206 protein-coding genes and 2 pseudogenes are annotated in these 190675 nt (G+C 69.0%); 90 read left to right on the top strand and 118 right to left on the bottom strand.

Features of this window, described 5'->3' with window-relative positions; translation table 11 throughout:
• Window positions 1–282 (top strand): annotated as a pseudogene (locus SBI80_RS23460) (cytochrome bc1 complex cytochrome b subunit); the annotation flags it as partial.
• Between the two features lie 11 nt (window positions 283–293).
• On the opposite strand, the gene SBI80_RS23455 reads toward SBI80_RS23460, so the two are convergent.
• The gene (locus SBI80_RS23455; protein WP_318977231.1) at window positions 294–1856 is read right to left on the bottom strand and encodes a long-chain-fatty-acid--CoA ligase; all 1563 of its coding nucleotides are present in this window, start codon (window positions 1854–1856) and stop codon (window positions 294–296) included.
• Between the two features lie 31 nt (window positions 1857–1887).
• Entirely contained in the window at window positions 1888–3495 is a 1608-nt protein-coding gene (locus tag SBI80_RS23450; protein WP_318977230.1) for an amidohydrolase, read from the bottom strand.
• 139 nt (window positions 3496–3634) lie between these two features.
• Between SBI80_RS23450 and SBI80_RS23445 the strand changes: the two genes are divergently transcribed.
• Window positions 3635–4063, top strand: coding sequence for a YciI family protein (locus SBI80_RS23445; protein WP_318977229.1), 429 nt, complete (start codon window positions 3635–3637; stop codon window positions 4061–4063).
• Between the two features lie 6 nt (window positions 4064–4069).
• On the opposite strand, the gene SBI80_RS23440 is transcribed toward SBI80_RS23445, so the two are convergent.
• Window positions 4070–4333 carry a DUF3253 domain-containing protein gene (locus SBI80_RS23440; RefSeq protein ID WP_318977228.1) on the bottom strand — a complete coding sequence of 88 codons (264 nt, stop codon included), beginning with the start codon at window positions 4331–4333 and terminating at the stop codon, window positions 4070–4072.
• A 65-nt stretch (window positions 4334–4398) separates the two neighbouring features.
• Between SBI80_RS23440 and fadD8 the strand changes: the two genes are divergently transcribed.
• Entirely contained in the window at window positions 4399–6009 is a 1611-nt protein-coding gene (gene fadD8 / locus SBI80_RS23435) for a fatty-acid--CoA ligase FadD8 (RefSeq protein WP_318977227.1), read from the top strand.
• Between the two features lie 75 nt (window positions 6010–6084).
• On the opposite strand, the gene SBI80_RS23430 is transcribed toward fadD8, so the two are convergent.
• Window positions 6085–6750, bottom strand: a complete 666-nt coding sequence (locus SBI80_RS23430) for a FadR/GntR family transcriptional regulator (protein WP_318977226.1) — start codon at window positions 6748–6750, stop codon at window positions 6085–6087.
• A gap of 49 nt (window positions 6751–6799) precedes the next feature.
• Between SBI80_RS23430 and SBI80_RS23425 the strand changes: the two genes are divergently transcribed.
• The 6 genes from SBI80_RS23425 (at window position 6800) to SBI80_RS23400 (ending at window position 13599) form a co-directional block, all read left to right on the top strand.
• Complete coding sequence (locus SBI80_RS23425) at window positions 6800–8020, top strand: CynX/NimT family MFS transporter (RefSeq protein WP_413232787.1); 1221 nt, start codon at window positions 6800–6802, stop codon at window positions 8018–8020.
• Between the two features lie 69 nt (window positions 8021–8089).
• Window positions 8090–9292, top strand: a complete 1203-nt coding sequence (locus SBI80_RS23420; protein WP_318977247.1) for an RNA polymerase sigma factor — start codon at window positions 8090–8092, stop codon at window positions 9290–9292.
• On the top strand, window positions 9289–9972 hold the full coding sequence (locus tag SBI80_RS23415) for an HAD family hydrolase (RefSeq protein WP_318977225.1): 684 nt from the start codon (window positions 9289–9291) through the stop codon (window positions 9970–9972). Before SBI80_RS23420 ends, SBI80_RS23415 begins: the two co-directional genes overlap by 4 nt.
• A 10-nt stretch (window positions 9973–9982) precedes the next feature.
• Window positions 9983–10444: a nitroreductase family deazaflavin-dependent oxidoreductase gene (locus SBI80_RS23410; RefSeq protein ID WP_318977224.1), complete on the top strand. Its 462-nt coding sequence runs from the start codon at window positions 9983–9985 to the stop codon at window positions 10442–10444.
• A gap of 55 nt (window positions 10445–10499) precedes the next feature.
• On the top strand, window positions 10500–11423 hold the full coding sequence (locus SBI80_RS23405) for a 1,4-dihydroxy-2-naphthoyl-CoA synthase (protein ID WP_318977223.1): 924 nt from the start codon (window positions 10500–10502) through the stop codon (window positions 11421–11423).
• Window positions 11424–11430: 7 nt separating this feature from the next.
• Window positions 11431–13599, top strand: a complete 2169-nt coding sequence (locus tag SBI80_RS23400; protein WP_318977222.1) for a thiamine pyrophosphate-dependent enzyme — start codon at window positions 11431–11433, stop codon at window positions 13597–13599.
• Between the two features lie 19 nt (window positions 13600–13618).
• Here SBI80_RS23400 and SBI80_RS23395 read toward each other — a convergent pair whose 3' ends face one another.
• Window positions 13619–14284, bottom strand: coding sequence for a LuxR C-terminal-related transcriptional regulator (locus SBI80_RS23395; protein ID WP_318977221.1), 666 nt, complete (start codon window positions 14282–14284; stop codon window positions 13619–13621).
• Between the two features lie 129 nt (window positions 14285–14413).
• On the opposite strand from SBI80_RS23395, the gene SBI80_RS23390 reads away from it, so the two are divergent.
• The 5 genes from SBI80_RS23390 (at window position 14414) to SBI80_RS23370 (ending at window position 17155) form a co-directional block, all read left to right on the top strand.
• The gene (locus SBI80_RS23390) at window positions 14414–14569 is read left to right on the top strand and encodes a DUF6131 family protein (RefSeq protein WP_318977220.1); all 156 of its coding nucleotides are present in this window, start codon (window positions 14414–14416) and stop codon (window positions 14567–14569) included.
• Between the two features lie 220 nt (window positions 14570–14789).
• On the top strand, window positions 14790–15293 hold the full coding sequence (locus SBI80_RS23385; RefSeq protein ID WP_318977219.1) for a hypothetical protein: 504 nt from the start codon (window positions 14790–14792) through the stop codon (window positions 15291–15293).
• Complete coding sequence (locus SBI80_RS23380) at window positions 15257–15853, top strand: GNAT family N-acetyltransferase (protein ID WP_318977218.1); 597 nt, start codon at window positions 15257–15259, stop codon at window positions 15851–15853. Before SBI80_RS23385 ends, SBI80_RS23380 begins: the two co-directional genes overlap by 37 nt.
• Before the next feature lie 11 nt (window positions 15854–15864).
• Window positions 15865–16740 (top strand): SDR family oxidoreductase, encoded by an 876-nt coding sequence (locus SBI80_RS23375; RefSeq protein ID WP_318977217.1) that lies wholly within the window; start codon window positions 15865–15867, stop codon window positions 16738–16740.
• Window positions 16741–16768: 28 nt separating this feature from the next.
• Window positions 16769–17155 (top strand): VOC family protein, encoded by a 387-nt coding sequence (locus SBI80_RS23370; protein WP_318977216.1) that lies wholly within the window; start codon window positions 16769–16771, stop codon window positions 17153–17155.
• A gap of 49 nt (window positions 17156–17204) precedes the next feature.
• Here the strand turns inward: SBI80_RS23370 and SBI80_RS23365 are convergent, their stop codons facing one another.
• The 3 genes from SBI80_RS23365 to SBI80_RS23355 are packed head-to-tail and all read right to left on the bottom strand — an operon-like array spanning window position 17205 to window position 19089.
• Window positions 17205–17510: a DUF3349 domain-containing protein gene (locus SBI80_RS23365; RefSeq protein WP_318977215.1), complete on the bottom strand. Its 306-nt coding sequence runs from the start codon at window positions 17508–17510 to the stop codon at window positions 17205–17207.
• A 12-nt stretch (window positions 17511–17522) separates the two neighbouring features.
• Window positions 17523–17807 (bottom strand): hypothetical protein, encoded by a 285-nt coding sequence (locus SBI80_RS23360; protein ID WP_318977214.1) that lies wholly within the window; start codon window positions 17805–17807, stop codon window positions 17523–17525.
• A 46-nt stretch (window positions 17808–17853) separates the two neighbouring features.
• Window positions 17854–19089 (bottom strand): inorganic phosphate transporter, encoded by a 1236-nt coding sequence (locus tag SBI80_RS23355; protein WP_318977213.1) that lies wholly within the window; start codon window positions 19087–19089, stop codon window positions 17854–17856.
• 254 nt (window positions 19090–19343) lie between these two features.
• On the opposite strand from SBI80_RS23355, the gene SBI80_RS23350 reads away from it, so the two are divergent.
• The 5 genes from SBI80_RS23350 (at window position 19344) to SBI80_RS23330 (ending at window position 22868) form a co-directional block, all read left to right on the top strand.
• Entirely contained in the window at window positions 19344–19682 is a 339-nt protein-coding gene (locus SBI80_RS23350; RefSeq protein WP_318977212.1) for a DUF3349 domain-containing protein, read from the top strand.
• 14 nt (window positions 19683–19696) lie between these two features.
• The gene (gene menE, locus SBI80_RS23345; protein WP_318977211.1) at window positions 19697–20827 is read left to right on the top strand and encodes an o-succinylbenzoate--CoA ligase; all 1131 of its coding nucleotides are present in this window, start codon (window positions 19697–19699) and stop codon (window positions 20825–20827) included.
• A gap of 7 nt (window positions 20828–20834) precedes the next feature.
• Window positions 20835–21449, top strand: coding sequence for a pyridoxamine 5'-phosphate oxidase family protein (locus tag SBI80_RS23340; protein ID WP_318977210.1), 615 nt, complete (start codon window positions 20835–20837; stop codon window positions 21447–21449).
• 84 nt (window positions 21450–21533) lie between these two features.
• A complete protein-coding gene (locus SBI80_RS23335; RefSeq protein WP_318977249.1) occupies window positions 21534–21695 on the top strand; it encodes a hypothetical protein in 162 nt (53 codons plus the stop codon).
• Between the two features lie 27 nt (window positions 21696–21722).
• On the top strand, window positions 21723–22868 hold the full coding sequence (locus SBI80_RS23330) for an AI-2E family transporter (protein WP_318977209.1): 1146 nt from the start codon (window positions 21723–21725) through the stop codon (window positions 22866–22868).
• On the opposite strand, the gene SBI80_RS23325 is transcribed toward SBI80_RS23330, so the two are convergent.
• The 3 genes and pseudogenes from SBI80_RS23325 to SBI80_RS23315 form a co-directional block, all read right to left on the bottom strand.
• A complete protein-coding gene (locus SBI80_RS23325) occupies window positions 22865–22993 on the bottom strand; it encodes a hypothetical protein (protein WP_318977208.1) in 129 nt (42 codons plus the stop codon). The genes SBI80_RS23330 and SBI80_RS23325 overlap by 4 nt on opposite strands.
• 49 nt (window positions 22994–23042) lie before the next feature.
• A pseudogene (locus tag SBI80_RS23320) lies at window positions 23043–23387 on the bottom strand (cation:proton antiporter domain-containing protein); the annotation flags it as partial.
• Window positions 23388–23423: 36 nt separating this feature from the next.
• Complete coding sequence (locus tag SBI80_RS23315) at window positions 23424–23963, bottom strand: Dps family protein (RefSeq protein WP_318977207.1); 540 nt, start codon at window positions 23961–23963, stop codon at window positions 23424–23426.
• A gap of 171 nt (window positions 23964–24134) precedes the next feature.
• Here SBI80_RS23315 and SBI80_RS23310 point away from each other — a divergent pair, with 171 nt between their 5' ends.
• The 3 genes from SBI80_RS23310 (at window position 24135) to SBI80_RS23300 (ending at window position 26694) form a co-directional block, all read left to right on the top strand.
• Window positions 24135–24701 (top strand): hemerythrin domain-containing protein, encoded by a 567-nt coding sequence (locus SBI80_RS23310; RefSeq protein ID WP_318977206.1) that lies wholly within the window; start codon window positions 24135–24137, stop codon window positions 24699–24701.
• Between the two features lie 74 nt (window positions 24702–24775).
• On the top strand, window positions 24776–25282 hold the full coding sequence (locus SBI80_RS23305) for a DUF302 domain-containing protein (protein WP_318977205.1): 507 nt from the start codon (window positions 24776–24778) through the stop codon (window positions 25280–25282).
• 56 nt (window positions 25283–25338) lie between these two features.
• Window positions 25339–26694 (top strand): hypothetical protein, encoded by a 1356-nt coding sequence (locus tag SBI80_RS23300; protein WP_318977204.1) that lies wholly within the window; start codon window positions 25339–25341, stop codon window positions 26692–26694.
• A gap of 10 nt (window positions 26695–26704) precedes the next feature.
• On the opposite strand, the gene SBI80_RS23295 is transcribed toward SBI80_RS23300, so the two are convergent.
• The 3 genes from SBI80_RS23295 to SBI80_RS23285 are packed head-to-tail and all read right to left on the bottom strand — an operon-like array spanning window position 26705 to window position 28666.
• Window positions 26705–27337, bottom strand: coding sequence for a methyltransferase domain-containing protein (locus SBI80_RS23295; protein ID WP_318977203.1), 633 nt, complete (start codon window positions 27335–27337; stop codon window positions 26705–26707).
• The gene (locus SBI80_RS23290) at window positions 27327–28013 is read right to left on the bottom strand and encodes a TIGR04282 family arsenosugar biosynthesis glycosyltransferase (protein WP_318977202.1); all 687 of its coding nucleotides are present in this window, start codon (window positions 28011–28013) and stop codon (window positions 27327–27329) included. The genes SBI80_RS23295 and SBI80_RS23290 overlap by 11 nt, the downstream gene beginning before the upstream one ends.
• Window positions 28010–28666 (bottom strand): glycosyltransferase family 2 protein, encoded by a 657-nt coding sequence (locus SBI80_RS23285; protein WP_318977201.1) that lies wholly within the window; start codon window positions 28664–28666, stop codon window positions 28010–28012. The genes SBI80_RS23290 and SBI80_RS23285 overlap by 4 nt, the downstream gene beginning before the upstream one ends.
• Before the next feature lie 116 nt (window positions 28667–28782).
• On the opposite strand from SBI80_RS23285, the gene SBI80_RS23280 reads away from it, so the two are divergent.
• Together SBI80_RS23280 and SBI80_RS23275 are read left to right on the top strand one after the other, a co-directional pair.
• Window positions 28783–29469, top strand: coding sequence for a response regulator transcription factor (locus SBI80_RS23280; protein WP_318977200.1), 687 nt, complete (start codon window positions 28783–28785; stop codon window positions 29467–29469).
• Window positions 29459–30484, top strand: coding sequence for a sensor histidine kinase (locus SBI80_RS23275; RefSeq protein ID WP_318977199.1), 1026 nt, complete (start codon window positions 29459–29461; stop codon window positions 30482–30484). The genes SBI80_RS23280 and SBI80_RS23275 overlap by 11 nt, the downstream gene beginning before the upstream one ends.
• A gap of 18 nt (window positions 30485–30502) precedes the next feature.
• On the opposite strand, the gene SBI80_RS23270 is transcribed toward SBI80_RS23275, so the two are convergent.
• From SBI80_RS23270 to SBI80_RS23260, 3 genes are read right to left on the bottom strand one after another with little or no spacing between them, the layout of a single operon-like run.
• Complete coding sequence (locus SBI80_RS23270; RefSeq protein ID WP_318977198.1) at window positions 30503–31630, bottom strand: NAD(P)H-dependent flavin oxidoreductase; 1128 nt, start codon at window positions 31628–31630, stop codon at window positions 30503–30505.
• A gap of 38 nt (window positions 31631–31668) precedes the next feature.
• Entirely contained in the window at window positions 31669–32700 is a 1032-nt protein-coding gene (locus tag SBI80_RS23265; protein ID WP_318977197.1) for an NAD-dependent epimerase/dehydratase family protein, read from the bottom strand.
• Window positions 32697–33485, bottom strand: a complete 789-nt coding sequence (locus SBI80_RS23260; protein ID WP_318977246.1) for an S-methyl-5'-thioadenosine phosphorylase — start codon at window positions 33483–33485, stop codon at window positions 32697–32699. Before SBI80_RS23260 ends, SBI80_RS23265 begins: the two co-directional genes overlap by 4 nt.
• A gap of 107 nt (window positions 33486–33592) precedes the next feature.
• Between SBI80_RS23260 and SBI80_RS23255 the strand changes: the two genes are divergently transcribed.
• From SBI80_RS23255 to SBI80_RS23245, 3 genes are read left to right on the top strand one after another with little or no spacing between them, the layout of a single operon-like run.
• Window positions 33593–34240 carry a DUF1345 domain-containing protein gene (locus SBI80_RS23255; RefSeq protein ID WP_318977196.1) on the top strand — a complete coding sequence of 216 codons (648 nt, stop codon included), beginning with the start codon at window positions 33593–33595 and terminating at the stop codon, window positions 34238–34240.
• Window positions 34241–34262: 22 nt separating this feature from the next.
• Entirely contained in the window at window positions 34263–35132 is an 870-nt protein-coding gene (locus SBI80_RS23250) for a 1,4-dihydroxy-2-naphthoate polyprenyltransferase (RefSeq protein ID WP_318977195.1), read from the top strand.
• 29 nt (window positions 35133–35161) lie between these two features.
• Window positions 35162–35821, top strand: a complete 660-nt coding sequence (locus SBI80_RS23245) for a hypothetical protein (RefSeq protein WP_318977194.1) — start codon at window positions 35162–35164, stop codon at window positions 35819–35821.
• Window position 35822: 1 nt separating this feature from the next.
• Here the strand turns inward: SBI80_RS23245 and SBI80_RS23240 are convergent, their stop codons facing one another.
• Together SBI80_RS23240 and SBI80_RS23235 are read right to left on the bottom strand one after the other, a co-directional pair.
• Window positions 35823–36866, bottom strand: a complete 1044-nt coding sequence (locus tag SBI80_RS23240) for an aminotransferase class V-fold PLP-dependent enzyme (protein WP_318977193.1) — start codon at window positions 36864–36866, stop codon at window positions 35823–35825.
• Window positions 36867–36873: 7 nt separating this feature from the next.
• Window positions 36874–37155, bottom strand: coding sequence for a DUF4229 domain-containing protein (locus tag SBI80_RS23235; protein ID WP_318977245.1), 282 nt, complete (start codon window positions 37153–37155; stop codon window positions 36874–36876).
• A 149-nt stretch (window positions 37156–37304) separates the two neighbouring features.
• Here SBI80_RS23235 and SBI80_RS23230 point away from each other — a divergent pair, with 149 nt between their 5' ends.
• The gene (locus SBI80_RS23230; RefSeq protein WP_318977244.1) at window positions 37305–37460 is read left to right on the top strand and encodes a hypothetical protein; all 156 of its coding nucleotides are present in this window, start codon (window positions 37305–37307) and stop codon (window positions 37458–37460) included.
• Window positions 37461–37469: 9 nt separating this feature from the next.
• Here the strand turns inward: SBI80_RS23230 and SBI80_RS23225 are convergent, their stop codons facing one another.
• The 21 genes from SBI80_RS23225 to SBI80_RS23125 form a co-directional block, all read right to left on the bottom strand.
• The gene (locus SBI80_RS23225; protein WP_318977192.1) at window positions 37470–38591 is read right to left on the bottom strand and encodes a MinD/ParA family ATP-binding protein; all 1122 of its coding nucleotides are present in this window, start codon (window positions 38589–38591) and stop codon (window positions 37470–37472) included.
• Between the two features lie 2 nt (window positions 38592–38593).
• The gene (ccsB, locus tag SBI80_RS23220; protein ID WP_318977191.1) at window positions 38594–39577 is read right to left on the bottom strand and encodes a c-type cytochrome biogenesis protein CcsB; all 984 of its coding nucleotides are present in this window, start codon (window positions 39575–39577) and stop codon (window positions 38594–38596) included.
• A gap of 28 nt (window positions 39578–39605) precedes the next feature.
• Window positions 39606–41120 (bottom strand): cytochrome c biogenesis protein ResB, encoded by a 1515-nt coding sequence (gene resB, locus SBI80_RS23215; protein ID WP_318977243.1) that lies wholly within the window; start codon window positions 41118–41120, stop codon window positions 39606–39608.
• Window positions 41121–41176: 56 nt separating this feature from the next.
• The gene (locus SBI80_RS23210) at window positions 41177–41956 is read right to left on the bottom strand and encodes a cytochrome c biogenesis CcdA family protein (RefSeq protein ID WP_318977242.1); all 780 of its coding nucleotides are present in this window, start codon (window positions 41954–41956) and stop codon (window positions 41177–41179) included.
• Window positions 41957–41967: 11 nt separating this feature from the next.
• Entirely contained in the window at window positions 41968–42552 is a 585-nt protein-coding gene (locus SBI80_RS23205) for a TlpA disulfide reductase family protein (RefSeq protein WP_318977190.1), read from the bottom strand.
• A complete protein-coding gene (locus tag SBI80_RS23200) occupies window positions 42549–43163 on the bottom strand; it encodes a histidine phosphatase family protein (protein WP_318977189.1) in 615 nt (204 codons plus the stop codon). Before SBI80_RS23200 ends, SBI80_RS23205 begins: the two co-directional genes overlap by 4 nt.
• A complete protein-coding gene (gene hemL, locus SBI80_RS23195; protein ID WP_318977188.1) occupies window positions 43160–44473 on the bottom strand; it encodes a glutamate-1-semialdehyde 2,1-aminomutase in 1314 nt (437 codons plus the stop codon). Before hemL ends, SBI80_RS23200 begins: the two co-directional genes overlap by 4 nt.
• Before the next feature lie 72 nt (window positions 44474–44545).
• Window positions 44546–45988 carry a cytochrome P450 gene (locus tag SBI80_RS23190; protein WP_318977187.1) on the bottom strand — a complete coding sequence of 481 codons (1443 nt, stop codon included), beginning with the start codon at window positions 45986–45988 and terminating at the stop codon, window positions 44546–44548.
• Window positions 45989–46041: 53 nt separating this feature from the next.
• A complete protein-coding gene (locus SBI80_RS23185; RefSeq protein WP_318977186.1) occupies window positions 46042–46542 on the bottom strand; it encodes a pyridoxamine 5'-phosphate oxidase family protein in 501 nt (166 codons plus the stop codon).
• 34 nt (window positions 46543–46576) lie between these two features.
• Window positions 46577–46840 carry a hypothetical protein gene (locus tag SBI80_RS23180; protein ID WP_318977185.1) on the bottom strand — a complete coding sequence of 88 codons (264 nt, stop codon included), beginning with the start codon at window positions 46838–46840 and terminating at the stop codon, window positions 46577–46579.
• A 43-nt stretch (window positions 46841–46883) separates the two neighbouring features.
• Entirely contained in the window at window positions 46884–47477 is a 594-nt protein-coding gene (locus tag SBI80_RS23175; RefSeq protein WP_318977184.1) for a TetR/AcrR family transcriptional regulator, read from the bottom strand.
• Window positions 47464–48318, bottom strand: a complete 855-nt coding sequence (locus SBI80_RS23170; protein WP_318977183.1) for an oxygenase MpaB family protein — start codon at window positions 48316–48318, stop codon at window positions 47464–47466. The genes SBI80_RS23175 and SBI80_RS23170 overlap by 14 nt, the downstream gene beginning before the upstream one ends.
• A gap of 66 nt (window positions 48319–48384) precedes the next feature.
• Window positions 48385–48606, bottom strand: coding sequence for a hypothetical protein (locus tag SBI80_RS23165; RefSeq protein ID WP_413232786.1), 222 nt, complete (start codon window positions 48604–48606; stop codon window positions 48385–48387).
• Between the two features lie 2 nt (window positions 48607–48608).
• Window positions 48609–49079: a transport-regulating membrane protein Mce1N gene (locus SBI80_RS23160; RefSeq protein WP_318977181.1), complete on the bottom strand. Its 471-nt coding sequence runs from the start codon at window positions 49077–49079 to the stop codon at window positions 48609–48611.
• Window positions 49076–49468: a hypothetical protein gene (locus SBI80_RS23155; RefSeq protein WP_318977180.1), complete on the bottom strand. Its 393-nt coding sequence runs from the start codon at window positions 49466–49468 to the stop codon at window positions 49076–49078. The genes SBI80_RS23160 and SBI80_RS23155 overlap by 4 nt, the downstream gene beginning before the upstream one ends.
• A gap of 24 nt (window positions 49469–49492) precedes the next feature.
• On the bottom strand, window positions 49493–49915 hold the full coding sequence (locus SBI80_RS23150) for a hypothetical protein (RefSeq protein WP_318977179.1): 423 nt from the start codon (window positions 49913–49915) through the stop codon (window positions 49493–49495).
• A complete protein-coding gene (gene hemB, locus SBI80_RS23145) occupies window positions 49903–50883 on the bottom strand; it encodes a porphobilinogen synthase (protein ID WP_318977178.1) in 981 nt (326 codons plus the stop codon). Before hemB ends, SBI80_RS23150 begins: the two co-directional genes overlap by 13 nt.
• Before the next feature lie 22 nt (window positions 50884–50905).
• The gene (locus tag SBI80_RS23140; RefSeq protein WP_318977177.1) at window positions 50906–52555 is read right to left on the bottom strand and encodes a bifunctional uroporphyrinogen-III C-methyltransferase/uroporphyrinogen-III synthase; all 1650 of its coding nucleotides are present in this window, start codon (window positions 52553–52555) and stop codon (window positions 50906–50908) included.
• Between the two features lie 3 nt (window positions 52556–52558).
• Window positions 52559–53518, bottom strand: a complete 960-nt coding sequence (hemC, locus tag SBI80_RS23135) for a hydroxymethylbilane synthase (RefSeq protein ID WP_318977176.1) — start codon at window positions 53516–53518, stop codon at window positions 52559–52561.
• Window positions 53519–53522: 4 nt separating this feature from the next.
• Window positions 53523–54929 (bottom strand): glutamyl-tRNA reductase, encoded by a 1407-nt coding sequence (locus tag SBI80_RS23130; RefSeq protein ID WP_318977175.1) that lies wholly within the window; start codon window positions 54927–54929, stop codon window positions 53523–53525.
• Between the two features lie 106 nt (window positions 54930–55035).
• A complete protein-coding gene (locus SBI80_RS23125) occupies window positions 55036–55335 on the bottom strand; it encodes a glutaredoxin family protein (protein WP_318977174.1) in 300 nt (99 codons plus the stop codon).
• Window positions 55336–55425: 90 nt separating this feature from the next.
• Here SBI80_RS23125 and SBI80_RS23120 point away from each other — a divergent pair, with 90 nt between their 5' ends.
• Both SBI80_RS23120 and SBI80_RS23115 read left to right on the top strand, forming a co-directional pair.
• Window positions 55426–56256 carry an HAD family hydrolase gene (locus tag SBI80_RS23120; RefSeq protein WP_318977241.1) on the top strand — a complete coding sequence of 277 codons (831 nt, stop codon included), beginning with the start codon at window positions 55426–55428 and terminating at the stop codon, window positions 56254–56256.
• A gap of 59 nt (window positions 56257–56315) precedes the next feature.
• Complete coding sequence (locus SBI80_RS23115) at window positions 56316–56855, top strand: FAS1-like dehydratase domain-containing protein (protein ID WP_318977173.1); 540 nt, start codon at window positions 56316–56318, stop codon at window positions 56853–56855.
• Between the two features lie 9 nt (window positions 56856–56864).
• On the opposite strand, the gene SBI80_RS23110 is transcribed toward SBI80_RS23115, so the two are convergent.
• From SBI80_RS23110 to SBI80_RS23070, 9 genes are all read right to left on the bottom strand, one after another.
• A complete protein-coding gene (locus tag SBI80_RS23110) occupies window positions 56865–57929 on the bottom strand; it encodes a lysophospholipid acyltransferase family protein (RefSeq protein WP_318977172.1) in 1065 nt (354 codons plus the stop codon).
• 33 nt (window positions 57930–57962) lie between these two features.
• On the bottom strand, window positions 57963–59075 hold the full coding sequence (locus tag SBI80_RS23105) for an SDR family oxidoreductase (protein WP_318977171.1): 1113 nt from the start codon (window positions 59073–59075) through the stop codon (window positions 57963–57965).
• A gap of 29 nt (window positions 59076–59104) precedes the next feature.
• Window positions 59105–59206, bottom strand: a complete 102-nt coding sequence (locus SBI80_RS23100) for a 30S ribosomal protein bS22 (RefSeq protein ID WP_003402602.1) — start codon at window positions 59204–59206, stop codon at window positions 59105–59107.
• A 126-nt stretch (window positions 59207–59332) separates the two neighbouring features.
• On the bottom strand, window positions 59333–59590 hold the full coding sequence (locus SBI80_RS23095) for a helix-turn-helix domain-containing protein (RefSeq protein WP_140696545.1): 258 nt from the start codon (window positions 59588–59590) through the stop codon (window positions 59333–59335).
• Between the two features lie 136 nt (window positions 59591–59726).
• Window positions 59727–60599, bottom strand: coding sequence for a pyrroline-5-carboxylate reductase (gene proC / locus SBI80_RS23090; protein WP_318977170.1), 873 nt, complete (start codon window positions 60597–60599; stop codon window positions 59727–59729).
• Between the two features lie 32 nt (window positions 60600–60631).
• Window positions 60632–61447, bottom strand: coding sequence for a thioesterase family protein (locus SBI80_RS23085; protein WP_318977240.1), 816 nt, complete (start codon window positions 61445–61447; stop codon window positions 60632–60634).
• Window positions 61448–61495: 48 nt separating this feature from the next.
• Complete coding sequence (locus SBI80_RS23080; protein WP_318977169.1) at window positions 61496–62341, bottom strand: sugar phosphate isomerase/epimerase family protein; 846 nt, start codon at window positions 62339–62341, stop codon at window positions 61496–61498.
• Between the two features lie 8 nt (window positions 62342–62349).
• On the bottom strand, window positions 62350–63450 hold the full coding sequence (locus SBI80_RS23075) for an Rv0497 family membrane protein (protein ID WP_318977168.1): 1101 nt from the start codon (window positions 63448–63450) through the stop codon (window positions 62350–62352).
• Entirely contained in the window at window positions 63447–64430 is a 984-nt protein-coding gene (locus SBI80_RS23070; RefSeq protein ID WP_318977167.1) for a Ppx/GppA family phosphatase, read from the bottom strand. Before SBI80_RS23070 ends, SBI80_RS23075 begins: the two co-directional genes overlap by 4 nt.
• A 34-nt stretch (window positions 64431–64464) precedes the next feature.
• Between SBI80_RS23070 and SBI80_RS23065 the strand changes: the two genes are divergently transcribed.
• On the top strand, window positions 64465–65265 hold the full coding sequence (locus SBI80_RS23065; protein WP_318977166.1) for a DUF3109 family protein: 801 nt from the start codon (window positions 64465–64467) through the stop codon (window positions 65263–65265).
• Between the two features lie 16 nt (window positions 65266–65281).
• Here the strand turns inward: SBI80_RS23065 and SBI80_RS23060 are convergent, their stop codons facing one another.
• Window positions 65282–66220 (bottom strand): LLM class flavin-dependent oxidoreductase, encoded by a 939-nt coding sequence (locus tag SBI80_RS23060; RefSeq protein ID WP_318977165.1) that lies wholly within the window; start codon window positions 66218–66220, stop codon window positions 65282–65284.
• A 1-nt stretch (window position 66221) separates the two neighbouring features.
• Window positions 66222–67331, bottom strand: coding sequence for a transferase (locus SBI80_RS23055; RefSeq protein ID WP_318977164.1), 1110 nt, complete (start codon window positions 67329–67331; stop codon window positions 66222–66224).
• A 14-nt stretch (window positions 67332–67345) separates the two neighbouring features.
• Here SBI80_RS23055 and SBI80_RS23050 point away from each other — a divergent pair, with 14 nt between their 5' ends.
• Window positions 67346–67900: a dTDP-4-dehydrorhamnose 3,5-epimerase family protein gene (locus SBI80_RS23050; protein ID WP_318977163.1), complete on the top strand. Its 555-nt coding sequence runs from the start codon at window positions 67346–67348 to the stop codon at window positions 67898–67900.
• Here the strand turns inward: SBI80_RS23050 and SBI80_RS23045 are convergent.
• The 13 genes from SBI80_RS23045 to SBI80_RS22985 all read right to left on the bottom strand — a co-directional run bounded on the left by SBI80_RS23045 (window position 67884) and on the right by SBI80_RS22985 (window position 80512).
• Window positions 67884–68912 carry an NAD-dependent epimerase/dehydratase family protein gene (locus tag SBI80_RS23045; protein ID WP_318977162.1) on the bottom strand — a complete coding sequence of 343 codons (1029 nt, stop codon included), beginning with the start codon at window positions 68910–68912 and terminating at the stop codon, window positions 67884–67886. The genes SBI80_RS23050 and SBI80_RS23045 overlap by 17 nt on opposite strands.
• Window position 68913: 1 nt before the next feature.
• Window positions 68914–69627: a PIG-L deacetylase family protein gene (locus SBI80_RS23040; protein WP_318977161.1), complete on the bottom strand. Its 714-nt coding sequence runs from the start codon at window positions 69625–69627 to the stop codon at window positions 68914–68916.
• Window positions 69624–70421 (bottom strand): glycosyltransferase family protein, encoded by a 798-nt coding sequence (locus SBI80_RS23035; protein WP_318977160.1) that lies wholly within the window; start codon window positions 70419–70421, stop codon window positions 69624–69626. Before SBI80_RS23035 ends, SBI80_RS23040 begins: the two co-directional genes overlap by 4 nt.
• Window positions 70418–71701 carry a methyltransferase domain-containing protein gene (locus SBI80_RS23030; RefSeq protein ID WP_318977239.1) on the bottom strand — a complete coding sequence of 428 codons (1284 nt, stop codon included), beginning with the start codon at window positions 71699–71701 and terminating at the stop codon, window positions 70418–70420. Before SBI80_RS23030 ends, SBI80_RS23035 begins: the two co-directional genes overlap by 4 nt.
• On the bottom strand, window positions 71701–72078 hold the full coding sequence (locus SBI80_RS23025) for a hypothetical protein (RefSeq protein WP_318977159.1): 378 nt from the start codon (window positions 72076–72078) through the stop codon (window positions 71701–71703). The genes SBI80_RS23030 and SBI80_RS23025 overlap by 1 nt, the downstream gene beginning before the upstream one ends.
• Window positions 72075–73133 (bottom strand): glycosyltransferase family 2 protein, encoded by a 1059-nt coding sequence (locus SBI80_RS23020; RefSeq protein WP_318977158.1) that lies wholly within the window; start codon window positions 73131–73133, stop codon window positions 72075–72077. Before SBI80_RS23020 ends, SBI80_RS23025 begins: the two co-directional genes overlap by 4 nt.
• Before the next feature lie 40 nt (window positions 73134–73173).
• The gene (locus SBI80_RS23015; RefSeq protein ID WP_318977157.1) at window positions 73174–73935 is read right to left on the bottom strand and encodes a glycosyltransferase family 2 protein; all 762 of its coding nucleotides are present in this window, start codon (window positions 73933–73935) and stop codon (window positions 73174–73176) included.
• A gap of 654 nt (window positions 73936–74589) precedes the next feature.
• Window positions 74590–75276, bottom strand: coding sequence for a two-component sensory transduction protein RegX (regX, locus tag SBI80_RS23010; protein WP_318977156.1), 687 nt, complete (start codon window positions 75274–75276; stop codon window positions 74590–74592).
• A 52-nt stretch (window positions 75277–75328) separates the two neighbouring features.
• Window positions 75329–76516, bottom strand: coding sequence for a sensor histidine kinase (locus tag SBI80_RS23005; protein ID WP_318977155.1), 1188 nt, complete (start codon window positions 76514–76516; stop codon window positions 75329–75331).
• Between the two features lie 138 nt (window positions 76517–76654).
• On the bottom strand, window positions 76655–77395 hold the full coding sequence (locus tag SBI80_RS23000; RefSeq protein WP_318977154.1) for a phosphoglyceromutase: 741 nt from the start codon (window positions 77393–77395) through the stop codon (window positions 76655–76657).
• A 23-nt stretch (window positions 77396–77418) separates the two neighbouring features.
• On the bottom strand, window positions 77419–77934 hold the full coding sequence (locus SBI80_RS22995) for a type III secretion system chaperone family protein (RefSeq protein WP_318977153.1): 516 nt from the start codon (window positions 77932–77934) through the stop codon (window positions 77419–77421).
• Complete coding sequence (gene mshA, locus SBI80_RS22990; RefSeq protein ID WP_318977152.1) at window positions 77931–79211, bottom strand: D-inositol-3-phosphate glycosyltransferase; 1281 nt, start codon at window positions 79209–79211, stop codon at window positions 77931–77933. Before mshA ends, SBI80_RS22995 begins: the two co-directional genes overlap by 4 nt.
• A 56-nt stretch (window positions 79212–79267) precedes the next feature.
• Window positions 79268–80512, bottom strand: coding sequence for an ROK family protein (locus tag SBI80_RS22985; RefSeq protein ID WP_318977238.1), 1245 nt, complete (start codon window positions 80510–80512; stop codon window positions 79268–79270).
• 230 nt (window positions 80513–80742) lie between these two features.
• Here SBI80_RS22985 and SBI80_RS22980 point away from each other — a divergent pair, with 230 nt between their 5' ends.
• Window positions 80743–81501: an SDR family NAD(P)-dependent oxidoreductase gene (locus SBI80_RS22980; RefSeq protein ID WP_318977151.1), complete on the top strand. Its 759-nt coding sequence runs from the start codon at window positions 80743–80745 to the stop codon at window positions 81499–81501.
• On the opposite strand, the gene SBI80_RS22975 is transcribed toward SBI80_RS22980, so the two are convergent.
• Both SBI80_RS22975 and SBI80_RS22970 read right to left on the bottom strand, forming a co-directional pair.
• Complete coding sequence (locus tag SBI80_RS22975; protein WP_318977150.1) at window positions 81479–82801, bottom strand: L,D-transpeptidase; 1323 nt, start codon at window positions 82799–82801, stop codon at window positions 81479–81481. The genes SBI80_RS22980 and SBI80_RS22975 overlap by 23 nt on opposite strands.
• 15 nt (window positions 82802–82816) lie before the next feature.
• Window positions 82817–83893 carry a UDP-N-acetylmuramate dehydrogenase gene (locus tag SBI80_RS22970; RefSeq protein ID WP_318977149.1) on the bottom strand — a complete coding sequence of 359 codons (1077 nt, stop codon included), beginning with the start codon at window positions 83891–83893 and terminating at the stop codon, window positions 82817–82819.
• A gap of 26 nt (window positions 83894–83919) precedes the next feature.
• Here SBI80_RS22970 and SBI80_RS22965 point away from each other — a divergent pair, with 26 nt between their 5' ends.
• Genes SBI80_RS22965 through SBI80_RS22950 form a run of 4 tightly spaced genes read left to right on the top strand, consistent with a single transcriptional unit; the run spans window position 83920 to window position 87020 of the window.
• Entirely contained in the window at window positions 83920–84426 is a 507-nt protein-coding gene (locus SBI80_RS22965) for a DUF2505 domain-containing protein (protein ID WP_318977148.1), read from the top strand.
• 22 nt (window positions 84427–84448) lie between these two features.
• On the top strand, window positions 84449–85216 hold the full coding sequence (locus SBI80_RS22960; RefSeq protein ID WP_318977147.1) for a class I SAM-dependent methyltransferase: 768 nt from the start codon (window positions 84449–84451) through the stop codon (window positions 85214–85216).
• A gap of 25 nt (window positions 85217–85241) precedes the next feature.
• The gene (locus tag SBI80_RS22955) at window positions 85242–86066 is read left to right on the top strand and encodes a carbon-nitrogen hydrolase family protein (RefSeq protein ID WP_318977146.1); all 825 of its coding nucleotides are present in this window, start codon (window positions 85242–85244) and stop codon (window positions 86064–86066) included.
• Between the two features lie 15 nt (window positions 86067–86081).
• Window positions 86082–87020, top strand: coding sequence for an LmeA family phospholipid-binding protein (locus tag SBI80_RS22950; RefSeq protein WP_318977145.1), 939 nt, complete (start codon window positions 86082–86084; stop codon window positions 87018–87020).
• Here SBI80_RS22950 and deoC read toward each other — a convergent pair.
• The 6 genes from deoC to SBI80_RS22920 form a co-directional block, all read right to left on the bottom strand.
• On the bottom strand, window positions 87017–87697 hold the full coding sequence (deoC, locus tag SBI80_RS22945) for a deoxyribose-phosphate aldolase (RefSeq protein ID WP_318977144.1): 681 nt from the start codon (window positions 87695–87697) through the stop codon (window positions 87017–87019). The two genes, SBI80_RS22950 and deoC, sit on opposite strands and share 4 nt — an antisense overlap.
• A complete protein-coding gene (locus SBI80_RS22940) occupies window positions 87697–88119 on the bottom strand; it encodes a DUF2599 domain-containing protein (RefSeq protein WP_318977143.1) in 423 nt (140 codons plus the stop codon). The genes deoC and SBI80_RS22940 overlap by 1 nt, the downstream gene beginning before the upstream one ends.
• A gap of 4 nt (window positions 88120–88123) precedes the next feature.
• A complete protein-coding gene (locus tag SBI80_RS22935) occupies window positions 88124–88405 on the bottom strand; it encodes a DUF2516 family protein (protein ID WP_318977237.1) in 282 nt (93 codons plus the stop codon).
• Between the two features lie 66 nt (window positions 88406–88471).
• On the bottom strand, window positions 88472–89080 hold the full coding sequence (locus SBI80_RS22930) for a heparin-binding hemagglutinin (RefSeq protein WP_318977142.1): 609 nt from the start codon (window positions 89078–89080) through the stop codon (window positions 88472–88474).
• A 59-nt stretch (window positions 89081–89139) separates the two neighbouring features.
• A complete protein-coding gene (locus tag SBI80_RS22925; protein ID WP_318977141.1) occupies window positions 89140–89541 on the bottom strand; it encodes a helix-turn-helix domain-containing protein in 402 nt (133 codons plus the stop codon).
• 100 nt (window positions 89542–89641) lie between these two features.
• Window positions 89642–90970, bottom strand: coding sequence for a DUF445 domain-containing protein (locus SBI80_RS22920; protein WP_318977140.1), 1329 nt, complete (start codon window positions 90968–90970; stop codon window positions 89642–89644).
• Between the two features lie 86 nt (window positions 90971–91056).
• Between SBI80_RS22920 and SBI80_RS22915 the strand changes: the two genes are divergently transcribed.
• The 3 genes from SBI80_RS22915 (at window position 91057) to SBI80_RS22905 (ending at window position 93566) form a co-directional block, all read left to right on the top strand.
• Window positions 91057–91761, top strand: coding sequence for a TetR/AcrR family transcriptional regulator (locus SBI80_RS22915; protein WP_318977139.1), 705 nt, complete (start codon window positions 91057–91059; stop codon window positions 91759–91761).
• Between the two features lie 4 nt (window positions 91762–91765).
• A complete protein-coding gene (locus SBI80_RS22910) occupies window positions 91766–92644 on the top strand; it encodes a polyphosphate kinase 2 family protein (RefSeq protein ID WP_318977138.1) in 879 nt (292 codons plus the stop codon).
• A gap of 301 nt (window positions 92645–92945) precedes the next feature.
• Window positions 92946–93566 (top strand): endonuclease domain-containing protein, encoded by a 621-nt coding sequence (locus SBI80_RS22905; RefSeq protein WP_318977137.1) that lies wholly within the window; start codon window positions 92946–92948, stop codon window positions 93564–93566.
• A 26-nt stretch (window positions 93567–93592) separates the two neighbouring features.
• Here SBI80_RS22905 and SBI80_RS22900 read toward each other — a convergent pair whose 3' ends face one another.
• The 3 genes from SBI80_RS22900 to SBI80_RS22890 all read right to left on the bottom strand — a co-directional run bounded on the left by SBI80_RS22900 (window position 93593) and on the right by SBI80_RS22890 (window position 96869).
• Window positions 93593–94447 carry a 3-hydroxybutyryl-CoA dehydrogenase gene (locus SBI80_RS22900; RefSeq protein ID WP_413232785.1) on the bottom strand — a complete coding sequence of 285 codons (855 nt, stop codon included), beginning with the start codon at window positions 94445–94447 and terminating at the stop codon, window positions 93593–93595.
• Between the two features lie 99 nt (window positions 94448–94546).
• Window positions 94547–95833, bottom strand: a complete 1287-nt coding sequence (gene aceA, locus SBI80_RS22895; RefSeq protein ID WP_318977135.1) for an isocitrate lyase — start codon at window positions 95831–95833, stop codon at window positions 94547–94549.
• 259 nt (window positions 95834–96092) lie between these two features.
• The gene (locus tag SBI80_RS22890) at window positions 96093–96869 is read right to left on the bottom strand and encodes an acyl-ACP thioesterase domain-containing protein (RefSeq protein WP_318977236.1); all 777 of its coding nucleotides are present in this window, start codon (window positions 96867–96869) and stop codon (window positions 96093–96095) included.
• Between the two features lie 144 nt (window positions 96870–97013).
• Between SBI80_RS22890 and ramB the strand changes: the two genes are divergently transcribed.
• Both ramB and SBI80_RS22880 read left to right on the top strand, forming a co-directional pair.
• The gene (ramB, locus tag SBI80_RS22885; RefSeq protein WP_318977134.1) at window positions 97014–98441 is read left to right on the top strand and encodes an acetate metabolism transcriptional regulator RamB; all 1428 of its coding nucleotides are present in this window, start codon (window positions 97014–97016) and stop codon (window positions 98439–98441) included.
• A 56-nt stretch (window positions 98442–98497) separates the two neighbouring features.
• Entirely contained in the window at window positions 98498–99025 is a 528-nt protein-coding gene (locus SBI80_RS22880) for a carboxymuconolactone decarboxylase family protein (RefSeq protein WP_413232790.1), read from the top strand.
• Here SBI80_RS22880 and SBI80_RS22875 read toward each other — a convergent pair.
• From SBI80_RS22875 to SBI80_RS22865, 3 genes are read right to left on the bottom strand one after another with little or no spacing between them, the layout of a single operon-like run.
• Window positions 99022–99291: a hypothetical protein gene (locus SBI80_RS22875; protein WP_318977132.1), complete on the bottom strand. Its 270-nt coding sequence runs from the start codon at window positions 99289–99291 to the stop codon at window positions 99022–99024. The genes SBI80_RS22880 and SBI80_RS22875 overlap by 4 nt on opposite strands.
• A gap of 10 nt (window positions 99292–99301) precedes the next feature.
• Complete coding sequence (lpdA, locus tag SBI80_RS22870) at window positions 99302–100699, bottom strand: dihydrolipoyl dehydrogenase (protein WP_318977131.1); 1398 nt, start codon at window positions 100697–100699, stop codon at window positions 99302–99304.
• 32 nt (window positions 100700–100731) lie between these two features.
• Window positions 100732–101226: a DUF779 domain-containing protein gene (locus SBI80_RS22865; protein WP_318977130.1), complete on the bottom strand. Its 495-nt coding sequence runs from the start codon at window positions 101224–101226 to the stop codon at window positions 100732–100734.
• An 80-nt stretch (window positions 101227–101306) separates the two neighbouring features.
• On the opposite strand from SBI80_RS22865, the gene SBI80_RS22860 reads away from it, so the two are divergent.
• Window positions 101307–103310: a prolyl oligopeptidase family serine peptidase gene (locus tag SBI80_RS22860; protein WP_413232784.1), complete on the top strand. Its 2004-nt coding sequence runs from the start codon at window positions 101307–101309 to the stop codon at window positions 103308–103310.
• Window positions 103307–103621 (top strand): hypothetical protein, encoded by a 315-nt coding sequence (locus SBI80_RS22855; protein WP_318977128.1) that lies wholly within the window; start codon window positions 103307–103309, stop codon window positions 103619–103621. The genes SBI80_RS22860 and SBI80_RS22855 overlap by 4 nt, the downstream gene beginning before the upstream one ends.
• Here SBI80_RS22855 and SBI80_RS22850 read toward each other — a convergent pair.
• The 6 genes from SBI80_RS22850 to SBI80_RS22825 form a co-directional block, all read right to left on the bottom strand.
• Window positions 103618–104463 carry a hypothetical protein gene (locus SBI80_RS22850; protein WP_318977127.1) on the bottom strand — a complete coding sequence of 282 codons (846 nt, stop codon included), beginning with the start codon at window positions 104461–104463 and terminating at the stop codon, window positions 103618–103620. The genes SBI80_RS22855 and SBI80_RS22850 overlap by 4 nt on opposite strands.
• A 26-nt stretch (window positions 104464–104489) precedes the next feature.
• Entirely contained in the window at window positions 104490–105356 is an 867-nt protein-coding gene (gene ppk2, locus SBI80_RS22845; protein WP_318977126.1) for a polyphosphate kinase 2, read from the bottom strand.
• Between the two features lie 72 nt (window positions 105357–105428).
• The gene (locus tag SBI80_RS22840; RefSeq protein ID WP_318977125.1) at window positions 105429–106940 is read right to left on the bottom strand and encodes an aldehyde dehydrogenase family protein; all 1512 of its coding nucleotides are present in this window, start codon (window positions 106938–106940) and stop codon (window positions 105429–105431) included.
• A 9-nt stretch (window positions 106941–106949) separates the two neighbouring features.
• Window positions 106950–107531, bottom strand: a complete 582-nt coding sequence (locus SBI80_RS22835) for a PA-phosphatase (protein ID WP_318977124.1) — start codon at window positions 107529–107531, stop codon at window positions 106950–106952.
• Window positions 107528–108052, bottom strand: coding sequence for a mycothiol transferase (locus SBI80_RS22830; RefSeq protein WP_318977123.1), 525 nt, complete (start codon window positions 108050–108052; stop codon window positions 107528–107530). The genes SBI80_RS22835 and SBI80_RS22830 overlap by 4 nt, the downstream gene beginning before the upstream one ends.
• Before the next feature lie 81 nt (window positions 108053–108133).
• Window positions 108134–108526, bottom strand: a complete 393-nt coding sequence (locus SBI80_RS22825; RefSeq protein WP_318977122.1) for a VOC family protein — start codon at window positions 108524–108526, stop codon at window positions 108134–108136.
• A gap of 46 nt (window positions 108527–108572) precedes the next feature.
• On the opposite strand from SBI80_RS22825, the gene SBI80_RS22820 reads away from it, so the two are divergent.
• Complete coding sequence (locus tag SBI80_RS22820; RefSeq protein ID WP_318977121.1) at window positions 108573–110306, top strand: N-acyl-D-amino-acid deacylase family protein; 1734 nt, start codon at window positions 108573–108575, stop codon at window positions 110304–110306.
• On the opposite strand, the gene SBI80_RS22815 is transcribed toward SBI80_RS22820, so the two are convergent.
• Entirely contained in the window at window positions 110201–111175 is a 975-nt protein-coding gene (locus SBI80_RS22815; RefSeq protein WP_318977120.1) for a carbon-nitrogen hydrolase family protein, read from the bottom strand. The genes SBI80_RS22820 and SBI80_RS22815 overlap by 106 nt on opposite strands.
• Window positions 111176–111326: 151 nt before the next feature.
• Here SBI80_RS22815 and SBI80_RS22810 point away from each other — a divergent pair, with 151 nt between their 5' ends.
• Entirely contained in the window at window positions 111327–112643 is a 1317-nt protein-coding gene (locus tag SBI80_RS22810) for an MFS transporter (protein ID WP_318977119.1), read from the top strand.
• A gap of 4 nt (window positions 112644–112647) precedes the next feature.
• Here SBI80_RS22810 and SBI80_RS22805 read toward each other — a convergent pair whose 3' ends face one another.
• From SBI80_RS22805 to SBI80_RS22795, 3 genes are all read right to left on the bottom strand, one after another.
• The gene (locus tag SBI80_RS22805) at window positions 112648–113649 is read right to left on the bottom strand and encodes a zinc-binding alcohol dehydrogenase family protein (protein WP_318977118.1); all 1002 of its coding nucleotides are present in this window, start codon (window positions 113647–113649) and stop codon (window positions 112648–112650) included.
• Between the two features lie 127 nt (window positions 113650–113776).
• Entirely contained in the window at window positions 113777–115402 is a 1626-nt protein-coding gene (gene groL / locus SBI80_RS22800) for a chaperonin GroEL (protein WP_318977117.1), read from the bottom strand.
• 198 nt (window positions 115403–115600) lie between these two features.
• Window positions 115601–116164 carry a TetR/AcrR family transcriptional regulator gene (locus tag SBI80_RS22795; RefSeq protein ID WP_318977116.1) on the bottom strand — a complete coding sequence of 188 codons (564 nt, stop codon included), beginning with the start codon at window positions 116162–116164 and terminating at the stop codon, window positions 115601–115603.
• 97 nt (window positions 116165–116261) lie between these two features.
• Here SBI80_RS22795 and SBI80_RS22790 point away from each other — a divergent pair, with 97 nt between their 5' ends.
• Window positions 116262–117152 (top strand): SDR family NAD(P)-dependent oxidoreductase, encoded by an 891-nt coding sequence (locus SBI80_RS22790; RefSeq protein ID WP_318977115.1) that lies wholly within the window; start codon window positions 116262–116264, stop codon window positions 117150–117152.
• Here the strand turns inward: SBI80_RS22790 and SBI80_RS22785 are convergent.
• Window positions 117133–119718, bottom strand: a complete 2586-nt coding sequence (locus tag SBI80_RS22785; RefSeq protein ID WP_318977114.1) for an excinuclease ABC subunit UvrA — start codon at window positions 119716–119718, stop codon at window positions 117133–117135. The two genes, SBI80_RS22790 and SBI80_RS22785, sit on opposite strands and share 20 nt — an antisense overlap.
• Before the next feature lie 200 nt (window positions 119719–119918).
• Here SBI80_RS22785 and SBI80_RS22780 point away from each other — a divergent pair, with 200 nt between their 5' ends.
• Window positions 119919–121619: a DEAD/DEAH box helicase gene (locus SBI80_RS22780; protein WP_318977113.1), complete on the top strand. Its 1701-nt coding sequence runs from the start codon at window positions 119919–119921 to the stop codon at window positions 121617–121619.
• Between the two features lie 14 nt (window positions 121620–121633).
• On the opposite strand, the gene SBI80_RS22775 is transcribed toward SBI80_RS22780, so the two are convergent.
• Window positions 121634–121933, bottom strand: a complete 300-nt coding sequence (locus SBI80_RS22775; protein WP_318977112.1) for a thiamine-binding protein — start codon at window positions 121931–121933, stop codon at window positions 121634–121636.
• A 356-nt stretch (window positions 121934–122289) separates the two neighbouring features.
• Here SBI80_RS22775 and SBI80_RS22770 point away from each other — a divergent pair, with 356 nt between their 5' ends.
• Window positions 122290–122778 (top strand): Type 1 glutamine amidotransferase-like domain-containing protein, encoded by a 489-nt coding sequence (locus tag SBI80_RS22770; RefSeq protein ID WP_318977111.1) that lies wholly within the window; start codon window positions 122290–122292, stop codon window positions 122776–122778.
• Window positions 122779–122889: 111 nt separating this feature from the next.
• Window positions 122890–123993, top strand: a complete 1104-nt coding sequence (locus SBI80_RS22765) for a helix-turn-helix transcriptional regulator (RefSeq protein WP_318977110.1) — start codon at window positions 122890–122892, stop codon at window positions 123991–123993.
• On the opposite strand, the gene SBI80_RS22760 is transcribed toward SBI80_RS22765, so the two are convergent.
• Both SBI80_RS22760 and SBI80_RS22755 read right to left on the bottom strand, forming a co-directional pair.
• Window positions 123983–125326 carry an NAD(P)/FAD-dependent oxidoreductase gene (locus SBI80_RS22760; RefSeq protein WP_318977109.1) on the bottom strand — a complete coding sequence of 448 codons (1344 nt, stop codon included), beginning with the start codon at window positions 125324–125326 and terminating at the stop codon, window positions 123983–123985. The two genes, SBI80_RS22765 and SBI80_RS22760, sit on opposite strands and share 11 nt — an antisense overlap.
• 145 nt (window positions 125327–125471) lie before the next feature.
• Window positions 125472–126281, bottom strand: a complete 810-nt coding sequence (locus SBI80_RS22755) for an HAD-IIA family hydrolase (RefSeq protein WP_318977108.1) — start codon at window positions 126279–126281, stop codon at window positions 125472–125474.
• 122 nt (window positions 126282–126403) lie between these two features.
• Between SBI80_RS22755 and SBI80_RS22750 the strand changes: the two genes are divergently transcribed.
• The 5 genes from SBI80_RS22750 to SBI80_RS22730 all read left to right on the top strand — a co-directional run bounded on the left by SBI80_RS22750 (window position 126404) and on the right by SBI80_RS22730 (window position 132328).
• Complete coding sequence (locus tag SBI80_RS22750; RefSeq protein WP_318977107.1) at window positions 126404–127327, top strand: SDR family NAD(P)-dependent oxidoreductase; 924 nt, start codon at window positions 126404–126406, stop codon at window positions 127325–127327.
• Window positions 127324–128529 carry a molybdopterin molybdotransferase MoeA gene (gene moeA / locus SBI80_RS22745; RefSeq protein WP_318977106.1) on the top strand — a complete coding sequence of 402 codons (1206 nt, stop codon included), beginning with the start codon at window positions 127324–127326 and terminating at the stop codon, window positions 128527–128529. The genes SBI80_RS22750 and moeA overlap by 4 nt, the downstream gene beginning before the upstream one ends.
• A 21-nt stretch (window positions 128530–128550) precedes the next feature.
• Window positions 128551–129264, top strand: coding sequence for a phosphatidylserine decarboxylase (locus tag SBI80_RS22740; protein ID WP_318977105.1), 714 nt, complete (start codon window positions 128551–128553; stop codon window positions 129262–129264).
• Window positions 129261–130112, top strand: coding sequence for a CDP-alcohol phosphatidyltransferase family protein (locus tag SBI80_RS22735; RefSeq protein ID WP_318977104.1), 852 nt, complete (start codon window positions 129261–129263; stop codon window positions 130110–130112). The genes SBI80_RS22740 and SBI80_RS22735 overlap by 4 nt, the downstream gene beginning before the upstream one ends.
• 83 nt (window positions 130113–130195) lie before the next feature.
• Entirely contained in the window at window positions 130196–132328 is a 2133-nt protein-coding gene (locus SBI80_RS22730; RefSeq protein WP_318977235.1) for an AAA family ATPase, read from the top strand.
• A gap of 2 nt (window positions 132329–132330) precedes the next feature.
• On the opposite strand, the gene SBI80_RS22725 is transcribed toward SBI80_RS22730, so the two are convergent.
• A complete protein-coding gene (locus SBI80_RS22725; protein WP_318977103.1) occupies window positions 132331–132777 on the bottom strand; it encodes an SRPBCC family protein in 447 nt (148 codons plus the stop codon).
• Between the two features lie 289 nt (window positions 132778–133066).
• Here SBI80_RS22725 and SBI80_RS22720 point away from each other — a divergent pair, with 289 nt between their 5' ends.
• The 6 genes from SBI80_RS22720 to SBI80_RS22695 are packed head-to-tail and all read left to right on the top strand — an operon-like array spanning window position 133067 to window position 139169.
• On the top strand, window positions 133067–135925 hold the full coding sequence (locus SBI80_RS22720; protein ID WP_318977102.1) for a Na+/H+ antiporter subunit A: 2859 nt from the start codon (window positions 133067–133069) through the stop codon (window positions 135923–135925).
• Window positions 135922–136392, top strand: a complete 471-nt coding sequence (locus tag SBI80_RS22715) for a Na(+)/H(+) antiporter subunit C (protein WP_318977101.1) — start codon at window positions 135922–135924, stop codon at window positions 136390–136392. The genes SBI80_RS22720 and SBI80_RS22715 overlap by 4 nt, the downstream gene beginning before the upstream one ends.
• On the top strand, window positions 136389–137984 hold the full coding sequence (locus tag SBI80_RS22710) for a Na+/H+ antiporter subunit D (RefSeq protein ID WP_318977100.1): 1596 nt from the start codon (window positions 136389–136391) through the stop codon (window positions 137982–137984). Before SBI80_RS22715 ends, SBI80_RS22710 begins: the two co-directional genes overlap by 4 nt.
• A complete protein-coding gene (locus tag SBI80_RS22705) occupies window positions 137981–138538 on the top strand; it encodes a Na+/H+ antiporter subunit E (RefSeq protein WP_318977099.1) in 558 nt (185 codons plus the stop codon). The genes SBI80_RS22710 and SBI80_RS22705 overlap by 4 nt, the downstream gene beginning before the upstream one ends.
• Window positions 138535–138834, top strand: a complete 300-nt coding sequence (locus tag SBI80_RS22700; protein ID WP_318977098.1) for a monovalent cation/H+ antiporter complex subunit F — start codon at window positions 138535–138537, stop codon at window positions 138832–138834. Before SBI80_RS22705 ends, SBI80_RS22700 begins: the two co-directional genes overlap by 4 nt.
• On the top strand, window positions 138831–139169 hold the full coding sequence (locus tag SBI80_RS22695; RefSeq protein WP_318977097.1) for a monovalent cation/H(+) antiporter subunit G: 339 nt from the start codon (window positions 138831–138833) through the stop codon (window positions 139167–139169). The genes SBI80_RS22700 and SBI80_RS22695 overlap by 4 nt, the downstream gene beginning before the upstream one ends.
• Before the next feature lie 9 nt (window positions 139170–139178).
• On the opposite strand, the gene SBI80_RS22690 is transcribed toward SBI80_RS22695, so the two are convergent.
• On the bottom strand, window positions 139179–140435 hold the full coding sequence (locus tag SBI80_RS22690) for an HNH endonuclease signature motif containing protein (protein ID WP_318977096.1): 1257 nt from the start codon (window positions 140433–140435) through the stop codon (window positions 139179–139181).
• An 84-nt stretch (window positions 140436–140519) separates the two neighbouring features.
• Between SBI80_RS22690 and SBI80_RS22685 the strand changes: the two genes are divergently transcribed.
• The gene (locus SBI80_RS22685) at window positions 140520–141014 is read left to right on the top strand and encodes an acetyltransferase (protein WP_318977095.1); all 495 of its coding nucleotides are present in this window, start codon (window positions 140520–140522) and stop codon (window positions 141012–141014) included.
• Window positions 141015–141056: 42 nt separating this feature from the next.
• Here the strand turns inward: SBI80_RS22685 and SBI80_RS22680 are convergent, their stop codons facing one another.
• From SBI80_RS22680 to napA, 5 genes are all read right to left on the bottom strand, one after another.
• A complete protein-coding gene (locus SBI80_RS22680) occupies window positions 141057–141701 on the bottom strand; it encodes an LON peptidase substrate-binding domain-containing protein (RefSeq protein WP_318977094.1) in 645 nt (214 codons plus the stop codon).
• A gap of 7 nt (window positions 141702–141708) precedes the next feature.
• A complete protein-coding gene (locus SBI80_RS22675) occupies window positions 141709–142860 on the bottom strand; it encodes a glutamate--cysteine ligase (protein WP_318977093.1) in 1152 nt (383 codons plus the stop codon).
• Window positions 142841–143545: a superoxide dismutase[Cu-Zn] gene (gene sodC / locus SBI80_RS22670; protein ID WP_318977092.1), complete on the bottom strand. Its 705-nt coding sequence runs from the start codon at window positions 143543–143545 to the stop codon at window positions 142841–142843. The genes SBI80_RS22675 and sodC overlap by 20 nt, the downstream gene beginning before the upstream one ends.
• A gap of 10 nt (window positions 143546–143555) precedes the next feature.
• Complete coding sequence (locus SBI80_RS22665) at window positions 143556–144017, bottom strand: LytR C-terminal domain-containing protein (protein ID WP_318977091.1); 462 nt, start codon at window positions 144015–144017, stop codon at window positions 143556–143558.
• Window positions 144018–144092: 75 nt separating this feature from the next.
• Window positions 144093–144401 (bottom strand): nucleoid-associated protein NapA, encoded by a 309-nt coding sequence (napA, locus tag SBI80_RS22660; RefSeq protein ID WP_318977090.1) that lies wholly within the window; start codon window positions 144399–144401, stop codon window positions 144093–144095.
• Between the two features lie 134 nt (window positions 144402–144535).
• Here napA and SBI80_RS22655 point away from each other — a divergent pair, with 134 nt between their 5' ends.
• Genes SBI80_RS22655 through SBI80_RS22645 form a run of 3 tightly spaced genes read left to right on the top strand, consistent with a single transcriptional unit; the run spans window position 144536 to window position 146826 of the window.
• Window positions 144536–145129, top strand: coding sequence for a peptide deformylase (locus SBI80_RS22655; RefSeq protein WP_318977089.1), 594 nt, complete (start codon window positions 144536–144538; stop codon window positions 145127–145129).
• A gap of 4 nt (window positions 145130–145133) precedes the next feature.
• Window positions 145134–146024 (top strand): N-acetylglutamate synthase, CG3035 family, encoded by an 891-nt coding sequence (locus SBI80_RS22650; RefSeq protein ID WP_318977088.1) that lies wholly within the window; start codon window positions 145134–145136, stop codon window positions 146022–146024.
• A gap of 4 nt (window positions 146025–146028) precedes the next feature.
• On the top strand, window positions 146029–146826 hold the full coding sequence (locus SBI80_RS22645) for an exodeoxyribonuclease III (RefSeq protein ID WP_318977087.1): 798 nt from the start codon (window positions 146029–146031) through the stop codon (window positions 146824–146826).
• Between the two features lie 4 nt (window positions 146827–146830).
• Here the strand turns inward: SBI80_RS22645 and SBI80_RS22640 are convergent, their stop codons facing one another.
• Window positions 146831–147568 carry a YoaK family protein gene (locus SBI80_RS22640; RefSeq protein ID WP_318977086.1) on the bottom strand — a complete coding sequence of 246 codons (738 nt, stop codon included), beginning with the start codon at window positions 147566–147568 and terminating at the stop codon, window positions 146831–146833.
• 264 nt (window positions 147569–147832) lie between these two features.
• On the opposite strand from SBI80_RS22640, the gene SBI80_RS22635 reads away from it, so the two are divergent.
• A complete protein-coding gene (locus SBI80_RS22635) occupies window positions 147833–148111 on the top strand; it encodes a hypothetical protein (protein WP_318977085.1) in 279 nt (92 codons plus the stop codon).
• On the opposite strand, the gene SBI80_RS22630 is transcribed toward SBI80_RS22635, so the two are convergent.
• On the bottom strand, window positions 148075–149844 hold the full coding sequence (locus SBI80_RS22630; protein ID WP_413232783.1) for an MFS transporter: 1770 nt from the start codon (window positions 149842–149844) through the stop codon (window positions 148075–148077). The genes SBI80_RS22635 and SBI80_RS22630 overlap by 37 nt on opposite strands.
• Window positions 149845–150100: 256 nt before the next feature.
• On the opposite strand from SBI80_RS22630, the gene thiC reads away from it, so the two are divergent.
• The 12 genes from thiC to SBI80_RS22570 all read left to right on the top strand — a co-directional run bounded on the left by thiC (window position 150101) and on the right by SBI80_RS22570 (window position 159927).
• On the top strand, window positions 150101–151657 hold the full coding sequence (gene thiC, locus SBI80_RS22625; RefSeq protein WP_318977083.1) for a phosphomethylpyrimidine synthase ThiC: 1557 nt from the start codon (window positions 150101–150103) through the stop codon (window positions 151655–151657).
• Between the two features lie 7 nt (window positions 151658–151664).
• Window positions 151665–152501, top strand: coding sequence for a bifunctional hydroxymethylpyrimidine kinase/phosphomethylpyrimidine kinase (gene thiD, locus SBI80_RS22620; RefSeq protein ID WP_318977082.1), 837 nt, complete (start codon window positions 151665–151667; stop codon window positions 152499–152501).
• Entirely contained in the window at window positions 152498–153124 is a 627-nt protein-coding gene (locus SBI80_RS22615; RefSeq protein WP_318977081.1) for an alpha/beta hydrolase family protein, read from the top strand. The genes thiD and SBI80_RS22615 overlap by 4 nt, the downstream gene beginning before the upstream one ends.
• A gap of 18 nt (window positions 153125–153142) precedes the next feature.
• Complete coding sequence (locus SBI80_RS22610) at window positions 153143–153751, top strand: septum formation family protein (protein WP_318977080.1); 609 nt, start codon at window positions 153143–153145, stop codon at window positions 153749–153751.
• Between the two features lie 45 nt (window positions 153752–153796).
• Window positions 153797–155284 (top strand): flavin-containing monooxygenase, encoded by a 1488-nt coding sequence (locus SBI80_RS22605; protein ID WP_318977079.1) that lies wholly within the window; start codon window positions 153797–153799, stop codon window positions 155282–155284.
• 17 nt (window positions 155285–155301) lie between these two features.
• A complete protein-coding gene (locus SBI80_RS22600; protein ID WP_318977078.1) occupies window positions 155302–155571 on the top strand; it encodes a DoxX-related protein in 270 nt (89 codons plus the stop codon).
• Between the two features lie 133 nt (window positions 155572–155704).
• Entirely contained in the window at window positions 155705–156544 is an 840-nt protein-coding gene (locus tag SBI80_RS22595; RefSeq protein ID WP_413232789.1) for a polysaccharide deacetylase family protein, read from the top strand.
• Between the two features lie 168 nt (window positions 156545–156712).
• Window positions 156713–156865, top strand: a complete 153-nt coding sequence (locus SBI80_RS22590; RefSeq protein WP_318977076.1) for a hypothetical protein — start codon at window positions 156713–156715, stop codon at window positions 156863–156865.
• A 56-nt stretch (window positions 156866–156921) separates the two neighbouring features.
• Window positions 156922–157356, top strand: a complete 435-nt coding sequence (locus SBI80_RS22585) for a MarR family winged helix-turn-helix transcriptional regulator (RefSeq protein WP_318977075.1) — start codon at window positions 156922–156924, stop codon at window positions 157354–157356.
• Between the two features lie 20 nt (window positions 157357–157376).
• Window positions 157377–158237 (top strand): LLM class F420-dependent oxidoreductase, encoded by an 861-nt coding sequence (locus SBI80_RS22580; protein ID WP_318977074.1) that lies wholly within the window; start codon window positions 157377–157379, stop codon window positions 158235–158237.
• Window positions 158238–158322: 85 nt separating this feature from the next.
• Window positions 158323–159651: a uracil-xanthine permease family protein gene (locus SBI80_RS22575; protein WP_318977073.1), complete on the top strand. Its 1329-nt coding sequence runs from the start codon at window positions 158323–158325 to the stop codon at window positions 159649–159651.
• A gap of 15 nt (window positions 159652–159666) precedes the next feature.
• The gene (locus tag SBI80_RS22570) at window positions 159667–159927 is read left to right on the top strand and encodes a hypothetical protein (RefSeq protein WP_318977072.1); all 261 of its coding nucleotides are present in this window, start codon (window positions 159667–159669) and stop codon (window positions 159925–159927) included.
• 4 nt (window positions 159928–159931) lie between these two features.
• Here the strand turns inward: SBI80_RS22570 and SBI80_RS22565 are convergent, their stop codons facing one another.
• Window positions 159932–161113: an acyl-CoA dehydrogenase family protein gene (locus tag SBI80_RS22565; protein WP_318977071.1), complete on the bottom strand. Its 1182-nt coding sequence runs from the start codon at window positions 161111–161113 to the stop codon at window positions 159932–159934.
• Between the two features lie 63 nt (window positions 161114–161176).
• On the opposite strand from SBI80_RS22565, the gene SBI80_RS22560 reads away from it, so the two are divergent.
• Together SBI80_RS22560 and SBI80_RS22555 are read left to right on the top strand one after the other, a co-directional pair.
• The gene (locus SBI80_RS22560) at window positions 161177–162379 is read left to right on the top strand and encodes an NAD(P)/FAD-dependent oxidoreductase (protein WP_318977070.1); all 1203 of its coding nucleotides are present in this window, start codon (window positions 161177–161179) and stop codon (window positions 162377–162379) included.
• Complete coding sequence (locus SBI80_RS22555) at window positions 162376–162699, top strand: cupin domain-containing protein (RefSeq protein WP_318977069.1); 324 nt, start codon at window positions 162376–162378, stop codon at window positions 162697–162699. The genes SBI80_RS22560 and SBI80_RS22555 overlap by 4 nt, the downstream gene beginning before the upstream one ends.
• 8 nt (window positions 162700–162707) lie before the next feature.
• Here the strand turns inward: SBI80_RS22555 and SBI80_RS22550 are convergent, their stop codons facing one another.
• Entirely contained in the window at window positions 162708–164717 is a 2010-nt protein-coding gene (locus SBI80_RS22550; RefSeq protein WP_318977068.1) for an acetate--CoA ligase family protein, read from the bottom strand.
• Window positions 164718–164842: 125 nt separating this feature from the next.
• On the bottom strand, window positions 164843–166486 hold the full coding sequence (locus SBI80_RS22545; protein ID WP_318977067.1) for a phytoene desaturase family protein: 1644 nt from the start codon (window positions 166484–166486) through the stop codon (window positions 164843–164845).
• Between the two features lie 105 nt (window positions 166487–166591).
• Here SBI80_RS22545 and SBI80_RS22540 point away from each other — a divergent pair, with 105 nt between their 5' ends.
• The gene (locus SBI80_RS22540) at window positions 166592–167275 is read left to right on the top strand and encodes a TetR/AcrR family transcriptional regulator (protein WP_318977066.1); all 684 of its coding nucleotides are present in this window, start codon (window positions 166592–166594) and stop codon (window positions 167273–167275) included.
• On the opposite strand, the gene SBI80_RS22535 is transcribed toward SBI80_RS22540, so the two are convergent.
• Window positions 167256–168413, bottom strand: coding sequence for an ABC transporter ATP-binding protein (locus SBI80_RS22535; protein ID WP_413232788.1), 1158 nt, complete (start codon window positions 168411–168413; stop codon window positions 167256–167258). The genes SBI80_RS22540 and SBI80_RS22535 overlap by 20 nt on opposite strands.
• A 22-nt stretch (window positions 168414–168435) precedes the next feature.
• Complete coding sequence (locus SBI80_RS22530) at window positions 168436–169812, bottom strand: aspartate aminotransferase family protein (protein ID WP_318977064.1); 1377 nt, start codon at window positions 169810–169812, stop codon at window positions 168436–168438.
• Between the two features lie 91 nt (window positions 169813–169903).
• Here SBI80_RS22530 and SBI80_RS22525 point away from each other — a divergent pair, with 91 nt between their 5' ends.
• The 4 genes from SBI80_RS22525 to SBI80_RS22510 are packed head-to-tail and all read left to right on the top strand — an operon-like array spanning window position 169904 to window position 174187.
• The gene (locus tag SBI80_RS22525; RefSeq protein ID WP_318977063.1) at window positions 169904–171157 is read left to right on the top strand and encodes a polyamine ABC transporter substrate-binding protein; all 1254 of its coding nucleotides are present in this window, start codon (window positions 169904–169906) and stop codon (window positions 171155–171157) included.
• On the top strand, window positions 171115–172086 hold the full coding sequence (locus tag SBI80_RS22520) for an ABC transporter permease (RefSeq protein ID WP_318977062.1): 972 nt from the start codon (window positions 171115–171117) through the stop codon (window positions 172084–172086). The genes SBI80_RS22525 and SBI80_RS22520 overlap by 43 nt, the downstream gene beginning before the upstream one ends.
• Window positions 172083–172964 (top strand): ABC transporter permease, encoded by an 882-nt coding sequence (locus SBI80_RS22515; RefSeq protein WP_318977061.1) that lies wholly within the window; start codon window positions 172083–172085, stop codon window positions 172962–172964. The genes SBI80_RS22520 and SBI80_RS22515 overlap by 4 nt, the downstream gene beginning before the upstream one ends.
• Window positions 172965–173014: 50 nt before the next feature.
• The gene (locus SBI80_RS22510) at window positions 173015–174187 is read left to right on the top strand and encodes an aromatic ring-hydroxylating oxygenase subunit alpha (RefSeq protein WP_318977060.1); all 1173 of its coding nucleotides are present in this window, start codon (window positions 173015–173017) and stop codon (window positions 174185–174187) included.
• Here SBI80_RS22510 and SBI80_RS22505 read toward each other — a convergent pair.
• The 3 genes from SBI80_RS22505 to SBI80_RS22495 all read right to left on the bottom strand — a co-directional run bounded on the left by SBI80_RS22505 (window position 174129) and on the right by SBI80_RS22495 (window position 177571).
• The gene (locus tag SBI80_RS22505; protein WP_318977059.1) at window positions 174129–174542 is read right to left on the bottom strand and encodes a hypothetical protein; all 414 of its coding nucleotides are present in this window, start codon (window positions 174540–174542) and stop codon (window positions 174129–174131) included. The two genes, SBI80_RS22510 and SBI80_RS22505, sit on opposite strands and share 59 nt — an antisense overlap.
• A gap of 72 nt (window positions 174543–174614) precedes the next feature.
• Window positions 174615–176054 (bottom strand): M28 family peptidase, encoded by a 1440-nt coding sequence (locus tag SBI80_RS22500; protein WP_413232782.1) that lies wholly within the window; start codon window positions 176052–176054, stop codon window positions 174615–174617.
• Entirely contained in the window at window positions 176051–177571 is a 1521-nt protein-coding gene (locus SBI80_RS22495; RefSeq protein WP_318977058.1) for a M28 family metallopeptidase, read from the bottom strand. Before SBI80_RS22495 ends, SBI80_RS22500 begins: the two co-directional genes overlap by 4 nt.
• Window positions 177572–177689: 118 nt before the next feature.
• Between SBI80_RS22495 and SBI80_RS22490 the strand changes: the two genes are divergently transcribed.
• Complete coding sequence (locus tag SBI80_RS22490; protein WP_318977057.1) at window positions 177690–178436, top strand: SDR family NAD(P)-dependent oxidoreductase; 747 nt, start codon at window positions 177690–177692, stop codon at window positions 178434–178436.
• 3 nt (window positions 178437–178439) lie between these two features.
• Here the strand turns inward: SBI80_RS22490 and SBI80_RS22485 are convergent, their stop codons facing one another.
• Genes SBI80_RS22485 through thiO form a run of 7 tightly spaced genes read right to left on the bottom strand, consistent with a single transcriptional unit; the run spans window position 178440 to window position 183421 of the window.
• Entirely contained in the window at window positions 178440–178913 is a 474-nt protein-coding gene (locus tag SBI80_RS22485) for a MarR family winged helix-turn-helix transcriptional regulator (RefSeq protein ID WP_318977056.1), read from the bottom strand.
• A gap of 57 nt (window positions 178914–178970) precedes the next feature.
• Window positions 178971–179729 carry an ABC transporter permease gene (locus SBI80_RS22480; RefSeq protein WP_318977055.1) on the bottom strand — a complete coding sequence of 253 codons (759 nt, stop codon included), beginning with the start codon at window positions 179727–179729 and terminating at the stop codon, window positions 178971–178973.
• Window positions 179726–180676 (bottom strand): ABC transporter ATP-binding protein, encoded by a 951-nt coding sequence (locus SBI80_RS22475; RefSeq protein ID WP_318977054.1) that lies wholly within the window; start codon window positions 180674–180676, stop codon window positions 179726–179728. The genes SBI80_RS22480 and SBI80_RS22475 overlap by 4 nt, the downstream gene beginning before the upstream one ends.
• A 13-nt stretch (window positions 180677–180689) precedes the next feature.
• The gene (locus tag SBI80_RS22470) at window positions 180690–181454 is read right to left on the bottom strand and encodes an SGNH/GDSL hydrolase family protein (protein WP_318977053.1); all 765 of its coding nucleotides are present in this window, start codon (window positions 181452–181454) and stop codon (window positions 180690–180692) included.
• Window positions 181451–182227: a thiazole synthase gene (locus tag SBI80_RS22465; protein WP_318977052.1), complete on the bottom strand. Its 777-nt coding sequence runs from the start codon at window positions 182225–182227 to the stop codon at window positions 181451–181453. The genes SBI80_RS22470 and SBI80_RS22465 overlap by 4 nt, the downstream gene beginning before the upstream one ends.
• The gene (gene thiS, locus SBI80_RS22460; protein ID WP_318977233.1) at window positions 182220–182354 is read right to left on the bottom strand and encodes a sulfur carrier protein ThiS; all 135 of its coding nucleotides are present in this window, start codon (window positions 182352–182354) and stop codon (window positions 182220–182222) included. Before thiS ends, SBI80_RS22465 begins: the two co-directional genes overlap by 8 nt.
• Window positions 182297–183421 carry a glycine oxidase ThiO gene (thiO, locus tag SBI80_RS22455; protein WP_318977051.1) on the bottom strand — a complete coding sequence of 375 codons (1125 nt, stop codon included), beginning with the start codon at window positions 183419–183421 and terminating at the stop codon, window positions 182297–182299. Before thiO ends, thiS begins: the two co-directional genes overlap by 58 nt.
• Window positions 183422–183560: 139 nt before the next feature.
• Between thiO and thiE the strand changes: the two genes are divergently transcribed.
• On the top strand, window positions 183561–184232 hold the full coding sequence (gene thiE / locus SBI80_RS22450; protein WP_318977050.1) for a thiamine phosphate synthase: 672 nt from the start codon (window positions 183561–183563) through the stop codon (window positions 184230–184232).
• Here thiE and SBI80_RS22445 read toward each other — a convergent pair.
• Window positions 184216–184713 (bottom strand): NUDIX hydrolase, encoded by a 498-nt coding sequence (locus SBI80_RS22445; RefSeq protein WP_318977049.1) that lies wholly within the window; start codon window positions 184711–184713, stop codon window positions 184216–184218. The two genes, thiE and SBI80_RS22445, sit on opposite strands and share 17 nt — an antisense overlap.
• Before the next feature lie 152 nt (window positions 184714–184865).
• On the opposite strand from SBI80_RS22445, the gene glnX reads away from it, so the two are divergent.
• From glnX to SBI80_RS22430, 3 genes are read left to right on the top strand one after another with little or no spacing between them, the layout of a single operon-like run.
• Window positions 184866–186185 carry a protein kinase G-activating protein GlnX gene (gene glnX, locus SBI80_RS22440; protein ID WP_318977048.1) on the top strand — a complete coding sequence of 440 codons (1320 nt, stop codon included), beginning with the start codon at window positions 184866–184868 and terminating at the stop codon, window positions 186183–186185.
• A complete protein-coding gene (locus SBI80_RS22435) occupies window positions 186182–187147 on the top strand; it encodes a glutamate ABC transporter substrate-binding protein (protein WP_318977047.1) in 966 nt (321 codons plus the stop codon). The genes glnX and SBI80_RS22435 overlap by 4 nt, the downstream gene beginning before the upstream one ends.
• Window positions 187144–189432 carry a serine/threonine-protein kinase PknG gene (locus SBI80_RS22430; RefSeq protein WP_318977046.1) on the top strand — a complete coding sequence of 763 codons (2289 nt, stop codon included), beginning with the start codon at window positions 187144–187146 and terminating at the stop codon, window positions 189430–189432. The genes SBI80_RS22435 and SBI80_RS22430 overlap by 4 nt, the downstream gene beginning before the upstream one ends.
• 4 nt (window positions 189433–189436) lie before the next feature.
• Here SBI80_RS22430 and SBI80_RS22425 read toward each other — a convergent pair whose 3' ends face one another.
• Window positions 189437–190357, bottom strand: a complete 921-nt coding sequence (locus tag SBI80_RS22425; RefSeq protein WP_318977232.1) for a cytochrome c oxidase assembly protein — start codon at window positions 190355–190357, stop codon at window positions 189437–189439.
• Window positions 190358–190675 lie beyond the last annotated feature (318 nt).

The raw sequence follows: 190675 nt of genomic DNA, 5'->3' as shown, positions 1-190675 counted from the left end.
CTACCCCACGGCGCCTACATCGAACTACACCAACCCCTAGGACCCGTCGACGACCACGGCCACCCCATCCCCCTGCACTACCAAGGCGCCGCACTGCCCAAGCGGATGAACAAACTCGGCTCCGCCGGCGCACCCGGCACCGGCAGCTTCCTCTACCCCGACCCCGAAGGCGAACACAACGCCCTCGTCCACGCCGCCCACGCCGCCGAACACCGCGCCATCACCGCCCTCAAACAACGCCAACACGACACCAGCCCCCACGACACCAACGGACACGGTTAGCGGCCGGGGGCTCAGACCTTTCGGCCCACCTTCTCCCAATGTGGTTGGCGCAGATCCTTCTTCAGGATCTTGCCAGTCGGATTGCGGGGCAGCTCGTCGACGATGTCGACGGTTCGCGGGCACTTGTAGCCCGCCAAGCGGTCGCGGGCGAAGGCGATGATCTCCTGCTCGGTCGCCTCACCCTCGAGCGACACGACGGCCTTCACCGACTCGCCCCACTTCTCGTCGGGCACGCCGATGACGGCGACCTCGGCGACCGCCGGGTGCTCGGCGATCACCCGCTCGACCTCGATCGAGTAGACGTTCTCACCACCGGTGATGATCATGTCCTTCAGCCGGTCCTCGACGAAGATGTAACCGTCCTCGTCGATCCGGCCGATGTCACCGGTGCGAAACCACCCGTCCTCGGTGATCGCCTCCTTCGTCGCATCCGGTTTGTTGTGGTAGCCCTTCATCAATTGCCGTGATCTGAACCATAATTCACCCTGCTCGCCCTGCGCCACGTCGTCGAGGGTGTCGGGGTCGACCACGCGCACCTCGGCGCCGGGAACCACCCGGCCTGCGCTGCCCATGCGTTCCTCGTTGCCGCTGCGGTGATCTTCGGGCGCCAGCAAGCTGATGACGCCACCGACCTCGGTGAGCCCGTAGGCCTGGATGAAGTCCGTCTCTGGCCATGCCTCCAACGCCTTGCGCAGCAGCGGCAATGGCATGGGCGACGCGCCGTAACCGTAGGTCTTCAACGCGGCGAACAACTTCACCGCGTCCTCACCCGACTCGAGCACCTTGGCGAGCACGGCCGGCACCAGGAACGTCCGATTCGCACCCGACAGGATGCCGCCGGCCAACTGGGCACCATCGACGTCGCGCGTCATGTAGCTGGCCACACCGGTGTGCAGACCGAGTTGCATGTACGACGAACCACCCACGTGGAACAGCGGCATCGCGACGAGGTTCTTGTCACCCTCGTCGAGTTCCCAACCGGCGAAGGCACTCTCGGTGTGGGCGATCAGATTGGCCTGGGTGAGCGAGACGCCCTTCGGCCGGCCCGTGGTGCCCGACGAGTACATGATGATGGCGACGTCGTCGGGCTCGACGTCCTCCGACCGGCCGACCGGGGTGGCCGCGGCCAGCATCGCCTCGTACTCGTCGCCGTCACCACCGTCCGGCGTCACCACCACGACGTGCTCGAGGCTCGTCAGCCGGTCGCGAATCTTTTCGACGGCGGGCAGCAATTCGGCGCCGACGATCAGGAGGGTCGCGCCGCTGTCGTTGAGCACGTAGTCGAGCTCGTCGGCGGCCAACCGAAAGTTGACGATCGCCGTCGCAGCACCCAAAGATGCTGCCGCCAAAGTGGTTTCGACGCATGCCGGGTGGTTCTTGTCGAGGAACGCGACGACGTCCCCGCGCTTGATCCCGCGTTCGGCCAGCGCCCCGGCGAGCCGCTGGATGCGCTCGTACCACTGCGACCAGGTCCAGGTGCGTTCCTTGAAGGTGACGGCCTCGGCGTCCGGTTTGGCCTGGGCCCAGTGGGCCGTGCGTTCGTCGAGGAAGCGGGGCGTTGACAGCTCGGACATGACTGAGAGCGTGCCAGAACGACGGCCTCCGTCAGTCCGGTTTGGCGAAGACGCGGCGACCTGCCAGATAGGTTGCGCGCACCTCGAGATCGGCCACGGCCTCCGGAGGCACGGCCCGCGGATCGGCCGAGAGCACCACCAGATCGGCGTACTTGCCGACCTCCAGCGAGCCGATGACGTCGTCGGCGAACAGTTGCCAGGCCGCGTCCAGGGTCTGGGCGCGGATGGCCTGCTCGACGCTGATGCGTTCCTCAGGGGCCAGCACCCGCCCGCTCGGGGCGATGCGGGTGGCGGCGACGCTGATGTTGCGCAGCGGCTCCTCGGGCGTGACCGGCGGATCGTTGTGCAGGGAAATCCGCATGCCGGTGGCGACGGCGGACCCGGCGGGCATCCACCGCGAGCCGTGCTCGGGGCCGAAGAGTCCGTCGACCAGCACGTCGCCCCAGTAGTGGATCTGGTCGACGAACAAGCTGCACGTGACGCCCAGCTCGTGGGCCCGCCGCAGCTGGGCGTTCGAGATCGCCCCGACGTGCTCCAGCCGCAACCGGTGATCGTCGCGCGGATGGTCCTGCAGCACTTGGGCATACACGTCGAGAATGGTGTCGACACCGGCGTCGCCCTGCACGTGGCAGGCCATCTGCCAGCCGTGCGGGTAGTAGGCGTTCACGATCTCGGTCAGTTGCTCGCGGGTGTAGTTGGCGTGGCCGCACGACCCTGGCGTCACCCCGATGGCGCGGGTGGCGGCGGTGTCCAGGTACGGAAAGGACAGGTCGACGTTGCCGATCCAGGGCGACCCGTCGACCCAGATCTTGATGCCGACGTGGCGCACCACGTCGTCACCGTCACCGGGCGTCGCGGTGGTGGACATCTGCGCAGTGGACATCTCGTAGGTGCGCAACCGCACCGTCAGCTGGTCGCGCAGTGCGGCGAGCACTGGGCCGAACATGGGATCGAACGCCATCTCCGAGCACGTGGTGAGCCCAGCGCGATTCAGCCGCGCGCACTCGGCCAGCAGCATCGCCGGATAGCCGTCACGGTCGATCGCGCCACCGATGAGCGGGAACACCGCCCCGGTTTCCTGCGCCGAGCCGTCGAGCTCGCCGTCCGCGTCGCGACCGTACTTCGCGCCCTTGGGGTCGGGAGTGTCGCGGTCCAGCCCCAGAGTCCTTGCGGTCGCCGAGTTGAAGTAGGCCTCGTGCCCTGAGTTGTGGACGATCACCAGCGGCGTGTGCGGCGCCATCTCGTCGAGCCACTGCAGCGTCGGCGCAGGCAATCCGACCTGTAGCAGCGGATCCCAGCCGTTGAGATATGCCCCCGCCGACCCGCGCGCGGCGACCTCCGCGCCGATCGCGGCCAGCACGTCATCGGCGTCACGCATGATGACCGGCCGGATGTCGACGATGCGATCGGCCAGCACCATCGCCTCCATCAGCGGATGCCCGTGCGCTTCGATCAGCCCCGGCAGCAGGCAGCCGTCGCCGAGTTCGACGACCTCGGTGTCGGACCCCAGCCAGGCCTCGACCTCCTCGCGATCCCCGACGGCGACGATGCGGCCGTCGGCCACCGCGAGTGCGGCTGCGGTGGGACGGGCGGCGTCGACGGTCAGTACCGTCCCGAAGAACACCAGGTCAGCAGCCATCGGGCCATCCTCGCAGAGGCCCGGTCCAAATCGGTCGAAAATACTTGGGCGACCGTGTCGATTTCGCCGGGTCGCCATTCGACGTATCGGTGCGGGCACGATGGAGCTGCCCCTTCCACCAACCGAAGGAGACATCGAAATGCGGTACATGCTGATCATGCGGTCCACCCCGGAGGCCGAGGAGTTCGTCGCGGAGAACGTCGACTTCAGCGAGATCATCGCGGCCATGGGCGCGTACAACGAGGAGCTGATCAAAGCAGGTGTGCTGCTGGCCGGCGAGGGGCTGACCGGACCCGAGGAGGGCTTCGTCGTCGACTTCTCCCACGACCCGCCGGTCGTCACCGACGGGCCGTACGCCGAGGCCAAGGAACTGTTCAACGGCTTCTGGATCCTGGACGTCTCCTCGATCGAGGAGGCCAAGCAGTGGGCCCGCAAGTCCCCGCTGGGGCCCGGCGTCAAGCTCGAGGTGCGCCGCGTCTCCGAGACCGAGGACTTCGACCAGGACGACCCCTGGATCCAGAAGGAGAAGGCCTGGCGCGAGCAGAACGATCCGCGCTACGCCAGGTGAGGTCGGTCAGCAGACCCGGATTCGGACGGGCCCACGCCATTCCGAATCCGGGTCGAGGACCTCGCCGCGCTGGGTGATCTCGACGAGGCCCTCCCGCGCCAGCCCGCGCGCGATGTCACGCGCGTCGTCCATCAGCTCCCGCCAGCCCTCGCCGCCGATCGCACGCGCGGCGTCGGACGGACAGATGCTCTTGGCCGGGCCGCGTTCGCGGGCCATGGTCAGGATCGCCGAGCGCAGGCGGCCCGCGGGATCGTTGGCACCGGTCGTCACTCCCCCAGTGAACTCATCGCAACCGCCCCTGTCACCAAACTGGAACACGTTCTAGTCTGTCTTGCATGAGTGACGATCTCCTGCGGCATCCCATCCACTCCGGGCATCTGCTCGTCGGCGCACTGAAGCGCCACCGGGACCGGCCGGTCCTGCACCTCGGCGACACCACGCTGACCGGCGGCGAACTCGCCGCCAAGATCAGCCAGTACGTGCAGGCGTTCGAGGCGCTCGGCGCGGGCTCCGGCGAGACCGCGGGCCTGCTGTCGCTGAACCGGCCCGAGGTGCTGATGATCACCAGCGCCGGTCAGGTCCAGGGCTACCGTCGCCTCGCACTGCACCCGCTGGGGTCGCTCGACGACCACGCCTACGTCCTCACCGACGCCGAGGTGACGACCCTGATCATCGATCCCAACCCGATGTTCGTGGAGCGGGCGCTCGGGCTGCTGCAGAAGGCCGGTTCGCTCAAGCAGATCCTCACCATCGGACCCGTTCCGCCCGAGCTCGCCGCCTCGGGAGCCCACGTCGTCGACCTGACTGCCGAGGCAGCCAAATACGACCCCCGCCCGCTGGTCGCCGCCAACCTCGCGCCCGATCACGTCACCGGGTTGTCCTACACCGGCGGTACCACCGGCAAGCCCAAGGGCGTCATGATGACCACCCAGGCCACCAGCACGATGACGACCATCCAGCTCGCCGAGTGGGAGTGGCCGGACAGCCCGAAGTTCCTGATGCTCACCCCGCTGTCGCATGCCGGGGCGGCGTACTTCCTTCCGACCCTGGTCAAGGGCGGCGAGATGCACGTGATGGCGAAGTTCGACCCGGCCGAGGCACTGCGGGTGATCGAGGAGCAGCGCATCACCGCGACCTTCGTGGTGCCCGCGATGCTGTACGCGCTGATGGACCATCCGGACTCCAGGACGCGCGACCTGTCCTCGCTGGAGACGGTCTACTACGGCGCATCGGCGATCAACCCGGTGCGCCTGGCCGAGGCGATCGAGCGGTTCGGCAAGATCTTCGCGCAGAACTACGGGCAGTCCGAGGCGCCGATGGCAATCTCCTACCTCGGCAAGAACGACCACGACGAGAAGCGGTTGACGTCCTGCGGGCGCCCGACGCTGTTCGCCAGATGCGCTCTGCTCGACGCCGAGGGCAACCCCGTGCCGCAGGGCGAGGTCGGCGAGGTGTGCGTGTCGGGACCGCTGCTGTCGGGTGGCTACTGGAAGCTGCCCGAGCAGACCGCCGAGACGTTCAAGGATGGCTGGCTGCACACCGGCGACATGGCCCGCGAGGACTCCGACGGCTACTGGTTCATCGTCGACCGGGTCAAGGACATGATCGTCACCGGCGGCTTCAACGTGTACCCGCGTGAGGTGGAGGACGTGATCGCCGAGCACCCGTCGGTCGCGCAGGTGTGCGTCGTCGGCAGCCCCGACGAGAAGTGGGGCGAGACCGTGACGGCGGTGGTGGTGCTGCGCGCCGACGCGGCGTCCGACGAGGCCGCGGTGTCGACGCTGACCGCCGAGATCCAGGCCTCCGTCAAGGAACGCAAGGGCTCGGTGCAAGTGCCCAAGCAGGTGCACGTGGTCGACTCGCTGCCCGTGACCGGTCTCGGCAAGCCCGACAAGAAGGCCGTGCGGGCCCGGTTCTGGGAGGGCGCCGGCCGCGCGGTCGGCTAGCGCGGTCGCCAAGACTCGGATGGTTGACGTGAATCGGGGCCGAAAGCCGCAGCAACCCGAGTCTCGCGGCGCCGGCTAGCTCGGGAGGCCGGCGAGGATGCGGTCGAGCAGCTCGCCCGCCGTGCTGCCCGCCCCGACCACGTCGCCGGCGGCGATGTAGTCGAGCAGCTCCCCGTGGTCGACGATGTCGACGGCGGTCTCGTAGGTGGTCGCGACGCTGGCGGTGATGGCCTCGATCAGCCCGCGGTACAACTCGACGAGGATGACGTTGTGCGAGGCGCGGACGGTGGCCAGGTGGAACTCCGTATCGGCGCGGGCGAACTCCTCGGTGTCCCCGGTGCGCAGGCATTCGTCCCGACGGCTCAGCAGCGACCGCAGCTCGGCCAGGTCGGCGTCGGTGCGGTGGGACGCGGCGAGCCGGGCGCCCTCTACCTCGAGGCCGCGTCGTACCTGCAGCACGTCACGCAACTCGGCTCCGCGCAGGCGCCGCAGGGCGCCGGACACCTCGCTGGTCGCCCTGACATAGGTACCGTCCCCCTGACGGACCTCGAGGATGCCGGCGTGGGCGAGCGCGCGGACCGCCTCCCGGACCGTATTGCGGCCGACGCCCAGCGACTCCACCAGCACGGTTTCGTTGGGGATGCGATGGCCGACGGGCCATTCCCCGCTGACGACGGACTGCCGGATCTGCTCGATGACCTGGTCGACCAGGCCGGCCCGGCGGGCGGTGGAGAGCGGCAACGGCGGACGTCCTTTCAACCAATCATGGGATGTATGAGACGCTAGCACCGTGCGAACGGATGAGCAGGACGAAGCGCTGACCGGCGAATCGGGACCCGGGCGGGCGCCCGCCGTTGCGGGTGGAGCCCTGCTGGCCGTCGCCGTCGTCCTGACCGCACTGAACCTGCGCCCCGCCGTCACCAGCGTGGCCCCGCTGCTCGGCGACATGCGTGACGAGCTCGGCACCTCGGCCACCTGGGCCGGTCTGCTGACCACCATGCCGGGGCTGTGCTTCGCCGCTGCCGGCCTGACCGCACCTCGGCTGGCGCGACGCTTCGGCCCGGGCCACGTCATCTCGATGGCGCTGGTGGTGCTGACCGCGGGGCTGGCGCTGCGCGCGGTCGACGGCCCGATCACGGTGATCGGTGCGACGCTGCTGGCGTGTGCGGGCATCGCGCTGGTCAACGTGCTGATCCCGGTGGTCATCAAGGGATCGTTCCCGGCCAGGGTCGGCCTGATGACCGGCATCTACACCGCCGCGCTGCAGGGCGGCGGCGCGCTTGGCTCGGCCGTCACCCCCGGCCTGGAAGACCCCCTCGGCGGCTGGCGCGGCGCCCTGGCGGCGTGGGCCGTGATCGCCCTGATCGCGCTGATCGCGTGGGCGCCCGCGGCCTGGCGGCACCGCGGGTCGTGGACCACCTCGGACGTGCCGAGCGGGCAACGCCGGTCGCTGCTGCGCAACCGGCTGGCCTGGATCGTCACGCTGTTCTTCGGCTGCCAGGCCTTCATGGCCTACATCGTGATGGGGTGGCTGCCGCAGATCTTCATCGACAACGGCGTCGGCAAGGTCGAGGCCGGCCTCCTCGTCGGCCTGGTGTCCCTCATCGGCGTGCCGGTCGCCCTGATCATCTCGCCGCTGGCGGCCCGCTCGGCCAGCCAGAGCGGCTGGATCGTCGGCCTCGGTGTGCTCGGCTTCGGCGGCGCGCTCGGCCTGCTGTTCGCGCCGGCCGCGGCCCCGTTCGTCTGGAGCGTGCTGATCGGCGTCGGGATGAGCGCCTTCTCGCTGGCCCTCACGGTCATCGCGCTGCGCGCCCGCACCACCGAGGACACCGCTCAACTGTCGGGAATGGCGCAGGGCTTCGGCTACCTGTTCGCCGGCACCGGTCCGTTCCTGTTCGGCGTCCTGCACGACCTCTCCGAGAACTGGACCATCCCGTTCGTCATGTTCCTGGTGGTGTACGTCGTGCAGATCGGCGCCGGCGCGGCCGCCGGTCGCGCACGCTACGTCTGACCTTCGGGCAACTACGGTGGTCTGGTGGCCGCCCCGGACATCCAGCACACCATCGACGCGGTGTGGCGGATGGAGGCGGCCAAGATCGTGGCCACGCTGACGCGCATGGTCGCCGACGTCGGGCTGGCCGAGGACCTGGCCGCCGATGCCCTGGTGGATGCCCTCGAGCAGTGGCCGACGACGGGGGTGCCGCGCAACGCGGGCGCCTGGCTGGTGACCGTGGCCAAGCGCAGGGCCATCGACCAGTGGCGCCGTCAGGAGAGCCTCCACGCCAAGTACGCCGCACTGGCCCGCGACTCGCCGCTTGACGCCGAGGACGGCTGGGACCCCGACCGCATCGACGACGACGTGTTGCGGCTGATCTTCATCAGCACCCACCCGGTGCTGGCGCGGGAGAACCAGATCGCCCTGACCCTGCGCGTGGTCGGCGGACTGAGCACCGACGAGATCGCCCAGGCGTTCCTGGTGCCGAAGGCGACCATCGCGGCCAGGATCACCCGCGCCAAGCGCACGTTGAGCGAGGCCGACGTCGCCTTCGAGGTGCCCGGCCCCGAGGAGTACCCGCACCGGTTGTCCGCCGTGCTCGCCGTGATCTACCTGATCTACAACGAGGGGTACTCCGCGTCGTCGGGCCAGCGTTGGATCCGGGACGAACTGTGCACGGAGGCATTGCGACTGGGCCGCGTGCTCGCCGCGCTGACCCCCGACGAGGCCGAGGTCCACGGTCTGGTGGCACTGATGGAGTTGCAGTCATCTCGGTTCGCCGCCCGCACCGGTCCCGACGGACGACCCGTCACGCTGGAGGACCAGGACCGAACACGGTGGGACCAGGCTCAGATCCGGCGCGGCACGGCGGCGTTGGAACGGGCGGCACGGACGTTGCGTCGCAAGGGACTTGGCTGGGGACCGTACGCGCTGCAGGCCGCGCTGGCCGAATGCCATGCCGCCGCCCCGACCGCGGCCGACACCGACTGGGCACGCATCGTCGCGCTGTACGACGGTCTGCTGACGATCGCGCCGTCCCCCGTCGTCGAGCTCAACCGCGCGGTGGCCGTCGCGATGCGGTCGGGGGCTGCCGACGGGCTGGCGATCGTCGACCGGATCGACGGTCTTGCCACGTCCTATCTGCTGCCGAGCGTACGCGGTGAACTATTGTCCCGGCTTGGGCGAGATGCCGAAGCTGCCGTCGAATTCGAGAGGGCCGCAACCATGGTGACCAACGATCGAGAGCGTGCCGTCCTCGACGCCAAAGCCGTCCAGGCGCGCCCGTGACCATCCGCGCAGTGTTGTTCGACTTCTCCGGCACCCTGTTCCGGCTCGAGGAGGACGACGCCTGGTTCGCCGGCATCACCGTCGACGAGAAGACCGTCGACGGCCACGTCCAGGCCGAGCTGATGCGCCGGCTCACCGCACCGACCGGACGTTCGGTTCAGATGAACGACGAGCAGTACCACAACTGGATCAACCGCGACCTACAACCGAGCCTGCACCGCGAGGCGTACCTGCACGTGCTGCGCGAGTCGGGACTGACCGACGAGCACGCCGAGAAGCTCTACCCGGTCCTGGTCGAACCGGCCAGCTGGACCGCCTACCCGGATACCGCGACGGTGCTCGCCGGCCTGCACGAGCAGGGCATCAAGACCGCCATCGTCTCCAACATCGCCTTCGACCTGCGGCCCGCCCTCGCCATGATCGGAGCCGACCGCTTCGTCGATGAATTCGTGCTGTCCTTCGAAGTCGGTGCGGTGAAACCGAATCCAGAGATCTTCCAGATCGCCGTCGACCGACTCGGGGTCACCGCGACCGAGGCGCTGATGGTCGGTGACAGTGAGGAGGCCGACGGCGGCGCCCGCGCGATCGGCTGCCAGTTCGCGCTCGTCGACCCGATCCCCACCGCCGAGCGCCCGGCCGGTTTGCTCGCAGCGCTCCGCGGGGCGGGAGTCGCGGTTTAGGCTGACGGCCATGCCGACCCCGACCCCCGACGATCGGGACGTCACCCCACCCTGGTGGCTCAAGCCGATGAACAAGGTCTTCATGGCGGTGATGAAGCTCGGCCTGCCCATCGACGGCCCCGTGGTGCTCACCGTGGCCGGCCGCACGTCCGGCCAACCCCGCCCGACCCCGATCACGCCGATGGTGGTCGACGGGAAGCGTTACGTCGTTGGCGGATTCCCCAACGCCGACTGGGTGAAGAACCTGCGCGCGGCGGGCGAGGCCACCCTGACCCAGGGCCGCGAGACGCAGCCCGTGCACGTCGTGGAGATGTCGGCCGAGGAGGCCAGGCCGCTGCTGCGCCAGTTCCCCGTGCTGGTACCGACGGGTGTCGGTTTCATGAAGCGGTCCGGCCTGGTCACCGAGGGCACCCCCGAGGAGTTCGAGGCGCTGGCCGGGCGCTGCCCGGTGTTCCGATTCGACCCGCGGTGAACGGTGCGGAGCCCGCTCTACGGACACCCGAGCCGCCCGCTCTAGAGTCAACTGGATGAGCGCCGACAACCCGTTCGACCCGACCGTGTGGCAGCCCGTGGCGGGTTTCGAGTTCACCGACATCACCTACCACCGCCATGTCCCGGACGGCCCCGGCGGCGCAGCGAAGCCGACGGTGCGCATCGCCTTCGACCGGCCCGAGGTGCGCAACGCCTTCCGGCCGCACACCGTCGACGAGCTGTACCGGGCCCTCGACCATGCCCGCATGTCACCCGACGTGGGCGTCATCCTGCTCACGGGCAACGGGCCGTCGGCCAAGGACGGCGGTTGGGCGTTCTGCTCCGGTGGCGACCAGCGCATCCGGGGCCGCACCGGCTACCAGTACGCCGCAGGCGAGACCGCCGACACCGTCGATCCCGCACTTGCCGGCCGGCTGCACATCCTGGAGGTGCAGCGCTTGATCCGGTTCATGCCCAAGCCCGTCATCTGTCTGGTCAACGGTTGGGCGGCTGGCGGCGGGCACAGCCTGCACGTGGTGTGCGATCTGACGCTGGCCAGCCGGGAACACGCCCGGTTCAAGCAGACCGACGCCGACGTCGGCAGCTTCGACGGTGGTTACGGCAGTGCGTATCTCGCGAGGCAGGTGGGTCAGAAGTTCGCCCGCGAGATCTTCTTCCTCGGCCGGCCATACACCGCCGAGCAGATGCAGGCGATGGGCGCGGTCAACGAGGTCGTCGACCACGCCGACCTGGAGACCGTCGCGCTGCAGTGGGCCGAGGAGATCAACGGCAAGTCGCCGCAGGCGATTCGGATGTTGAAGTTCGCGTTCAACCTGCTCGACGACGGGCTTGCCGGTCAGCAGGTCTTCGCCGGTGAGGCGACACGGCTGGCGTACATGACCGACGAGGCGGTCGAGGGCCGGGATGCCTTCCTGGAGAAGCGAGATCCCGACTGGTCGCGGTTCCCCCGCTACTTCTGAACCCATCATGGCCGAGAAGATCGACGAGCACTTCACCTCGACGGTCGCCGCATGGCCGGACCCGGTGGCGCCCGGCCTCGGCGATGACGAGCCGATCGAGGCGGGATCGGACCTGACGGTCCGCGACGTACTCGGCCTCTTCGACTCCCAGCTGGGGAGCCGGCACCTTGACCTGGCCGCGAGGTGGTTGCGCTCGCGCGGCAAGGGCTTCTACACGATCGGTTCGTCGGGCCACGAGTCGAACGCCATCGTCGCCGCCGCCCTGCGAAGCACCGATCCTGCTCTGCTGCACTACCGTTCGGGCGGCTTCTTCCTCGAACGCGCCCGCCGGGCGGCGCCGGGGACGGTCACCGACCCACTGCGCGACGTCCTGCTCGGCGTCTGCGCGGCGACCGAGGACCCGATCAGCGGCGGCCGGCACAAGGTGTTCGGCAGCCACGCCCTCGACGTCATTCCGCAGACCTCGACGATCGCCTCGCATCTCCCGCGCGCCGTAGGCGTGGCCTTCTCCATCGGCCGGGCCGCCAAGCTGGGCATCGGCACCCCGTGGCCGCGCGACGCCGTCACGGTCACCAGCATGGGCGACGCCTCGGCCAACCACTCCACCGCCGTGGGCGCGATCAACACCGCCACCCATGCCGCCTATCAGGGCCTCCCGCTGCCACTGCTGATCGTCTGCGAGGACAACGGCATCGGCATCAGCACCAGGACGCCGGCGGGATGGATCGCGGCGAACTTCGACAATCGAAGGGGGCTGGAATACTTCGCGGCCGACGGCGCCGATCCGGTGGGCAGCCACGCCATCGCCACCGCAGCCGTCGACTGGGTGCGCCGGCACCGCAAGCCAGCGTTCCTGCATCTGCGCACGGTGCGGTTGATGGGCCATGCCGGCTCAGACGTGGAGGCCGCCTATCGAAGCCCGGCCGAGATCGCGGGTGACTACGACCGCGACCCCGTGCTCGCCACGGCCCGGCTACTGGTCGAGCGCGCCGGCATGTCACCCCGACGGGTGCTGGAACGTTACGAGGCCAAGCGCGCCGAGGTGCTCGACATCGCCGCGCGCGTCGCCGAACTGCCGCAGCTGAACAGCGCCGCCGCCGTGCTACGCCCGCTGCGCGACGTGCTGGCCGAGGCGACGGCCGCGACACCCCCCGACGTCGTCGCGGGCTCGGAGCCACTGACCGTCGCGCAGGCGATCAACCGGGCCCTTGCCGACGTGCTCGACGAACATCCGGGAGCCCTGGTCTTCGGTGAGGACGTCGCGCGCAAGGGCGGGGTCTACGGCGTCACCCGGGGGCTGGTCCAAAAGGCCGGCGCCGCACGGGTCTTCGATACGGTCCTCGACGAACAGGCCATCCTCGGGCTGGCGCTGGGGGCCGGGGTGTCCGGCCTGCTGCCGATCCCCGAGATCCAATATCTGGCCTACCTGCACAACGCCGCCGACCAGATCCGCGGTGAGGGCGCCACCTTGCAGTTCTTCTCCAACCGGCAATACCGCAATCCGATGGTGGTGCGCATCGCGGGATACGGCTATCAGAAGGGCTTCGGCGGCCATTTCCACAACGACGACGCGATCGGCGCCCTGCGTGACGTCCCCGGCCTGGTGATCGCCTCGCCATCGCGGCCCGACGATGCGGCGGCGATGCTGCGTACCTGCGCGGCGGCGGCCCGCACTTCCGGTGCACTGTGTGTGTTCCTGGAACCCATTGCGCTGTACCACGTTCGGGATCTGCACCAGGACGGTGACGCGCAGTGGCTGGCCGCCTACCCGGCGCAGGCGGTGCCGATCGGCCGGGCCCGCACCCACGGCGAGGGCACCGACCTGACTCTGGTGACGTTCGGCAACGGCGTGCCGATGAGCCTGCGGGTGGCCCGCCGACTGGAACGGTCGGGCATCGCGGCGCGCGTCGTCGACATGCGCTGGCTGGCACCGCTCCCCATCGACGACGTGCTGCGCGAGGCCAACGCCACCGGCCGCACGCTGGTGGTCGACGAGACCAGGGCCACCGGTGGCGTATCCGAGGGCGTGGTCACGGCCCTGCTCGACCGGGGTTACCGAGGGCGGCTGGCCAGGGTCGCCAGCGCCGACAGCTTCATTCCCCTCGGCGATGCGGCGCTGAAAGTGCTGCTGTCCGAGGAGCGCATCGAGGCCGCGGCCCGTGAGCTGATGCGCTAGCCCGCAGCAGGGGCCGAAATCACGGCCCGCCCCGCCAATGTTCGATGCGATGGTGGTCGGGCGTGAAGCCGTGCTCGACGCCCCAGAGCACCGCCTGCGTGCGGCTGGCGACACCGATCTTGCGGTAGACGGTGCGGATGTAGGACTTGACGGTGTTCGGGCTGAGATAGGTCAGCGCTGCCACGTCGGCGTTGCTCTTGCCCTGGGTGATCAGGGCCAGGATCTCCGACTCGCGATCGCTGAGACCCTCGCCGCGACCCGGCCAGTCGAGGCCGACCGCGCTGCGGGTGCGGGGCGGGGCATCGCTGATGACGGTCTCCCCGGCGTGCACCGCCTCCAGCGCCGCGACCAGGTCACGGGCGGGCAACGTCTTGGACAGGTAACCGTGGGCGCCCTTCTGCCGAGCACTGTCGATGAGATCGGGGTGAAAGTTCCACGTGTACACCACGACTCGACGAGCTCGGGGGTTGGCCACCAGCACCGCGATCTCGTCGTGGTCGGACTCGGGCTGGGCGAACGAGTCGTACAGCACGATGTCGACGGCGTCGGACACCGACTCGTTCGCATCGAGCTCGGCGACCACCACCCGGTCCCGATACCGGTCGAACATGTTGGCCACGCCCATCAGCACCACGTCGTAGTCGTCGACGAGTGCAACCGTGATCGGCCTCTCGGATGCGGGCACAGGCCTGAGATTACCTACCTAGGGGTGTACCGACACCCCCCTTAGGGGTGAAGGCTGAAAGAGCGCCGGACAACCGCCCGGCCGCATCGATCCCCGCGCCGCAGGCGCGGTCGATCAGAAGGGAACGCCATGATCATTCTCGGAATCATCCTGCTCATCGCCGGATTCCTGCTCAAGATCTCGATCCTGTGGACCATCGGGATCATCCTCGTGGTCGTCGGCCTCGTGCTGACCCTGCTGGGCTCGATGGGACGCGCGGTCGGCGGCCGACGCACCTACTACTAGTCATCCGTCGGCGGTACCGGTGAACGGCGGCGATGGCATTGGCCGCCGTTCACCGCGTGGACGGGAATTGATCGGGCTGCCCCCGGCGTCGGGCACGCCCTGCCGGAACGCCACGATCAGGTTGGCGTAGAACTTCGGTGGCGCTCCTCACCTCGATCGGATTGCGAAATTACCAGCGCCGCTGGTGCACCGGCCCCGGATTCGACGCGCTAACGTTCGGTTGGGCGACACAGTCAGCTCGCCGGCGTCGCAGAGGGGGCGGGTCATCGAAGCCACACTGACCAGGTGGGCCATCGCCACCCTCGGCCTGCTGGCAATCCTCGTCGCCACCATCTGGCCGTGGTACACCGCGCAATCGGTGAACGGGTCGGCGGCCATGGCGGGCTGGGGGCACTGGGCGGCGACGGGTGACCTCGGCGCCAGCCTGCGCCCGCTGCCGCTGGCACTCGTCACGTACGCATCCGCCGGGGCGATGATCGCAAGCGCCGTGCGCGCGCACTTCGGCGTCGCGGTCGTCGGGGCGATGGTCACCCTCGCCAGCGCGATCCTGCCCGTGCTGGTGATGCGCGCCGTGGATCGGCACGTGCCGGGCAGTGGATCGGTGGCGGTCGACGTCGCGACGGGTCCGCAGGTGCTCCTCGGATTGGGGCTGGCCGCCACGATCGTCTGCTGGATCGGCTACGCCCGGTGCGTACTTCGAGCGGCCCCGCGGGCATCGGCGTGACCACCCTGAACGCGGTGTACCTCGACGCGGGTGACGTCATCCTGCGCAAGGCACGCGACGAGGACCGCCGCTCGATCATCGAGCACGTCGCCGACCCCGAGGTGCGCGCGCATCTCGGCGGCCCGCAGCCGCGCGCCGCGGTCGCTCGCGACCTCGACGAGGCGGGCGTCGCCGCCGTCACGGGTTCGCCCGGTTCCTACGTGATCGCCGACAAGACCACCGACGCCTTCATCGGAACGGTGTCACTGACCAGGCGCGGCGTCCACCACCCCGGTCACCTCGCCCCCGCGGGCGAGGAACTGGAGCTCGCGTACACGCTCGACCGTCGCCTCTGGGGCCGCGGGCTCGCGTACCGCGCGACCAGCGCGGTGCTGTCCGCCGCGGCCACCGAACTGCCGGACGAACCCGTCATCATCGTCACTCGAAGCACCAACGCCCGATCGCTGAACCTGGCCCGCCGGCTGGGCTTCGTACCCGCCATGACCTTCGAGGAGTACGGCCAACCGCAGACCCTGGCCGTGGCGAGGCTGCATGACTTCCTGCCCGCCGCCGCCACCTAAGCTCGACGACCGTGAGCAGAAACCCGCTGCGCCGCCTTGCCGACACCCTGTTGCTGGCCAGCATGCGCCCTCCACTGACCGCACGACTGCTGCAACCCGGGCCCGACGTCGAGGTGGCCGGCAAGCGCATCCTGGTCACCGGTGCGTCCTCCGGCATCGGCGAGGCCGCAGCCGTGAAGTTGGCCCGCGAGGGTGCCGACGTCATCCTGGTGGCCCGCCGGGGCGAACTGCTCGACGCCGTGGTGCAGCGAATCGTCGCCGAGGGCGGCCGGGCAACCGCGTACGCCTGCGACCTGTCCGACCTCGACGAGGTCGATGCCTTGATCGCTGCCGTCGACGACTACTTCGGCGGGGTCGACGTGCTGATCAACAACGCCGGACGCTCCATCCGGCGACCGCTGGCCGAGTCCCTGGAACGCTGGCACGACGTCGAGCGGACGATCGCGTTGAACTACTACGCCCCGCTGCGGCTCGTCCGCGGCTTCGCCCCCGGGATGCGCGAACGCGGCGACGGGCACGTCGTCAACGTCTCGACGTGGGGCGTGATGACCGAATCGCAGCCGCTGTTCGCGGTGTACAACGCCTCCAAGTCCGCACTCACCGCGGTGAGCCGCGTCATCGAGACCGAGTGGGGTGCCGACGGCGTGCACTCCACGACGCTGTTCTATCCCCTGGTGAAGACGCCGATGATCGCCCCGACGCGGGCCTTCGACGGGTTGCCGGGCCTGTCCGCCGAGGAGGCGGCCGACTGGATGCTCACCGCCGTGCGGTGCCGGCCGGTGCGCATCGCTCCGCGGATGGCCGTCACCGCGGCGGCGATGAACAGCGTGGCTCCCGCCGCGGTGGACGCCTTCATCACCCGGCAGGGCGTGCAGCCGTCCAGCTAGCGCCCCACTCTGTGTTAGAACCGATGGTATGGAGATCTTGGCCAGCCGGATGCTGTTCCGGCCGGCGGACTACCAACGCTCGCTGACGTTCTACCGCGACGCCATCGGTCTGGCCATCGCCCGCGAGTACGGCTCGGGCACGGTGTTCTACGCCGGACAGTCCCTCGTCGAGCTGGCCGGCCACGGCGGCGGATCATCGTCGGCGCCACCGTTTCCCGGGGCGCTGTGGCTGCAGGTGCGTGACGTCTACGCCACCCAGACCGAACTCGAGAGCCGCGGCGTCGACATCGCGAGGCCGGCCAGCCAGGAGCCGTGGGGATTGCACGAGATGCACGTGAACGACCCCGACGGGGTCACGCTGATCTTCGTGCAGGTGCCCGACACCCACCCGCTGCGGCGCGACGCCCGAACATGAGACATCCCCCCGGCTCCGAAGAGCAGAGGGGATGTTCGGGTACGACGTCTCAGCGCGCGGGCGCTGCCAACGGCCAGCCCACCGAGGCCAGCCGAGCCGAGACCTGGTGGATCTCCTCGGGATTGGGTTCCTTGTCGATGACGTCCTGAATCGCCGCGCGGACCTGCTCCTCGGTGACGGCCTCGGCGTCAGCCGTGCGCAGGATCGACTTGGCCGCCGCGACGACCTCCTCCTCCGACAGCGAGCGCTTCAGCAGCGCCAGCAGCGGAAAGTAATCCTTGGGCGGAACGCCATCCGGGTAGCCCGCGTTGAGCCAGTGAACGACGTTGTCGAAGAGTGACTTGTTCTCGGTCATGGTCTGCTCAGCTCACTTCTTGAAACCGAAGAAGGGGTCGAAGCCCGTGTGGTGGATGATCGTGGACCTGGTGATCCAGAGCAGCGCGACGAAGATCACGAACCCGACGATCACGAAGAGCAGCAGGCCCAGCGACCGCAGCACCGGGTTGGGGCTGTCGATCGTGCCGTCGGCCTCGGCGCCACCGACGCCCGCCGAGTAGGACCGCAGCCCGATGGCGAAGACGGCAGGCAGGCCGGCGCCCAGGATCAGCCCGACGACCAGGACCGTCAGGAGCGGAATCACATAGGTGTGCATCAGTGGTTCTTTCCGATTGCAGGGAGTGGCTGGATGGGACCGCGCATCAGACGGCGGCCTTGGGCGCTTCGGCCTTGGCGGCGTCGGCCGGGACCACGGAGTTGGTGGCGTCGTCCCAATCGGCGTTGACGTTGTTGTGGTCGACCTTCTGCTTCTGGGCGCGGAAGTACATGTAGCCCGAGAGACCGACGAGGATCAGGAAGATCAGGCCGTCACCGACGAGCTGGGTGGTGGCCCCGGCGACGAAGTGCGAGATCCAGAACGCGATCGCACCGACGACGGCCGCGGCGGGAAGCGTGATCAGCCACGCTGCGGCCATGCGGCCGGCGACCGCCCACCGCACCTGAGCGCCGGGCTTGCCGACGCCGCTGCCGAGGATCGAGCCGGTCGCCACGTGGGTGGTCGACAGGGCCATGCCGGCGGCGCTGGAGCTGAGGATGATCGCGGCCGACGACGCCTCGGCGGCCAGCCCCTGGGGCGACTCGATCTCGACGAGACCCTTGCCCAGCGTGCGGATGACGCGCCAGCCACCGATGTAGGTGCCGAGGCCGATGGCCAGCGCACAGCTGAAGATGATCCAGAACGGCAGGCCGTCCTTCTTCACGTCGCCGGTCAGATGGCCGGTGGTGATGAGCGCCAGCGCGATCACGCCCATGGTCTTCTGCGCGTCGTTGGTGCCGTGTGACAGGGCGACCAGTGAGGCGGTGGCGATCTGGCCCCAGCGGAAGCCGTCCTCGCGGCGCTTCTTCTCGACGTTGCGGGTGAGTCGGTACACCAGCCAGGTTCCGCACGCGGCGACGAGGCCGGCGATGAAGGGTGCGGCGACGGCGGGGACGAGCACCTTGCTGATGACGCCGGTCCAGTTGACCCCGGCCATGCCGATCGCGGCGATGCCCGCACCGATCAGCCCGCCGAACAGGGCGTGCGAGGAGCTCGACGGGATGCCGAACAGCCAGGTCAGCAGATTCCAGAGGATGCCGCCGATCAGGCCGGCGAAGATGATGGTCAGTCCCACCGATTGGTCGATGGACGGGACTAGGGCTCCGGTCTTGCTGTCCTGGATCTTCAGCACCGAGGTGGTGACGGTGACGGCCACCTCGACCGAGAGGAACGCGCCGACGAGGTTCAAGACGCCGGCGAGGAGCACAGCGGTCTTGGGCTTGAGGGCGCCGGTCGCGATCGACGTGGCCATGGCGTTGCCGGTGTCGTGGAAGCCATTGGTGAAGTCGAACGCCAACGCGGTGACGATCAACAGCACGAGAATGATCATGGTTGTGCTCATGGGTACAGATTGTGGGGCTAGGCATGGCATTTTGACCAGTTGCCATGGGTCCCAAACTTGCCCCTCACCTGGCCTTTCTTCTCATCCTGAGAGCTGTTCATCCACTGTTCACCCAGAGGGCGGCGCGCGTTAGCCGGCCGCGCCGAAGCATCGCTCCGGAGGCGGTGCCGACCAACCATCGAGCCGGGGACGCCACTACCATCGATTCGTCGAGCACCGAGGCGGTCCGCCCGCCGTAGGGGGAAGTTGACGCAGTGAACACATTTCTCGCCAAGATCGTCGCCTGGATCACCGCCGGGTATCCCGAGGGCGTACCCGGCCCGGACCGGGTGCCGCTCATGTCCCTGCTGAATCGACGGCTCAGCAACGACGAGGTCAAGGCCGTCGCCCAGGAGCTGATGAATCGCGGGGAATTCGACCTGATCGACATCGGCGTGCTCATCACCCAGATGACCGACGAGCTCCCGCAGGAGTCCGACGTCGAGCGCGTGCGCGAGCGGCTGGCCACCAAGGGTTGGCCACTCGACGATCCACGCGACGGCCTCGAGAACGGCGGGTCCGCCCCGACCGACGATGGCGAGGACTCCGCATAGCCTCCCTGCGCGCGGTGGTCATCCCGCAGGTCCCCTCCCCCGAGCCGCTGCTGGCCGTGCTCGCCGGTGTGCTCGATGGCCGCGAGTCGGCGATCCTTCCGGTGCCCGCGGACGTCCAGTCCGCCGAGCTGCTGACGACGTCGCTGGGTATCGGCGAGCGCATCGACGACGACGTGGCGGTCGTGGTGACCACGTCGGGAACCACGGGGGTTCCCAAGGGCGCCATGCTCACCGCGCCCGCGTTGATCGCCAGCGCCTCGGCCACCCACGACCGGATCGGCGGCCCGGGCAACTGGCTGCTCGCCTTGCCCGCCTATCACGTCGCCGGGCTGCAGGTGATGGTGCGCAGCCTGCTGGCGGGAACGGTCCCGATCGCCGTCGACCCCAGCTTCGACGTCGGCGAATTACCCGCTGCCATCGAGGCCTTGGGCACCGGTCCGCGCTACGCCTCGCTGGTCGCAGTCCAGCTGGCCAAGGCGCTCGGGGACCCGGCGGCCACGGCTGCGCTGGCCGAACTCGACGCCGTCCTGATCGGTGGCGGTCCGATGCCGACGACCGTGGCCGAGGCGGCGGCCGAGGCGGGGATCTCCGTGGTGCGCACCTACGGCATGAGCGAGACGGCTGGCGGCTGCGTGTACGACGGGGTGCCGCTCGACGGCGTGCGGGTGTGCCTGGACGACGGTCGCGTCGTCCTCGGCGGGGACACGTTGGCCAAGGGGTACCGGCACCCGACGGAGCCCGACCCGTTCAAGGAGCCCGGCTGGTTCCGCACCGATGACATTGGCGCCGTTGACGATTCGGGCGTCCTGCGCATTCTGGGCCGGGTCGACGACGGCATCGGCACCGGTGGCCTCACCGTGTTGCCCCAACTGGTCGAGGCCGCCATCGGCACCCACCCCGCGATCGCCGACTGCGCGGTGTTCGGCGTGAGCGACGACCGGCTGGGCCAGCGCGTCGTCGCCGCGATCGTCCTGGCGGCCGGGACGGAAGCGCCGTCGCTGGCCGAGCTGCGCTCACACGTCGAACGGACCCTCGAACCCACGGCCGCTCCGCGCGAGCTGCACGTCGTCGCCGATCTGCCCCGCCGCGGCATCGGCAAGCTGGACCGAAGAGCACTCGCGGCGCGGTTCGACACCGGAGCATGATGGACTCGTGTCGCGCGAAGTCACCACCGTCGAGGACCTGCGTGCGATCGTCGGCCACCCCGTGGCCTCGGTCGCCAACAAGGTGAAGCCCTGCCTCTCCGAGGCCCAACGGGACTGGTTGGCCCACTCTCCACTGGGATTCGTCGCCACCACCGACGCCGACGGCCGCGTCGACGTGTCACCCAAGGGTGACCCACCCGGCTTCGTCCACGTCGTCGACGACACCACCATCGCGATACCCGAGCGGCCTGGCAACAAGCGGGTGGACGGTTTCCTCAACGTCCTGCAGCGGCCGCGCGTTGGCACGGTGTTCCTGATCCCCGGGCGCGGGGACACGCTGCGCATCAACGGCACCGCCAAGATCATGGCCGACGCACCCTACTTCGATGCCATGCGGGTGGACGGCAAACGCCCGATCCTGGCACTCGAAGTCGCCGTCGAGGAAGTGTTCTTCCACTGCGCCAAGGCGTTTCTGCGCTCGGATGCCTGGAAGCCGGAGACATGGAATCCCACCGCGGTGCCAAGCGTCGCGCGGTTGGCCAAGGCCTACAAACCCGACCTCAGCGAAGCAGAACTCGACGAGTACTACGCCGAGGAGAACCTGCGCCGGATCCTGTATTAGAAGTCGATGAGACTGCGAGGTTTGGAATTGACCGTTCAGGTAATTCCCTCAGCGGCAGTTTCAATCGCTCCTACGGATCGGATCTTGATCATGATCGTCCTCGGCATCATCCTCCTCTTGATCGGGTACTTCGCCGGTATCTCGATCCTCTACACGATCGGCGGGATCCTCGTCGTCGTCGGCGTCATCCTGTGGATCCTCGGCGCCGTCGGTCGCCCGGTCGGTGGCCGAAAAGTTTGGTTCTAGCGCGTTAGCGCTGACGCGAATTCCTTCGTGACCCCCGCCGCGGCACGCGACGACCAGTCGGTCAGTCCACTGGTTCGCAGTGCCGCGGCGTGGTCGTGGCGGCTGCTGGTCATCCTGGCAGCCGCCATCGTCACGTTCGAGATACTCGCGCGGTTGGCCGTCGTCTTCGTGCCGGTGGCCCTGGCCCTGCTCGCCACCGCGCTCCTGCTTCCGGCGGTCGACTTCCTCGACCGCTACGGTGCCGCCCGCGGTGGTGCCGTCGCCTTCGTCCTCGTCCTGGGCATCGCCGTCTTCAGCGGAATCCTGGCCTTCGTGGTCAACCAATTCATCGAGGGCGCACCCGATCTGGTGGACCAGGTCGAACGCAGCGTCGACAGCACCCGAGACTGGTTGGTCCGCGGGCCGCTGCACCTACGGTCGGATCAGATCACCAGCGCCACCGATTCGGCGGTCAACGCCCTGCGCAGTCACCAGACGCAGCTGACCACCGGAGCGCTCTCGACGGCCGGCACCCTCGTCGAGATCCTCACCGGCGCCCTGCTCTGCCTGTTCACCGTCATCTTCTTCCTCCTCGGCGGCCGCAGCATCTGGCGCTTCGTCACCCAGATCGTGCCGCCCGAGCACCGCGCCCGCGTGCACGAAGCCGGCACCGCGGGATTCCACTCCCTGGCCGGCTACGCACGCGCCACGACCCTGGTCGCGCTCGTCGACGCCGTCGCCATCGGCAGCGGGCTGGCCGTGATGGGCATCCCGCTAGCCCTGCCACTGGCGTCGATCATCTTCCTTGGCGCGTTCGTCCCGCTGGTGGGCGCGTTGGTCACCGGCTTCCTCGCCGTCGTCGTCGCGCTGCTGGCCAAGGGCTTCATCTACGCATTGATCACGCTGGGGCTGATCGTCGCCGTGATGCAACTGGAGGCACACGTCCTGCAACCCCTGGTGATGGGCCGCGCGGTGTCGATCCATCCGCTGGGCGTCGTGCTCGGGCTGGCCGCCGGTGGCGTGCTGGCCGGCATCGTCGGCGCCCTGCTGGCCGTCCCGACCATCGCCTTCGTCAACAGCTTCGTGCGCGTGCTGTCCGCGCGAGATCCCGAGGCCCGCAACGAGGCTCTCAAGGCACAGGACGGCCCGCTGCTCGATGCACCGGCCGACGAGGACGCCCGGCCGGTAACCTAGTCCGGCTGCCCGCCCCGCGCGTCGAGCTGACGCAGCACGCCGTCGACGATCGTCGGGTCGTTGCCGGATTCGGCTCGCGCCGTGACGATCTCCTCCCGCGCCGAGGCCAGGATCTGAGCCTTCACGGAGTTGACGGTGGCGGCGTGGTCGGCATTGCGGTGGCGCGACGGCGGCCCCAAGGGCCACCCCCGCGACGATCGGCAACCCCGGTACGACCGCGCTGACCACCGCACCGACCGCGAAGGCAGTGACACCCACCAGCGCGACTGCCAGCAGCCCGATCGCCCGCCGGTTGTCCAGGAACTGGCGCCACGACGTACGGCGTGCCGCCGCGAACAGCAGCGGCGGAAGCACCAGCGGCAGAATCCAATCCGGGTCCATCGCCGGTACGGACAACCCGGGGAGCAGGCCCAACGCCAGCCCGAGGCCAAGGAGCAGGACGGGGTAGGGCACGGTGATGCGCTCGGCCAGCGGCGCCAACAGGACGGTCGCCAAGATGAGGACCAGGACCAGCGTCACGGCTGCCGCTCACCCCTGCTGGCGACGGGACCGCTGCTAGCGGGCGGCATCGGCAGCATCCTTCTCGCTGTCCGTGCCCTCGTTGGACAGCTCGCCGCCCGAGTTCTCCAGATGGGCGCGGACGAACCACTGGAACTTCTCGAGCTCGCGGGCGTGACCGATGAGCATGTCCTGCGAGACCGGGTCGAGGTCGTCGAGCGTCTGGATGGCCGCCCGGGTGTCGGCCACCACGCCGTCGTAGACGAGGTCGAGTGCGCCGAGGTGCGCCAGCACGGTGTCGCGGCCCACGGAGTAGTCGTCCCAGGTGCGGTCGGCGACGATGGCGCCGGGAGTGCCCTGCGGTGACGCCCCGAGCGCGGCGATCCGCTCGGCCGCCTCGTCGGCGTATCCCCTGACCAGCTCCACCTGGGGGTCGATCATCTCGTGCACGCCGATGAACGACGGTCCGACCACGTTCCAGTGCACGTGCTTGAGCGTCAGGTGCAGGTCGTTGTAGGTGCTCAGCTGCTTCTGCAGCAGTTCCGCGATGCGGCGGCCGTCATCGGCGCTCAGACCGGGGATGGTGAAGTGTGCCATCACCTGCACATACCCGGCTACGCAACCCGCAATCCGAGAAGCGCGTCTCGGTGCCGTGCCGTGCGGTGCACGCTCGCTTCGCGGTGGGCGCTCGTTTCCCGGTGCGCGCACCGGGTAGATGCCTTGAGACGGCGCCCAGCCCACGCGCCTGCCAGTCCACCGGAGGTACGCATGACCGACCACACCATTTCGAGCGCCGACGACGTCGTCACCTATCTCAAGGGGCAGCACGAGGCCATCCGGGCGCTCTTCGTCGAGACGCTCGACGCCAAGACCACCGAGACGCAGCAGGAGGCGTTCACCCGGTTGCGCACCATGCTCGCGGTGCACGAGACCGCCGAGGAGATGATGGTGCATCCCCGCATCCGGCGAAAGATCGACGGCGGTGCCGCCATCGTCGACGCCCGCCTCACCGAGGAGCACGACGCCAAGGTGGCACTTGGCAAGCTGGAGAAGATTCCTTGCGGCACGGCTGATTTCAGCAAGGAGCTGATCCACCTGCAGGCCGCCGTGCTCGAGCACGCCGAGCGCGAGGAAGCCGACGAGTTCACCCTGCTCGAACAGCACCTGGACGCGGAGGAACTCGCGAGCCTGGCCACCGCGGTACGCGTCGCCGAGCGCATCGCGCCGACCCATCCCCACGCGGGTGTCGAGTCGGCCTTCGTCAACTTCGCGGTCGGCCCCTTCGTCTCACTGCTCGACCGGGCCCGCGACGCGCTGCGCGGCGACGCCGCCTGAACCGGGCCGGGCCGGAATAAACGGCCCGGGTGGCGCCTTGCCCTCTGCGAGACCCCCAGTCGAGGAGAGTGCCCATGGCCCAGACATCCGAGGCCACGGTGGCCGTCAGCCGCGTGACCGTCCACAGTGCACGACCGTTCGACGACGTGGTCGCGGCCGTCTACGCCGGTTTGGGTCGGGTCGACGACTTCGCGGCCGAGGTGCGCCGGTGGAACGCCGCGAGCGACGCCGCGGAGTTCGAGGCCATCGTGGCCGCCGAGAGCGGCAGCAGTGGTCTCATCGAGTTCCTGTCGCTGGATCTCGGGGCCGCGCTGTCCAAGCGCGATCCGGCCCACGCCGTTCGCCTGCTGCGCATCATCGCGGGCAACCCGGTGACGATGAGCAAGATGGCCGCCACCGTGCCCGACGTGGGGTCCTACGCGCCGGTCACCATCCTGATCGCCGAACGCCCAGAGGGCACGACGCTGTCCTATGACCGGGTCGCCAGCGAGATAGCGCCGTATGGGAGTGCGGAGGCCTCCACGGTTGCCGCCGCACTGGACGACGCGGTCGTGGCGCTGCTGCAGCACGCCGCGGGCTGACCCGTCAGCGAATCGTCACCGCGACCCCTCGGACCGGCCCCCTAGGGTGGGTAGGCGTGAAGTCTGCCCGCCGTGACGCGATCGCGGCCCTGCTGGCGGTGCTCCTGGTGGCCGCAGCGTTCGTCGTTCCCCATCTGCACCTCGGCATCGTCACCCCTCTGATCAACAGCACCGCCCGGCAGATTCAGATGTACGCCGAGGCCGCGCCCATCTTCGGCTGGTGGGACGCGCACGTCGGATGGGGCACCGTCCCGGCGGCCGTGATCGGTCTGGGGATCGCGCTGTGGGGTCCTGCGGTGGCCCGCCGGCTGCCGTGGCGGGCGCTCCCGTGGGTGACGTGGGCGGTGTCGGCGGCATGGGCCTTCTCGCTGGCGATGATCGACGGCTGGCAACTGGGCTTCGCCCACCGGCTGGCCACTCCCAACGAATACCTGCGCCAGGTGCCGTCGGTCACCGACATCCCCTACGCGCTGCGCACCTTCTCCTCGAGAATCCTCGACTTCCAACCTGATTCGTGGATCACCCACGTGTCGGGTCATCCGCCCGGAGCGCTGCTGACGTTCGTGTGGCTTGATCGGATCGGGCTGGGCGGGGGCACCTGGGCGGCGGTGCTGTGCTGGTTGGTCGGCTCGAGCGCCGCCGCGGCCATCGTCGTGACGGCGAAGGTGCTCTCGGGTGAGGACCTGGCGCGCCGCGCGGCCCCGTTCGTGGCCGTCGCCCCGACGGCGATCTGGATCGCGGTGTCCGCCGACGGGTACTTCGCGGGCGTGGCCGCATGGGGGCTGGCCCTGTTGGCGTTGGCCGTTCGGGCCTCGGCTCGCCCGGCGATCCTGGCGGGGCTCGGGTCCGGGCTACTCCTGGGCTGGGCGATCTTCCTCAACTACGGGCTTGGCCTGATAGCGCTGCCCGCGGTGGCGGTGCTGTTGGCCGCCAGCGACGTTCGCGGGGCGCTACGGGCGCTGGTGCCCGCCGTCGTCGCCGCCCTGGCCGTGGTTGGGGTGTTCGCGCTGGCCGGTTACTGGTGGTTCGACGGTTACACCCTGGTGCAGCAACGCTACTGGCAGGGCATTGCGGCGAACCGGCCGTTCCAGTACTGGGCGTGGGCCAATTTCGCCTCGGTGGTTTGCGCGGTGGGGCTTGGCACCGTGGCCGGGGTGTCGCGGGCGTTCGACCTGCCGTCGATCAGGGCGCGCTCGGGGTTGCACCTGGTGATCCTGGCGGCGCTGCTGGCCATCGTGTGCGCCGATCTCAGCATGCTCAGCAAAGCCGAGGTCGAGCGGATCTGGCTGCCCTACACGGTGTGGCTGACCGCCGCGGGCGCCCTCCTACCGCCGCGTGCACACCGATTCTGGCTGGCCCTCAACGTCGTTGGCGCACTGGCTCTCAACCACCTGATACTGACCAACTGGTAGCGGCGCGGCACTAGGCGGCGACGAGACTGGCCAACACCCGTTCCCCGACGGGCGTGACGGACTTGACCGCGAGCCCGACCTCCTTGGCCAGGTGCTTGGCGCAGTCGATGCCCACCGAGGCCCACTTGAACCAGGGTCCCACGGTCGTGGTCGACTCCAGCCGCACCCACCGGGACTGCACCCCGCTGATGGCGGGATCGAACTCCGCGACGCAGTGCCCGCCGACGCGCATCAACTCACCGGCTCGCCGGAGCACCCGGGCCGGGTCACCCCCGAGACCGACGTTGCCGTCGGCCAGCAGCACCGTGCCCCAGCGGCCCATCCCGGGCAATCGCTCGAACACGTCGCGTCGCAGCGCGGGAGCGCCACTGCGGCGGGCCATCTCGACGGCCGTCTGCGACTGGTCCACCCCGAGCGCGGGAATGCCGCGCTTGGTCAGATGGGCCACGAAACGTCCTGGACCACAACCGAGGTCGATCGTCGGGCCCTTGCACAGGTCGAGCACCGCCTCGTCGAAGGCCTTGTCCAGACGACGGCCGCCCGGCAACCAGCTGTGCACCGGAAGACCCTCGATGCTGCCGTCGTCGTAGCGGATCCAACATCGCTCACCCGTGAGCGCCTCGTCGTACAGATTACCCAGCACGTCCCACCTCCAGCGCCAGGGTGACCTGACGAAATCGACTGTCCGGCGAGCATTCCCGACGAACTACCTCGATGTCGTCGACGGTGTCGACATCGGCAAGTTCGGTGGCCGGGGCCACCTCGATCCCCGTGCCGCGCAGCGCGGCCAGCGTCAGCTCACCAGTTCGGGTGGTCGACATCGGCACGGCGCGAAGGCATTCGGCCGTATCGGGGTCGGTGACGCCGAGCACCCACCAGCCTCCGTCGGCGGCTATGCCCAGCACCGCATCGCTGGAGGTCAGCGCGCGGGCGCACTCCGCCAGCAGAGCGGCGGACACCTGCGGGGTGTCCATGCCGATCTGCAGGACGGGCAGACCGCCGGCTGCAGCGGATGCGTCGGCGTGGGCATTGGCGAGCCGGTCACCGAAGTCGTCGCCGCGCTGGGGAACCACGGTGAAGTCGGCCAACCGGCGCCGAATCTGCGCGGCCTGACTGGCGGCGGACAGGTCACCGGTCATCGCGACGACGCGAGCGGCGACCGGCGCGGCCGCGACGGCATCGAGGGTGTCCAGCAGGGCGGCGGCCGCGACGTCCGCGGCACCTGCGTCTCCGACCGTCGCGGCCAGCCGGGTCTTCGCCAGGCCGGGGACCGGCGCCTTGGCGACCACCAGCACGGCAACGGGCAGCTCTTCGGTCACGAGATCACTCGCCAAAAGTCCAGCACCGCAAAGAAACTCCCACGTACCGAGCCACTGACCTTCGACTTGCCACCGGTCCGGTCACCATAGGTGACGTCGTGCTCGGCAATCACCCAGTGCGCAGCGGCAGCTCGCACCAGCAATTCCAGCGGATACCCAGATCTACGATCGGCCACACCCAGCTCGACCAAGGCGTCCCGCCGGGCGACCCGCATGGGCGCGATGTCGTGCACCCCGATGCCGTGCCGCTGACGAAGCCGCCAGCACACCACCTGGGTACCCAGTCGCGCATGCCACGGCCATCCGACTCCCGGCAGCGGACGCCGGCGCCCCACCGCCATGTCGGCGCCGCGATCGAGTTCGGCCACCAGCTTGGGCAGTTCCCGAGGATCCAACGACCCGTCGCCGTCGAGGACCGCCACGACGGGGGTGTCGGCTGCCAGCACCCCGGCGTGCACCGCGGCGCCGTAACCGGGCCGCGATTCCTCGACCACCCGAGCGCCGCCGCGACGCGCCACCTCGGCCGTGCCGTCGCTACTGCCGTTGTCCACCACCAGCGCGGTGTATCCCGACGGGAGCCGGGCCAGCACTCCCGGCAGGGATTCCGCCTCGTTCAGACATGGCAGCACCACCGTCACCGAAGAGGGATCCACGCATCAGAGGCTAGTCACCCCCGCAGGCCGACCGCCTCCTGAGAGCTGACGATTCAATGACGTCGGTGCAGGTAAGACGATGGACACCGGTGGACGGACGGTTAGGGTGGGACGTTGTGACCCGAGTGCTGATCGCCGACGACGACAACGTCGTTCGCGACGTCGTGCGCCGGTACCTCGAACGCGACGGCCTTGACGTCTCCGTCGCCCACGACGGCAACCAGGCCCTGCATCTGCTGGGATCCGAGCAGATCGACGTCGCCATCCTCGACGTGATGATGCCTGGACCCGACGGGCTGGCCCTGTGCCGGGTGCTGCGCCAGCGCGGCGGATACGCGGTGCCGGTCATCCTGCTGACCGCACTGGGCGAGGAGGACGACCGCATCGCCGGCCTCGAGGCGGGCGCGGACGACTACCTCGTCAAACCGTTCAGCCCCCGCGAGCTCGCACTGCGGGTGCGTTCGGTGCTACGCCGCGCCCCGTCGGCGGCCGGCGCCCCTTCGGTGGCCGTGACGGTCGGCGACCTCACCGTGTCGGCTGCGTCCCGTTCGGCCACCATCAAGGGTGAACCCATCAGTCTCACCAACCGCGAATTCGACTTGCTGCTGTTCTTCCTCACCCACACCGGCGTCGTCTTCACCCGCGAAGAGCTGCTGAAGATGGTGTGGCAGTGGGATTTCGGCGATCTCTCCACGGTCACCGTGCACGTCAAGCGGCTGCGATCCAAGCTCGGCGATCAACATCGCGTGCAGACCGTCTGGGGGCGGGGCTACATGTGGAGCGAGGAGCGGGATGCCCACTGACATCTGGGAGATCGTCGGCATCTCGCTGGCGTGCTCGGTGCCGGTGGTGGCGGTCGGCGCAGTCGTGATCCGGTTGGCCCGGTCGTGGTCGCTGACGCTGAGCATGGTGCTGCTGGTGCTGATTCCCACCATCGCCACCTTCACTGGCGTCCTGGGCGCGAGCGGCTTCATGCTCTCGCAGCGGTTCGAGAGCGTCATCGTGGTGCTGGTGATCGTCTCGGTGGTCACGATTCCGGCGGCCATCATGCTGGCCCGCTACCAGGCCAGGCGCACGGTGTGGGAGCAGCAGATCCGTGAATCCGAGGAGACCGCCGAGCAGTCGCGCCGGCAGCTGGTGGCCTTCGTCAGCCATGACCTGCGCACACCGCTGGCCGGCATTCGGGCCGTCGCCGAGGCCATCGCCGACGGCGTCGTCGAACCTGACGAGGTCATCCTGCACGCCAAGCACATCGAGCACGAGACCATCCGGCTCTCCGAGATGGTCGACGACCTGTTCGAGATGTCGAAGATCAACGCCGGCGCCGTCCAGCCCGCCTACGACAAGGTGGCCCTCGACGAGGTAGTCGACGACGTGGTCTCGGCGCACCGGATCGCCGCCGAGCGCGCCGGCGTCGCCCTGCACGCCAGGGTGCCCGCCAAACCGGTCGGGGTGATCGGCAGCGATCGGGCGCTGGTGCGGGTGCTGTCCAACCTGGTCGCCAACGCCATCGCCCACACCCCGGAGGGCGGCACCGTCGAACTGGCCATCGGCTCCGACGGGCAGGGCGCATGGGCCAGGGTCGACGACACCGGCGTCGGCATCAACGAGGCCGACCTGGCCCGCGTGTTCGACGTCGCCTACCGCGGCTCCAACGGCCGGGTGCCCCGCGAGGATTCGTCGCTGCCGAGCGGTTCCGGGTTGGGGCTGGCCATCGCCGCCGGCCTGGTGCACGCCCACCACGGCACCGTCTCGGCCTACAACCTGGAGAACGGCGCACGCTTCGAGGTGCGCCTACCGCTGGCCGGCGAGGAATAACCGCACCCCTTCTCGAGGCTAGTCAGGCAGGGAGTTGCTCAGCCGTTGGGTGGCCGCGACGTAGTCCTCGATGAACTCCAGCACCACGTCGCGGGCGGGCTTGACCCGGTTCATCAGCCCGACGCCCTGGCCGACGAAGTACGTCGCAAGCTCCTGAGCGCCGGGGTGGCCCTGCTCGGCCAGCCTGTCGATGCGCCGCAGCGTGGGTTCGACCAGCATCGACTGCAGCGGCAGCGGCAGCGGAGTCCGGCCGCCGGGGTTCGGCGCCCATGCGTCGGTCCAGTCCGAGACCAGTTGGCGCGACGGTTTGCCCGTGCGTCCCGCCGAGCGGATGGTGTCGCGGGAGGTGGCCGCCAGCATCTTCTGCTTGGTGTGCGGGGCGGTCTCGGCCTCCTCGGTGGTCAGCCACACCGATCCCGTCCAGGCGCCGGCAGCGCCCATCGCCACGCAAGCCGCCATCTGCCGGCCGGTGACGATTCCGCCGGCCGCCAGCACCGGGATGTCGCTGCCGATCTCGGCGAGGGCGTCGAGCACCTCGGGCACCAGGACCAACGTGGACACCTCGCCGCAGTGGCCGCCGGCCTCGGTGCCTTGGGCGATGATCAGGTCGACGCCGGCGGCGGCCTGCTTGAGGGCGTGCTCGCGGGCACCCACCAACGCAGCCACCGGGACACCGGAGGACCGACCCGCCTCGATCATGTACGGCGGCGGCACACCGAGTGCGTTGGCCATCAACTTGATCGGGTGCCGCAGTGCGACTTCGAGCAACGCCTGGCCGGTGTCGCCGGACAGGCCGCTGCCGCCGACGCGTCGCTTCTGGTCGTCGGGAATGTCGTGGGCGGCCAGCAATTCGTCGACGAACCTCCGGTACTCGTCGGGAATGCGATCGACCAGCGCACCCGCCGCGAGCTTCTCACCCTTGCCCTCGAACTTGGCGGGCACGATGATGTCGACGCCGTAGGGCTTGCCCCTGACCTGCTCGTCGATCCAGGCGAGTTCGTGCTCCAGACCCTCCGGGGTGTACGCGGTTCCACCGAGCACGCCGAGTCCGCCGGCGTTGGTCACCGCGGCCACGACGTCGCGGCAGTGGCTGAAGGCGAACAGGGGAAAGTCGATGCCGTACTGCTCGCAGATCGGGGTCGTCACCGAATCAGTATTACTTGACGGGTGTCAATCGCCAAGGATCACCCCCGCAGCGGCGCGAACGCGAAGTCCCGAAGGCCGTCGTCGGGGTCGACGGCCGCACGGAAGCCCAGCACCGCGGCCGCGGCCGCGGGATCTGCGACGATGTGCCTCACGTCGCCGCTGCGGTACTGGCCGGTGACCACTGGCGGCTGACCGCCGCGGGCGGCGCAGATCCTCGTCGCGACGTCCATGATCGAGATGGGCCGCCCCGAGCACACGTTGAACGCGGCGAAACCGTCCGTCTCGGCCTGCACGGCCGCCACGTTGACCGCCGCCACGTCGTCGACGTGGACGAAGTCACGCATCTGGCCGCCATCTTCGAATACCCTTGGCGGCTCGCCCCTTTCGATGGCCGACCGGAAGATGGCGGCCACCCCGGAATACGGCGTGTCGCGCGGCATCATCGGACCGTAGACGTTGTGGTAGCGCAGCGCGACGACCGAACCGCCCGTCGCCTCGGCCCACGCCAGCGCGTAATGCTCCTGTGCGGTCTTGCTCGCCGCGTACAGACTGCGCGGTCGCAGTGCAGCGTCCTCTCCCACCAGCCGCCAGGCCAGTTCCTCGCCGCCGATCGGGCAGCGGTGTTCGAAGACCCCGGCATCCAGATCGGACCGCCTGCGGGGCAGCGGATCGACGTGACCGTGCACCGGGCAGTCGTAACCGCCCTGGCCGTACACCACCATCGACGAGGCCAGCACCAGCCGGCGGCAGCCCGCGGCGAACATCTCGGCCAGCAGCACCGTGGTGCCGAAGTCGTTGTGGCTGCCGTAATTCGGCGCGTCGGAGGCATTCACTCCAGCCCCGACCACTGCGGCCTGATGGCAGACCACGTCGACGCCGGGCAGCAGCGCGGCCAGGCCGGCGGTGTCCCGGACGTCGACCTCGAGCACGTCCGCAGGCGGGGTGACGTCGTTCCCATGGGCGGCAATGAGCATCGCGTCGATCTTGACCACCTCGTGGCCCGCCGCGGTCAGCGCCGCGCAGACCCTGGTGCCGATGAAGCCGGCGGCGCCGGTGACTAGGACCTTCACGGCAGCTCGATCGGCAGGGTGACGCCCTCGTGCGGCTGGCAGTGCGTGCAGGTGCGTTCCTCGGCCGCGTCGGCCGCACTCTCCAGGGCCTCGCGCACCAGCTGCTTGAACGGCACCATGTTCCTCTCGAATTCGGCGAATACGTCCACTGCCCGCACCCCCGCTCCCGCCTCGATGCCCGCGTCCAGATCGGTCACCAATGCGATTGCGGCATAACACATCTCGAGTTCACGGGCGAGTACGGCCTCGGGATATCCGGTCATGTTGACCAGCGTGAAGCCCTGCGCGGCGAACCACCGGCTCTCCGCCCGCGTGGAGAACCGCGGGCCCTGGATCACCACCATGGTGCCGCCGTCGACCACGCCGGGCAGCTCGGTGGCGGCCGCCCGCAGCGTCGGGCAGTACGGATCGGCGAATCCGACGTGGATGCCGCCGGAGTCGAAGTACGTGTCCGCCCGCGCACTGGTGCGGTCGACGAGCTGATCCGGCACCACCATCGAGCCCGGACCGAGCTCGGGGGTAAGGCTGCCGACCGCGCACGGAGCGAAGACGCGTCGCACGCCGAGCGCGCGCAACGCCCACATGTTCGCCCGGTACGGCACCGAATGCGGCGAGAACTGGTGGTTGGCCCCGTGCCGCGGCAGGAACGCCACCTCGTGGCGGCCGACCCGACCGACGGTGATGGCCCCGCTCGGTGCGCCATAGGGGGTATCGACGCTGATGCTGCGGGCATCCTTGTCGAAGAACGTATAGAAGCCGCTACCGCCGATCACTGCTAGCACCAGCCCATTGTCTCCGCACGGCCCCGTCGGCCCGACGGCGGGCGGATGATGACGGCGAGGCGCCGTGGAAACGTCGGGCGTTCACAGCGGGCCGTGCTTGACTCGCGTGCGTGAGATTGCCCGACGCCCCGATCGGCCGGCGGCTCGGCGTCGCGCTGACCGTCGGCGTGGCAGCTGCCGTGGTCGCCGGGCTGACCGCGGGCTGGCCGTATGCGCCGGCGTCCGGGTGGATCGTCGCGGCGATCGTCTACCTGACGTGGACGTGGCTGATCGTGTGGCACCTCGACGGTGACGGCACCCGGGACCACGCCACGCGCTATGACGACGACGACTCCACGCCCTGGATCCTCGACGTCGCCGTCCTCGTCGCCAGCGTGGCGAGCCTGAGCGGGGTCGGCTACCTGCTGGCCGCCGGTTCGGACGGGGGCAACGTGGCCGCCGCCGTCGTCGGCGCGCTGAGCGTGGCCGCGGCGTGGGTCACCGTGCACACCGTCTACATGCTGCGCTACGCCCGGCTGTACTTCGCCGACGCGCCAGGCGGTATCGACTTCAATCAGGACGAACCGCCGACCTATGCCGAGTTCGCCTACCTGGCGTTCACGATCGGCATGACCTATCAGGTGTCGGACACCAATATCGGCGCCCGCCCGATCCGGCTGGCCGCCCTGCGCCACGCCCTGCTGTCGTTCCTGCTGGGAGCCGTCGTCCTGGCGATCGTCATCAACCTCGGAGCCAGCCTGATCGGTGCCGGGCACTGAGGCCCGTGCGACGATGGCCGGCGTGGCCAGTATTGCGCAGTGGGTCGAAGGCGCCCGTCCGCGGACGTTGCCCAACGCGATCGCCCCGGTGCTCGCGGGTACCGGAGCCGCCGCGTGGCTCGGTGGCGCCGTGTGGTGGAAGGCGCTACTCGCGCTCGTCGTCTCGCTGGCGCTGACCGTCGGCGTCAACTACGCCAACGACTACTCCGACGGCATCCGCGGCACCGACGACGTGCGTTCCGGTCCGCTGCGGCTCGTCGGGTCCCGACTGGCCTCCCCGCGCGCCGTCGCGACGGCGGCCGCGGTCAGCCTCGGCGTCGGCGCCGCGGCGGGCTTGGTGCTCGCGCTCGTCAGCCAGCCCTGGCTGATCGCCGTCGGGGCCGCCTGCATCGCGGGCGCGTGGCTCTACACCGGCGGTTCGAAGCCCTACGGCTACTCCGGTCTCGGTGAGGTCGCCGTTTTCGTGTTCTTCGGTCTCGTCGCGGTGCTCGGCACCCAGTACGTCCAGGTGTTGCGCGTCGACTGGGTCGGCGCCGCACTGGCGGTCGCGACGGGTGCGATGTCGTCGGCAGTGCTGGTGGCCAACAACCTTCGGGACATCCCGACCGACCGGGAGACCGGCAAGATCACCCTCGCCGTGCGCCTCGGCGACGCGCGCACCCGCGTGCTGTACCAGGCGCTACTCGCGCTGGCGTTCGTGCTGACCCTGGTGACGACGATCGCGACGCCATGGTGCGCGGTCGCGCTGATGGCGCTGCCGCTGGCGGTGCGGGCGGCGGCGCCGGTGCGGGCGGGCCGCGGCGGCCGGGACCTGATCCCCGTGCTGCGCGACACCGGGCTGACGATGCTGGTGTGGTCGATCGCGGTGGCGGCGGCGCTGACGCTGGCCTAGCCCGTCGCCGGGAGTGGCATCCTGGCTGCATGGGCATCGTGTTCCGGCTGGCGGAGCTGCTGCTGATGCTGCTGCCCGTGATCGGCGTGGTGGTGGCCGGGGTGGGCATGTGGCGCCGGGTGCAGCCGTCCCGTGGTCAGCGCGACGAACCAAGGCTCGACGACGCACCGTCGGCCGCCCCGACGAACACCGCCGCCGTGTGGCGGATGATCACCCGCACGATCGACGAACACAGTCGCACCGACACTCGCTGGCTGGAGTACGAGCTCGACGCCGACAAGCTCCTGGACTTCCCGTTGATGACCGACATGCGGGCGCCCTTGACGACGGCGTTCCACAAGGCCCGGCTGCGTGCCGACCTGCTGCGGCCCGCCAAGGCGGAGGACCTGCTCGACGACCGGGAATCCGCGGCGCGGTACCTGGCGGCGGTCGAGGACTACACCACCGCGTTCGACGCCGCCGAGGCCGAGGCGATCCGCCGGCGCCGCAGCGACTTCTCCTCCGAGGCGCAGCAGCGCATCGCCCGGGCCCGCAGCCTGCTGGGTGTCGCAGTGGATTCGGCTGCCTCTCGACATGAACGCGAGCGGGCCTACGCGCTGGCGTGCAAGGAACTCGACGGTCTGGTCGTGCTGCCCGCCACCACGCGGGCGGGTATCGAGCGCGGGATCGCCGGCGAGCTGGACGGCTGACTCAGCGGGCAAGCGCGTCGATCAGCCGCTGCAGGTCATCCTCGGTGTTGTAGAGGTGAAAGCCGACGCGCACCGCGCCTGCGCGCACCGAGGCCCGCAGACCCGCCTGCGCCAGGCATTGAGCGGCATCGGCGAAGGGCAGGGACACGATCGCCGAATCGCGAGGTGCCAGAGCGTATTCCGCGCGCAGCTGGGCGGCCAAGCCCAGGCAGTGCGCTTCGACGGCGGCGCGGTCCAACGACGCCAGCCACGGCATGGTCAACCCCGCGCCGAGCACCGCGAACCACGCGGGCGACGTGTCGAAGCGACGACTGTCCTCGGCCAGCCGCAGTGGCAGCCCATAGATGGCGGCCCACGGATCCGCACCGGCGTACCAGTTGGCCGACAGTGGTGTCATTCCTCGAGATAGCCTGTTGCTCAATGACATCCAGGCAGTCCCGCGCGGGGCGAGCAGCCACTTGTACACCGCCGCCACGGTGACGTCGACCCAACCGAGGTTCAGCGCCTTCCAGCCGACGGCCTGCGTGGCGTCGACGACGGTGATGGTGTCGGCACCGGCGAGCGCATCGCGCAACGCCTCGAGGTCGAGCACCGCGCCGGTCGCGGACTGCACCAGGCTGGCGACCACCACGTCGTAGTCCGCCGCCGAGGCGATCAACGCCTCGGCCGTCAGCTCGGTGACGGTGACGCCGCGGCCAACGTGGGCAGCAAACGGGAACGTCACACTGGTGAACTCGCCGACGAGCGTCGCGACCCTGGCTCCGTCGGGGAGCGCGGCCGCCACCAGCCCGACCAGAGCCGACACACTGCCACCCATCGCGACGGATTCGACGTCCACGCCGACCAGGGCGGCGTAGGCGGCCCGACCGCGGCGCACCGACTCATCGAAGGACGGCACGTCCATGGTGCCGGCCTCCCAGTCCTGCAGCCGGGCACGCAGCGCGGCCATCAGGAACACCGGCGGCAGACCGTAGGTCGGCGAGTTGAGAAAGCCTGCGGCGCCGACGAACTCCGCCCCGAACGCGGACCGTGGCGCAGACGTCATGCTTTCGTCACCGGGTGGGGGGCTGATCACCGCGCAACCGGGACCGCAGCTGTGCACGGTCCCTGCGGCGGCGTTCGTCGAACCGGGCGATGCTGGCCGTGGCCCGTCGGCGCAGCGGGGCGAACAGCCAGATGCCCAGCGGGAAGGCGATCACGATGGCGAACAGCGCGGGCACCACGATCGGAAGTTCGCGAATCCCAAGGAGTTGGCCGCCGAGGTAGATCGCCACGCCAAGGACGCCGACCAGCAGGATGCGGGCAATCGTGTACACCAGCACGTCGATGACCATGCGCGAACCCAGCCGGGCATTCGCATCGCCGGTCGCTTCGCTTCCACCCTGCCCCGCCGAATCCCCGGTCGCTTCGCTCCTACCCTCCGAACCAGTCACGGCCCGAGCCTACCGATGGCGCGTATATTTACTGCAAGGAGGTTTTCGTGTTGCAGTTCGTACTCCTCGTCGTCATCTTGGCGGGTCTGTCCTACGGGGCGTGGCGCCTCTTGCGCGCCGCTGCCACCCGGCCGCCCACCAGGACGATCGGTCCCGACGACGACCCGGAGTTCCTCAACCGTCTCAACCACGGCAAGGATCGCTGACCGGAGCGCTCAGAGAGCTCCAGGGAATCCGCTTGCCACCACGGCGGCCAGCTCCGTCAGCGCGTCGCGCGTCTCGGGCCGCAACCGATCCAGGCTGATCTCCGCCCCCTCCTCCAGGTGCGGATCGAACGGCACCTGAAGCACCGCTCGGCAGCGCCGGGAGAAGTGGTCGACGACCTTCTCTTGATCGACGCGGGACCCGCCCCGCCCCGCGCGCGGCCGGACGGCGTTGATCACCGCGATTGCGTTGGCCACCAACGCCTGATAGCCATGCGCATCCAGCCAGTCCAGCGTGGCCGATGCGCTGCGCGCCCCGTCGACCGAGCCCGAGCTGACCACCACCAGCACGTCGGCGTTGTTCAGCACTGCCGACATCGCCGAATGCAGCATGCCGGTGCCGCAGTCGGTGAGCACCAGGCTGTAGAAACGCTCGAGCACCTCGAGCGTGCGCGTGTAGTCCTCGCTGCTGAACGCCTCGGAGACCGCCGGATCACTTTCCGAGGCAAGCACTTCCAGCCGGCTCGGGCCCTGCGAGGTGTAGTTGCGGACGTCGCTGTAACTGTTGATGCCCTCGGCGTCTCGCAGCAGATGCCGCACGGTCGACGGCGTCTCCAGCGGCACCTTCTGGCTCAGCGTGCCGCGATCGGGGTTGGCGTCGACGGCGATCACCCGGTCACCGCGCACCGACGCGAACGTCGCACCGAGGGTGGCGGTGATCGTCGTCTTGCCGACGCCGCCCTTGAGCGAGAGCAGCGCAATGCGGTAGCACCCGCGCAGGGGCCGGCTGGCCTGCGCGGTCAACCCCTGGCGCCGTTCGGCCTTGCGGCCCTCCCCGAGGTTGACCAGTCCGAAGGTGCTCAGGTACAGCGCACGCCGCCAGCCGCCGCTCGGCTTGCGCTTGGGCTGACCGAGCAGCGCGACCGTGGACAGGTCCAGATACGGGACCAGTTCGACGCCGGAACCGGGCGTCGCCGGGTCGTCGACCGGCGGTTCGGCGGTAGGCAGCGTGACGACGGGAATGCCGTGTGGCGGTGTCGGCGCCGTCCACTCCGGCGGAATCGCCTGGGACGGATCGCGAAACCGCTGCTGCGACCGGAAGCTCGACGGCTGGCGCGGGACCCGAGGAAGCAACCTCAGCCCACCCCGGCGTAGGAGTGCAGACCGGTGACGACCAGGTTGATGAAGAACAGGTTGAACACCATCGCGACGAACCCGACGACGTTGATCCACGCCGCCTTGCGGTCACGCCAGCCGGCCGTCGACCGCGCGTGCAGATAGGCGGCGTAGACCACCCAGGCGATGAACGCGACCGTCTCCTTGGGGTCCCAGCCCCAGTACCGGCCCCAGGCCTCCTCGGCCCAGATGGCGCCGAAGATGACGCCGAAGCCGAAGACGGGGAACGCGAAGATCGTGGTGCGGTAGGCGATGCGGTCCAGCGTCTGGGCGTCGGGCAGGCGCGCGATGATCGCCGCGACGGTGCCCTGCCGGCCAGGTTCGCCCAGCGGCGACATCTTCGCCAGGAACAACATGCTGGCCACGCCCGCGACCAGGAACACCCCCGAGCCGAGGCTGACCACCGACACGTGGATCGGCAGCCAGTAGGACTGCAGGGCGGGCATGACGGGCGCGGCGTTGGAGTACAGCCACTTGCCCGACACCGCCAGCAGGATCAGCACGGGCAGCAGCACGAACGCCCACAGCGCCCGGTACCTGGGCTGCCGCAGCGTGATGGCCGCCGCGACCAGGCCGCTGAAGCACGTCAGATTGATGAACTCGTACATGTTGCCCCACGGCACCCGTGAGGTGGCCAGCCCGCGCAGCACGATGCAAACGAACAGCGTCGCGGTGCCGACGTAGACCAACGCCAACCCGGCGCGGCCGATGCGTTCGTCGACGAACCGCTTGGGGGTCTCGAGGACGACGCCGGGCTGAGCACTGTCGGCGGCGACGGTGCCGCCGCCGGCGGCGACCAGCTCACGGGCGTCGGCCTTGCGGCTGCGGCTGTAGGCCAGTTCGACGGCCAACAGCACCAGCGCGATGACCAGCACCACGATCGTCGTCGTGAAGGCCAGGTCGGAGTAGCGAGCGAGCCCGATGTCGATGTGGGGACCGTTCACGAGCGGTCACGCTTCGCTTCTGGCTTGGTCACGCGTCTTCTCTCCCGCCTTCCGCCGCTGACGGCACCAACCGTGCCGTCAGCTTCTCGAACTCGTCGCCCCACCCGGAATTGTCGGTGCGGGCCAAACCGCCCAGTTCAACGCTCACGGTACCCGCCGCTGCCGGTGACACCCGAACCCAGATCCGGCGGCGGCGCACCACCAGGGACACCAGCAGACCGGCCATCATCGCGATCGCCGACACCAGCACCCAGATCTGCGCCGGATCGTGGGAGACCTGCACGTTGATGAAGGGCACCGCGCCGTCGAATCGGACGACGGTGCCGTCCTTCAACCGCGTGGACTGGCCGGCCTTCAGGTTGACCCGCGCCTCCCGGTTGAGCCGCTTCTGCTCGATCAGGCTGGAGTCGAGGGTGAACAGTGACTGCGGCTTGCCGGTGTCCAGGCCGGTGTCGCCGCGGTAGACGTCGACCGCGACGGCGGGATCGTTGAGCGCCGGGTAGCTCGAGGACAGGAGCTTGCCGTCGAGCTGCTCGGTGGGGGCGAACAGACCCTGGATCGCGATCTGGTTCTTGCGCCGCTCGCCGGCGGTCGGATAGGTGCCGCCCGGGGGGTCGACGCGGATCACCCCCGAGGACAGCAGGGTGATGGGGTCATCGGGGCGCCACTGCACGGTCTGGGTGCGGGTCTGCCCGCCGGGGAAGGTGACGGTGAACGTCGGCGCGTACCCGTGGCCCTGCAGGTAGAGCCGGTCCCCGCCGAGGCGCAGCGGGTGGTTGACCTCCAGCCGGTAGGGCCGCCAGGTGTCGGTGTCCAGATCGTCACCCGCCTGGTAGTCGACGTTGGCCGCGAAGCTCAGCGCCTGCCCGCTGGGCAGGTAGGTGGCGTCGAAGTCGTTGACACGCAGGCAGATCGGGTTCAGCGAAGTACCGTCCACGGTGTTGCCGGCCCGGAAGGAGTCGAACGCCGCCGGGGAGGCCGAGCAGAAGCCGGGCCCGCCGTTGGCGACGACGATGACGTTGCCCTCGTAGCCGAACAGCTTGCCGGCCGCGACCGCGAGCAGCAGGCCGAGCAGCGAGAAGTGGAAGACGATGTTGCCCAGTTCGCGCAGATACCCGCGCTCGGCCGAGACCTCGACGGTGTCGCCGTCGCGACGGGTGACGCGGCGCCAGCCCTTCAGGCCGCGTTCGACACCGGCGACGACTTCGTCGAGTTCCCCGTCGACCTGCAGTTCCCGATGCTTGGGCAGCCTGGCGAGGTTGCGTGGGGCCGCCACCGGAGTGGCGCGCATGCTGCGGACGTGCTCGGCCAGTCGCGGGGTGAGACACCCGACCAGCGAGATGAACAGCAACGCGTAGATCGCCGTGAACCAGAAGCTGGAGAACACGTCGAAGGCCTGCAACCGGTCCAGCCATGGGCCGATCAGCGTGTGCTGCGCCAGGTACTCGTCGACCTTGGACTGGTTCAGGCTGCGCTGCGGGAGCAGGGCGCCGGGGATGGCCGCCAGCGCAAGCAGGAACAGCAGCACCAGCGCGGTGCCCATCGACGTCAGGGTGCGCCAGGTGTTCCTGGCATAGGCGGCAAGACGTTTCAGTCCCCTCACAGCGGCAGCCTCGCATCGCTTACGAAGACATCGCGCACCCAGGAGACGAAGTCGGCCCACAGGCCCGTCACCAGAGCCAGGCCGACGAGGATCAGCAGCGCGCCCCCGAAGATCTGAATGCCGCGAGTGTGCCGCCGCAGCCAGCCGAGACCCTGAACCGCGCGTGCGGAGCCGAACGCCAACAGCAGGAACGGAATTCCCAACCCGAGGCAGTAGGCCACGACGAGCACGACGCCGCGCGCCACCCCGGACCCCTCGGTGGCGGACGCAACGGCGATGACCGCCGTCAACGTCGGCCCGAGGCAGGGCGTCCAGCCGAGGGCGAACACCGCACCGAGCAGCGGCGCGCCCCCGACGGTGGACAGCAGGCGCGGGGCGAACCGCGCCTCGCGCTGCAGCGCGGGGATCAGCCCGACGAACACCAATCCCATCACGATCGTGACCACACCGCCGATGCGTTGCAGCAGAAGCTGATTCGTCAGCAGCGTGGTGGTGACACCGAGCACCGCCACGGTGCCGAGCACGAACACCACGGTGAACCCGGACACGAACAGGGCCGCGGCTCCGAGCACCCGCAGCCGCGCGGTCCGCACGGCCACCGCGGAGGCGTCCCGGTCGTCGACCCCGACGACCGCGGCGAGGTAGGACAGGTAACCGGGCACCAGGGGCACCACGCACGGCGAGGCGAACGACACCACGCCCGCGAGCGCGCTGATCAGCAATGCGAGCACCAACGGTCCCGCCGACACCAGCTGGTCGACCCGGTCCAGGGAGATCGCAAGGAAGCTCACTTCTCGTTCGCCAGCCTCTGCACGACCGGCAGCAGATCCTGGGCCAGCAGCTCGCGCAGGAACACCGCCGCGACCCGGTGCTGCCGGTCGAGCACGACCGTCGACGGGATGACCGTGGTCGGGTAACGGCCGCCGAAGGCGATCATGGTGCGCATCGCCGGGTCGTAGATCGACGGGAAGGTGACCTTGCGATCGGTGACGAAGTCGACGGCGGCGTCGCGGTTGGCGTCGCGGACGTCGATGCCGAGGAAGGCCACCCCGTCGGCGCGGGTCGCCTCATAGACCTTCTGCAGTTCGGAGATCTCCGAGCGGCACGGTCCGCACCACTGACCCCACACGTTGATGACGACGACCTGGCCCGCGAAGTCGTCGAGCCCGATCGTCTTCGACGGGTCGGTCAGCTCGGGCCCGCTGATCTTGCCGGGCCGGTGCCGGCTGTCCGGCGGGTCATAGGAGATGTCGGTCTTGCCGCCCGGTGCCACGAATTCGAACGTGCCGCCCTGGGCGACGGCGTCGTCACCGGTCGCGCATCCGGTCAGCAGCACCGCTGCCGACGCGAGAGAAGCCACCAGCCATCTCACTGGCCAGCCAGCTCCGCGTAACTCCAACCGACCATCGCCTGGTCGTGGAAGTAGAACGACGTGAGCGAGGCGTGGTTGCACATCCGGTTCGCTGCCGTCGGAAGGTGGTGCAGCGTCTGTCCGGTCAGCGACCGACGCAGGGTCGCGGTCGGCAGCTGATGGCTGACACAGACCGCCTCGTGGCCCAGCGCGGCATCCCTGGCCCGGTACAGCGCACCCTGCATGCGGTCGGCGATGTGCCGGTACGGCTCACCCCAGGACGGCCGGCGAGGATTGCGCAGGTGCCACCAGTTGCGCGGGTCGCGCAGGGCACCGTCGCCAGGGGACACCCGCTCGCCCTCGAAGACGTTCTCGGATTCGATGAGGTCACCGTCGGTCGCAATGGGCAGACCGTGGGTCGCCGCGATGGGCGCCGCGGTCTCCTGCGCACGCTCCAGCGGCGAGGCGACGACGTAGGCGACGTCGTGGCTCGCCAGCCACTCGGCCACCCGCTTCGCCTGCGCGCGCCCCTTGTCCGACAAGTGGAAGTCGGGCAGCCGGCCGTACAGGATCTTCTCCGGGTTGTAGACCTCGCCGTGGCGCATCACGTGCACGATCGTCTCCACGGTCATGCGGGTGCCTTCGCAGCGGCAGCGGCGCGGGCCGCGGCGGGCAGGGCGGCCTCGATGCGGCCGAATGCGTCGTCGTCGAGCGCCGTCGAGACGAACCACGCCTCGAACGCGCTGCATGGCGGGTACACCCCGGCGTCGAGCAGTGCGTGGAAGAACGGCGGGAAGCGCCACGTCTCGGTGGCCCGCGCCGAGGCGAAGTCGGCGACCGGCCCGTCGCCGAAGAACACGCTGAGCATGTTGCCGGCCCGCGAGATGCGGTGTGCGACGGACGCTTCGGTCAACGCGCGGGTGAGCAATCCGGCCAGTTCGTCGGCATTGGCGTCGAGCGTGGCGTAGACCTCGTCGTCGGCGGCGCGCAGCGTGGCCAGCCCGGCCGCCATGGCCACGGGGTTACCCGACAGCGTGCCCGCCTGGTACACCGGTCCGAGCGGGGCGAGGCGGTCCATCACCTCGGCGCGGCCACCGAAGGCCGCAGCGGGCAGCCCACCGCTCATCACCTTGCCGAAGGCGAACAGATCGGCGTCGACGGGATCGAGCCCGTACCAGCCCGCCCGGCTGACCCGGAAGCCCGTCATCACCTCGTCGAGGATCAGCAGGGCGCCGTGTTCGGCGGTGATCTGGCGCAGCGCGGCGTTGAAGCCCGGCCGTGGCGCGACGGCGCCCATGTTGCCGGCCGCCGCCTCGGTGATGACGCAGGCGATGTCGGCCCCGACCTCGGCGAAGGTCGTCTCGACGGCGGCGGCGTCGTTGTAGGGCAGCACGATGGTGTCGGCGGTGGCCGCGCCGGTAACCCCCGGCGAGGACGGCAGACCCAGGGTCGCGACGCCGGAGCCCGCGTCGGCCAGCAGCGCGTCGCTGTGGCCGTGGTAGCAGCCGGAGAACTTGACGATCTTGGCCCGCCCGGTGAATCCCCTGGCCAGCCGGATCGCGCTCATCGTGGCCTCGGTGCCGGAGTTCACCAGCCGCAGCTTGTCGACGGCGGCGACCCGGCCGATGATCTCGGAGGCCAGCTCACTCTCGGTGGGCGTCGGCGCCCCGAAGCTGAGCCCGTCGGCGGCGGTCCGCTGTACGGCCTCGACGACCGCGGGGTGCGCGTGGCCCAGGATCATCGGGCCCCACGAGCAGACCAGGTCGACGTAGCGGTTGTCGTCGGCGTCGGTGAGCCAGCAGCCCGAGGCCTTCGTGATGAATCGCGGCGTGCCTCCCACCGAGTTGAAGGCACGGACCGGGGAGTTCACCCCGCCGGGGATGACGGTGGACGCCTCGGCGAAGAGCCGAGCCGAGGCGGCCGTCTCGTGATCAGCAGGCATGGCCCCAGTGTCCCAGTCGACCCCCCGGCGTCAACTACAGGGTGTAGGAGGCTCTCGCGAACCGGGGTGGCGTCACTCCCTGGCGCGGACACGGGCGCGGATCGGACCCTTGGCGACGGTGGTGTAGGGCACCTCGACGGGGAAGTCGTCGTCCAGGGAGTGCACCTCGGTCGAGCCCACGATGGTGGCCAGTGCCAACGTGGTCTCCAACAGCGCGAAGTGCTCGCCGATGCACGACCGGGGGCCGCCGGAGAAGGGGACGAACTGCCAGCGCTTCCGGGTCGCGCCGGCGCCGGGGGCGAAGCGCTCGGGGTCGAACACCATGGGGTCGGGCCAGAGCCCTGGGTCGCGGTGCACGGCCTGGATGCCGACGGCGACGATGCTGCCCTTTCGCACGCGGTAGCCACCCACGGCGAAGTCGCGCAGCGCCAGCCGGCCGACGCCGGCCGCGGGCGGGCACAGCCGCAGCGACTCGTCGAGCACCTGGCGCGTGTAGCGCAACCGAGGCACGTCGGCCGGCGTCAGCTCCCGGTCACCGATCTCGGCGACCTCGGCGGCGACCCGGCGCTGCAGTTCGGGGTGATGGCCCAGCGCCCACAGCGCGTACGTCAGCGCGGTCGCGGTGGTGTCGTGCCCGGCGAGCATGAAGATCAGCAGGTCGTTGCAGATGTCGCGGTCCGACAGCGCCTGCCCGGTGACGGGATCGGTCGCGCAGATCAGCGCGTGCACCAGCGGCGCGTCGCGCGTCGGGTCGGCCCGGCACGCCTGCAAGATCTCCTCGGCCACGCCAAGCATCGTCGCCACCGCGGCACGCGCCCGGCGTCGCGCCGGGGTGGGCAGCCAGCGCGGCGTGCGGACCGGGGACAGCGCACGGTCGGCGGCGTACCCCGACGCGACGTGCATGCACTCGGCGATCACGTCGGCGCGCTCGTTGAGGTCGACCCCCAGGATCGACCGGCCCAGCGACTGCATGGTCAGCCGCCGGCAGTCCAGGTCGAGGTCGACGTCGAGCCCGTCGGCCGAGCCGGCCGCGCGCCAGTCGTCGACGACGGCCTGCGCGGCCCGGGACATGTGGCCGCCGAACGCACGGACGTTGTGGTTGGTGAACACCGGCTGCAGCGCCCGTTTGCGTGGAATCCACTGCTCGTTGGGCAGCACGAACAGGCTGTCACCGGCGAGGTGGCGCACCTCGTCGTGCACGATGCAGCGCTCTCCAAACACGTGGTTGCGGGACAGCACCTCGCCGATGCCGCCCGGGGAGGTCACCAGGACCAGGGGCGGCACCAGCCACCGCGGGCCGAACTGGACGCGGGTGACGGGACCGCCGGCCGCGCTGAGCACCTCGCCCCCGGTGTGGAACTCCCTGACCGCCTTCAGCAACTCGCGCAGCGACAGCGGATTCCTCGGCACTGGCGGGAGTGCGGCGACGTCCTGGAGGGTCGCGGCCTCGTCCGGCGACGTCTCCCGCGACGGATCGGCACGGGGGCGCCTGGACCGCGATTCCTGGTTGGTCATGTTCGAACAGTTTGGCGCAGAATCGCTTCCACGCCAAGCGCTGGAGTGGGGGCTCAGCTCACCGATCCCACCGGCGCCGTCCAGGTAAGTGTCTCGCCGACGCCCTCGGTCATCGCGGTTCCCGGCATCACCCGCAGCCGGTAGGGGTGCAGTCGCAACACCGCGAACTGCTCGGAGGTCGGCCCATCGGCCCACATCGGGATCACGTACGGGTCGTATCCGACCGGTGCCGGCCCGTTGGCGAACTTGTCCCACACCGCGCGGCGGGTGTCGTCGTCGAGGTGCCACTGCACCGCGCACTCGGCGCTGCAGGTGTCCTGGCTGGGGGCCCAGTAGCTCACCGCGACCTCGGGGTGGGCCGCGAGGTGGGCCCGCTTGACCGGGGTTGGCACCGTGGCGATCCAACCGATGAGTTCGCCACCGTCCCACTCCCAGAAGGGATGCAGGATGCGCGTGCGTGGCCGGCCGTCCCGGTCGACGGTCGCGACCGAAGCCCACACGATGGCGTGGGCCATGTCGCGGAAGGCAGGGGCGATTCGATCCAGCGACGTCACGGACGTCAGCCTAGGCCCGATCGGTCCGTCCCGATCATTCTTCGCCCATGGCCTTCTCGCGCACCCCCATCACGTCCTCGCGCTTGACGCCGCCCCCCTCCTCGACGTCGCCGAACTTGGGTGAGCCGTCCTCGTCGACCCACTCGGCCACCGCCTGGCCGGTGACGGTGTTGCTGGTGCCGGGCAGCCCGATCGTCGGACGGTCGTCTTCGTAGGCCTTGGCCATCTCCTTGGCCTTCTCCCGGTGCTCATCGGTGACTTCGGGCTTCTCGGTGAGGTTCTGCTCTTCGCTTGCCATACCCCTCGGGCTGCCCGAAAGTGTGACCTACGAAACAGTTGGGTCACACCGGCACGACCCGCAGGGCAGCGGGCAGACTGGGTACGAAGTGCCGCTCGGCGAACGCGCGCAGATCGTCGGCCGTGGTCAGCGGTTCGGCGCTCGGCAGCAGCAGCACCACCGCGGCGTAGCGCAGGATCACCTCGGCGAGCTCGTCGACGGCCGCCGCGCCGATCCGGTCGGCGAAGCCCGCAGGGAAGATCACCCGCAGCGCCTCGGCCATCCGATCGATCGCGCTTCGCCAGTGGCGATGCGCCAGCTCCAGCACCAGGGCCGGCTCGTCGATCATCATCTGATTCAGCACGCGATGCCGGCGGAACATCAGGATCGACTGCGTGAACGCCTCGACGTAGTAGTTCGCCGGCTTCGCCGCGCGCTTCAACTCCGCGGCGATGTCGGCGAACAGCACCGCGTTCTCACGCTCGATGACCGCGGCCACCAGCTCGTCGCGATTGGCGAACCGGCGGTAGATCGTGGTGCGGCTGACCCCTGCCCGGCGGGCGACGTCGTCGAGCGCGACCCGGCGGAAGCCGTGGCGTTCGAATTCGACGAGCGCCGCGTCGAGGATCAACCGCGTGGACGCGTCAGCAGCGGGCATAGCCGGTCCGGGCGAACGTGTTGTAGCGCACCGACATCGGCAGCCGATCCCACACCCAGTTGACCGGTCGCGACCGCCACGCCGCGGCGAACGCCTGGTAGGCCCGCTCCCGGCGAGGGCCCCACGGCAGGCCGAGCAGGTCGCGGGCGCGTGGTGGCATGCCCCCGGTGGTGAGGAACGCCGCCACCGGGTTGAACACCGGCGCGATCAACTTCCACGCCAGCGGCGACATCGCCTTCGGGCGCGGGAAGCCCTTCGTCACGTAGCCGACGCCGTACTTGGCGATGGGATGGGCCACGATGATCTCGTCCATCATCTCGTCCCAGTAGCGTCGGAAGCCCGCGTAGTCGGCCGGCATCGGCCGGTCGCTGACGCCGTAGCGGCGGTACCACGTCTTGGACTCGAGGTAGATGCGTTCCTTCTCCTCCTCGGTCAGGCGCTTGACGAACGTGTCGGCGAAGTACAGCACCTGCTCGACGAAGGTGGCGTGCGCCCAGTAGTAGGTGTCGGGATCCAGCGCGTGGTAGCGACTGCCGTCGGGCATGTCGCCCTTGATGTCGCGGTGGAAGTCCCTGACCTTGAGCCCCTCGGCGTCGTCCTCGGGGCCGTACACGGTCAGCATGATCGGTGGGATCGACCGCTTGACCCGGGCCGCGGTGTCGGCGAAGAACACCGAGTGGTCCAGCACGCCCTGTCCGAGTTGGGCGAGCATGTTCTGCAGCACCGCCGGACGCGGCCCGATCAGATACATCCGGTTGTCCCCGAAGTACTTCCACACCAGCGAGTCGCGGCCCAGCGGAAGGGCATCGGTCCGCGACGGATGGTCGGCGAGATCAGTCATGGACACAGTGTTACAGATTGCGTACTTTGTACCAATAGCGGTGTGACCAGGCTCACTGACCCATGGCTAGCGACGCAACCCGACGACGCCAAGCACGCCAAGCACGCCGGCGACCGTCGCCAGCAGCAGCGCCAGCACGATCAGCGATGGGTCGTAGGTGACCGTCGGCATGGGGGGCTCGGAGGCGATGATGGGAGCCGCCAGCCCCGACGATCGCGCCGCCACGAAGCTGACGACGCAGCCAATCGCAGCCAGGACGGCCCCCACCAGCTCGACGATCGCGCGCACCCTCACGTCGTCGCCGGCCCGTCGACGAGGGACTCCAACGCGTTCCGCAGGTGTAGGTGCTTGCGCGCCCAGGCCTGCGCCCGCCGGTCGCTGGTGAGCTTCAAGCCGATGCCAGTGCGGCCGCGCGGCACCCCGGTCAACTCCCCAAGCGCCCGCGACGACTGCCACGCCGGCACCGTGGCGCCGTCGGCTTCGGGGTAGACCTTGACGATCTCGACGATGCGGACGGTCTCGGTGCCCTGCCGGAGGTACTCCGGGGTGAGCTCCACCGAGGTGTGGATGCGGGCCGCCTTGACCTGCAGGCCCAGGAAGCCGGTGACGAGGAAGAGGAACACGCCGGGCAGCAGGGGCTGCCAGCCGTAACCGGAGGACACCTGGATGAACATCATCGTGGCCGCGGCGATGGGGCCGGCCGCCAACCACCACAACGAGGCCCCCGGCTCGCTGAACAGGATCTCGGGCTCGGCACTCACGCGGGGCCCTGGGCGTCGTACCACTGTTGCGACGCCGACCGCTGGTTCATCGCGGACCCGGTGATCAGCAGGATCATGATCACCGCGATGGTCAGCACGCCACCCCCACCGACGACCAGCAGCATGATCAACAGCAGCACCGAGGCCAACGCCAATCCGACCGCTGCGCTGCCGAACCGCTTCTGCCCCCGCCTGGCACGCCCGGCCAGATAGCCAAGGGCCAGCCCGACGACGACCAGCAGGATGCCGCTCAGCTGAAAGAACAGCGGCAGCGGCCGGCTGGCGATCCACAGGCCCTGCGCGGCGATCAGGACGGCCGCGACGACCCAGCACCAGAAGGCGGCCACGACGGTTCGGGGACGACCGACGGGCGCAGGAGAAACGGGCATGGTCGGGCCAGCCTAGCGTCCCGTTCAGCGCGTGAAGAAGGCGTGGGCATCCTTGCGGTGCAGCAGGTACACCCCACCGGCGATGCACACCGATCCGATGATCGCGGTGCCCGCGTAACCCAGCGCTGCCGCCGTCGGCCGGTCGACGCCGAAGAGATTGGTCAGCGCGTAGACGATCGTCGCTGCGCCGCCGCCGGTGAGCAGCGTGCGCGTCCAGCGGTAACCCTGTCGCAGGAGGAGCAGGAAGGTCAGCACCACCGAGACGGCGACGACGAGCAGGATGGCCGACACGCCGTACACCAGGACGGCTGGTCCGCGGACTGGCAGGCTCACCAAGTCGATCACGTAGCCGGCCACCATCAGCGGCACCGCCACCACCCACAGCCAGAAACCGGTGTCGACGTCCTCGGGGCGGGACAGCGGCCCGTGGTCCGTCACGCCAGCCATTCGGCGACGTCGGCCGCCCAGTAGGACAGCACGATGTCGGCGCCGGCCCGGCGGATGCCGGTGAGCGTCTCGAGGACCACCGTGTGCAGGTCGATCCACCCGTTGGCCGCGGCCGCGCTGATCATCGAGTACTCCCCCGAAACCTGGTAGGCGGCAACGGGAACCGGCGACACGTCGGCGGCGGCGCGGATCAGGTCGAGATAGGCCATCGCGGGCTTGACCATGATGATGTCGGCGCCCTCCTCGAGGTCGAGGGCAACCTCGCGCATGGCCTCCCGCGCATTGCCGGCGTCCTGCTGGTACGTGCGGCGGTCGCCCTCGAGGCTGGAGGACACCGCCTCGCGGAACGGGCCGTAGAAACCGGACGCGAACTTCGCCGCATAGGCCAGGATCACCACGTCGGTGTGACCCGCGCCGTCCAGGCCGTCCCGGATCGCCGCCACCTGGCCGTCCATCATCCCGCTCGGCGCGACCACGTGCGCGCCCGAATTCGCTTGCGCGATGGCCATTTCCACGTAGCGATCGTTGGTCGTGTCGTTGTCGACCGATCCGTTCGGTGCGAGCACGCCGCAGTGCCCGTGGTCGGTGAATTCGTCGAGACAGGTGTCGGCCATCAGGACGGTGGCATCACCGAGGTCGGCGGCGAGGTCGCGCAGCGCGACGTTGAGGATGCCGTCCGGATCGGTGCCGACGGATCCGACGGCGTCCTTGTCCTCGTCGCGCGGCACCCCGAACAGCATCAGGCCACCGACACCCGATGCGACGGCCGCCTCGGCAGCCTTGCGCAGCGAATCACGGTTGTGCTGAACGACTCCCGGCATCGATCCGATCGGCTGCGGCTCGCCGATGCCGTCCGCGACGAACATCGGCAGCACCAGATGCCGCGGCTCCAGGGACGTCTGGGCCGCCAGCCGGCGCATGGCCGGAGACGAGCGCAGCCGCCGGGGCCGGTGCCGTGGAAACGACATGGCGGGGCCTCCTCGTACCGCTCTAGCGCCGACGACTCTTCTTGCGCGGCGGGGGTAGCGCACCCTCGGCCCGCAACCGGGCCGCGTGCTCCGCGAGCGCCTCGACGAGCGGACCCACCGCCGCGGTCTCCGGCTGGACGTCGACTCGAAGGCCGAATTCCGCTGCGGTCTCGGCGGTCTTGGGCCCGATGCACGCAACGATGGTGCGCGCATGCGGCTTGCCCGCGATGCCGACCAGGTTGCGCACCGTCGAACTCGACGTGAAGCACACCGCGTCGAAGCCGCCGGTCTTGATCATCTCCCGGGTCTGCGCTGGCGGCGGTGCCGCACGGACGGTCCGGTAGGCGGTGACGTCCTCGATCTCCCAACCGCGCATCCGCAATCCCTCGGCCAGCGTCTCGGTGGCGATGTCGGCGCGCGGCAGCAGCACCCGGTTCACCGGATCGAAGATGTCGTCGTAGGGCGGGAACTCGTCGAGCAGGCCCAGCGAGGACTGCTCACCCGAGGGCACCAGTTCGGGGTTGATGCCGAACGCGCGGACCCGGTCGGCCGTGGCCTGACCGACGCACGCGATCTTCACCCCGGAGAACGCCCGGGCGTCCAGGCCGAACTCGTTGAACTTCTCCCACACCGCGCGAACGGCGTTGGTGGAGGTGAACACCACCCACTGGAAGCGTCCGTCGACCAGACCCTTGACCGCCCGCTCCATCTGGGCGGGGCTGCGCGGCGGCTCGACGGCGATCGTCGGCACCTCGATGGGAAGGGCGCCGTGACCGACCAGCCGGTCGCTCATCTCGCCGGCCTGGTCCTTGGTGCGCGGAACCAGCACGGTCCAGCCGTACAGGGCCCGGCTCTCCCACCAGTTCAGCTTGGCGCGGTTGGCGACGGTCTTGCCGATGGTCGCGACCAGCGGTCCGGCCAGCGGCCCGGCCGGATCGGTGCCGGCCAGGGTGGCCTTGTCGAGCAGACCTGCCAGCGTCGACTCCACCGAACGCTGTTGGCACGTCGTGCCATTCGCGGTGACGACGCAGGGCGTCGAGTCGGTGAGGCCGTATTCGATCAGCGTGCGCGCAGCGTCGGGCAGGTGGGTTGCCGTGGCGTGCAGGATCAGTGGGCCCGGAGCCGCGGCCAGCGCGGCCCAGTCCACGTCGCCGCGCACGTCGGCGACGGTGTGCGACGAACCGAGCGGCAAGCCTGCGTAGGTCGGCACCGCGGCCGCCGGCGCCAGCCCCGGCACGATCTCGAACTGTGCCTGGGTGCGCGCCAGCGCAGCCACCTCGGTGATGACGGCGTCGACCGACAGCGGGTCACCCGCCACCAGCCGCACGACGTCGACACCGGTGCGCGACTCGTGCACCAGCAGTTTGGCCACCTCGGTCGGATCCCCCAGTGCGGGGCGGACATCCGCGCCGCCGGTGATGACGGCCGACGCGGGCGGCTCAGCCGTCACGCCGTCGTCGGTGGGTCGGGCGGCCTCGGCCGGACCAGACGTCGGCGGCAGCTCGGAACCGACGATGGCGAGCACCGCCTCGGGTACGTCAGGGTCCGTGAAGACCAGTGCCGCTCCTGCCAGCACCGCGCGCGCCCTCGTCGTCAACAGGCCCGGATCACCGGGGCCCGCGCCGACGAACGTGATGCGGCCGGGCTTGCTCTTGCGCCCTCGGGTCGTCATCCTTCACTCCCGCTCTGTCGTCCGCTGATCCAACAACTCCCGCGCCCCCAGCTCGAACAGCTCCGCGGCGACCGAGAGACCAAGCTCTGCGGCCCGCTCGGGTGTCCCGATGCCGGACGCACGGATCACGTCGGATCCGTCCAGCGCCGCCACGCAGCCGCGCAGCGACAGCTCCTCGAAGACGTTGCCCTCCTCGTCGATGGACTCGACCACTTCCGCGATCGCACCCACTGGCGCAGAACACCCCGCCTCGAGCTCGGCGAGCAGGACTCGCTCGGCGATGACCGCCACGCGCGTGTCGGAATGGTCCATCTCCGCCAGCAGCGCAGCGAGTTCGACATCACCCGCGCGACACTCCACCGCGAGCGCACCCTGTGCCGGCGCTGGCAACATCTGCACCGGCTCCAGAGTCTCGGTGACGCTGTCTTGCCGTCCGATGCGGACCAGTCCCGCCCGGGCGACGACGACGCCATCGAGATCACCGTTGCTTACCCTGTTCAACCTGGTGTCTAGGTTGCCTCTTAGGGGGCGAATTTCCAAACCGAGACCCAGTGCTCTAAGCTGCGCCGTCCGCCGCGGGCTCGACGTTCCGATCACCGATCCGGCTGGCAACTCCCCGAGGACCAGTCCGTCGCGTGCCACCAAGGCGTCCCTGGCGTCCTCGCGCGGCGGGATGGCGGCGATCACGAAGCGCTCGTCGGCCGCGGTCGGCAAATCCTTGTACGAGTGCACCGCGACGTCGACGCGGCCGTCGGCGATCGCGTCACGCAGGGCCGCGGTGAACACCCCGACGCCGATGTCGGCGATCGGCTGACTGGAGCGGTCGCCGGCCGTGGACACGATGACCAGTTCGGCCGCCTGCCCCTTGGCCACCAGGGCGTCTCTGATGAGGCCGGCCTGAGTGGTAGCCAGCAGGCTGCCCCTGGTGCCGATTCGGATGACCGTATCGCGCGTGAGTGACAAGTGCTTACTCGGCCTTGCCGAGATCCAGCCGCGGGTCAACCGACGCCAAATCTGTTGTAACCATTGTGATTTCACCACCAGAGACCGCGTCAACGGCCTGCGGGTCGAGTTCGAAGAGCTCGCGAAGCGCCTCGGCGTAGCTGTCACCGCCTGGTGTGCTGGCCAGTTGCTTGACGCGGACCGTCGGAGCGTGCAGCAGCTTGTCGACGACGCGGCGCACCGTGCGGGCGACCTCGTCGCGGTGCGTGGCCTCCAGCCCCGGCAACCGGTTGTCCAGCCGCAGCAGTTCGGCCTCGACGACGTCGGCGGCCCGTTGCCGCAACGCCGTGACGGTCGGGGTGACCTCGGCCATCCGTTGTCCAGCAAGGTAGTTGGCGACCTCGGCGGCGACGATGGCGCGGGCGGCTTCGGCGTCGGAGGTGGCCGCGCGGGCGGCCGGTTCGCGCTGGATCCGGTCCATGTCGATGACGAACACACCGGGCAGGCCGGCAACGGCCGCGTCGACGTCCCGCGGCATGCCGAGGTCGCAGATCACCAGCTGCTTGGGCTCCTGACCGTGGGCCAGGCCGCGGTGCACGTCGGCCAGCGAGACCACCGGGCGCACCGCGCCGGTACAGGTGACCACCACGTCGGCGTCGGCCAGGACGGGCTGGATGTGGTCGAACGGGAAGGCCTTGGCGTCCACGCCCTGGGCCCGCAGGTTCTCGGCGAGGCGCTCGGCGCGCGGCAGGGAGCGGTTCACCACGTGCACCCGGCCGATGCCCGCCCGCACCAGGTGCGCCGCGGCCAGTGAACCCATCGACCCGGCCCCGATCACCGCCGCCGAGCGGCCAGCCAGCCCGGATCCATCCCCCCGGTCGCTTCGCACCTGCCCGCCGGCGAGCTGCCGGCCGGCCATGTCCAGCGCCACCGACACCACCGAAGCGCCCGCGGCGTCGATGCCCGTCTCGGAGTGCACGCGCTTGCCGACCGACAGCGCGCGCTGCGCCAGCTCGTGCAGGGTGCGACCGACGGTCTGGTTCGCCTCGGCGGAGGCATAGGAGCGGCGCACCTGGCCGAGCACCTGCTGCTCGCCGAGCACCGCGGAGTCCAGTCCGCTCGCCACGGCGAAGAGGTGCTCGACGGCCGCCTCCGCGTAGCGCACGTAGGCGTACTTGGTGAGGTCGCCGAGCGACATGCCGGACTGTTCGGAGAGCACCGACCCGATGACGGACAGCCCACCGTGGAAGGCCTCGACCACCGCGTAGATCTCGACGCGATTGCAGGTGGAGAGCACCATGGCCTCGGTAACCAGCGAGGACCGCAGCAGCTCTTCGACGATCTTGGCCTGATCGGATTCGTCGGTGCTCAGTTGCTCGAGCACCGATACGGGCGCGCTACGGTGCGAAACCCCGAATAGAAGAACGCTCATGGCCTCGTCATTCGTTTCCCCCGTCGCGTCGCTCGCCCCGGGAATGCCCTCGAAGATATCCGTCTACCAGCTCGCTCTCCAAATTAGCCAGTCTTCGATTCGGCGGCTAACGAGCTCGTAGATCGGCGCGCAGGCGCTCCTCGTCGACCTCCCAGTAGCCGTGCTGGACGCCGTCGAGGAGCACGACCGGCAGCAGATCCCCGTACTCGGCCCGCAGTGCCGGGGCGCCGGCCTCGGCGGCGGCGTCGACGTCGGTCGCCCGCAACGCGAAGCCGAGCTCGTCGGCCAGGGCGGCCAGCTGCGCGGCGGCCTTCTCGCACAGGCTGCACCCGGCGCGGGTCAACAGCTCGACGGCGTGCCCCTCACCCGGTCGCGGCGTTCCCGGCTGCGGTGCGTGCTCGTTCACGGATCCCAGTATCGCGTGCCCTAGTGTTGAGGCGTGTCCGAGTCAGGGGCTGAGGCCGATCTCGAGGCCGGTCTCGGGACCGGTGTCGAGATCGACGCCATCCACGCCGACGTCGCCGGCGAGGAGCGCGACCACGAACTGCCGCCGCCCGATCTGACCGCCGCGGCCTTCTTCGACGTCGACAACACGCTCGTCCAGGGATCCTCGCTGGTGCACTTCGCCAGAGGTCTGGCCGCACGCAAGTACTTCACCTACGGCGACCTGGCGCGATTCGGCTACGCGCAGGCCAAGTTCCAGCTCACCGGCAAGGAGAACAGCGACGACGTCGCGGCCGGGCGCCGCAAGGCGCTGGCGTTCATCGAGGGCCGCCGGACCTCGGAGCTCGTCGAGGTCGGCGAGGAGATCTACGACGAGATCATCGCCGACAAGATCTGGCAGGGCACCCGCGCGCTGGCCGAGATGCACCTCGATGCGGGCCAACAGGTCTGGCTGGTCACCGCGACGCCCTACGAGCTGGCCGCCACCATCGCCCGCAAGCTGGGGTTGACCGGTGCCCTGGGAACGGTCGCCGAGTCGGTGGACGGCGTCTTCACCGGTCGCCTGGTCGGCGAGATCCTGCACGGCGCGGGCAAGGCCCACGCGGTGCGATCGCTGGCGATCCGCGAGGGCCTCAACCTCAAGCGCTGCACGGCCTACAGCGACAGCATCAACGACGTGCCCATGCTGTCGCTGGTGGGCACCGCGGTGGCGATCAACCCGGATGCCGCGCTGCGCGATCTGGCCCGCAAACGCGGCTGGGAGATCCGCGACTTCCGGACCGCGCGCAAGGCGGCCCGCATCGGGGTGCCCTCGGCACTGGCGCTGGGCGCCGCGGGCGGAGCGCTGGCCGCCGTCGTCTCCCGTCGTGGGAATGGACACTGAAACGTCGCTGATAGGCTCGCGCCGCTGAAGCAGGGACCAAGTGGGGAGCAACACCGACCATGAGCATCGCCGAAGAGATCATCGGGACCCACTACCGGTACCCCGACTACTTCCTGGTGGACCGCGAGAAGGTGCGCGAATTCGCCAGGTCGGTCAAGGACGAGCACCCCGCGCACTACACCGAGGAGGCGGCCGCCGAGTGCGGTCAGCCCGCCCTGATCGCGTCGCTGACGTTCGTCGCCGTTGCGGGACGCCGGGTGCAGGCCGAGATCTTCCAGCAGTTCGACGTGCCCATCAACATGGAGCGCGTCCTGCACCGCGACCAGAAGCTGGTGTTCCACCGTCCGATCGTGGTCGGCGACAAGCTGTGGTTCGACTCCTACCTCGACTCGGTGATCGAGTCCCACGGCGCCATCATCACCGAGATCCGCGGCGAGGTCACCGATGACGATGGTCAGCCCGTGTTAACCAGCACCGTCACCCTGTTCGGCGAGTCGACCAACGCCGCAGAGAACGCCGAAGTGACCGCACAGATCGCCGCCGGCCGCGATGCCGCCATGAAGCGGATGATTGCCGGGCAAACCAAGGCGGGGGCCTGATCGAGGGCTTCAGCCTAGGAACGGATTCCTGCGGTTGGCCAGCAGCTGATACAGGGTCTGCTGGATGGTCTCGCGGACCTGATCGGTCAGCTCGAAGGTAACCATCGGATCATCGGCGGCGGACTCGTCGTAGTCCTGCGTGGCGATCGGCTCGCCGAACTGGATGTGCCACTTCGAGGGCAACGGCACCAGGCCGAGCGGCCCCGCCAGCGGAAACAGCGGCGTGACCGGGAAGTAGGGCAGCCCGAACAACCGGGCCAGCAGCTTGACGTCGGCGATCATCGGATAGATCTCCTCCGACCCGACGATCGAGCACGGCACGATGGGTGCGCCCGCCCGCAGCGCGGCGGCCACGAATCCCCCACGCCCGAAACGCTGCAGCTTGTAGCGGTCCCGGAAGCTCTTGCCCAGCCCCTTGTAGCCCTCCGGGAACACGGCGGTGAGCTCGCCGGCGGCGAGCAGACGGTGCGCGTCGGCGGTGCAGGCCATGGTGTGTCCGGCCTTGCGCGCGGCCTGACCCAGCATGGGCATGTCGAAGACCATGTCGGCGGCGAGCAGCCGTAGATCACGATGGGTCGGGTGGTTGTCGTGCACGGCTACCGACGCCATCAACCCGTCGATCGGCAGGACGCCCGCGTGGTTGGCGACGATCAGTGCCGCGCCGGTCTCCGGCAGGTTCTCGATCCCGCTGACCTCCACCCGGAACCAGTTGCGGAACAACCCTCTCAGCAAAGGCAAGAAGATAGCTTCATTGAGGTGCTTGTCGAAGCCGAACTCGTCGACGGTGTATTCACCGGTCATCCGCTTGCGGATGAACTCGGCCACGGCTGCGATCCGCTCGGCCAGTTCGTTGGGTCCCTGATCGGCATCGTCGGTGCCCGCGGCGCCACGCCGCTGGTCGATTTCGCGAACGACCGCGGCGATCTGCTCGGCCGATGCCCTGGTACCGGGATCGTCGATCAGCGACGGGTGGCGACGTGCCCCATCGGCCCGTGCCGCAGCCCGCCTCTGAGCCGATGACCGACTCGAATTGGAATGCAGTGGAATGACTTTCGCCTTGGAATCGCCCGCCACGTCACTACCTTCTCCCCGCCCCGTTGACCAAGCCTAGCGCCCCCAGCGCTGCGCCGCTGCCACCGCGCGGCTCTCGATCGAGCGTACCCAGCGTGGGTCGATGATTGGCGTCAAACCTCGGCCGCGCACGTAATCGTCGAAAGCCTCCGCCGTGGTCCACTTCGGGTTGTAACCTAGGTCCTTCCGCATCCTGCTGGTGTCCATCACCCGGCCGTAGCTCACGTAGTTCAGCTGTTCGCGGTCGAGTTCCGTGTGGCTGGTCGCCCGTCGCAGCGAATCCACGGCGCTCAGCGCCGATCTGGGCACCGGCAGCGCGATCCGTCCCGAGCGGCGGATCGCCTGCGACATCATGATGATCCCGGCCGCACCCACGTTGAACGTGCCGGAGCGACCCGCCACCGTCGCGCGTTCCAGCACGCCGAGCGCGTCTTGTTCGTGCAACAGCTGCAGGCGGGCGTCGTGCCCGAGCACGGTAGGCACGACCGGCCCCGCGAGGTAGCGCGAGAGCGCGGTGTCCATCGCCGGTCCGATCATGTTGGCCAGCCGCAGGATGGTCACCGCGAGGTCAGGACGCCGCCGGGCCAGCCCACGGGCGTATCCCTCGATGTCGATGCTGTCCTGAGCGAAGCCCTCACCGGGCGGTCGCCGGGCACTGCCGTCCTCGGTGAACAGCACCGGGTCGTGCGGACTCGAGCCGTACACCTCGGAGGTGGACTTGAGGATGACGCGGCGCACCGAGGGCGTCTTCTGACAGGCCGCGAACAGCTGCATCGCGCCCATCACGTTGAGTTCCTTCAGCGCCGCCCGCCCACCGGCCCGCGGCGCGTAGGACGCCGCCGCGGCGTGCACCACGGTATCCACGTCGCCATTGCGAATCACCTTGGCAATGAACGGGTTCCGGATGTCGGCGCGGACGAACTCGGCCCGCCCCATCCGTCGCAGCAGATCCTTGCTCGGCGTCACCGCATCGACCGCGATGACGTGATCGATCGACGGATTCTGCGCCAGGCGCGCGGTCAGGTACCCGCCGAGAAATCGGCAGGCACCGGTGACCAGCACTACCTTCGGGTGCTCCGCGGCGTCCCTGGAGTTCGAGCCACCGGAGCCCTGCCCGCCGTTCTGGGGCGGCCGTCCGGTCGAATCCATCGGCACAGCCTAACGGCAGAAGCGTGGAGCTACTTACCGAGTTTTCTGCGCTGCACCCGAGTACGACGAAGCAACTTGCGGTGCTTCTTCTTCGACATGCGCTTGCGCCGCTTCTTGATGACTGAACCCATGAACTCCGCTACCTAAGACATCGCCAGGCGTTAGTGCCTAGTGAACCGAACCGTCACCTTACCCGGCGAGGACGGAGGCACGAAAACGGCTGCTGATGCCCCTGGGTCGCACGGGGCCAACCGCACCTATCCGGCGTCGAAGTACGACGTCTCCAGGAGGTCGTGCACGGCCTTGGCGTGCACACGGAAGGACCGGCCCACGCGTACCGCGGGCAGTTCACCGTTGTGGACGAGCCGATAGACCGTCATCTTGCTCACCCGCATCAGGCTCGCGACTTCCGCGACGGTGAGGAATTGCTGCCGCGGAGGCTCACCGCCCGAGCCATCGCGCGCCGACTTACCACTAGCGGAATCACGTGCCGATGGCCCGTTCATAGACGTCATCGCAACCCAATCAATCAGGCACGCCGCTCCAGCGGCTTCCCCACCGCTGGCGCAGAGCGCGCATACCTCAGGGAGAATAGCGTGGCCATTGGGGTTATTGCGACGGGTGTGGGCTAATCCGTCCGAAATTCCCGAACTACTCCGATGTAATTCCTAGCTGCTCAGAGCGGGTTTTTGCCGCCGCGACGGCCTCGGCTACCGCGGCCCGCAGACCCCCCCGCTCCAATTCCCGCAGACCAGCCGCGGTGGTGCCCCCCGGAGAGGTGACCGTGGCGCGCAGCTGAGCGGGGCTGGTGTCCATTGCCGTGCCAGCGGCGCCGTCACCCGACGCGGCGGCGCGGTCGAGGCTCTCCAGCAACATCGCCGCCGAACCGGCCATCGTTTGCGCCGCCAGATCGGTGGCCACCGCGCGGGGCAGCCCGACGGCCACACCCGCATCGACGAGCGCCTCGACCATCAGGAAGAAGTACGCCGGACCCGAGCCCGACAGCGCGGTGACCGCGTCGAGTTGAGACTCCGGGACGGTCAGCACCCCGCCGACCGCGTCGAAGATCGCCGAGACCTCCTTGAGCTGCTCCGCCGTCGCGAAGCGGCCCGGCGCCAGCGCGCTGACCCCGCCACCGACCACGACCGGGGCGTTCGGCATCACCCGGATGACCGGTGCCCCGGCCGGCAGGTTGGCCTCGAAGTAGGCGGTGCTGACGCCGGCGGCCACGGTCACGAAGACCTGCTCGGCGCTGCTGTTCTCGGCCCGTGCGGCGGCTTCGGCGATGTCGCCGATCACCAATTCGACATCGGACGGCTTGACCGCGACGACGATGAAGGCCGCGTTCTCGGCGGCGTCGGCCACCGTCGTCACCAGCACCGAGTAGGTGTCCGACAGGTACTTCGCCCGGTCCGGGTGCTTCTCGGCGATGACCATGTCCTTGGCCTGCCGCCCCGAGCGCAACAGCCCGGAAAGCAGTGCCTCGCCGATACTTCCGCCACCGATGATCGCAATTCTCGCCACGGACGCAAGCATTGCACGCCCGCGCGCGTAAGCTACGCCGGCGCCTGGGGCACCAGCGCCAGTTGCCGGGACTGCACGATGATGCGCCCCTCACAGTCCACGACCACGTGGTCCTCGTCGAACCACTCCTGGCCGATTTGCATCGTCGTGCACATCACCCGCAGCCAACCGTCGGCCGGCCGACCACGAAGGTAGGCAGTCAGCTGAACCGTTGGGGCCCAACCGAACCGGTTCACCCCGAGGGTGACCGGGGCCGAGACGTCACCGCACAGCAGCGCGAACAGCACGTCTGGCGAGCCCTCCCGCGGACGCACCCAGTACTCGATCACCGGCGGGCCGCCGTCGGCGCGCGGGGACATCGTCGTCAGCGACGGTCGGATGTCGCAGCCGTGGGCAAGATGCACGATGTCGGCCATCGGGTGCCCGGGTCCAATCGGTTCGAGGCCCGGCGGCGGGTCCGGCGTCATCAAGGGCACCACCGGATTGGCCGACAGCAGCGGCGCCACGTGATGTTCGGGCTGGGCCAGGGTCATCGCCGCCCGCACCGCTGTCCGCTGCCCCTGGACGAGCTCCACGTCGACGAGGTTCACCCGGCGACCCCGTTTGCGGATGGTGGTGACCACGCGCAGCGGCCCGGGGTCGGGGGCCCACAGGAAGCTGCCCGACACCGCGATCGGCTCGATGTCCTCGGCACCGGACGGATCGATGGCCGTCCGGGCGGCCTTCGCACACAGCGCCAGCATCGCGCCGCCGTGCACCTTCGGCCCGATCGTCCAGTGCTCGTCGAGCACGCCATCGAAGGCGCGAACGTCGCTGCCGTCCTCCGCGGCCACCGGCGTCAATTCCATTGCCTCGGCGAAGGAAGCAGATTCACCCACGACGACCCCAATCCTCCATCAGCGCAATAGATGAGTTCGGGCGAACTCCAGCGACTCGGTCAGCAGATCCTCGCGTTCGGCGGCCGTCCGCGCGCCAGAGGTGGTGACCTCGAGGATGACGTGGCCGGCGAAGTTGCTGGCCGCCAGCATCTGGCAGATCTCGGCGGCCGGCTGCGTACCGCGGCCCGGCACCAGGTGTTCGTCGGTGGAGGCGCCGCTGCCGTCGCAGAGGTGCAGGTGCACCAGCCCGTCGCCCATCCGGGCGGCCATGTCGACCGCGTCGGTGCCCGCCGTCGCCGAATGCGACAGGTCCAGCGTGTAATGCGCGTGCTTGCCGTCCAGCGGGTCGTAGGACGGCGCGAACGCCGACACCGCCACTCCGGGCGTCCCCCCGCGCTTGCGCATCCGGGAGATCGACGACTGGCCGGTGCCGAAGATGCGGTCGGCGCGGAACGGGAACATGTTCTCCACGGCGACCATTACGTCGCTGGTCGACTCCAGCTCGGCGACCTGTTCGGTGAAGCCCTCTGCGTACCGCCGCTGCCACCGAAACGGCGGATGCACGACGACGGTCTGCGCACCGAGTGTCTCGGCGGCCCGCACGCTGCGCTCCAGCTTCGAGATCGGGTTGGCACCCCACACGCGCTGCGAGATCAGCAGGCACGGCGCGTGCAGGCTCAGCACCGGGACGTCGTACTGCTCGGACAGGCGTTGGACGGCCGGGATGTCCTGGCTGACCGACTCCGCCCACACCATCAGCTCCACGCCGTCGTAACCGAGTTTGGCGGCGTACTCGAAGGCGGCCTCGGTCCTCAACGGGTAGACCGAGGCAGTCGACAGACCTACCTTGATGGCGGGGCGCACGAGGCGGGTCAGTGCGACTGGAGCAGTGCCAGGGGGCCCAAGGTCACCAGTGCGCCGACCGCCACCGCGATCAGGGTGCTGCCGATGTCCTCGGTCTTGCGCACCACCCGCACCCCGACCACCAACCCGAGGATGACCAGGACGGACAGCACCAGCGCGACGATGGTGTTCCAGCGCCACAGTTGATCGAAGGCGATGAACAGACCCGCGCCGAACGCGACGGCGAGGATGCACTGCACCACCACCCACACGCCCCTGACGAATGCCGAGCTGCCCTGCTGGCCGCTCGCCGCGGGCGTCTCGACCGCCGCGGGCTCGGCCGCGAGGTCCTCACCGAGATCGATGTCCTCCGGGCCGGGCCGCGGACCGCGCCTGGCTGCCTCGTCGGCGACCGACTGACCCCCGAACAGCGTGTCGGAGCCGGACCGCAGATAGGTCGGCACCTCTTGCTTGATCGTGGCGCCCTGGTCGACCACGGGCTCGTCGAGCACGTCGTCGAAGACGTCATCGGGCCCAAGGTCGGGGAGTTCGTCCTCGTCGATGACGGGGTCCGGGCTCATCTGCTCGGCGCCCCCGAGCTGCGCCGGGAAGGATCCGGTCGTGGCTGCCCTAGGTCGCCGCGGGGGCGGCGGCGTGAAGTCGATGGGATCGGGTTCGGAGTCCCGCTGCTGCAGGTGGGCCTGGTAGTCGGCCTCCGCCTCGGTGAGAGCGGGTTCGGGGGCGGGCGCCGGCTCGACCTCGGCTTCGGCCTCAGATTCGGCCTCGACCTCGGCTTCGGGTTCGGGTTCGGCTTCAGGTTCGGGTTGGGCCTCCGCGTCGGGGCCGGTCGCCGGCTCGACCTCTGGTTCGGATCGTGCCTCTGGCTCGACGGGCTCGGCGACCTCGTCCTCGACCGGTGGTGTGGGTACGGGCTCCGCGGCGACGGTGCGCATCGAACCGGTGTTGACGATCGGGATCTCGCCGGTAAGTTCGGCCACGGTCACGGCGTCGCTGTTGCCGCGGCGGCGACGGCGTCGGCCGCCCACCGGAGGGGCGCCGATGGTGCCGTTCTTGGCCAGCAATTCGGCGACCGAGATGGGCCGGGTACTGGTGTCGTCGGAATCCGTCATCGCGTGCCCCTGGCCTTGACCAAGTCGGCCGACGTCCCAACCAGGGCGGTGCCGTCGGCCTCACTGTCGAGTTTGCGCAAGATCAACCCTTCTCGCAACGCCCAGGGGCAAATGTCCACGGTATCGATCGCAAGGGCCTTCATACTCGCTTCGGCAACCAACGCGCCCGCCACGATCTGCGGCGCACGTTCGGCGCTCACCCCTTCCAACTCCGCTCGGTCAGCCGTGGTCATCCTAGAGATGAATGCTATGAGCTGACGTAGTCCTGCAGCTGTCAGTGTCCTCTTCACCCGGGGTCCGGCGCCGGAGGGGGCCGCTCCGGTGAGTCGGGCCAGCGACCGGAACGTCTTCGACGTCGCCACGGTCAGGTCGGGCGCGCCAGCATCGAGCACCCGCGCGCCGGCATCGGCCATCTCGGTGGCGAGCCAGTCCCGCAGCATCGCAACGCGCCGCCGGCCCGGCGGATCGTCCTGCAGCCACTCCCTGGTCAGCCGGCCCGCGCCAAGCGGCAGAGACAGCGCGATGTCGGGCTCCTCGTCCACGCCGCTGGACAGCTCCAGGGAACCGCCGCCGATGTCGATGTTGATGATGCGCCCCGGGCTCCAGCCGTACCAGCGACGCACCGCCAGGAAGGTGAGCCGGGACTCGTCGACACCGGAGAGCACCTTGAGCGCTACGCCCGTCTCCGAAAGCACCCGCGCCAGAACGTCTTCGGAGTTCTTCGCATCGCGCACGGCGGACGTGGCGAACGCCATCAGCTCGGCGCACCCCGAGCTGGCCGCGATCTTGGCGAACTCGTCGATCGTGTCGACGAGCCTGTCGGCACCCTTGCGGGTCAGCTTGCCCGACGAGTCGATCGCCTCCGCGAGGCGCAGCGAGGCCTTCGTGGAGCTCATCGGCGTGGGATGACCGCCGCGCCGGGCATCCACGACCAGCAGATGAACCGTATTGCTGCCAACGTCGAGCACGCCCAATCGCACGAGACCCACGTTATCGGGTCTACCGTTGCATTCCGTGAGCGGATCGCGCCCCGGTGCGCACGAGGGTGGTGTAGGCGGCGAGGTGGATCTCGACTTCGCCCGCGAATGGCTGGAGTTCTACGACCCCGACAACCCCGAACATCTGATCGCAGCGGACATCACCTGGCTGTGCTCGCGGTGGACGTGCGTGTTCGGCACCCCCGCGTGCCAGGGCACCGTCGAGGGACGCCCGGACGACGGCTGCTGCAGCCACGGCGCATTCATGTCCGACGACGACGACGTGGCGCGGCTCGACGACGCCGTCAAGCAGCTGACCGACGAGGACTGGCAGTTCCGCGACAAGGGCCTCGGCCGCAAGGGCTATCTGGAGATGGACGAGTACGACGGCAAGGAGAACCTGCGCACTCGCAAGTACCGCGGCGCCTGCATCTTCCTGAACCGTCCGGGATTCGCCGGCGGCATCGGCTGTGCACTGCACTCCAAGGCACTCAAGCTCGGCGTCGAACCGCTGACCATGAAGCCGGACATCTGCTGGCAGCTGCCCATCCGGCGCAGCCAGGAGTGGGTGGAACGGCCCGACGGCACGCAGGTGCTGCGCACCACGATCACCGAATACGACCGCCGCGGCTGGGGCGAGGGCGGCGCCGACTTGCACTGGTACTGCACCGGCGATCCCAAGGCCCACGTCGGCGCCAGGCAGGTGTGGCAGTCCTACGCCCCCGAGCTGACCGAACTGCTCGGTGAGAAGGCCTACGCCGAACTCGCGGCGATGTGCAAGCGGCGCAGCGTGCTCGGCCTGATCGCCATCCACCCCGCCACCCGCGCAGCCGAGTGAACCGGCGCCATCGGGGTCAGACGTGTTCGAGGATGCGACTCGCAGTCTCGGCGTCGGCGCCGAGGTGCCAATAGGTGATGCCAAGGCGGTCGCGCCACTCGCGCAGCCGCGCCGCGCACTCCGCGGCCGTGCCGACGAGCACGGCGGGTGAATCGGCGAGCACGTCATCCTCGGACTCGACGAGCTCGGCCCAGCTCGACCGCGGACCGCACCGAGCCGGCGCATCGGTGACCCGCACGTGATAGCAGCTGAACTGCAGTTCCGGTGGCGGTCTTCCGGCCGAGCGCGCGGCGGCCCGCACGCGGTCGATCTTGGCCGCGATCGAGGCGGCGCCGAGCTCGGCGACCACGTTGCGATCGATCCGCCCCCGAGGCAATCTCGCGTGCACGCCGACCATCGCCGCCGAGCGGCCGGCGAGCTCGAGCATCCTTGGCCCGCCAGCTCCGACGAGCACCGGCGGACCGTCGGCCTGGACGCACCGCGGTAGTGCCTCCATGCCGTTGACGCGGTAGTGCTCGCCGGTGAAGTCCACCTCGTCCTCGGTGAAGTACAGCCGCAGCACCTCTAGCGCCTCGGCGAGTCGACGCATTCGGACCTCGGCGGACTCGAACTCCAGACCGAGGGCGTGGTAGTCGGCGGGTTGCCAGCCCGCTCCGATGCCGAGCTCGACGCGTCCGCCGGACAGCGCGTCGATCGTGGCGATGTCCTTGGCCAGCAGCGCCGGGTGCTGTAGATCGTTCTGCCCAACCAGGGACAGCACTCGCAGGCGCGTGGTGGAGGCCGCCGCGAAGGCCATGGCCGCCACCAGCCCCAGCTGCCAGCCGTGCACGACGTGGTGTGACACCGACACGGTGTCGAATCCGTGCGCCTCGATCCGTCTTAGGGCGGCAAGCCATTTGGCGGGGTCCCCGGCGAACCGCGGCATCGAGGCGATGAACTTGAGGGCGTACTGCACGTCAGGTGCTCACCGGGTGCGGCAGCGGCGTGGACAGTTCGGAGTCCAGCTGCCAGCGTCCCGCCAGTCGCGGCAGTGCCGCGGTGAGTTCGGGCAACAGATCGGGCAGGGTGAGCAACACCCTGTCCGGGTTCGCCGCGAGCAGTTCGGCGGGTGACACGATCGGGATGTCGGTGGCCGGCATCCGCCTGCCCTGCTTGGCCGGCGCGGCATCGGCGATCGCCGCGATCAGCCGGGTATCGAGTCCGGCCCGGCTGAACAGCGCCACTGCGCGGGACGCGGCGCCGTAGGCCAGCACCGATCGGCCGGCGTCGGCTTCTCGCTCGAGCCAACCCCGCAGCGCCATGGCGTGGTCGTTGGCGGCCCGCTGCAGACCGGCCACTCCGTCCACGCCGTCGATGCCCAGCTCTCGTTCGGCGTCGAGGATGCGACGAACCGAGGTGTCACCGGCACCCTGCCCGTGCACCGCGGCCACCAGCACCGTGCCGCCGTACAGGTCGAATTCCCAGGCCGTGGCGACGCGCATGCCCACCGCCCCGAGCAGTCGCTGCAGGGCAGAGAGCGAATAGTAGGCGAAGTGGCCGTGGCGCAACGCATTCCACTGTCCCTGCCGAACGATGGCCGCCAGCGAGTGGAACTGGACGAACAGTACCCCGTCGGGCTTGGTGAGGCCGGCGCGCAGCGCGAAGGCCGCCCGCTGGTCGGCGTCGTGCATGATGCCGAAGCAATCGAGCACGACGTCGGCCGCACCGTCGGCGGCGCGGTGACCCCGGGCCGTCAGCAGCGGCATCCACGTGCCGCCGTGCGGGCTTCCGAATTCGTGGACCGTGCCTCCCACGAGCCACCCGTCCGCCGCGGCAAGCTCGACGGCGGCAGCGGCCTGATCGCGCAGCGCCTGCGGTTCGACGCCCCGCGGCTCCTCGGCCGTCGTGTCGTCCTCGGCGAGCTGCGCCAGACCGCACACCGAACACAGGTCCATGGCCAGATGATGCGAGGCCTCCGCCGCGTCCACCGGGCTCGCCGCAGGCGGAAAGTGGTCGGCGGGAGGAACTTTGCCCAGATCCATCACTCGGCTCAACCCGGGTTCGCCGCATCCTCGGCAGCCGATCATGGCACCATCTCCTCATGCGCATCGACACGACCGAGCTGGCGGACGTGCTGGTGATGGTCCCGGAACCCTTTCGCGACGACCGCGGTCTGTTCACCCGCACGTTCGACGCGACGATCTTCGACGAATGCCTTGGCCGTCCGGGGATGTCGGCGACGTTCCTGCAGGATTCGCAGTCCAGGACCGTACGAGGTGGCTTGCGCGGGATGCACGGCCGGGTCGGCCGCGGTGAGGCGAAGCTGGTCCGCTGCGCCAACGGCGCCGTCCACGACGTCATCGTCGACGCCAGACCCACCTCCTCGACGTTTGGTCGCAGTCAGGCATTCCTGTTGGACGACAATGTCTTTCGGCATCTCTACGTCCCTCCCGGATTCCTGCACGGTTTCCAGGCCCTGACCGCCACGGCCGACGTGTGCTACCGCATCGACCGCCCGCACGAGCCCGCCGAGGACGTCGGCGTCGCCTACGGCGACCCGGATCTCGCGATCGACTGGCCACTTCCGGTCTCGGTGGTCTCCGACCGCGATGCCCAGGCGGGCAGCTGGGCCGAGCTGCTCACGCATCTGCTCTGACCCAGCGCATCCCTTCGTCCAGCGCGCCGCGCGCCTGCAGCGTCTCGAGGTGCGAGAGGCGGGTGAACCGATGGACGAAGTCCTCCTCGGTCAACCCCGCCGCGGTGTACTCGCGGTAGAGCTCCGCCGCCCCGTCGGCCACCGTCCAGGCGGCCTCGAATCCGACTGCCCGCCGGAACGCCGAGAAGTCCACCCGGTAGGACCGCGGATCGGCGCCCGTCTCCCCGGTGATCAGCAGCGAGGACCCGGGAACCACGCCGACGACGGCCTCGGCGATCTCCGCGACCGTTACGTTGTTCATCTCGGAACCGACGTTGAAGGCCCTTCCGTGGACCGTCTCGAGCGGCGCCTCCATGGCGGTGAGGAAGGCGGCCGCGATGTCGCGGGCGTGCACCAGCGGACGCCAGGGGGTGCCGTCGGACATCACTCGCACCGTGCCGGTGAGCACGGCGTGCCCGACCAGGTTGTTGAGCACGATGTCGGCCCGCAACCGCGGGGAGAAGCCAAATGCCGTGGCATTGCGCAGGAATACCGGCGAGAACGAGTCGTCGGCCATCGCCGCGACGTCGTCTTCCACCCGAACCTTGCTCTCCGCATACGGCGTCAGGGGCCGAACCGGGGCCTCTTCGGTGACCAGCTCCGATCCCGCGGCGCCGTAGACCGAACACGTCGAGGCGTAGAGGAAGCGCCGCACCCCGGCGTCCTTGGCCGCACGCGCCAGCCGTACCGAGGCGTGGTGGTTGATGTCATGGGTGATCTGGGGGGCCAGGGCACCGAGCGGATCGTTCGACAGCGCGGCCAGGTGCACCACCGCGTCGAACCCGGCCAAATGCGCCGGCGTGACGTCGCGCAGATCCACGGCCAGCGCGAGCGGATCGACCGGTGGGTCGCCAAGTACGCACTCGGCGAAGTAGCCGGTGTCGAGGCCCACCACGTCGTGCCCGGCGCCGCGGAGGATCGGCACCATGACGGTGCCGAGGTAGCCCTGATGGCCGGTGACGAGTACTCGCATGCTAGTCGACTCCCTGTCTGACAACGGTTCTTGCGCCCGACGCGCCGTCCTGCTCGGCTGCCCATCCGCCCGCGCGCAGATCGATGGTCATCTTCTCCACCACGAACGCCTCGGCGTGCGGGCTGTGGCATTGCACGCCGCGCAGCCGGCTCAGGCCCAGGAAGGCCAGTTCGTCGAACCAGTCGCGACCGATCTGCGACGGGTAGTACTCGTGCAGCAGGCGCACCTTCTCCTCGGCGACACCGGGTGCCAGGGGATGCAGCACCGACGGCACCGGGGTGTCGCTCTCCCACTTGAGGATCTCGTATCCCAGGATCAGCTCGTCGCGGAACTCGGTGGGCAGCAGCTTGGCCAGCAACCGATGGTCCTGATGGGCGTCTCGGCGTTGCGGGCCGAACACCAACTGCGGCTTGCACGTTCGCCGCAGCGCGGCCAGGCTCTCCTTGACCGACTCCCAGTGCGCGGGGGCCCTACCATCGGGCAGGTCCCCTACCGTCAGCTCGACGTCGGCCCCTGGGCAGAACGCGGCCATCGCCGAGCGCTCCTCGGCCTCGCGGGGGGTGCCGGCACCGGAGAGCACCAGCGCCCGCACCCGCAGGCCAGGGTGTTCCCTGGCCAGCGTGAGCAGCGTCCCCCCCATGCCGATCGCGATGTCGTCACAGTGCGCCCCGACGACGACGATCTCGGTGAGCGGTCCGGTGCGGACCCCGATCATGCCGACCGTGCGACGTCTTCGTGGCGCTCCCAGAGCATCCACGGCCGATCGCCATGCTGGTAGGCGGCGTCGAGTTCGGCGCGTTCCTTGAACGTGTCGGTCGGCTTCCAGAATCCCTTGTAGCGGTAGCCGAACAGCCGACCCTCACCCGCGAGCGTGCCGCAGACATCGGCAACCAGGTCGCCACCGGGCGGAAGGTGATCGAAGATCTCCTGGCTCAGCACGAAGAAGCCGCCGTTCTCCCACATCGGCAACTCCGAGACCGGGGTGATGTCCTTGATCTCCCCCGCCTCGCTGACGTCGACGCAGTGGAACGACTGCTGCGGCGGCACCACCATCATCGACGCCGCGGCTCCGGAGGCGCGGAATTCGACGATCATGTCGTCCAGCGGGGCATCGGTCAGCACGTCGGCGTAGTTCGCCAGGAAGTACTCGTCACCGTCGAGATGGTCGCGGACCCGGCGCAGCCGCTCACCGATCGCGGACTCGACTCCGGTGTCCACGAACGTGATCGACCAGTCGCTGATGTCGGAACCCATCAACTCGACCTTGCCGTCGCGCATGACGAAGTCGTTGGACGCCGCCTCCTGGTAGGTCAGGAAGTAGTTCTTGATGTGTGACGCGCCGTAACCGAGGCAGAGGATGAACTCCTTGTGGCCGAAGTGGGCGTAGTAGCGCATGACGTGCCAGATGAGCGGCCGCGGGCCCACCATCTGCATCGGCTTGGGGAGCCCTTCGCCGGATCCGTCCCGCATGCGCATTCCGTAGCCACCGCAGAAGAGAACGACCTTCATGACATTGCCTCCTGTTCGGCGGTGACCCGACCGCCACCGTCATCGTGCGAATGTGAACCATCTGCGACGTGCAGAACCGGCAGGGGCACCATCAACTGACCGCCCCACTCCGCGACGTAGGCGAGCTGTTCGGTCAGTTCGGTCTCGAGATTCCACGGCAGCAGCACCACGACGTCCGGTTGATCCTTGGCGAGCTGCGCCGGGTCGTGGATCGGGATGCGGGTACCTGGCGTGAATCTGCCGTGCTTGTAGGGGTTTCGGTCCACCGTGTACTCGAGTAGATCGTTCCGGATGCCGCAGTAGTTCAGCAGGGTGTTGCCCTTGCCAGGGGCGCCGTAGCCGACCACCCGCTTGCCCTCGGCCCGGCACTGAAGCAGGAACCGAAGCAGGTCGTGCCGGATGGCCTCGGTGCGAGGCCGCAGCCCGAGGTAACCGTCGACGTGGTGCAGCCCGGCCTGCTCCTCGACGCGCAACGCGTCGGCCACCCGAGCGGACGGTTTCCCGGCCACGGCCTCGGGCCGGGCCCAGAGCCGAATCGAACCACCATGTGTCAGAAGGGATTCGACGTCGACGACGGCGAGTCCCGCAGTGGCCAGCGCCCGCATCGCGGACAACACCGTGTAGTACTGGAAGTGTTCGTGGTAGATCGTGTCGAACTGGCCGAGCGCGACGAGGTTCAGTGCATGATGCACCTCGATGCTCAACCATCCGTCGTCGGCCATCAGGGCGCGCAGCGACCGCGTGAAGCCGAGCAGGTCCGGGATGTGCGCATAGACGTTGTTGGCAACCACCAGGTCGGCGCTCCCGTGCTGCGCAACGACCTCGGCGGCCAGCGCCTCGTCGAGGAACGCCGAGACCGTCGGCACGCCCCGATCACGCGCGGCCGCACCGACGTTCACCGACGGTTCGATGCCAAGGCAGGGAATCTTGGCGCCCACCACGTGCTGCAGGAGATAGCCGTCGTTGCTGGCCACCTCGACGACGAACGACTCCCGGTTCAGCCCGACGCGCGCGGTGGCTTCGGCGACGAATTCGCGCGCATGCGCTACCCAGCTGTCGGAATAGGACGAGAAGTACGCGTACTCGGTGAAGGTGTCCTCCGGCGTGATCAGCGCCGGAATCTGCAGCAGCAGGCAGTCCTCGCACAACCGGAGGTGCAGCGGGTAGGTGACCTCCGGCAGGTCGAGTTCCTCGGCGGTCAGGAACGTCTCGCACGGCGGTGTGGCGCCCAGATCGAGCACGCTGACCAACCGGTCGGAGTCACACAGTCGGCACGCCATCATTCACCCGGTCCCCTCGTCGCCGACATTCCCGCCTCGCCCACCTTCGCGGGCCCGCCCACGGTTTCTGGTCCGCGGCGCAGATCCTCCAGACGGCACCAGAGTTCGTCGAGGTGCACCGCACCGTCGCTGACGGGGACGTCCACCACACCGAGGGGTCCGTTGCCCGACCGCACCAGAAGACGGGCCGCGTCGTGGCGACCCACCCCCTCCAGTGAGCACCGGGTGGAGACCCGACCGGCCGCGGCATCCTCCATGGCGAGATCGACGACGTCGGCCCAGACTTCGCCGAACCACGGCAGCCCATCACGTTGGCGAACGTCGGGCGGCGGTGCGACGGCATGGATTCGCAGCGCGCTCGGTGCGGGATCGGTCATGAGTCGGCGGCTCCAAACCCTCGAGACACCTTGCCGCGCACGTACCCGGCAGCCGTGACGACCAGGCCAACCACCACCATCGATGCCCGGGACCACCCCTCGGGACTCAGCGAGACCGACTCGCGAACCACCGCGCGCGGTAGCACGCGCAGGCTGTAATCCCGTTCGCTGTTCAGGGATCCGCGTCGATCTGCGAGCTCGGTGACGACCGCCTTCGAGACGCCTTCGTAGTAGCAGCGGCGGACGAAGTACCGCACGGTCGTGCGGTCCCTCGAGACGTAGTGCCGGACCGCGGCCCGTGGTTCCAGCAGCACCCGGCCGGCCGGCATCCGCCCGCTGAGCCGGATGAACAGCTCGGTCTCCTCACCGCCGACCGGACGCGTACCGACCCGGCCCACCTCCGACCGAAATCCACCGATCCGCGAGAGTACGTCGCGTCGAATTGACATGTTGCAGCCCAGCGGATTTCGTACCGTGGTCACTTCTGTCGGTTGGCCCACGTAGCTGCAGCCGACCACCCAGTCGAACTCGCGCGGCATCCATCCCGGCCGCTCGTCGGGCCAGACCGGGGTGGCATGACCGCCCACGGCGACGACCCGATGGTCGGCATAGTGTGCCATCAGCATCCGCGCCCAGCCTGGCTCCACCGCAGCGTCGTCGTCTACGAAGGCCACCACGTCACCGGTGGCCATCGCCACTCCGCTGTTACGGGCCCCCGAAAGCCCGCGGGCGTGGTCGTTGCGGCACACCACGACTCGTTCCAAGCCGTCGAAGCGGTCCTTGGCCAGCCGATGCAGTTCGTCGCAGTGGTCCACCACCACGATGACGTCGAGTCGTTCGTCGGAGTCGGCGAGCACGGAATCGACTGCGCGGCAGAGGTCTTCCCATCGACGAACGGTGTAGGCGCAGATGACCACCGACATGCTCTGCACGGTGGCGGGTGTATCGCCGTCCATGCCGCGGGCGCGGCAGGTGATCGCGCGGTACTCACCGCCGGGCAGGTCGTCGACGGACCCCCTGGCGCGTTCGGGGCTTGGCGGAATGGACCGAGTCATCGTCGTCGGTTCTGGCGTCGTGGTGATGGTTCGCGGAAGGTCAGCGCAGCCGGACCAGCGTGCGCAGCACGCGGACGCCATCGCGGATCGCGTTCAGGTTGGACTCACCATGGCGGCGGGGCATCTCCATGCTCGGCACCTCGGCGACGCGGAGGCCGGCCTGCATGGCCCGAACCACCATCTCGGACTCGATTTCGAAGCCTGTCGAAGACAGTTCGAGCAGGTCGAGGTATTGACGCTTGAAGGCGCAGAACCCGTAGCAGAGGTCGGTCACCTCGGAGTCGTACAGGTTGTTGAACACCGACATCAGGAACTTATTGCCGAGCCGGCGGAACGGCGTGATGTCCAACGAGCCGCCGCCGCACAAGAATCGCGATCCCTTGACGAAGTCGTAGCCGTTGCCCAGGAAGTGGATGAAGTGCAGGATCTCCTGGGGCGCCATGCTGCCGTCGGCATCCATCATGACGATCACGTCGCCAGTGGCGGCGCGGAACCCAGTGCGAAGTGCGCTGCCCTTGCCCGTCCCCTCCTGGGCCACGACCTTGACGTCCGGACGGGCGCTGAGGGCGGTGATCAGGGTGGCGTCGGTGGAATTGCCGTCGACCAGGATGATCTCGTCGACGTCATCGGTGACCTGCTCGAGCACCCACGCGATGTTGCGCGCCTCGTTTCGCACCGGAATCACCAAGCTGACGAACGACACCGCAGGAGGTTGCGGGATCCGGTGCCGGGTATCGATGGGGGTTGCCACCAACTCGCTCATCTCCACCTCAAAGTCGGCGGGGAGTGCACCCGATGTCATGCGGTGTCCGTTCGCGGACGAGATGTCGGTCATGAAGCAACTCCAGTTCTGCCTGGTGGGCACTCACGGTCCGGCGCACGCCGGGGGGAGCCTCCGCAGACCACCCGAAACCACGGGGTCATCCACGAGCGCAAGTTGGTCGAACTTCGCTGTGACCACTTCGTCACGAACGTTGCTGACTGAACTCAGGGGACGCTACCACCGGCTCTGCACCCTCGCAAGCAAAGTTTGAGACCTTCCTGGCGGCACACGCAACCTCTGGGCCTTCTAGGTCGTATTCGTTCGCCAGTTAAGCTCTAAAGCCACTTTCAACTGGTGTTATACCTTTGGTATCAATTCGCTGACATCAGCTTAGCTGGCCGTTTTCGACATGTACTTGCAGATCTAGCAATGTATTTTGGATTGTGAAATAGAGACGGGAATCACAGTTGTGGGCCTCGCTTGGGCTGGATGAGCCAGCAGCAAAGCCGTCGCCGTGGCATTCTTGGCAAAGACATTGGGGGCCGCTGACATGCGCGGGCACCACCGATCGCAGCGGGGCGCCCGCATGCGGGCACGACGAAGCCACCAGGAGGCGGAGATCAGGAGTATCGGAACGCACGGAGGCGCCCGATGAGGTCGGGTCGAGACGGCGGGCCCTACCGGGCCGCTAGGTCAGCCCTCGAGCTTGTAACCCAGCCCGCGCACCGTGACGAGGTGAATCGGGTTTGCCGGGTCGCCCTCGATCTTGCTGCGCAGGCGCTTGACGTGGACGTCGAGGGTCTTCGTGTCGCCGACGTAGTCGGCACCCCACACGCGGTCAATCAACTGGCCACGGGTGAGCACCCGGCCACTGTTGCGCATGAGGTACTCCAGCAGGTCGAACTCCTTGAGCGGCAACGTGATCGACTCACCGTTGACCGACACGATGTGGCGCTCGACGTCCATCCGGACCGGCCCGGCCTCGAGCACGCCATCGCCGACGCCCGAGTCGTCGGTGTCGGCGCCGCGGCGCAACACCGCCCGGATGCGCGCGATCAACTCGCGCGCTGAGTACGGTTTGGTGACGTAGTCGTCGGCGCCCAGTTCCAGCCCGACCACCTTGTCGATCTCGCTATCGCGCGCGGTCACCATGATCACCGGCACGCTGGAACGCGAGCGCAGCTGCTTGCAGACGTCGGTACCGCTCATGCCGGGCAGCATCAGGTCCAGCAGGACGATGTCCGCACCGGCGCGCTCGAATTCCGCGAGCGCGGACGGTCCGTCGGTGACGACCGTGGCCTCGAAGCCCTCCTTGCGCAGCAGGAACGCCAGCGGGTCTGCCAACGACTCTTCATCCTCGACGATCAACACACTGGTCATGACTATCTCGTCCCTTCCGTAAGGGCATCCTCGACGATCAACACACTGGTCATCAGAACTCTTGGTCCTCTCGGTCATCCGACTCGTCGTCGGGTTCGGGATGGGCCGGGATCGACAAGGTGAACGTCGAACCGGTACCGGGCTGACTCCACAGCCGGATGGATCCGTTGTGATTGGCCGCCACGTGCTTGACGATGGCCAATCCGAGCCCGGTACCTCCGGTGGCTCGGGACCGCGCCGTGTCGACGCGGAAGAATCTCTCGAAGACGCGCTCCTGGTCGGCGCGCGCGATGCCGATCCCGCGATCAGTGACCGCGATCTCGATGTTGTCGCCGCGCCTACGCCGGCTGATCGACACCGGAGAACCCTTGGGCGAGTAGGCGATTGCATTCGAAACCAGGTTTGCGATGGCGGTCACCAACAGGGGTTGATCCCCCAGTACGTGGAACCCGGTAGGTGCGTCGGTGGTGATCTCGATGTCGGCGTTGTCGGCGGCGACCTTGTACCGCGACAGCGCCTCACCGACCACGGAGTCGACGTCGACGGACTCGAGGTCCGGAAGCGGTTCGGCCCCTTGGAGGCGGGACAGTTCGATGAGCTCGCCGACCATGTTGGCCAGCCGGTTGGACTCGGTCACCATCATCTCGGCGAACCGGATCACGGTCTCGGGATCATCGGCCGAGGCGAGCAATGCCTCGGCCAGTACGCCCATGGCACCTACCGGCGTCTTGAGTTCGTGACTGACGTTGGCCACGAAGTCCCGGCGGGTGGCCTCCATCCTGGCGTGCTCGGACTGGTCGTCGACGTAGACCACGGCGAACCGGCGATCGTCCTCACTCAGCAGGCGCACGTGACCGCCGACGGAAATGCCCGAGCGACCCGGGTTTTGACGCCGCACCGGCGCCAGGTCGAAGTCCACGTCCAGGCCCGTGGCGAGCGTGCGCTGGGCTGCCGCCCAAGCCCGGTCGTCGAGCAACCGGTCACGCACCAGACCGAGCTCGCGTGCCTTGTCGTTCATGTAGACGACGTCGCGGTAGGTGTCGACGACCACGGTGCCCACGGGCGACAACCCCACGATGTTCGTCAGCATCTGTGAGACGGTGATGCCGTCCTGGTCGACCGACCTGCGCTGACGGCGCGCGGCGATCCGGGGGGCCAGCGACAGTCCGATCCACACGCCGAGCGCAACGGCGAGAAGGGAAACGAGTGCCACCAACAGCAGCGCCGCTACCACACTCACGCGAAAATCGTACGCAGTGAGTGAACGTCATCCCAGCAGCGTGCGGCCAAAACCGGACATGTCACAGAGGCAAACACAGGAGTTCGGGCTCCGTTCACCGCAGTTCACCTGCCGTTCGCCTGGAGGGTGTCCGGCCGGCTACTTCGCCCCTTGCGCGGCGACCGCGGCCGCACCGGCAGCGGCGGCGTCCGGGTCCAGGTACCGGCCGCCGGGGACCGTCGGCTGCAACGCCTCGTCGAGTTCGTAGACCAGCGGGATGCCAGTCGGAATGTTGAGGCCGACGACGTCCTCGTCGGACATGCCGTCGAGGTACTTCACCAACGCCCGCAAGGAGTTGCCGTGCGCGGCGACGAGCACCGTCTTGCCCGCCTGCAGGTCCGGCACGATGGTGCCGGTGAAGTAGGGGACGAAGCGCGCGACGACGTCGGCCAGACACTCGGTCAGGGGACCACCGTCGATGTCGGCATAGCGGGGATCGGCGTCCTGGCTGAACTCGCTGCCCTTCTCGATGGGCGGCGGCGGGGTGTCGTAGCTGCGGCGCCAGGCCATGAACTGCTCCTCGCCGTACTTGGCCTTCGTCTCGGCCTTGTCTAGCCCCTGCAGCGCGCCGTAGTGGCGTTCGTTGAGCCGCCAGTCCCTGGTGACGGGAATCCAGTGTCGGTCGGCGGCGTCCAGCGCCAGGTTCGCGGTGTTGATCGCCCGGCGCAGCAATGACGTGTACAGCACGTCGGGCAGCACGCCCTCGGACTTCATCAGCTCACCGCCGCGGACCGCCTCAGCGCGCCCCTTGTCGGTGAGGTTGACGTCAACCCAACCGGTGAAGAGGTTCAGCGCGTTCCATTCGCTCTCGCCGTGACGGAGCAGCACCAGAGTCGCCATGGTGACGATCTTGCCACGCGCGCCTAGATGTCGTCCTCGTCGTCCCGGTCGTCGATCAGGTGCTCGAACGCGCGCAGGTTCTTCAGCGACTCGCCGCGCGACACCCGCCAGTCCCACTCCTTCTGGATCGAGGAGTGAAAGCCCAACTCCAACAACATGTTGAAGTCCGACTCGACGGCCTGCAGGATCTGGCCGAGGATGCCGTCGATGACGTGCGGCGTCACCGATTCCAGCGCAATGCGGCCGACCAGGTAGATGTCCCCGAGGTTGTCGAGGGTGTAGGCGACGCCGAACAGCCGGCGATTGCGGCGCAGCAGGTAGCGGTAGACCTTCTCGAAGTCCTCGTCGGGCTTGCGGCAGATGAACGCCTCGATGCGCACCGAGTGGTCGCCGACGGTCAGGATCGTGTTGGTGATGAGCCTGCGCTCACCGGGCACCTGCACGACGATGCCCGACGGGGCGCCGTCCACCCCGTGGTGGAAGTCGTACTCGAGATCGGATTCCCTGAGCGTGTTCTCGATGATCTCCAGCGCGCTCATGCCCGCACGCCCCGCCGGATCGAGAAGCGGCGGCCGTTGCGTCGCGCCGGCCCCTCGGCGCGCTGATGGGCGCCGCGGTAGTCGGTGATCGCCCGGCCATAGCTGGCGAGCAACGCGTCGACGGTGTGCGACCAGGAGAACGTCGAGGCGTGTTCGATGGCGGCCGCCCGCATGGTCTCGGGCCCCCGAGCCAGCAGCCCACCCATCGCCGAGGCCCAGTCGTCCGGGTCGTGGCTCCCCACCAGCACACCACTGACGCCGTCGCGCACCGCGACGGGAAGCCCGCCGACCGCGGCCGCGACGACCGGGGTGCCGCAGGCCTGCGCTTCGACGGCGACCAGCCCGAACGACTCGGCATGGCTGGGAATCGCCACGATGTCGGCGGCGCGGTACACGTCGACGAGTTGCTCGCGGCTCTGGGGCGGTAGGAACGTCACACGGTCGCTGATACCCAGGTCGTCGGCCAGCCGAACCAACCCGTCCGGATTGGCAAGGCCCGAACCCGATGGTCCGCCGGCGATCAGCACGCGCACCCCCGGCAGTTTGGCCGCCGCGCGCAGCAACACGTCGGGCGCCTTGAGTGGCTGGATGCGGCCGACGAACGCGATCACCCGTTCGTCTGCGGCCACCCCGAGTGCCTGGCGGGCCCGGCCCTGGTCTCCTGGACCGAACACCGTCAGGTCCACGCCGGGATGCACGACGTCGATGCGGTCCGGGTCTGCGTGGTGCAGGGAAACCAACTGCTGGGCTTCGTATTCGGTGTTGACGATCAAGCGGTCCGCCTCGTCGACGACCTGCTGCTCACCGACGGCGCGCATCGGCGGCTCCGGGGTGTCACCAACGGCCAGGGAGGCGTTCTTCACCGCCGCGAGCGTGTGGGCGGTGTGCACCAGGGGAACCGCCCACCGGTCCCGGGTCAGCCAGCCGACCTGCCCCGACAGCCAGTAGTGCGAATGGACGACGTCGTAGTAGCCGGGTTCGTGGGTGGCCTCGGCGCGCAAGACGCCGGCGGTGAAGGCACACAACTGCGTCGGCAGGTCGTGCTTGTCGAGCCCCTCGAATGGCCCCGCCACCACGTTGCGGACCAGCACGCCTGGCGCGACCCGCACCACCGGAGCGTCGGCCGAGGTGGTCGCCCTGGTGAAGATCTCCACCTCGACACCGCGCCTGGCGAGCTCGAGCGCGGTCTGCAGGACGTAGACGTTCATCCCGCCCGCGTCGCCGGTCCCCGGCTGAGCCAGGGGGGAGGTATGGACCGACAAGACGGCTATGCGCACGTCCCCATACTGACACCGGGTCGTTCGGGCCCGACTGCTGCCCTGGTCGGACGGCGTCAGGCGGTCTTGTCCTGGACCGCGCGCCGCATCGCGGCGATCGGGTCGGCATAGAGGCCGCCCAGTGAGACCATCCCGGCGCCGGCCTCCTGCACGCGATTGCCGAACGAGGTCAGCCGGATGTCCCGCGGCGCAAGCACCGAGCGTTCCCGATAGGCCTGCTGGACCCTAGCCATGCCCTCGGGGTATTCCGTGAAGGCCTGGCCGCCGACGACGAGGTCGTCGGGGTTGAGCATGTCGCGCAGCAGTGCGATGGCCTCCCCCAGCACGCGCGCCCGCTCATCGAGGAGGTCGATGGCGGCCTGGTTGCCCTGCCGCGCCGCGCGCAGTACCGCCGCAATGGTCGACGACGGGCCCTCGGCGGGCACGATCCGCTGCCGGCGGGCGGCGGTCAGCACCGCCTCGTCACTGACGGTGGATTCCAATTGTCCCGTGCCCCCCAGCAATTCGGACGTCACGGGCAGCGCCGCGATGGTGCCGGGGCCGCTGGTGGGCGAATGCACCCGGCCGCCGATCGACAACGCGTAGCCGACGGTCTCGCGGGCGTAGACGTACAGGCTCGTCGACACCGGCGCCGCACCGGCGGTGCCGAGCCGGCGGGCCCCGAGCAGCAATTCCGCGCCGGCCATCGCATCGACGTGCGAGGCCATCGAGACCGGTAGGGCGAGGGTCTCGGCCAGCACGGGGCCGACGGGCGCATCGGTCCAGCCCAGCCGCGCGTGGTCGAGGTGTCCGGTGGCGCTGTCGACGACGCCGCCGGCGGCCACGCCCACCCACAGCGGAGTGCGGCGGTGCCACCGGCTCAGGTAGCGGCTGGCACTGCCGGCAAGGGCTGCCAACGCCGAGTTCTGCCCACCCCGCGGGGTCGGCATCTCGACCACGTCCAGCGTGCGGCCGAAGAGGTCGGTGGCCACGATGCTGGTGGTCTTGGCGCCGATGTGGATGCCGAGGGTGAGGAACGGCTCGTGGTTGACCTCGACCGGCACCCGCGGCCTGCCGATGGCGCCGGAAACGGCCAGGTCGGCGCGCTCACGCAGCACACCGGCCTCCAACAGGGCCGTTACCTGGCGGTTCACGGTGGCGATGCTCAGGCCGGTGGTGCGGGCAATGACGTCGCGGGCAATCGGTCCGCGCTGCCGGGCCGCGCCGAACACCGATGCCGCGGCGGCCTCGGCCACCCGCAGCGACGGGGCCACGATGCGGTGGCGGGCAAGCAGCGCGCGCTTGGCGTGTGCGGTGGAGATCGAGGAGGGGGTCTGACGGATGATGGCGGGGGCGCTCACGGGGGTGTCCTTCGTTGAAGTCGGCTGGTGGGTGTTGACCACGCCTGGCGACTCAGCGGGACGAAGGTGTCCGGGGTTCAGTCAGGCGAGGCAGCGGCGACAACGACAACAACACGCACGAAGTGCGGTGATGCGCGAAAGCTGACCTGCGGACACGTTGAGAACTTAGCACGCCAACTAATGTTGGCGGAATGACCGCACACGAATCCTTCCGACCGGTAGCCGTGGTCACCGGAGCCAGCTCCGGCATCGGCGAGGCAACTGCGAAAACCCTTGCTGGACTTGGCTTTCACGTCGTATGCGTGGCTCGTCGCCAGGACCGCATCGAGGCCCTGGCAGCCGAGATCGACGGCACCGCGGTTGTGGCCGACGTCACAGACTCCGAGGCCGTGGAGGCTCTGGCGGCGAGCCTGGACCGCGTCGACGTCCTGGTGAACAACGCGGGCGGCGCCAAGGGTGTGCAGTCGGTTGCCGACGCCGACCTCGATGACTGGCGCTGGATGTGGGAGACCAACGTGCTGGGCACGTTGCGGCTGACCAGGGCACTGCTGCCCAAGCTGATCGCCTCGGGCGACGGCCTGATCGTGACCGTCACCTCGATCGCGGCCTTCGAGATCTACGACGGCGGAGCCGGATACACCTCCGCCAAGCACGCGCAGGCCGCGCTGCACCAGACTCTGCGCGGCGAGTTGCTGGGAAAACCGGTGCGCCTCACCGAGATTGCGCCGGGCATGGTCGAAACCGAGTTCTCCGTCGTGCGCTTCGGCGGCGATCGGGACCGAGCCGACGCGGTCTATCGCGGCATGACGCCGCTGGTCGCCGCCGACGTCGCCGAGGTCATCGGATTCGTGGCGTCGCGGCCGTCGCACGTCAACCTCGACCACATCGTGATCAGGCCGCGCGATCAGGCCTCGGCGACCCGCAAGTTCACCCGCCCGGATTCGGAGTAGGGCTGGAGCTGGGGCTGACGGTCACCTGACTGGGCGGCGTCGTGGTCGGGGTACCCGACAGCGTCGGCGCGTCGGTCGGGGTGGCCGGCGCACTGCTCGGGACGTTCTGCGGCGGGGTGTCCTGATTCAGGGCCGACATCGCCTTCCAGTCGTCCCAGCTGACCGCCCAGTCCCAGATGTCACCGTCGGCGTAGGACAGCTGGATCGACGTGCCGGTGACCTCGACGGGGTCGCCGTAGATCGCGGTGTTGAAGTACTGCTGGGCATCCGAGGTCGACAGGTTGATGCAGCCGTTGGTGACGTTGGAGTTGCCCTGCGCGCCCGCGCTCGACGGGTTGGCGTGGATGAACTCGCCGTTGTTCGAGATGCGCACCGCGAACCGCTCGTGGGCATTGGTGTAGCCGGCCGCCGGGTTGGACATGTAGAAGTCCTCGTACTTCTCGGTGACGACGTGGATGCCGCTGCGGGTCACGTTGCGCGGCAGGTCGGCCTCGCCGTAACTGCACGGCAGGGTCATGATGACGCCGGCGTCGGTGATGACCTCGATCTGGTGCGACGACGCCTCGGCCTTGACCACCTGACGGCGGCCGATCTCGATGTCGAGGGTCGAGTCGGCGGCGCCGAAGGCACCCTCGCCAAAGGGAACGCCGTAGAGCCGGGCGTCGACGTGGACCTTGGTGCCCGCCGGGTAGTAGTCCTTGGTGCGCCAGTGCAGGCGGGATCCACCCACCTCGTCGGGCAACCAGGCCCAGCTGCCCTCCACGGGCGGGGTGGTGGTCACGACGAGGGCGCGTTCCACGGCGGGTTTCGCGTCGTCGCCGATGGACGCGTCGAACTGCATGATGATGGGCGCAGCGACGCCGACCACCTGTCCGTCGGCGAGCTGGAACTGGCCGTTGACCTGAGTTTGCGGGTTGACCGTCGTGAACGATCCGGTCAGCGGGACGGCCTTGCCGTCCTTGCCCACCGCCGAGCCGCTCCAGGTGTACTTCACGCCGTAGCCGAGCGGCTCGGAGGTGCTGAAGGACGTGCGGTCGCCGCTGATGGCGCCGGCGACGGCCTTGCCCTCGGGGTTGGTCAACGCGACGCGCTGCAACCAGCCGTTCTTCACCTCGACGCCGACGCGGTCGTTGGGGGCGACGTTGGAGGCACCGGTGGCGGGCTTGAAGGCGACCTCGGCCTTGGCGGGGGCCTCGGTGGCGTTGGGCTGGCTGGTCGAGGACCTACCGCTGCACGCAGCGAGCACGCCGGAGGCGCCCACGGCGATTGCGGTCAGCGCCTGGCGCCGATTGAGGGTCACGTGTACACACGGTACCTAGAACGCGCAGCCAACCAGAATCGGCTCTGGTACGAGCGTGATCCCAAAGACGTTCCGCACCCCGTCTCGCACCGTCCTGGCCAGCGACAACACGTCCGCGGTCGTCGCCGACCCCCGATTGGTCACAGCCAGGGCGTGCTTGGTCGACAATCGGGCAGCCGACGCCTCACCCGGGTAGCCCTTGCCGAAGCCCGCACGCTCGACCAGCCAGCCCGCGGCAAGCTTGACCCCGTCCGGGGCCGGGTAGCTGGGGACGGGCCCGGCGACCTCGGTCCGGATCCGGTCGAGATCGGCGGTCGACACCACGGGGTTGGTGAAGAACGAGCCGACGCTCCAGGTGTCGTGATCGGGGTCCTCGGCGCCGGTGGCCAGCACCATCCCCTTGCCGGCTCGCAGGGCCAGCACCTCCTGGCGAACCCGGGTCGACTCGAGCCGCGAATCGGGTTCGGCGCCAAGGGCCTTGGCCAGCTCGCCGTACCGAAGCGGTGCGCTCAGCCCGTCGCCCCGAAGCGCGAACTCCACCTCGAGCACCACGGCCCGTGACGAGTTCTTCAGCACGCTGGTCCGGTAGCCGAAGCCCAGGTCCCCGGGCGTCACCCAGCGGACGTCACCGGTGCGGCGGTCCAGCAGCCGGACCCGGCTGATCACGTCGGCGACCTCGACGCCATAGGCGCCGACGTTCTGAACCGGCGTCGCACCCGCCGACCCCGGAATCCCGGATAGGCATTCCAGACCACCCAGCCCGTGCGCCAGCGACGTGATTACCACGTCGTCCCAGGACGCCCCCGCCTCGGCGCGGACGACGTCGCCCTCGACGGTGATCTCGGTGTTGGCGATGCGGACCACCGTCAGATCGGGCAGGTCGTCGGCCAGCACCACGTTGGATCCGCCGGCCAGCACCAGCGTGCGCTCGGTGGGATCGTCGGCGGGTAGTTCGCGCAGGACACCGATCACCTCGTCGGTGGAGTGGCAGGTCAACATCCTGGCGGCAACCGGTCCCACCCGCAGCGTGGTGAGCGGGGCGACGGGCACGGATACCTCGATCGCAACGCCCGCGATATCCGAACCGACCACGGACGGTAACGGTAGCGTGAACGGCTATGCCGCGTTCCTTCGACATGGCAGCCGAGTACGACGGCACCGTCGAACAGATCCACCGAGCCTTCGGCGACGAGCGGTACTGGCTGCAGCGCCTCGCCCAATCCGGGGCCGACATGGTGTCCCTGGACACGATGTCCGCCGGCTCCGAGGGCGGGGTCGACGTCGTCACCACCCAAACGCTGCGCGCCGACAGGCTGCCCGGGGTGGTTGCCCAGTTCCATCGCGGGGATCTGAGCTTCGTGCGCGAGGAGACCTGGACGGCGGTCACCGACGGGCGGGCCACCGCGACGGTGAAGGGGTCGATCCCCGGCGCCCCGGCGATGCTGTCGGGCTCCGCGGTGCTGCTGCCGGCCGGTGCGGGGTCCCAGCTGAAGCTGAAGGCCACCGTCGAGGTGCGCATCCCGCTCGTCGGCGGCAAGGTGGAGAACTTCGTCGGCAGCCAGCTGGTCGAGCTGCTGATCGCCGAACAGCACTTCACCACGGCGTGGATCAGGGAGAACGCCTGATCCGGCACTAGAGTCCCAGGGGATGTCGCCGCTTGGGCAGCTCACCCGGGGTACGACCGGCTACAACCGGTTGCGCCGCAGCGACCGCTGGCTGGTGCACGCGCCGCAAGTGCGGGCCACGCTGCTCGCGGCGGCCGCACCGCTGGTGGTCGACCTGGGCTACGGCGCGCTGCCCATCACGACGCTGGAGCTGGCCGCACGACTGCGCACGGTGCGACCCGACGTCCGCGTGGTCGGGCTGGAGATCCACCCCGATCGGGTGGTGCCCGCTCGCGACGGCGTCGAATTCGGCCTCGGCGGGTTCGAACTGGCTGGCCTGCAACCCATCCTGGTGCGCGCGTTCAACGTGCTGCGGCAGTATCACGTCGACGACGTCGCCGAGGCGTGGACGCAGATGAGGACGCGGTTGGCACCCGGCGGGCTGATCGTCGACGGCACCTGTGACGAGCTGGGCCGACGCTGCTGCTGGGTGCTCCTCGACGAGGCGGGACCGGTCAGCCTGACCCTCGTGTGCGACCCGTTCGCCGTCGAACGGCCGTCCGATCTCGCCGAGCGGTTACCGAAGGTGCTGATCCACCACAACGTGCCAGGTCAGCCGATCCACCGGCTGCTGACGGCGGCCGATCGGGCGTGGGCAGCCGCCGCGGGACACGGCGTGTTCGGACCGCGGGTGCGGTGGCGGGCGATGCTGGAGTCGCTGGCGGCCGACGGGTATCCCGTCGAGCCCCCTCGGCGGCGCCTGCGGGACGGCGTGCTGTCTGTCCCGTGGTCGGCGGTCGCTCCCGTCTAGCACCGGATCGCACTAAGCTCTCGGCATGCGGATTGCCTTGGCGCAGATCCAGAGTGGCACCGACCCCGCCGCCAACCTCGACCTCGTCGCGGACTACACCGCCCGCGCGGCCGACGCGGGCGCACGCATCGTGCTCTTCCCCGAGGCCACCATGTGCCGCTTCGGGGTACCGCTCAAGCCGGTCGCCGAGCCGCTCGACGGCCCGTGGGCCACCGGGGTGCGCGCGATCGCAGAGCGGTCCGGCATCGTCGTCGTGGCCGGGATGTTCTGCCCTGCGGACGGGAGGAGCAATGCAGCTTCCAGCGACGACGGCCGGGTCACCAACACCCTGGTGGCGACCGGCCCCGGCGTCGAGGCGCACTATCACAAGATCTACCTCTACGACGCGTTCGGATTCACCGAATCGCGAACGGTAGCACCAGGTTTCGAGCCGACGATCATCACCGTCGATGGGGTCGCGATCGGCCTGACCACCTGTTATGACATCCGCTTCCCCGAACTGTTCGTCGAGCTCGCGCAGCGCGGGGCCGAACTCGTCACCGTGCACGCATCGTGGGGTTCGGGGCCGGGCAAGCTCGAGCAGTGGACGCTGCTGGCGCGGGCTCGCGCGCTGGACTGCACCAGCGTCGTCGCCGCCGTCGGTCAGGCCTACCCGGGTGACGAGGTCGCCGCCGTCGGACCGACCGGCGTCGGAGGCAGCCTGGTCAGCTCACCCACCGCAGACGTGATCGCGGCGGCGGGACCGGATCCGCAGCTCCTGGTCGTCGACGTCGACCTTGATTCGGTCGAGAAGGCCCGCGACGCCATCGCCGTGCTCCGCAACCGCGCCGAGTTCGCTCGCCTCCAGTAGGGCACAATCGCTGGGGTGACCGACCCCTCCGATCCGTGGGCCCGCCCCGCACAGCAACCGACACCGTCGTACCAACCCCAGCCGGAGCACCCCGCTGGACCGCAGTACGCCGGGCCGCCGCAGGGGCCACCGCAGGGTCCACCCCCTCAGGGGTATCCGACCCAGGGCTCACCGACGGGCCCCCCTGAGGAAGCCGAGGAATCCTCAGGGAGCAAGCTCGGGCGGCTGATCCGCGACCCGCTCTCGATCGTGCTCGTCTTCGTCATCGTGCTCGCGGTCTGCGCGGCCGGCCTCGTTGGCGGCGAGATCTACGCCAGGCAGCGGGGAGCCGCGATCGTCGAGGCAACGATGAAGTGCGTCCTACAGGATGACGTCACCGTGTCCTTCGGCGCCTTCCCCCCGTTCCTGTACCAGTGGGCGACCGACCACTACGGCAACGTATCGATCACCTCCGCCGGCAATCAGATCCGCGACATGAAGGGCATGAAGGTCGAGATCGACCTCGACGACGCGCGCCCCGCGAAGGACCCCAGCTCCCAGGGCACCCTGGGCTCGCTGAACGTCACCGCCACGTGGTCGACCGAAGGCATGAAGCAGACCGTCCAGAACGCCATCCCGCTGCTCGGCGGCCTGGTCAGCGGTGTCACGACGAGCGCGGCAGATGGCACGGTCACCATCCAGGGCCCGATCGGCAGCATCGTCACCAAGCCGCAGATCGTCGACAACGAACTGTCGCTGCAGGTTCAGCAGCTGACGGGTCTGGGCTTCACGCTGCCGCGGGAGGCCGTGCAGCCGGCACTCGACGCGGTCAGCTCGCAGCTGACCAAGAACTCGCCGCTGGCCCTTCAGGCCGACAGCGTTCAGGTCACCGACACTGGCGTCATCACCAAGCTCTCGGCACACGACGCGACGATCCCGAGCGGCCAGGAAGAACCCTGCAACAGCGGTCTCTAGAACTCCAGACCGTCTAGCACCGCGCCCGTGGCCGACAGCCCGAGCCGGGTAGCCCCCGCCTCGAGCATCGCCACGGCGGCGGCAGCCGTGCGGATGCCGCCGCTGGCCTTGACCTCGACGGCGGGCCCGACGGTGGCCACCATGAGTTCGACGGCCCGGACCGTGGCCCCGCCCGCGGGATGGAAGCCGGTCGAGGTCTTGACGAACTCGGCGTCGGCGTCGGCCGCTATCCGGCAGACGTCCACCAGGGTCTGCTCACCGGCCAGATCGAGTAGCGCGGCGGACTCGACGATGACCTTGAGCACGGTGTTCGGCACCGCGGCGCGCACCGCCTCGATGTCGTGACGCACGGCGTCCAGATCCCCGGCGACGGCCGCACCGACGTCGATCACCATGTCGACCTCGTCGGCACCCGCCGCGACGGCGAGCGTCGCTTCGCGGGCCTTGATCTCCGGAAGGTGCTTGCCGGACGGGAACCCCGCGACCGTCGCGATCACCACGCCCAGCGAGCCAGTGCGGACCGCCGCGGGCACCATCGACGGCGACACGCACACGGCGTAGACCCCGAGCGCGTTCGCCTCCTCCACCAGCGCGGCCACGTCGACCGCGGTGGCCTCCGGCTTGAGCAGGGTGTGGTCGACCATCGAGGCCACCAGTTCCCTGGTCCAGATCGACATCAGAAGGGCTCCTCGCTGCCGCCGGGGTTGCACCGGGTATCCACCATCGTCTGGTCGTCGACCACGGGCCGCCACGGTTCGAGATTCCAGCTCGTCTTGCCGGGTTGGACGATCTCGGCGAATGCCCAGTGGCACAGGAACTGCGCGCGCATGCCGGGGGTGTCGGCGTCGGGATCCAGGGCCTTCACCTCGCTCCAGGCCTCGTCGGCTGCACCCGTGTCGTTGAGTTGACGTGCCGCCGCCCGACCGGCCGGGGTGGGATACACGCGCAGGCTCGACAGATCGCCCCAGTGCGCCCACTCGGCATGATCGACGTACGGCGCGGGTGGGACCGGGTCGGCGGACGCCGGGGTATTGGCCGTGCAAGTCAGGACGACGACCGATGCGATGGCGGCGCCGAGTCTCGCGGGGAGTCGCGACATCGAGTCAGCGGGACTTTCCCTGGACTTCGAGGATCTTGGGCCGGACGTCGACGAGGTAGATGCCAACGGCGCAGGCCGCGATGGCCGAACCGACCGGCGGCGGAAGGAAGATCCCCACCAGGGCGGTACCCCCGAGGATGGCGAGCCAGATGGGCTTGCTGAGCTTCTCCGCGGCGGTATAGGCGTCGGTGCGCTGCAGCGCGGCGTGGACGAACGCGTACAGCCCCGCCAGCAAAACGCCCACCTGAATGGCGAAGAGGACGTAACTCGCCAAGTCCTGAAGCATCACGCTCCAAGCCTAGGCGGGTTACGTCCCCTCAGTCGACTCCGCCTCTCGGCGGGATCGGTGCCGTTACTTCTGCGTCACCTTCTTGGCCGGCGCCTTCTTGGCGGGGGCCTTCTTGGCGGGCGCCTTCTTGGCCGGGGCCTTGGCCGCAGCCTTCTTCACCGGGGCGGCGGCCTGCTCGGTCTTCTTGGGCAGCTCGACGCCGACCAGCTTGGCGGCCCGCTCACCGACCGCGCGGGTCTGGGTGGCGACGGTGCCGAGCGCATCTTGGGTCAGCTCGACGGCCTGGTCGGTGACGCTCTCGACGCGGTTGGCGGCCTCTTCCAGCGCCGGCTGGCTGCGCAACCGCGCCAGCGCCTCCTCGCCACGCTCGACGAGCTTGTTGTACTGCGCGGTCGCCGCCTCGGCGTAGCCCTCGGCGGCCTTGCGCAGCTCGTCGGAGCTGAGCTTCTCGCGCAGCTCGGCGACCTGCGACGGCAGCTCTTCCTGCAGCTTGGTCAGCTGGGCCCGGCGCTCCTCGGCACGCGCCGTTGCGTCGGTGCGGGCTTCTTCGGCACGCTCGCGCAGGCTGGCCACGATCTCGTTGACGGTGGCAAGTGCGAGATCGGCGGCGCCGACGGCAGCGAGCAACGGAGCCTTCAGGTCGTCGACGGTGGGCTGGGTCTTCTCGGCCATGATGTTTCGTTCCCTTCGAACCTTGTATTCGGATTGGCTAATCAGCAGATGGTCGGATCTCAGTCAGTGGCTGGCTCCCCATCTACGTCGGTCAAGGCCTCGTTCTGCTCGCAGAACGAGGTGTAGATGTCGAGCAGCACCTGCTTCTGCCGCTCGGTGATCGCGGTGTCCATGACGATGGCGTCGCGGACCTCGCTCGGCTCGCTGGGTTCGAGAAGTCCTGCCCTGACGTAGAGCACGTCCGCGGAGACCCGGAGCGCCTTGGCGATCTGGTTGAGCACCTCCGCGGATGGCTTGCGCAATCCCCGCTCGATCTGGCTGAGGTAGGGATTGCTGACGCCGGCCTTCTCGGCCAACTGCCGCACCGAAACCTGCGCAGCTTCGCGCTGGCTACGGATGAAGCTTCCGATGTCCTGTGCAGCGATGGACACGACCGCGGCCAATTTCTCGTCCTGCGACATGTTCACCCCACTCCTGCGTCGGGTATCCGATTGCTTCGAACACCACCATAGGACGGAGTGCTAGCTATAGCAAGCACTTGTTAGCGTTTGGCCGGTCCGATCAGAACAACAGCTGGGCGACGGTGTAGATGACCAGACCGGCCAGCGACCCGACCACCGTGCCGTTGATGCGGATGAACTGCAGGTCCCGACCCACGTGGAGCTCGATTCGCCGGCTCGCCTCGTCGGCGTCCCAGCGCTCGATGGTCTCGGTGATGATCGCTGTGATCTCGGTCCCATATTGCGAAACCAGGTGCTGAGCAGCCCGCACGATCCAGTTGTCGACCTTGTCGCGCAGGTTGGCGTCGTCGCGCAGCGACTCCCCGATGTTGACCACCGAGTCGGCGATCCGGGTGCGCAGCGTCGAGTTCGGATCGTCGACGGATTCCAGGAAGATGCGCTTGGCAGCGGTCCAGGCGGTCTCGGCGGCCTTGGATACCTCGTCGCGGGCCATGATCTGGTCCTTGACCTTCTCGGCGCGCGCGATCGTCGCCTCGTCGTTCTGCAGGTCCTCGGCGAACTCGAACAGGAACTTGGTGGCCGACCGGCGGAGTTCGTGGTCGGGATTGCGGCGCACCTTGTCGGTGAAGTCCATCAGCTCGCGATGGATGCGGTCCCCGACGAGGCTGTCCACCCACCGCGGCGTCCACGTCGGGGAGTCGCGTTCGATCACGCGCTCGATGATCTCGTCGGCGCCAAGCGACCACTCGAAGGCACGGTCGGCCAACAGCTGCAGCAGCGCTTCCTGCCGATGTTCCTCCAGCAGGCTCGACAGCACCCGGCCCACTGGCGGACCCCACTGCGGTTGGGCGACCCGCTTGACGATCATCCGGTCCAGCACCGCCTGGACGTCCTCGTCGCGCAGCATCTCGACGACCACCCGCAGCACGGTCGACGCCTCGGCGGCGACGCGCTCGGCATTGACCGGTTCGGCGAGCCACTTGCCCAGCCGGTCGGCGACGGCGGCCTCGCGCAGCTTGGTCTCGACGACCTCGGGCGACATGAAGTTCTCGCGGACGAAGGTGCCCAGCCCCTCACCGAGTTGGTCCTTCTTGCGCTTGATGATCGCGGTATGCGGAATGGGAAGGCCCAGCGGATGCTTGAACAGAGCCGTGACCGCGAACCAGTCGGCCAGGGCGCCCACCATTCCGGCCTCGGCCGCCGCCCGGACGTAGCCGACCCAGCCCGGGGCGCCATGGGACTGCGCCCACGTCGAGAACAGGAAGATCACCGTTGCACCGAGGAGGAAGCTCAGCGCGACGGCCTTCATCCTGCGCAGTCCGCGGCGACGCTCGGCGTCCGCGGCGGAATCGACGCCGGCGAACGATTCTGCGAAGCTCGACCGCTGGCCAGAGGCGGGGGTGTTCGACACGTCTCCATCATCCTTCATCGCGGCCGGGGCAGCGTCATCCGACGAGGCGGGTGGCGTTTGCGGCCGTATCATCGTCGGGAACGAGGGAACGGAAAGCGGCGGAAGTGGCACAGCAAACCCCGGCCGAGCCGGCGAAGACCGACGGGCGCAAACGGCGCTGGCACCAGCACAAAGTAGATCGGCGCAACGAGCTCGTCGACGGCACGCTCGACGCCATCCGACAACGCGGTAGCAACGTGAGCATGGACGAGATCGCCGCGGAGATCGGCGTCTCCAAGACGGTGCTGTACCGATACTTCGTCGACAAGAACGACCTGACCACCGCGGTGATGATGCGGTTTGCGCAGACCACCCTGATTCCCAACATGGCCGCGGCACTGACGTCGAACCTCGACGGGTACGACCTGACTCGCGAGATCATCCGCGTCTACGTGGCCACGGTGGCCGCCGAGCCGGAGATCTACCCGTTCGTGATGGCCAACAGCTCGGCGAGCAAGAGCAAGGCCGTCGCCGAGTCCGAGGAGATCATCGCCCGCATGCTCGGCGTCATGCTGCGCCGGCGGATGGCCTCGGTCGGCATGGACACCCGGGGGGCCAACCCGTGGGCGTTCATGATCGTCGGCGGCGTGCAGTTGGCGACGCACTCCTGGATGTCGAATCCGCGGATGACGGCCGACGAGCTGATCGACTACCTGACGATGCTGTCGTGGAACGCGCTGCGGGGCATCGTCGAAGTCGGCGGCTCGCTGCAGAGCTTCAACTCGGCGCCCCATCCGTCCCCGTCGCTGCCCCCGCACCTGCTTGACTAACCGGATGTCCGACCCCGAGACCCCCGACACCGACACTCCGTCACTCTGGAGCCACGACCCGCGTACGCATCTGCAGTACCGGGCGGGTGAGCAGATCGCCGACCTCGACACCAGAGCGACCCCCGGATTCACCGGATCGAAGTCCGACGCCCCCGATCTGCAGGCCGAACGCAACGAGTCGTTCGCCGACCTGCAGGAGATGCTGTACGCCCGCAGCCGGTCGGGTGACCCTCGCAAGGTCCTGCTAGTACTGCAGGGGATGGACACCGCGGGCAAGGGCGGAATCGTCAAACACGTTGTCGGAGCCGGCAACCCACAGGGCATCCGATATGCGAGCTTCGGAAAGCCGACCGCGGAGGAACTTTCCCACCACTACCTGTGGCGCATCCGCAATGCGCTGCCCCCGGCGGGTCACATCGGCGTCTTCGACCGCTCGCACTACGAGGACGTGCTGATCGTGCGCGTGCACGACTTGGTGCCACCCGACGTGTGGTCTGCTCGCTACGACGAAATCAACGCCTTCGAACGGGAATTGGTCGACGACGGCACGACGATCGTGAAGGTGGCGATGTTCGTCTCGCTCGACGAGCAGCGCAAGCGCCTCGCCGAGCGTCTGCAGCGGCCGGACAAGTACTGGAAGTTCAACCCGGGTGACATCGACGAGCGCGAGCGGTGGCCCGACTACCAGCAGGCCTACCAGGCGGTGCTGGAGCGCACCTCCACCGACTACGCACCGTGGCACGTCATTCCGTGCGATCGCAAGTGGTATGCCCGGCTGGCCGTCACCGAGCTGCTGATCGACGCGCTCGGCGGGCTCGACTTATCCTGGCCACCAGCCGATTTCGACGTCAAGACCGAGAAGAAGCGGTTGAAGACGCACTGAGACTCGGCAAGTTGCGGGAATTCGCCCTAGTCTCCGCATCTTCCCGAGTCTCGTGGAACCGAATCGCCGGCTGGTGCGCCCAACCCGAGCTGAACGGAATCGTCGTCGGCTCGGAAGCGCTCGCCTCCGGGCGCGTGAGCCGGCACCAGCTGCGAACGCGCTTCGTCAAGGTGCACCGCAACGTGTATGCGCCGATTGGCCTGCAGCTGTCGGCCCGCGACCGCGCGTATGCCGCCTGGCTCTGGTCGGGTCGCGAGGCCGTCCTGGTCGGCAGCTCGGCGGCCGCGACACTCGGGACCAGGTGGCTGCCCGCGGACGCACCCGCCGAGATCGCCAGGTCCTGTATGCGACGCCGCCGGGGATCATCGTCCGCGGCGACGCCATCGCCGACGACGAACTGTGCGAGCTTGGCGGCATCCCGTGCACGACCGCTGCCCGCACCGCGTACGACCTCGGCAGGCGCACACCGCGGGACCAGGGCATCGTTCGCGTCGACGCTCTGCTGAACGCGACCCGCTGCGCCGTCACCGACGTCGAGACGATCGCGGCCGGCCACCCGGGCGCGAGGGGGATCAAGCAGTTGCGGCGAACGCTCGCGATGGCCGACGGCGGCGCCGAGTCGCCGCAGGAGACGCGGTTGCGGTTGTTGCTCGCCCGCTCGATCACGCCGCGGCCGGTCACGCAGATTCCGGTCCTCGACGATCGCGGTCGCGTTCGCCGGCGTATCGACATGGGCTACCCGCAGTGGATGGTCGGCGTGGAGTACGACGGCGCGCAGCACTTCGACGATCCGCGGGCCTACGCCAACGACATCGTCCGGCTCGAGTTCCTGGCCAACCGCGGCTGGTCGATCGTGCGCGTGAGCGCCGTCCAGCTGCGCCACGAGCGCGCCGAGATGTCACGCGGGTGCGCCGAGCGCTGATGGCCCGACGCTGACGTTGCCGAGCCTCAGTACGCGTAGAAGCCCTTGCCCGTCTTCTTGCCGAGCTGGCCCGCCTCGACCATCCGCTGCAGCAGCGGCGGCGGCGCATAGTTCGCATCCTTGTACTCGTCGTACATCGAGTCCGCGATCAACTTCATCGTGTCCAGGCCGATCAGGTCGGACAGCCGCAGCGGCCCCATCGGGTGCGACAGCCCAGCGACCACGGCGGTGTCGATGTCCTCGACGGTGGCGACGCCGGCCTCGGCCATCCGGATCGCCGACAGCAGATAGGGCACCAGCAGCGCGTTGACGATGAAGCCCGACCGGTCGCCACAGCGCACGACCTTCTTGCCGAGCGTGTCCGCGGCGAAGCTCGCCACCCGCTCGACTGCGGCGTCATTCGTGACCAGCGTGCTGATCAACTCGACCAGCGGCAGCACCGGCACCGGGTTGAAGAAGTGCAGCCCCAGCACGCGGCCCGGGTTCTTCGTCGCCGCAGCGATTTTCATGATCGGGATGCTCGAGGTGTTCGACGCCAGCACCGCGTCGGGATCGGTGACGATCTCGTCGAGCTGGGCGAAGACCTTGGCCTTGACGGCCTCGTCCTCGACGATCGCCTCGATCACCAGCTGGCGATCGGCCAGGTCCGACAGCGTCGACGTGGCGGTCAGCTTCGCCAGCGCGGCGTCGCGGTCGGCCTCGCTGAGCTTGCCCCGGCTCACCCCCCGCTCCAGCGAGGCGGTGATGCGGTCGCGGCCGGCGGTGGCCAGCGCGTCGGTCGGTTCGAAGATCACCACGTCGACGCCGGCCCGCAGCGCTACCTCGGCGATGCCAGCGCCCATCTGACCGGCCCCGATGACGCCAACTCGTTCGATAGTCACGCTCACACTTTCTACTTCATGCCCCGCGAGCAGACGCAAAAGGGCCCTGAAATACGGGATTTCAGGACCCTTTACGTCTGCTCGCGCAGGAAACGGGGCCTAGTGGAACTGGCCCTCTTCGGTCGAACCCGCGAGCGCGGTGGTCGACGAGGTGGGATCCACGGTGGTGGCGATCCGGTCGAAGTACCCGGCGCCGACCTCGCGCTGGTGCTTCGTCGCGGTGTAGCCACGCTCCTCGGCGGCGAACTCGCGCTCCTGCAGCTCGACGTAGGCGCTCATCTGGTTGCGGGCGTAGCCGTAGGCCAGATCGAACATCGAGTAGTTCAGGGCGTGGAAGCCGGCGAGGGTGATGAACTGGAACTTGAAGCCCATCGCGCCGAGCTCCTTCTGGAACTTCGCGATGGTCGCGTCGTCGAGGTGCTTCTTCCAGTTGAACGACGGCGAGCAGTTGTAGGCCAGCATCTGGTCTGGGAACTCGCTCTTGACGCCCTCGGCGAACTTGCGGGCCAGCTCCAGGTCCGGGGTGCCGGTCTCCATCCAGATGAGGTCGGAGTACGGCGCGTAGGACTTGGCGCGGGCGATGCAGGGCTCCAGGCCGTTCTTGACGCGGTAGAAGCCTTCCTTGGTCCGCTCACCGGTGATGAACGGCTGGTCGCGCTCGTCGACGTCGGAGGTGATCAGCGTGGCGGCCTCGGCGTCGGTGCGGGCGATGACGACCGTGGGCACGTCGGCGACGTCGGACGCCAGGCGCGCCGAGGTCAGGGTGCGGATGTGCTGCTGGGTGGGGATCAGCACCTTGCCACCGAGGTGGCCGCACTTCTTCTCCGAGGCCAGCTGGTCCTCCCAGTGCGAACCGGCGACACCGGCGGCGATCATCGCCTTCTGCAGCTCGTAGACGTTCAGCGCGCCACCGAAGCCGGCTTCGCCGTCGGCGACGATCGGGGCAAGCCAGTTCTCCACCGAGCGGTCGCCCTCGACCTTGGCGATCTCGTCGGCGCGCAGCAGCGCGTTGTTGATGCGACGCACGACCTGGGGCACCGAGTTGGCCGGGTACAGGCTCTGGTCGGGGTAGGTGTGGCCGGACAGGTTCGCGTCACCGGCGACCTGCCAGCCCGACAGATAGATGGCCTTCAGGCCGGCACGGACCTGCTGCACGGCCATGTTGCCGGTCAGCGCGCCCAGCGAGTTGACGAAGTCCATGGTGTGCAGCTGCTCCCAGAGGACCTCGGCGCCGCGGCGGGCGAGCGTGGACTCCTCGACGACGGTGCCCTGCAGCGCGACGACGTCCTGGGGGGTGTACGTGCGGGTGATGCCCTTCCAGCGAGGGTTGTGGTCCCAATCGTGCTGGATCTGTTCGGGCGACTTCGGTGTGCCAACGGTGGACATCGGGCTCCTTCGGTTACGGCCGCAGGCGACGTCATGCTCATTCTTTGTTAACGCCACCGCGAGTTAACTTTTCGTGCTGACTCGACCATGTCACAGCCCATATGCGCAGGTCCACCTGTTTCGCTTGTCAATTTTCGCCAACCATCGCGACGATCTTGCAAAGATTGCGAAGACCACCGGCAGCTGAAACGGTTCAGAAGTTACCGTCCAGTAGCAAGTTATCGCAGGTCAGTACGCTCGTACTGCTAGCGCGATCGATTCAGAGCGCGAACAGGCTGGCGACGGCCTTGACCTCATCGCCGACCAAATATGTGAGCGTTGTAACAGTCCGATCGACGAGGTGCTCACCGAATGCATCGGTCGAGCCGGCCGGATGGACGTGGGTCACGATGTCCAGCTTCTCGCCGAGCGCCACCGGAAGGTCGTGCTCGATGGCCACCCGCAGCGGCGCCTTGAGCAGTTCCGGATGGCCGTGCAGGTAGTCCTCCACGACCGACCAGTACACCGAGTTGTTCATGTGGTCGAAGATGTCGATGTCGGAGACGCGGACGGGATACTCGCGGGTCTGGTCGGCCGTCTCCCTGCTGCCGGCCTTCAGGTAGGCCTTCCAGCGCAGCCGGTCGACGTCGGTGGTGCGCTGCAGCCCGGCGATGAAGTCGTCGGAGATTCGGGCCGGCCCCTGGGTCTCGCGGTTGATGTTGATCCAGAACGCCTCGGACTCCATCAGCCCGCCCCGACGGCCGTCGATCCGCACCCGCATCTCACACCAGCGGTTCGACGTCCCCGAACACCAGCGCCGCAACCGCAGCATGTCCTTGAACTCGATGGGCTCGATCAGGTCGATCATGGTCCGGCGGACGATCCACAGCGGATGGGTGTCGTCGAAGCCCATCTCCCGCAGCTGGTCCGAGCCGATGTCCTGGATGTGGCGGGTCGCGGCGTCGAACTTGAGCCGGCCGGTGCGATCCACGTCGGCGACCCGCAGCGGCCACTGGACGTCGAAGACGTCGGGGTGCGGATCGGGGACCGGCATCATGACCTTGGCCAGACCAACCCGCGGCCCCCGTGCCGGGCCCCCGGCGGCTTCCCCGGTGGTACTCACGAATCCCGATACTGCCACAGCCACCTCACTGCCAAGGATGCGAAGACGTCCTTCGCAACGTTGGCTAGGCTCGGCGTCGTGGCCAAGACGTTCGTCGGATCGCGCATCCGCCAGCTGCGAAGCGAGCGCGGGTTCAGCCAGGCAGCGTTGGCGCAGATGCTCGACATCTCGCCCAGCTACCTGAATCAGATCGAGCACGACGTGCGGCCGCTGACGGTCGCGGTGCTGCTGCGCATCACCGAGGTGTTCGGCGTCGATGCGACGTTCTTCGCCAGCCAGGACGACACCCGGCTGGTCGCCGAACTGCGCGAGGTGACGATGGATGCCGACCTCGGCGTGGACGTCGACCCGGCCGAGATCGCCGAGGTCGTCAGCACCCATCCGACGCTGGCCCAGGCGATGGTCAACCTGCATCGCCGGTACCGCCTGACCACCACGCAGCTGGCCGCCCTGACCGAGGGCCGGTTCTCCGACGGCAGCGGCTTCAGCTCGGGATCGGGTTCGATCACCATGCCGCACGAAGAGGTGCGGGACTACTTCTACCAGCGGCAGAACTACCTGCACGAGCTCGACACCGCCGCCGAGGATCTGACGGTGCGGATGCGGATGCACCGCGCCGACCTGGCCGCCGAGCTGTCCGATCGGCTCACCCGCGTGCACGGCGTGCACATCGTCAAGCGCAGCGACCTCGGGGACACCGTGCTGCACCGCTTCGATCCCGCGACCAAGACCCTCGAGATCGGCGGGCATCTGCCGTCCGGCCAGACGGTCTTCAAGCTCGCCGCCGAGCTCGCCTACCTCGAGTTCGGCGACCTGGTCGACGCGATGGTCGCCGAGGGCAACTTCACCAGCGACGAATCCCGCACCCTGGCGCGGCTCGGCCTGGCCAACTACTTCGCGGCGGCGACCGTACTGCCCTACCGCCAGTTCCACGACGTCGCGGAGAACTTCCGCTACGACGTGGAGCGGCTGTCGGCCTTCTACTCGGTCAGCTACGAGACCATCGCGCACCGGCTCTCGACCTTGCAGCGTCCGTCGATGCGCGGCGTGCCGCTGTCGTTCGTCCGGGTGGATCGCGCCGGCAACATGTCGAAGCGCCAGTCCGCCACCGGTTTTCACTTCTCGTCCAGCGGCGGCACCTGCCCGCTGTGGAACGTCTACGAGACCTTCGCCAACCCTGGCAAGATCCTGGTGCAGATCGCGCAGATGCCCGATGGGCGCCACTACATGTGGGTGGCACGTACCGTGGAGCGGCGGGCATCGCGCTATGGTCAGCCCGGCAAGACGTTCGCCATCGGGCTTGGCTGCGAGCTGCGGCACGCGCAACGCCTGGTGTACTCGGAGGGCCTCGATTTGTCTGGTGAAATCGCCACCCCGATCGGTGCCGGTTGCCGGGTGTGCGAGCGCGACAACTGTCCGCAGCGCGCCTTCCCCGCCCTGGGGCGGGCCCTCGACCTCGACGAGCATCGGAGCACCGTGTCGCCCTATCTGGTGAAGCACTCGTGACCGAGACCCCGGCCGACCGGAGCCACGAGACAGCGGGCTCGCCAGAGACCCCGCGCATCCCCGCCAGGGGAAGCCTGCGCGAGCTCGGCCCCATCGGATGGGTCATCGCCAAGGCAGGGGCCCGGTTCATCCGCGCGCCGCGCTTTCATCTGATGGACACAATCGGTCAGCACAAGCTGCTGTTCCTGGCCTGGTTGCCCTATTCCGGCGTGCTGCTGAACTGGGGCAAGCTGTCGCGCAAGGACGCCGAGCTGGTGATCCTGCGCGTCGGCCACCTACGGGACTGCGAATACGAGCTGCAGCAACACCGCCGCCTGGCGCGCAGCCGCGGCGTCGACGACGAGACCCAGGCCGCCATCTTCGCCGGACCCGACGCCGACGGGCTCACCGACAAGCAGCGGGTGCTGATCACCGCGACCGACGAGTTCGTCGTCACACGGTCGATGTCGCCGCAGACCTGGGCGGCGCTGGCGTCGCACCTCGACCGCAAGCAGCTCATCGAGTTCTGCATGCTGGCCGGTCAGTACGACGGTTTGGCGGCCACGATGGCGACGCTGAAGATCCCGCTGGACTTCCCCGACTAGAGGTAGGTCACGGCGAGCACGCTGAGCGACAGCAGGATCGGCGAGACCGGCAGCGCCCACGCGAACGCTGCCTTGGCATGGGCCTTGCGGGCATGGAACCGTCGGCCCAGCAGACCGCCGGCGACGGCGAGCGCCAGCGACACCCCCGCGATCAGCAGCACCCACGCGTTGACCGTCGTGGTCTTGGTCGCCACGGAGATCGCCAGCAGCCACAGCATGTGCCCGATGATCAGACCGCCGAGACCGGCGACGATCGTCGCTCTCACGCGTTGACCCTCAGAAGTTGATCATGTGGCCGGCCAGACCGTGGAAGCACTCCTGCAGCGCCTCTGACAGCGTGGGGTGGGTGTGCACGTTGCGGGTCAGCTCGTTGACCGTCAGATCCCACTTCTGCGCCAGCGTGAGTTCGGGCAGCAGCTCGGAGACGTCGTGGCCGATCATGTGGCCGCCGAGCAGTTCGCCGTACTTGGCGTCGGCGATGATCTTGACGAAGCCGCCCGGCTCGCCAAGCCCGTGCGCCTTGCCGTTGGCGGTGAACGGGAACTTCGCCACCTTCACGTCGTACCCCTCGTCGCGGGCCTGCTGCTCGGTCAGTCCGAAGCTGGCGACCTGCGGCTGGCAGAACGTGGCCCGCGGCAGCATCCGGTAGTCGCCAAGCGCCAGGGTCTCGGCACCCGCGATGGTCTCGGCGGCCACCACGCCCTGCGCCTCGGCGACATGCGCCAGCTGCAGCTTCATCGTGACGTCGCCGATGGCGTAGATGTGCGGCGCCGAGGTGCGCATGTAGTCGTCGATCTCGATGGCCTTGCGGTCGTTGAGCGTCACGCCGGCCTTGTCCAGGCCGAGTTCCTCGACGTTGGGCACGAACCCGATGGACTGCATGACCTTTTCGGCCACCAGCTCGGAGTGCTTGCCGTCCTTGCTGATCGTGACGGTGACGCCCTCGGCCCCCTTGTCGGTGATGGACTCGACCTTGGTGCCGGTGAGGATCTTGACGCCCAGCTTCTTGAACTGCTTCTCGATCTCCTTGGAGACCTCGGCGTCCTCGTTGGGCAGCGCGCGCGGCAGGAACTCCACGATGGTGACGTCGACGCCGTAGTTGCTCATCACGTAGCCGAACTCCATGCCGATGGCACCGGCGCCGGCGATCACGATCGACTTGGGGAGCTCGCGCTCCATGATCTGCGACTCGTAGGTGACGACGTTGTCCGACAGCTCGGTGCCCGGCACCAGCCGCGTGCGGCTACCGGTCGCGATGATCGCGTGGTCGAAGGTGAGCGTCTCGGTGCCACCGTCGTTGAGTTCGACCGACAGCGTGTTGGCGTCGGTGAACGAGCCACGGCCCTGCACCTCGGTGATCTTGTTCTTCTTCATCAGGAAGTGCACGCCGGCCACCCGGCCGTCGGCGACCTTGCGGCTACGGTCGAACGCCGAGCCGTAGTCGAACGAGGCGTCACCGCTGATGCCGAACGTCTTGGCTTCCTTGGTGAAGATGTGAGCCAGTTCCGCGTTGCGCAGCAGCGACTTGGACGGAATGCAGCCAACGTTGAGGCAGACACCACCCCAGTACTTCGGCTCGACGATCGCGGTGTTCAATCCGAGCTGGGCCGCGCGAATGGCAGCCACGTAACCGCCGGGGCCGGCACCGAGTACGACGACGTCATAGTGAGTCACGGGTCCAGCCTAATGGTCGTGTCGAAGGACCCCTAGGCCTGCACCTGCACCGCCCGGGCAGCCGGGATCGGACAGGCGTCGCTGGCCTCGGCGACGACGTGCGTGCCGTCCGCGCGGGGACGCTGGCCGGCCTCGTACTGCGCCCCCGTCACGGGAGGTTCCGCCTCGAGCAATCGGTTCTCCTGCTCGGTGTAGGCCCGGCCGCGACTGAGGAAGCGCATGCCCTCCGGCGACTCCAGGCTGAACCCGCCGCCCCTACCGGGCACCACGTCGATCACCAGCTGCGTGTGCTTCCAGGCCTCGAACTGGCTGCCGGAGATCCACACCGGCACACCGGGGTCGCCGACGTCGAGGATGGCCAGCAGGATGTCTCGGTCCCCGACGATGAACTCCCCGTCCGGGTAGCACATCGGCGACGAACCGTCGCAGCACCCGCCGGACTGGTGAAACATCAACGCGCCGTGTCGCTCCTGCAGCGTGCGCAGCAGAGCTGCCGCGGCCTCGGTGACCAGAGCGCGTGGCGGCATGCCGTCGTCCATCGATCGTCCTCCCCCTGCTGGCACGGGTGTTACTCAACTCACACTACGCGCGCGGTCACAATGGTCGGGTGGACGACGACGCGTATCTGTGGCTCGAGGACATCACCGGTGACGACGCGCTGGAGTGGGTGCGACGCCACAACGAGCCGACGCTCGCCGAACTCTCCGGGGAGCGCTTCGAGCAGATGCGGGCCGAGGCGCTGGCCATCCTCGACACCGATGCGCGCATCCCCTACGTCCGCCGCCGCGGTGAGTACCTGTACAACTTCTGGCGCGACGCGGACCATCCCCGTGGGCTGTGGCGGCGCACCACCCTCGAGCAGTACCGCACCGACGATCCCGACTGGGACGTTCTGCTCGACGTCGACGCACTGGCGGCGGCTGACGACGAGAAGTGGGTGTGGGCCGGCGCCGAGGTCCTCGAACCCGACCTGACGCTGGCTCTCATCAGCCTCTCGCGCGGCGGGTCCGATGCGACCGTGACCCGCGAATTCGACCTCGTCACACGGCAATTCGTCGTCGATGGGTTCGTCCTGCCCGAGGCCAAGGCCAGCGTCTCGTGGGAGGACGCGGACACCGTGCTCGTCGGCACGGACTTCGGACCCGGTTCGCTGACCGATTCCGGCTACCCGCGTGTCGCCAAGCGGTGGCGGCGCGGGCAGCCGCTCGCCGATGCGCAGACCGTCTTCGAGGGCGTCGCCTCCGACGTCAGCGTGGGCGTGGGCTTCGATCCGACGCCCGGTTTCGAACGCCTGCTGGCCACGCGGTCGACCGACTTCTTCAACCGCGAGCACTTCGAGATCCGCGGCGAGGAACTACTCCGGATCGACGCGCCCACCGATGCGGGGATCGGCATCCACCGGGAGTGGCTGCTGGTGCGGCCGCGCACCGACTGGACGGTGGGTACCACGACCTACCCAGCGGGTTCGCTACTCGCCGCCAAGTACGACGACTTCCTCAGCGGCACAGTAGAACTGAATGTGATCTTCGAACCCGACGAACACACCAGCCTGGACACCTACGCGTGGACCCGCGATCGTCTTGTGCTGGTCACCCTCGTCGACGTGGCGACTCACGTCGAGCTGGTCACCCCGGGATCATGGCAGCGGGAACCGATCGCCGGCGTTCCGCCGAACACCACGACCGTGGTGGTCGACGTCGACGAGTACGGTGACGAGATCTTCCTGGACTCAAGCGGTTTCGACACTCCGTCGCGACTGTTGTGGGGGCACGCCGGCGAAGAGGTCACCGAGATCAAGAGCGCGCCGTCGTTCTTCGACGCCTCCGACATCGAGGTGAACCAGCACTTCGTCGCCTCGGCCGACGGCACCAAGATCCCGTACTTCGTGGTGAGCCACCGCGATTCGACCGGGCCGGGCAAGACGCTACTGAGCGGATACGGCGGCTTCGAGTCGTCCAACACCCCCGGCTACGCGGGCGTGCTTGGCAAGCTCTGGCTCGCCAGGGGCGGGACGTACGTGCTCGCCAACATCCGCGGCGGCGGTGAGTACGGTCCGCGCTGGCACACCCAGGCCATGCGCGAGGGCCGGCATCTGGTGCACGAGGACTTCGCCGCCGTCGCAGCGGATCTGGTGGCGCGGGGCATCACCACCGTCGATCAGCTCGGCGCCCAGGGGGGCAGCAACGGCGGGCTGCTCATGGGCATCATGCTGACCAAGTATCCCGAGCTGTTCGGCGCCCTGGTGTGCAGCGTGCCGCTGCTCGACATGAAGCGCTACCACCTGCTGCTCGCCGGCGCGTCGTGGATGGCCGAGTACGGCGACCCGGACGACGCGGAGGACTGGGCCTTCATCTCCGAATACTCGCCCTATCAAAATATCTCGGCCGACCGCGAGTATCCCGAGCTGTTGATGACCACCTCGACGCGCGACGATCGGGTCCACCCCGGGCACGCCAGGAAGATGACCGCGGCGCTCGAGGCGGCCGGACACCGGGTGCGCTACTACGAGAACGTCGAGGGCGGCCACGCCGGTGCGGCAGACAACGCGCAGACGGCGTTCCGATCGGCGCTGATCTACGAGTTCCTGCACCGGGTTCTTGGTGACGGGTGAGCACGCTGTCGCTGGGCCTGTTCTACGCCGGGCTGGCCATCCTGGCGGTCGGGCTGGCGCTGCCCGGCTGGGATTCCGCGACGCTACCCAAGCGCACGGTGAAGCGGCGCATCTACTGGGGCGCTCTGCTGGCTGCCATCCCGGTGCTGTTCGTGGCCGGTCTGCCGGACCTGCAGAGTTCACTGGCGTTCGTGGCCATGGCGTGCGTGCTGATGTTCGGGTGGGCCTACTTCCGCACGCCCAACCTGAAGATCGGCGGACGCATCATCTCGGCCGACCCGGCCAAGCGCGATCCGGATCCACCCCACTAGCTGCGGCGCAGACCGCCCAGCACGGTGACGATCACACCGAGCGCGACGAGACCCAGCCCGGCGGCCAGTGTCAGGTTGAGCCACAGATGCATGCTGCCGACGGCGTAGTCGGCCATCGCGGCGGCCACGCCGCGGACGTCGTCCGGCACGGACTTCAGTCCGTCGTCGACGTACCGCCGCCCCACCTCGATTCCCGCCCAGCCGGTCGCCCCGACGAGCATCGCCGAAATCCCAAGCGCGGCAATGGCCTTGCCGCGACGCCTGGCGGAGGCCACGGTCAGCAGTGCGAACGCGCCCGCCAGCACGGCCGCACCGACGCTGACCCACGGTCCCCACTTGGCCACCTCGCGCAACTGCCCGGGTCGTAGGTGCTGCGACACGTTCTCGGTCAGCGGAACCTCGAGCGTCGTCGGCGCCTTGATCCCGAAGTCCTCGAGGGTCTGCCGGAATGAGCCGTCGGCCAGCATCGGCGAGAGGTCGATCTGCCAGCGCCCGGACGCATCGGGCGTCACGGCGACGTCGGTGAACAGCCAGCGGTGCGCTACCTGGTTGGCCAACGCGAACTGGCCGGGGAACGCATCACCGTTGGTGTAGGCCCGCGCCGCCCCCTCGAACAGGGTTTGGTTCACGTCGTATCCGGAGTTGGCGGCGAGCCCGGTCAGCCTCGAGGTCAGCGCACCGGCCATCGCCTGGGCGACGGCCGGGTCCTTGGCAGCCGACGTCGCGAAGGCGGAGAAACCGTTGCGGTCGACGACGTGGTGCTGCGCCCACATGGCGGGGACCGCCACCGCGAGCGCGACGGTGGTCAGCAGCCAGAACACGACGGACGCCAGCACGCGCATGCTGCGTCCTCCCGTCCCGACGCCGGTCAGTCGCCCAGCGCGCGCCCCACGATCAGCGGATCGGCCCGGCCGACCACCTCGTGATCCTTGTTGTCGTAGTCGAACTTACCGAGGACGTAGCGCATCGCGTTGATGCGGGCGCGTTTCTTGTCGTTGCTCTTCACCACGGTCCACGGCGCCATCTCGGTATCGGTCCAGGCGAACATGTCCTCCTTGGCCGCCGTGTAGTCCTCCCACTTGTCCAGCGACGCGAGGTCGGTGGGCGAGAGCTTCCACTGCCGGACCGGGTCGACCTGCCGGATGGTGAACCGGGTGCGCTGCTCGGCCTGGGTCACCGAGAACCACAGCTTGGTCAGGCTCACGCCGTCGTTGACCAGCATCTGCTCGAACAGTGGAGCCTGGCGGATGAACTCGGCGTGCTGCTTGGGCGAGCAATAGCCCATCACCCTCTCCACACCCGCGCGGTTGTACCACGACCTGTCGAACAGGACGATCTCCCCGGCGGCGGGCAAGTGGTTGACGTAGCGCTGGAAGTACCACTGCGTGCGCTCGCGCTCGGTGGGCTTCTCCAGCGCCACCACGCGGGCCCCGCGCGGGTTGAGGTGCTCCATGAAGCGTTTGATGGTGCCGCCCTTGCCCGCGGCGTCGCGCCCCTCGAACACGATGACGTGCCGGTGCCCGTGGGTCTGGCTCCACTTCTGCAGCTTCAGCAGTTCGATCTGCAGCAGTCGCTTCTGCTCCTCGTACTCGTCGCGCTTCATGCGCTCCTCGTACGGGTAGTTCTCCCGCCAGGTGTCCACGACCTCGCCGGTCGGCTGAATGATCAGCTCGGGATCGTCGTCATCGTCGTCGCGCACGCTGTAGCCGTTGACGGCCTGGGCATCCAAGGTCACCGGCGAAACCTATCGACCCATGCCGAAGCGAGGGTGACGTGCGGGTGAACGACAGGTAGCGGTGCGCGCGAGTTACTTCGCCTTGCGCCTGGGGCGGATCAGCGCGAACTTCGTCATCATCGCGTTCATTCGCTTGAGCGCCTTGGGCGAGTTGTCGTAGTAGTTGCCGCCCGCACCGACGCTGGTGCGGGGCGCGACGATGGCCTCCTGGCGGCAGAACTTGCGGATGCCCTCGGCACCGCCGAAGCGGACACCGATGCCCGAGGTCTTCCACCCGCCCATCGGGGCCGTGGTGCACATCAGGTTGGAGATCACGTCGTTGATGTTCACGGCACCGCAATCCAGTTGCAGGGCAACGTCATTGGCGCGTTCGACATCACGGGAGAACACCGCTGCACTGAGCCCGTATTGGCTGTCATTGGCCAGCCGCACCGCCTCGGCGACGGTGGCCACCTTCATGATCGGCAATGTGGGCCCGAAGGTCTCCTCGGTCATGCACAGCATCGAGTGGTCGACGTCGACCAGCACCGTCGGCGGGTAGAAGCTGCCCGGTCCGGTGGGCCGTTTGCCACCGGTCAGCGCCTTGGCACCCTTGGCCAGGGCGTCCGCGACGTGCCGGTCGGTGACGTCGACCTGGCTGTCGTCGATCAGCGCGCCGAAGTCGTGACCCTCCCCCGCGCCCACCTTGAGCTTCTCGACGTCGCGCACGACGGCGGCCACGAACGCGTCGTAGACCGGCTCGAGCACGTAGACGCGCTCGACTGACACGCACGTCTGCCCGGCGTTGAACATCGCGCCCCAGACCGCGGCGTGGGCGGCCAGGTCGACGTCGGCGTCCTCGAGCACGATCATCGGGTCCTTGCCACCGAGCTCGAGGCTCACCGGCACCAACCGCCGCGCGGCGCGCTCCATCACCTTGGCGCCGGTCGCGCTGGAGCCGGTGAACTGGATGTAGTCGCTCGCGTCGACGACGGCCTCGACGGCCTCCCGCGCGCCCTGGACGATGGCCATGACGTCGGGGGCGCCCGAGTCGATCCAGCCGCGCAGCAGCAGCTCGGCGGTCAACGGGGTGCGCTCCGAAGGCTTGAGCAGCACCGCGCAACCCGCCGCCAGCGCGGCTATGCCGTCCATCAGCAGGTTCGCCACCGGGTAGTTCCACGGGGCGACGATGCCGACCACCGGACGGGGTCGGTAGTGCACGGCGATCTTCTTGATCGACAGGAACGGCAGGGAGGCGGGCCGAGTCTCCGGCGCCAGCGCCTTCTCCATCGTCTTGATGTAGTACGACGCGATCATGATCAGCAGCGGCACCTCTTGAGCTGCGTCGGTCGCCGACTTGCCGGTCTCGGCGATCAGCAGCGCTTCGATCTCGTCGCGGTGCTCGCCCAGCCAGACGGCGTAGCGGGCCAGCACCTTGGCCCGCCCCGCAGCCCCGCGCGCTTCCCATTCGCGCTGGGACCGCCGCAGGCCCGCGGCGATGCGGGGCACGTCGGCGGGATCCGTCCAACGCACCGTGCCCGCCACCGCGCCCGTGGCGGGGTTCAGGATCTTCGCGCTGGCATCGACGTCGGGCGTTGCAGTCATGCGCTCATGTTAACCGCTGCTGTGATCTAGGTCGCAGCCGGGTTGACACCTGTCAAGTCCGGCGAAGCCCACGGCGAGACGAAGCAGCGACGTCGCCATGAACACCGCGCCGACCGTGTCGGTGAAGTAGTGGTGCGTGAACGCCTGCCCGAGTAGGCCGAGCAGCGCCCACAGCACGGCCACGATGACCATCCACGCCGTCGCGCCCACCACGATGACGAGCAGGCCCAGCACCACGATCGTCACCGTGACGTGCCCGCTGGGATAGGCCAGCGCACCGCCCTTCTCGCGGCCGAAGATCCGCTTGAGCACCCGAACGGCCACCACGGCGGCGACCGGCGTCACCGCCGTCACCGCCGCCAACCGCCACCGCCGCCGATACACGGCGATCGCCACGGCGACGACGAACGTCAGCACGACCAGTCGAGCGTCGGTGAACGCCAGCAACGACCCCAACCACCGGTGTTCGTGGCGCAGGTCGAGGAACCAGTCGTCCAGGGGCGTCGAACCCCGGCCCACCAGGAGTCCGAGCAGCACCAGGGCCGACAGGCCGACCAGTGGCCACCAACGGAGGGTCCGCGCGATCGTCATCCGGCCCCGACGAGGCCCCCGACGTAGGCCGCCTGGCCGAGGTGCTGCGCGCAATCGTCGATGATGCTGACGATGCGGGCACTCGCCGTCACCGCGGGCGTCCATCGGCGGTCGACGATCACCGAGAGGTCCTCGGCGGTCACCGAGGCGACGTAGGCCAGCGTCATCGCATGCACGGCCCGGTAGTACCCAGCGAGCAGGTCGGCCGAGGCGCGGACCTTGGCCACCTGTTCCTGGGTGTGGCCGTATCCGGTGGAGTCGTCGGGCAGGTCGAGCGCGAAACGCTTCACCCAGTCCTCGCGGAACCACACCTGTTCGGTGCCCGCGATCTCGCTGAGCTGCGCGTCCTGCACCCGGGCGCTGTGCCACAGCAGCCAGGTGATGGTGTTCGCCCCCGGCGACGGCTGGTAGTACGCGACGTCGTCGGTGAGGCCGTCGGTGATGTCGTCGGCATGCTCGATCAGCCGGGTGAACGAGTCGCGCAGCAGCTCGCGAGCAGCCGCGATGTCGGTGTCAGCCATGCCTGCGACGCTACCCGTCGGGCCGTTCGATGGCCGTCCGCGGCCATTACCCCTGGGTCACTCGACGATTCGGAGCCGGCGTCAGGCCGGGTCGGCCCCGTGGAACACGGCTTCGACGTTGTTGCCGTCGGGGTCGCGGACGAACGCTCCGAAGTAGCCAGGGTGGTACTCCGGCCAGAGCCGCGGTGCGTGCAGCGAATCCAGCCCCAGTCCGACCGCCGCCTCGTGGAACGCCACGACCTCCTGGGTACTCGCCGCCTGAAAGGCGAAGTGGATGCCCTTCGTCGGCTGGCCCATGTCGGCTTGCCCCGGGGCTCCATCCTCCAACCAGAAGTCCGGCTTGCCACCACGGCCGTAACCGACGGCCCGCCCGACGTCCATCTGCCGGGAATATCCCAGCACTGCAAGCACCGCGTCGTAGAAGGCCGTGGACTTCGCGTAGTCCGCGCAGATGATGCCGAAGTGATCGATCATGCCGACATCCTGGCATCCGACCGGCGTCGCGTCGTACATTCGAGTGATGGCCTACGACTTGATCGTTCGCAACGGCACGATCGTCGACGGGCTCGGTTCGCAACCCATTGTCGGTGACGTGGCCGTGGCCGACGGGGTGATCGCCGCGGTCGGCGAGGTCGTCGGCTCGGCCACCCGCGAACTCGACGCGACCGGGCTGCTGGTCACCCCCGGTTTCGTCGACCTGCATACCCACTACGACGGCCAGGCCATCTGGTCGGACCGCATGACACCGTCGTCCGCCCATGGCGTCACCACCGCGGTGATGGGCAACTGCGGCGTCGGCTTCGCGCCGTGCCGCCCGGGTGACCACGACACCCTCGTCGATCTGATGGCGGGCGTCGAGGACATCCCCGGTGTGGTGATGGTCGACGGCCTGCCCTGGGATTGGGAGACCTTCCCGGAGTTCCTCGACCGCCTCGACGCCAACCCCCGCGACATCGACGTGGCCGCGCTGCTTCCGCACTCGCCGCTGCGGGTCTACGCGATGGGTCGGCGCGGCGTCGACCGCGAGCCCGCCACCGACGAGGACCTGGCGCTGATGCGCAAGCTCGCCGCCGAGGCCGTCGGCGCCGGAGCACTCGGCTTCGCGTCGTCCCGGTTGACCCTGCACAGGAGCGAAAGCGGGCAGCCCATACCGAGTTTCAACGCCGGCCAGGCCGAGCTGGAGGCCATCGCCCGGGGCGTGCAGGACGCTGGCGGCGGGCTGATTCAATTCGTCCCCGATCTGGTCGCCGGTGACTACGGACCGGCGCTGCAGACGGTGTTCGACGTCGCCGAGGACGTCGGGCTACCAGTGACGTTCACCCTGGCCGTCGGCAACGCCGGAGATCCGTTCTTCGTCGACGGCCTCACCATGGTGGAGAAGGCCAACCAGCGGGCCGCGACAGCCGACCCGCAGTTCACCGCCCAGGTCTTCCCTCGGCCGATCGGCCTGCTGATCGGCCTGGAACTCTCTGGCAATCCCTTCGTCACGTACCCGAGCTACCGGGAGATCGCCGACCTACCGCTGGCCGAGCGGGTCGCGCAGATGCGCAAACCCGAAGTGCGAGAGCGAATTCTGGCCGACAAGCCGGGTGCCGACGGTCACCCGCTGATGTTCGCGGCGCAGGCCTTCGAGTGGATGTTCCCGCTCGGTGACCCGCCGGACTACGAGCCGTCGCGTGCGGACAGCATCGCCAGCCGGGCCGCGGCCAACGGCGTCACACCGCTGGAGGAGGCCTACGACCGGCTGCTCGACGACGACGGCCACGCCATGCTAATGGTCACCCTGGCCAACTTCCGGGACGCCTCGCTGGACACGGTGGCCGAGCTCTTTCGTCGCGACGACGTGGTACTCGGCCTCGGTGACGGCGGCGCACACTACGGAATGATCTGCGACGCAAGCTTTCCCACCTACATGCTGGCGCACTGGGCGCGCGACCGTGCCACCGGCCGGCTGACGGTGGCCGAGGCGGTGCGGGAGCTCACGTCGGTCCCGGCCCGGGTGGCCGGCCTAGCCGACCGCGGCCGCATCGCCGTGGGCTACAAGGCCGACCTGAACGTCATCGACCACGCCGCCGTGCGCCTGCACCGACCGGTGGTGGTGCACGACCTGCCCGCGGGCGGCCGCCGCCTCGACCAGACCGCCGACGGCTACGTGGCGACCGTCGTCTCCGGTGAGGTGATCGCCGAGAACGGCGTCCCCACCTCGGCGCGTCCCGGCAAGCTGGTCCGCGGAAGACGTTCTTCCCCAGCTTGATTCGCGGTGTGCCAGGGCGGGGTGTCGATCCCCGCGCCGCCGTACATCGGCAGCTTCAGATCTGCGCCATACCGGGAGATCTGGTCCCACGGCCGGTTCAGGCCGAAGGTGCCCGACGCCCGCACCCGGCTGACGGCGTCCAGATCCAAGCAGTCGATGAGCACCTCTTCACCCGTTCCCGCCTGCTGACGCACGGTGCCCTCGGGGTCGACGACGCAGCTCGCCCCGACCCCCGCGGGATCGGAGGCGTTGACGTTGACGAGGTACAACTGATTGGTCCATGCGTTGGCCCTGGCGCAGACGAGTTCCATCTCGCGGTCGCGCGTCGTCGTCAGGGTCGGCTGGATGACGACCTCGGCGCCGAGCCAGGCCAGTTGGCGCGCCGTCTCGGGGAACGACCCGTCGTAGCAGATCGCCAGGCCTACCCGTCCGACGTCCGGGATGCCGAAGACGACGAACTCGGCACCGGGGGTGGTCCGTTCGTACGGCTGCCACGGGAAGACCTTGCGGTAGGTCGCGGCGATCTCACCCAGCGGCGACACCGCGATCGCCGTGTTGTAGACCTCGTCGCCGTCCCCACGTTCGTAGATGCTGCCCGGCACCAGCCACAGCCCGGTCTCCTTCGCCAGTGCGGCCACGCGTTCGGTGGTGCGACCTCCGATGGGCTCGGCCACCTCGTGCATCCAGCCGCCGCGGGCCTGCAGCAGCGGCGCCTCTGCGGCCAGCATCAGCTCGGGCACGACCACGAGGTCGACGTGGGCGAAGGTGTCCCGTACGGCGCGGACCCTGGAGCGGAACCGGTCCCAGCTGGCGTCGACGTCGAACGCGACGGGCGCCGTCTGGATCGCGGCGATGGTCAAGGTGCGCATGGTCAGTTCTCCGTGGCGTCGAATGGCGAAGGCATTACAGCCCGTGGTGTTCCGTGCCCCATAGTGCTCCGTCGGCGTCGCGAGCCGCGTTTCGATCACGGCGCGCACAACCCTGGTGACGGCCCCCGGTGACGTGAGCTGATGGACTCTCGTGACTGTCATCAACGCCTCCGTGGACGACCGGGGCGACGCCATCTCGCCGCAGGCGCGAACCGCGCTGTGGGCCAGCCTGGTCGGCACCACCATCGAGTGGTACGACTTCTTCCTCTACGCCACCGCGGCCAGCCTGGTGTTCAACAAGGCCTTCTTCCCCGACCAGAGCACCTTCGTCGGCACCCTGCTGTCGTTCGCGACCTTCGCGGTCGGCTTCCTGGTGCGGCCCATCGGCGGCTTCGTCTTCGGTCACGTGGGCGACCGGATTGGCCGCAAGAAGACGCTCGCGTTGACGATGCTCCTGATGGGTGTCGCCACCGCGCTGATGGGCGTGTTGCCCACCGCCGCGCAGATCGGCGTGCTCGCGCCGATCCTGCTGCTGGTGCTGCGCATCGTGCAAGGCTTCGCGCTCGGTGGCGAATGGGCGGGTGCGGTGCTGCTGGCCGTCGAGCACGGGCCACCGCACAGGCGCGGGTTGTTCGGCAGCATTCCGCAGGTTGGGCTGGCGATCGGCCTTGCGCTCGGCACCGGTGTGTTCGCGCTGTTGCAGGTGCTGCTCCCCGACGACGCCTTCCTGCGCTACGGCTGGCGGGTGGCGTTCCTCATCAGCATCTTGCTGGTGGTCTTCGGCGTCGTGGTCCGGCTGCGCGCCACCGAGACACCGGCGTTCGAGAAGGTGCGCGACAGCGGTGACCGCGCCGCCGTCCCCGTCAAGGAGGTGTTCCGGCCGCCGGCCCTGCGCGCAACCGTGCTCGGCATGCTGTCGCGCTGGGGCGAGGGAGCGGCGTTCAACACGTGGGGTGTGTTCGCGATCTCGTACGCCACCGGCACCCTCAAGCTCGACAAGATCCCCGTCCTGATCGCGGTCACCTTCGCGGCGCTGCTGATGGCGGTCCTGATTCCGGTGTCGGGTCTGCTGACCGACCGCTTCGGCCCGAAGAAGCTGTACGCCACGGGCGTTGCCGCCTACGGCGTCGCCGTATTCCCGGTCTTCGCGCTGTTCGGAACCAGGAACATCTGGCTGTACACCCTGGCGATGGTGCTGGTGTTCGGCATCGTGCACGCCTGGTTCTATGGTGCGCAGGGCTCGCTGTACGCGTCGCTGTTCCCGGCGCGCATCCGCTACACCGGGCTCTCGACGGTGTATCAGCTGTCGGGCGTGTATGCCTCGGGCCTGACGCCGTTGATCCTCACCGCGCTGATCGGCGCCGCAGGCGGGCGGCCGTGGCTGGCCTGCGGCTACCTGGTGGTGACGGCCGGCATCGCCGTCGTCGCTACCCTGCTGCTCGAGCCAACTCCGCTCGAGGAGCTGTAGCGGCTCACCGGGTGATGACCACCTTGCCGGTCATTCGCCCCGACTCGACGGCGCGGTGGCCCCGTCGCAGGCCGGCCGCCGAGAAGTCCTGGATCGTCTCGGTGACGGTGCTGCGCAGCACACCCTGGTCGACCAGCTCGGCCGCGACCGTCAGTAGGCGCTGCTGCTCGATCATGTCCGGGGTCTCGAACATCGACCGGGTGAACATCAGCTCCCAATGCCACGCGATGCTCTTGGCCTTGAGCCCGACGAGGTCGAGGCCGGGCGGCTCGTCGATCGCGACGACGTGGCCGAACGGCTTGACGATCTCGGCGTAATCGTCGACGTTGCCCTTGGAGTGCGGCGAGAACAGGAAGTCGACGCCGGCTGGCGCGACGTCGAGGGCCTGCTCACGCAGGTGGTGGTGGTCGATGACGGCGTCGGCACCCATCGCCTTGGCCCACCGGACGGACTCGTCACGGCTGGCGGTGGCGATCACCCGAACGCCCGTGCGGGCCTTGGCGAGCTGGATCATGATCGACCCGACGCCGCCCGCGGCGCCAAGCACCAGCAGATCCCCCGTCGAGTGCGGCGTCAGACCGAACCTGTCGAACAGCGACTCCCACGCGGTGATGGTGGTCAAAGGCAGGGCGGCGGCGTCACCGAAGCTCAGGGAGGTGGGCTTGCGCGCGACGATGCGCTCGTCGACCGCCTGGAATTCGGCGTTGCTTCCCGGCCGCGTGATGTCCCCGGCCCACCAGACCTCGTCGCCGATGCTCAGCGAATCGACTTGCGGTCCAACGGCCTGCACGATCCCGGCCCCGTCGTACCCGAGGATAGCCGGGGCCGACGACGGCGAGAGCCCGAGGCGCTGCTTGACGTCCACCGGGTTGACCGACACGGCCAGCACCCGCACCAACACGTCGCGGGGACGCAATTCGGGCACCTCGACGGTGACGTCCTGCAAGGTGTGCGGGTCGTCGATCGACTCGCCCGCGAAGGCGCCGATCGCGGTCATCGTGGTCATGTCCAATCCCTCCGTCGTGGCCGCGACGCACGATGCCGTGCGGCAGCCGGCTGATCCTGCGTCGCAGACGAAGGAACCCGGCCCCTGAGACTTCCAGGGACCGGGCTCTTCGATGCGCAGTTCGGACTTAGAAGTCCATGCCGCCCATGCCACCGGTCGGGTCGCCAGCAGGTGCGGCGGCCTTCTCCGGCTTGTCGGCGACGACGGCCTCGGTGGTGAGGAACAGCGCCGCGATGGACGCCGCGTTCTGCAGCGCCGAGCGGGTGACCTTGACCGGGTCGGCGACGCCGGCCTTGAGCAGGTCCTCGTACTCACCGGTCGCGGCGTTCAGGCCGTGACCCGCAGGAAGGTTGGTGACCTTCTCCGCGACGACGCCCGGCTCGAGGCCGCCGTTGAAGGCGATCTGCTTGAGCGGGGCCGACAGCGCGACGCGCACGATGTTCGCACCCGTGGCCTCGTCACCGGTGAGCGTGAGCTCCTCCAGCGAAGGAGCCGCCTGCAGCAGAGCCACGCCGCCACCGGCGACGATGCCCTCTTCGACGGCGGCCTTGGCGTTGCGCACGGCGTCTTCGATGCGGTGCTTGCGTTCCTTGAGCTCCACCTCGGTGGCAGCTCCGGCCTTGATCACCGCAACACCGCCGGCCAGCTTGGCCAGGCGCTCCTGCAGCTTCTCGCGGTCGTAGTCGGAATCGCTGTTCTCGATCTCGGCGCGGATCTGCGCGACCCGACCGGCGATCGCGTCGGCATCGCCCGACCCACCGACGATGGTGGTCTCGTCCTTGGTGATGACGACCTTGTCGGCCTTGCCGAGCAGCGAGACGTCGGCGGTCTCCAGGGACAGCCCGACCTCTTCGCTGATGACCTGTCCACCGGTGAGGATGGCCATGTCCTGCAGCATCGCCTTGCGGCGGTCACCGAAGCCAGGGGCCTTGACGGCGACGGACTTGAAGGTGCCACGGATCTTGTTGACCACCAGGGTCGACAGGGCTTCGCCCTCGACGTCCTCGGCGATGATCAGCAGCGGCTTGCCGGACTGGATGATCTTCTCCAGCAGGGGCAGCAGATCCTTGACGGTGGAGACCTTGGAGCTGACCAGGAGGATGTAGGGCTCCTCGAGGACGGCTTCCTGACGCTCGGCGTCGGTCACGAAGTAACCCGAGATGTAGCCCTTGTCGAAGCGCATGCCCTCGGTCAGTTCGAGCTGCAGGCCGAAGGTGTTGGACTCCTCGACCGTGATGACGCCCTCGTTGCCGACCTTGTCCATGGCCTCGGCGATCAGATCGCCGATGGACTGGTCACCGGCGGAGATGCCGGCGGTGGCAGCGATCTGCTCCTTGGTCTCGATGGCCTTGGCCGAAGCCAGCAGGGTCTCGGTGACCTTCTCGACGGCCTTCTCGATGCCGCGCTTCAGACCCAGCGGGTTGGCGCCGGCGGCCACGTTGCGCAGACCCTCGCGAACGAGTGCCTGGGCGAGGACCGTAGCGGTGGTGGTGCCGTCACCAGCGACGTCGTCGGTCTTCTTGGCGACTTCCTTGACCAGCTCTGCGCCGATCTTCTCGTACGGGTCCTCCAGCTCGATCTCCTTGGCGATGGACACACCATCGTTGGTGATCGTGGGGGCGCCCCACTTCTTCTCCAGCACGACGTTGCGGCCCTTGGGGCCCAACGTCACCTTTACTGCGTCAGCGAGGGCGTTGAGCCCACGCTCGAGGCCGCGGCGGGCCTCTTCGTCATACGCAATTGTCTTGGCCATTGCGAAGTGTTCCTCCGGATTAGGGATGGCACGATTCGTGGTCGGGCTCAGTGCCCGCGACGGACGACTCGGGCGTGCTCCGCATCATGCGGCCCCTTGTCTCACCGTCCCGACCTAGCACTCACCGATCGCGAGTGCCAACGTCATTTTTAGCACTCGCCCTGGTCGAGTGCAAGGTTCGGACCGGTCGCGACGTCCTCAGGTCGACGCGCGCAGACCCGCCTCGATCACGGCCATCACCTTGCCGGTGACCTCGTCGTCGTACCCCTGCGTCGCCTTGCAGACGACCAGCAGCGCCTTGACCTCCGCCACGCCGACGTCGCGCCGGGCGGTGCCGGCCTCCTGCGCCGCCTCCAGCAGCTCCCCCATCAATTCGAGGAACGCCGCCTCGGCACCAGGGGCGGCCGCGTCGACGTCGATGCCGTAGTTGGCCAGGGCTTCGACGAGACCGTGGTCGGCCGACGCCGTGCCGACCATGTCCCGCAGGAACGCGAACAGCGCCTCGCCGGGGCCGACGGTGTCGAGCAGCCGCCGGCCCCCGGCGACCAGTCCGCGCACCCGGTCGTCGATCACCGCGGCGAACAGCGCCTCCTTGGTCGGGAAGTGCCGGTAGACCGTGCCCGCACCGACACCGGCACGACGGGCGATCTCGTCGATGGGCACCGACAGCCCCTCGGCCGCGAACGTCTCGTACGCCACCTCGAGCACGCGTGCCCGGTTGCGGGCGGCGTCGGCGCGCAATGGCCGGTCCACTTCGGTCACCTCGGTCCCTTCGTTGACAAAACGGGGCGCGCGTTCCGTATAGTCGGAGACAACCGGAGCGGGCGTTCCGCTTCGATCGTACCCAGGGAGAGCTTCGATGAATTGGACGATTGCCGACATTCCCGACCAGACCGGCCGTACCGCCGTCGTCACCGGGGCCAACACCGGGCTGGGCTATGAGACGGCCACCGCGCTCGCCGGCCGCGGCGCTCGCGTCGTGCTGGCCGTGCGCAACCTCGACAAGGGCAAGGCCGCCGCCGACCTCATCACCAGGCGCTACCCCGGCTCCGACGTCACGGTGCAGGAGCTCGACCTGACCTCGCTGACGTCGGTCCGGGAGGCGGCCGAGCAACTGCGGGCCGACGATCGCATCGACCTTCTGGTCAACAACGCAGGCGTGATGATGACGCCCAAGTCGACCACCAGGGACGGCTTCGAACTGCAGTTCGGCACCAACCATCTCGGTCACTTCGCACTGACGGGCCTGTTGGTAGACCGCCTGCTGCAGACTCCCGGTTCCCGGGTGGTCACCGTCAGCAGCATCGGCCACCGCATGGGTCGCATCCGATTCGACGACCTCCAGTCCGACCGGCGCTACAACCGGATGGCCGCCTACGGCCAGTCGAAGCTGGCCAATTTGCTGTTCACCTACGAACTACAGCGCCGCCTGACGGGTACGAACACGACCGCCGTGGCCGCTCATCCCGGCGGGTCGAGCTCCGAGCTCTCCCGCTACCTGCCCGGGCTGGTCCAACTGGTCTTCCGGCCGCTGGAGCAGGACACCGAGACCGGCGCACTCCCGACGCTGCGCGCGGCCACCGACCCGCACGTGTCGGGTGGCCAGTACCTGGGCCCCGGTGGATTCGCCGAGATGCGCGGCTACCCGAAGGTCGTCGCGTCCAGCCGCCGGTCGCACGACACCGCGGTGGCGAGGCGACTGTGGAGCGTGTCCGAGGAGCTGACCGGAGTCAGCTTCCCGCTCGCGTGATCGCGGCGGACTGACGCCGCAGCGTCGTCGAGTAGTCGGGGAGCCGCGCCGCCAGATACGGCGCCGTCCGGCTGTCCGGTGACGACGCCACCTCGGCGGGCGGACCCGCCGCGACCACCCGGCCGCCTGCGTCACCAGCGCCGGGGCCCAGGTCGATCACCCAGTCCACGCCGGCCACCAGCCGCATGTCGTGCTCGGCCACCACGACCGTATTGCCCGCGTCGACGAGGCGGTGCAGCTGGCGGTCGAGCAGGTCGACGTCGCGGGGATGCAAACCGGTGGTCGGTTCGTCGAGTACGTACATGGTGTGGCCGCGCCGGGGCCGCTGCAGTTCGGAGGCCAGCTTGATGCGCTGGGCCTCCCCGCCGGATAGCTCGGTCGCGGGCTGGCCGAGCCGCAGATAGCCCAATCCGACCTCCTGCAGCGTGGTCAGGCTGCGCGCCGCGCCCGCGACGTCGGCGAAGAACTCCGCGGCCTCGTCGACCGTCATCGCGAGGATGTCGGCGATGGAGCGGCCCCGGTACCGCACCGTCAGCGTGTCGTCGTCGAAGCGGGCGCCGTGACAGGTCGGGCACGTGCCGTAGGTGCCGGGCAGGAACAGCAGCTCGACGGCGACGAAGCCCTCACCCTGGCACGTCGCGCAGCGACCCTCGGCGACGTTGAAGGAGAATCTGCCTGCGGTCCAGCCGCGCTCGCGGGCCTCGGGAGTCGCCGCGAACACCTTCCTGACGACGTCGAACAGTCCGGTGTAGGTCGCCAGCGTCGAGCGGGGCGTGCGGCCGATCGGCTTCTGGTCGACGGCGACCAGCCGGTCGATCCCGTCGACGCCCTCGGCGCTCACGCCGAGGCTGGCGTCCTGGTCGAGGTCGGCGATCGCGACGTCCGGCTCGTCGCCGTCCGGCTCGGGTTCGGCGGGCTCACCGCCGAGGTGGCGCCGGACGACGTCGCCGAGCACCTTGTAGACGAGCGTCGACTTGCCGGACCCGGACACCCCGGTGACGGCGGTGTAGACCCCAAGCGGCAGGTCGACGTGCAGCCCCCGCAGATTGTGGAAGTCGATGCCGCGCAACGCCAGCGTGCCCGACGGGCGGCGCGGGGTCCGGGCCGACGGCGCGGTCTCGTCGAACAGATACGAGCGCGTCACCGACCGAGGCACGTCGGCCAGGCCCGCGACCGGACCGCTGTAGAGCACCTCCCCGCCGAGTTCACCCGCACCGGGCCCGACGTCGACGATCCAGTCCGCCCGGCGCACGACGTCCATGTCGTGTTCGACGACGAACAACGAATTGCCCGCCCGCCGCAACCGGTCGAGCACGTCGAGCAGGGGCTCGGCGTCGGCGGGATGCAAGCCGGCCGACGGTTCGTCGAGCACGTACAGGACGCCGAACAAGCCCGCCCGCAGCTGGGTGGCCAACCGCAACCGCTGCAGTTCACCGGGCGACACGGTCGGGGTGCGACGGTTCAGCGCCAGGTAGCCCAAACCGAGGTCGATCAGCACCTGGATGCGGGCCACCAGATCCGCGGCGATCATCGTGGCCACCTCGGTCAGCTCGCCGGACTCGGTGGACTCGTAGGCGGCCTCGAACTCGGTGCGGGTAGCGGTCGGGCGCAGCACGTCGGCCAGCTCGGCCAGTGGCAGGGCCACCAACTCGGCGATGTTCGCACCCGCGAACGTCACGGCCAGTGCCTCGGGGCGCAGACCGGACCCGCCGCAGACCGGGCAGTCGACGCTGTCGACGAACTTCAGCACCCGACGGCGCATCATCGCACTCTGCGAGTTGGCCAGGGTGTGGCGGACGTGGCGCTCGGCGCTGGAGAACGTCCCGTTGTAGGTGTACTCGGCCGTGACGGCGGCGCGGTTCGGGTGGATCTCGACGGTGGGCTGCTCCTCGGTGAACAGGATCCAGTCCCTGGCCTTCTTCGGCAGCTTGCGCCAGGGCTTGTCGATGTCGTAGCCGAGCGTGATGAGGATGTCGCGCAGGTTCTGGCCCTGCCACGCCCCCGGCCAGGCGGCGACCGCGCCCTCCCGGATCGTCAGCGACGGATCGGGGACCAACGTGTCCTCGGTGACCCGGTGGATGCGGCCCAGTCCATGACATTCGGGACAGGCGCCGACTGCGGTATTCGGGGAGAAGGCATCGGAGTCGAGGCGTTCGGTGAAGCCGGGCGGGAACGTGCCAGCCCGTGAGAACAGCATGCGCAGGAGGTTGGACAGGGTGGTGACGGTACCGACCGAGGAGCGCGACGACGCCGATCCGCGGCGCTGCTGCAACGCCACCGCCGGGGGCAGCCCGATGATGTCGTCGACCTTCGGCGCGCCGGCGGGCAGCAGCAGCCGGCGCGCGTAGGGCGCCACCGATTCGAAGTAACGGCGCTGCGCCTCGGCGTAGATCGTGCCGAACGCCAGCGACGACTTGCCCGACCCCGATATGCCGGTGAACGCGACGAGCGCATCCCGCGGCGCGGCGACGTCGACGGCTCGCAGGTTGTGCACACGCGAGCCGAGGACACGGACGAAGGCGTCTCTCGGTTCGCCGTCTGGATCGTCCGTACCGGGTGGGGCCATGGCATCATTGTGCGCCGCCGGTGATTTGCTCGACGCTCGCGCCCCCGATGCCCTCACCGGGCCAACTGCGGATTCGGCGAGAACCCCCCGCGGCGTATCACGGAGCGACACGTTTGCCCGCCACCGAGACACGCCCGGCGGATATGCGATCACGTAACCCCTTGCCCTAGACTGCCCTTCGACCAGATAGGAGTCTTAGGGTGCGGGGTTACGTAGCGCCCAGCACCCAGGCTTTGCGGGGCTGGCAGCGTCGGGCGATGGTGAAGTACCTCGCCGCCCGACCCCGCGACTTCCTGGCTGTCGCGACCCCAGGAGCCGGCAAGACCACCTTTGCGCTTCGCATCGCCGGTGAGTTGCTGGCCGACGGCACGGTCGAACGCATCACCATCGTGGTGCCCACCGAGCACCTCAAGATCCAGTGGGCTCAGGCGGCCGCGCGCATCGGCATCTCCCTGGACCCGAAGTTCAGCAACTCGTCGGCGCAGAACTCCGACGAGTACCACGGCGTGGTCGTCACCTACGCCCAGGTGGCCAGCCACCCGGGACGGCACCGGGTGCGCACCGAGAATCGCAAGACCCTCGTGGTCTTCGACGAGATCCACCACGGCGGTGACGCCAAGAGCTGGGGCGACGCCGTCCGCGAGGCGTTCGACGATGCAACCCGGCGCCTGGCGCTGACCGGTACGCCGTTCCGCAGCGACGACAGTCCGATCCCGTTCGTCACCTACGAGCGCGGCGACGACGGGCTGCAGCGCTCGAAGGCCGACCACACCTACGGTTACGCCGACGCGCTTGCCGACGGTGTCGTCCGCCCGGTGGTCTTCCTGGCCTACTCGGGCGAGTCCCGCTGGCGCGACAGCGCCGGCGAGGAGCACGCGGCGCGCCTCGGCGAACCGCTCAACGCCGAGCAGACCGCCCGCGCCTGGCGGACGGCGCTCAACCCGGCGGGTGAGTGGATGCCCGCCGTGATCGCCGCGGCCGACAAGCGGCTACAGCAGAAGCGCCAGCACGTCCCCGACGCCGGCGGGATGATCATCGCCTCGGACCAGACGGCGGCGCGCGCGTATGCCGGTCTGCTGACCAAACTCACCGGTGAGGCTCCGACGCTGGTGCTGTCCGACGATCCCGGGTCGTCGGACCGCATCACCCAGTACTCGGAGAGCGACACCCGCTGGTTGGTGGCGGTGCGCATGGTGTCCGAGGGCGTCGACGTGCCCCGGTTGTCGGTGGGCGTGTACGCCACCAGCGCCTCGACGCCACTGTTCTTCGCCCAGGCGATCGGCCGCTACGTGCGGTCGCGGCGCCCCGGTGAGACTGCGAGCATCTTCCTGCCGTCGGTTCCCAACCTGCTGCAGCTGGCCAGTGAGATGGAGGCCCAGCGCAACCACGTCCTGGGCAAACCGCATCGGGAATCCCAGGGCGAGTGGGACGACGACGCGCTCGCCGACGCCGCGAAGGAGAAGTCCGAGCGCGACGAGATGGACAACGGCTTCGAAATGCTGGGCGCCGAAGCCGAATTGGATCAGGTGATCTTCGACGGCTCCTCGTTCGGCACGGCCACCCCCGCAGGCAGTGACGAGGAGGCCGACTACCTCGGCATCCCCGGTCTGCTGGATGCCACGCAGATGCGAGATCTGTTGCGGCGCAGGCAGGACGAGCAGTTGGAGCGCCGGACGGCGGCGGGTGGCACCGTGCCGGTGGCGGGCACGACGCACGGCCAGCTCCGCGATCTGCGCAAGGAACTCAACGCCTTGGTGACGCTCGCCCACCACCGCACCGGCAAACCACACGGCTGGATCCACAACGAGCTGCGCCGGATCTGCGGCGGTCCGGTCGTCGCCGCGGCCAACTCCGATCAGCTGGCCGCCCGCATCGAAGCCGTTCGTTCACTGCGGGCCTGACGTCGCCGCGCGGATCAGTCGCGCAGCGCCTGCTCGATCCGTTCCACCTTGGCGGTCAGCTGGCCGGTGTAGCCGGGACGGATGTCGGCCTTGAGCACCAGCGACACCCGCGGCGAAGCTGCCGCAACGGCGTCGACGGCGCGCTTGACCACCGCCATCACCTCGTCCCACTCGCCCTCGACGTTGGTGAACATCGCGTTGGTCTCGTTCGGCAGCCCCGACGAGCGGACCACCCGGACTGCCTCGGCAACGGCGGCGCTGACGCCGCCGGTCTCGTCACCGCCCGAGGGGCTGAGGCTGAATGCCACGATCACACTGCACTCCGATCGTCGTGAGTTGCTGGTCTGCCGAGACGGACTCGACTGGGACAACGTAGCCCCCAGGCTCGCGGAGGTAGCAGTGGGGCAACGGCTTTGGGCTAGCGTCGACACCATGACGAGCACCCGCACGATCTTGGCCACCAGCGGCGGGCTGCGCGAGGGGTCGCGCACCCGCTGGGAGTTCAGTCCCCTGTCGGAGCTCGCCGTCGACCTGGCCGGCGTGACGGGGCGGGCTCCGCGGATCTGCTTCGTCGCGACGGCCCAGGGAGACGACCCCGCCGGGCTGCACGCCCTCTACGAGGCGGCCCAGCTGCGAGGGGTGGCGGGCCAGCCACCTGTCGGTGGTGCCGATGCCCAACGTCGAGGACATCGAGGCTCACCTGCTGGCCCAGGACGTCATCTGGGTGGGCGGGGGCAGCGTCGCCGCACTGTTGGCGCTGTGGCGGCTGCACGGAGTCGACCTCGCGATGCGGGCGGCCTGGGAGGCCGGGGTGGTGCTGACCGGCGTCTCCGCCGGTTCCATCTGTTGGCACAGCGGCGGGACCACCGATTCCTTCGGTCCACGTTTGCAGCCCGTAACCAATGCGCTGGGTTTCCTACCGTATTCCAACGGCGTGCATTACGACTCCGAGGCCCAGCGCCGGCCGCTGTACCACCGTCTAATCGGCGACGGAACCCTCTCACCCGGTTACGCCACCGACGACGGAACAGGAATTCTTTACCGCGACAAAGAGTTTGCTAGCGCCTACTACGAAATCGAGGGCGCACAAGCGTATTTCGTCGGTCGCAACGATCGCGGCGAGGTGGAGGAGACGCCACTCGACGTCGTGCGTGCGTGAAGAGCCGTTGGACCCCTTGACAATCGGGCCGATCTTTGTCTGACTTGATCTTGAGATCGTCTTCCTGCGGGCAGGTCGACGACGGGTCGGCGCACGCAGCAAGGGGTTGCGATGGCCAGGTTGGTCACCCTCGACGAGTACTCCCGCCTGGTGTCGGGGATCCACGCCGCTGCGGTCACACCGGACCACTGGGTCCCCGCACTGTCGGACGTCCGAGATGCCCTTGGCGGCATCAGCGGGGCGTTGATCATTGCCGACGAGAACGGCCGCGACATCAAGAACGCCGACATCGCCCCCGAGGCTCGCGCAGCCTACCTCGAGTACTACCGGGAATTCGACTACGTCCTCGAAGCCGTCGAGCACGGCCCCGTCGGCGCCCTGCGCTCCGGCCTCAGCCTCATCGCCCGCGACCCGCGGTCGGAGTTCAACCATGGCTGGATGCGGCCGCACCACATGGACGACGGCATCTTCGTCCGCCTCACCGACGGGGAGCAGTCCACCATGTTCCTGGTGGCCGCGCAGCACCGGGACGAGGCCTTCGCCACGCCAGAACGGCTCACCGTCGTCGGTCATCTCGTCCCCCACCTGCAGCAGGCCCTCCGCACGCAGGCGCACCTGGAGGGGTTGCAACACGCGGCGCGCGATGCCGCCGAGGCAGTCGACAACATGCGGCACGGGGTCTTCGTGGTCGGAACGGGTTCGGCCGTCACCCACGCCAACCGGGTCGCCGAGGACATCGTCACCGCGGGCGACGGACCCCGGGTGCGGTGGAGCCACCTCGGCTTCGGAATACCCTCACTCGACGTCGAACTCCAGCGAGCCATCTCGAATGCATTGGGCAGCAATGGTACTGGTGTACGTCACGGAAGTTCACTGCTGTGCCGCCGAAGCGAGGGAAGACGGCCCTACGTCGTCCACGTCGTGCCTTTCCGCTCGGCCGACGACGGTCACGAACCGCGCGCCCTGGTGATCGTGGTCGACCCGGCGCGCCGGCTCGAGCCACGCCGCGAGCTCCTGGCCCGGCTCTACGGCCTGACGCGCGCCGAATCCGAGGTGGCGCTGCGCGTCATGCGGGGCGACGGCCTCAAGCCCATCTCCGACGAGCTGTCGCTGTCGCTGGCGACGGTCAAGACGCACCTGCAGCGCATCTTCGACAAGACCGACACGCACCGCCAGGCCGAGTTGGTCCGGCTCCTGCTGTCGATCACCCCGTGACCGAGCCGGTTCCGACCGACTGCGGCGCAGGCCGAACGGCACTGCGGCGACCTGCCCGCGCGACGTGAAAGACGAAGGAGGGCAGCATCATTCGACTGGGCGGCTGCAGCATTCCGGTGACCCGCATGAACTCCTGCGCCACGAACGGATCCGACTCGGCGGCGGTCAGCACCCGATCCACCAGTGAGTTCGTCACCCGCATCGAGAGCGGCCGCGGGCCCGCCACCTCGGGCAAGGCCAGATCGGAGCCGACCGCGGTCTGCCAGGCGATCCTGATCTTCTTCGCCGCGGCGCGGTGGAAGCGCCGGGCCAGCCCGTCGTCTCCGCGCCGTAGACAATCCCGCAGGATCGTCGCCTCGATCGCGGCCACCGTCATGCCTTGGCCATAGATCGGATTGAAACTGCACACCGCGTCCCCGAGCACGATCAGCCCCCGTGGCATTCGGTCGAGCTTGTCGTAACGCCGCCAGCGGCTCGCGGGGAAGCGGTGGATGCCGACGTCGGCCAGCGGTTCGGCCGCCCGCGCGGCGGCCAGCGCGTGGGGCGGAGCCAGCCCCTCGGCGAAGTCGAACAGCTCGCCGGGGGTCGCAGGAGGCTCGATGGCACCCAGGGTGCCGACGCCCACCATCCATTCGTCGCGTTCACACCGGAACATCACGAAACCCCGGGGAAGGCCGGGTTGGAACAACCGGAAGATCGCGTGCTCGTGCACCCTGCCCTCCGGGATGCGGATCGGCATGCTCGCGTAGGCGACGCGTACCGCCAGCTCCTCCTCGGTGGGCCGGCGGTACCCGAGCGCGGCAAGCAGCGCCGGCGTTCGCGAGCCGCGGCCGGTGGCGTCGACCACCAGCTGCGCGTCGAGCGTGGCCTGCGCCCCGTCGTCCAACCGGCGCACGGCGACCTTCCCGATGCGGCCATCCCTGGGCCGCAGTTCCACGATCTGATGACCGTCGAGTACCCCCACGTTGGTCAGCTTCCGAACCCGGCGCCGGACGTGGCCCTCGATGAGCGGCCGGCTCGCGTAATAGTTGACCAGCGACCTCGGATCGGGGATGACACCCGTTCGGACGATGCGATGACCGCCGAACACGGCGTCGAACCGGGTCAGGTCACCGTCATCCCACCGGTGGGCGCCCTCGGCCACCAGTTCGTCGAGGATGCCAGGAAACAGCTCCTCCGCGATCTCGCCGCAGCGGGCAAGCAGGACGTGCGGCTGGCGCCCCTGCGGGACACCGCGCCGAGCCCGAGCGTCGGCCATCAGCACGTCTCGTTCGACGACGGTGACGCGGTCGTAGAACTCGCAGAATGCCCGGGCGGCGAACAGCCCACCCATGCTTGCTCCGAGAACGACGGCGTGTTCGGCGATCCTGACCACGGCATACCCCCATCACGGCCGAACCCCCGCTCGGCCCTCGAGGGTCAATCAACCAGGAGCCGGCGCGCCTTACGTCATCCGAACGGATGATCTTCTTGGGCGGTTAGAGGTCCAGCAGCCGTGGCAGGTCGGCGACCGAGTCGATGACGTAATTGGGTTGCATCGCGAATTCGTCTGCAGCCCAACGATCCAACGTGTCCTGCCGGAACTTGCCCGTGCGCACCAGCACTCCGGTCATGCCGACGACCTGGCCCGCGAGCACGTCGTTGTTGAGGTCGTCACCGACGACGTACATCTCCTCGGGGTCGACACCGAGCCGGCCAGCCGCCGCGAGGAAACCCTCCGGGGCCGGCTTTCCGACGGCCGTGGCCTTGCGGCCCGAGGTCTCCTCCATGCCGATGAGGTACATGCCCGTGTCGATGCGCAGCCCCGCGGCGGTGTTCCAGGCCGTACTGCGGTGCATCGCCACCACGGGCACGCCCTGAGCCATCCAGTCGTAGACCCGGCTCAGCGTGACGTGGTCGTACTCCGAGCCCGCCCCACCGAGGAGCACGACGTCCGGGGTGTCCGGATTCGAGCCGGCGTCGCGGGCATAGACGATGTCGATGCCCGGCATGTCCTCGGCGATCTGACCGCTGTTGACCAGGAAGCACCTGGCCTCGGGATAGCGGTCCCTGACGTAGTCGGCGGTGAGCACCGCAGCGGTGATCACCTCGTCGGCCGTCACGTCCATGCCTGCATCACTGAGCAGTTCGGCGATCTGGGCGCGCGTCTTGGTGGTGGTGTTGGTCAGGTAGGTCCTGGCGATCTGATGGTCGGCCAACACCTGCAACGTGTCGGCGGCGCCGGCGATGGGCTCCCAGGAAGTCACCAGGACGCCATCGATGTCGAACAGGACCCCACCGATTGCCATGGTGCCGAGGTTAAACGGCCTGATCTTCAGCGCAACTCGGGCCCGCCGGGAGTGCGCCCGTCGCGCTCGGCGGGCTCCAGGGGTCGGCCGGTGCCACGATTGCCCTGAGTATGGTCGTGGCCATGAGCGCCAGCACCAAGTGGACAGCCGCCGACGTCGGCGATCAGTCGGGCCGCGTCGCGGTGGTCACCGGCTCCAACACCGGCCTGGGTTACGAGACCGCCGTCGTCCTGGCCTCCCGCGGGGCCCGCGTCGTACTGGCCGTGCGCGACGTCGAGAAGGGCAACGCCGCCGCAGCGAAGCTGACCGGCCAGGTGCCCCGCGCCGACGTCACCGTGCAACCCCTCGACGTCAGCTCCCTGCAGTCAGTCCGCGCGGCGGCCGCCGAGATCAAGGACGCGTACCCCCACATCGACCTGCTGATCAACAACGCCGGCGTGATGTATCCACCCAAGCAGCTCACCAAGGACGGCTTCGAGCTCCAGTTCGGCACCAACCACCTCGGGGCGTTCGCACTGACCGGCCTGCTGCTGGAGAACATGCTGCCGGTCGAGGGGTCGCGGGTCGTCGCCGTCGCCAGCATCGCCCACACCATCCAGGCCGCCATCCACTTCGACGATCTGCAGTGGGAGCACGGCTACAACCGGGTCGCCGCCTACGGCCAGTCCAAGCTGGCCAACCTGATGTTCACCTACGAGCTCAACCGCCGCCTGGCCGCCAAGGGCGCCCCGACGATCGCCGTCGCCGCGCACCCTGGCATCTCCAACACCGAGCTCGTGCGGCACGTCCCAGGCTCCGGGCTGCCCGGCTTCCGCCAGCTCGCCGGTCTGGTCACCAACAGCGCCGAGGTGGGTGCGCTGGCTAGCCTGCGCGCGGCGACCGATCCCGCCGTCAGGGGCGGGCAGTACTACGGTCCCGACGGATTCCGCGAGCTGCGTGGGCATCCGGTGCTGGTGCAGTCGAGCAAGCAGTCCCACGACCAGGACGTGCAGCGGCGGTTGTGGGCGGTCTCCGAGGAGCTCACCGGGGTCACGTTCGGAGTATGAGGACCGTCGAGGAGCACCAGCGGGTCGTCGCCGGCCTGATCGCCGCGCGGCCGCCGGCCGAGGTTCCGATCGGCGACGCGCTCGGCCTGGTGCTCGCCGCGGACGTCGTCGCACCGCTCTCACTGCCCGGTTTCGACAACTCTGCGATGGACGGCTACGCCGTGCACGCCGAGGACGTGGCGTCCGCCTCCGCCGACCATCCGGTGAAACTGCCGGTCGCAGAGGATATTCCGGCGGGCCGCACTGACGCGCTGGTGCTCGCGCCCGGCACGGCGCACCGCATCATGACCGGCGCGCCGCTGCCCGCAGGCGCGACCGCGGTGGTGCCCGTCGAGGCCACCGACGCCGACTTCGCGCACGCCGCCCCGGAGGTGACCGTCCTCGCGGGCGCCAGGCCCGGCCAGCACGTGCGCCGCGCCGGCGAGGACGTCACCGCGGGCACGACGGTGCTGCGGGCCGGTCAGCTGCTCACCCCTGCATCACTCGGGCTGGCCGCAGCACTCGGCCTGGCGACGCTGACCGTGGTTGCGCGGCAACGGGTTCTGGTGATGTCGACCGGATCGGAGTTGGTCACTCCCGGCACCCCCCTGCAGCCCGGCCAGATCTACGAGTCCAACGGCGTGATGCTGGCGGCCGCGGTGCGCGACGCGGGGGCCGACGTCGCGACGTCGTCGATGACCTCCGACGACGTCGACGCCTTCCTGGCCGCGCTGCGGGCGCACGCCGGGGACGCCGATCTGATCATCACCACCGGCGGAGTCAGCGCCGGCGCCTACGAGGTGGTCAAGGATTCCCTCGCCGAGCACGTGGAGTTCGTCAAGGTCGCCATGCAACCCGGCATGCCGCAGGGTGCCGGCCGTGTCGCGGGCACGCCGATCGTCACGCTGCCCGGCAATCCCGTCAGCGCGCTGGTGTCGTTCGAGGTCTTCCTGCGGGGTCCGCTGCGGGCCGCGATGGGCCTTCCGCATCCGGACCGGCCGCGGCTGGAGGCCACGCTGTTGGAGGATCTGACCTCACCGCGCGGCAAGCGGCAGTTCCGCCGCGGGGTGCTGGATCGGGACGCCGGGACCGTCACCAGTTACGGGCCGCCCGCGTCGCATCACCTGCGGTGGCTGGCCTCGGCGAACTGCCTGCTGGAGATCGGCGAGGACGTCACCGAGTTGGCGGCCGGTGCCCAGGTGCGGGCATGGGACCTCGGCTAGCACCGTAGAATCTGAGGCCTCATGGCCAGACCTGCGCGATCCGCCGATGCCGCCGACGAATCCGAGATCTCCCGATTCGTTTCGCTGGTCCGTTCCACCGTCCCTCCCGTGCACGCCGCCGGCCTGCCGTTCATCGCCGGAGGCCTCGGCTTGGCCGCCGTCGGTCACCGGCACCGGTGGGTGCGCAACACCGGGTTGACCGCGGCGAGTGCGTGTGCGCTGTTCTTCCGTCACCCGCCGCGGGTCCCGCCGACCCGGCCCGGCGTGGTGGTCGCGCCCGCCGACGGCCGCGTCACGCTGATCGAACGGGTCCGCCCGCCGACGGCGCTGGACATGCCCGACGTGCCGATGACCAGGATCAGCATCTTCCTGTCGGTATTCGATGCGCACGTACAACGCGCACCGGTGGCCGGCGAGGTCGTGACGGTCAAGTACCGGCCCGGCAAGTTCGTCTCGGCCGAACGCGACGAGGCCAGCGAGGTCAACGAGTGCAACAGCGTGTGGTTCCGCACGCCAGGAGGCGTCGACGTCGCCGCGGTCCAGATCGCCGGCCTGGTGGCCCGCCGCATCGTGTGCACCGCGAGTGCCGGCGACGAGGTCGCCCTCGGCGAGACCTATGGGCTGATCCGGTTCGGCTCCCGCCTGGACACCTACGTACCCGAGAGCTCCCGGGTACTCGTCGAGATCGGCCAGCGGGCCATCGCAGGCGAGACGGTGCTCGCGGAGCTGCGGTGAACGCCCCCACCAGCAAGCGCGGCCTGCGCATCCTGCCCAGCGCGACCACGGTGCTCGCCATCTGCGCCGGGCTGACCTCGATCAAGTTCGCCCTCGACGCGAAGCCGTGGATCTCGCTGGCACTGATCGGCGCAGCCGCGGTCCTCGACGGTATCGACGGCGGCATCGCCCGCGCGCTGAACGCCCAGTCCCGGATGGGTGCCGAGATCGACTCGCTGGCCGACGCGGTGAACTTCGGCGTCGCGCCGGCGCTGGTCATCTACGTGACGATGCTGCAGCATTCGCAGGTCGGCTGGATCTTCGTGCTGCTCTACGCCGTCTGCGTGGTGTTGCGGCTGGCCCGGTTCAACGCGCTGCTGGACGACGACACCCGCCCCGCCTACACCCGCGAGTTCTTCACCGGCATGCCCGCGCCGTGCGGTGCCGTCGGTTCGATCGGCCCGCTGGTCGCCATGATGCAGTTCGGCCAGGGCTGGTGGACGTCGCAGTGGTTCGTCTGCGCGTGGCTGGCCGCCAACGCCGCACTGCTCGTCAGCCGGGTCCCGACGCTCGCGCTCAAGGCCATCTCGGTGCCGCCGAACGCGGCCCCGATCTTGCTGATCCTGGTCGCGGCGGCCGCCGCGGGACTGCTGCTGTTCCCCTACGTGCTGGTGCTGCTGATCATCGCGGGCTACCTCGTCATCATCCCGTTCACCGTCCGCAGTCAACGCTGGGTCGCGGCCCGTCCCGAGGCCTGGGACGTCAAACCCCAACAGCGCCGGGCGGTCCGGCGGGCCGCGCGGCGAGCCGCACCGAGCCGGCGTTCGGTGGCCCGGCTCGGACTGCGCAGGCCAGGCCCGCGGAACTAGCCGTGACCGACCGCCAGGCCGAGGCGTTCGACGAACCGCCGTTGGGGCGGTTGCCCCTTACTGCTCGGCTCAATACCTCTGCCATGGACTCCCGTCGCGGTGTCGTGCGGTTGCATCCGGAAGCCCTTGCCGCCCTCGGCATCCGGGAATGGGACGCGGTATCGCTGACCGGGTCGCGCACCACGTCGGCGGTGGCGGGTCTGGCCGCGACCGGCACCCCCGCGGGGACCGCGTTGCTCGACGACGTGACGCTGTCCAATGCCGGGGTGAGGGAGGACACCGTCGTGCTGGTCGCCCCGGTCACGGTGTACGGCGCGCGGTCGGTGACGCTGAGCGGTTCCAAGCTGGCCACCCAGTCGATCTCGCCGGCCACGCTGCGCCTGGCCCTGCTCGGCAAGGTGATGACGGTCGGTGACACGGTGTCGCTGCTGCCGCGGGACCTCGGTCCCGGCACCTCGACGTCGGCCGCGTCCTCGGCGCTGACGGCGTCGGTGGGCATCACCTGGACCTCGGAGCTGCTGACGGTCACCGGGGTCGATCCCGCGGGTCCGGTCAGCGTGCAACCGAATTCGCTCGTCACCTGGGGCAACGGCAGCGCTCCCAGTGCCGAGCCCGCGGCCGGCCACGTCGTCACGCAGCCGGATCACGCGGTCGGTGCCCACCCGCCGGTGTCGGTCGACGACCTGCGGGGCGCCCACCTGCAGGCTGGCCGGCTCGCCGAGTGGCTCAAGCTCGCGCTCGACCAGCCGCAGCTGCTCCAAACCCTGGGTGCCAAGCCCAATCTGGGGGTGCTGGTGACCGGGCCGGCCGGCGTCGGCAAGGCCACGCTGGTGCGGGCGGTATGCGCCGAACGCCGTCTCGTCGAACTCGACGGCCCGGAGATCGGTGCGTTGCGCGCCGAGGACCGGCTCGCCAGCGTCGACTCGGCGGTCACCGCGGTGCGGGACGGCGGCGGGGTACTGCTGATCACCGACGTCGACGCCCTGCTGCCCGCGGCGGCCGAACCCGTGGCGACGCTGATCCTGACCGAGCTGCGTGCCGCGGTCGCGACGCCGGGGGTTGCCTTCATCGCGACGTCTGCGGTGCCCGACGCCGTGGACGCGAGATTGCGGGCACCGGACCTCTGCGACCGCGAGCTGGGCCTCACCCTGCCTGATGCCACCAGCCGCAAGGCGCTGCTCGATGCACTGCTGCGCGGTGTCCCGTCCTCGGGCCTGGAGCTCGACGAGATCAGCCAGCGTACACCGGGTTTCGTCGTCGCCGATCTGGCGGCGGTGGTGCGCGAGGCCGCACTGCGGGCTGCCGGCCGGGCCAGCACCGACGGGCAATCGCCCGCGCTGACCCAGGACGACCTCACCGGTGCCCTTTCGGTGATCCGGCCGCTGTCGCGTTCGGCCACCGAAGAGATCGCGGTCGGCTCGGTCACCCTCGACGACGTCGGCGACATGGTGCAGACCAAGCAGGCGCTCACCGAGGCCGTGCTGTGGCCGCTGCAGCATCCCGACACCTTCGCGCGCCTTGGCGTCCAGCCGCCGCGCGGCGTGCTGCTCTACGGCCCGCCCGGGTGCGGCAAGACGTTCGTGGTGCGGGCGCTGGCCAGCAGCGGCCGGCTGTCGGTACACGCGGTCAAGGGTGCCGAGCTGATGGAAAAGTGGGTCGGCGCCTCGGAGAAGGCCGTTCGCGAATTGTTCCGCCGCGCACGCGATTCCGCCCCGTCGCTGATCTTCCTCGACGAGATCGACGCGCTCGCCCCTCGACGCGGGCAGAGCTTCGACTCTGGCGTGACCGACCGCGTGGTCGCGGCGCTGCTCACCGAGCTCGACGGCATCGACCCGCTGCGCGACGTCGTCGTCCTCGGTGCCACCAACCGGCCGGACCTGATCGACCCTGCCCTGCTACGCCCGGGACGGCTGGAGAAGCTGGTCTTCGTCGAGCCGCCCGACGCGGCTGCGCGCAGGGACATCCTGCGCACCTCGGGCAAGTCGATCCCCCTGAGCGCCGAGGTGAACCTCGACGAGCTCGCCGATCAGCTCGACGGCTATAGCGCCGCCGATTGCGTTGCGCTGCTTCGGGAGTCCGCGCTGACGGCCATGCGGCGCTCCATCGACGCGGCCGACGTCACCGCCGCCGACGTCGAGCAGGCCAGGTCGACGGTGCGCCCGTCACTGGATTCGGCGCAGGTCGCCGCGCTGCGGGCGTTCTCCGAGAATCGCTGACCTCAGCCGCGTTCGGTGAGTTCGGCCAGTCGCGTCACCGAGGCCAGCAGTGCGTCGGCGTCGGTGGCCCGCGCGCGGACCATGCGCTTGGCGTCGGTGAGCTCCGACCAGTCGTAGGTGTGGGTGACCCGGGTGTGCGTGGCATCCAGCGGCTCGAGCTCCCAGCGCCACAGGTGCCCTGGCGGGGGTGAGCCGGGCTCGGAGGGCCGCCACGCGATGCGACGCCCCTCCTCGAACTCGACGACGTGGTTCTCCCGGACGCCGCCCTGGGTGATCGACATCAGGAAGACCTCGCCAACGCCGTGCACCCGTTGCCCGTCCGCGGCCTCGGCGAGGTTGTCGTTGCCGTCCCACTGCGGCTGCTGGGAGGGGTCGGCGATGAGTTCGAAGATGCGGTCGGCCGGCGCCGCCACGTCGACACTGGCGCGCGCGACCTTCTCGGTATCCATGCCGACATTCAACCGTGCACGGCGCATCCGTCGACACACTCCCATCGAGACATGTCGATATCGGGATGTCCCCGTCGCCGAGGTCGGCGTTCTAAATGACCAGCCCCCGGTGCGGCCGGCGACCATTAGGGCATTGGCACCGCGACCGTCGCCGGTGGCGCACCCGTAAACTGTCGGGAGAACGTAGCCCGCACGGCCTGATGCTCGTCGCGCGAGTGCTCAACGGAGTCTTCACTCCCGGCGCACGCGCTCATCGAAGGCTGACACCCCGATCGAGGACCGGAGTGCCATGCTCGCCATTCTCTACGCGCACGCGGCCGCCGCCGTCGTGGCGCCCGTCCTCGTGCACCGGTGGGGACGCCGCGCCTTCTACCTGCTCGCGCTCGTCCCGCTCGGCTCGCTGCCCTGGGTTGCACTGAACTGGCCGGGCCGCGGCGAGCAGACCGTGCACCTCGACTGGGTGCCGGAGCTGTCCATGGACATCACGTTCCGGTGCGATGCGCTGGCGGCGATCATGAGCGTGCTGGTGCTCGCGATCGGCGCACTGGTCCTCTTCTACTGCGCTGCGTACTTCCACCACCCGGACGGCCACACCGAGCGACGGTTGCCCAGCTTCGCCGCAGAGCTGGTGGCGTTCTCCGGAGCGATGTTCGGGCTCGTCGTCAGCGACAACACGTTGATGCTCTACCTGTTCTGGGAGCTCACGACCGTGCTGTCCTTCCTGCTGGTCGGGCACTACGCCGAACGCGCGACCAGCCGGCGCGCGGCCCTGCAGGCGCTGCTGGTCACCACCGCGGGCGGGCTGGCCATGCTGGTCGGCATCGTCGTCCTCGGCGAGCTGGCCGGCACCTACCGGCTCTCCGAGCTGATCGCCGCGCCACCCACCGGAACCGCGTCGGCGGTGGCCCTGGTGCTGGTGCTGGTCGGCGCGCTGTCGAAGTCGGCCATCGTGCCCTTCCACTTCTGGTTGCCCGGTGCCATGGCCGCGCCGACACCGGTCAGCGCGTACCTGCACGCGGCGGCGATGGTGAAGGCCGGCGTCTACCTCGTCGCCCGCATGACCCCCGGTTTCGCCGACTCGCCGGGCTGGCGGCCGGTCGTCGTCACCCTCGGCCTGGTGACCATGCTGCTCGCGGGGTGGCGCGCGGTGCGCGAGTACGACCTCAAGCTCATCCTGGCGTTCGGCACCGTCAGCCAGCTCGGGTTGATCACGCTGATGGTCGGCAGTGGCGGCGGGGACATGATGCTGGCCGGACTGGCGATGCTGTGCGCGCACGCCATGTTCAAGGCCGCGCTGTTCATGGTCGTCGGCATCATCGACCACGCCACCGGCACCAGGGACATCCGGCGGCTCGCCTGGCTTGGCGACCGGCAGCGGCCGCTGCTGATCATCGCCGTCGGGGCCACCGCCAGCATGGCCGCGCTGCCGCCCTTCCTCGGGTTCGTCGCCAAGGAAGCCGACCTCACCACGCTGGCCGAGAGCCCGTCGCTGGGCGCCGCTGCCCCCTACGTGCTGGCCGGCGTGGCGGTCGGGTCGGTGTTCACCACCATCTACAGCCTGCGGTTCCTGTACGGCGCGTTCGCACGCAAGGGCCGCCCCGAGCCAAGCCCTCGCGTCCTGGAGATGCACCGCCCCGCGGCGAGCTTCCTCGTCGCCCCCGCCCTGCTGGCGCTGGCCGGTTTGACCTTCGGCATCTGGCCGACGGGTTTGGATCACGTGCTCGACGAGTACGCCGACACCGTTCCCGGCGGCGCCGAATATCACCTCGCCCTGTGGCACGGCGTCAACTTGCCGCTGCTGGTGTCGATCGTGGTGCTCCTCGCCGGCGCCGTCGCGTTCTTCGCGCGCACGCGGCTGCGCCGCGCCAGGGTCGGCTACCTTCCCCTCGGCAACGCCGACCGCATCTACGACGCCGTGATCCGCGGCACCGACGTCTTCGCCGTCCGGCTCACCGCGCTCACCCAGCGCGGCTCGATCCCCGCCACGCAGGCCGTCATCCTGTCCACGCTGGTCCTGCTGCCGATCGTGATGCTGGTGCTGGGCGCGAGGGACCGGCCGCGGATGGAGCTGTGGGATTCGCCGCTGCAGGTGGTAGTCGGGTTCTTCATCCTCGCCGCGGCGCTGTCGGCGACCATGCTGCGCAACCGGCTGGCCGCGGTGCTGCTGGTCGGCGTGACGGGGTATGGCTGCGGCGCGATCTTCCTGTTCCACGGAGCACCCGACCTGGCCCTGACCCAGTTCCTCGTCGAGACGCTGACGCTGGTGATCTTCGTGCTCGTACTGCGGTCATTGCCCGCCGAGGCCGAGGCGGCCAACATCAGGCGGCACCGGCTGCCGCGGCTGGCGCTGTCGCTGGCCGTGGGTGCCAGTGTCACCACGCTCGCGGTGTTCGCGATGGCGGCCAGGACCACCACGCCGATCGCCGAGTTGCTGCCCGATGCCGCCTACTACCGCGGCCACGGTTCGAACACCGTCAACGTCCTGCTGGTCGACATTCGAGCCTGGGACACCATGGGTGAGATCTCGGTGCTGCTGGTGGCTGCGACGGGTGTCGCGTCGATGGTGTTCCGCAACCGGCGCTTTGGTACGGCCCCCCGCGTGGCGGACGCCGGGCAACCCGACATCGGCCGGATCCCCGTCCTGCCCACCAGCCCGGCCGTCGGTGACATCACCTGGCTGCGGGGCAGCGAGCTGCGCGACCCCCGCTACCGCTCACTGGTGCTGGAGGTCGCGACGCGGATCATCTTCCCGCTGATCATGGTGCTGTCGTTCTACTTCTTCTTCGCCGGGCACAACACCCCCGGCGGCGGGTTCGCCGGTGGCCTGACAGCGGGCCTGGCGCTGGTGTTGCGCTACCTGGCGGGTGGACGCTACGAACTCGGTGAGGCGCTGCCGGTCGACGCGGGCAAGGTGCTCGGCGCAGGCTTGACGCTGTCGGCGGGTACCGCGGTCACCTCGCTGCTACTTGGCGCGCCGGTACTGTCGTCGGCCGTCTTCGAGCTCGACGTTCCGGTGCTGGGGCACGTCAAGCTCGTCACCGCACTGTTCTTCGACCTCGGCGTGTACCTCATCGTGGTGGGTCTGGTTCTCGACGTGCTGCGCAGCCTCGGCGCGCGCGTCGACGTAGAGATGGCTGAGGCCCGATGACGACCTACCTGGTTCCGCTGATCCTCATCGGAGGGCTCACCAGCGCAGGCGTGTACCTGCTGCTGGAACGCAACCTGACGCGAATGTTGTTGGGGCTGTTGCTCGTCGGCAACGCCGTCAACCTGCTGATCCTGACCGTCGGCGGCCCGTCGGGCAATCCCCCGATCCGCGGGCGCAGCACCGACGGCGAGACCTCGACCGCTGACCCGTTGGCCCAAGGCATGATCCTCACCGCGATCGTCATCTCGATGGGTATCGCGGCCTTCGTGCTCGCGCTGACCTACCGGTCCTACCGGCTGTCGCGCGCCGAGGAGATCGCCAACGACCCGGAGGACACCCGCGTCTCGCAGCTGTCGGAGCGCAGCGCGGGGGCAATCGACGCCGACGTCCCCCAGCCCAACCGGCGGCTCGACACCGACGAACCCGACGAACTGGATGCGCTGCCCGGACACGAGGGGTCGCGATGATCGCCGCGGTCCTGACTCCCCTGCCCGTGCTGATTCCGACGCTGGCGGCGGCGGCCACGCTATTCGCCGGACGCAAGCCGCGGCTGCAGCGCGCCATCGCCGTGCTGGCGCTGATCGCCGTGGTCGCGGTCTGCGCGGCGCTGGTCTACTTCGCCGACCGCGGCGGAACCATCGCCGTGCAGGTCGGCGGCTGGGGCCAGTCGGTGCCGGGCATGGGCCCGCTCGGCATCACCCTGGTGGTGGACCGGTTGTCGTCGCTGATGCTGCTGGTGTCCGCGATCGTGCTGCTCGCGGTCGTGTTCTACGCCATCGGACAGGGCATCCGCGACGGTGACGAGCGCCAGCCGGTGTCGATCTTCCTGCCGACCTATCTGGTGCTGTCCGCGGGCGTCTGCACGGCGTTCCTGGCCGGCGACCTGTTCAACCTGTTCGTCGGGTTCGAGGTGCTGCTGTCGGCGAGCTTCGTGCTGCTGACCATCGGGGCGAGCGCCGACCGCGTACGGGCGGGCATCGCGTACGTGATGGTGTCGATGGTGTCGTCACTGATCTTCCTGATCGGCCTGGCGATGATCTACGCCGCGGCGGGCACGCTGAACATGGCCGAGCTGTCGGTGCGGCTCGACGACGTCCCGTCGGGTACGCGTAGTGCGATGTTCGCCGTGTTGATGGTCGCGTTCGGCATCAAGGCGGCGGTGTTCCCGCTGTCGACGTGGTTGCCGGACTCCTACCCGACCGCGCCGGCGCCAGTCACCGCGGTCTTCGCGGGGTTGCTGACGAAGGTCGGCGTGTATGCGATCATCCGGGCCCATTCGCTGCTGTTCCCCGGCGGCGCACTGGATCACGTGCTGCTGGTGGCCGCCCTGGTGACGATGCTGGTCGGGGTGTTCGGTGCGATCGCTCAGAGCGACATCAAGCGTCTGCTGTCCTTCACGCTGGTCAGCCACATCGGTTACATGGTCTTCGGCATCGCGCTCGGCAGCCAGCTCGGCATGTCCGGGGCGATCTACTACGTGGCCCACCACATCGTCGTGCAGACCACGCTGTTCCTGGTTGTCGGCCTGATCGAACGGCAGGCGGGCGCGTCGACCCTGCAGCGCCTGGGCGGGCTCGCCGCGGCCAGTCCCCTGCTGGCGCTGGTGTTCATCGTGCCGGCCCTCAATCTCGGTGGCATTCCGCCGTTCTCGGGCTTCATCGGCAAGGTGGCGCTGCTGCAGGCGGGGGCCAGGGACGGTTCGGTGCTGGCGTGGCTGTTGGTGGCGGGCAGCGTGGTGACGAGCCTGCTGACGCTGTACGTGATGGCCAGGGTGTGGACGAAGGCGTTCTGGCGGGCCAGAGTCGACGCGCCCGAGGGGGCGCTGGCCGACTTCGGGCCATCGGCGCTGCTCGACGACTCCGAGGAGGACATCGACTACTCCGACCGCGGTGACGTGGGCCGGATGCCGGTGGGCATGCTGGTCCCGACCGGGGCCCTCATCGCGGTCGGGTTGGCACTCACGGTCTTCGCCGGGCCGATCTTCGCGTTCAGCGAGCGGGCGGCGGCCGAGGTGCTCGACCGCGGGCAGTACGTATCGGCCGTATTGGGGCGGCCATGAGAAGGCTCCTACTGCGCGCCTGGGTGCTGTGCTGGCTCACGTTGGTGTGGATGCTGTTGTGGGGCAACGTCTCCGCCGCCAACGTACTCAGCGGGCTGCTGATCGCCCTGGTGATCACGGTCCTCCTACCACTGCCAGCCGTTCCGGTCGAGGGCAAGCTGCATCCGCTGTCGATGCTGCGGCTCATCGTGCTGGTGGCCTACTACCTGGTGTTGTCCTCGGCGCAGGTGGCGTGGCTGGCGATCAAGCCGGGTCCGCCGCCGCAGAGCGCCGTCCTGCGCGCGCACCTGGCCATCAAGTCCGATCTGGTACTGGCGCTGACGGTGAACGCACTCAACCTGATCCCGGGAGGAATCGTGCTGGAGATCGACCAGACCCGGCGCCTGATCTACGTGCACGTGATCGATGCCGGTTCGGAGAAGTCGGTGCAGCGGTTCTACCGCCAGGTGGCCGACGTGGAGCGTCTGATGATTGCGTCGTTCGAGCGAGGAGCCGACTGGCAGCCCTCGCCGGAGCGGGGGCTGGGCGAGGTAGCGCGGGAGGATCGCTCGTGAATACCGTCTGGACCATTGCGGCAGTGCTGCTGACCGCGGCCGCGGCCGTCACCATGTTCCGGCTGCTGGCCGGTCCGTCGACATTGGACCGACTGGTGGCCCTCGACACCTTCGTCGCCGTCATGATGTGCGCCATCGGCACGTGGGCCGCCTTCAGCCTGGACACCACGGTGACCTACAGCCTGACGGCGCTGGCTCTGATCAGCTTCGTCGGCTCGGTCAGCGTCGCGCGTTTCCGCGTCAGGGACGTGGACCAAGTAGTCACGGGCAAGCGTGCGGATGGAGAGGGCCGATGAGCGAGGTCCTCGACGTGCTGGCCGCGGTGCTGGTGCTGGCCGGCTCCGTGCTGGCGCTGACCGCGGCCATCGGCGTGGTGCGCTTTCCCGACACGCTCTCGCGCATGCACTCGGCGAGTAAGCCACAGGTGCTCGGCCTGCTACTGGTGCTGGGGGGCGCGGCGATCCGGCTGCGTGGGCACCCCGATGTCGGCATGCTGATCCTCGCCGGCCTGTTCACCGTCATCACCGCACCGGTGGTGGCCAACCGCGTCGGCCAGCTCGCGTACCGGGAGCAGAACTTCCGCGACGACCTGCTGACCAAGGACGAGATGGCCGACTTCGAGCCGGACTGACGGGTCGCGTCAGTCGTCCGGTGGTGTGGGTTCGTAGGGGTCGTACCACCACCAGTCGGCGCGTTCCCCGAGCGGCCCGCGGCATGGCGGGACATCCGGCGGAGGTGTGGTCGGCGGGCGGGCCAGCGAGGCGTTGGTCAACGGGGTGCCCTCGGCGTCGGTCACCAACAGGTCGTAGGCGGTGCCGGCGATCGTGAGGCCACCGCGGTGATGCAGTCGGTGATGGTACGGGCAGAGCAACACGAGGTTGGCGAGCTCGGTGGGGCCGCCGTCCTCCCAGTGCCGCACGTGATGAGCGTGCAGTCCGCGGGTGGCTCCGCACCCGGGGACCACGCAGCACCGGTCGCGGCGTTCGAGGGCTCGGCGTAGCCGGCGGCTGATCTGGCGGGTGTCGCGTCCCGCACCGATGACCCGGCCGTGGCGTTCGAACCAGACCTCACACGTGGTGTCACACAGCAGCAGGCGGCGTTCGTCGTCGGAGAGCAGTGACCCCAGATGCCAGGCCGCCGACCGGCTCTCCACGTCCAGATGCACGATCACGGTGGTCCGCTGCCCGTGCGGGCGCTGAGCCACGTCGGTGTCCCAGCCGGCCTGCACCACACCCAGGAACGCATCGACCCGATTCGGGAACGGCGGCCTCTGAAGGTCTTCGGAGTCGCCACCGGCGTCACTGGGATCGCGTTCCTCGCCGTGGTCGCGTCTCCACTGCGCGATCAACGCGTCGTGGTGCGACTGCACTGCGGCGTCGAACACCGCCGCCTCCGGGGGTGGCAGGGTGATCTTCCACGTCGTACCCGCGTCGCCTTCCCTCCGAATGAAGGAACGCTCCGGTTCCGGGCGCGGTTCAGGTTCGGGCTTGGGTTCCAGCTTGACCGCGGTCCGCAGCTGGCTGACCGTGGCCACCGACGCCAACTCCGCGTAATGATCATCGGAACCGGTCGCCGCGCCCGCGGCGATGACCCCGATCTGATCCAGCGAGAGGCGGCCTTGGACGGTGGCTTCGGCCAGGCGGGGGAATTCGTGCAGCCGGCGCGCCACCGTCACCAGGTTCGCCGCGTTGTGCGGGGAGATGCCCAGCTTCCAGGCCACCAGCGCCGGCACCGAGCGGGCGCCGGTGGAGCCCCAGATCCCGTCGCGGTCGATCTCGGCGGCGATCTGCGCCAGCCGGCCGTCGATGGCGTTGCGTTGCCCGGCGAGTTCCTCCATCTCGGCGAACAGCACCTCCAACCGCTCCTGAGGAGCCAAAGAGGTTGCCGCCGTGGACATACCACCATCAAAGCAGAGGGGTACGACAAGACACCGCTGCGCCGGTGGGCCGAATCGTGGCCAGGTCTCTGAAAGGATGGCCCGATGTCTCCGCGGATGGACCCCGCCGTGCGCGTGGTGAGCATTAGGCCCTCCCTCGGAGCTGCGGAGTATCCGGTGCTCGCTGCGATCTGGCGTGGGGCCGTGGACGCGACGCACGACTTCCTTGCAGAAGCGGATCGAGACGAGATCGAAGCCAGATTGCAGTCCGACTACCTTCCGGCAGTCGTGCTCTCAGTCGCAGAGCGTGATGGCCGACCGGTGGGATTCTCGGGCGTGCTCGAGGAAACGCTGGAGATGCTGTTCGTTGATGCGACGCAACGCGACGGTGGAATCGGCACCGCGCTTCTCGCCCATGCGATCAGCGAGCATGGCGTCACCAAGGTTGATGTCAACGAGCAGAACGTCTCGGCTGCAGGCTTCTACGCTCACCGTGGATTCGAGGTCGTCGGTCGCAGCGAGACGGACGAGGCCGGTCGGCCCTACCCGTTGCTCCATCTGAGCCTCAGTAGGCCGTCCGCGCTCGACGACACGACCTAGAGATTCACCCCTGCGCCACCAAGATGGGTTTGGCCACACGCCCTAGTCGCCACCGTCGGCGGCGAGTTGGAACTCGATCATCGCGGCGACTGTCTCGACGGCGTCGCGCAGGGCGTCCAGACGTGCCGCCGCCGACGGCGCCTCGAGCACCGAGTAGCGGTCGGCCTGGCCCATGGGTACCCGAGATGCCAACGCGTACAACCGCGCTCCCGCGTCCTGGCCGGGCTCTGGCTCACCGAGCAACTCCTGCTTCGGCGGCAGGGTGGCCTGCCGAGCGGTAGCGATCCGCTCGAAGATCTCCATCACCCGGTCCTCGACGACTCCGATGTCCCCACCGGTGACGGTGCTTCCCGGCTCGTCGGGCCAGGGCTCGACGTCGGCCCGCGGGAAGGGGTCGTCGTCGAGCCACGAGAGCACCCGAATGCGCTCACCCATCTCGCAGTCCAGGCGGTAGTGGCCATCCCCGAAGTCCTGATACTCCACGATGCGGGCCATCGAACCGACCTCGCACCGAGCATCGTCGCCACCTACCTCGCGGCCGGCCGCGATCAGCACGACTCCGAATTCCCGTGTGCTGTCCAGACATTCGCGTACCAGGGCACTGTAGCGCGGCTCGAAGACGCGCAGCGGCAGGTCCTCCCCCGGCAGGCGGACCGACTCCAGCGGGAACATCGGTCGAATGGTCATGGTAGGCCTAGAGAACCAGCTCGGCGATCAGCGCATCGACGACGGCCCGCAGGTCCCCGTCGTTGTCCTCGGCGACCCGGCGCTGACGTTGATAGGACGCTCCCACAGCGTAGATGTCGGCCACCTGGGCGAGTTCGTCGGCACAGTTCAGCGACCGGGCGACGGGCTCGAGCCGGTTCAGCAGATCGTCGAGGTCCTCGGTGACCAGCCGTTCGTTGCTCTCCTCGTCGAGGATGATCACCGCGTCCAGGCCGTAGCGCGCAGCGCGCCACTTGTTCTCCTGCACATGCCAGGGCGGCATCGTGGGCAGGTGTTCACCTGCGTCGAGCCGACGGTCGAGGTCGACGATCAGACAGTGGGTCAACGCGACGAGCGCGCCCAATTCGGCGATGTTGGACACCCCGTCGAAGATGCGCACCTCGATGGTGCCGAGATGCGGCGAAGGGCGGATGTCCCAACGGATCTCGTTCATGTGATCGATGATGCCGGTCTTCTTCTGATCGTGGACGAACTGCTCGAACTGCGACCACTCCTGGAAGTGGAAGGGCAGACCCGCGGTCGGCAGCTGCTGGAACATCATGGCGCGGTTGCTGGCGTATCCGGTGTCGTCGCCGTCCCAGAACGGTGAGGACGCCGATAGTGCCAGCAGGTGCGGGTACTGGTTCAGCAGGGAGGTGATGATCGGCATCACCTTGTGCGCCGAGGACACCCCGACGTGCACGTGCACGCCCCAGATCAACATCTGCCTGCCCCACCACTGCGTCCGCTTGATCAGCTCGGCGTAGCGCGGCGCGTCGGTCAACTTCTGCGCCGACCACTTCGCGAAGGGGTGGGTGCCGGCGCAGAACAGGTCCATGCCCCTGGCGTGCACGATCCGCCGCGCAGGCGCCAGCGTCGTGCGCAGGTCGTCCATCGCCTCGCCGACGTCGTCGCAGATGCCCGTCACGACCTCGACGGTGTTGCGGAGCAGCTCCTTGTGCACTCGGGGGCTCTCACCGATCTCGGCGATGACCGCGGCCGCTTCGTTGCTCAGATCGCGGGTGTGCAGATCGACGAGCGCAAACTCCCACTCGACGCCGAGGGTCGGCCGGGCCGAGCCGGCGAAGTCGATCCGCTGCGGCCGCGAACCGGACACCGAATCACTCGGGAGAGATGACACCACACGCCACCCGCTTGCCGGCGTCACCGGTGGCCATCGTCGTTTCGTCGGGTCCAGGCGTGCCGTTGACCTGCTGGTAGCGCTCCGGCGGGATGTTGGCGAAGTTGTCGGCCTTCTCGTGGATGATGATGGCCGTCTTCTGGCCGGCGAGCAGGTCCGCCGCGGTGAACGCGTCGGTGGTGGTCACCAGCATCGCCGAGCCGTCGCCGCGCACCTGCAGCGAGGCCAGGTCACCGCTGGCCGGATGCGACGTGTGCCCGCCGACCTGGAAGTGCGCGCCCGCGGAGTTGAAGTCGCCGGGCGCGCCGCCGGTCGGGGCGACCGAGGCGGGTTCGCACTTGCCGACGGAGTGGATGTGCAGACCGTGGAAGCCGGGCGTCAACTGGCCGGCGGCGGTGGTCTTGACGGTGAGGGTGGCGTACCCCCCGGAGAACACGATCTCGGCGCTGGCCACCGACGTGCCGTCGGCCGTCTTGATGTCGGCGCTCAGCTTCTCACCGGTGGGCGCGGCGGAGGGCTCTGCGGCCGAACCCTCGGCACCGGCCGAGGGCGGCGGTGATCCCGTCCACACCGGAGGAGTGGTGCCGGGCTGCGTGGCGACCGGCTCGTTGGGCGAGCAGGCGCTGGCGATCGGAACGATGAGTGCCGCGGCGGCGAGGATGCGAAGCGGGGCAGAGATCGGCATGTCGGAGAGCCTAACTGGTGACGGCCACGATCACGCCGGGCGGTTGGTCCGCGACCGCGGGCGTCCTGGGTTCCACCGGCGCCTGGAGCAGGTTGCCGATCTCCTCGGCCGCCTCCTTCTCACCCGCCGCCTGTCCGTAGTACACGGTCGTCGCCGTGACGCCCTCCAGCGCGAGGTTGCCGGTCTCGGCGACGTTCCACTGGGCATCGCGCAGCCGAGTCGCCGTCTGCTCGGCCAGACCGGCGACGTCGGACAGGTTGTAGACGCGCACGGCGGGCTTGGCGGCCGCGGGGGCCGACGTAGTCGCCGCCGGTGCCGACGTCGTCGTCGCAGTGGTGGACGTCGACGAACTGCCTGCGTCGTCACCCGACCCCATCGCCTGGAAGCCGACCAGCAGAAAGACCACACCCAGGAACAGCAGCACCATGACCATGGCGCGGAGTGGCAACCCGGAGGAGTCTCGTTGATTCATCGGTCTCACTGTATCCAGGTCGCCTCGCGAGGCGAAAACCTCAGGTATCGGTCGGGTGACGACTCGGGTGATGGCTCAGGTGACGTCGAAGCCAAGCCGGCGCGCCGCGCGCGCCTTCTGCCGGCTGGCTCGCATCCTGCGTAGCCGCTTGACCAGCATCGGATCCGCCACGAGCGCCTCGGGACGTTCGATGAGCGCGTTGAGTACCTGGTAGTAGCGCGTCGCCGACATGGAGAACAACTCCTTGATGGCATCTTCCTTGGAACCGGCGTACTTCCACCACTGCCGCTCGAACGCAAGGATGTCATGCTCGCGGCGAGTGAGACCGTCCGCGAGAGCCGCGTCGTCCCCGGACTTTTCAGTCCGCGCAATGGCGCCGTCCATTTGCTCTCTGGACCCTTCCCCGCACTCGAGACATTCCTGTGGTGTCGGGCAACATTGAACCACGGCAGACCCGCTTGAGCCGTGAGCGTTACCCGCGAGTCGGCCGACTGGAAGTCGCTGACTAATCTTCCCGCATGGCCGTCGTACCGATCCGCATCGTGGGAGATCCCGTCCTGCACACCGCGACCAGTCCGATCCCCGTCGCAGACGACGGATCCCTGCCCGCAGACCTGGCGGACCTCATCACCGATCTATACGAGACGATGGACGCCGCCAACGGTGTCGGCTTGGCTGCCAACCAGATCGGCGTCGCCAAGCGAGTCTTCGTCTATGACTGCGCCGACGAGCGTGGCCGGGCCGCCCGCCGGCGCGGGGTGGTGATCAACCCGGTACTGGAGACCTCCGAGGTCCCCGAGACCATGCCCGACCCCGACAACGACGACGAGGGTTGCCTGTCGGTCCCCGGCGAGTCCTTCCCCACCGGACGGGCCAGTTGGGCGCGGGTCACCGGCCTCGACGCGGACGGCACGCCGATCACGCTGGAGGGCACCGGACTGTTTGCTCGGATGCTGCAGCACGAGACCGGCCACCTGGACGGCTTCCTGTACCTGGACCGGCTCATCGGCCGGCACGCCCGCGCGGCCAAGCGCAGCGTGAAGTCCAACGGCTGGGGTGTGCCCGGACTGTCGTGGACGCCCGGCGAGGATCCCGACCCGTTCGGCCACTGATGCCATGACCGACGTACCCGAGGTAGGTACCCGGGTCAGCCTGCGATACCGCCTGCCCGCCGGTTCGGTGCCACCGCTGAGCGACGTGGTGGGGCACGTGGTCGAGGCAGGCCCCGTGCTCATGGTGCGCGACAAGCACGGCGAGACGACGACCATCGCACGCGAGGACGTCGTCTATCTACGGTCGTTGTCGGCCGCCCCGGTGCGCAACCGCGACATCCGCAACCTGGAGCACGCCGCCGCCCTCGGGTGGCCGGGCGTCGAACGGCAGTGGCTCGACGGGTGGCTGCTGCGATACGGCCACGGCAGCACCCGGCGGGCCAACTCCGCGGTGCCGCTGCTGCCCACTCCCAGCCAGGACCTGGGCGCCATCGCGGACTGGTACACCGCGCGCGGGGTGCCGCCGCTGCTCGCCGTCCCCGACCGGCTCCTGCGCGTCCCTCCCGAATTGCCAACCGGCGGTGAGAACATCGTCATGACAAGGCATTTGACCGAGCCCGTCGCGGGGCCGTCCGGCGTGACGCTGACCGCCCAGCCCGACGACGACTGGCTGGCCGCACATCCGCGCAAGGTGCCGGTCGACGTCCTGACCGCCGTCGTCGACGGCGAGCTGGCCTTCGCGAGCGTCCCCGGTGCCGCTGTCGGCCGCGGGGCGATCACGGTCGCGCCCGACCACACCCGGTGGGCCGGCCTGTCCTCGGTGCACGTCGCCGAGCAGGCCCGGCGCCGGGGACTGGGCCGCACGCTGTGCGAGGCGCTGCTGACGTGGGCGGCCGAGCACGGCGCCGACCGCGCCTACGTGCAGGTGCTCGCCGAGAACATCCCCGCGATCAGGCTCTACGAGTCGATGGGCTTCGGTGAGCACCACCGGTCGCGCTACGTGTCGCTAGGGTAGCCGCGTGCGACTGGCCACCTGGAACGTCAACTCGATCCGCTCCCGCATCGACCGCGTGACGGGTTTCCTCGAACGCGCCGACGTCGACGTGCTGGCGATGCAGGAGACCAAGTGCACCGACGCGCAATTCCCGACCATGCCGTTCGCCGCCTTGGGATATGAGGTGGCCCACGTCGGGCACAACCAGTGGAACGGCGTCGCCATCGCCTCCCGAATCGGGCTCGACGACGTCACCGTGGGGTTCGAGGGCCAGCCGGTCTGGAACGATGCCGACGAGGCCAGGGCCATCGGCGCGACCTGCGCGGGGGTGCGCGTCTGGAGCCTCTACGTCCCGAACGGCCGCACGGTCGAAGACCCGCATTACGCCTACAAGCTGGAATGGCTTGCAGCACTGCGCAATACCGCGTCGGGCTGGCTCGCGAGCGAACCCGACCTGCCGGTCGCCCTGGTCGGTGACTGGAACATCGCCCCGACCGACGAGGACGTCTGGGACGTCGAGTTCTTCAAGGGTGCCACGCACGTCACCGAGCCGGAGCGGGCCGCGTTCAATGCCTTCGTCGACGCCTCGTTCACCGACGTGGTGCGGCCCTTCACCCCTGGCCCCGGCGTCTACACCTACTGGGACTACACGCAGCTGCGGTTTCCCAAGCGCCAGGGCATGCGCATCGACTTCATCCTGGGCTCCCCGGCGCTGGCCGCCCGCGTCAGCCATGCCGAGATCGCAAGGGACGAGCGCAAGCCCGGCAAGAAGGGCACCCCGGCTCCGAGCGACCACGCGCCGGTGGTCGTCGACCTCGACTGAACCGTCACACCAGCACGGTGGGCTTGGCCTCCGGATGGGCGTCGGGTTGCGGGGCGTACTCGCTGGTGACGAGCGTGCTTCGCGGTTGCCGCAACAGGATGACCAGCGCGAACGTCGCCAGGATCGCCAGCATCGCCGCCGGCACCAGGAAGGCCATCTCGCCGAAGCGGTGCTGCAGGACGCCGCCGAACACCGCGCCGGTGGTCAGGCCCGCCCACAGTGGGCCCTGGATCCAGAACGACGGTGCCGGCTTGTGCAGTAGCAGGTTGGCCAGGCCGGCGCCGAACCGGACCACGGTGCCCGTGACGTAGGTCAGCGCCATGCTGCGGCCCGCCTCGTCCTGGAGCGTGGCGTTCTGCAGACCGAGTGCGAGCACGATCGGGTAGACGTGCCATGGGATGGCCTCGGAACCGAGCGGCAGGAACGTGCCCACCACCAGCAGGGTCGCCTGGATGCTCAGCAGGCTCACCAGCCGCCAGCGCCCCGACCACGCGGCGATCAGTGTGCCGAGGAAGGCGCCGAGGCAGAAGATGGCGATCACGCCACCGAAGCGCGCGACCCCCTCCCAGTACGTTCCCGAGGCCGCCTCGCCGAGGCGGGTGGTATTGCCGCTCATGAACGACATGAACAGCTGCGAGTACTCGATGAAGCCGATGGCGTCCGCGGTGCCCGCGATGACCGCCAACGCGACGGCGAACCGATTCCTGGTCTTGCTGTGAGCGGGAAATCCCTTGTCCGGCATGAAAATCCTTCGGGTGATGCGGCCTAGGAGAGCGTGACGGGGCTAGTCACGAAGGCATTGACTGGCGATGTCGTTGAGCTACGACAACGTTGAAGTGCAGACGGCGATGTCTGCGACAGGTCCGGTCTACCCGGCAAATCATCGCGGCGAAACCGACGGGATCGGGTTCATAGACGACGCATATCCAACGCGGCGGCGCTTCTCGTCCGTGGGACGTGAAGTCGTCGACGGGCCGTCGCACGCCTGCAGGCCGAGGGCAACCGGGTGAGCGTCGACGAGGTGGGCGCCGCGCCGTCGAGCGAGTGCACCGTGACGTCCGCGTCACGCGCGACATTTGTGTTCTCGATGAAGACCAAGAACACCACCGTCACCCCCGTGCTGGCCGCCGCCGGCATCGCCCTCGGCGTGGCCGGCGCACCCGCAGCTCTCGCCGACGACCCATGCGACGTCGCCGTGGGGCAACGTGCCGCCGCTCGGATGACGGTCGGCGGTACGGCGGCCCGGGGTCAGGCGGCGTTGTCGGCGCCGGCCTCGGTGCCGTAGCGGCCGGCATTGAACAGCGACGCCATCGCACCCAGCAGCATCATCACCGCGGCGGCGATGAACACCACCGTCAATCCCGAGTGGAACGGTTCGGTGATCAGCTGGGGGAAGAACGTCTTGCCCGTCAGCACGTCGGCATTCACCCCCGGCGCCTGCAACGCACCGGACGGCCCCAGCAGCTCGGCCATCGGGTTGTACCCGAGGAACGCGGCGAACAGACTGCCCACTGGCGGCAGGTTCGCCACGTCATGCGCAACCGATGCCGAGACACCTTGGGCCTGAAGGCCACTGCTCATCGCCGTCGGCAGGGAGTTGGCCAGGCCCACGATCATCAGGGAGAAGAAGACCCCGATCGACAACGAGGACCCCGCGTTGAAGAACGTCGCACGCACACCGGATGCGGCGCCGCGCTGGGCGGCCGGCACGCTCGACATGATGGCCGCGGTGTTCGGCGCGGTGAAGATGCCGCCGCCGAGGCCGTTGAGGAACACCAGCAGCGCGAAGACCCAGTAGTCGAAGTTCACCGGAATCAGCACCAGCGCAATGAATGTCGCGGCCATCAGCAACATGCCGCCGACGGTGAACGGCCGCGCTCCGAAGCGGTCCGACAGCGAGCCGGCGATCGGCCCGGCGACTAGGAAGCCGACGGTGATGGGCAGCAGGTAGATGCCGGCCCACAGCGGAGTGGATTCGAAGCTGTAGCCGTGCAGTGGAAGCCAGATGCCCTGCAGCCAGATGATGAGCATGAACTGCAGTCCACCGCGGCCCATCGACGACATCAGCCCGGCGAGGTTGCCCATGCCGAACGACGCCGACTTGAACAGTCGGACGTCGACCATCGGGGACTCGACGTGCAGTTCGACGAAGCAGAAGACCACCAGTAGCAACAGCCCCACGCCGATCGCGCCGAGCACCAGCGGGTTGGTCCACCCAGTGGTGGAGTCACCGTAGGGCTGGATGCCGTAGGTGATGCCCGCCAGCAGCACCGTCAGGCCGAGCCCGAAGGTCAGCGTGCCGGGCCAGTCGAGCTTGCCCGCGGTCTTGGTGCCGAGCTCACGCAGCGAGCGCACGCTCCAGATGGTGCCGACGATGCCGATCGGGACGCCGACCCAGAAGATGGCCTTCCAGTGCCATTCCGACAGGAAGCCGCCGATCAGCAGGCCGAGGAACGACCCGGCGACGGCCGAGACCATGTTGACGCCCAGCGCCATACCGCGCTGGTTCGCGGGGAACGCATCGGTGAGGATCGCCGATGACGACGCCATCAGCATCGCCCCGCCTATGCCCTGGACCACGCGCCAGCCGATCAGCCACAGGGCTCCGCCGCCGAGGTGGAATGGATCGAACGACAGCGCCACCGCCGCGACGGTGAAGACGACGAAACCCCAGTTGTAGATGCGGACCCGGCCCAGCATGTCGCCAAGTCGGCCGAAGGGGACCACCAGAACCGCGGTCACCACCAGGTAACCCATCAGCATCCACAGCAGATAGCTGACGTTGCCGGAGGCCAGCGGGTTGAGCCCTATCCCGCGGAATATCGCGGGCAACGAGATCAGCACGATCGAGGCGTTGATGGTGGCCAGCAGGGTGCCGAGCGTCGTGTTCGACAGGACCACCCACTTGTAGTGCGGATGATCGTGGTCCATCCGGCTACGGCGTCGAGCGGTCTCGGCCAGGTCTGCGTCGGGGTCTTGCACCAGGGGTGGTTTCGTCATCTCAGTCTCAGTCGTCATCGGCTTCGCTCTACGTATCGTTCGGCACTCGACGGGCCACGCTGCCCAAAAAACATATGTTAGCTATACAAAACATCGCGAGGCAATTCCCATTCCTTCGGCCGCGCCGCGAGTTCCTGCGGTACCGTGATCGGCGTCCGCGCGGGAGCGCACGCCAAGTGCGCTGAGAGGACGGCTAGAGCAGTTCCCCGAACCGGGGCGAGCGCCGTCGACCGTATGAACCTGACCGGGTAATGCCGGCGTAGGGAGTACTGAGATGACTGCTGTTCCCAACCCCTCTTCCCACCCCGTTTCGGTGACTACCGGTGCCATCAGTGGAAGCCGCAAAGTGCACCGCGAGCTCGCCGACGGCCAGCGGGTGCCGTTTCGCCGGGTCGAGCTGACCGACGGCGACCATCTGGACCTGTACGACACCTCCGGGCCCTACACCGACCCCGCCGGCGTCATCGACCTGACCGCGGGGCTGCCCGCCCGTCCCGGGGTCGTCACCGACCGCGGCACTCAGCTGCAGCGCGCCCGCCGCGGGGAGATCACCTCCGAGATGGCCTTCATCGCCGTGCGCGAAGGCCTCCCCGCCGAGCTGATCCGCGACGAGGTCGCACGCGGGCGGGCCGTCATCCCGGCCAATCACCGCCACCCGGAGAGCGAACCGATGATCATCGGCAAGGCCTTCGCGGTGAAGGTCAACGCCAACATCGGCAACTCCGCGGTCACCTCGTCGATCGCCGAGGAAGTCGAGAAGATGGTCTGGGCCACCCGCTGGGGTGCCGACACCATCATGGATCTGTCCACCGGCGCCGACATCCACGCCACCCGCGAATGGATCCTGCGCAACTCCCCCGTGCCCGTGGGCACAGTCCCTCTCTACCAGGCGTTGGAGAAGGTCAACGGCGAGCCGACTGCTCTGACGTGGGAGGTGTACCGCGACACCATCATCGAGCAGTGCGAGCAGGGCGTGGACTACATGACCGTGCATGCCGGTGTGCGGCTGGCCCACGTCCCGCTCACCGTCGATCGGGTCACCGGCATCGTCTCCCGCGGCGGGTCGATCATGGCGGCCTGGTGCCTGGCCCATCACCGGGAGTCCTTCCTCTACACCCACTTCGTCGACCTCTGCGAGATCCTGGCCCGCTACGACGTCACCTTCTCCCTCGGCGACGGCCTGCGCCCCGGATCGATCGCCGACGCGAACGACGCCGCCCAGTTCGCCGAGTTGCGCACCCTTGGTGAGCTCACCGCGATCGCCAAATCCCATGGCGTGCAGGTGATGATCGAAGGCCCCGGCCACGTGCCCATGCAGAAGATCGTCGAGAACGTCCGCCTCGAGGAAGAACTCTGTCAAGGGGCGCCGTTCTACACGCTCGGCCCGCTGACCACCGACATCGCCCCGGCCTACGACCACATCACCTCGGCGATCGGTGCGGCCATCATCGCGGCGGCCGGGACCGCGATGCTGTGCTACGTCACCCCCAAGGAACACCTCGGCCTGCCCGACCGCGACGACGTCAAGGTCGGCGTCATCGCCTACAAGATCGCCGCCCACGCCGCCGACCTGGCCAAGGGACACCCCCACGCTCAACGCCGCGACGACGCCCTGTCCAAGGCCCGCTTCGAATTCCGCTGGCAGGACCAGTTCAACCTCTCCCTGGACCCCGACACCGCCCGCGACTACCACGACCAGACCCTGCCCGCCGCCCCCTCCAAGACCGCCCACTTCTGCTCCATGTGCGGGCCGAAGTTCTGCTCGATGCGCATCAGCCACGATGTCCGAGACGCCCTGGATGCCCGCATCTTTCTACCCTTGACCACGTGAAGGCACCATGAGCTACCTACCGCTGACCCCGCCCCGCCAGACCCCGCCGCGGGTGATGACGATCGCCGGTTCCGATTCCGGGGGCGGTGCGGGCATCCAGGCGGATCTGCGAACCTTCGCGCTGCTCGGCGTGCACGGATGCGTGTCGGTGGCCGCGGTCACCGTGCAGAACTCGCTGGGCGTCAGGGGTTTTCACGAGATCCCCGTGGACGTCGTCGCCGGGCAGATCCAGGCGGTCGCCGAGGACATCGGCATCCAGGCTGCCAAGACGGGCATGTTGGCGTCGTCGGCCATCATCGGGGCGGTCGCCGAGACCTGGCGCTGCCTCGAGGTCGCGGTGCCGCTGGTGGTCGATCCGGTGTGCGCGTCGATGCACGGCGACCCGCTGCTGCATCCGTCCGCACTCGACGCGCTGCGGACCGAACTCTTCCCGCTGGCAACGCTCGTCACGCCCAACCTGGACGAGGTGCGCCTGATCACCGGGATCGACGTCGTCGACGCCGCGACGCAGCGCGATGCGGCGCGGGCACTGCACGCGCTGGGCCCGGCGTGGGCCCTGGTCAAGGGGGGCCATCTGCGGACGTCGTCGCACAGCCCCGACCTCTTGTTCGACGGCACCGACTTCCACGAATTCGATGCCGAGCGTATCGACACCAGTCACGACCACGGTGCCGGTGACACCCTCGCCGCAGCCACCGCATGCGCGCTGGCGCACGGCCATCCCGTCCCTGAGGCGGTGGCCTTCGCCAAGCGCTGGATCACCGAGTGTCTGCGCGCCGCATACCCTTTGGGCCACGGACACGGGCCCGTGTCGGCACTCTTCCGCCTGGCCGAGCAGCCTTGAGGCCGCTTGACGTCGACGCCATCGCCGGCGTCGCGCACGCTCCGGCGGGGCCGCCCGCCGGCATCGTCGTCCTTACCCACGGCGCGGGCGGCAACCGGGAATCGCCGATGCTGGTCAGGCTGTGCGACGAGTGGGCGGCACGGGGCTGGCTGGCCGTGCGGTACGACCTGCCGTACCGGCGGCGCCGCCCAAAGGGCCCACCGTCGGGATCGGCCGCCGCCGACCAGGCCGGCATCGCAGAGGTCGTCGCGATGGCGCGGGCCGCCACGGCGGGCCCGGTGCTCGCCGGCGGCCATTCCTACGGTGGCCGGATGACGTCGATGGTCGTGGCGGACGGCCTCGAGGTCGACGTGCTGACCCTGTTCTCCTATCCGCTGCATCCGCCGGGCAAACCGGACCGCGCACGCGTCGAGCACCTGCCCCGCATCGCGGTGCCGACGGTCTTCACCCACGGCACCGCCGACCCGTTCGGCACCATCGACGAAGTCCGCGCGGCCGCCGCGCTGATCCCCGCTCCGACCGAGGTCGTCGAAGTCACCGGCGCCCGTCACGACCTGGGTTCCAAGACACTCGACGTACCGGCGCGAGCCGTCGATGCCGCACTCCGGTCACGGCAGCCCTGATCCTGCTATCTTCCGGTGATGACCTGGCCGTCGGGAGATCCGAATCAGCCGCCCGCATACCAGTACCCCGGGCCGCAGTACCCGCCGCCACCTCCCCCGATGCCCTATCAGCAGGGCCCCTACGGCCAACCCGGGCAGTACGGTCAGCCATCGTTCGGTCCACCTCAGCCGCCGCAGAAGAAGTCGCACAAGGGCCTCTTCATCGGCCTGGCCGTCCTCGCCGTCGTTCTGCTCGGCGGCCTGGCGGCCGTCGTCGCATTCGTGCTCTTCGCCACCAAGGACAAGGTGATCGCCACGAATCTGGCGGTGGGCGACTGCATCACCGACATCCCGAGCGGGTCGCTGGTGCAGATGGTGCCGAAGGTGGACTGCGGCAAACCGCACGCGGGCGAGGTGTACGCGGTGCTGACGATGCCGGACGGTGAATACCCCGGTCAGTCGACGATCGACGAGTGGCAGAACCGGTGCCCCGGCGAACTGGAGGCGTACTCCGCGGACGCCATGGCCGACGACTCGATCGGCGTCTTCGTCCTCTACCCCACCTCCGAGACGTGGGCTCAGGGTGATCGTCAGATCGTCTGCATGGCGACCACCGAGGACAAGCGGACCGGTTCCATCAAGGGCTAACGGCCTCTACCGAGGCCTACCGGTACCTGAGGTACCGTCTTGGCCATGACTACGGAGCACTACGACGCGGTCATCGTCGGAGCCGGGTTCGCCGGAATCGGCGCAGCCATCCAGCTCAAGCGGCTCGGCATCCACGACTTCGTCATCCTGGACCGCGAAGACGACCTCGGGGGCACGTGGTACGTCAACCACTACCCCGGCCTCGCCGTCGACGTGCCCACCACCACCTACTCCTACTTCTTCGAGCCCAACCCGAACTGGTCGCGCCTGTTCACGCCGGGCCCGGAGATCAAGCAGTACGCCGACGACGTCGCCGACAAGTACGGCGTCCGCCGGCACATGCGCTTCAACACCACCGTCGAGGGTGCCCGCTGGGACGGTGAGGCGGACCTCTGGCGGGTCAATCTGGCCGGGGGTGAGACCCTGGCGACGCGGTACCTGATCACCGCGACCGGGTTCCTGTCCCAGCCCAAGGTGCCCGAGATCGCCGGCATCACCGACTTCACCGGCAAGATCGTCCACACCACCGAGTGGGAGGACGACTTCGACGCCACCGGTCGACGCATCGCGGTCATCGGCACCGGTGCCACCGCCGTGCAGCTGATTCCCGAGCTGGCCAAGGATGCTGCCGATCTGACCGTGTACCAGCGCACCCCCATTTGGGTGGTGCCGAAGATCGACGTCCGGTTCGGGGAGCGCGCCAAGCGGCTGTTCGCCCGAATACCGTTGACCCAGCGAGTCCTTCGCTGGTTGACGGATTCGATCTACGAGGTGATGGTGTCGGTCGGCGTGCGGCACTACCGCACCTTCCGCGGACGGTTCAACATCTCGGCGGCCGACCTGGCCAAGCTGCACCGGTTCGCGGTGATACGGGACGCCGACCTGCGGCGCCGACTGACACCCGACTACGACTTCGGCTGCAAGCGCCCAACGTTCTCCAACGGTTACTACCGGGCGTTCACCAAACCCAATGTGCACCTGCATGATTCGGGCATCGACCACATCGACGCCGACGGCATCGTCGGCACGGACGGCACCAAGACGGTCATCGACACCCTGGTGCTCGCGACCGGATTCGACCTGTGGGAGGCCAACTTCCCCGCCATCGAGGTCATCGGCCGCGAGGGGCGCGATCTCGGAAAGTGGTGGCGCGAGACCAGGTTCCAGGCCTACCAGGGTGTCTCGATGCCGTACTTCCCGAACTACCTCAGCCTCGCCAGTCCATATGCGTTCCTCGGGTTGAACTTCTTCAACACGATGGAGTATCAGATGCGGCTGATGGACCGGCTGTTCAGCGAGGTCAAGCGCCGCGGTGCGACCACGTTCGAGGTGACCGAGGAGGCCAACACCGCCTTCTTGGACCGCATGACCGAACTGCTCGGCGACTCGCTGTTCACCCAGGGCAACTGCGCCAGCGCCCACTCGTACTACTTCAACCCGGCCGGGGAGCCGACGCTGCTGCGGCCGTCGTCGACCGAGACGGCCATCGAAGAAGCATCGCAGTTCCCGTTGAGTGACTATCGGATCGAATGATCGGAAAGGATCGGTACGTGGCCCAGGAGAGTAGTTCGAAGTTGCCCACCCTCGCCGGACTGGCGCTGGCCGGAGCGGGCGTCGCGCACTTCGTCCGCCCGGAGTTGTTCGAGGGCATCACCACGTCGGCGTTCCCGAAGGACACCGCGCGCCACCTCCAGATCAACGGTGGCTTCGAGACGGCGCTCGGCGTCGCCCTCGCAGTACCGAAGACCCGCAAGCTGGCGCTGGTGGGCCTGCTCGGCTACGGCGGCTACCTGGCCGCCAACGTCATCCGCAACCGCTAGGTCCGCCTCCTCGCCGCGGCAGCCCGCCGGCGCTCAGCAAACGGCCAGGCCAGCTTCCCGCGTTATCGGTTGCCGGGCGGCTACCCTGCTGAACGTGCCTGATGTGACCAAAGTGACGGATGTGACGAAGCTGCTGTCCCGTCGCAACGTCCTGATGGGTGCCATCGCCTCGGTCGCCGGGATCGCCCTGGTCCGCTGCGGTGCTGACGCCTCGAGCCAGGCCGCCCAGGTGGTTCCCCTGCCGGCGCCCGTAGGGCCACCCCCGCCGCCCACCTGGCCGCCGCTGCTGCCGCCCCCGCCCGTCGAGGCACGAATGCTGCTGCCCGGCGGCGGCGTCCTCAGCGCCCTGCCCGGTCCCGGTGACCTGCTGTCACTGACCCTCGACGACGGGGTCGACACCGGGGTGGTCCGGGCGTACTGCCAGCTTGCCAAGGACACCGGGATCCGTCTGACGATGTTCGTCACCGGGGTGTATTCCTCGTGGACGGACAACCGCGACCTCTTGGCGCCGCTGGTGGAATCGCGCCAGATTCAGCTGGGCAACCACACCTGGATCCATCCGGACCTGACCAAGCTGACGCCCCTGAAGGTCGCCGACGAGATCCGGCACACCCACCAGTTCATCAGCGACACGTTCGGCGTCGACGCCACGCCGTACTACCGGCCGCCGTACGGGGCCTACAACGATGTCGTCCAGTCCGTAGCCGCCGACCTCGGGTACACCGAGACCGTGCTTTGGGACGGCAACCTGGGGGACGACCAGATCCTGCGGCCCGTGGACATCGTCGCGAACGCCAACAAGTACTACACGCCGCAGAAGGTCGTGATCAGCCACCTCAACCATCCCCCGGTCACCGCGACCTATCATCAGCTGCTCGACATCATCGCCGAACGGCAACTCCGCACAGTCACGCTCGACGACGTGTTCTTCAAACCGGAGGCGACGCGCCTCACGTCTGCCTACCCGGGCTAGCCTGTGGCGCGGGGCCTCTGATCGATACTGGGGGCTGGCCGCGGTCGCCCTCGCGGTTTTGGTCCAATTGCGCTCTCCTGCAATGGGTTCGGCGACCGCTCCGCTGGCCGACGCAGTGCTGGCGGTCGGGGTGGTGGTCGCGGCAATCTGGACGACACCGTGCGCGCCGTGACGACGGCGCGGATCGCGCCGATGATCGACAAGGTCTACGACTACGACTACGACTACGACTACGACTTCGACGAAGCGGCAGCGGCAGCGGTATTCGCGAGCCTCGTGCAAGGGCGCCATGTCGGCACGATCGTCATCCGGGTCGACTGAACTGCTCAGACGATCCCGATATGGACAGTTTCAACTGTTCAGTCTAACCTGTCGATATGGCCCAGGTCAGTGAGTCGGCGGTGGCGGCAGCGCGCGAGCTGCGCGTCATGTTCAGCAGGTTGCGCAGGCGACTGCTGGAGGTCGCGACCGCCGACGACCTGACCCCGTCCCAGACCGCGGTCCTGATCCGTCTGGTCAAGGGCGGTCCCGCGTCGACCAGTCAGCTCGCCGGCGCGGAACGCGTGCGCCCCCAATCGATGGCCACCACGATCGCCGGCCTGGAACGCCACGGGATGATCGTGCGGACACCGGACCCCGCCGACGGGCGCCGGCAACTCATCGATCTGACCCCACTCGGCCGCAGCCACGGAGAGAACGATCGCAAGGTGCGCGAGGAGTGGCTGGTGCGCGCCCTGCAGGACCGCTACACCGAACCGGAGCGCCGCGTCATCAACGAGGCGCTGGCGCTACTGGACCGGCTCAACGACTAAGCGAAAGGTGCTGAACCGCCATGAAATTGGGCGTCCACTACATCGACTTCCTGCCCGGCGCTCCCGAGCGGCTCGCCCCGACCCTCGCCGCCACCGTCACCGCAGCCGAGCAGGGCGGCGTCGACATGTTCACCCTGGCCGACCACTTCTTCCAGATGGAGAACGTCGGTCGCGCCGAGGACCCCTTCCTCGAGGGCTACACGACCATGGGCTACCTCGCCGCGCTGACCGAGCGCATCACGCTTTCGATGATGGTCACCGGCGTCACCTACCGCCATCCGGGTGTCCTGGCCAAGACGATGACGACCCTGGACGTATTGAGCGGCGGCCGTTCGATGTTCGGCATCGGCGCGGCGTGGTACGAGCGCGAGCACCACGCCCTCGGCATCCCCTACCCGCCGCTGAAGGACAGGTTCGAGATGCTCGAGGAGACACTGCAGATCTGCCGGCAGATGTGGAGTGAGGACGACGGGCCCTATGAGGGCAAGCACTATCGGCTCGCCGAGACCATCTGCTCACCGCAGCCGATCCGGCGCCCCCCGATCCTCATCGGAGGCTCCGGGGAGAAGAAGACACTGCGCATGGTCGCGCAGTACGCCGACGTCTGGAATGCCACCTCGCCCCTCGATGACTTGCCGCACAAGATCGACGTGCTGCGCAGGCACTGCGACGCCCTCGGACGAGACTTCTCCGAGATCCGGGTGACCGTGGGGTTCTTCGGCGATCCGTTCACCGACGTCGACGGCTACCTGCGCACGCTCGACCAGTACGCGGCCCTTGGCGTTGACACGGTGGGCACCGGACCCATCCCCGGCAACCCCGATCCGGCGGGCTGGGTGAAACGGCTCGGCGACGAGATCATCCCGCGGCTGCCGGACTAGCGGATCCGGTGCGGGCGGTCCCGTCCACCGACGGGCTCTGCGGAAGAGTCGCGCGATGGGCGGCCATGGTGTGTAGTCGACAACCGTGACACCCGCCAGACTGACCTGGAAGCCCGTACCGTCCGACGCCAGCGTCGTCGCGCCCGATGAGCGGCTGAGCTGGCCGCGCACGATCGGCATCGGCGCTCAGCACGTCGTGGCGATGTTCGGCGCCACCTTCCTGGTGCCCGTGCTGACCGGCTTCCCGCCCGCCACCACGCTGCTGTTCTCCGGTATCGGCACCGTGCTCTTCCTGATCATCACCGGCAACCGCCTGCCCAGCTATCTCGGGTCGAGCTTCTCGGTGATCGCCCCCGTCACCGCGGCGGTGGCGTCCAACGGCGCAGGCAGTGCGCTGGGCGGCCTAGTCGCGGTCGGCCTGCTGCTCATCGTCATCGGGGCGATCGTGCACGTCGTCGGGACCGGATGGCTGGACGCGACGCTGCCGCCGGTCGTCACGGGTGCCATCGTGGCGTTGATCGGCTTCAACCTCGCCCCCGCGGCCAAGGCGAACTTCGAGAAGGGTCCGGTGGTCGGCCTCGTCACCCTCGTCCTACTCGTCGCGATCCTGGCGTTCTTCCGCGGCATCATCGGCCGGCTGGCCATCTTCCTGGCAGTCGTCATCGGCTACCTGCTGGCGCTAGCACTCGGTGACGTCGACACCTCCGCGATCGCCGCCGCGCCCTGGATCGGGCTCCCCCACTTCCAGGCGCCATCGTTCAGTCTCTCGGTGCTGCCGCTGTTCCTGCCTGCGGTCATCGCCCTGGTCGCCGAGAACATCGGCCACGTGAAGTCGGTCGGCCAAATGACCGGCACCGACACCGACCCGCTGATGGGCCGGGCGATCGCGGCCGACGGCGTCGCCACCACACTGGCCGGCTTCGGCGGCGGCTCGGCCACCACGACCTACGCCGAGAACATCGGGGTGATGGCCGCGACGCGCGTGTACTCCACTGCCGCTTACTGGATCGCCGCGGCGGTGGCGATCGTGCTGGCCATGTGCCCCAAGGTAGGGGCCGCCATCTCCGCGATCCCGCCCGGCGTGCTCGGCGGGGCGACGATCGTCCTGTACGGGCTCGTCGGCATTCTGGGCGTGCGCATCTGGCTGACCAACCACGTCGACTTCAGCCTGCCCGTCAACCAGATGACGGCCGCGATCCCGCTGATCATCGGCATCGCCGACTTCACCTGGCACGCCGGCTCGTTGATCTTCACCGGCATCGCACTCGGATCGATCGCCGCGCTGGTCATCTACCACGGCATGCGCCTGCTGGGCTTGCGGACGGCGCGCATCGCGGGTGAACACGATCACGTAGTTGCCCATTCCACCCGCGCCGAGGCTGACGGGGGCGATAATGACGCCGAGTCGGGCTAGCGAAGGATGTATGCGATGAAGAAGCTTGCAGCAGCACTGTTGACGGGTGCGGCGATGGCGGCCGTACCGTTCGCGCTGGCACCCGCGGCACAGGCCGACGTCTGTGCGGGCGCCGGCGGACGGCACGTCTCGGTCGGCGGGTGCACGAACATCGCCGGGGACGTGGCCCGGGGTGCGGCAATCGCCTCGTCGGATACCCCGTACGTGTGGGGTGAGGTGCCGTGTTACACCGTCGAGGGCGTGCCGTACTACACGCCCCCGGGTGATCCCTGCTGACCGTCTAGGCCCGCGCACCCTCCAACACGGCTGCTGGACCTCGGTTCAGCAGCTGGCGGGCCACGATGAGGCGCTGAATCTCGCTGGCGCCCTCCCAGATCCGCTCGACGCGGAGCTCGCGGTACATCCGCTCGGCGACGTTCTCGCGCATGTAACCGCGACCACCGAAGATCTGCACGCTGCGGTCGGCGGCCCGGCCCGCCATCTCCGAGCAGTACAGCTTGGCCATCGAGGCCTGCGCGTGCAACGTCTTGCGATCGGCGCCGCCGTCGATGGAGCGGGCCACCTCGTACAGCAGGGTCCGGGCGGCGAAGAGTTCCGTTGCACTATCGGCGAGCATCCCCGCCACCAGCTGGTGCTGCCCCAGCGGCTTGCCGTCGACCACGCGTTCATTGGCGAACGCGGCCACCTCGTCGAGTAGCCGTTGGGCAGCGCCGACGCACCGCGCCGCCACCATCAGGCGCTCGAAGCGGAACCAGTCCTGGGTGAAGGTCATGCCCTCGCCCTCGGCGCCGACCAGGTTGGCCACCGGGACCCGCACGTCGGTGAACGCCACGATCGGATGCTCGTCGGCGATGTGATGCGAATACTGCGGTGTGCGAACCACTTCTACGCCCGGCCACGGCAGGTCGACGACCAGAAGCACGTGCTGCCCCGCGAACTCCCCGCCGACCAGCACCGCTTGCACGAAGCAGTAGTGGGCCAGGTTGTAGGACGTGACGTGCCACTTGACGCCATTGACGACGTACTCGTCACCCTCGCGACGCGCCGTGGTCGCCAGGGCCGAGACGTCGGAACCGGCGAACTCCTCGGTGATGGCGTAGGCCTCGTGCTTCTCACCCCGCACCGACGGCAGCAGCCACCGCTCCCGCTGGTAGTCGGTCGCCACGTCCGCCCACCACTGTGGCGGCGTGGCCATCACCCAGGCCAGCCCATTGGTCGCCCGGCCGCACTGCTCCTGCACCAGCACCTGCTGCAGCGCCGTGTACCCCGGACCACCCACCGACGTCGGCATGTTCGTCCCGTGCAGTCCCAATTCGATTGCCCGAGAACGATGTTCGGCGGTTACCTCCTTGGGCAGCAGGCCGCCGGCCAGTTCCGCGGAGACCTCAAGCGGAATCAGCGAATCGACGAAGTCACGCGCCGTGTCCCGAATGCGCCGATCAGCTTCCGACAGTCCGTACATGCGTGCCCCGATCCTCGACCGTCCTCTTGACTGAGCGTTCAGTCTATGCCAGCGTTTGGAGCTATGACTAGTTCCACCCATGCCGACGTGGTGGTGGTCGGCGGAGGAACGGTGGGCGCATGGACCGCCGTTCTGCTCGCCGAATCCGGGGTTTCCGACGTGGTCCTGCTCGAGGCCGCGACTCTCGGCGACGGCGCCAGCAGCCGTGCCGCAGGCATGGTGCGCGCGCAGGGAGGCACCGAGCCCGCCATCAAACTGGGCCTGCGCGCCCAGGAGTTCTATCGCTCCAGCGGCGAGCGCTTCCCCCTCGACTGCGGGTTCGTGGCGCAGGGCTATCTGATGCCATGCTTCACGGAAGCCGAAGTGCGCCAAGCCCACGACCGCATCGCGCTGCAGCGCAGTCTTGGCCTGGACGTCGAGTGGCTCAGCAGCGACGACCTCGACGCCCGCCGGACCGGCCTGGCCCCCGGGGTCACGATGGGCGCCTCGTACGCCCCAGGCGACGGCTACCTCGACGCCCCGCGCAACGTGCTCGCCTACACCGCCGCCCTGATCGCCAACGGTGTCGACGTCCGGGAGCGGTGCGCGTTCACCGGGCTCCGCACCCGTGGTGGCCGAGTCGTCGGCGTCGAGACGTTGGCCGGACCCATCGACACCGAACACGTGGTGCTCACCGGCGGGCCCGGGCTGGCCGCCGTCGGCGCTGCGGCGGGCGGTGCCATTCACGCCGGTGGCGCCAGGCACCAGGTGGTCGTCACCGCGGCTCCTCCGGACATCGACATTCACGAACTTCCGATGGTCTTCGACGTGACGTCCGGAATCTACTGGCGTCCAGGCGAAGCCGGTGGGGTGCTGTGGGGGATGAGCAATCCCGAGGAGCCGCCGGGGGTGGCCGTCGAGTTCGACACGCTGTACTACCGCAAGGCGCGCGACCGGGTGGAGGCGCTGTTCCCCGCCGTCAGGGGACTCGGCCTGCGGCGGTCGTGGACCGCGACCATCGACTACACGCCCGACCACCTGCCGATCCTCGGTCCCCTGCTCGCCGAGGACGGTCCGATCGAGGGCACCGTGGTCGCCAGCGCGGCTGGGCACGGCATGATGTGGGGCCCCGCGGTCTCGCAGGTGGCCGCCGACCTCACCACGACGGGCAGCTGCGACTGGCTGGACCTCACCGACCTCGGACTCGATCGCTTCGACGCCGAGGGCAACAGTCGCGTTGCCCCCGAACCCATCTCCCTCCCATTCCCCGAAAGGGCCGCACCGTGATCGCCAGCCTGCTTCCCGACGCCGTCGACGCCGAACTGGAGGACTGGGGCCCGCTCGCGGAGGCCACCGGCGAACCGATGGCCACCCACGGGCTCGAGGTGTGGGTCGATGGGGAGTCATCGGCGGGCATCTGGCAGTGCGCGCCAGGCCCGTCGCGGTGGACGCTGGAGACCAACGAGGTGATCTACCTCGTCGCGGGCCGCATGACGGTGACGCCCGACGGCGGTGCGCCCGCCGAGATCGGCGTCGGCGACGTCGCGGTGTTCCCGAGGGGTTGGACCGGTACCTGGGACATCCACGAGACCGTCCGCAAGGTCTAGTCGATCTTCTAGGCCCTCGGGATGACGAGGACGTCGACGGCGACCGCCCCCTTCGGGGAGGCGATCACGGGATTGGCCTCGACGGCCTCGATCGCGTCACCGAGTTCGGTTGCCAGCGTGGCGAATCCGACGATGACGTCGGCGAGCGCGGGGACGTCGACAGCAGCCGATCCTCGCCACCCGTCGAGCAGCGGCCGCAAGCGCAGCCCGTCGAGCAGGCGCATCGCGCCCACCGGGGACACCGGTGGACAGGCCAGCGTTCGATCGGCCAGCAGTTCCACCAGCGTGCCGCCCGCCGCGACCACGACGAGCGGGCCGAAGGTGGCGTCGCACACCACGCCCACCGAGACCTCGACGCCGCCGGGCACCATCGGTTGCACCGTGACGGCCGGTCCCAACCGTGCCGCGAGGTCCGCGTACGCCGCGCGAACCGCGGCCGCGTCACCGAGATCGAGAGCGACCCCGCCGACGTCACTCTTGTGCTCGGCCGCAACGGTCTTCAGCACCACCGGATAGCCGGCGACGTCGGCGGCACCTACCGCATCGTCGAGGTCGTGCACCGTGACGGTGCCCGCCACCGCGATGCCGTAGTCGGCGAGAAGGGCGAAACCCCACCCCGGGCTCCAATTCGCCAACCGGCTCAGCCACCGGGCGCGGCGCTGCGGGTCGACGGGTGGATGGTCGCGATCGACGTCCTTCGGCCAGCTCGCGAGGTGTCCCAGCGCCACCAGCCCGCTGCGGAACCCCTCGAGGACAGCGACACCGCCGGCACGGAGGCGCCGTGCAGTGTCGTCGTCGACCGCCGACGGCAGCGAGGTCAGCACCGCGAGTGCCGCAGGGGACTCCGCAGCGACGTCGAGGATGGCATCCGGATAAGCGGTGTCACCGTCGAATTCGGGGACCAGGTCGATGGCCAACGCGGTGACGGCGACCGCAGGATCCTCCGTCATGACGCGCAGACAGGCCCGAAACAGAGCCCTGGTATCCGCCCCGGTGCCCCACACGTCCAGCGGATTGGTGGCCATCAGGCCGTCGTCGATCAGTTCGTCGATGGCCGCCAGCGACGTTGCGGACAGTGAAGCGAACTCCACGCCGAGATCGTGCGCCAGGTCGACCGCAAGCGCACGTTCGGCGCCCGAATCATGCACCGTCGCAATGCCACTGGCTCTCGAGTGCGATCTCCGCCCGGTGCTGAAGACCTCCACGGTGTCGGCCAGCTCCGCGAGGTCGCGGACCCGCAGGGCGCCCACGGCGTCGCAGAACGCCTGCCAGGCGGCGTCACCCCCGGCCAGTGCCCCGGAGTGAGCGGCGACCATCGCCTGTCCCGCCGGCGAGCCACCGATCGGCAACACCACCGCCGGAATGCCAGCGTCGTACGCGCGACGCAGCGCCCCTCGCAATCGCGGCGCCCTGCGCGGGGTCTCCAGCACCAGCGCGAGCACCTCGGTGCCCGGATCGGCGAGCGCATATTCGACGTAGTCCGCGGTGTCGGTGACGAGTTCCTGCCCTGAGGACACCGCGAGCCGGAATCCGAAACCGCGCCGGGAACGCAGAAGAGTCGAGAACGCCGAACCCGAGTGCGAGAGCAGGCTGACACCGCCCGACGGCAGGACCTCCGGCTCCAGATACCCGAGCGCACGCACTCCGGTCGCAATGTTGACGAAGCCCATGCACCCCGCGCCGCACAGTGCCATGCCCGCCGCGCCGGCGACGGCTGCCACCTCGTCCCGCACGCCGTTGGCGGCGCCGAACACCACCGCCGACCGCGCACCCGCGTCGGCAGCCATCGAAACCTGTTCGACGAGAACGCCGTCCGGCACCCCCAGCAGCACCAGGTCGACCGGCTCGTCGAGGTCGGCGATGGACGGCGCACACGGCAGGTCGCCGATCGCTGGGTAGCGGGGGTTGACCAGGTGCATCCTGGCCGAACCGCGTCGCGCCTCGGCGATCATCCTGGCACCGAAGCTGTCCGGACGGGCACTGGCCCCCACGATCGCCACCGACTTCGCCCCGAGCATCGCGGAGACTGCCTTGCTCCTCGCGTCCGCAGAGACTGCCTTGCTCCTCGCGTCCGCAGAAACCGCCTTGCTCCTCGCGTCCGCAGAAACCGCGTTGTTTCGAGCGCGCTCCCCCACGAGCGGCCCTAGGACCGACGGCTCAGCGCGGCGCGGAGTCGACCGCCGGCCCGCTTCTGATCGGCCAGCGCAGCCCTGGCGGCCTGCCAGCCCGGAATTCCGCAGACCCCGCCGCCGGCGTGCGTCGCAGAGCTGCCGTTGTACAGCCCGGCGATCGGCGTGCGGTAGTCGGCGAAGCCGGGTGCGGGCCGCATGTGGAACAGCTGCTCGAGAGACAGCTCACCGTGGAAGATGTTGCCGCCGATCAGACCGTACTCCTGCTCCATCTCGTGGGGTCCGACGATGTCGCGATGAAGGATCGAGGACTTGAAACCCGGTGCCACCTCGTCGTACAGATCGATCAACCGGTCGGCGTACGCATCGAGTTCCTCCGTGTGCGGCGCATCGGCCCACTCCGCGGGAACCCACTGCGTGAACAGCGACATGATGTGCGTGCCATCGGGATTGAGCGTCTTGTCCAGCGTAGTGGGGATGACACCGTCGCTGAACGGCATCAGCGCAGGTTTGCCGACGCGGGCGTCCTGGAACGCCGCCTCGATGTACTCCATCGTTGGCGCCATCTCGACCGAACCGGTGTGGTGTTCGGCCAACCCCGAACTGGGGTCGGCAGTGAAGTGGGGCAATTCGCCGAGCGCGAGGTTGATCTTCACGACGCCGCTGCGGGTCTTCCAGTGCTCGATGTCGCGGACGAAGTCGTCGGGCAGTTCATGGCGCGGAATCTGGTCGAGGAAGGCGGTTCGCGGGTGCAAGGTGGTGACGACCAGCGGCGCGGTGAGCTCGTCACCGTTGGCCAGCACCACCCCGTGCACTCGACCGCCTCGCACCTCGAGGCTCGAAACCCGGGCATTGGTGCGGATTTCGGCGCCGAACGCGCGGGCACTGCGGGCGATGGCCTCCGAGACCCCACCCATGCCGCCCTCCGGGTAGCCCCAGCTGCCGAGCTGCCCGTCGCCGACGTCACCGATCGAATGGTGCGCCATCACGTAGGCGGTGCCGGGCTCATACGGCCCCGCCCAGGTGCCGATCACGCCGTTGACCGCCAGCGCGCCTTTGACTTGCGATGATTCGAACCAGTCGTCGAGCAGATCGGCGATGCTCATGGTCAGCAACCGGGTGACGTCGGCGGTCATCCGGGTGGTGATGCCCTTCTGACTCCAGGCCAGCTTCGCGAGGTCGAACAGATCGGACGGCTTGTGCGATCCGATGTTGGGCGGCACCTGGGTGAGCAGCGGCCCCATTACCTCGGCGATGCCCTCGAGCCACTCATTCCACTTGGGCCAGGCGTCGGCGTCCTTCTTGGAGAACTTGGCGATCTGTTCGTGGGTGCGGGCTGGGTCGTCCTCGTAGATCGTCAGCGAGCCACCCTCGGGAAAGGCCTGGTAGTACGGGCCCATCGGGTGCACCTTGTAGCCGTGGCGTTCCAGGCCGAGGTCGCGGACGATCGTCGGTGGCATGAGGCTCACGACGTAGGACAACCGCGTCACGCGGAGGTGCGGAGCGTCCTTCCACGGCGACTCCGTCGTGGCCGCGCCGCCGAGGCTGCTGCGCGACTCCAGTACCAGCGTCTTGGCGCCGGAGCGGGCCAGATAGGCGGCCGAGACCAGGCCGTTGTGACCGCCACCAACGATGATGGCGTCGTAGTCGTTGGCCATGAGAGACCTTCTTCCGCGAGGGTTCCTGACTGACTGTTCAATCTAATCGAGTGTTAGGCTTGCAGACAAGTAGCAAAGCCGCCACTTGAGGGGAACGAGAGCGACATGGCCGAACCTGCACCGGCTACCGAGAACAACGAAGCCCGCCGCATCGAAATGCTCGATGCGGCAGCGAGCTTGATCTGCGAGCGTGGATTCGGTGACACCCGCATCGCCGACGTGGCCAAGCGGGCCGGCGTGAGCTCCGCGCTGGTCATCTACTACTTCGGCACCCGCGACAGGTTGCTCGTCGATGCGCTCCGGCATTCCGAGCAGTCGTTCTACGAGGCCGCGGAGAAGATGCTCGCCGAGGTCACCTCGATGCGGGAGCGCTTGTCGTTGCTCATCAAGTGGACCGTGATTCCTCAGGCGGACAACGAGATTCCGGGCGCCTGGGGGTTGTGGTTCGACCTGTGGGCACAAGCGTTCCGGCACGACGAGGTGAAGGCCGGCCGGGTCGAACTCGATGCCCGCTGGCGTCGGATGATCGTCGACGCCATCAAGTCCGGCGAGGCCTCCGACGAACTGGTCGGCGAGATCGACGCCAGGATGTTCGCCCTCGAGTTCGGCGCACTGCTCGACGGGTTGGCGATCCAGGTGGCCCTCGAGGATCCCGAGGTGGACTCTGCGGTGGCCTACGACATCGCCATGCGGTTCTGCGAGCGCGAGCTCAACCTGCCCGCCCAGCAAGACACTCCCAAGAAGGCGGTCCGCAAGTCCCCCACCAAGCTCAGGCCGAAGAAGGGCTGAGGGACTCTCCCGCATCGATCGCGACCGGGCTGGTGCTCGCGGACGCCCCGCTGCGGTGCAGCACCCGGACGGCATCGGGGGCGCACACACACATGACCGCCGTCCCCGGTGCATGCCCGACCGAGGCCGGACCCGAGGCGTTGGGCACCTCGACGACCAGCGCCGTGCTCGCTCCCACGTCGACGTGTACCTGGGTGCTGGCCCCCAGGTAGACGACCTGAGCGACGTTGCCGCCGATGGCATTCCAGCCCTGCCGCACCGGTTCCTCGCGGTCTTGCAGGGTGATGCGCTCCGGGCGGATGACGATGGCCGCAGGTCCCTTCGGCACGGCGTGATCGGCGACGGCGCGGAGCTGGGTGGCGACCGCCGAGCACAACGCCGAGGATTCCGACGTCTCCAGCACCTCGGCATCGAAGATGTTGGCCGCCCCCAGGAAGCCGGCGACGAAGGTGGTCGCGGGCGACGAGTAGATCTCCTGCGGCGGCCCGACCTGCTCCACCCGGCCGTCGGAGAGTACCGCGATCTGGTCGCTCATCGTCAGAGCTTCCTCCTGATCGTGGGTGACGTAGACGAAGGTGATGCCGACCTCGCGCTGCACCGATCGCAACTCCAGCTGTAACTGCCTGCGCAGCTTGGCATCCAGCGCGCCGAGCGGCTCGTCGAGCAGCAGCACCCGGGGCCGTAGCACCAGGGCGCGGGCCAGGGCCACCCGCTGCTGCTGACCACCCGAGAGCTGAGCTGGGCGGCGCTTGGCGAACCGGCCCATCTGGACGAGGTCCAACGCCTCGTCGACCCGACGCCGCGCCTCCGCGCGGGTGGCCTTCTGGTACTTCAGGCCGAACGCCACGTTCTCGGCCACCGTCATGAACGGGAACAGGGCGTAGGTCTGGAAGACGGTGTTCACCGGACGCCGGTGCGGCGGGTCGTCGACGACGTCGCGACCGTCGAGTTCGATGCGGCCCGAGTCGGGCTTCTCGAAGCCGGCGATCATCCGCAGAGTGGTGGTCTTGCCGCAGCCGGAGGCCCCGAGCAGCGAGTAGAACTGCCCCGCGGGAATGTCGAGGTCGATTCCGGTGACGGCGTGTACCCCGTCGAAGGCCTTGGCCAACTGGTGTAGCCCGATGTGTCCGCCCGTCATGGCGGTCATCGGGGACACCCGGTCAGGGCGCCACCGCTGCGGCCAGCCCGGCGAAGTTCGCGGTGAACCGATCGACATCGGACTCGTCGTGTTGAACGGACAGCAGCCATTGCTCCACCTTCCCCCATGGCGGCAGGAACACGCCGCCATTGTGCTGCACGAGCCAATGCAGATGACCAAGTCGCGCGTCGACGCCCAGGAAGTCGCGGAACTCCCGCACGCGGTCGCGGCGGAACGTGACGCACCCCTTCGCCCCGACCGACACGACGTGCCACTCGAAGCCGTTCGCCGCGATCGCGGCCCCCAGCGAGCTGCGCATCCGCGTTCCGAGTCGCTCGAGGTGCCGGTAGTTCTCGTCGGTGAGCACGTCGGTCAGCGTCGCGCGGGTGGCGGCCATCGCCAGCGGGTTGCCGTTGAAGGTACCCACCTGTTCGTAACGGCCGTCGGCGATCGCCGACATCACCTCGGTGGTGCCACCGATCGCCGCCACCGCGATCCCTCCGCCCAATGCCTTTGCCAGGCAGACCATGTCGGGCACCACGCCAGAGCTTGCCGTCACGCCACCGGGACCCGTGGTGAAGCCCGTCTTGACCTCGTCGAAGATCAGCAGTGCGCCGGCGCGGTGAACGAGCTCGCGGATGGCCGCGAGGTAACCCCCGTCGGGGGTGATGATTCCGGCGTTCATCATGATGGGTTCGAGGATCATCGCTGCCACCCGACCCGGGTGCTCGGACAGTGCCCGTGCCACCGCCTCGGGGTCGTTGAACGGGACGACGATGACCAGGTCGCGAATGGCCGCCGGGATCCCGGAGTTGCCGGGCACGCCGTTGGGATGGTCGCGGGGCCCGATCTCGTCGGCCTCCGGGAGCACCGAGACCTGAACCGAGTCGTGGTGCCCGTGGTAGCAGCCCTCCACCTTGATGATGAGGTCGCGCCCGGTGAGCGCACGCGCGAGATGGACCGCATCCATGGTCGCCTCGGTGCCCGAGTTGGCGAATCGCCAGAGCGGCAGGTCGAACCGGCGCGCCAGCTCCCCGGCGATCCAGATCGCGTCCTCGGTGGGCTGGGCGAAGTGCGTGCCGCGACGCACCCGGTCCCCGACCGCGGCCACGATCGCCGGATGTGCGTGTCCGGCAATGGAAGCGCCGTAGCCACCATGCATGTCGACGTACTCGTTGCCATCGACGTCGTAGACCTTGGAACCCGCGCCATGGCTCATCCACACGGCCTGCGGCTCAGCGATCTGCCAGTTGGACGTCGCCCCGCCGGCGAGGTGCTCGCGCGCCCGGCCGATCAGCTCGGTGCTGCGCGGCTGCCGCCGCAGGAACTTGCGCTCCTCGGCGGCGATGAGGTCGTCGACCGCATCCGATACCGGGCTCTGCATCACCGTCGAGGACACGGCCGAACCTCCACACTCTTGCGGTTGACTGAGCATTCAGTCTATGCGAGAGTCCTACCACCGACAAGACGCGAACCTGCGGGAGGCCAAGATGCCAGCCGATGAGCAGAGGCTTCACCGCCCCGGTCCCAACCGCCGTCAATTCCTGCAGCGCGCCGCACTTCTCGCCGCCACGGCGCCCACCCTGGGCGCGTTCCTCGCGGCTTGTTCGAAGTCAGGGCCCGCCTCATCGGGGCCGACCCTGACGATCGCCAAACCCGACAGCCCCGTCAAGTGGAACATCCCCGCCGACAACCAACCCATCGCCGACGGACTGGCCCCGGAGAAGGGCGCCACCCTCAAGATCTACAACTACGCCGATTACCTCAGCCCCGAGGCCATCAAGGGCTTCGAGGATCAGTACGGCTGCAAGATCGAGGTGTCGACGTTCAACGACGGCGACGAGGCGATCACCAAGTTGCGCAGCGGCGTCGACTTCGACATCTACAATGCCAACTACACCGAGATCAGCCGGCTGGTCACCGGTGGGCTGCTGCGCCCGCTGAACCACAGCTATCTTCCGAACATCTCCAACGTATGGCCCAGCTTCACCAACCCCTGGTACGACCAGGGCTGGCAGTTCACCGTGCCCTACACCGTGTACACCACCGGAATCGGTTGGCGCAGTGACCAAGTGCCGGCGAACATCGGCACTCTACCCAACCCGTACCAGTCGCTGTGGGATCCGGCCTACAAGAACAAGACCGCGATACTGGACGACTGGCATACGGCAATGGCGATGGTGCTGCTGAAGCAGGGCATCACCGACGTCAACACCTCCTCGGCCGACGACCTGAAGATGGTCGGCGAGCAACTGAGCGCGCTGGTCAAGGCGACGTCGCCCAAGGTCACCATCACCATGTACAGCGACCTGCCCGCGGGGCAGTTCGGGCTGTGTCAGATGTGGTCCGGTGACGCCATCAATGCGCAGTCCTATCTGCCCCAGGGGGTCGGCACCGAGATCCTGCAGTACTGGTTCCCCCAAGACGGCAAGGGTCTGGTCGACAACGACATGCTGGTGACCCTCAAGGGCGGCAAGAACCCCGTGCTGGCCCACCTGTTCCTCAACCACATGCTCGACCCGGCCGTCGCCAAGGAGAACTTCTCCGCCATCGGCTACCAGCCTCCGCAGAACAGCCTGACGCCCGATTCGCTGGTGGCCGAGGAGTTCATCCCGCCGAACCTGCGTTCGGCGATCGTCAAACCGGAGTACTTCGACACCGGGTACCGCCTGCTCGAGCTCGACGCGGACAACGACGCTGCGTGGCACAACGTCTGGAACGCCTTCAACGCGGGCGGATCCTGACCCAAGCGGACGGTAGGCCGACGGTGTTGCAGCGGGCCCGCGACCGGAGGTCGCGACTCTGGGCGGTTCTCGCCGCGCCAGGCATCGGGTGGCTGCTGCTGTTCTTCCTCGCCCCGCTGTACGTGGTGCTGGCAATCGTCTTCGGCCGGGTCGATCCGCTCTTCCGCACCGCCGTGCCGGTGTGGAACCCCCTGGAGTGGAACCCGTCCCAGTTCCTCTACGTGCTCTCACGGATCAGCCCCGACGGCGTCTACTTTCCCGCGCTGGTGCGCACCGTGGTCTTCGTCGGAGCGGCGAGCATCCTGTGCCTGGCGATCGCCTTCCCGGTCGCCTACTACGCGGCGCGGTTGGCCGGCCGCCACCAGGGGTTGCTCATCGCACTGCTGATCGCACCCTTCTGGATCAGCTACATGATGCGAATGTTGGCCTGGGTCAACCTTCTTCAGAACGACGGGCTCGTCAACCGGGTACTGGGTCTCGGCGGTCTGCTCCACCCGCAGATCGACTGGCTCACCGGCCAACCGATCGTGGTCATCCTCGGCCTGGCCTACGGCTACGCGCCGTACATGATCCTCCCGCTGTACGCCGGCCTGGATCGCCTCTCTCAACCCATGCTCGAAGCGTCCAGGGATCTCGGCGCCAACCGCGTCTCGTCGTTCCTGAGGGTGACGCTGCCGCTGTGTCGTCCGACCATCCTGGCCGCTCTGCTGCTGACCTGCCTGCCGATGCTCGGGGACTACTTCACCAACGACCTGCTGTCGGCGTCACCGAAGACCGCGATGGTGGGCAACCTGATCAACGACAGCGTGCAGGCGCCCGGCCAGACCGGCCAGGCCGGCGCCTTCGTGATGCTGGTGCTGATCGCCACGGTGCTGCCGATGTTCTACTACGTCCGAGTCACCCTGCGCGGCGAGGAGATCCGCACGTGAGGGGGCCGGTGGCCTGGTTCCGCGACCCGTGGCGGCGACCCCGCGTACTGGCCGCCATCACGGTCTTCTATCTGGTGTGGTCACTGCTGCCGGTGCTCATCGCGGTGATGTTCTCGTTCAACGACGGCCGGTCGCGCACCAACTGGCAGGGCTTCTCGTTCCGGTGGTACTTCGGCGACCCCGCCCGGTCGGTATGGCATGACGCAAGCCTGCACACCGCCCTGCTGCAGACCCTCGAGCTGGGCGTCATCGCCACGGTCATCACGGTGCCGCTGGGAACACTGTTCGCGATCGGCGTCGACCGGTGGCGTGGCCGACTGCCGTCCGGGGCGAACATCCTGATGCTGATCTCGTTCGTGATCCCCGAAGTGCTTCTGGCCGTGGCACTTCTGTTCGTCGTCACCAACCTGGCACTCCCCATTGGCCTCGGCACCTCGGCGCAGGTGGTCGGTCTGGTGACCTATCAGGTGGCTTATCCGGCGGTGCTGGTGCGCGCGCGGCTGGCCACCATCGGCAAGCAATACGAGGAAGCCGCAACCGATCTCGGCGCGTCTCCCATCGGTGCGCTGTGGCGCGTCACCATGCCGATGCTGCTCCCGGCCATCTTCGCCAGCACCGTGCTGGTATTCGCCGACGTCATCGACGACTTCGTGCTGGTGCGGTACCTGTCGGCGGGGTCGGCCACCGAACCGGTCTCGGTGAAGATCTACAACACCGCACGCGCCGCACCCACCCCCGCGCTCAACGCACTTGCCACCCTGCTGCTGGTCGCGACCTTCGCCGCGGTCGCGATCGGCTTCCTGGTCTACCGGCGACTGACGCGCGGCGACGCCACTGCAGCCGACCGCGGCATCGCCGCCTTCGCCGGTGAGGCCTGAGCGGACCCGAATCGGTAGACCACGGGCGGCCCAGCGACTATCCTGACTGTATGTTCAAACAGGGTGATCCAGCACCGGTTCCCGTCGCGGATCTCGAGGCCAGCCTGGCGCCGTTCGGCCAGTCCCGCATGCTGCCGCGCGAGGCGTACGTCGATCCGGACGTCTTCGAGTGGGAGCAGCGCAACATCTTCTCGGGCTGGGCGTGCGTTGGGCACGCTGGTGACCTGGCGACCGCCGGCATGCAACGCGCCATCGGCTCGGGCCGCAATGGGATGCTGCTGGTGCACGGTGACGACGGAGTCATCCGTGCCTTCGCCAACGCCTGCCGGCATCGTGGCCACGAGCTCCTGGTGTGCGGGACCACGGCGAAGCGACGGGGCATCGTCTGCCCGTACCACTCGTGGTCCTTCAAGCTGGACGGCAGCCTGCGCAACGCACCGGGTTTCGGGGACGTCGACGGATTCGATCCCGCCGAGTTCGGGCTGACCGAGCTGCGCGTCGTCGACTGGCACGGTTGGCTGTTCGTCGATCCCAGCGGTCGGGACGTCGAATTCACCGACCACGTCGCAGGTCTGGAGGAGGTGGTCAGCCCGTACCGGCCAGAAGACCTGGTGATCGTCGACCGGCACTCCTACGAATTGGCGACCAACTGGAAGGTGATCGCCGAGAACTACCAGGAGTGCTACCACTGCTCGACCATCCACCCCGAGCTATCCAAGATCAGCCCGCCCGACACCGGCGAGAACCTGGAGTTCGCGGGTTCCTGGATGGGCGGCTGGATGTCGATGATCGACGGTGCCGAGACGATGTCGTTCACGGGCAAGAGTGGCGGCGTCGCCATTGCGGGCCTCTCCGAACACGAGCTGCGCACCGTGATGTACCTCGTCGGGTTCCCGAACCTCCTCGTCAGCCTGCATCCCGACTACGTGATGACCCACCTGATGACACCCTTGGCTGTCGATCGCACGCACGTGGAGTGCGCGTGGGCGTTCCCGAAGGACGTTGCGGCTCAGCCTGATTTCGATCCGTCCTACGCCGTGGACTTCTGGGATCTGACCAATCGCCAGGATTGGGCGGCCTGCGAGTCGGTCCAGCGCGGACTGAGCTCACCCCACGCCCGGCCGGGCCCGCTGGCCCCCGACGAGGACGGTGTCTACCAGTTCGTCACCCGTGTTGCCCGTTCATACCAGGGCCGAAGTCGCGCTGCTGACGCGTCGGCGTGACCGTCACCGTCTGAGTCGACGTCTGCGTGTCGGTCTCGACGGACGTGCTCACCGACGGGGTGACCGTTTGAGTGTCGGTCTCGGTGTTGGTCACCGTGCTGGTGTCGGTGGCCGGCGTTGCGGTCTCGGTCTCGGTCTGAACGGGAGCCTGCCCACCTCCATCGCCGCCACCCCCCTCGGAATGCTGGCGGTGCGTCGAGCTGGTGGTGCTCGTGCTCGTCGACGACGAGGTGGTCGTCGAGGTGCTGGATGGGGCGCTGGTGCCGCTGGACCCGCAGGCCACCGTGACGGCACCCATCGCGATCGCGGCGATCAGTCCGGCCAGGGCGGACAAGTGTTTGGAAGTCTTGATCACGAACGACATTCCTACGCACGCCAGCTGTGAAAGCCGCTGGGACACGGTTGGGTACGGACGTACCGTCTGCTGTCAACCCCGGGCCGGGACTCCGTTCGGCCCGTCGGTCGAGTGCGCATAGGTACCGACCGCGAATGCCACCGCGGGTCCGGTGATGGCCAGCGTGGCGCGGTCGACGTTCGCAATGGTGTCACCGGGGCCCCGGTAGTTCGGGTCGAACGGGACGCCGGCCCGCCCGCCCCAGAGCCGGGCCTGCGTCGCGGTCTTGCGGCCCGACGAGCCGGTGGTGACCCCGCCCACCGGGACGCCCGCGCGAAGGAAGGCGCTGTAGTCGCTCGCCAGGCCGAGCGGCATGTCCGCCGGCCGGACACCGGCCAGGTTCAGGTAACCGGCCAACGTGCGTTCGAGCCCGGCCGAGCCGGCGGGGACGCGCGCGGCGGGCACGTCGGGATTGGGCTGACCGGACTGGTCGCCGTCGAGGGTGAAGTACCCGGCGTTGGTCGAACCGAGCAGGTCGAAGTCGAGGTACAGTGCAATGTCGTCGAGAGCCGCACGGTCCAGACCCGCCACGTAGGAGGACGACCCACGCAGGCCCGCCTGCTGGGCGCCCCAGAACGTGAAGCGCACCGCGTTCGTAACCGACGGTGAACCGCCCAGTTGCACGGCGGTTTCCAACACTGCGGCCACGCCGGATCCGTCGTCGTTCAACCCGGGGCTCGAGACCGCCGAGTCCAGATGCGCCCCGGTGACGACCACGTGGTGGGGATCACCGGTCTTGGTTTGCGCCAGCACGTTTCGTGACTTGACCACCCGACCCCTGGCGTCGAGGATCAGGTCGACCGCCGCCGAGGTGCGGCGCAACCGAGCGTCGATCTCTGGCGAGATCACGGCGACCGGTACGGTCAGCGCGGCGTAGTACCCGGCCGGAAACAGCCCTGCCGGACTGCCGTTCGCGCCGGCAGAGCTCACGACCAGGACACCAACCGCCCCCTTGCCAACGGCCACGTTCTGCTTGTCGACGACCGAGCAGCCCTCGTCGTCGACGACGGCGAGCGCGCCCCGGACGTCGACCGAACCGTAGTCGTCGGCTAGACAACCTGAGGGCCGCTGCGGACGCAAGGTGACGGCGCTGAGGCCGCCCGGCGCCGTGGTCACCAAGGAAGAGGCCTGATCGACGGCGTAGCCGCTGCCGCCCACCACCAGCCTGGGCCTTCCGGATGCGGTGGTCTCGAGCCGATCGAACTCCGGGGTCTGAACGTCGAAGCCCTTGTCCCGCAACGTCTGAGCGACGTAGTCGACGGTCGCCTCGTAGCCGGGCGTGCCGTCGGCCCTGGTGTTGGAGTTGGCCGCGGCGATGTCGGCCAGCTTCTGCAGATGGGAGTAGATGCCGTCGACCGTCACCTTGCCGGACAGCTCGCGAGCGGGGTCCGCCGCCGGCGCGGCTGGCGGCGGCGATGCCGAGGAGCAGCCGACCAGCAGCAGGAACACGCACAGCCCGATCAGCGTCCTCACGACGTCGTCGCCACGTGCCGAGTGCGGTCACTGCGCGCGGGCACTCCGTTGCGCCCACTCTCGTCCTGGGCATACAGGCCGATGGCATAGGCGACGCCCTTGCCCTGAATTCCGAGCGAGGTGTGGTCGAGGTGGTCGAAGGTGTCCGAACTCTGGTGGTAGTTCGGGTCGAAGGGTTCGTTCGCTGCCCCGCCCCAGATCATCGCCTCGTCCTCGGTCTTCTTCTCCTCGGCACCGGAGAAGAGCCCACCGGAGGGGATCCCCGCCTGCGTGAAGGCGTCGTAGTCCGAGCGCCCGTCGAAGCTGGTGTCGCGCGGTTGCTTGCCGGCGCGGTTCAGGTAGTCGGCCAGCAGCCGCTCGATGCCCGCAGAACCCTCGGGCACCCTCGGCACCCGATCCGACGGAGGCGCCGACTGGTCGCCGTCGTAGGTGAAGTACCCGGGGTTCGGCGAGGCCAGCATGTCGAAGTTCAGATACAGCGCGATGTTCTTGAGCGCCTCGACGTCGAGGGTCTGGACGTACTTCTTGGACCCAACCAGCCCCTCCTCCTCGGCCGCCCAGAACGCGAAGCGCACGGCGTTGGCGATGTTCGGCGAACTGCCCAGCTGCACCGCGGTTTCCAACACGGCGGCCACGCCCGAACCGTTGTCGTTGATGCCGGGACCCTCGGGCACGCTGTCGAGGTGGGCGCCCGCCATCACGACGTTCTCGGGCGAGCCCGTCCTGGTCTGCGCGATGACGTTGCGTGTCCGGTCGACGCGCACGCCGGCGTGCAGGGCGACGGTCGCGGCACCCGGACTCTGCCGCAGCCGGGCGCCGTCGGCCTTGGAGACGCCGACCACCGGGATCTTGACGTCGGTGTCCTCGCCAAGGGTGCCACCGCCGATCTCACCGTCGGCGTTGTTGGCGACGATCATCGCGACCGCCCCGCGTTCGGCAGCCACGGTCTGCTTCTGCCCGAACGGACACGCGCCGCGGTCGACGAGCACGATCGCGCCCTTGACGTCGAGACCGTCGTAGTCCGACACCGCGCAGCCGGGCTTGGGCCCGGTGCGGGCGGGCACCAGGGGCCCGCTCACGCCATCCTGCTCGGTACCGGCGGTGTAGTTCAGCGGCATGGCCTTGACTCGTTCGCCGCCGACGGTGACGACAGGTTCGTCGGCGAACGGAATTCGAACGTCGAAGTCCGTCGTCTGCACTTCGAATCCCTTGTCCCGCAACGTCTGTGCAACGTAATCGACACTTGCGTCGTAACCGGGCGAGCCGAGCGCGCGGGTTCCACCGTTGGCGTTGGCGATGTCCTGCAGCTTGCGCAGGTGGGCCAGCATCGCATCGGTGGACACGTGATCCCGCAACGCCGCCGCGAACTGCGCGGCAGGCGTCGTCCCCGCATCCGTCGACGGCGACGCCCCCGGTGTCGCGGGCGCCTGGCCCGGTTGCCGCGAGCAGGCGACGCCGCCCGCGGCAACCGCGACTGCGATCGACGTCACCAGTACCAGCCGTGCTCTGCGCCACATGGCCCCAACGTTAGTCACGTCGCCGACCGAGCCGTCGGCACCGTATGTCCTTGATTGACATATCACGCAACTTCGGGCAGCCTCGTTTTAGGTGAAACATCACGCATAAGGAGCACTCATGGGATCCCTGGACGGCAAGAACGCACTCGTCACGGGCGGCACGGCTGGCATCGGACTGGCGTCGGCCCGCGCCCTCGCCGAGGCGGGTGCCCACGTCTTCCTCACCGGCCGCAACCAGACCACCATCGACGCTGCCGTGGCCTCGATCGGCCCGGCCGCGACCGGAATCCGCAGCGACGTCAGCGAGCCGGCGCAGCTGGACGCCATCGTCGACGCGGTGACCGGCCACGGCGGCGGACTGGACGTCGTGTTCACCAATGCCGGTGGCGGTGAGTTCGCCACGCTCGAGGACACGACGGTCGAGCACGTGAACGACACCTTCAACCGAAACGTCGCGGGAACGCTGTTCACCGTGCAGAAGGTGCTGCCACTGCTCAATCCGGGAGCGTCGGTCATCCTCTCCGGGTCGACCGCGGCGTCGCGGGGGGTTCCCTCGTTCGGCGCCTACGCCGCGAGCAAGGCGGCGGTGCGCTCCCTGGGCCGGACCTGGGCGGCGGAGCTGGCCGATCGCAGCATCCGGGTCAACACGCTGGTGCCAGGTCCGATCGAGACGCCGGGACTGGTTGGGCTCGCACCGGCAGGCGGGGAGAAGGAGCTGCTGGAGAACCTCACCGCCGACGTCACGCTGGGCCGCATCGGCAGACCCGAGGAGGTCGCCGCCGCCGTGGTCTTCCTGGCATCCCCGGCCAGCAGCTTCATGACCGGCAGCGAGCTGTTCGTCGACGGTGGCGAGGTGCAGACCTAGCGCTCACTCCAGGGTCGGCAGGGTGCCCTCGCGCAGGATCGTCCGACGGACCACCTCGAGAAGGTCACCGAGCTCGACGACCTGGTCTTCCTTCAGATCGGAGAAGAACAGCGTCCTGACGAAGGCCACGTGCTTGGGCGCCGCGGTGCGCAGGGTCTTCCACCCCGCGTCGGTCAGCAGCGCGTCGGTGGCCCGGCCGTCGGTCTCGGACTGCACGCGCTGCACGAACCCGCGGCCCGCCATCCGCTGGAGGTGATGCGACAGGCGGCTGCGCTCCCACCCGATGGTGGTGGCCAGCAGCGACAGGCGCAGCCGCCGCCGGGGCGCCGCCGAAAGCGCATTCATCACCGTGTAGTCCGCAAGCGACAGCCCGCACTCGGACTGCAGCTGGCGGTTCATCTCGAACTCCATCCGGTGATAGACGCTCATGTAGTTCAACCACGTCCGCCCCTGCGACGGCGTCAGCCACGCGACCATCGCACCATCATCGGCATTGGATGACACTTCACGCAAATGTCGATCGCCGGCTGGCCCTCAGGCGTCCCGGCGGTTGAGCAGTACGGCGGCACCCGCGAACATCGCGGCGACCACCACGGCGAAGTACACCAGGGATCCGAAGGTTCCCCACGGCATCTCGTAGGAGGGATAGAGCCACGGCACGTCGATGAAGACGAAGGCGTTGACGAACGGCAGGAACGGTCCCAGCCGAGCGCCCAAGTCGGGCAGGTTCGCCAGGATCGGCTCGACTAACAGCGGCCAGAGCAGCAGGGCCGCCACCGCGCCCGCGGTGTGGCGCAGCAGCGAGCCGACGGCCACGCCGAGCACCGCCGCCAGCGCCGCGTACAGCGCCAGCGCTCCGACGACCTGCCACACCCGCCCGTCGGCCAGGGACAGCCCGGTCCCGACCAGCGGATCCGCCGACAACCGCGCGACGACCAGCGCCGCGATCGAGAGCAGCACCGTGTAGCCACTCGCCGAGATCAGCGCGACGACGGCCTTCGCCGAGAGCACCATGGTGCGGTTCGGGTTGGCGGCGAACGTCGCACGAATCATCCCCGTGCGGTACTCCCCCGAGACCGTCATCGCCGAGAGGACCATCAGCACCGGCACGCCGAACACCGCGACGCCGAGGACGGCCCGCTCGGGTGGCAGCATCGACCCGGGGTAGGCGGTTCCGCCCTGCAGCGAGGCCACCGCGAGGCTGCACACCGCGGCCGCCAGGCACGTCCACAGCGGCGACCGGATGGTCGAGAGCTTGATGCGCTCGGCGTTCAGCGCCTCCAGGAGCGTCATCGCCCCGCCCGGTACTGCACGTCACCGTCGGTCAATCGCAGGTAGGCGTCCTCCAGCGACGCCTGGGTGATACTCAGCTCGTGCAGGACGATCGCGTTGCGGGCGGCCAGCTCGCCGACGACCTCGATCGCGGCGCCGCGCACCGCCAGTGCCGACCCGTCCGGTTCGACGGTCACGTCGATGCCCGCGCCGGCGAGCAGGTCGGTCAAGGTGTCGAGCTGCGGGCTGCGCACGCGCACGGCGTCGGCACCCGAACGGCTGACGAACTCGCTGACCGTCGTCGACGCGATGAGCCGGCCCCGGCCGATCACCACCAGACGGTCGGCGGTGTTGGCCATCTCGGCCAGCAGATGGCTCGATACCAGCACGGTGCGGCCCTCAGCGGCCAAGGCCCTCATCAAGGTGCGCACCCAGCGGATGCCCTCCGGGTCGAGGCCGTTGACCGGCTCGTCGAACAGCAACACGGGCGGGTCCCCGAGCAGCGCCGCGGCGATGCCCAACCGCTGGCCCATTCCAAGCGAGAGGGTTCCAGCACGCTGATCGGCCACCGCAGCGAGCCCGACGATGTCGAGCACCTCGTCGACCCTGGTGAACGGGACGCGGCTGGTGGCGGCCAGCCAGCGCAGGTGATTGCGGGCCGAGCGGCTGGGATGCACCTGCTTGGCGTCGAGTAGCGCGCCTACCGTGCGCAGCGGGTCGGGCAGCTGGCGGTAGGTCTTGCCGTCGATGGTGGCGGTGCCCGAGGTGGGGTGGTCCAGCCCCAGGATCATCCGCATCGTCGTGGTCTTGCCAGCGCCGTTGGGGCCGAGGAACCCGGTGACGACGCCCGCCTCGATGGAACAGGTGAGGTCGTCGACGGCGCGGGTACCGCCGGTACTGTGCCCGACGAGACCGCGCCCGACGAGACCGCGCCCGAAGACCTTCGTCAATCCCTTCAACTCGATCACTTGGCCCATGATCTCAGCTCAGGTGCGCCACGATCAGGTCCGCGACCGCCCGCATGCCCGCGGCATTGGGGTGCAGCGGCGCGGGCCGGCCCGGCCGGGGCAGCCCGAACCGCGTCGTCCACGGGTCTGGTGACCAGGCATGATGCTCACGGCTGGCGGCCGCCGCCCGGACCACTTCGCAGCCGGTGGCCGTCGCTGCTTCCTCGGTGGCCCGCTCCAGCGTGTCGGCGATCCGGCGGGCCGCCGACAGCTGGCCCGCCGAGTAGGGCGGTGCGGCCGTGCCCGCCGGCGGCAGCAGCGTCAGGTAGTCGACGAACAGGATCCGCGCCGACGGGGCGCGCGCCACCAACTCCCGACCGATGCTCCGCAGTGGTGCGGATACCCGGTCGAGCTCGGCGATGCGGGCGTCGACGTCGAGCCGGTCGCGGAGCGCGCCGCGCAGCAGCGGCACCGAACCGACCCACCGCGGCAGACCGGCGGCGAGCAGGAAGGGCACGTAGCCGACGTCGTTGCCGCCGATGGTCACGGTGACCAGACTCTCCGTGCCGTCGAGGGCCTCGATCTGCGGCGGCGCACCACGCTGGGGTTCGGACAGCACATTTGCCGTCGTGGCACCGGAGAACGTCACGTCGACCAGGTCGTAGGAGAGCCGCCCGGCGACCAGGTGGGCGTAGTTGGCGGCCGACCGGCCGGCCAGCCGTGGCGCTCCCGCCGCGCCGGGCTTGATCCCCGGGCCGGCCGCCATCGACGAACCCAGGGCGACGTAGCGGCCGGTCATGGGGTGGTCGGACTCGATGCCTGCGCCCAGAACCGCTTGGGTATCCGCCCGGCCTGGCGGGCCAGCCGCCCGGCGGTGACCGCGGCCGCCATCGCCGCAGCCATGGTGGGTGGGTCGGCGGCCCGCGTCACCGCCGTCGCCAACAGCACCGCGTCGCATCCGAGCTCCATCGCCTGCGCCGCATCGCTGGCGGTGCCGATGCCGGCGTCGAGCACGATCGGCACACCCGCCCGCTCGACGATCATGGCGATGTTGTGGGGGTTGGCGATGCCGAGACCGGTTCCGATCGGCGAGCCCAGCGGCATCACCGCCGCGCAGCCGGTGTCCTCGAGGCGCTGGGCCAGCACCGGGTCGTCGTTGGTGTAGGCCATGACGACGAAGCCGTCGTCGACCAATTGCTCTGCGGCCCTGACCAATTCGATGGCGTCGGGAAGCAGGGTGCGCTCGTCGGCGATGACCTCGAGCTTGACCCAGTCCGTCTGCAGCGCCTCCCGCGCCAGCCGAGCCGTCAACACGGCCTCCGCGGCGCCGCGACAGCCGGCGGTGTTGGGCAGCGGTGTGATGCCCAGCCGGTTCAGCAGGTCGAGCACACCGGTGCCGCCGTCGGCGTCGACGCGGCGCAGCGCGACGGTGGTGAGCTCGGTACCGGAGGCGATCAAGGCCTCCTCCAACACCGCCAGGTTGGCCGCGCCACCCGTGCCGAGGATCAGCCGCGATCCGAAGCTGCGGCCGGCGATGACCAACTTTCCCGGGTCCCCGGCGACGTCAGCCACCTTGCACCGCCGTCACGACCTCCACCTTGGCACCGTCGGCGAGCGGCTGGTGCCACTCCGAGCGCGGAATCACCGCCCAGTCGATCGCGACGGCGATCCCCTTGTCCGGCATGCCGAGTTCGACCAGCAGTTGCTCGACGGTGGTGCCCTCGCCGACCTCGACGGCCTCGTCGTTGACGACCAGTTTCGTACGGTCACACCCACTTTCATCTCCTGCGCGATGCGCTCGGCGGTCCACGGCGCCAGCAGGAAGCCCGACCTGCCGTGTCCCGCGGCCACCAGCGTGCGCTCGTCGAGCCGCCCAACGATGGGTACGTTGTCCGGGGTCATCGGGCGCAGCCCGGCGGCACACTCGGCGAACTCGTACTCCCCCAGCGCTGGCATCACCTCGCACGCGTCGTCCAGCAGCTCGCGTACCCCGGCGACCGCGGGTGCGGTGTCCCTGCCGTGCTCGTACTGCGTGGCGCCAACCACCACGCCGTCGGCGCGTGGCACCAGGTACACCTGTCGGCCGTGCACCCTGGCCCGAATCACCCTCTGCGGCACCGGCATACATCCGCGGCGCCACCGAAGCCTGAGTACCTCGCCCTTGACGGGCCGGATCGGCAGACCGGGCCACAGCGCGGGTGCGTCGATGCCGTTGGCGATCACGGCAAGGTCGGCGTCGCGCACCTCGTCCAGCGACCGCACCGGAGCGGTCCACGTCACGCCGAGCTCCGCGCAGCGCGCGGCAAGCGCCGCGACCAGCGCCCGATTGTCCACGGCCAGCTCGGTCTCGGCGACGAACCCGTGCCGGATGCGCTGTCCCAAGAGCGGTTCCAAATCCCGTGCGGTGGTGGTCATCGTCACCGGATGCCCTTGGGCGGCAAGCCATTCTCCGGTGGTGGCCAGATCCGCCACGTCGGCCCGGTCGACGGCGACGACCAGCGACTCCCGCGCGGTGACCACGTCGGCGGGCAGCCCGTCGAGGAAGTCGGCGTGCCACAGCGCCAGCGATGCCAGCCCGATCTGCAGCAGCTGCTCCTCACCCGGCCAGGCCTCGCTGTGCGGGGCCAGCATCCCGCCGGCGACCCAGGAGGCACCATGCGCATCGTCCCGGTGAACCCGCACCGCCCAACCATCCAGCAGGGCGCGCCGAGCCACCGACAGCCCGATGACACCGCCGCCAATCACGGCCAGGGTGCGGGTACGCAATGCCTCTTTCCTTCCTACGCCGGCATGATCCGGATCAGGTGTGACGGTAAGGGTGGCCTCGCACCCACTCTCAGCCCCCGGTCCCGGGACTCCCGTGTCGCGTGCTCGAGCCTACTCGCCGGTCGCTAACGTTCGCGGTGTGCTTGATCCACGAGATCGTCTCGCGACCGCCCGGCTCTACCTGTGCACCGACGCCCGGCGCGAGCGCGGCGACCTCGGCGAATTCGTCGATGCCGCGCTCTCGGGCGGGGTCGACGTCGTCCAGCTGCGCGACAAGGGTTCGGCGGGTGAGCGAGAGTTCGGCCCGCTCGAGGCGCGCGGCGAACTGGCCGCGCTCGAGGTGCTAGCCGACGCGGCCCGCAGGCATGGCGCCCTGGTCGCCGTCAACGACCGGGCCGACGTCGCCAGGGCGGCCGGCGCCGACGTCCTGCACCTTGGCCAGGACGACCTTCCGCTGCCGGTAGCCCGCGACGTCATCGGGGAACGCCCGCTGATCGGCCGGTCCACCCACGACGCGCGCCAGGTCGAGGCGGCGCTCGGCGAGGCCGTCGACTACTTCTGCGTCGGCCCCTGCTGGCCCACCCCGACCAAGCCGGGGCGCGCCGCGCCGGGCCTGGACCTGGTCAGGACGGCGGCCGCGACGGGCACCGGCAAGCCGTGGTTCGCGATCGGCGGCATCGACGACGAGCGACTACCCGAGGTACTGGCCGCAGGCGCCACGCGCATCGTGGTGGTGCGCGCCATCACCGCGGCCGCGGATCCCGCTGCCGCGGCCAGGCAGCTCAGGGCGGCGCTCAGCCCTCGCGATTGACCCACAGCGGCAGCGACGCCGACTCGGTGCGTAGCCGTTCCCAGCTCGCGGCGAAGCCGGGATGTAGCGGCAGCTGCACCACCTCGTCCTCGGCGACCCAGCGCAGCTCGGAACTCTCGCGGTTTGGCACCGTCTCCAGCGGTTCCGGCGCGTCGGCGATCACCGTGGTGTAGGTCCAGGCCACGCCCTGCGGTTCGAACGTCACCACCTCGAGGCGCACGACCAGCTGCTCGACGCGCAGGCCGGCCTCCTCGTGCGCCTCACGGACCGCGGCCTGCTCGGCCGTCTCGTGGCTGTCGCGGGCACCGCCCGGCAGACCCCACGTACCGCCCTGGTGGCTCCACGGCGCGCGGTGCTGCAGCAGGACCGCGGCGCTGCCATCGGGCCGCGGGGCACGCAACAGCAGCCCGGCGGCGCCGTGCAGTCCCCAGAAGTGGGCCCCGTCGGTCGAACTCACCCAGCCATCCCCGTCGCCACGCACGGCTTCAGGATAGGTCCCCGGACCGCCCGGCCCGCAGGAGCGATCCGAACGGGTGTCGGCCAATGTCCCGCGCGTCCCGCCCCCTGCTCTTAGAATTCCTTTACAGTTGAGGAGTCGGGAAAGTAGCACCGAAAGCAGAGGTCCGCGCACAGGTGACTGTGGAGTTGGCGCACCCTTCCACCGAGCCTCTTGCGTCCCGCTCGCAGGCCAGACCAGCGCACCCACGCTGGTGGTTCCTCTGGACCACGCCCGGCCGCATCCTCACCATCGGCTTCGTCCTCGCGGCACTGGTCATTGCCTGCGCGTTCGCCACCTCGACGACGATCGACAACCGCCAGCAGGCCCTGTCCACCGTGCTCGACCACACCGAACCGCTGGCCTTCGCCGCCGGTCAGCTCTACACGACGCTCTCGGTGGCCGACGCCGCCGCGGCCACCGCGTTCATCTCCGGCGCCGAGCCCAGGGCCGTGCGGCAGCGCTACGAGCAGGCCATCACCGACGCGTCGGTGGCGGTCACACGGGCCAGCAGCGGGTTGACCGACGACGCGATGGTTCAGCTGCTGGGCCGGGTCAATGCCCAGCTGGCGGTCTACACCGGCCTGGTCGAGACGGCTCGCACCAACAACCGGGCCGGCAACCCCGTCGGCTCGTCGTACCTGTCCGAGGCCTCTGCGCTCATGCAGACGCAAATCCTCCCCGACGCCCAGCGGCTGTACGAGGAGACGTCCAAGCAGGTCGACACCGAGACGACAGCGTCGACCAGGATCCCGGCCCCCGTCATCCTGGTGGTGCTGGCGACGCTGATGTTCGGGGCGTTCGCCAATCGGTGGCTGTCCCGGCGCACGCGACGGCGGGTCAACATCGGCTTCGTCGCCGGCGGTCTGGCGGTGCTCATCATGATCGTGTGGGTCGGCACGGCCCTGGCGATCTCCACCGCGGACAGCCGCAGCGCCAAGAGCACCGCGGCCGAATCCCTCAAGACCGTCACCACCATGGCGATCACGGCCCAGCAGGCCCGGGCCGACGAGACGCTGTCACTGATCCGCCGCGGTGACGAAGGCGTGCGCAAGCAGTCGTACTACCAGCGCATCGACACCATGCAGCAGCAGCTGGCCGACTACCTGGACCGCGACGACGCCATCGACAAGGCCGACCTCTCCGACGCCGAGCAACTGCTGCGTCGCTGGCGAGCCGCCGACGACCGGATCAACGCCTACATCGCGGTCGGCAACTACCAGGCCGCCACCCAGGTGGCCCTCGGCACCGGCGAGGACGATTCCACCCCCGCGTTCGACAAGCTGGACGCGGCGCTGACCAAGGGCATCGGGGAGAGCCGCCAACAACTGCGCAACGACATCGTCAACGCGCGCCGGGTGCTGTCCGGCGCTACCGTCGGCGCGGCGGCGCTGAGCATCATTGCGGCCATCGCGGTGGCGCTCGGGCTCTGGCCGAGGTTGAGTGAGTACAGATGAGCGTCAAGCGGCTTGGGGCCGTTCTCGCCGTGGGGGCCGTGGTGCTGGCTGGGTGCAGCCAGACCGCCCCCGCCGTCAACGTGCCCAGCGTGACACTGGCCCCGCCGACGCCGGCTGGCATGACCGAGGCGCCACCGGAACCGGTCCAGCTGCCCGATCCCGACGCCGACGACTGCACGGCGAGCCTGCGTCCGTTCCCCACCAAGGCCGACGCCATGGCCGCCGTCACCAACATCCGCAACCGCGGCAGGCTCATCGTGGGACTCGACATCGGCAGCAACCTATTCAGCTTCCGCGATCCGATCACCGGTGAGATCACCGGTTTCGACGTCGACATCGCCGGCGAGGTGGCCCGCGACATCTTCGGCACGCCGTCCCAGGTCGAATACCGCATCCTGTCGTCGGCCGACCGCATCACCGCACTGCAGAACAACCAGGTCGACATCGTCGTGAAGACCATGAGCATCACCTGTGCGCGCAAGGAGCTGGTGGACTTCTCGACCGAATACCTCGCGGCCAACCAGCGGATCCTGGCGCCGCGCGACTCGCCGATCACCCAGGCCTCCGATCTCGCGGGCAAGCGGGTGTGCGCCGTAACCGGGACGACGTCGCTGGAGCGGGTGCGGCAGATCAGCCCGCCACCGGTCATCGTCGAGGTGGTGACGTGGGCCGACTGTCTGGTGGCGTTGCAGCAGCGCCAGGTCGACGCCGTCAGCACCGACGACTCGATCCTGGCCGGGCTGGTCAGCCAGGACCCCTATCTGCACATCGTCGGACCGTCGATGGCCAAGGAGCCCTACGGCATCGGAATCAACAAGGACAACCCCGGACTGGTGCGGTTCGTCAACGGTACGCTCGAGCGGGTACGCCGCGACGGAACGTGGAACACCCTGTACCGCAAGTGGTTGTCCGTGCTCGGGCCCGCGCCCGCGCCGCCAGTACCGAGGTATGAGTACGAATGAGCGCCGGCGAGCATTCCGACGGGGACCCCGGCACGGCGCCCTTCTCCCCCTTCGATGACGACGCGTATCCCGGCACCCAGCCGGCGGACGCGATGGCCTACGATTCGCTGGCGACGATGCGCCCGATGGCCACACAGGCCGTCTTCCGGCCCAACTTCGATGACTCCGAGGGGGTTTCGGTCGACAGCGTCGAGACCGAACCACACGATCACCCCACCACGCTGACGCGACAGTGGTCGCCGATCCGCCGCCTCGGCGGCGGCCTCGTCGAAGTGCCGCGGGTTCCCGAGCGGGATCCCCTGGAAGCGTTGATGACCGACCCGGTCGTCGCCGAGGCCAAGAGGTTCTGCTGGAACTGCGGCAAGCCGGTCGGCCGGTCGACCTCCGACGGCGAGGCGCTGTCCGAGGGCTGGTGCCCGCACTGCGGCAGCCCGTATTCCTTCCTGCCCCAGCTGAGTCCGGGGGACATGGTCGTCGATCAGTACGAGATCAAGGGCTGCATCGCCCACGGCGGACTCGGCTGGATCTACCTGGCGTTCGACAAGAACGTCAACGACCGGCCGGTCGTACTCAAGGGTCTGGTGCATTCCGGGGACGCCGAGGCACAGTCGATCGCGATGGCCGAGCGCCAGTTCCTGGCCGAGGTCACCCACCCCGGAATCGTCAAGATCTTCAACTTCGTCGAGCACGACGACAAGAACGGCGATCCCGTCGGCTACATCGTCATGGAGTACGTCGGCGGAACCTCGCTCAAGCAGGCTAAAGGCGTCAAACTGCCCGTCGCCCAAGCGATCGCGTTCATGCTGGAGATCCTGCCCGCACTTGGCTATCTGCACTCCATGGGCCTGGTGTACAACGACCTCAAGCCCGAGAACGTGATGGTCACCGAGGAACAGCTCAAGTTGATCGACCTCGGCGCCGTGTCCAGGCTGAACTCCTACGGATTCCTCTACGGGACACCGGGTTACCAGGCGCCCGAGATCGTCAAGACGGGGCCGACGATCGCCACCGACATCTACACGGTCGGCCGCACCCTCGCTGCGCTCACCCTGGACCTGCGCACCCGCAACGGCCGCTACGACGACGGCCTTCCAGAGAACGATCCCGTTCTAGCGCAATACGATTCGTTCGCCCGGTTGCTGCGCAGAGCCATCGACCCCGACCCGCGCCGTCGGTTCGCCAGCGCCGACGAGATGTCCGGCCAGCTGATCGGTGTCCTGCGCGAGGTGGTCGCCCAGGATTCGGGCGTTCCCCGCCCGGGTCTCTCGACGGTGTTCAGCCCGTCGCGGTCGACGTTCGGGGTGGATCTGCTGGTCGCCCACACCGACGTCTACCTCGACGGGCAGGTGCACTCCGAGAAGCTGACCGCCCAGGAGATCGTCCGGGCGCTGCAGGTACCCCTCGTCGATCCAGCCGACGTGGGTGCTGCGGTGCTGTCGGCGACGGTGCTCAGCCAGCCCGTCCAGACCCTCGACTCGCTACGCGCGGCACGTTACGGGTCGCTGGACTCCGACGGCGTCGACCTCTCCGAATCAGTGGAGCTGCCGCTGATGGAGGTGCGGGCGCTGCTCGACCTCGGCGACGTGGCCAAGGCCAGCCGCAAGCTCGACGATCTGCAGGAGCGGGTGGGCTGGCGGTGGCGTCTGACGTGGTTCCGCGCGGTGGCCGAATTGCTCACTGCCGACTACGAATCGGCGATGAAGCACTTCACGGAGGTGCTGGACACGCTGCCCGGCGAGCTGGCCCCGAAGCTGGCGTTGGCGGCCACCGCCGAGCTGGCCGGATCCGCCGACGAGCACACGTTCTACAAGACGGTGTGGAACACCGACAACGGCATCATCTCCGCAGGCTTCGGCCTGGCCCGAGCGCAATCCGCCGCCGCCAAGCGCGACGAGGCCGTTACGACGCTGGACCAGGTGCCGCCCACCTCTCGGCACTTCACCACGGCGCGCCTGACGAGCGCGGTGACGCTGCTATCGGGGCGGTCGGGCAGTGAGATCACCGAGCAGCAGATCCGCGACGCCGCTCGACGGGTAGAGGTGTTGCCCGACACCGAGCCTCGCGTGCTGCAGATCCGGGCCCTGGTGCTGGGCACCGCGATGGACTGGCTCGCCGACAACACCGCGAGCACCAATCACATCCTGGGCTTCCCCTTCACCGAGCACGGCCTGCGACTCGGCGTCGAGGCGTCGCTGCGTGGACTGTCGCGGGTGGCGCCGACCCAGGAGCACAGGTACGCACTGGTGGACCTGGCCAACAGCGTGCGCCCGATGAGCACGTTCTGACGCCTCAGCGTCGGAACCGGTCGTGCAGTTGCGGATCGGCCTCCCACCACAATCCGGATGCCGGCGCCTCGGGCTCGTCCTCCCGAGCCGTCGGTGCGTGGTCGAGTTCGGCGTCGACCTCGGCGGCCCTCTTCTTCTCGTGCTTGGACAGGCCGCGCAGCAGGACCGCGAGGAAGGGCACGCCGAGCACGTCACCGACGATCCACAGGACGCCCGCGCCCACCGACTGGTCGGTCCGCAAGCTTGGCCCCCAGTTGCGCTGCAGGCCTTGGTAGTAGGAGTAGGCGATCAGCGGACCCAGCCACAGCACCAGGCCCAGCAGTCCGTCCCCGAGGGATTCCACGACGCTGATGCCGATCGACAGCATCGGCGAGTAGCGACGTGGCACGGGATCGTTCTGCAGCCGGGTGTAGAAGTAGCCGAAGCCGATGAGCACCAGAAGGATTCGCGTGACTGCGCCAACGACGCCGGCCATCGATGCGACGTACCACGGCGTCAGGTAGAGAAGCCACGGCAGCCCCAGCATCGCCACCGACGTGCACAGCGGCGACAGCACGACGCGGCACGTCCTGGAGTTCAGTAGTCGGTCCAGTTGGGCTTGCCGCGCCTCTTCCAGCGCTTCACGGACGGTGGCGACGGGCCTGCCGAGGGCCAGGAGGAATGGCACCACGAACAGCAGCATCAGGACCTGCACCGCCCGCATCCAGAACAGCACGGGCGCGTACACCGCGACGACGCTCGAGGTGGCCAGCAACCAGGTACCAAGGCCCGCCGCGAAGCACCACGCGGGGCCGCGCTGCCGTGGGTGGCAGCGGGCGTACCCGACGCCAAGGACGGCCACCAGGAGCAGAGCGGCCACGTCCAACCGCCAGGACGTCAGCGCGACCCCCAGGGACAGGGGTGTCGTCGCGGCAGTCATGCGCAGACGCTACGACGCGAACCTGGGAACTGGCCGCGTGTTGCCCGCCAACCAGGTGGGGTTGCGAACCCTTCGTGGTCGTCGACGATCGCTAGCCGCAACTGGTCACGCTCGAGCGCGGACGGTCACGCCCCGGGGTCTGGGCCGCCGGCAGGCCTTCAACTGGTCGAACGCCGTTCGCCATCCGGAGCCGTCCGTCCGGCCGAGGGAGGACTGCGCACGGCGCTGAATGTCGGTGGTTCGAACTAGTATTCGACTATGAGTTCGGGGGCCGTGGTCGAGGCGATCGCCGCGATGCGGGCCGCCTACGACGCCGTCGCCGAC

This window comes from Mycolicibacterium sichuanense (assembly GCF_033741125.1).
GTDB lineage: Bacteria > Actinomycetota > Actinomycetes > Mycobacteriales > Mycobacteriaceae > Mycobacterium.
Note: the sequence above shows the minus strand (reverse complement) of the source record. Positions and strands in the feature narration are given on the sequence as shown.

Bases quoted from the DNA above. Each gene is read 5' to 3' on its own strand.
- SBI80_RS22925 (WP_318977141.1), bottom strand. From the start codon at position 89,541: ATGTCGCAGGACGAGAAATTGGCCGCGGTCGTGTCCATCGCTGCACAG.
- SBI80_RS23305 (WP_318977205.1), top strand. From the start codon at position 24,776: ATGGCCCAGACATCCGAGGCCACGGTGGCCGTCAGCCGCGTGACCGTC.
- SBI80_RS23315 (WP_318977207.1), bottom strand. From the start codon at position 23,963: ATGGCACACTTCACCATCCCCGGTCTGAGCGCCGATGACGGCCGCCGC.
- SBI80_RS23025 (WP_318977159.1), bottom strand. From the start codon at position 72,078: ATGACCGATCCCGCACCGAGCGCGCTGCGAATCCATGCCGTCGCACCG.
- SBI80_RS23015 (WP_318977157.1), bottom strand. From the start codon at position 73,935: ATGACATCGGGTGCACTCCCCGCCGACTTTGAGGTGGAGATGAGCGAG.
- sodC (WP_318977092.1), bottom strand. From the start codon at position 143,545: ATGCCGATCTCTGCCCCGCTTCGCATCCTCGCCGCCGCGGCACTCATC.
- SBI80_RS22865 (WP_318977130.1), bottom strand. From the start codon at position 101,226: ATGCCGCCACGCGCTCTGGTCACCGAGGCCGCGGCAGCTCTGCTGCGC.
- SBI80_RS23035 (WP_318977160.1), bottom strand. From the start codon at position 70,421: ATGAAGGTCGTTCTCTTCTGCGGTGGCTACGGAATGCGCATGCGGGAC.
- SBI80_RS23370 (WP_318977216.1), top strand. From the start codon at position 16,769: ATGGAGATCTTGGCCAGCCGGATGCTGTTCCGGCCGGCGGACTACCAA.
- SBI80_RS22755 (WP_318977108.1), bottom strand. From the start codon at position 126,281: ATGGCAATCGGTGGGGTCCTGTTCGACATCGATGGCGTCCTGGTGACT.
- SBI80_RS22825 (WP_318977122.1), bottom strand. From the start codon at position 108,526: ATGATCGATCACTTCGGCATCATCTGCGCGGACTACGCGAAGTCCACG.
- SBI80_RS22830 (WP_318977123.1), bottom strand. From the start codon at position 108,052: ATGGCTGACACCGACATCGCGGCTGCTCGCGAGCTGCTGCGCGACTCG.
- SBI80_RS23115 (WP_318977173.1), top strand. From the start codon at position 56,316: ATGAGCATCGCCGAAGAGATCATCGGGACCCACTACCGGTACCCCGAC.
- SBI80_RS22835 (WP_318977124.1), bottom strand. From the start codon at position 107,531: ATGACGATCGCGCGGACCCTCCGTTGGTGGCCACTGGTCGGCCTGTCG.
- regX (WP_318977156.1), bottom strand. From the start codon at position 75,276: ATGACCAGTGTGTTGATCGTCGAGGATGAAGAGTCGTTGGCAGACCCG.
- SBI80_RS22820 (WP_318977121.1), top strand. From the start codon at position 108,573: ATGGCCTACGACTTGATCGTTCGCAACGGCACGATCGTCGACGGGCTC.
- SBI80_RS23455 (WP_318977231.1), bottom strand. From the start codon at position 1,856: ATGTCCGAGCTGTCAACGCCCCGCTTCCTCGACGAACGCACGGCCCAC.
- SBI80_RS23155 (WP_318977180.1), bottom strand. From the start codon at position 49,468: ATGCCCGTTTCTCCTGCGCCCGTCGGTCGTCCCCGAACCGTCGTGGCC.
- SBI80_RS22940 (WP_318977143.1), bottom strand. From the start codon at position 88,119: ATGTCGCGACTCCCCGCGAGACTCGGCGCCGCCATCGCATCGGTCGTC.
- SBI80_RS23355 (WP_318977213.1), bottom strand. From the start codon at position 19,089: ATGAGCACAACCATGATCATTCTCGTGCTGTTGATCGTCACCGCGTTG.
- SBI80_RS22890 (WP_318977236.1), bottom strand. From the start codon at position 96,869: ATGATGCCGGTCCCCGATCCGCACCCCGACGTCTTCGACGTCCAGTGG.
- SBI80_RS23310 (WP_318977206.1), top strand. From the start codon at position 24,135: ATGACCGACCACACCATTTCGAGCGCCGACGACGTCGTCACCTATCTC.
- SBI80_RS22535 (WP_413232788.1), bottom strand. From the start codon at position 168,413: ATGACGGGCGGACACATCGGGCTACACCAGTTGGCCAAGGCCTTCGAC.
- SBI80_RS22485 (WP_318977056.1), bottom strand. From the start codon at position 178,913: ATGGTCGCGTGGCTGACGCCGTCGCAGGGGCGGACGTGGTTGAACTAC.
- SBI80_RS22760 (WP_318977109.1), bottom strand. From the start codon at position 125,326: ATGGGTGGGCTGTTCGCCGCCCGGGCATTCTGCGAGTTCTACGACCGC.
- SBI80_RS22655 (WP_318977089.1), top strand. From the start codon at position 144,536: ATGGCCGTCGTACCGATCCGCATCGTGGGAGATCCCGTCCTGCACACC.
- SBI80_RS22685 (WP_318977095.1), top strand. From the start codon at position 140,520: ATGTCTCCGCGGATGGACCCCGCCGTGCGCGTGGTGAGCATTAGGCCC.
- SBI80_RS22930 (WP_318977142.1), bottom strand. From the start codon at position 89,080: ATGGCCGAGAAGACCCAGCCCACCGTCGACGACCTGAAGGCTCCGTTG.
- SBI80_RS22580 (WP_318977074.1), top strand. From the start codon at position 157,377: ATGAAATTGGGCGTCCACTACATCGACTTCCTGCCCGGCGCTCCCGAG.
- SBI80_RS23100 (WP_003402602.1), bottom strand. From the start codon at position 59,206: ATGGGTTCAGTCATCAAGAAGCGGCGCAAGCGCATGTCGAAGAAGAAG.
- SBI80_RS23400 (WP_318977222.1), top strand. From the start codon at position 11,431: ATGGCCGAGAAGATCGACGAGCACTTCACCTCGACGGTCGCCGCATGG.
- SBI80_RS23405 (WP_318977223.1), top strand. From the start codon at position 10,500: ATGAGCGCCGACAACCCGTTCGACCCGACCGTGTGGCAGCCCGTGGCG.
- SBI80_RS22480 (WP_318977055.1), bottom strand. From the start codon at position 179,729: ATGACGCTCCTGGAGGCGCTGAACGCCGAGCGCATCAAGCTCTCGACC.
- SBI80_RS22545 (WP_318977067.1), bottom strand. From the start codon at position 166,486: ATGGCCAACGACTACGACGCCATCATCGTTGGTGGCGGTCACAACGGC.
- SBI80_RS23085 (WP_318977240.1), bottom strand. From the start codon at position 61,447: ATGGAATTGACGCCGGTGGCCGCGGAGGACGGCAGCGACGTTCGCGCC.
- SBI80_RS23105 (WP_318977171.1), bottom strand. From the start codon at position 59,075: ATGGATTCGACCGGACGGCCGCCCCAGAACGGCGGGCAGGGCTCCGGT.
- deoC (WP_318977144.1), bottom strand. From the start codon at position 87,697: ATGTCGATCTGGACCAGGGAACTGGTGGCCTCGATGGTCGACCACACC.
- SBI80_RS22565 (WP_318977071.1), bottom strand. From the start codon at position 161,113: ATGTACGGACTGTCGGAAGCTGATCGGCGCATTCGGGACACGGCGCGT.
- SBI80_RS22850 (WP_318977127.1), bottom strand. From the start codon at position 104,463: ATGCGCGTGCTGGCGTCCGTCGTGTTCTGGCTGCTGACCACCGTCGCG.
- SBI80_RS22720 (WP_318977102.1), top strand. From the start codon at position 133,067: ATGCTCGCCATTCTCTACGCGCACGCGGCCGCCGCCGTCGTGGCGCCC.
- SBI80_RS22610 (WP_318977080.1), top strand. From the start codon at position 153,143: ATGACCTGGCCGTCGGGAGATCCGAATCAGCCGCCCGCATACCAGTAC.
- SBI80_RS23235 (WP_318977245.1), bottom strand. From the start codon at position 37,155: ATGGTCATCGACGTGCTGGTGTACACGATTGCCCGCATCCTGCTGGTC.
- SBI80_RS23095 (WP_140696545.1), bottom strand. From the start codon at position 59,590: ATGACGTCTATGAACGGGCCATCGGCACGTGATTCCGCTAGTGGTAAG.
- SBI80_RS23245 (WP_318977194.1), top strand. From the start codon at position 35,162: ATGGGCATCGTGTTCCGGCTGGCGGAGCTGCTGCTGATGCTGCTGCCC.
- SBI80_RS22725 (WP_318977103.1), bottom strand. From the start codon at position 132,777: ATGGATACCGAGAAGGTCGCGCGCGCCAGTGTCGACGTGGCGGCGCCG.
- aceA (WP_318977135.1), bottom strand. From the start codon at position 95,833: ATGTCCACCGTTGGCACACCGAAGTCGCCCGAACAGATCCAGCACGAT.
- SBI80_RS23200 (WP_318977189.1), bottom strand. From the start codon at position 43,163: ATGACCGTGGAGACGATCGTGCACGTGATGCGCCACGGCGAGGTCTAC.
- SBI80_RS22840 (WP_318977125.1), bottom strand. From the start codon at position 106,940: ATGACTGCAACGCCCGACGTCGATGCCAGCGCGAAGATCCTGAACCCC.
- SBI80_RS23075 (WP_318977168.1), bottom strand. From the start codon at position 63,450: ATGACGGATTCCGACGACACCAGTACCCGGCCCATCTCGGTCGCCGAA.
- fadD8 (WP_318977227.1), top strand. From the start codon at position 4,399: ATGAGTGACGATCTCCTGCGGCATCCCATCCACTCCGGGCATCTGCTC.
- SBI80_RS22550 (WP_318977068.1), bottom strand. From the start codon at position 164,717: ATGCTCGGGGCGAAGTCGGTGGCGATCGTGGGGGCCAGTGCCCGTCCG.
- SBI80_RS22995 (WP_318977153.1), bottom strand. From the start codon at position 77,934: ATGAGCGCGCTGGAGATCATCGAGAACACGCTCAGGGAATCCGATCTC.
- SBI80_RS23240 (WP_318977193.1), bottom strand. From the start codon at position 36,866: ATGACGTCTGCGCCACGGTCCGCGTTCGGGGCGGAGTTCGTCGGCGCC.
- SBI80_RS22920 (WP_318977140.1), bottom strand. From the start codon at position 90,970: ATGAAGGATGATGGAGACGTGTCGAACACCCCCGCCTCTGGCCAGCGG.
- SBI80_RS23055 (WP_318977164.1), bottom strand. From the start codon at position 67,331: ATGATCGGCTGCCGAGGATGCGGCGAACCCGGGTTGAGCCGAGTGATG.
- SBI80_RS23445 (WP_318977229.1), top strand. From the start codon at position 3,635: ATGCGGTACATGCTGATCATGCGGTCCACCCCGGAGGCCGAGGAGTTC.
- thiD (WP_318977082.1), top strand. From the start codon at position 151,665: ATGAGCTACCTACCGCTGACCCCGCCCCGCCAGACCCCGCCGCGGGTG.
- SBI80_RS22585 (WP_318977075.1), top strand. From the start codon at position 156,922: ATGGCCCAGGTCAGTGAGTCGGCGGTGGCGGCAGCGCGCGAGCTGCGC.
- SBI80_RS22525 (WP_318977063.1), top strand. From the start codon at position 169,904: ATGCCAGCCGATGAGCAGAGGCTTCACCGCCCCGGTCCCAACCGCCGT.
- SBI80_RS22435 (WP_318977047.1), top strand. From the start codon at position 186,182: ATGAGCGTCAAGCGGCTTGGGGCCGTTCTCGCCGTGGGGGCCGTGGTG.
- SBI80_RS22965 (WP_318977148.1), top strand. From the start codon at position 83,920: ATGCCGCGTTCCTTCGACATGGCAGCCGAGTACGACGGCACCGTCGAA.
- SBI80_RS23180 (WP_318977185.1), bottom strand. From the start codon at position 46,840: ATGGCAAGCGAAGAGCAGAACCTCACCGAGAAGCCCGAAGTCACCGAT.
- SBI80_RS23365 (WP_318977215.1), bottom strand. From the start codon at position 17,510: ATGACCGAGAACAAGTCACTCTTCGACAACGTCGTTCACTGGCTCAAC.
- SBI80_RS22690 (WP_318977096.1), bottom strand. From the start codon at position 140,435: ATGTCCACGGCGGCAACCTCTTTGGCTCCTCAGGAGCGGTTGGAGGTG.
- SBI80_RS23045 (WP_318977162.1), bottom strand. From the start codon at position 68,912: ATGCGAGTACTCGTCACCGGCCATCAGGGCTACCTCGGCACCGTCATG.
- SBI80_RS23450 (WP_318977230.1), bottom strand. From the start codon at position 3,495: ATGGCTGCTGACCTGGTGTTCTTCGGGACGGTACTGACCGTCGACGCC.
- SBI80_RS22750 (WP_318977107.1), top strand. From the start codon at position 126,404: ATGAGCGCCAGCACCAAGTGGACAGCCGCCGACGTCGGCGATCAGTCG.
- SBI80_RS22665 (WP_318977091.1), bottom strand. From the start codon at position 144,017: ATGAATCAACGAGACTCCTCCGGGTTGCCACTCCGCGCCATGGTCATG.
- SBI80_RS22560 (WP_318977070.1), top strand. From the start codon at position 161,177: ATGACTAGTTCCACCCATGCCGACGTGGTGGTGGTCGGCGGAGGAACG.
- SBI80_RS22765 (WP_318977110.1), top strand. From the start codon at position 122,890: ATGGCCAGGTTGGTCACCCTCGACGAGTACTCCCGCCTGGTGTCGGGG.
- SBI80_RS23360 (WP_318977214.1), bottom strand. From the start codon at position 17,807: ATGCACACCTATGTGATTCCGCTCCTGACGGTCCTGGTCGTCGGGCTG.
- SBI80_RS22710 (WP_318977100.1), top strand. From the start codon at position 136,389: ATGATCGCCGCGGTCCTGACTCCCCTGCCCGTGCTGATTCCGACGCTG.
- SBI80_RS22960 (WP_318977147.1), top strand. From the start codon at position 84,449: ATGTCGCCGCTTGGGCAGCTCACCCGGGGTACGACCGGCTACAACCGG.
- SBI80_RS22705 (WP_318977099.1), top strand. From the start codon at position 137,981: ATGAGAAGGCTCCTACTGCGCGCCTGGGTGCTGTGCTGGCTCACGTTG.
- SBI80_RS23420 (WP_318977247.1), top strand. From the start codon at position 8,090: ATGGAGGCGGCCAAGATCGTGGCCACGCTGACGCGCATGGTCGCCGAC.
- moeA (WP_318977106.1), top strand. From the start codon at position 127,324: ATGAGGACCGTCGAGGAGCACCAGCGGGTCGTCGCCGGCCTGATCGCC.
- SBI80_RS22470 (WP_318977053.1), bottom strand. From the start codon at position 181,454: ATGACCGGCCGCTACGTCGCCCTGGGTTCGTCGATGGCGGCCGGCCCG.
- SBI80_RS22790 (WP_318977115.1), top strand. From the start codon at position 116,262: ATGAATTGGACGATTGCCGACATTCCCGACCAGACCGGCCGTACCGCC.
- thiC (WP_318977083.1), top strand. From the start codon at position 150,101: ATGACTGCTGTTCCCAACCCCTCTTCCCACCCCGTTTCGGTGACTACC.
- SBI80_RS22715 (WP_318977101.1), top strand. From the start codon at position 135,922: ATGACGACCTACCTGGTTCCGCTGATCCTCATCGGAGGGCTCACCAGC.
- SBI80_RS23190 (WP_318977187.1), bottom strand. From the start codon at position 45,988: ATGACCAACCAGGAATCGCGGTCCAGGCGCCCCCGTGCCGATCCGTCG.
- SBI80_RS22815 (WP_318977120.1), bottom strand. From the start codon at position 111,175: ATGCGCACCTTGACCATCGCCGCGATCCAGACGGCGCCCGTCGCGTTC.
- hemB (WP_318977178.1), bottom strand. From the start codon at position 50,883: ATGTCGTTTCCACGGCACCGGCCCCGGCGGCTGCGCTCGTCTCCGGCC.
- SBI80_RS22730 (WP_318977235.1), top strand. From the start codon at position 130,196: ATGGACTCCCGTCGCGGTGTCGTGCGGTTGCATCCGGAAGCCCTTGCC.
- SBI80_RS22540 (WP_318977066.1), top strand. From the start codon at position 166,592: ATGGCCGAACCTGCACCGGCTACCGAGAACAACGAAGCCCGCCGCATC.
- SBI80_RS23050 (WP_318977163.1), top strand. From the start codon at position 67,346: ATGCGCATCGACACGACCGAGCTGGCGGACGTGCTGGTGATGGTCCCG.
- SBI80_RS22650 (WP_318977088.1), top strand. From the start codon at position 145,134: ATGACCGACGTACCCGAGGTAGGTACCCGGGTCAGCCTGCGATACCGC.
- SBI80_RS22785 (WP_318977114.1), bottom strand. From the start codon at position 119,718: ATGGCCCCACCCGGTACGGACGATCCAGACGGCGAACCGAGAGACGCC.
- SBI80_RS23030 (WP_318977239.1), bottom strand. From the start codon at position 71,701: ATGGCGTGCCGACTGTGTGACTCCGACCGGTTGGTCAGCGTGCTCGAT.
- SBI80_RS22490 (WP_318977057.1), top strand. From the start codon at position 177,690: ATGGGATCCCTGGACGGCAAGAACGCACTCGTCACGGGCGGCACGGCT.
- SBI80_RS23000 (WP_318977154.1), bottom strand. From the start codon at position 77,395: ATGGCGACTCTGGTGCTGCTCCGTCACGGCGAGAGCGAATGGAACGCG.
- SBI80_RS23020 (WP_318977158.1), bottom strand. From the start codon at position 73,133: ATGACTCGGTCCATTCCGCCAAGCCCCGAACGCGCCAGGGGGTCCGTC.
- napA (WP_318977090.1), bottom strand. From the start codon at position 144,401: ATGGACGGCGCCATTGCGCGGACTGAAAAGTCCGGGGACGACGCGGCT.
- SBI80_RS22935 (WP_318977237.1), bottom strand. From the start codon at position 88,405: ATGCTTCAGGACTTGGCGAGTTACGTCCTCTTCGCCATTCAGGTGGGC.
- SBI80_RS23150 (WP_318977179.1), bottom strand. From the start codon at position 49,915: ATGGCTGGCGTGACGGACCACGGGCCGCTGTCCCGCCCCGAGGACGTC.
- SBI80_RS23390 (WP_318977220.1), top strand. From the start codon at position 14,414: ATGATCATTCTCGGAATCATCCTGCTCATCGCCGGATTCCTGCTCAAG.
- SBI80_RS22640 (WP_318977086.1), bottom strand. From the start codon at position 147,568: ATGCCGGACAAGGGATTTCCCGCTCACAGCAAGACCAGGAATCGGTTC.
- SBI80_RS22740 (WP_318977105.1), top strand. From the start codon at position 128,551: ATGGCCAGACCTGCGCGATCCGCCGATGCCGCCGACGAATCCGAGATC.
- groL (WP_318977117.1), bottom strand. From the start codon at position 115,402: ATGGCCAAGACAATTGCGTATGACGAAGAGGCCCGCCGCGGCCTCGAG.
- SBI80_RS22430 (WP_318977046.1), top strand. From the start codon at position 187,144: ATGAGCGCCGGCGAGCATTCCGACGGGGACCCCGGCACGGCGCCCTTC.
- SBI80_RS22630 (WP_413232783.1), bottom strand. From the start codon at position 149,844: ATGACGACTGAGACTGAGATGACGAAACCACCCCTGGTGCAAGACCCC.
- hemL (WP_318977188.1), bottom strand. From the start codon at position 44,473: ATGCCTGCTGATCACGAGACGGCCGCCTCGGCTCGGCTCTTCGCCGAG.
- SBI80_RS23275 (WP_318977199.1), top strand. From the start codon at position 29,459: ATGCCCACTGACATCTGGGAGATCGTCGGCATCTCGCTGGCGTGCTCG.
- SBI80_RS22805 (WP_318977118.1), bottom strand. From the start codon at position 113,649: ATGACCACGATGACCGCGATCGGCGCCTTCGCGGGCGAGTCGATCGAC.
- SBI80_RS22910 (WP_318977138.1), top strand. From the start codon at position 91,766: ATGTCCGACCCCGAGACCCCCGACACCGACACTCCGTCACTCTGGAGC.
- SBI80_RS22495 (WP_318977058.1), bottom strand. From the start codon at position 177,571: ATGTGGCGCAGAGCACGGCTGGTACTGGTGACGTCGATCGCAGTCGCG.
- resB (WP_318977243.1), bottom strand. From the start codon at position 41,120: ATGGGCACCGCGCTGGTGCTGCTGTTCCTGCTTGCGCTGGCGGCCATC.
- SBI80_RS23040 (WP_318977161.1), bottom strand. From the start codon at position 69,627: ATGATCGGGGTCCGCACCGGACCGCTCACCGAGATCGTCGTCGTCGGG.
- SBI80_RS22510 (WP_318977060.1), top strand. From the start codon at position 173,015: ATGTTCAAACAGGGTGATCCAGCACCGGTTCCCGTCGCGGATCTCGAG.
- SBI80_RS22770 (WP_318977111.1), top strand. From the start codon at position 122,290: ATGCCCAACGTCGAGGACATCGAGGCTCACCTGCTGGCCCAGGACGTC.
- SBI80_RS22680 (WP_318977094.1), bottom strand. From the start codon at position 141,701: ATGACCATTCGACCGATGTTCCCGCTGGAGTCGGTCCGCCTGCCGGGG.
- SBI80_RS23175 (WP_318977184.1), bottom strand. From the start codon at position 47,477: ATGCCCGCTGCTGACGCGTCCACGCGGTTGATCCTCGACGCGGCGCTC.
- SBI80_RS23170 (WP_318977183.1), bottom strand. From the start codon at position 48,318: ATGACTGATCTCGCCGACCATCCGTCGCGGACCGATGCCCTTCCGCTG.
- SBI80_RS22695 (WP_318977097.1), top strand. From the start codon at position 138,831: ATGAGCGAGGTCCTCGACGTGCTGGCCGCGGTGCTGGTGCTGGCCGGC.
- SBI80_RS23130 (WP_318977175.1), bottom strand. From the start codon at position 54,929: ATGAGCGTTCTTCTATTCGGGGTTTCGCACCGTAGCGCGCCCGTATCG.
- SBI80_RS22570 (WP_318977072.1), top strand. From the start codon at position 159,667: ATGAAGAAGCTTGCAGCAGCACTGTTGACGGGTGCGGCGATGGCGGCC.
- SBI80_RS22605 (WP_318977079.1), top strand. From the start codon at position 153,797: ATGACTACGGAGCACTACGACGCGGTCATCGTCGGAGCCGGGTTCGCC.
- SBI80_RS23410 (WP_318977224.1), top strand. From the start codon at position 9,983: ATGCCGACCCCGACCCCCGACGATCGGGACGTCACCCCACCCTGGTGG.
- SBI80_RS22955 (WP_318977146.1), top strand. From the start codon at position 85,242: ATGCGGATTGCCTTGGCGCAGATCCAGAGTGGCACCGACCCCGCCGCC.
- SBI80_RS23140 (WP_318977177.1), bottom strand. From the start codon at position 52,555: ATGACGACCCGAGGGCGCAAGAGCAAGCCCGGCCGCATCACGTTCGTC.
- SBI80_RS22980 (WP_318977151.1), top strand. From the start codon at position 80,743: ATGACCGCACACGAATCCTTCCGACCGGTAGCCGTGGTCACCGGAGCC.